This window comes from Enterovibrio makurazakiensis (assembly GCF_050336585.1).
GTDB classification, from domain to species: domain Bacteria; phylum Pseudomonadota; class Gammaproteobacteria; order Enterobacterales; family Vibrionaceae; genus Enterovibrio; species Enterovibrio gelatinilyticus.
Genome location: NZ_JAKJSE010000004.1, coordinates 287909 through 486907, shown reverse-complemented (window position 1 = coordinate 486907; position 198999 = coordinate 287909). Strand labels below are relative to the sequence as shown.

Annotated in this window: 183 protein-coding genes, 1 riboswitch and 1 other annotated feature (1 of these 185 running past the window's edge); of the genes, 99 read left to right on the top strand and 84 right to left on the bottom strand. The window is 46.2% G+C overall.

The window, feature by feature from the left end:
* The 3 genes from L4D06_RS02275 to L4D06_RS02265 all read right to left on the bottom strand — a co-directional run.
* On the bottom strand, positions 1-185 hold a 185-nt coding region (locus L4D06_RS02275; protein ID WP_429737717.1), incomplete at its 3' end, for a DUF3333 domain-containing protein.
* The gene (gene pstC, locus L4D06_RS02270; RefSeq protein ID WP_274163721.1) at positions 178-1560 is read right to left on the bottom strand and encodes a phosphate ABC transporter permease subunit PstC; all 1383 of its coding nucleotides are present in this window, start codon (positions 1558-1560) and stop codon (positions 178-180) included. The genes pstC and L4D06_RS02275, both read right to left, overlap by 8 nt.
* Positions 1561-1893: 333 nt before the next feature.
* On the bottom strand, positions 1894-2934 hold the full coding sequence (locus L4D06_RS02265) for a substrate-binding domain-containing protein (protein ID WP_274163722.1): 1041 nt from the start codon (positions 2932-2934) through the stop codon (positions 1894-1896).
* A 456-nt stretch (positions 2935-3390) separates the two neighbouring features.
* Between L4D06_RS02265 and L4D06_RS02260 the strand changes: the two genes are divergently transcribed.
* Positions 3391-3873 carry a hypothetical protein gene (locus tag L4D06_RS02260; RefSeq protein ID WP_429737716.1) on the top strand — a complete coding sequence of 161 codons (483 nt, stop codon included), beginning with the start codon at positions 3391-3393 and terminating at the stop codon, positions 3871-3873.
* 113 nt (positions 3874-3986) lie between these two features.
* Here L4D06_RS02260 and L4D06_RS02255 read toward each other — a convergent pair whose 3' ends face one another.
* On the bottom strand, positions 3987-5111 hold the full coding sequence (locus tag L4D06_RS02255; RefSeq protein WP_429737715.1) for a GGDEF domain-containing protein: 1125 nt from the start codon (positions 5109-5111) through the stop codon (positions 3987-3989).
* A 614-nt stretch (positions 5112-5725) separates the two neighbouring features.
* Here L4D06_RS02255 and L4D06_RS02250 point away from each other — a divergent pair.
* From L4D06_RS02250 to L4D06_RS02240, 3 genes are all read left to right on the top strand, one after another.
* Positions 5726-6331: an RHS repeat domain-containing protein gene (locus L4D06_RS02250; RefSeq protein ID WP_429737714.1), complete on the top strand. Its 606-nt coding sequence runs from the start codon at positions 5726-5728 to the stop codon at positions 6329-6331.
* Positions 6332-6552: 221 nt separating this feature from the next.
* A complete protein-coding gene (locus tag L4D06_RS02245; RefSeq protein ID WP_429737713.1) occupies positions 6553-6861 on the top strand; it encodes a hypothetical protein in 309 nt (102 codons plus the stop codon).
* On the top strand, positions 6854-7201 hold the full coding sequence (locus tag L4D06_RS02240) for a hypothetical protein (RefSeq protein ID WP_429737712.1): 348 nt from the start codon (positions 6854-6856) through the stop codon (positions 7199-7201). The genes L4D06_RS02245 and L4D06_RS02240 overlap by 8 nt, the downstream gene beginning before the upstream one ends.
* Positions 7202-7417: 216 nt before the next feature.
* Here the strand turns inward: L4D06_RS02240 and L4D06_RS02235 are convergent, their stop codons facing one another.
* On the bottom strand, positions 7418-8380 hold the full coding sequence (locus L4D06_RS02235; RefSeq protein ID WP_429737726.1) for a transposase: 963 nt from the start codon (positions 8378-8380) through the stop codon (positions 7418-7420).
* A gap of 254 nt (positions 8381-8634) precedes the next feature.
* Here L4D06_RS02235 and L4D06_RS02230 point away from each other — a divergent pair, with 254 nt between their 5' ends.
* The 4 genes from L4D06_RS02230 (at position 8635) to L4D06_RS02215 (ending at position 10506) form a co-directional block, all read left to right on the top strand.
* A complete protein-coding gene (locus L4D06_RS02230) occupies positions 8635-9153 on the top strand; it encodes a hypothetical protein (RefSeq protein WP_429737711.1) in 519 nt (172 codons plus the stop codon).
* Positions 9150-9401 (top strand): hypothetical protein, encoded by a 252-nt coding sequence (locus L4D06_RS02225; protein WP_429737710.1) that lies wholly within the window; start codon positions 9150-9152, stop codon positions 9399-9401. The genes L4D06_RS02230 and L4D06_RS02225 overlap by 4 nt, the downstream gene beginning before the upstream one ends.
* 69 nt (positions 9402-9470) lie before the next feature.
* Positions 9471-9713, top strand: coding sequence for a hypothetical protein (locus L4D06_RS02220; protein WP_429737709.1), 243 nt, complete (start codon positions 9471-9473; stop codon positions 9711-9713).
* Positions 9714-9897: 184 nt separating this feature from the next.
* Positions 9898-10506, top strand: coding sequence for a hypothetical protein (locus tag L4D06_RS02215; protein WP_429737708.1), 609 nt, complete (start codon positions 9898-9900; stop codon positions 10504-10506).
* A gap of 93 nt (positions 10507-10599) precedes the next feature.
* On the opposite strand, the gene L4D06_RS02210 is transcribed toward L4D06_RS02215, so the two are convergent.
* Complete coding sequence (locus tag L4D06_RS02210) at positions 10600-11547, bottom strand: ethanolamine utilization protein EutC (RefSeq protein ID WP_429737707.1); 948 nt, start codon at positions 11545-11547, stop codon at positions 10600-10602.
* 11 nt (positions 11548-11558) lie between these two features.
* The gene (locus L4D06_RS02205) at positions 11559-12515 is read right to left on the bottom strand and encodes a threonine ammonia-lyase (RefSeq protein ID WP_429737706.1); all 957 of its coding nucleotides are present in this window, start codon (positions 12513-12515) and stop codon (positions 11559-11561) included.
* Between the two features lie 207 nt (positions 12516-12722).
* Here L4D06_RS02205 and L4D06_RS02200 point away from each other — a divergent pair, with 207 nt between their 5' ends.
* Positions 12723-13643, top strand: a complete 921-nt coding sequence (locus L4D06_RS02200; RefSeq protein WP_429737705.1) for a LysR substrate-binding domain-containing protein — start codon at positions 12723-12725, stop codon at positions 13641-13643.
* 79 nt (positions 13644-13722) lie between these two features.
* Here L4D06_RS02200 and L4D06_RS02195 read toward each other — a convergent pair whose 3' ends face one another.
* Positions 13723-14631: a LysR substrate-binding domain-containing protein gene (locus L4D06_RS02195; protein ID WP_429737704.1), complete on the bottom strand. Its 909-nt coding sequence runs from the start codon at positions 14629-14631 to the stop codon at positions 13723-13725.
* A 132-nt stretch (positions 14632-14763) separates the two neighbouring features.
* On the opposite strand from L4D06_RS02195, the gene L4D06_RS02190 reads away from it, so the two are divergent.
* The 7 genes from L4D06_RS02190 (at position 14764) to L4D06_RS02160 (ending at position 21198) form a co-directional block, all read left to right on the top strand.
* The gene (locus L4D06_RS02190) at positions 14764-15918 is read left to right on the top strand and encodes a DSD1 family PLP-dependent enzyme (protein ID WP_429737703.1); all 1155 of its coding nucleotides are present in this window, start codon (positions 14764-14766) and stop codon (positions 15916-15918) included.
* The gene (locus tag L4D06_RS02185; RefSeq protein ID WP_429737702.1) at positions 15887-16828 is read left to right on the top strand and encodes an ornithine cyclodeaminase family protein; all 942 of its coding nucleotides are present in this window, start codon (positions 15887-15889) and stop codon (positions 16826-16828) included. The genes L4D06_RS02190 and L4D06_RS02185 overlap by 32 nt, the downstream gene beginning before the upstream one ends.
* Before the next feature lie 144 nt (positions 16829-16972).
* A complete protein-coding gene (locus L4D06_RS02180; RefSeq protein ID WP_274163728.1) occupies positions 16973-17257 on the top strand; it encodes a 2Fe-2S iron-sulfur cluster-binding protein in 285 nt (94 codons plus the stop codon).
* Between the two features lie 197 nt (positions 17258-17454).
* On the top strand, positions 17455-18126 hold the full coding sequence (locus L4D06_RS02175) for a YoaK family protein (protein ID WP_274163729.1): 672 nt from the start codon (positions 17455-17457) through the stop codon (positions 18124-18126).
* 208 nt (positions 18127-18334) lie between these two features.
* Complete coding sequence (locus tag L4D06_RS02170) at positions 18335-19603, top strand: O-acetylhomoserine aminocarboxypropyltransferase/cysteine synthase family protein (protein ID WP_274163730.1); 1269 nt, start codon at positions 18335-18337, stop codon at positions 19601-19603.
* A gap of 143 nt (positions 19604-19746) precedes the next feature.
* On the top strand, positions 19747-20256 hold the full coding sequence (locus tag L4D06_RS02165; RefSeq protein ID WP_337992903.1) for a VC2046/SO_2500 family protein: 510 nt from the start codon (positions 19747-19749) through the stop codon (positions 20254-20256).
* Between the two features lie 267 nt (positions 20257-20523).
* Positions 20524-21198, top strand: a complete 675-nt coding sequence (locus L4D06_RS02160; RefSeq protein ID WP_274163732.1) for an SDR family NAD(P)-dependent oxidoreductase — start codon at positions 20524-20526, stop codon at positions 21196-21198.
* A gap of 164 nt (positions 21199-21362) precedes the next feature.
* Here L4D06_RS02160 and adhE read toward each other — a convergent pair whose 3' ends face one another.
* A complete protein-coding gene (gene adhE, locus L4D06_RS02155) occupies positions 21363-24065 on the bottom strand; it encodes a bifunctional acetaldehyde-CoA/alcohol dehydrogenase (RefSeq protein ID WP_274163733.1) in 2703 nt (900 codons plus the stop codon).
* Positions 24066-24669: 604 nt separating this feature from the next.
* Here adhE and L4D06_RS02150 point away from each other — a divergent pair.
* Positions 24670-25311 carry a YchE family NAAT transporter gene (locus tag L4D06_RS02150; RefSeq protein ID WP_274163734.1) on the top strand — a complete coding sequence of 214 codons (642 nt, stop codon included), beginning with the start codon at positions 24670-24672 and terminating at the stop codon, positions 25309-25311.
* A 157-nt stretch (positions 25312-25468) separates the two neighbouring features.
* Here L4D06_RS02150 and L4D06_RS02145 read toward each other — a convergent pair whose 3' ends face one another.
* Positions 25469-26434 carry a porin gene (locus L4D06_RS02145; RefSeq protein ID WP_429737701.1) on the bottom strand — a complete coding sequence of 322 codons (966 nt, stop codon included), beginning with the start codon at positions 26432-26434 and terminating at the stop codon, positions 25469-25471.
* Between the two features lie 375 nt (positions 26435-26809).
* Positions 26810-28195, bottom strand: coding sequence for a cysteine--tRNA ligase (gene cysS / locus L4D06_RS02140; protein WP_429737725.1), 1386 nt, complete (start codon positions 28193-28195; stop codon positions 26810-26812).
* Positions 28196-28431: 236 nt separating this feature from the next.
* Here cysS and L4D06_RS02135 point away from each other — a divergent pair, with 236 nt between their 5' ends.
* The 3 genes from L4D06_RS02135 to L4D06_RS02125 all read left to right on the top strand — a co-directional run bounded on the left by L4D06_RS02135 (position 28432) and on the right by L4D06_RS02125 (position 30470).
* Entirely contained in the window at positions 28432-28929 is a 498-nt protein-coding gene (locus L4D06_RS02135; RefSeq protein ID WP_028025068.1) for a peptidylprolyl isomerase, read from the top strand.
* 42 nt (positions 28930-28971) lie between these two features.
* Positions 28972-29700: a UDP-2,3-diacylglucosamine diphosphatase gene (gene lpxH / locus L4D06_RS02130; protein WP_274163736.1), complete on the top strand. Its 729-nt coding sequence runs from the start codon at positions 28972-28974 to the stop codon at positions 29698-29700.
* Positions 29701-29861: 161 nt separating this feature from the next.
* Positions 29862-30470, top strand: coding sequence for an EAL and HDOD domain-containing protein (locus tag L4D06_RS02125; protein WP_274163737.1), 609 nt, complete (start codon positions 29862-29864; stop codon positions 30468-30470).
* Between the two features lie 128 nt (positions 30471-30598).
* Here L4D06_RS02125 and L4D06_RS02120 read toward each other — a convergent pair whose 3' ends face one another.
* Both L4D06_RS02120 and aptA read right to left on the bottom strand, forming a co-directional pair.
* Positions 30599-32083 carry a CoA-acylating methylmalonate-semialdehyde dehydrogenase gene (locus L4D06_RS02120; RefSeq protein WP_274163738.1) on the bottom strand — a complete coding sequence of 495 codons (1485 nt, stop codon included), beginning with the start codon at positions 32081-32083 and terminating at the stop codon, positions 30599-30601.
* Between the two features lie 22 nt (positions 32084-32105).
* A complete protein-coding gene (gene aptA / locus L4D06_RS02115) occupies positions 32106-33440 on the bottom strand; it encodes an omega-aminotransferase AptA (protein WP_429737700.1) in 1335 nt (444 codons plus the stop codon).
* Between the two features lie 200 nt (positions 33441-33640).
* On the opposite strand from aptA, the gene L4D06_RS02110 reads away from it, so the two are divergent.
* Positions 33641-35137, top strand: coding sequence for an aldehyde dehydrogenase (locus tag L4D06_RS02110; protein WP_429737699.1), 1497 nt, complete (start codon positions 33641-33643; stop codon positions 35135-35137).
* Positions 35138-35226: 89 nt separating this feature from the next.
* Here the strand turns inward: L4D06_RS02110 and L4D06_RS02105 are convergent, their stop codons facing one another.
* Together L4D06_RS02105 and L4D06_RS02100 are read right to left on the bottom strand one after the other, a co-directional pair.
* Positions 35227-36444 (bottom strand): bifunctional alpha/beta hydrolase/OsmC family protein, encoded by a 1218-nt coding sequence (locus tag L4D06_RS02105; RefSeq protein WP_274163741.1) that lies wholly within the window; start codon positions 36442-36444, stop codon positions 35227-35229.
* Between the two features lie 232 nt (positions 36445-36676).
* Entirely contained in the window at positions 36677-37981 is a 1305-nt protein-coding gene (locus L4D06_RS02100) for an NAD(P)/FAD-dependent oxidoreductase (RefSeq protein ID WP_274163742.1), read from the bottom strand.
* A gap of 334 nt (positions 37982-38315) precedes the next feature.
* On the opposite strand from L4D06_RS02100, the gene L4D06_RS02095 reads away from it, so the two are divergent.
* Positions 38316-38864, top strand: coding sequence for a cupin domain-containing protein (locus L4D06_RS02095; protein ID WP_274163743.1), 549 nt, complete (start codon positions 38316-38318; stop codon positions 38862-38864).
* Between the two features lie 64 nt (positions 38865-38928).
* Here L4D06_RS02095 and L4D06_RS02090 read toward each other — a convergent pair whose 3' ends face one another.
* The 8 genes from L4D06_RS02090 to L4D06_RS02055 all read right to left on the bottom strand — a co-directional run bounded on the left by L4D06_RS02090 (position 38929) and on the right by L4D06_RS02055 (position 48271).
* Positions 38929-40257, bottom strand: coding sequence for an NAD(P)/FAD-dependent oxidoreductase (locus tag L4D06_RS02090; protein WP_429737698.1), 1329 nt, complete (start codon positions 40255-40257; stop codon positions 38929-38931).
* A gap of 49 nt (positions 40258-40306) precedes the next feature.
* Positions 40307-41143, bottom strand: a complete 837-nt coding sequence (locus L4D06_RS02085; RefSeq protein WP_274163745.1) for an ABC transporter permease subunit — start codon at positions 41141-41143, stop codon at positions 40307-40309.
* Positions 41140-42090 carry an ABC transporter permease subunit gene (locus L4D06_RS02080; protein ID WP_429737697.1) on the bottom strand — a complete coding sequence of 317 codons (951 nt, stop codon included), beginning with the start codon at positions 42088-42090 and terminating at the stop codon, positions 41140-41142. The genes L4D06_RS02085 and L4D06_RS02080 overlap by 4 nt, the downstream gene beginning before the upstream one ends.
* Positions 42087-43238 carry an ABC transporter ATP-binding protein gene (locus L4D06_RS02075; RefSeq protein WP_429737696.1) on the bottom strand — a complete coding sequence of 384 codons (1152 nt, stop codon included), beginning with the start codon at positions 43236-43238 and terminating at the stop codon, positions 42087-42089. The genes L4D06_RS02080 and L4D06_RS02075 overlap by 4 nt, the downstream gene beginning before the upstream one ends.
* A gap of 206 nt (positions 43239-43444) precedes the next feature.
* Positions 43445-44563, bottom strand: a complete 1119-nt coding sequence (locus L4D06_RS02070; RefSeq protein WP_429737695.1) for a polyamine ABC transporter substrate-binding protein — start codon at positions 44561-44563, stop codon at positions 43445-43447.
* 139 nt (positions 44564-44702) lie between these two features.
* Positions 44703-46088 (bottom strand): aspartate aminotransferase family protein, encoded by a 1386-nt coding sequence (locus L4D06_RS02065; protein WP_429737694.1) that lies wholly within the window; start codon positions 46086-46088, stop codon positions 44703-44705.
* A gap of 70 nt (positions 46089-46158) precedes the next feature.
* Positions 46159-47505: a glutamine synthetase family protein gene (locus L4D06_RS02060; protein ID WP_274163750.1), complete on the bottom strand. Its 1347-nt coding sequence runs from the start codon at positions 47503-47505 to the stop codon at positions 46159-46161.
* Positions 47492-48271, bottom strand: coding sequence for a gamma-glutamyl-gamma-aminobutyrate hydrolase family protein (locus tag L4D06_RS02055; RefSeq protein WP_429737693.1), 780 nt, complete (start codon positions 48269-48271; stop codon positions 47492-47494). The genes L4D06_RS02060 and L4D06_RS02055 overlap by 14 nt, the downstream gene beginning before the upstream one ends.
* Positions 48272-48598: 327 nt before the next feature.
* On the opposite strand from L4D06_RS02055, the gene L4D06_RS02050 reads away from it, so the two are divergent.
* The 17 genes from L4D06_RS02050 (at position 48599) to pseI (ending at position 64236) form a co-directional block, all read left to right on the top strand.
* Complete coding sequence (locus tag L4D06_RS02050; RefSeq protein WP_274163752.1) at positions 48599-50008, top strand: glutamine synthetase family protein; 1410 nt, start codon at positions 48599-48601, stop codon at positions 50006-50008.
* Positions 50009-50117: 109 nt separating this feature from the next.
* Positions 50118-50618, top strand: coding sequence for a YchJ family metal-binding protein (locus L4D06_RS02045; RefSeq protein WP_429737692.1), 501 nt, complete (start codon positions 50118-50120; stop codon positions 50616-50618).
* Between the two features lie 60 nt (positions 50619-50678).
* A complete protein-coding gene (locus L4D06_RS02040) occupies positions 50679-50867 on the top strand; it encodes a hypothetical protein (protein WP_274163754.1) in 189 nt (62 codons plus the stop codon).
* A gap of 362 nt (positions 50868-51229) precedes the next feature.
* Positions 51230-51369 (top strand) — a sequence feature (His leader region).
* Positions 51370-51440: 71 nt separating this feature from the next.
* Positions 51441-52337, top strand: coding sequence for an ATP phosphoribosyltransferase (hisG, locus tag L4D06_RS02035; RefSeq protein WP_274163755.1), 897 nt, complete (start codon positions 51441-51443; stop codon positions 52335-52337).
* Positions 52338-52340: 3 nt separating this feature from the next.
* The gene (hisD, locus tag L4D06_RS02030) at positions 52341-53633 is read left to right on the top strand and encodes a histidinol dehydrogenase (RefSeq protein ID WP_429737691.1); all 1293 of its coding nucleotides are present in this window, start codon (positions 52341-52343) and stop codon (positions 53631-53633) included.
* Between the two features lie 20 nt (positions 53634-53653).
* Positions 53654-54694: a histidinol-phosphate transaminase gene (gene hisC, locus L4D06_RS02025; protein WP_429737724.1), complete on the top strand. Its 1041-nt coding sequence runs from the start codon at positions 53654-53656 to the stop codon at positions 54692-54694.
* A 37-nt stretch (positions 54695-54731) separates the two neighbouring features.
* Positions 54732-55799 carry a bifunctional histidinol-phosphatase/imidazoleglycerol-phosphate dehydratase HisB gene (hisB, locus tag L4D06_RS02020; protein WP_429737690.1) on the top strand — a complete coding sequence of 356 codons (1068 nt, stop codon included), beginning with the start codon at positions 54732-54734 and terminating at the stop codon, positions 55797-55799.
* A 10-nt stretch (positions 55800-55809) separates the two neighbouring features.
* Positions 55810-56406: an imidazole glycerol phosphate synthase subunit HisH gene (gene hisH, locus L4D06_RS02015; protein WP_017008891.1), complete on the top strand. Its 597-nt coding sequence runs from the start codon at positions 55810-55812 to the stop codon at positions 56404-56406.
* Positions 56407-56412: 6 nt separating this feature from the next.
* Positions 56413-57150, top strand: a complete 738-nt coding sequence (gene hisA, locus L4D06_RS02010; RefSeq protein WP_017008890.1) for a 1-(5-phosphoribosyl)-5-[(5-phosphoribosylamino)methylideneamino]imidazole-4-carboxamide isomerase — start codon at positions 56413-56415, stop codon at positions 57148-57150.
* The gene (hisF, locus tag L4D06_RS02005; protein WP_017008889.1) at positions 57132-57905 is read left to right on the top strand and encodes an imidazole glycerol phosphate synthase subunit HisF; all 774 of its coding nucleotides are present in this window, start codon (positions 57132-57134) and stop codon (positions 57903-57905) included. The genes hisA and hisF overlap by 19 nt, the downstream gene beginning before the upstream one ends.
* On the top strand, positions 57902-58534 hold the full coding sequence (gene hisIE / locus L4D06_RS02000) for a bifunctional phosphoribosyl-AMP cyclohydrolase/phosphoribosyl-ATP diphosphatase HisIE (protein WP_274163759.1): 633 nt from the start codon (positions 57902-57904) through the stop codon (positions 58532-58534). The genes hisF and hisIE overlap by 4 nt, the downstream gene beginning before the upstream one ends.
* A gap of 149 nt (positions 58535-58683) precedes the next feature.
* On the top strand, positions 58684-59679 hold the full coding sequence (gene pseB / locus L4D06_RS01995) for a UDP-N-acetylglucosamine 4,6-dehydratase (inverting) (protein ID WP_429737689.1): 996 nt from the start codon (positions 58684-58686) through the stop codon (positions 59677-59679).
* Positions 59676-60842 carry a UDP-4-amino-4,6-dideoxy-N-acetyl-beta-L-altrosamine transaminase gene (gene pseC / locus L4D06_RS01990; protein WP_429737688.1) on the top strand — a complete coding sequence of 389 codons (1167 nt, stop codon included), beginning with the start codon at positions 59676-59678 and terminating at the stop codon, positions 60840-60842. Before pseB ends, pseC begins: the two co-directional genes overlap by 4 nt.
* A 10-nt stretch (positions 60843-60852) precedes the next feature.
* The gene (pseF, locus tag L4D06_RS01985; RefSeq protein ID WP_429737687.1) at positions 60853-61554 is read left to right on the top strand and encodes a pseudaminic acid cytidylyltransferase; all 702 of its coding nucleotides are present in this window, start codon (positions 60853-60855) and stop codon (positions 61552-61554) included.
* On the top strand, positions 61551-62618 hold the full coding sequence (gene pseG / locus L4D06_RS01980; protein WP_429737686.1) for a UDP-2,4-diacetamido-2,4,6-trideoxy-beta-L-altropyranose hydrolase: 1068 nt from the start codon (positions 61551-61553) through the stop codon (positions 62616-62618). The genes pseF and pseG overlap by 4 nt, the downstream gene beginning before the upstream one ends.
* Complete coding sequence (gene pseH, locus L4D06_RS01975) at positions 62618-63190, top strand: UDP-4-amino-4,6-dideoxy-N-acetyl-beta-L-altrosamine N-acetyltransferase (RefSeq protein WP_429737685.1); 573 nt, start codon at positions 62618-62620, stop codon at positions 63188-63190. Before pseG ends, pseH begins: the two co-directional genes overlap by 1 nt.
* Complete coding sequence (pseI, locus tag L4D06_RS01970; RefSeq protein ID WP_429737684.1) at positions 63187-64236, top strand: pseudaminic acid synthase; 1050 nt, start codon at positions 63187-63189, stop codon at positions 64234-64236. The genes pseH and pseI overlap by 4 nt, the downstream gene beginning before the upstream one ends.
* Positions 64237-64335: 99 nt before the next feature.
* Here pseI and L4D06_RS01965 read toward each other — a convergent pair whose 3' ends face one another.
* From L4D06_RS01965 to L4D06_RS01930, 8 genes are all read right to left on the bottom strand, one after another.
* On the bottom strand, positions 64336-65337 hold the full coding sequence (locus L4D06_RS01965; RefSeq protein WP_274163764.1) for a formate dehydrogenase subunit gamma: 1002 nt from the start codon (positions 65335-65337) through the stop codon (positions 64336-64338).
* Positions 65338-65384: 47 nt separating this feature from the next.
* Positions 65385-65990, bottom strand: a complete 606-nt coding sequence (gene fdh3B / locus L4D06_RS01960) for a formate dehydrogenase FDH3 subunit beta (protein ID WP_028025033.1) — start codon at positions 65988-65990, stop codon at positions 65385-65387.
* A 15-nt stretch (positions 65991-66005) separates the two neighbouring features.
* Positions 66006-68861, bottom strand: a complete 2856-nt coding sequence (locus L4D06_RS01955; RefSeq protein ID WP_429737683.1) for a formate dehydrogenase subunit alpha — start codon at positions 68859-68861, stop codon at positions 66006-66008.
* 25 nt (positions 68862-68886) lie between these two features.
* Complete coding sequence (locus L4D06_RS01950) at positions 68887-69096, bottom strand: twin-arginine translocation signal domain-containing protein (RefSeq protein WP_429737682.1); 210 nt, start codon at positions 69094-69096, stop codon at positions 68887-68889.
* 49 nt (positions 69097-69145) lie between these two features.
* Positions 69146-69757, bottom strand: coding sequence for a TorD/DmsD family molecular chaperone (locus L4D06_RS01945; protein ID WP_429737681.1), 612 nt, complete (start codon positions 69755-69757; stop codon positions 69146-69148).
* Positions 69758-69766: 9 nt separating this feature from the next.
* Positions 69767-71470, bottom strand: a complete 1704-nt coding sequence (locus tag L4D06_RS01940; protein WP_429737680.1) for a 4Fe-4S binding protein — start codon at positions 71468-71470, stop codon at positions 69767-69769.
* 229 nt (positions 71471-71699) lie between these two features.
* Entirely contained in the window at positions 71700-72389 is a 690-nt protein-coding gene (locus tag L4D06_RS01935; protein WP_429737679.1) for a DUF3306 domain-containing protein, read from the bottom strand.
* Positions 72379-72831 carry a DUF3305 domain-containing protein gene (locus L4D06_RS01930; RefSeq protein WP_274163770.1) on the bottom strand — a complete coding sequence of 151 codons (453 nt, stop codon included), beginning with the start codon at positions 72829-72831 and terminating at the stop codon, positions 72379-72381. Before L4D06_RS01930 ends, L4D06_RS01935 begins: the two co-directional genes overlap by 11 nt.
* A 186-nt stretch (positions 72832-73017) precedes the next feature.
* On the opposite strand from L4D06_RS01930, the gene L4D06_RS01925 reads away from it, so the two are divergent.
* Together L4D06_RS01925 and L4D06_RS01920 are read left to right on the top strand one after the other, a co-directional pair.
* Positions 73018-73848, top strand: coding sequence for a formate dehydrogenase accessory sulfurtransferase FdhD (locus L4D06_RS01925; RefSeq protein ID WP_429737678.1), 831 nt, complete (start codon positions 73018-73020; stop codon positions 73846-73848).
* On the top strand, positions 73841-74740 hold the full coding sequence (locus L4D06_RS01920) for a substrate-binding domain-containing protein (protein WP_274163772.1): 900 nt from the start codon (positions 73841-73843) through the stop codon (positions 74738-74740). The genes L4D06_RS01925 and L4D06_RS01920 overlap by 8 nt, the downstream gene beginning before the upstream one ends.
* A gap of 13 nt (positions 74741-74753) precedes the next feature.
* On the opposite strand, the gene L4D06_RS01915 is transcribed toward L4D06_RS01920, so the two are convergent.
* Positions 74754-76799, bottom strand: coding sequence for a sensor histidine kinase (locus L4D06_RS01915; protein ID WP_429737677.1), 2046 nt, complete (start codon positions 76797-76799; stop codon positions 74754-74756).
* 44 nt (positions 76800-76843) lie between these two features.
* The gene (locus L4D06_RS01910; RefSeq protein WP_429737676.1) at positions 76844-78235 is read right to left on the bottom strand and encodes a sigma-54-dependent transcriptional regulator; all 1392 of its coding nucleotides are present in this window, start codon (positions 78233-78235) and stop codon (positions 76844-76846) included.
* A 257-nt stretch (positions 78236-78492) separates the two neighbouring features.
* Here L4D06_RS01910 and L4D06_RS01905 point away from each other — a divergent pair, with 257 nt between their 5' ends.
* Genes L4D06_RS01905 through L4D06_RS01885 form a run of 5 tightly spaced genes read left to right on the top strand, consistent with a single transcriptional unit; the run spans position 78493 to position 83075 of the window.
* Positions 78493-79305 (top strand): ABC transporter substrate-binding protein, encoded by an 813-nt coding sequence (locus tag L4D06_RS01905; protein WP_429737675.1) that lies wholly within the window; start codon positions 78493-78495, stop codon positions 79303-79305.
* The gene (locus tag L4D06_RS01900; RefSeq protein ID WP_429737674.1) at positions 79305-80003 is read left to right on the top strand and encodes an ABC transporter permease; all 699 of its coding nucleotides are present in this window, start codon (positions 79305-79307) and stop codon (positions 80001-80003) included. Before L4D06_RS01905 ends, L4D06_RS01900 begins: the two co-directional genes overlap by 1 nt.
* A 12-nt stretch (positions 80004-80015) precedes the next feature.
* Entirely contained in the window at positions 80016-80717 is a 702-nt protein-coding gene (locus L4D06_RS01895) for an energy-coupling factor ABC transporter ATP-binding protein (RefSeq protein ID WP_274163777.1), read from the top strand.
* Positions 80701-81285, top strand: a complete 585-nt coding sequence (mobA, locus tag L4D06_RS01890; RefSeq protein WP_274163778.1) for a molybdenum cofactor guanylyltransferase MobA — start codon at positions 80701-80703, stop codon at positions 81283-81285. Before L4D06_RS01895 ends, mobA begins: the two co-directional genes overlap by 17 nt.
* A complete protein-coding gene (locus L4D06_RS01885) occupies positions 81282-83075 on the top strand; it encodes a bifunctional molybdopterin-guanine dinucleotide biosynthesis adaptor protein MobB/molybdopterin molybdotransferase MoeA (RefSeq protein WP_429737673.1) in 1794 nt (597 codons plus the stop codon). Before mobA ends, L4D06_RS01885 begins: the two co-directional genes overlap by 4 nt.
* A 124-nt stretch (positions 83076-83199) precedes the next feature.
* On the opposite strand, the gene L4D06_RS01880 is transcribed toward L4D06_RS01885, so the two are convergent.
* Together L4D06_RS01880 and L4D06_RS01875 are read right to left on the bottom strand one after the other, a co-directional pair.
* Positions 83200-83778 carry a thymidine kinase gene (locus L4D06_RS01880; RefSeq protein WP_017008861.1) on the bottom strand — a complete coding sequence of 193 codons (579 nt, stop codon included), beginning with the start codon at positions 83776-83778 and terminating at the stop codon, positions 83200-83202.
* 119 nt (positions 83779-83897) lie between these two features.
* Entirely contained in the window at positions 83898-85478 is a 1581-nt protein-coding gene (locus L4D06_RS01875; protein WP_274163780.1) for a Na+/H+ antiporter NhaC family protein, read from the bottom strand.
* A gap of 86 nt (positions 85479-85564) precedes the next feature.
* Positions 85565-85744: riboswitch (Lysine riboswitch) on the bottom strand.
* A 341-nt stretch (positions 85745-86085) separates the two neighbouring features.
* Between L4D06_RS01875 and L4D06_RS01870 the strand changes: the two genes are divergently transcribed.
* The gene (locus L4D06_RS01870; protein ID WP_274163781.1) at positions 86086-86484 is read left to right on the top strand and encodes an H-NS family histone-like protein; all 399 of its coding nucleotides are present in this window, start codon (positions 86086-86088) and stop codon (positions 86482-86484) included.
* A gap of 256 nt (positions 86485-86740) precedes the next feature.
* Here L4D06_RS01870 and L4D06_RS01865 read toward each other — a convergent pair whose 3' ends face one another.
* A complete protein-coding gene (locus tag L4D06_RS01865; RefSeq protein WP_429737672.1) occupies positions 86741-87718 on the bottom strand; it encodes a lytic murein transglycosylase in 978 nt (325 codons plus the stop codon).
* A 9-nt stretch (positions 87719-87727) separates the two neighbouring features.
* The gene (locus L4D06_RS01860) at positions 87728-88003 is read right to left on the bottom strand and encodes a YcgL domain-containing protein (RefSeq protein ID WP_274163783.1); all 276 of its coding nucleotides are present in this window, start codon (positions 88001-88003) and stop codon (positions 87728-87730) included.
* A gap of 314 nt (positions 88004-88317) precedes the next feature.
* Between L4D06_RS01860 and minC the strand changes: the two genes are divergently transcribed.
* The 3 genes from minC to minE are packed head-to-tail and all read left to right on the top strand — an operon-like array spanning position 88318 to position 90079.
* Positions 88318-88980 (top strand): septum site-determining protein MinC, encoded by a 663-nt coding sequence (gene minC, locus L4D06_RS01855; protein WP_274163784.1) that lies wholly within the window; start codon positions 88318-88320, stop codon positions 88978-88980.
* Between the two features lie 19 nt (positions 88981-88999).
* Positions 89000-89812, top strand: a complete 813-nt coding sequence (minD, locus tag L4D06_RS01850) for a septum site-determining protein MinD (protein WP_429737671.1) — start codon at positions 89000-89002, stop codon at positions 89810-89812.
* Between the two features lie 3 nt (positions 89813-89815).
* The gene (gene minE, locus L4D06_RS01845; protein WP_274163786.1) at positions 89816-90079 is read left to right on the top strand and encodes a cell division topological specificity factor MinE; all 264 of its coding nucleotides are present in this window, start codon (positions 89816-89818) and stop codon (positions 90077-90079) included.
* 56 nt (positions 90080-90135) lie between these two features.
* On the opposite strand, the gene rnd is transcribed toward minE, so the two are convergent.
* The 6 genes from rnd to yoaA all read right to left on the bottom strand — a co-directional run bounded on the left by rnd (position 90136) and on the right by yoaA (position 97290).
* The gene (gene rnd / locus L4D06_RS01840; RefSeq protein ID WP_429737670.1) at positions 90136-91260 is read right to left on the bottom strand and encodes a ribonuclease D; all 1125 of its coding nucleotides are present in this window, start codon (positions 91258-91260) and stop codon (positions 90136-90138) included.
* A gap of 182 nt (positions 91261-91442) precedes the next feature.
* Positions 91443-93128, bottom strand: coding sequence for a long-chain-fatty-acid--CoA ligase FadD (gene fadD, locus L4D06_RS01835; RefSeq protein ID WP_274163788.1), 1686 nt, complete (start codon positions 93126-93128; stop codon positions 91443-91445).
* A 95-nt stretch (positions 93129-93223) separates the two neighbouring features.
* Entirely contained in the window at positions 93224-94102 is an 879-nt protein-coding gene (locus L4D06_RS01830; protein WP_274163789.1) for an alpha/beta fold hydrolase, read from the bottom strand.
* A gap of 107 nt (positions 94103-94209) precedes the next feature.
* Positions 94210-94500 carry a chromosome segregation ATPase gene (locus L4D06_RS01825; protein WP_274163790.1) on the bottom strand — a complete coding sequence of 97 codons (291 nt, stop codon included), beginning with the start codon at positions 94498-94500 and terminating at the stop codon, positions 94210-94212.
* A 50-nt stretch (positions 94501-94550) separates the two neighbouring features.
* Positions 94551-95246: a tRNA (adenosine(37)-N6)-threonylcarbamoyltransferase complex dimerization subunit type 1 TsaB gene (tsaB, locus tag L4D06_RS01820; protein ID WP_274163791.1), complete on the bottom strand. Its 696-nt coding sequence runs from the start codon at positions 95244-95246 to the stop codon at positions 94551-94553.
* Between the two features lie 91 nt (positions 95247-95337).
* Positions 95338-97290 (bottom strand): DNA repair helicase YoaA, encoded by a 1953-nt coding sequence (gene yoaA / locus L4D06_RS01815; RefSeq protein ID WP_429737669.1) that lies wholly within the window; start codon positions 97288-97290, stop codon positions 95338-95340.
* A 239-nt stretch (positions 97291-97529) separates the two neighbouring features.
* Between yoaA and purU the strand changes: the two genes are divergently transcribed.
* Entirely contained in the window at positions 97530-98366 is an 837-nt protein-coding gene (purU, locus tag L4D06_RS01810; RefSeq protein WP_429737668.1) for a formyltetrahydrofolate deformylase, read from the top strand.
* Positions 98367-98439: 73 nt separating this feature from the next.
* Here purU and L4D06_RS01805 read toward each other — a convergent pair whose 3' ends face one another.
* Positions 98440-99012: a VOC family protein gene (locus L4D06_RS01805; RefSeq protein WP_429737667.1), complete on the bottom strand. Its 573-nt coding sequence runs from the start codon at positions 99010-99012 to the stop codon at positions 98440-98442.
* A gap of 380 nt (positions 99013-99392) precedes the next feature.
* Between L4D06_RS01805 and argS the strand changes: the two genes are divergently transcribed.
* The gene (gene argS, locus L4D06_RS01800; protein ID WP_274163795.1) at positions 99393-101123 is read left to right on the top strand and encodes an arginine--tRNA ligase; all 1731 of its coding nucleotides are present in this window, start codon (positions 99393-99395) and stop codon (positions 101121-101123) included.
* A 135-nt stretch (positions 101124-101258) separates the two neighbouring features.
* Positions 101259-102281, top strand: coding sequence for a GGDEF domain-containing protein (locus L4D06_RS01795; protein ID WP_274163796.1), 1023 nt, complete (start codon positions 101259-101261; stop codon positions 102279-102281).
* Positions 102282-102409: 128 nt separating this feature from the next.
* Here the strand turns inward: L4D06_RS01795 and L4D06_RS01790 are convergent, their stop codons facing one another.
* On the bottom strand, positions 102410-103009 hold the full coding sequence (locus L4D06_RS01790) for a DUF924 family protein (protein WP_429737666.1): 600 nt from the start codon (positions 103007-103009) through the stop codon (positions 102410-102412).
* A gap of 242 nt (positions 103010-103251) precedes the next feature.
* Here L4D06_RS01790 and L4D06_RS01785 point away from each other — a divergent pair, with 242 nt between their 5' ends.
* On the top strand, positions 103252-103686 hold the full coding sequence (locus L4D06_RS01785; protein ID WP_274163798.1) for an HIT domain-containing protein: 435 nt from the start codon (positions 103252-103254) through the stop codon (positions 103684-103686).
* Between the two features lie 170 nt (positions 103687-103856).
* Here the strand turns inward: L4D06_RS01785 and L4D06_RS01780 are convergent, their stop codons facing one another.
* The 5 genes from L4D06_RS01780 to znuA all read right to left on the bottom strand — a co-directional run bounded on the left by L4D06_RS01780 (position 103857) and on the right by znuA (position 110968).
* Positions 103857-104081, bottom strand: coding sequence for a FeoC-like transcriptional regulator (locus L4D06_RS01780; RefSeq protein WP_429737665.1), 225 nt, complete (start codon positions 104079-104081; stop codon positions 103857-103859).
* Positions 104078-106360: a Fe(2+) transporter permease subunit FeoB gene (gene feoB / locus L4D06_RS01775; RefSeq protein WP_429737664.1), complete on the bottom strand. Its 2283-nt coding sequence runs from the start codon at positions 106358-106360 to the stop codon at positions 104078-104080. Before feoB ends, L4D06_RS01780 begins: the two co-directional genes overlap by 4 nt.
* A complete protein-coding gene (locus L4D06_RS01770; RefSeq protein ID WP_274163801.1) occupies positions 106350-106583 on the bottom strand; it encodes a FeoA family protein in 234 nt (77 codons plus the stop codon). Before L4D06_RS01770 ends, feoB begins: the two co-directional genes overlap by 11 nt.
* A 511-nt stretch (positions 106584-107094) precedes the next feature.
* Positions 107095-109905, bottom strand: coding sequence for a helix-turn-helix domain-containing protein (locus L4D06_RS01765; RefSeq protein WP_429737663.1), 2811 nt, complete (start codon positions 109903-109905; stop codon positions 107095-107097).
* A 193-nt stretch (positions 109906-110098) separates the two neighbouring features.
* Positions 110099-110968, bottom strand: coding sequence for a zinc ABC transporter substrate-binding protein ZnuA (gene znuA, locus L4D06_RS01760; RefSeq protein WP_429737662.1), 870 nt, complete (start codon positions 110966-110968; stop codon positions 110099-110101).
* 109 nt (positions 110969-111077) lie between these two features.
* Between znuA and znuC the strand changes: the two genes are divergently transcribed.
* Together znuC and znuB are read left to right on the top strand one after the other, a co-directional pair.
* Positions 111078-111836 (top strand): zinc ABC transporter ATP-binding protein ZnuC, encoded by a 759-nt coding sequence (gene znuC / locus L4D06_RS01755; RefSeq protein ID WP_274163804.1) that lies wholly within the window; start codon positions 111078-111080, stop codon positions 111834-111836.
* Position 111837: 1 nt separating this feature from the next.
* The gene (gene znuB, locus L4D06_RS01750) at positions 111838-112623 is read left to right on the top strand and encodes a zinc ABC transporter permease subunit ZnuB (protein WP_274163805.1); all 786 of its coding nucleotides are present in this window, start codon (positions 111838-111840) and stop codon (positions 112621-112623) included.
* Between the two features lie 122 nt (positions 112624-112745).
* Here the strand turns inward: znuB and sucD are convergent, their stop codons facing one another.
* From sucD to sdhC, 8 genes are all read right to left on the bottom strand, one after another.
* Positions 112746-113618 carry a succinate--CoA ligase subunit alpha gene (gene sucD, locus L4D06_RS01745; RefSeq protein WP_429737661.1) on the bottom strand — a complete coding sequence of 291 codons (873 nt, stop codon included), beginning with the start codon at positions 113616-113618 and terminating at the stop codon, positions 112746-112748.
* Entirely contained in the window at positions 113618-114784 is a 1167-nt protein-coding gene (gene sucC, locus L4D06_RS01740) for an ADP-forming succinate--CoA ligase subunit beta (RefSeq protein ID WP_028024986.1), read from the bottom strand. Before sucC ends, sucD begins: the two co-directional genes overlap by 1 nt.
* A 96-nt stretch (positions 114785-114880) precedes the next feature.
* Positions 114881-116098, bottom strand: a complete 1218-nt coding sequence (gene odhB / locus L4D06_RS01735; protein WP_274163808.1) for a 2-oxoglutarate dehydrogenase complex dihydrolipoyllysine-residue succinyltransferase — start codon at positions 116096-116098, stop codon at positions 114881-114883.
* 28 nt (positions 116099-116126) lie between these two features.
* On the bottom strand, positions 116127-118937 hold the full coding sequence (gene sucA, locus L4D06_RS01730) for a 2-oxoglutarate dehydrogenase E1 component (RefSeq protein WP_274163809.1): 2811 nt from the start codon (positions 118935-118937) through the stop codon (positions 116127-116129).
* A gap of 118 nt (positions 118938-119055) precedes the next feature.
* Positions 119056-119766 (bottom strand): succinate dehydrogenase iron-sulfur subunit, encoded by a 711-nt coding sequence (locus tag L4D06_RS01725; RefSeq protein ID WP_274163810.1) that lies wholly within the window; start codon positions 119764-119766, stop codon positions 119056-119058.
* A 15-nt stretch (positions 119767-119781) separates the two neighbouring features.
* Positions 119782-121548: a succinate dehydrogenase flavoprotein subunit gene (sdhA, locus tag L4D06_RS01720; RefSeq protein WP_274163811.1), complete on the bottom strand. Its 1767-nt coding sequence runs from the start codon at positions 121546-121548 to the stop codon at positions 119782-119784.
* A complete protein-coding gene (gene sdhD / locus L4D06_RS01715; RefSeq protein WP_274163812.1) occupies positions 121549-121896 on the bottom strand; it encodes a succinate dehydrogenase, hydrophobic membrane anchor protein in 348 nt (115 codons plus the stop codon).
* Positions 121890-122282, bottom strand: coding sequence for a succinate dehydrogenase cytochrome b556 subunit (gene sdhC, locus L4D06_RS01710; RefSeq protein ID WP_274163813.1), 393 nt, complete (start codon positions 122280-122282; stop codon positions 121890-121892). Before sdhC ends, sdhD begins: the two co-directional genes overlap by 7 nt.
* Positions 122283-122687: 405 nt before the next feature.
* On the opposite strand from sdhC, the gene L4D06_RS01705 reads away from it, so the two are divergent.
* Positions 122688-123977, top strand: a complete 1290-nt coding sequence (locus L4D06_RS01705; protein ID WP_274163814.1) for a citrate synthase — start codon at positions 122688-122690, stop codon at positions 123975-123977.
* A 101-nt stretch (positions 123978-124078) separates the two neighbouring features.
* Here L4D06_RS01705 and L4D06_RS01700 read toward each other — a convergent pair whose 3' ends face one another.
* Positions 124079-124837: a Nif3-like dinuclear metal center hexameric protein gene (locus tag L4D06_RS01700; RefSeq protein WP_429737660.1), complete on the bottom strand. Its 759-nt coding sequence runs from the start codon at positions 124835-124837 to the stop codon at positions 124079-124081.
* 119 nt (positions 124838-124956) lie between these two features.
* Between L4D06_RS01700 and L4D06_RS01695 the strand changes: the two genes are divergently transcribed.
* Positions 124957-125718: a DUF1853 family protein gene (locus tag L4D06_RS01695; RefSeq protein WP_429737659.1), complete on the top strand. Its 762-nt coding sequence runs from the start codon at positions 124957-124959 to the stop codon at positions 125716-125718.
* Positions 125719-125778: 60 nt separating this feature from the next.
* Here the strand turns inward: L4D06_RS01695 and pgm are convergent, their stop codons facing one another.
* Complete coding sequence (gene pgm, locus L4D06_RS01690; protein ID WP_429737658.1) at positions 125779-127425, bottom strand: phosphoglucomutase (alpha-D-glucose-1,6-bisphosphate-dependent); 1647 nt, start codon at positions 127423-127425, stop codon at positions 125779-125781.
* A gap of 120 nt (positions 127426-127545) precedes the next feature.
* Positions 127546-128091, bottom strand: a complete 546-nt coding sequence (gene seqA, locus L4D06_RS01685; protein ID WP_274163818.1) for a replication initiation negative regulator SeqA — start codon at positions 128089-128091, stop codon at positions 127546-127548.
* Between the two features lie 100 nt (positions 128092-128191).
* Here seqA and L4D06_RS01680 point away from each other — a divergent pair, with 100 nt between their 5' ends.
* The 3 genes from L4D06_RS01680 to fldA all read left to right on the top strand — a co-directional run bounded on the left by L4D06_RS01680 (position 128192) and on the right by fldA (position 129883).
* Positions 128192-128965, top strand: coding sequence for an alpha/beta fold hydrolase (locus L4D06_RS01680; protein WP_429737657.1), 774 nt, complete (start codon positions 128192-128194; stop codon positions 128963-128965).
* A gap of 59 nt (positions 128966-129024) precedes the next feature.
* The gene (locus L4D06_RS01675) at positions 129025-129246 is read left to right on the top strand and encodes a DUF2788 domain-containing protein (protein WP_274163820.1); all 222 of its coding nucleotides are present in this window, start codon (positions 129025-129027) and stop codon (positions 129244-129246) included.
* 109 nt (positions 129247-129355) lie between these two features.
* Complete coding sequence (gene fldA, locus L4D06_RS01670; RefSeq protein WP_274163821.1) at positions 129356-129883, top strand: flavodoxin FldA; 528 nt, start codon at positions 129356-129358, stop codon at positions 129881-129883.
* Between the two features lie 42 nt (positions 129884-129925).
* Here the strand turns inward: fldA and L4D06_RS01665 are convergent, their stop codons facing one another.
* Positions 129926-130411, bottom strand: a complete 486-nt coding sequence (locus tag L4D06_RS01665) for a DUF4442 domain-containing protein (RefSeq protein WP_274163822.1) — start codon at positions 130409-130411, stop codon at positions 129926-129928.
* Positions 130412-130605: 194 nt separating this feature from the next.
* Here L4D06_RS01665 and fur point away from each other — a divergent pair, with 194 nt between their 5' ends.
* Positions 130606-131052 (top strand): ferric iron uptake transcriptional regulator, encoded by a 447-nt coding sequence (gene fur / locus L4D06_RS01660; protein WP_274163823.1) that lies wholly within the window; start codon positions 130606-130608, stop codon positions 131050-131052.
* 90 nt (positions 131053-131142) lie between these two features.
* On the opposite strand, the gene glnS is transcribed toward fur, so the two are convergent.
* From glnS to nagE, 3 genes are all read right to left on the bottom strand, one after another.
* Positions 131143-132807: a glutamine--tRNA ligase gene (glnS, locus tag L4D06_RS01655; RefSeq protein WP_274163824.1), complete on the bottom strand. Its 1665-nt coding sequence runs from the start codon at positions 132805-132807 to the stop codon at positions 131143-131145.
* Positions 132808-132943: 136 nt separating this feature from the next.
* Positions 132944-135619: a beta-N-acetylhexosaminidase gene (locus L4D06_RS01650; RefSeq protein ID WP_429737656.1), complete on the bottom strand. Its 2676-nt coding sequence runs from the start codon at positions 135617-135619 to the stop codon at positions 132944-132946.
* 95 nt (positions 135620-135714) lie between these two features.
* The gene (nagE, locus tag L4D06_RS01645) at positions 135715-137211 is read right to left on the bottom strand and encodes an N-acetylglucosamine-specific PTS transporter subunit IIBC (protein WP_274163826.1); all 1497 of its coding nucleotides are present in this window, start codon (positions 137209-137211) and stop codon (positions 135715-135717) included.
* Positions 137212-137476: 265 nt separating this feature from the next.
* Between nagE and nagB the strand changes: the two genes are divergently transcribed.
* The 25 genes from nagB (at position 137477) to L4D06_RS01520 (ending at position 167240) form a co-directional block, all read left to right on the top strand.
* Positions 137477-138277: a glucosamine-6-phosphate deaminase gene (gene nagB, locus L4D06_RS01640; RefSeq protein ID WP_274163827.1), complete on the top strand. Its 801-nt coding sequence runs from the start codon at positions 137477-137479 to the stop codon at positions 138275-138277.
* Positions 138278-138292: 15 nt separating this feature from the next.
* Positions 138293-139429 carry an N-acetylglucosamine-6-phosphate deacetylase gene (gene nagA, locus L4D06_RS01635; protein WP_274163828.1) on the top strand — a complete coding sequence of 379 codons (1137 nt, stop codon included), beginning with the start codon at positions 138293-138295 and terminating at the stop codon, positions 139427-139429.
* 7 nt (positions 139430-139436) lie between these two features.
* Positions 139437-140651 (top strand): DNA-binding transcriptional regulator NagC, encoded by a 1215-nt coding sequence (gene nagC, locus L4D06_RS01630; RefSeq protein ID WP_274163829.1) that lies wholly within the window; start codon positions 139437-139439, stop codon positions 140649-140651.
* Between the two features lie 178 nt (positions 140652-140829).
* Positions 140830-142398: a cation:proton antiporter domain-containing protein gene (locus tag L4D06_RS01625; RefSeq protein ID WP_429737655.1), complete on the top strand. Its 1569-nt coding sequence runs from the start codon at positions 140830-140832 to the stop codon at positions 142396-142398.
* A 230-nt stretch (positions 142399-142628) separates the two neighbouring features.
* Entirely contained in the window at positions 142629-144302 is a 1674-nt protein-coding gene (gene asnB, locus L4D06_RS01620) for an asparagine synthase B (RefSeq protein ID WP_429737654.1), read from the top strand.
* Positions 144303-145033: 731 nt separating this feature from the next.
* Positions 145034-146437 (top strand): undecaprenyl-phosphate glucose phosphotransferase, encoded by a 1404-nt coding sequence (locus tag L4D06_RS01615; protein ID WP_429737653.1) that lies wholly within the window; start codon positions 145034-145036, stop codon positions 146435-146437.
* 10 nt (positions 146438-146447) lie between these two features.
* Positions 146448-147680 carry an outer membrane beta-barrel protein gene (locus L4D06_RS01610; RefSeq protein WP_429737652.1) on the top strand — a complete coding sequence of 411 codons (1233 nt, stop codon included), beginning with the start codon at positions 146448-146450 and terminating at the stop codon, positions 147678-147680.
* 23 nt (positions 147681-147703) lie between these two features.
* Complete coding sequence (locus L4D06_RS01605; RefSeq protein WP_429737651.1) at positions 147704-148237, top strand: polysaccharide biosynthesis/export family protein; 534 nt, start codon at positions 147704-147706, stop codon at positions 148235-148237.
* 160 nt (positions 148238-148397) lie between these two features.
* Positions 148398-150626: a GumC family protein gene (locus L4D06_RS01600; RefSeq protein WP_429737650.1), complete on the top strand. Its 2229-nt coding sequence runs from the start codon at positions 148398-148400 to the stop codon at positions 150624-150626.
* 178 nt (positions 150627-150804) lie between these two features.
* Positions 150805-151818, top strand: coding sequence for an SDR family oxidoreductase (locus tag L4D06_RS01595; protein WP_429737649.1), 1014 nt, complete (start codon positions 150805-150807; stop codon positions 151816-151818).
* 26 nt (positions 151819-151844) lie between these two features.
* Positions 151845-153125 carry a Vi polysaccharide biosynthesis UDP-N-acetylglucosamine C-6 dehydrogenase TviB gene (gene tviB / locus L4D06_RS01590; RefSeq protein ID WP_429737648.1) on the top strand — a complete coding sequence of 427 codons (1281 nt, stop codon included), beginning with the start codon at positions 151845-151847 and terminating at the stop codon, positions 153123-153125.
* 215 nt (positions 153126-153340) lie between these two features.
* Complete coding sequence (locus L4D06_RS01585; protein ID WP_429737647.1) at positions 153341-154555, top strand: lipopolysaccharide biosynthesis protein; 1215 nt, start codon at positions 153341-153343, stop codon at positions 154553-154555.
* Positions 154542-155669 (top strand): glycosyltransferase family 4 protein, encoded by a 1128-nt coding sequence (locus L4D06_RS01580; protein WP_429737646.1) that lies wholly within the window; start codon positions 154542-154544, stop codon positions 155667-155669. The genes L4D06_RS01585 and L4D06_RS01580 overlap by 14 nt, the downstream gene beginning before the upstream one ends.
* 336 nt (positions 155670-156005) lie before the next feature.
* The gene (locus L4D06_RS01575; protein WP_429737645.1) at positions 156006-156932 is read left to right on the top strand and encodes an O-antigen ligase family protein; all 927 of its coding nucleotides are present in this window, start codon (positions 156006-156008) and stop codon (positions 156930-156932) included.
* Positions 156929-158041: a glycosyltransferase family 4 protein gene (locus L4D06_RS01570; protein ID WP_429737644.1), complete on the top strand. Its 1113-nt coding sequence runs from the start codon at positions 156929-156931 to the stop codon at positions 158039-158041. Before L4D06_RS01575 ends, L4D06_RS01570 begins: the two co-directional genes overlap by 4 nt.
* The gene (locus tag L4D06_RS01565; protein ID WP_429737643.1) at positions 158034-159089 is read left to right on the top strand and encodes a glycosyltransferase family 4 protein; all 1056 of its coding nucleotides are present in this window, start codon (positions 158034-158036) and stop codon (positions 159087-159089) included. The genes L4D06_RS01570 and L4D06_RS01565 overlap by 8 nt, the downstream gene beginning before the upstream one ends.
* A complete protein-coding gene (locus L4D06_RS01560; RefSeq protein WP_429737642.1) occupies positions 159089-159541 on the top strand; it encodes a hypothetical protein in 453 nt (150 codons plus the stop codon). The genes L4D06_RS01565 and L4D06_RS01560 overlap by 1 nt, the downstream gene beginning before the upstream one ends.
* A 23-nt stretch (positions 159542-159564) precedes the next feature.
* Positions 159565-160014, top strand: a complete 450-nt coding sequence (locus L4D06_RS01555) for a glycosyltransferase (protein WP_429737641.1) — start codon at positions 159565-159567, stop codon at positions 160012-160014.
* A gap of 197 nt (positions 160015-160211) precedes the next feature.
* A complete protein-coding gene (locus tag L4D06_RS01550; protein WP_429737640.1) occupies positions 160212-162362 on the top strand; it encodes a choice-of-anchor A family protein in 2151 nt (716 codons plus the stop codon).
* Between the two features lie 125 nt (positions 162363-162487).
* The gene (locus tag L4D06_RS01545) at positions 162488-163654 is read left to right on the top strand and encodes a nucleotide sugar dehydrogenase (RefSeq protein ID WP_429737639.1); all 1167 of its coding nucleotides are present in this window, start codon (positions 162488-162490) and stop codon (positions 163652-163654) included.
* Between the two features lie 56 nt (positions 163655-163710).
* Positions 163711-164352: a hypothetical protein gene (locus L4D06_RS01540; protein ID WP_429737638.1), complete on the top strand. Its 642-nt coding sequence runs from the start codon at positions 163711-163713 to the stop codon at positions 164350-164352.
* Positions 164345-164740, top strand: a complete 396-nt coding sequence (locus L4D06_RS01535) for a VanZ family protein (protein WP_429737637.1) — start codon at positions 164345-164347, stop codon at positions 164738-164740. Before L4D06_RS01540 ends, L4D06_RS01535 begins: the two co-directional genes overlap by 8 nt.
* Positions 164741-164836: 96 nt before the next feature.
* On the top strand, positions 164837-165298 hold the full coding sequence (locus tag L4D06_RS01530; protein WP_274163848.1) for a hypothetical protein: 462 nt from the start codon (positions 164837-164839) through the stop codon (positions 165296-165298).
* Between the two features lie 78 nt (positions 165299-165376).
* The gene (locus tag L4D06_RS01525) at positions 165377-166804 is read left to right on the top strand and encodes an O-antigen ligase family protein (RefSeq protein ID WP_429737636.1); all 1428 of its coding nucleotides are present in this window, start codon (positions 165377-165379) and stop codon (positions 166802-166804) included.
* Complete coding sequence (locus L4D06_RS01520) at positions 166797-167240, top strand: low molecular weight protein-tyrosine-phosphatase (RefSeq protein ID WP_429737635.1); 444 nt, start codon at positions 166797-166799, stop codon at positions 167238-167240. The genes L4D06_RS01525 and L4D06_RS01520 overlap by 8 nt, the downstream gene beginning before the upstream one ends.
* A 169-nt stretch (positions 167241-167409) precedes the next feature.
* On the opposite strand, the gene L4D06_RS01515 is transcribed toward L4D06_RS01520, so the two are convergent.
* From L4D06_RS01515 to htpG, 4 genes are all read right to left on the bottom strand, one after another.
* Positions 167410-168714, bottom strand: a complete 1305-nt coding sequence (locus L4D06_RS01515) for an inosine/guanosine kinase (RefSeq protein ID WP_274163851.1) — start codon at positions 168712-168714, stop codon at positions 167410-167412.
* 116 nt (positions 168715-168830) lie between these two features.
* Positions 168831-169802: a ferrochelatase gene (gene hemH / locus L4D06_RS01510; protein ID WP_429737634.1), complete on the bottom strand. Its 972-nt coding sequence runs from the start codon at positions 169800-169802 to the stop codon at positions 168831-168833.
* A gap of 207 nt (positions 169803-170009) precedes the next feature.
* On the bottom strand, positions 170010-170654 hold the full coding sequence (gene adk, locus L4D06_RS01505) for an adenylate kinase (protein WP_028024942.1): 645 nt from the start codon (positions 170652-170654) through the stop codon (positions 170010-170012).
* Between the two features lie 279 nt (positions 170655-170933).
* A complete protein-coding gene (gene htpG, locus L4D06_RS01500; RefSeq protein ID WP_429737633.1) occupies positions 170934-172841 on the bottom strand; it encodes a molecular chaperone HtpG in 1908 nt (635 codons plus the stop codon).
* A gap of 248 nt (positions 172842-173089) precedes the next feature.
* On the opposite strand from htpG, the gene L4D06_RS01495 reads away from it, so the two are divergent.
* Both L4D06_RS01495 and L4D06_RS01490 read left to right on the top strand, forming a co-directional pair.
* Entirely contained in the window at positions 173090-173983 is an 894-nt protein-coding gene (locus L4D06_RS01495) for a winged helix-turn-helix domain-containing protein (protein ID WP_429737632.1), read from the top strand.
* Complete coding sequence (locus L4D06_RS01490; RefSeq protein WP_274163855.1) at positions 173974-174528, top strand: regulatory protein ToxS; 555 nt, start codon at positions 173974-173976, stop codon at positions 174526-174528. Before L4D06_RS01495 ends, L4D06_RS01490 begins: the two co-directional genes overlap by 10 nt.
* A 100-nt stretch (positions 174529-174628) precedes the next feature.
* On the opposite strand, the gene recR is transcribed toward L4D06_RS01490, so the two are convergent.
* The 5 genes from recR to L4D06_RS01465 form a co-directional block, all read right to left on the bottom strand.
* Entirely contained in the window at positions 174629-175231 is a 603-nt protein-coding gene (gene recR, locus L4D06_RS01485; protein ID WP_274163856.1) for a recombination mediator RecR, read from the bottom strand.
* A gap of 18 nt (positions 175232-175249) precedes the next feature.
* Positions 175250-175579 (bottom strand): YbaB/EbfC family nucleoid-associated protein, encoded by a 330-nt coding sequence (locus L4D06_RS01480; RefSeq protein WP_028024937.1) that lies wholly within the window; start codon positions 175577-175579, stop codon positions 175250-175252.
* Between the two features lie 134 nt (positions 175580-175713).
* On the bottom strand, positions 175714-178017 hold the full coding sequence (gene dnaX / locus L4D06_RS01475; protein ID WP_429737631.1) for a DNA polymerase III subunit gamma/tau: 2304 nt from the start codon (positions 178015-178017) through the stop codon (positions 175714-175716).
* A 105-nt stretch (positions 178018-178122) separates the two neighbouring features.
* A complete protein-coding gene (gene apt, locus L4D06_RS01470) occupies positions 178123-178668 on the bottom strand; it encodes an adenine phosphoribosyltransferase (protein ID WP_274163858.1) in 546 nt (181 codons plus the stop codon).
* Positions 178669-178803: 135 nt separating this feature from the next.
* A complete protein-coding gene (locus tag L4D06_RS01465; protein ID WP_274163859.1) occupies positions 178804-179202 on the bottom strand; it encodes a YbaN family protein in 399 nt (132 codons plus the stop codon).
* A 282-nt stretch (positions 179203-179484) separates the two neighbouring features.
* Between L4D06_RS01465 and L4D06_RS01460 the strand changes: the two genes are divergently transcribed.
* The gene (locus tag L4D06_RS01460; protein ID WP_429737630.1) at positions 179485-179871 is read left to right on the top strand and encodes a TraR/DksA family transcriptional regulator; all 387 of its coding nucleotides are present in this window, start codon (positions 179485-179487) and stop codon (positions 179869-179871) included.
* 37 nt (positions 179872-179908) lie between these two features.
* On the opposite strand, the gene L4D06_RS01455 is transcribed toward L4D06_RS01460, so the two are convergent.
* Both L4D06_RS01455 and L4D06_RS01450 read right to left on the bottom strand, forming a co-directional pair.
* Positions 179909-180541, bottom strand: a complete 633-nt coding sequence (locus tag L4D06_RS01455) for a YccT family protein (RefSeq protein ID WP_429737629.1) — start codon at positions 180539-180541, stop codon at positions 179909-179911.
* Positions 180542-180612: 71 nt separating this feature from the next.
* Positions 180613-181641, bottom strand: coding sequence for a porin (locus L4D06_RS01450; RefSeq protein WP_429737628.1), 1029 nt, complete (start codon positions 181639-181641; stop codon positions 180613-180615).
* 517 nt (positions 181642-182158) lie between these two features.
* On the opposite strand from L4D06_RS01450, the gene dinG reads away from it, so the two are divergent.
* The 6 genes from dinG to L4D06_RS01420 all read left to right on the top strand — a co-directional run bounded on the left by dinG (position 182159) and on the right by L4D06_RS01420 (position 188583).
* On the top strand, positions 182159-184234 hold the full coding sequence (gene dinG, locus L4D06_RS01445) for an ATP-dependent DNA helicase DinG (protein WP_429737627.1): 2076 nt from the start codon (positions 182159-182161) through the stop codon (positions 184232-184234).
* A 24-nt stretch (positions 184235-184258) separates the two neighbouring features.
* The gene (locus L4D06_RS01440) at positions 184259-185032 is read left to right on the top strand and encodes a sulfite exporter TauE/SafE family protein (protein ID WP_429737626.1); all 774 of its coding nucleotides are present in this window, start codon (positions 184259-184261) and stop codon (positions 185030-185032) included.
* Positions 185033-185058: 26 nt separating this feature from the next.
* Positions 185059-185607 carry a primosomal replication protein gene (gene priC / locus L4D06_RS01435; RefSeq protein ID WP_274163866.1) on the top strand — a complete coding sequence of 183 codons (549 nt, stop codon included), beginning with the start codon at positions 185059-185061 and terminating at the stop codon, positions 185605-185607.
* An 11-nt stretch (positions 185608-185618) separates the two neighbouring features.
* Complete coding sequence (locus tag L4D06_RS01430; RefSeq protein ID WP_429737723.1) at positions 185619-186533, top strand: histone deacetylase family protein; 915 nt, start codon at positions 185619-185621, stop codon at positions 186531-186533.
* Positions 186534-186538: 5 nt separating this feature from the next.
* Complete coding sequence (gene rsmS, locus L4D06_RS01425; protein WP_429737625.1) at positions 186539-186700, top strand: pleiotropic regulatory protein RsmS; 162 nt, start codon at positions 186539-186541, stop codon at positions 186698-186700.
* A gap of 464 nt (positions 186701-187164) precedes the next feature.
* Positions 187165-188583 carry an alanine/glycine:cation symporter family protein gene (locus L4D06_RS01420; protein ID WP_274163868.1) on the top strand — a complete coding sequence of 473 codons (1419 nt, stop codon included), beginning with the start codon at positions 187165-187167 and terminating at the stop codon, positions 188581-188583.
* 138 nt (positions 188584-188721) lie between these two features.
* Here the strand turns inward: L4D06_RS01420 and L4D06_RS01415 are convergent, their stop codons facing one another.
* From L4D06_RS01415 to L4D06_RS01405, 3 genes are all read right to left on the bottom strand, one after another.
* The gene (locus L4D06_RS01415; protein WP_028024923.1) at positions 188722-188964 is read right to left on the bottom strand and encodes a TIGR02647 family protein; all 243 of its coding nucleotides are present in this window, start codon (positions 188962-188964) and stop codon (positions 188722-188724) included.
* A gap of 132 nt (positions 188965-189096) precedes the next feature.
* A complete protein-coding gene (locus L4D06_RS01410) occupies positions 189097-190284 on the bottom strand; it encodes an MFS transporter (protein ID WP_337992901.1) in 1188 nt (395 codons plus the stop codon).
* A gap of 366 nt (positions 190285-190650) precedes the next feature.
* Positions 190651-191541 (bottom strand): Tim44 domain-containing protein, encoded by an 891-nt coding sequence (locus L4D06_RS01405; RefSeq protein ID WP_274163869.1) that lies wholly within the window; start codon positions 191539-191541, stop codon positions 190651-190653.
* A 268-nt stretch (positions 191542-191809) separates the two neighbouring features.
* On the opposite strand from L4D06_RS01405, the gene L4D06_RS01400 reads away from it, so the two are divergent.
* The 3 genes from L4D06_RS01400 (at position 191810) to L4D06_RS01390 (ending at position 194839) form a co-directional block, all read left to right on the top strand.
* On the top strand, positions 191810-192205 hold the full coding sequence (locus tag L4D06_RS01400; RefSeq protein WP_274163870.1) for an NINE protein: 396 nt from the start codon (positions 191810-191812) through the stop codon (positions 192203-192205).
* A 136-nt stretch (positions 192206-192341) separates the two neighbouring features.
* Positions 192342-192941: a TetR/AcrR family transcriptional regulator gene (locus L4D06_RS01395; protein ID WP_429737624.1), complete on the top strand. Its 600-nt coding sequence runs from the start codon at positions 192342-192344 to the stop codon at positions 192939-192941.
* Between the two features lie 32 nt (positions 192942-192973).
* Positions 192974-194839 carry an MFS transporter gene (locus L4D06_RS01390; protein ID WP_429737623.1) on the top strand — a complete coding sequence of 622 codons (1866 nt, stop codon included), beginning with the start codon at positions 192974-192976 and terminating at the stop codon, positions 194837-194839.
* On the opposite strand, the gene menE is transcribed toward L4D06_RS01390, so the two are convergent.
* The 5 genes in view from menE to menD are tightly spaced (at most 11 nt apart) and all read right to left on the bottom strand, a layout consistent with a single transcriptional unit that may run on beyond the window.
* On the bottom strand, positions 194832-196268 hold the full coding sequence (menE, locus tag L4D06_RS01385; protein WP_429737622.1) for an o-succinylbenzoate--CoA ligase: 1437 nt from the start codon (positions 196266-196268) through the stop codon (positions 194832-194834). The two genes, L4D06_RS01390 and menE, sit on opposite strands and share 8 nt — an antisense overlap.
* Positions 196247-197230 (bottom strand): o-succinylbenzoate synthase, encoded by a 984-nt coding sequence (menC, locus tag L4D06_RS01380; protein ID WP_429737621.1) that lies wholly within the window; start codon positions 197228-197230, stop codon positions 196247-196249. The genes menE and menC overlap by 22 nt, the downstream gene beginning before the upstream one ends.
* An 11-nt stretch (positions 197231-197241) precedes the next feature.
* The gene (gene menB, locus L4D06_RS01375; RefSeq protein ID WP_274163875.1) at positions 197242-198108 is read right to left on the bottom strand and encodes a 1,4-dihydroxy-2-naphthoyl-CoA synthase; all 867 of its coding nucleotides are present in this window, start codon (positions 198106-198108) and stop codon (positions 197242-197244) included.
* 10 nt (positions 198109-198118) lie between these two features.
* Positions 198119-198937, bottom strand: a complete 819-nt coding sequence (gene menH / locus L4D06_RS01370; protein ID WP_429737620.1) for a 2-succinyl-6-hydroxy-2,4-cyclohexadiene-1-carboxylate synthase — start codon at positions 198935-198937, stop codon at positions 198119-198121.
* A protein-coding gene (gene menD, locus L4D06_RS01365; protein WP_429737619.1) for a 2-succinyl-5-enolpyruvyl-6-hydroxy-3-cyclohexene-1-carboxylic-acid synthase crosses the window boundary here: on the bottom strand, positions 198921-198999 show its end. It continues 1712 nt past the right edge of the window; 79 of the gene's 1791 nt are visible here — the last part of the coding sequence; its start codon lies beyond the right edge, outside the window — the gene reads right to left on this strand; it ends in the stop codon at positions 198921-198923. The genes menH and menD overlap by 17 nt, the downstream gene beginning before the upstream one ends.

Genomic DNA, 198999 nt, shown 5'->3' with positions numbered 1-198999 from the left:
GTGTAGAACGCGGTGTAGCCGTCAGAGACAATGGTTGTCATCAGCACGATCAGAAAAGCAAAGGCCATGGATATAGAGGCAACACCATAGAAACGGAAACGCTTTTCTTTTGCGCGGCGACGTGCAACGCCAGCTTTGACTTTCGCTCGCTTAGTTTCAGCGATTTTCAATAATCTATCAGTCATACTGCTCTCGATATTTCTTCACGATTCGAAGTGCGACAAAGTTAAGCGCCAAGGTCACGACAAACAACGTCAAACCCAGTGCGAATGCTGCAAGTGTTTTCGGGCTATCAAACTCTTGGTCGCCCACCAGCAAGGTCACGATTTGAACGGTGACTGTGGTAACAGAATCGAGGGGATTCGCGGTGAGGTTTGCTGAAAGGCCAGCAGCCATAACAACAATCATGGTTTCACCGATTGCTCGGGAAACGGCGAGCAGCAAACCACCGACAATGCCCGGTAATGCTGCAGGGAGAACCACACTTTTGATGGTTTCTGAGCGCGTTGCCCCTAAGCCTAGCGACCCATCGCGCAGCGCTTGAGGTACGGCAGTGATCACGTCATCCGACAGTGATGACACAAACGGGATAATCATGACGCCCATGACGGCACCCGCGGCAAGTGCGCTCTCTGAAGATGCGCCACTCAGGCCAATAGAATGTGCGATATCGCGAATGAATGGCGCGGCAGTCAATGCTGCAAAGAAGCCATAAACCACGGTGGGGATACCCGCGAGAATTTCCAAAATCGGCTTAACGATATTACGCACTCGTGGAGAGGCGTATTCCGCTAAGTAAATCGCACTCATCAAGCCAATTGGCGCGGCGATACACATAGCGATCAATGAGATCATCAATGTACCAGTAAAGAGCGGGATTGCGCCGAATGCGCCACTTGCACCTTGTTGGTCTGCACGAAGGGCAATTTGTGGCGACCAAGATGTTCCAAACAAAAAGTCGGTCACAGGAATTATTTGGAAGAAACGAATCGCTTCAAACAACACAGAAAGGACGATACCTAAGGTAGTCAAAATCGCCAGCGTTGAACAAAACATGAGGAAGATTTGAAGGCATCTTTCTACATAGTGTCTGGCTTTCAGCTTCGGTTTAACGATACGCCAACCTAATGCCAACCCCATCAGAGATAAAGCTGCAACGGCGACAAAACGCAAGGTCTGCCCGATGCCTTCTAGGTGTTGATAGTGTCCTGCTGCTGCCAATAGGCTTGGGTCTTCTGTTTGGAGAACACCGTTAGCAATATGGATAATTTGGCTATATAGCAGTTGGATATTCTGGTGCGAGTCAATGGTCGCTTGCGGCAGTTGCGCCATAACCAATGATTCAACCAGACTTGGCTCGACGGCTTGCCAAATCACCAGCAATATAAAACTCGGAATTGCTGCGAGAATGGCAGCAAACGAACCGTAATATACAGGCCGAGAGTGAAGCGTGTTCAAACCACCGTTTACGGTAGCAACATCTCGGGAGCGTTTTTTGGCGAGGAAATAGGCGCTAAAAGTTAGCAGCACTACCATCACCATCAATGTGGATGTCGTCATCCCTATTCCTTAAATCCCTGATACAGCTAAAGTGGTGTGCCTTTCGGCCCACCACCAAGGGTCTGTTGACCTTTAGTGGTTAAATTTTGTTCTAGCTAAAAGCGTTTTAGGCTAGGCGAGGTGTGTGCCGCCTAGCGCTCTAAGCAAATACGCCTCAACAAAGCATAAAACGCTTTTGGCAGAACCCTTCGGGCAGCGTTTGTGGCGACTTTCTCCTGTGTTATCGACTTCTCATGTAGGCCAGCTACACTTCGAAGCCTCTGCCTTGTATAAAGTCGCCACAAACTGCTGCAAAAATAATCACAAAAGGTCAACAGACCCTATGGTTACAATTTACAGATTTGGCGTTAAATCTACTGCGCTGTTGCGAACCAGTTTCCAATCACGTGCTGACAGTGGAATCAGACCACGGTCAGTCAGGTAACCTTCGTCACCAATTGCATCTTCAGAAGTAAATGCCGCAACATACTCTTGAAGGCCGGGGATAACATCTGAGTGCGCTTTCTTCACGTAGAAGTAAAGTGAACGAGAAACAGGGTAAGAACCGTCACCAATTGCATCGAAGGTAGGTACTACACCGCCGATTTTCGCGCCTTGTACTTTGTCAGAGTTTTGCTCAAGGAAGCTGTAACCAAAGATGCCGAACGCGCTTGGGTTAGCATCTAGCTTCTGAACGATCAGGTTGTCGTTCTCGCCAGCTTCGATGAATGCGCCATCTTCACGAATGCCGTGACACACGGCTTTGTACTTTTTCTTGTCCGCTTTTTTCATCGCTTTCAATGCTGGGTACTGCTTACAGCCGCCTTCCATTGCTAGTTCAACGAATGCATCGCGAGTACCCGACGTTGGTGGTGGACCAAGCACTTCAATTTTCAGGGCTGGAAGTGACGCGTTGACGTCTTTCCACGTTTTGTTCGGGTTTTCGATAAGGTTGCCGTTTGCATCTGGCACGACTTTCGCGAGCGCAGTGAAAAGGTCTTTCAAAGTGATGTCGAACTGCTGCGATTTCTTCGAGTTTGCGAAGGCGATGCCATCGTAGCCCACTTTCACTTCAACGATGTCTTTCACGCCGTTCTTGGCACAAAGCTCAACTTCAGAGCTTTTGATTTTGCGAGAAGCGTTAGTAATGTCTGGCGTGTTTTCACCAACGCCGGCACAGAACAGCTTCAAACCGCCGCCTGAACCCGTAGATTCAATTTTTGGTACCGAGAATTCTGAGGTGCGACCGAAGCGTTCCGCTACTACTGTCGCAAATGGGTACACTGTTGAGGAACCAACAATACTAATGTAGTCACGTGTTGCTGCCGCTGCGTTACCTGCTGCAAACGTTGACAGGCATACTGTGGATGCCGCAATCAGAGTCTTAAGTTTCACATCAACCTCCAAGTCGATATCTATTCTGTGAAGCAGTGCAAAGCGCTAACTGCTTTCGATTTCGGTTAAAACTGACGTAAAAGTTAGAGCCCTAATGTGACGCTTAGCTTAACGAAATGTGAACATTCCATTACAGCGGCAGCCCGATCACCACTGAAACATTAACTAAATCAATACGTCACGCGAATGACATATTTCACCCTTAGGTTATACCCAATAAACCTGAAGATGCTCGATTTCAGGTTGCTGAGTATATTTCCCATGCCTCAATCTCCGCGCCTCTGTAGCGCTCATAGCAGTTTGCAGGTATCAACGTTTTTTCTCGCAGAGCACGCATGATGAAAGCCAACAAGTGGTTTCTCATTGCCGTGATTGTTTGTCGCGAAAGTCAAAAAGCGCACACAACAGCAATCAAAACGGCTCACCTAGCGGTGACGCGAAAATAGGAAAAAATGCATGACGAGAAAAAGCAAACCCACCACATGCCAAGAGGGAGCATTGACCAAAAAAGGTTTAGCAGGGCAAGCTAGCCGTCAAAACGCCAAACCCAGCGTCTTGTTTCTATGTGATGGAAAGGAGGGATATTCTCTTGTTGCTCAGTCGATACTGACGCACAAAGCAAATAGCTATTTCAGAGGATTTAGCGCGTTCACGAGCAGTACCTGCGACGTCACATCGGCATGCCACGCACTTCATCAATACAACATTGTCTGTAGCGATAAATATCATTTAAAAATCGACAATTACAAGGAAGAACGCGTCGACTACCTCATTGCCATGTCCCCGTCATCGGTTCAATCAGGGAAACCTTTGCCTGAGTATTCAAAGTTTATTCCTTGGGATGTCACAGGAGGGGGCGAGGTAAGCAATAAACACAGTGTGGTGAAATATATCAACGAGCAAATTAACTATTTTCTCTCTGTTTATCTTTATCGGTAACACTATCGACAACACAACACTTTCGCGATCAATCCACGGATTGTCGACGCTGTCTCAAGCGTGACGGCATCACACTAGTTAACGCATAAACGGTTAAGATAGTCTGTAAACGATCAAGATAATGATGTAATTGTCACCGGACGCTTCGAAGCAGAAATCGCACAATTACGCCCTTTACCTTTCGCTTCCACCAACGCGCCATGAGCGAGATTAATCAGCTTATCTAGCGCTTTAGAAAAAGGGATCTTCTCTTCGCTGTCACTACGAAATGCACAATAACCTACGCTGATGGTCACTGGCGTCCCGTCCACTTCACACTGAGCCACATGTTCAGCCATTCGTACACACACTTTTGCAACTTCTGATTGCAAGGTATCAGGGAACCATACCAAAAATTGTTCACCACTATAGCGTGCAACATAGTCATAGTTGCGAACCGCTTGTCTGAGCGCCACTGCAACCCCCTTGAGGATTCGGTCGCCCTCTTCATGCCCATGTTGTTCGTTGAACATATGGAAAAAATCGATATCGACCAAAGCAATAGCACCTTCCCCATCTCGGCGAATGAGCTGGTTCACTTCACGATGAAGATAATCAAACAGTGCCCCACGGTTAGGCAATTCTGTTAATGCATCGACATGTTGAATTTTCTCTAGTCTCTGACTCAAAACCCGATAGGACTCGCGAGCACCCCGCACTTCTTCACGGTACTCTTCGTTTTCTAGTTTCAGTTCCAGTAACCCCGCCATGAGTAACAAGGCTTCTTCGTCAAGAGGATGTGCCTCCCCTACTGTCTCTCCACAAAAACTCAACGTTCCCCAAACGACACCATTGAAATAAATCGCTACTCCCCAGTAAGCGACGGGCAAACTTTTAATAAACAGATGCCCCTTCAGCTTCTCATGCACGCGAGTATCTGCGGCAAGTATCGGTGTTTGCTCGCTCACTGCGATTCCACAAAATGAGGTAGACAACGGCGCAGTCTCACCTGCCTGACACGTCGAGAAACTCCCTCCAACCTCTGCTGGCTTTGTATAACACTCGACAACCTGCAGTTCTTGATCACCAACGCAAGTTAACTTCCCCGCATTCGCCGCAAAGTAATTCGCCCCAATTTCAAGCAACTGTGTCGCCCACTCAGAGAACGTCATGTCACGGCGTCGGCTCAACTGTTGTATGTGCGTCAACAAGGTATCGAGCGATGCTCGGCGACCAGACAGCTCAATATCGGTGGTCATATATGTGTCCCATTTGCGATATGTGTATTAAGAGGAATAGCACAGACTCAGGATTAATCGAGGATCAGTCAATTCTGTCATCATTATTTGCAATAACGATGTAAGTACGCGCTGATATTCCAACAATCGTCAAATTTATTCGAAAGCATCCAATTCAAACGTCATGTTTCGATTCTTCAAATAGATCTATTCCGCTCCATACCCTCATGTCACTCACCAAATATTTCTTCTGGAGTTCTAGGCATTCGTTTGATTACGAAGGGCGGTAGCGTTTTTAATCACTGCCCCACTAAACTCATCAATGATGCTCAGGTAGCCATGAAAAAAGCACACACCTGTTATTCAGCGTCAACAGACGCTGACCTACGGTTAAATCAATTCTGATGCCCCAAGCCTTCTCATCTCGCAGGGCGATTTGGAAACTCTCGCACAACATAATGTAGGTTCATATCAAAGAATCCCTGAAGAACTTTGTAAGTTGAAAATACGATTTAAGAACCTGAAAAAACTTCCGAATACCCAATAGCCGCTATTTCAACATATGGATCAAAGACGGTTCGGTGTATGAGTACTGCGCAACCGATGATGGACCAATTAGCGGGACACTCTAACAATTGCACAAACACTTCGTGTATGCCGATAGCAAGCTGATCGTACAAACCCGCGACAGCGAAGACAAGCTGAAAGACAAGCAAATCCGCTACTTGCACTACGATGCGCTGCAATCTATCGACATGATCACCGACGGTTACGGTGTGGTGGTTGAACGCCGCAGTTATAACGTGTGGGGCAAACAGCGCAAGGTCATCTGGCAAGATGACAGCCCAACGCACGTTGAACAGGCGGTGATCACTAACCGTGGCTTTACGAGGCACGAGGAGATTGAGGAAGTCGGGCTGATCCACATGAATGGTCGGGTTTATGATCAGGAGCTGGGGAGGTTTATAAGTCCAGACCCTATAATCCAAAATCCGCTATTGACCGCTAGTTTTAATCGCTATTCTTATGCTGTTAACAATCCATTAAAGTACATAGACCCTACAGGATTCACATTTGGTGAAACGTGTGATGTGGATACCGGATCTAGTAATTCTTCCGATAGTGGAAAAATGAATCTCCAAATAATAATTGTGGCGATAATGGTTCTTCAAATCCGTGGAGACGGGACGACGAAGAAACTAATCAACCTCGTTATAGTGAGGATGGCACACTCGAACTAACAATAACATACGGAGGCGACGACCCAGATGCCGATTTAGGTCTTGATGGCACGTTTGAAATCTCAAACGTAAACAGAGGTAACGGCAGCGGCAGCGATTCGAGTGAAGATTTAAACGTAACTGGTACATTATCGTTTGGCATTGGTGCCGTTGCAGGAGTAGTAGTAGAAAACTTCAATAGCGTCCGCTACGATTTCAGAAGAACTTTCACAAATAGTGATATGAAAAAGCTTGGCTGGGCCAAGTCTACTGGTTTCTTAGCTGCAGCAATTGGTTCAGGTTATTCCATAAAAAGTGCAATAACCAGTTGGCAACCAGATATGCCTTCAACTAAGAAATTTGATATTGTTGCAGACTTGGCCTTAGACCTTACTATGACAGCTATTGCTTTCACTGGCCCATGGGGTCTTGTAGCCTCCGGAATATACTTTAGGGTTGATTACTACTTTGATCAAAATTTAGTTTCCACGGCAAGACAATGGGGTTTCTCTAAATTTAGAAGCTCAACATTACGAGAGAGAAATGAATAAATTATTAAAAGAATTAAAGAAATCAAGTATTGAAACGTTTGAGAAAAGGCGAGATCACAGTCCTGTATTTACGGGATTGCTATTTAGTTCCTTTCTGTTAAATCTAAATCTCTATACGTTAATGATATTATTTTTAATTATATTCAGAAAGATCGGGCTTGAATTATCAATACTGGAAGAAGCTTTTATGCCCATATGGATACTAACACTACTTGCTGGCCTTTTAATTTTAAACAAAATAAAAATCGGGCCTGAAGTTAAAAAAATCTCCATCTTGAGATACTGTGTGTTGAGTATATTTTCATTAGTATCATCAGCAGCTTTATTTCTAATTATTTAACGAAATTAGGACAACTAGCGGGACAGACACCCCAAGAGAAAAACTATAACTAACCTATCAGTAACTCACTGTTATAAAGTTAGATTCATCAGAAAATCATTCAAAACAGCTCAGTAACCAAATTGAGCACCAAATCACGCCAAATCTGGAGGTAGCAGACAGCACAAAAACAGGCGGTAGCCTGTTGGTTGTTAGCGTTTGAGTTGAGAAACTGGGTTAGCCGTCAGGCAGTCTAAAACCTGATAGCCGCTTTCGGTTTAGGTGAGGGAGTGCCGCTTTAATGGCATGATGACTGCCCACTAACCTGCCCTGCTCCGCTTTTGTGCAGGCATTGAGCCAGTCGACAGAATCAAAGCCGAGTCTGGAAAGAATTGGCGGTACTGTGTTGTCGATGTGACCGCGTTTGTTGTCCCTGAGTTGCCTACCTGTCCAATCGACGAGTTCTAGGTAGTCCATTAATCGAAATGGGATACCGTCTGGCATGGGCTCACGAGGGTTGCCAGCAAAGGGGAAAAGGTGCGGCGCTGTGTGTTGTTCTTTTCTCAAAGATTCAATACGTGCTTTGACAGATGTAAATGCAGATTTTTCCGGCGTGTTTGCGATGGCAGCACGAACTGGGTTTAAGTCCACATAGGTCATCACTGCGGCTAGCGCTTTTTCATCAAGCAGGGCTTGGCTTTTAAAGCGCCCTTCCCAGAAGTGACCTGTACATTGGTCTTCACGATTGGCTTCTGAGGCAATGTACTGATTGAGCAATCGCATAAACCAACTGATGCTGGTGAGCCGTTCACGCCAAAGTTCGACGATTTCATTGCAACGTTCTCGTTCTGCCTCTGAGAGCGTATCGCCTTGCATAAATCGGTTGACCAACACTGGGCCCGAATGTAACGAGAGCCAACGCTCTGCGATTTCTCTTGTCGACAATGACTCTGCTTCTTTTACATTAATGTGCAAAACAACGTGGTAGTGGTTACTCATGATGGCGTAAGCACAGACATCGACACAGAATGTCTTAGCGAGGAGCAGTAAACGCTTTTCTATCCATTCGCGTCTGTGTTCAAAACTTTTTTCTGCATGTTTGTCGTAACCACAAAGAAATGAACGACGAACACAGCGCGACACGCAATGGTAATAAGGTGTGGCGTCAATACTGATCAGTGAAGAGCGGGCTTTTGTCATGCTGTTTAGTGCGAGTTGGCGAGCCAATACAACTAGACTAACTTGACCAGTTTGGACAAGCATCTTGGGATCTATCAATTGAGTGTTTCTACACGAAGCGATGAAACTGATTGGTCTGTTTATTTCTTGGGGTGACTGTCCTCGGTATCAAAAGCAGCTTAGACTATGATCCTATATTGTCTGGTGCGGATTCCTATGCTGAACATATGGGGTCACGATACGGCAGTGGTATAGAGCTACAATGACCAAATAACATGGGCTCTCCTGGTAATTTATTTGGTGCTGCAGTCGCAGCGGCTATCCATGCTGTAGCTGCGAGTTCATTGCAAGATGAAATTGGCAACATTCAACAAAGCAAACCCAAAGATGTAGATGAGCCTCTTGATGCTAGCTATGAAAGAGAAACAAAATACGATGGCGAACCAACACAATTCGATGATGATATAGTATCGGTTGAGCTCAAACCTACTAAAGGTAGCCCTAATAGACTGGGAGACCATGATGGTCATAGAATACGCATCACCTTAGAGAATGGAACGATAATTGATGTTGATAGAACCCGCTCAAAAGAGGAACTAGACGATCCGAGGAATCCATCTGGTAAAAAAACACGTAAAAGATTCAAGTGGGCTTTAGACAATAAGGGAGAAAAAAGAGAGCCACAACCTAAAGAGTTGGAAATGCTAAATGATGCGATTAAGGGTAGTAAAAAATCATCTGAAACGTCTGAGGATGATAGCAGTAGCAGTGATGATGGGTGGGGAGGACGATGATTGATTCTATAACGAAGAACCGGGTTATTGTTGAGTTGGACGACAAGGGTTGTCCTTTCATCGAAATAACCGAATATAATGATGCAGATGAATTAGAAGATATTCTTTCTGAAGAATTTAATTTAATTTTTCTAGTTAGCTATCACGAAACATTTAAAAAACATGGCGGAAAACGCTTTCATTTCAGTTCATTAGTTGACCAAGGAAAATTACAGAAAGTCTTAGATTCGATTGAGCTGAATGAATAATGATCCAACACTATAATCTATATATTTCGATAGATATAACACAACCACAAACCACGGATAAAACCCACAATGATTGACAGTATCACAGAAGGGAAAATAACGGTAGAAATAGATGAGACACATTGCCCTTTTGTAGATGTAAGTTGCGCTAATGACGCTGATAGACTGGCAGATAAATTAACAAAAATATATTATATATTATTTTATTTTGCTTATTACGAACACTTAAACGAGCATCAAGGAAAAAGACTAGAGTTTGGTGCATTAGTCGACCCTCAAAGACTACAAGAAATAATAGACACCATAGAGTAATCATAGGATTAGGAGCGAATTAGCGGGACAGACACTCAAAACCAGCTTGCCTTAATGTCATGAGACTTCGACTGGACAGTCCGCACCTCACACAATCGACATCGTATTTCGTTCTATGGGATCGGGAGATGGCATAGTATTTCGGATATACATATCCACCAGACTGTCGAGAAAAGGAGTTCTCATGAGGTGTTCAAGCTGTGGGGATGATTTCCCAGCCAAAGAAACCAGCGTGATTGATTCGAGCCGCTATTGCACTGACTGCAAAAACGACCTTTTTGCCCCTTCAAGCAAAAAGATGAGCGAGAAGCTGGTCGAAAAACTGGAAAAGAAAGAAAAAGTGAAGGTGAAAACCAATCGCGTTGGGCGTGTGGAGTATTTCTTCAATTCCTTTGGTACATGGATAATGTTACCCGCCCTGATAAACAGCAATATCCCAAAACATTCCGATTTACGTTTATTCCATACTCACGTTGAAGCGTCTACACATCTCTCCGTTTCTATTACCCCTTTAGAATCGTGGCTATGGTTGCTACCCGTGATTGTTTCTCTACTTTTCACGATGGGAAGAGTGAAGGATCTTAATTGGCCAGTGAACACGGCTTTTCTTCTTTGGACACCGATAACTACCCTATTGCTTTCACTCATTCCAGGAACACGCGGTGAGAACGGATATGGATTAGAACCTAAAAAACCAAACATATTCATTTCTATCATTGCTGTACTCGCAAGCATCCCCTATTTGGTACTGGTTGTTTTGCTCACGCTAGGCCTGTTGAGTGAGTTTACTTAGCTACCTCAATCTTTTGCGTGCTACGGGGACAGACACTCTAGACGGCTGAGGCTTCCTACTAAGCCGCAAAAGATCGACGGGATACGCCGCGATTTACTCCGGCATTCTCGCCAAACAATATTCTGAGATTGCCAAGTCTAATTTAGCGATGCCTGTCAAATCACAGATTGTAATACCAGGACTTGGCCCTCGAAGCACATCCCCTAATTCAATGGGCGTAAATGCCTCCCCAATCATATCGTCGGATATTCCCTTTAGCTCACCCAAGACGGCAGACTGACTGATGTCATCGCATACCCAACGGTTGCTTTCTAACACCAAAGCTTCTTCCAACTCTCGCTTTTCTGCACTATCAGACCCCATTGCAACAATCAGAAGATCACGGGACTGACGAGTACCGAATACCGCTTCTTTATGCAGTACAGGCGTTCGACTGGTGGTTGCTGTGATCACCAAGTCGGCATTAGCCATTGCAAGCGCCTCATCCGTAAAATAGGCCACCTTGATACCATGCGTGTCTAACGCCCAGTCGACAAAACACTTAAGACTTTCGGTGTTTCTACCAAAACTTCTGATTTCTTTGGGTTGCCTTACGAGCATTAGCGCAGAGAGTTGCATTCTCGCCTGTCGTCCTGTTCCGACTATCACCGCGATGTCGAGCGTTTGCGGGGCAAGTAAATCGATGGCATACCCGCCCGCTGCTGCTGTGCGTATCTGGGTCAAATAGCCATTGTCTGCAAGTACCGCCTTTAATTGACCCGAGGCTGAGTCATACACTGCGTTCATACCGTGTGTCTCGGAGACATTGCCTCCGTTGGGGCGGTAATTGCCCGCCATTTTCACCACAAAGTGCTTTTTCAATGCCGTGTAAAATGACTTCACACACAGTAGGCCATTCAACGGTGCCAACATCATCTGCTGCACAGGAGGTTGGCAGGTAAATGCAGCACCCTCTGACTGAAATGCTGCACCCATTTCAACAATCACATCACTATTTAGCGAGACAAGGTTGCGAATGTCCGCTTCGTTCATAAACACCATATTCCCACCCTTTATGACTGCGCAGAAAAATCACGGTTACGCCCGCTGACAACGCAAAGGATCTGTTTTCCCTCGCGCCTCTCCCCGTCGGTCAAGGCAGCTGCCAGCGTAATCGCGCCGCACGGTTCAGTTGCGAGTCCAAGATAGGATTCCAACATATTCATGGATGCACGAACCTCATCATCGGACACCGCGATGAAACGGCTAACATTTCCCTTCACTATCGGCCAAGTAAGCTCGCCCGGCATTGGGTGTGGAGGAAGAATCGCATCACAGATAGAGGGGCCAGTTTGCGCATAATGTGTCCGTTGGCCTTTGTTCATCGAGTTAAACCAAGGCCGAGATACGTCTGATTCCACCCCCACTATTTCACAACGAGGAAAATGTTTGGCAATGGCTATCGACACGCCAGCGAGATACCCACCGCCAGACGCTGGCACATAACAATAGTCAGGTGTGATATGTCGGCTATGACAATAATCGACCATCTCAAGACCACTTGTACCCTGACCCGCAATAACTTCTGGATGGTCATAAGGGCGGATCAGAGACAGTCCCTGTTCTTTCTCATAGTGTTCGGCAATCGCCTCCCTGGTTTCAGTTTCAGGATCAAACAAGACAACATCGGCACCCAATAATCGTGTGTTCTCAATTTTTACAGCGTTCGTTGTCTTGGGCATGATGATGACACTTCTCACGCCAAACGTTAGGCCTGCATAGGCCACCGCCTGCGCATGGTTACCCGTGGAAAAGGCAACAACACCTGCCTGTTTTTGCGCGTCAGAGAGCGTCGACACAGCATTGATTGCCCCTCGAAGCTTAAATGCACCTGTTGGGCATAAACAGTCAGCCTTCATGAAAACAGATCCCTTCATGTGCTTATCGAGTAACGGTGACGAGAGCATAGGGGTAACGTCCATATAAGGTTGGATATTGTCTCTTGCTTCAATCAACATCTGATAGTTCATTTACCTTTCCTTGAGTCTGTTTAAAAGCGCGAGCCCCAGCAACCGATGTTCCTGCATAAGTGATTTTGGCAATGTCATTCCACTATTTAGAGTCTAGAGCGTGACAAAACGAAAACAATCAGGATTTCTCGCTAACACACTTTAGAAAATCTTAACTATTATGATGAGATAAAAGAAAACTATTCACGAAGGTCAAGGCAAACGACGATGCCAATATTTCCATCAATGAACGGACTGCGTGTATTTGAAGCAGTTGGGAAACATCAGAGTATCCGACAGGCAGCCAAAACACTCCACATCAGCGAATCTGCGGTTAGCCAGCAAATTAAAAACCTCGAAGAACGTTTGCAGGTAAAGCTAATTGAAAAGGTTGGGCGAGACATACAACTCACCGAAAAAGGCGCGCTGTTTTATCCCTTCATAAAAAACGGTATGGCTGCCTTTTCGGAAGGGCTCTGCGCACTTGAAGAAGCGCAAAGTGATCAATTAGTCACGATATCAGTCATCCCTTCTATGGCGAAATGGTTGATACATAAGCTCCCTGATTTCCACCGCTCCAACCCTGGCATTCGTGTCCGTGTGCATTCAAGCAATACACAAGTTGATGAACACAATGTTGAGGTAGATTTTTCCTTACGATTCGGTTTAGGCAACTATAAGGGCATGGTGGCGACACCAATCTTGCACGACAAAATCGTGATAGTCGCAGCGCCATCAATAATGACAAGCGACAAAGGAAAGACAGAGCATGAGAACGCACTTTCTCTGCCTTGGCTTGGCTATCACGCCAAAGACATTGATGATATCAATCACGCTATTCAGAGGTTTACAGGGGATACAACTCAAAATATCGCGAAATTATCATCCGAAATTGATGTTAATGACGCAGTGTATGTTTTAGAAGCGGCAATATCCGGTCAAGGGATCGCCGTAACCAGGCACACGATGGCAGTTCAATATTTGGCATCTGCACAGCTTGATTGCTTATTTGAAATGCCCACCTTTACCACATTCAGTTACTTCATTGTTCACCCCAAAAAACGACCTTTATCTAAAGAAACGGACATATTCAGCCGTTGGCTAAAAAACAACCTCGTTAAAGATTTTCCAGAGTTGGCATTTTATTAGCGTCATACCCAAATCGCCTCAAGGCAGTGACAGATACTGACAGACCTCGCTATATGTATCGGAACCTTCTACCCGCCGTTCATTGCCACGGTGCTGGGGATAATCTTTCTTTTAATAACTCTATAAATCCAGAGATACGTGCAGAACGCTCTTTCTCTTGGCTACCTAATAAAGCAACGATGTTTGCATCAGGTAATAAGTAATTTGGTAACAACCGTATAAGTTCACCATTATTTATCTGGGGTTGGACATCCCACTCTGAACGCATAATGATTCCTAAGCCGGCTCTCGCCCAATCTTTAATCACTCGACCTTCATTGCTAGCAAGTGATGGGGTGATCCGCATGACTTCATGCTTTCCATTTGAACCATCAGTAAACTGCCATAAGGTGACATCTTCATTATTCTCTCGTAATGCAATGCATTGATGTTTAGTGAGGTCTTGAGGTGTATCCGGGTATCCCATTTCCTGTACATATTTTGGAGAGGCGCATATATAGCGTTGATTTGACGCAAGTGTGATCATCTTTAACGACGAGTCATTCAACGCACCAATATAGATGATGATGTCCCACTTATGGTGACTCGACCAATTAGGATTGTCAGACAGTTCCAGTTCAATATCGAGCTGAGGATGCTGAGATTTGTACTCGCCCAGTAATGGCGCTACATAGTCATTGCCAAAGCCAAGAGGTGCTAAGACCCTTAACGTCCCACATACCTGCTCTTTCCTCTCATCAATCTGTTCTTGTAACTCGTCCAGCCCTCTGAGAATAACAACGCCTTTGTCATGCAGTAGCTGGCCCTCCTCTGTCAGACTCACGATACGAGATGGTCGTTGGATCAGCGTGACCGATAGTTTTCGTTCGATATGTTGAAGCCTGAGCGTCACGGAGGGCGGTGTAATATTCATTGCTCTCGCTGCATCAGCCAGCGTTTTGTGGCTTGCAATCGTTACGATGAATCTTAAGTCTTCAGAGGTGATCATTAGGTTTCAACCTAATCAATTAGTTAATAAATATTAATGTAAAACAAAATGTGTTTTTTGGATACTGATTGTCAGACGGGAAATTGAATACACCACTGAGTGTTTGACCACTGATGCATTAGGCAGATGATTATGTTCAAGAATTCGGAATTTAAACATAACGACGAGACGCTAGATACGCCATTTTTGTTTGTTGATAAGCAAATCTTTCTTAGAAACCTAGAAAGACTACGCAAAGAAATTGAAGGTCTTGGGGCGGCATTAAGACCACATTTTAAAACTGTTAAATCGCTCGATGCGGCGCCCTATCTATTGCTTGAAAAGGCTTCCCCCATCACGGTCTCGACCGTGAAAGAAGCCGAAGCACTCGCTAGTGAAGGCTATACCAACATCATCTATGCAGTTGGGATTTCCGCTGAAAAATTACCACGAGTGCACCAACTCCTTTCTAAAGGCGTCGAGATCAGGGTGTTGCTGGATACGGTAGAACAAGCGCAAATTCTGAATCAATACGGCAACGATAACCACTGCACTGTCCCTGTCTTAATAGAAATCGACTGTGACGGCCATCGCGGAGGCATTCGACCAGATAGCCCCTTGCTGATTAACATCGCACAGTTATTACACCACGGCTCAGCGGATTTTCAAGGGGTACTCACCCATGCTGGCGAGTCTTATCTCTGTTTTGACCAAGCCTCTTTACGCGCTGCCGCTGACAATGAAGTGAAAGCTGCGCTAAAAGCGGCTAATCATCTTCGCTGCGCTGATATTCCGTGCGAAATTGTCAGTATTGGCTCCACACCGACAGCGCACAGTTACCAAGACCTAAACGGCATTACGGAAGTAAGAGCGGGTGTCTATGGCTTTTTCGATTTGGTCATGGCTGGGATTGGCGTGTGCAATATCAACGATATTGCCGCAAGCGTGGTCACGACGGTAATAGGCCATAACAAAGAAAAAGGCTGGTTGTTTATCGATGCGGGATGGATGGCACTTTCTTCTGATCGAGGTACCGCCAACCAACCCAAAGACTGCGGGTATGGTTTGCTCATTGACAGATCCGGAAAGTTACTCCTTCACCATCAGGTCATCACGGTCAATCAAGAACACGGTATTGTCGGTTCAGTAGATGGTAGCTCTATCGATTTTGACGCGTACCCTGTTGGCTGCCGTTTGCATGTTTTACCGAACCACGCTTGCGCCACAGCTTCAATGCACGCCCACTATCATGTTTTTGATACACATGATAATTCTCATGAAGTCTGGACGCGAATATTGGGGTGGTAAGATGATTTATTTAGACGAGAACCAAACCGCACAACTTATCTCTCACGATCTAGCTTATATTGCCGTAAAAGAGGCGCTTGTTGCCGCGACTCGCAACGAAACAAGGCTATTCCCGGTTGTAAATGCTTCAGGCCCACAAACTGACTCTGTGTTTTCATTAAAGTCAGCTTGTACATCAACGTTGGTGGGTTGGAAAACTGGCACCTACTGGCCTGATAACCAAAATATACCTTGTCACGGTACAACTGTTTTTTTGTTAAGCCCACAAACTGGGGAATTGGTCGCTGCGGTTGCTGCAAGCAAGGTGAATGCCTATCGTACTGCTGCTGCGGACGCGGTAGCTGTTGACTACCTCGCTCGAAAAGATGCCTCAGTATTAAGTGTGTTCGGAACCGGGCATCAAGCAGAGTATGAAGTCTTAGCCATTTCAGCTGTTCGACAAATTTCCCGAGTCATTGTGGTTGGGAGAAACAAAAGCAATACGGAGAGTTTTGTTGGCCGACTCGCTAAGCAAGGAGTACCAGCGGAAGCTGGAACCGCTCAGTTTGCATGTGAGCATGCAGACATTATTGTGACAGCAACCACGGCCAAAGAGCCGTTATTCGTCGCTGATTGGGTAAAGGCTGGCACTCATATTTCTGCGATGGGCGCCGATAAAATTGGAAAGCAGGAATTGCCCGTAGCGCTATATCAATATGCGAAGTTATATTGTGATCATAAGCCGCAGTCACTTGTTATTGGGGAGTTCCAGCACACTCAAGATGCATCAATCACTGAAATAGGTAAGGTTATAGCTGGTGAATCTGCTGGCCGTGAATCAGCCAATGATATTACTGTTTTCGATAGTTCAGGTATTGCTGTCCAAGATCTGTTTGTTGCGGCCAAATTGATCGAGTTAAGTCAAAAGTAAGCAATGATTGAGAGCTAGCTCCATTCTTAGATACCAACCCATACATGAAAATACCGGGGGGTGATTAATGCCCAAATGCAAAGTCTGTGGCTAGCGACTACCCTTTTAGATACTGCCTTGAGTTAATACAAAAAAGGGATAGCTATGCCAACCGTTACATTCGGTCATACAGGACATTCAGTGCAACTTTCCAGCGGAGGTTCTCTGATCGATTTAGAAGATGCAGGACAAAGTGAAGTACCGTTCGGTTGTCGTTCAGCAGCATGTGGAACCTGCGCCATTGACGTAACCGCAGGTATGAACAACCTAAGCCCCAAAAATGAAGAAGAAATCGATCTGCTTGATACCTTAAATATGGACGGTGATAAGCGTCGATTAGCTTGCCAATGCAGTGTATACGGTGACATTACGATCGTTCCCGTGAACTGATCGTCCTCATTCAACTAGACGCCATCATTCTGCTAGAGGCCGATTGTTGTCTTGCACCTGAGTCTCGAACCGCTTTCTGTTCGAGCTTTTGATCTAAACCGCGTGATCAGACGCGGTTTAATGTAAAATATCCCCTCTGTTAATCGGCTTATCGCCGAGCTTTTCGTCTTACCTCTCATGCCAAAATAGGTTCACACGTGATATCCAAGCTTCCCAAATGGGTTGAGTATGGGGCATTTGTTCTTGCCCTCACCGCCGGTTGCGTTAATGGCATTGGATTGCTCGGATTTGAGCATCAAGCCATTTCTCATCTATCAGGTACTGCCACATTGATCGGCACGGATTTGATTAACAGCCACCCTGCGCAACTCGTTCACTTGTCGAGTATTCTTGCTGGATTCTTTGGTGGTGCGTTACTTTCAGGTTTCATTTTGAAAGATGGCACGCTGGCCCTAGGCCGACGTTATGATGTGCTTCTGTTAGTTGAAGCTGCGTTGCTGTTTGGCGCGGTTTATCCCATGCAACAAAACGCGGTTTATGGGCTTTATTTAGCTGCCGCTGCGTGCGGTATTCAAAATGGATTGGTGACGAGTTATAGCGGAGCCATTGTTCGCACCACCCATATTACGGGCATCATTACGGATTTGGGGTTGATGTTTGGTGCCAAGTTGCGAGGGCAACCTATTAACCGCCGTAAATTGGTCTTATTTGTCGTCATTGCCATTGGTTTCATCTTGGGGGGCACATTCAGTGCCGTTATTTTCCCTCTGATTGGCGCTTGGTCTTTCGCCGTACCCGCAACGGTGTGTCTGTTACTTGCAATGATTTATCGCATTCACATGAGGCAAATCAGCGTTCGTCTTCGCTAGCGTTTCTCCATAAAAACTTGACCACAGCCCATCATGTCACTGCGCCGATTGCAGGCGCAGTCCCTGCGTTTAACCCCCAACCAAACATTTCAATAGTGATACTGCCGAAGGTTGACCAAAAGACAGGTCAAAAACTTGAGCAGGTGCAACTTTACCGCCTAGGCTTTCTGTCATATTACCGAATCTCTGTTTGTTTCAAGGAAGAACAATGAAAGACGAAACTCTGTCCATTCATGCTGGGTACGAAACTGACCCAACCACAAAATCTGTTGCGACACCTATCTACCAGACTGTTGCTTATGAATTTGATAGCGCCCAGCACGGTGCCGATCTGTTCAACCTTGCTGTTCCTGGCAACATTTACACTCGTATTATGAACCCGACAAACGATGTGCTTGAGCAACGCATGGCAGCTTTGGAAGGTGGTATAGCGGGTCTGGTGGTCAGTGCGGGCAGTGCGGCTATCAATTACGCCATTCAAACTTTGGCGGAAATTGGTGACAACATCGTTTCTACGCCACAGCTTTATGGTGGAACATACACCTTGTTTGCACACATGCTGCCAAAGCAAGGTATCGAAGTTCGCTTTGCCAAAGACGACAAGCCAGAGAGCCTGGCGGCGCTGATTGATGAAAACACGAAAGCGGTTTACTGCGAAAGTATTGGCAACCCTGCTGGCAACATCATTGACTTGGCGAAGGTCGCTGAACTTGCACACGCACAAGGTGTACCTGTGATTGTGGATAACACGGTTGCGACGCCAGTTCTGTGTAAACCCATTGAGCATGGTGCAGATATCGTTGTTCACTCTCTGACCAAATACATTGGCGGCCATGGCACTACTTTAGGTGGCGTGATTGTGGATTCAGGCAAATTCCCTTGGGCACAACACAAAGCGCGATTCCCAGTACTTAACCAACCAGAGGCGGCATACCACGGCGTGGTTTACACCGAAGCATTTGGTGATGCAGCGTTCATTGGCCGTGCCCGTACCGTACCATTGAGAAACACAGGTGCCGCACTTTCTCCGATGAATGCGTTTATGTTGATGCAAGGGCTAGAAACACTCTCATTGCGCATGGAACGCCATGTGGAGAATGCATTGAAAGTGGCGGAATACCTGCAAAGTCACGAGAAAGTCAGCTGGGTAAGCTATGCAGGTTTACCTGATTCAGAGCACCATGCACTTGCTCAGAAATACATGAAAGGGCAACCTTCTGCCATTCTTTCATTTGGTATGAAAGACGGTTACGACGCTGGTGTGCGTTTCTACGATGCTTTGGCATTGTTCAAGCGCTTGGTTAACATTGGTGATGCTAAATCACTGGCGTGTCACCCTGCGTCAACCACGCATCGCCAGTTGAGCGAACAGGAGCAGGCTCAAGCAGGTGTTTCTCCTGAGATGATTCGCCTGTCAGTTGGCATCGAACACATCGATGACATCATTGCCGATCTGGAACAAGCACTAAACGCCTAACACCAGAACAAAAAAACGCTAATGAAGCTCACCTAGGTGGGCTTTACTTGTTTCTAACGCTCAGATAAAAAACAAAAAAATCATTAAAGCTTTTCGTTTTCTCGTCGATAAACAGGATGTATCCAGAAAAACGAAAGAGAATGATGCAAATCCACGCGCTCGACAAAGCCCAACTCATTACTGATGTACAGCTAGGTGACCACCTAAGTCATGCTGTTACGCAGGGGCGTCGCTCGGATTTCGCTTTGATGCTTGCACTACTTTCTGGGGACGCAACAGAGACAACGCCACTCAATCCCCCATTTCCAGAAAAAGCGACAGAATCAGATCTTCGCTATGCACTAAATTTGCCTGAACCGACCCGTTTGGTGGCTGAGGAAAGAGATTATGAATTGTGTGGAACGCAAGCCGACGCATTCCACAAAGCAGGCATTGCAAGTGCAAGGTTCAATCACTGTGTGACCCCGTCAGCACTACATTTTCCTGCCTCTGGAACCCACGATTTGGGTGAGGATGTTTATCATAATCTCTCGGGACACCAGAGAAGACAGCTTGCTGCTGAAAATTCGAAGACTACCGAACTCGATCCTGTAAACCTTTACAATCAACTAGTGCTTGCTAAACGCTATCAAGAGCTGAACGTGAAAGCTTAACTAATTGATTTAAAAAGACAACAAGAAACCCATACCATAAGTAACCCACACGTACAACTTCTTCCACCGCAAAAAACATAACTGTGATCACTTACTAAAAAAATCATTTTGCACACAGTTTGCACACCCTTTTTTGAACAATTTAATACCACTTTCTCAGATCATGGTCCAAGATTGTTATCCACCCATGAAAAAGCTGGGTATAAGTTGTTAATGAATGTCGTATAACAATGGTATAAGTCGTCATTAATCGAGTAAGGTCAAACAATGGATATCGCAAAATCCGTCATTGTGATTACTGCAGCAGGCACCCCGACTGGACGTGCTATGGCTGAATATTTCTGCAAGCTCAACGCTCGTGTCGCACTCGTCGACACGGAACGTGAAAAGCTTCAGACAACCTACGATTCGTGCATGAGAACAGGGGGAATCTGTTACTCATTCTCTCTGGCTAATCGAAGTGTTGAAAATATTTCGTTGCTGTTTGAGGAAATTAATCGCGAGATGGGTGCGGTGGACGTGTTACTTAACTACTGGCAAGCCAGTTGTCTCCCCAGTTTATTAGCAAGCAATGATACGGTTGACCAAACCATTGCTGACATCGCCTCTAATCTATACCTCTTTGGACGCGGCGCAGCATTCAACATGCTCGACAGAGGGCGGAAAGGGGTCATTGTTAACATTCCTGGAGTTCAAACTGAGATAGGAAAAGAGCAAAGCCTCGATTGCTCAAATGCGGTCATTCGTGGTTTAACACGTAGTTGGGCACAAGAATTAGAACATGCAAACATACGCGTTGGAGGTGTACTTCCGCGTATGCGTCACTATGACAACGGTAATGTCCATCACCATCCCGCCGTTAATTACGACATGATTGATGGTGCCGCATATATCGTAGAAAACGACAGTTTCACCGGCCGGATCTTAGAAGCAGCCAGTTAATCGGCAGGTGAATTTAGCCGTTGCCGCTTCTATGCCCTTTTATTGAAATGACCAAATCAGGCCATGCACTCACGTTCATTGTCAGGCTTTCATTAATTCAAAGGGTATTGCCACTGCCAATAAAAAAGCCCGCTTTCGCGGGCTTTTCTTTTTACTTCAAATCATTACGCTTTCGCTGATTCTTTCTTCGCTTTTTCAGCTGGTTTAGCCGTTTCGCGGTCTTCTCTCTTCTTGATAACAGTCGTACCTTCGAAGGTTTCACCTTCAACGAATGCGGTACCGTAGAAAGAAGACATTAGCACTTCTTTTAGCTCAGTGATAAGTGGGTAACGTGGGTTCGCACCAGTACATTGGTCATCGAACGCTTCTACCGCTAGCTCATCAAGTTTCGCTAGGAAATCAGTCTCAGAGACGCCTGCCGCCTGGATAGACAGTGGAATATCTAGGTTCAGTTTCAGTTCTTCCAACCAAGCGAGTAGACGCTCAATTTTCTGAGCTGTACGGTCAGTTGGTTTCGCAAGACCCAAGTGCTCAGCAACTTCCGCATAGCGACGACGTGCTTGTGGGCGGTCGTACTGAGAGAAAGCAGTCTGCTTAGTTGGGTTGTCGTTCGCGTTGTAACGAACCACGTTAGAAATCAGTAGTGCGTTCGCCAGACCGTGTGGTAGGTGGAACTCAGCACCGACTTTGTGCGCCATAGAGTGACATACACCTAGGAATGCGTTAGCAAACGCGATACCTGCGATGGTTGCTGCATTGTGCACTTTCTCACGAGCGATTGGGTCAGTTGCACCGTTCGCGTAGCTTGATGGTAGGTATTCTTTCAGCATCTTCAGAGCTTGAAGCGCTTGGCCATCAGAGTATTCGTTCGCCAGTACAGAAACGTAAGCTTCTAGTGCGTGAGTCACTGCATCGTAACCACCGAATGCGGTTAGCGACTTAGGCATGTTCATCACTAGGTTCGCATCTACGATTGCCATGTGTGGCGTTAGTTCGTAGTCAGCAAGTGGGTATTTTGCGCCAGTCTTGTCGTCAGTAACAACCGCGAAAGGTGTTACTTCTGAACCTGTACCAGACGTGGTAGTGATACATACCAACTCAGCTTTCTTACCCATTTTAGGGAACTTGTAGATACGTTTACGGATATCCATAAAGCGCATTGCTAGTTCTTCAAAATGCGTTTCTGGGTGCTCGTACATTACCCACATGATTTTCGCTGCATCCATCGGTGAACCGCCGCCTAGTGCGATGATTACGTCAGGTTGGAAGCTCTGCATTGCTGCAGCACCTTTCTCTACAACAGACAATGTTGGGTCAGCTTCTACTTCGAAGAACGTTTGAACTTCCATGCCCTGTGCTTTAAGCAGCGCAACGATTTCGTCAGAGTAACCGTTGTTGAACAAGAAGCGGTCAGTCACGATCATCGCGCGTTTTTTGCCTTCCAAATCGCCTAGTGCGATTGGCAAGCTACCACGACGGAAGTAGATAGATTTAGGTAGTTTGTGCCACAGCATATTCTCAGCTCGCTTCGCTACAGTCTTCTTGTTGATAAGGTGCTTAGGACCAACGTTCTCAGAGATTGAGTTACCGCCCCAAGAACCACAACCCAAGGTCAGTGATGGTGCAACGTTAAAGTTGTACAGGTCACCGATACCACCGTGAGTGGTTGGGATGTTGATAAGAATACGAGCTGTTTTTAGCTTGTCGCCGAAGTAACGAATACGATCTTCGTTAACGTCTTGGTCAGTGTACAGACCAGAGGTGTGGCCGATACCGCCGATTTCAACCATGGTCACAGCTTGTGCAACAGCATCTTCGAAATCATCAGCGCGGAACAAACCTAGTGTTGGAGACAGTTTCTCATGTGCGAACTCGTCGTCATAAGAGACTTTGCCTAGGCCTTCACCGATAAGCACTTTGGTGTCTGCTGGTACAGTTACGCCTGCCATTTCTGCAATTTTAACTGCTGGTTGACCAACAATTTTTGCGTTCAATGCGCCATCAATCAAAAGTACTTTACGAACTTTCGCTGCGTCAGCTTTACCCAGCACGTGTGCTTTGTGAGAAGCAAAACGCTCTTTCACTTCGTCGTAAACTGAATCAACAACGATTGCTGCTTGCTCAGAAGCACACACAACACCGTTATCGAACGTTTTAGACATCAGGATAGAAGCAACTGCACGCTTAATGTCAGCTGTTTCGTCGATAACAACAGGAACGTTACCTGCACCAACACCGATAGCTGGTTTACCTGAAGAGTAAGCTGCTTTCACCATGCCTGGACCACCAGTTGCAAGGATCAAGTTGATGTCGTCGTGCTTCATCAGCGCATTAGAAAGCTCTACAGAAGGCTCATCAATCCAGCTGATGATATCTTTTGGTGCGCCTGCAGCAACTGCAGCATCAAGAACTAGCTTCGCCGCATCGTTCGTTGAGTTTTTAGCACGTGGGTGTGGTGAGAAGATAATGCCGTTACGTGTCTTCAAAGAGATTAGAGATTTGAAGATAGCAGTTGAAGTTGGGTTGGTCGTTGGGACGATACCGCAGATGATGCCCACTGGCTCAGCGATAGTGAAAGTACCGAACTCGTCGTTCTCTTCCAAAATGCCGCAGGTTTTTTCATCTTTGTATTTGTTGTAGATAAATTCAGAAGCGAAGTGGTTTTTGATCACTTTGTCTTCGACAATACCCATGCCAGATTCAGCAACAGCCTGTTGAGCTAGAGGAATACGGGCATTGTTAGCAGCCAGAGATGCAGCGCGGAAAATCTTGTCTACTTGCTCTTGTGAGTAAGTTGCAAATTCTTTCTGCGCTTTCTTTACACGCTCAACCATTGCGTTGAGTTCGGCTACGTTAGTTACAGGCATAGTTGTCTCCTACATACCTAAAGTTCAAAAATTATTTAGTAACTACATGCTCATTTAGTTAGAGGCCTAAGTAACTCACATCGTCCTGTGAGTCTTAGAAAGCATTTAGTAAATAACTTTCAAAACTGATTATAGATTTTCAGAGGAGCAGAAAGTTGATCCGGATCATGTGTAGTAAACTTTCATAAAGTTTTTCACTTACCGCTCAAATTTTAACCAAAAAGCTCTACAATCACTGTTTTGAAAGCGTAATTCCACAAACAAACTACGTGAATGTAACACATGTGCATTGTGTCTCACACATATGTATAACTCCTTTTCACCACGAAATCAGGGGAAGATATTCATATGTGACCTCGATCACACATACTCTTGCAGTCATAGGTGTATCTATTAGTTGCCACAGTAAATTTTCTGATTACATTTAGTACACTTAGTTAAATTTCGGCACTTTTAACCGCTAATTCCCTTTTCAGCCAAAAACCATCAAGCATGCTGATATCTACTCATTGGCATTTATCATTTCAACGCTATACTAGCGCCCGAGATCGAACTTTTGCGATCGACATCAACGTACGTCTTGTTCACTTGCGAGTGATTGGAAATGAATAGCATCGAGCTTGTAATATTTTTTCAGTTTTTTATCGGGTTGTTTGCTGCGGTAAACCCTCTTGGCATCATGCCAATCTTTGTTTCGCTAACCGCCCACTTAGACCCTGCCGAGCGAAATAAAACCGCTTACACCGCCAGTATTGCCGTTGCCGCCATTCTTGTGGTGTCTCTACTTGCGGGGCAACTCCTGTTAGATGTATTTAGCATTTCGCTGGACTCCTTCAGGGTGGCTGGCGGTATGCTTCTTGTCAGCATCGCGTTTACCATGATGAATGGTAAATTGGGTGAGGATAAACAGAACAAACAAGAACAGTCAGAGTCCATCAGTCGCGAACAAATTGGCGTCGTGCCGTTGGCAATGCCACTTCTTGCGGGCCCTGGCGCAATAAGTTCAACCATTGTTTACTCAAGTCGCTACCCGACATCTGTCGACACCGTTGGCTTAATCGTCACAATCTGTATCTTTACGGCAGGCATTTGGGGACTGTTTCGACTGGCGCCAGCCATCGTGAAGTTTCTCGGCCAAACCGGAATCAACGTGATCACTCGTATCATGGGCTTGATTCTTGGCGCTCTCGGTATTGAATTTATTGCCAACGGTATGCGTGCTCTGTTTCCTGGCTTGGGTGGCTAGCCCAAACTACAAAAGCACCACAATGACAAGAATGACAAGGAGGCAGCCAATAGCGCCTCCTTTTCCTTTTAGGGAAACCTCACAGACAACCAGACCCACCCATTAATACCAAATCCCCTTTCAAGAAACCCCTTCAATACCAAACCAAGCGATAGCGTTAAAACATGTAACGTGCACCAGCCTGAAATTGGTCGTCGTTTGCTTGCCCATCAAGACGATTAAATTCATAACCGGCATAAGCAACAAAATCACTGGTCACGTTATAAACGCCCTCGACCGCATTGTAATTAACACTGTATTCACCACGTTGCGATGCAGGAAAATCTGATGTGCGATAGTTGTAGACATAGCGAAAGATGAAATCATTCACCGTGTACGCCGTAGCAATTTCGAAGCCACTCACATCGGTATGATCCACTTCGCCATTAACGTAAACCCCACCAATGTAAACCCCCCCAAGCGTGTATGCTGCAGTGATATTGTATTGCTCAGCGTCCAAGTTATTCTGTTCACCGGACACATAGCCCACACCCAGTTGCAGCCCGATTGGCGCGCTATAGAACATTGAACCACCAGCGCTATAATTTCCTTTTGAATCGTCTCTAACGTAATTCACTGTCGCGGTCATATTTAATGGCAACTGAGCGAGATACACGAAGTTGTTCTCCAGCTCATCTTCATTCCCTGTGATGATATCTGACGCGCTGCCACCAAAGGTTTCCATAATGTCAGTCACATTGGTAAGAATGACCTGAGAAGAATCTTGCTGACCATAGGAAAACGCGCCATAAGACGTACCAACGCCTACATACATATAGCGATTCTTGCTATCTGAACTGTCTGAGTAAATCTCCCCACTGTAATAACCAAACACTTTGATCGAATCTGTAACTTGTGTGCTTCCATCAATATTTCCTCTGATTCGACTTATGTCATCAAAAGAATTGTTTGGTTCTGTATTGCCGTCCTCCGACAGCTTGTTGGCATCCGACACATTGAAACGCGCTTCAATACGCCCTGTCACTTTAAGAGAAGACTCATCGGTTGAATATACTGTGTAGGCATAAGACGTTGACGAAATGAGCGAGCCAAGGATAGCCGTGGTGAGGAAGGTATTATTCATGATCGATCCTTAATGATTTGCTTTGTATTTAACGAACAAATCGAGCCGAACATCATCATCACTTGTCGCCTTGTTTACACCTCGGGCGTAGCGATTCAGACTCAATAACATCAACTGAAAGGATGGAATATAGGGAGAATATGCTTGTGTAATTTTTGAGAAAATATACACCTTCAGTTCGATGCATTCGCGCTCATAAAATTGGACGCATTATATCAATCTGTTAGTGACATGTAGGCGCAGTTCGGCGCTTGTAGAGAGAGCAAGGTTTGGCGGTAGGGATATAGAAAAATCGTATAGGATGACCCTGTGGATAATCAATAAAAAACGGAGCCTAAGCTCCGTTCAGTATTTTCGATTCTGGGTAATTCGCGTTTACTTACGACGCCAACTTGTTCCACCCGCACCGTCTTCTAAGACAATGCCCATTTCGGTAAGTGCGTCACGCGCTGCATCAGCCGCAGCCCAATCTTTGCTTGCACGCGCATCGTTACGCGCTTTGATCAGACCTTCAATTTTCGCGACTTCATCATCACCACCTTCTGCGTTACCTTGCAAGAAAGCTTCTGGCTCTTGGCCCAATAGACCAAGTACGTCTGCCAACTCACGCATGCGCGCTGCCAGTTTCGCAGCAGAAGATTCATCTTCCGCTTTCAAACGGTTAATTTCTCGCGCCATATCAAACAGCACTGAGTAAGCTTCTGGGGTGTTGAAATCATCATCCATAGCGGCTTTAAAGCGCTCTACAAATGCTTCTCCACCTTCAGCTGCCACAGACAAATCTAAACCGCGCAGTGACGTGTATAAACGCTCAACCGCAGAGCGTGCCTGCTTGAGGTTTTCTTCACTGTAATTTAGTTGGCTACGGTAGTGACCTGACATCAAGAAGTAACGCACGGTTTCAGCATCGTAATGACCCAAAACATCACGAATAGTAAAGAAGTTCCCCAGCGACTTTGACATCTTTTCGCGGTCAACCATCACCATGCCACTGTGCATCCAAGTATTCACATATTGTGTGTCATGGGCGCAGCAAGACTGCGCGATTTCGTTTTCATGGTGTGGGAAAGTGAGATCTGAACCGCCGCCGTGAATATCGAAATGGTTACCCAAGATTGCTGAGTTCATTGCAGAACATTCAATGTGCCAACCTGGACGACCTGCGCCCCATGGTGACTCCCATGTAGGTTCACCCGGCTTTGACATTTTCCACAAAACGAAATCAAGTGGGCTCTTTTTCGCTTCTTCAATGTTAACGCGTGCGCCAGCTTGCAGCTGATCCAAATCTTGGCGAGACAGCTTGCCGTAATCGTCAAACTTCGCGACTTCAAACAGCACATCGCCATTTGAGGCAACGTATGCGAAACCACGTTCAATAAGACGTTCAACCAACTCGATAATTTCAGCAATGAATTCTGTCGCGCGCGGTTCAACATCTGGGCGCATCATGTTCAATGCATCAAAGTCAGCGTGCATTTCGCCAATCAAACGGTTTGTCAGCGAATCACAGCTTTCACCGTTTTCAGCGGCACGTTTAATGATCTTGTCGTCAATATCAGTGATATTACGAACAAACTTCAGGTCATAACCCGAAAAACGCAAGTAACGCGATACCACATCAAAGGAAACAAACGTACGACCATGACCAATGTGACACAAATCGTAGATGGTAACCCCACACACATACATGCCAACTTTGCCTGGCTCAATTGGTTTGAATTCTTCTTTTTTCTTCGTGAGGGAGTTGTAAATTTTCAACATGGCTGTCGGGTTACCCATTCCAGTAATTAACGTCATTTAATAACTGCATATTACACCTTTTCCTTTCATTTAAGGCAAGGCTATATACCTAAGCGATTTGAGGATGTTGAAATTCAGACCAATCTGCACTCACCTTCCCCTTCTGCGCGGTTTTTTCTGTCGCTATCGGTTGAATGTGGCGCTCGTTGGGATAGAATCATTCATCTAAAGCTAAATGCTCTTTTAAGGAACACAACATGGTTACGCTTCATACCAATTTTGGTGACATCAAAATCCAACTTAACGCAGAAAAAGCTCCGGCGACTGCAGAAAACTTCCTGCAATACTGCCGCGACGGTTTCTACAACGGCACTCTGTTCCACCGTGTTATTGATGGTTTCATGATCCAAGGCGGCGGCATGACCTCTGGCATGGAAGAAAAAGAATCACGTTCGCCAATCAAAAATGAAGCGAATAATGGTCTGAGCAACAAAATTGGTACGCTAGCAATGGCACGTACCATGGAACCGCATTCAGCGAGCTCGCAGTTCTTTATCAACGTGGGTAACAACACCTTCCTAGACCACAAATCTGAGTCAATGGACGGTTGGGGTTACTGCGTATTTGGTGAAGTGGTTGAAGGTATGGACGTAGTCAACAAGATCAAAGATGTCGCAACTGGAAACTGGGGCTACGTACACCAAGATGTGCCTGTTGAAGAAGTAATGATCAACAGCGTAACCATCGAAGAATAAGGTGGCAATGGGCAGTGGCTTTGGCCTCTGCCCTTTATATTTATGACCGTACTATTTATTGCAGACCTCCATCTTAGTCCAACACATCCAGACATTACCGATTGCTTCTTCCGTTTTATGGAACAAGAAGCGCCGTCTGCCAGCGCGCTCTATGTGCTTGGGGATTTATTCGAGTCATGGATAGGTGACGACGAAAATACGCCGCTACAATGTGATGTCGCCGACGCCTTTAAAGCGCTGAATGATAAAGGCGTGCCGATCTATTTCATTCACGGCAACCGCGATTTCATGATTGGAAAGCGCTTTGCAAAATCTGCTGGCATGACACTGCTTCCTGAACACCATGTCATTGACTTATTTGGTGAGCCAACGCTTATCATGCATGGTGATACGTTATGTATCCAAGATGAAGGCTACCAACGCTATCGCAAAAAAGTTCATAACAAGTTTGCCCAATGGTTGTTCCGTCGATTACCCCTATCAACACGACAAAAAATTGGTCTAAAGATCCGCTCTAGCAGCACGTCAAACAAGCAAATAAAACCACAAGACATCATGGATGTTGACTCAGATGAGGTCATCCGAGTCATGCAAGCCTATGGTGTAAAACAACTTATTCATGGGCATACCCACAGACCCAATATCCACAATTTGTCACTCGGGACTGATCTCGCTCAACGAATTGTACTTGGTGATTGGTACACTCAAGGCTCCGTACTTTCTTGCACCTCCGAAGGTTGCACCCTAGAAACGCGAAAGTTCGGAAAATAAGCGATAAGAATATCAATGGTTGCTGACACATTAGGATTGAAAAGTACTCTCCGCTTAATTATTTTTCATCACGAAATATCAGTCTTAACTCACCCTCTCAAATCTGAGAATTGATATACACTTAGTTTTACACTCTTTATTTACAGGTACCGTGGCTTTCTATGAGTTTGAACCTTGCAAGACAAGCGATCTATGACGCTCAAAAGCACCTTGTCGCTTACGAGTTTTTGTTTCGAGATGGACTTCGAGACGCGTTTCCTTGCATTGATGCTCACATTGCCACACAAAGCATACTCGACGATCTCTTTTTGGAAGGGAATCTGACAGATGAAGCGATTTCTAATGGCCTGCCCTGCTTTGTGAATTTTTGCTACAACAGTTTACTCAGTGACATTGCACTGCAGTACCCTGCACAAAACCTTGTTATCGAGGTGCTCGAAGACTGCACCGCAGACAACGCATTATATGAAAAACTCGTCGATTTAAAGGCTAAGGGATACCGCATCGCGCTCGATGATTTTATCCCTTCCAATGACTGGATTCCTTTTCTGGCACTTGCCGATATCATCAAAATCGATTTTCGCGCGCTATCATTAGATTCCATTACCCAGTTTGTTCAAGACTATGGTGAAGCGTTCAATTTTCAGCTCCTGGCAGAGAAAATTGAAACTCAAGAAGAATATCAATTTGCACGTAAGCTCGGGTTTGACCTGTTCCAAGGGTATCAACTCAGTAAGCCTGAGCGACTTGAATACCCATTTGTTGCGTGACTTAAGCAAAACAGTTCCAGATACTGTCTGCTGATGAAACAAAGAAGGAGCCTACTGGCTCCTTCTTTGTTTCATCTTGTTGTGTAGCGACGTTGCGTTTTCTACTGCTGTTTTAGAGTACGTAAAGGCTATTTCATTGTCGGCATGACAAAATCTGCATCGGCACGAATACCCGTTGGCCATCTCGCGGTAATCGCCTTACGGCGGGTGTAGAAACGCACACCATCAGGGCCGTGCATGTGAAGCGGGCCAAAGAGCGATCGCTTCCAACCGCCAAAACTATGAAAAGCCATGGGCACAGGAATAGGTACATTCACGCCGACCATGCCTACTTGAATTTCATGGCAGAACTGCCTTGCTGCATCACCATTTTGCGTAAAAATAGCCGTACCATTGCCGAACTCATGCTCATTGATGAGTTTTACGGCTGCGGCATAGTCCGGAACACGCACGATTGCGAGTACGGGGCCAAAGATCTCGTCGCGATAAATCGTCATGTCTTCTGTGACGTTATCAAATAAGCATCCACCCAAGAAGAAGCCATCTCCGCCTTCAGGTGTCACTCCACGACCATCAACCACGAGCGTTGCACCTTCAGCGACACCCGTCGCCACATAGCCTTCCACTTTTTTTAGGTGTTCTGCCGTCACCAAAGGTCCCATTTCCATCCCTTCAATAACGCCATTCCCGACTCGAAGCTCTTTCACTTTCGGTGCCAGTTTTTCGATCAAGGTGTCCGCAACATGGCCAACAGCGACAGCGACAGAAATCGCCATACAACGCTCTCCCGCAGAACCATACGCTGCGCCCATTAGCGCGGCAACCGTCTGGTCAAGATCGGCATCTGGCATCACCACCATGTGGTTTTTTGCACCGCCCAATGCTTGAACGCGTTTGCCGTGTGCAGACGCCGTGCTGTAGATATATTCTGCAATCGGTGTTGAACCCACAAAGCTTACCGCTTGCACATCTGGATGAGTCAGCAATACATCTACCGCTTCTTTATCACCGTTCACGACGTTAAAGACGCCATCTGGTAATCCGGCTTCGGTCAATAGCTCTGCTATACGCAACGTGGAACTTGGATCTTTCTCCGATGGCTTCATCACGAAAGTATTTCCACACGCGATAGCAATGGGAAACATCCACATCGGCACCATGATCGGAAAGTTGAACGGCGAAATCCCTGTTACCACACCCAGTGGCTGATTAAGCGACCAGGCATCAATGCCAGAACCAATCTGCTCTGTCATCTCACCTTTCAGAAGGTGCGGGATACCACAGGCGAACTCAACCACTTCCAAACCACGAGTCAGCTCACCTTTCGCATCATCAAGCACTTTTCCATGCTCTTTTGTGATTAGCGCTGCCAGTTCATCGATGTGTTCTTCTACCAGCGCTTTAAACTTGAACAGCACGCGAGCACGACGAAGCGGTGATGTTTCCGACCATGTTGGAAATGCCGCTTTTGCCGACGCGATAGCGGACTCTGTTTCAGACACCGAGGCTAACGAGACTTCTCCAGACACCTTTCCAGTCGCAGGGTTAAACAAGGATTGTTTTCTCTCGCTTGCCGCTGTGTATTTACCATCAATGTAATGTGTTACAGACATATCCATATATTCCTTTATTAACTCATAACGCGTTTTTGATGGCGCGTTCCAGCGTGCTTACCATCTGATCAATATGTTTGGATTCCAAAATCAACGGTGGAGACATGGCAATAATATCGCCAGATCCGCGCACCAGCACACCATCGTAGAAACAGCGAGTAAAGACATCGTAGCCTCTCTTGCCGACTCCTTTATCACCAGGTGCGAGTTGAATACCGGCAATCAGTCCGGTGTTTCTTACATCAATCACATTGGAGTGGCTGGCAAGCGAGTGCACAGCGTCCTCCCACTCGGTTTCCATTTCCCTTGCATGTTCAAACAGCTTTTCGTCTCGATAAATGTTCAACGACGCCAGTGCTGCTGCTGATGCGACAGGGTGCCCTGAATAGGTATAACCATGAAAGAACTCGATCGTATCTTCAGGCGCTTGCATACACGCGTCATAAATACGCTCACTCACCAACACTGCGCCCATTGGGATAGCGCCGTTGGTCAAGGCTTTTGCTGTAGTAATCATGTCGGGAGTGACATCCCAACGTTGCGCGGCGAAAGCATCACCGACGCGACCAAAGCCTGTGATCACTTCATCAAAAATGAGCAAAATGTCATGCTTCAGGGTGATTTCACGAAGACGTTTCAAATAACCTACTGGCGGCAACACCACTCCGCCCGAGCCTGACATGGGTTCGACAATAACAGCGGCGATATTCTCTGCACCATGAAGAGCAATGAGTTGCTCTAGGGCGTCCGCTTTTTCAATACCGTGCTCTGGTAATCCTTTTGAAAACGCATTTCTCTGCATGTCTAAGGTGTGGGGTAAATGCGCCACACTCGGTAAGAGTTGTCCGTTAAACGCTTTGCGATTATTCACCATACCGCCGACAGAAATTCCGCCAAATCCCGTACCGTGATAGCCCAACTCACGACCGATCAGCATGGTTCGATTGGCATGACCTCGAGCGCGCTGATAAGCCAATGCAATTTTGAGGGCGGTATCACCGGCTTCAGACCCAGAGTTCGCAAAAAAAACGCGGTTAAGATCGCCTGGCGCCATTTCAGCTAAACGTTCTGCTAATTCAAAAGGCAATGGGTGTCCCATCTGAAACGTCGGTGCATAATCCAACTCAGTGATTTGACGACTCACCGCTTCAGAAATTTCACGTCGACTATGCCCAGCGTTACAACACCAAAGCCCAGCAGTCGCATCAAGAACAGAGTTCCCCTCAATGTCCTCGTAATACATTCCTTTAGCTTTCACGAGTAAACGTGGCGTCTCTTTGTATTGACGATTTGCGGTGAAAGGCATCCAGAAATTATCCAGCGTGACGCCCTCTTTGTGTGGTTTTTGCACTGCCATAGTCAAGTATCCTTCCATGCCGTCATTCTTGTTAATGAGTTGTTGCTAGGTGCGCATCATTTGCAATACTATGTCAAATATAACGAACAGTAAATGGCTTATGTTCAATATAAAAACAATTATTGCTGCTATTTGTAAAATATTTTGAAATAGGGCACAGTGACAAAATATCGGCATTTAACACGGACTAAGGGGCAGATATGACTTCTCGCACGTCACGTCAAGACTGGGAATTATTCGCAGATTCACTGGCAATCAAAGGGCAAGCATTTATCAACGGCGAACACACTGACGCCGTATCGGGCGATACGTTTTCATGTATCAGCCCTATCGACGGCCGAACTCTTACCCAGGTCGCGAGTTGCGATCTGGCAGATGCAAATATTGCCGTCGCCAACGCCCGCGCCACATTTGAATCTGGTTCATGGGCGCATTTACCTCCAGCAGAACGTAAAAAGGTTGTTATTCGCTTTGCTGAACTTATCGAAGAAAATGGCGATGAGTTAGCCCTTCTAGAAACGCTGGATATGGGTAAGCCTATCCGTTATTCCAAAGCCGTTGACGTCAATGGCGCTGCACGTGCTATTCGCTGGTCAGGTGAAGCGGTAGACAAGATCTACGATGAGCTAGCCCCAACGCCTCACAATGAAATCGGTATGATCACCCGCGAACCTATTGGTGTTGTTGCCGCTATCGTTCCGTGGAATTTCCCTATGCTCATGGCATGCTGGAAGCTCGGCCCTGCTTTAGCGTCGGGTAATTCAGTGATATTAAAACCATCGGAAAAATCGCCGCTAACCGCGATTAAGTTAGGGGAACTTGCGCTAGAAGCAGGCATGCCCAAAGGCGTATTGAACGTATTACCCGGTTATGGTCACACCGTAGGCAAAGCACTCGCCCTTCACATGGATGTCGATACGTTAGTGTTTACTGGCTCGACAAAAATCGCCAAGCAATTGATGATTTACGCGGGCGAATCCAACATGAAACGCGTTTGGCTCGAAGCAGGCGGTAAGAGCCCAAACATTGTCTTTGCGGATGCACCGAACCTTGATGTGGCTGCAGCTTCAGCGGCCTCTGCCATTGCTTTCAACCAAGGGGAAGTGTGCACAGCGGGTTCTCGCTTGTTGGTGGAAGCGTCCATTAAAGATGCCTTCGTTGCGAAGGTCGTTGAACAACTCAAAGACTGGCAACCCGGTCACCCTCTCGACCCGCAGACGCAAGTCGGCGCAGTGGTCGATCAGCAACAACTTGATACCGTTTTAGGTTACATCGAAAAAGGTACACAAAGTGGTGCAACCATGGTCTGCGGCGGACGTCGAGTCATGCCCGATACTGGCGGTTTGTTCGTTGAGCCCACGGTGTTTGACAATGTGAACAATGAAATGCCTATCGCTCGGGAAGAAATTTTCGGCCCTGTGCTGTCAGTCATTACCTTTGACACCCCAGAGCAAGCTGTCGCCATCGCTAACGATACTGATTATGGTCTTGCCGCCGCGGTATGGACATCAGACATCTCCAAAGCGCACAAAACCGCCAAAGCCCTCCGCACTGGCATGGTGTGGATTAACCACTACGATGGTGGCGACATGACCGCACCGTTTGGCGGGTATAAACAATCCGGTAACGGACGTGATAAGTCGCTGCATGCGTTTGAAAAATACACTGAAGTCAAAGCAACATGGATTGCCTTGTAGTATCAGCGACACACCGATAACCACACTCCAATAAAAAACGGGCGGTGATATTCACTGCCCGTTTTTCTATATGCTTGAAAACTCAGTTCTTAATCTGCCAACGCCGTCGTGATCACAATCTTACTTTCCAAGGTTTTATGCACTGGGCATTTATCCGCGATTTCCAACAAACGCTGACGTTCTTCTTCTGTCAAATCACCCACCAGCTCTATCGTGCGTGCTAATACTTCTACTTTCGAATGTTCTTCATCGCAGTGCTCGCAATCCGCGCCATGTTGGCGGCTATGTGACAGCGTGACTTTCACATCATCCAAGGCGAGTTTTTTGCGATTTGCATACATGCGAATAGTCATGGATGTACAAGCACCCAGCCCAGCAAGCAAATGTTCGTAAGGATCAGGCCCGAGGTTATCGCCACCGAAATCAATGGGTTCATCAGCAAACCATTGATGATGATCAGTCTGAATAGTGCGCGTGAAGGCTTTATTGTGTTCACTCACCAACACCTCGCCACGTGTCACACCCGCCTCAGCCTCTTTGATGGGCGACGCTTTATCAATATAGCGCTGAGACCACGCGGCAATTAATTCTGCCACATATTGCGCGTCATCTTTGTTGGTCAACAAATGGTCTGCTGTATCTAACGTGACGAAGCTTTTCGGGTGTTTCGCACGTGTGTAGATTTTCTCGGCTTCCTTAATCAACACAATGCTGTCGATTGGCGAGTGCATCACTAACAAAGGAACACGCAAGTTTTCGATGTCATCATTCTCAGCGCGGATGTCATCAAGGAATTGCTTTTTGATGGTAAATGGACGACCTGCTAGGCTCACCTCTGCTTGACCTTCTGCATCAATATTTTCTACGTGCGCAGAAAATTGCTTTGATACATGCTCCGCATCGGCGGGGGCGCCAACGGTAGCAACTGCCGCAATTTCTGGGATCCGGTGTGCTGCTGACAACACTGCACGCCCACCAAGGCTATGACCAATCAACAGTAATGGCGCTTCATAATTATCACGCAAGAAATCAGCCGCAGCCACGAGATCATCAACGTTCGATGAAAAATTGGTGTTTTCAAAGTCCCCATCACTGCCACCAAGGCCCGTGAAATCAAATCGAAAAACGGCAAAACCAATGTTGACCAAGGCACGTGAAATACGAGAAGCCGCAGCGACATCCTTACCACAAGTGAAACAATGCGCGAACAAGGCGTAGCCACGTACATTCTGTTCAGGGGTTTCCAGCAACCCAGCAAGCTCTAACCCGCCACTCTTGAAGGTCACCTTATTACGTTTTCCAGCCATTCTTCTCTCCTGATTAACATGCGCCCAGCAAAAGTACCGTTTCTACATCCGTTAGAAAAAGTAATGCAGCGTTTTACCGACACAATCTGACAATGTGTATTTTTAGATTACTCGGATAGTTAATAGACCGGAAAACGAGAAAAGTATGACAACGCGTCTCAAACTTATTTTTGAGACGCTAAGTCGCTGAATTTGTTATTTAAAGAAATCAAGAACCGTACCGCTACTTGCGTCACTGAAGCACTTCTTTGATTCGATGATAGGTCATACCGATAGCGAGCAAAGGTGAGCGAAGCAACGGCCCGCCGGGGAATGTCATGTGTTTTACTTTCGCAAACACATCAAAGCGTTCAGCCGTACCAGAAATCGCCTCAGCAATCACTTTGCCAGCCATGTGCGTTGCGTTGACACCATGACCAGAATAGGCCTGAGCGTAAAAGATATTGGGCGCATCTGGCAGTCGCCCGATTTGGGGAAGACGGTTCGCACCAATGCCGATCATGCCCCCCCATTCAAAGTCGATTTTAACGCCCTTGAGTTGCGGAAAAACACGTTCTAAATTTGGAAGCAAAGCGGCAGTGATGTCTTTTGGATCCTTCCCTGAGTAGGTACAGAGCCCGCCAAACAATAACCGGTTGTCGCCGGAAAGATGATAATAATCCAGCGCCATACTCAAATCAGCAAACGCCATGTTTTTTGGAATAATGCTTTGAACTTGCTCGTCCGTTAACGGCTCGGTAGCAATGATATAGCTACCTGCGGGTAAGACTTTTCCACCAACATACGGCTCAAGTTTATGGCCGATGTAGGCGTTGCCCGCCAACAGAACATACTGGCAGCTTACTTGCCCTTTATCCGTTTTAACTAAAGGCTTGGTTCCCTTAACAATTTCTACCGCTGGGCTATCTTCAAACAATTGAACGCCCAAACTCGCTGCCACCGCAGCTTCACCTGTGGCCAAATTAAGGGGATGCAGATGACCACTTCCCATGTCCAGCATGCCACCAATATATCGCTCAGAGCCAATCACATCCGACAAAGACTCCTTACTAAGCATGCGAATCTCATGCTCATAACCCGCATTTTTCAAGCTGTCGAAATCTTCTTCAAGCTCTTTCATGTGGGCTGGTTTTAATGCGAGATCGCAATAACCCATGGTGAGATCACAATCGATATTGAATGTATCGACCCGATCTTTAACGATCTCAACAGCCTCGATGCCCATTCGATTAATGGCATCAACGCCCTCTTTGCCTATTTGTTGGGTAAACTGCTCAACGCCATGTCCAATACCGCGAATTAGCTCGCCACCGTTTCGACCTGACGCCCCCCATCCAATTTTATTGGCTTCCAACACCACCACAGAATACCCACGTAAGGCGAGTTCAATCGCACTGTTTACCCCGCTAAATCCCCCACCAACAATGCAGATGTCTGCTGTCACCGATTCAGTCAGTTCAGGGTAGCGCTGGCTATATTTAGCGGTTGCCGCGTAATAGGATTGCGTATGCGCAAGTTTTGATGATGTAGAACCCATGATCAGCACCAGTGTAAAATATAATTAACAAAGATTAACGTATTCACTACAGCAAGGTGAAGCGGAAAATATACATTTTAAGCGTTTCATTTGTAATCTTCTGGCTCAGATCACTCATTGATATTCATATGAGATTAGGCGTCAAATATGAAGCCCCCTCCCTTAGCCAAACAATCCAACCTCAAGCTCACCCATCCCAATCCGATGAATATTTTTTACATTATGACGATATCATCACAAAATACTTGATTCCCACAGCCTACCAAGTAGGATCGCACGTTCGAAATCTATTACAGTAATAAAACATCTTACTGAGTCAAAGGAGAGTGGGACATTGGATATTGGTGCAAACCTCAAAGCCGTTCGTAAAAACCGTGGATTATCTCAGCGTGAGTTAGCCAAACGTGCAGGCGTAACAAACAGCACCATTTCAATGATTGAGAAAAACAGTGTCAGCCCTTCCGTAAGTTCTCTCAAAAAAGTGTTGTCTGGCATCCCAATGTCTCTCGTCGAGTTTTTCTCGACCGATATCAGTCAAAACGAGGCTGCACCCGTGATTTATCGCCAAGAAGATCTGCTTGAGATCGGTTCTAATGGCGTTTCAATGAAAGTGATCGGCAAAGCTTTCCCTAATCGCGCCCTATCTATCTTGTCCGAGATTTATCCGCCCGGCACTAATTCAGGCGACGACATGCTTCAGCACGACGGTGAAGAAGCGGGGCTTGTGATTGAAGGACAATTAGAACTCACTGTTGGCGATGATATCTATGTACTTGAAGTTGGAGACAGTTATTACTTCGACAGTAACCGCCCTCACCGCTTCGCCAATCCGTTTGATAAAGAGTGCCGGATCTTCAGTGCGACAACGCCAGCAAATTTCTAGATTTTAGAATCAACAAAGCGCCCTAGCACTGACATGGGCGCTTCGTGTTTAAACCGCTATAGTCTTATATCCCAAATTTATCCCGTACGGTGTAATACCACGCGCCCAGCGCGGAGAAAGGCACACTCAACATATGTCCGCCAGGGAAAGGAAGATGTGGCAAGCTTGCAAATGCATCAAACCTTTCTGCCTGACCGCGCATCATTTCTGACATCAAGCGTCCTGCCAAATGGGTGTACGTGACACCGTGTCCACTACAGCCTTGCGAATAGTAAATATTGCTACCCACACGCCCCACCTGTGGTAATCGCGACAAGGTCATTAAAAAATTACCCGTCCAGCGGTAGTCGATCTTCACTTGGCTTAACTGAGGAAACGTGTTGAGCATTTTAGGACGAATGATGGCATCAATATCCGCCGGATCTCGCGCACCATAAACCACGCCTCCACCATAGATCAGACGCTTATCGCCAGATAACCGGAAATAATCCAGTAAGTAATTACAATCTTCCACACAGTAGTCTTGTGGCAGCAAACTCTGGGCCTGCGAGTCAGTCAATGGATCCGTCGCTACCACCTGCGTGCCACATGGCATCGACTTTGCGCGAAGCTCTGGCATCAAGCCGCCCAAATAGGCGTTGCCTGCCACAATTAAAAATGACGCCGTCACAGATCCTTTATCGGTAAATACTTTGACGGGTTCGCCACGTTCAATACGAATCGCCGCGGAGTGCTCATAGATTTTGCCACCTAAGCTTTCAACGGCTGCCGCTTCACCTAACGCTAGATTAAGGGGGTGGATATGGCCCCCTGATTTATCAAGCAAACCACCCACATAGTTCTGCGTATCGACGACACTGCGAATCTCTGTTGTATCCAGCATTTCCAATTGGTCGTTACCATGACGTTCCCACAGCGCTTTTTGGTGTTCCAACTCGCGCATCTGTTTGATGTTCAGCGCTGCAAATACACCTCCGTTTTTCAAATCACATTGGATGTTGTATTTATCAATCCGATCACGAATGATTTTGCCGCCTTCAAACGCCATTTCACCAAACAATTTGGCCTTTTCCGCACCCACCGTTTTCTCTATCACATCGATATCACGGCTGTAACTATTCACAATTTGTCCGCCATTGCGGCCTGAAGCGCCCCAACCCACTCTCGCCGCTTCCAACACAGTGACATTGAATCCCGCTTCCAGCAGGTGCAATGCAGAAGACAAACCGGTATAGCCAGCGCCGATAATGCATACATCAGTGATGACATCATCGGTTAAGACGTCTCTCTGCGCAGATACATTGGCAGACGCTGCATAATATGACGCAGTATGCTCTAACGGCGGATTTTGCATGAGTTGCGATGCTCCTTCTGAGCCAATTTGTTCCAACATGATGAAAGACTTCCCTTTGCTGCTCTGCTCTTAGCTGCTCTGGTCTTAGCTACTCAGATTTCATATTGAGCAGTGACATTTCTTCTTTCGATTTTCGCTCCGCTCGACGGGCGACATACCAAGAAAGAAAAGCAAACAAAGAGACAACCAAAATGATTAAGGTAGCGAGGGCATTGATCTTGGGTGACACACCAAGGCGAACTGAAGAAAACACCACCATTGGCAAGGTGGTTGACCCCGGCCCTGACACGAAACTCGCAATCACCAGATCATCCAGAGATAGACTAAAGCTCAGTAACCAACCCGCCACCAACGCAGGCGCTATCATGGGCACAGTGATCACAAAGAAGACTTTCAGCGGTGTTGCGCCTAAATCCATGCCCGCTTCTTCGATGGAAAAATCGAGCTCCCGCAATCGCGATGACACCACCACTGCCACATAAGCCGCACAGAATGTAGAGTGCGCAATCCACACGGTTGTCATGCCACGTTCTGCGGGCCAGCCAAACAGTTCTCCCATTTGTACGAACAAGAGCAACAAGGACAAACCGATGATCACATCTGGCATAACCAAAGGCGCTGTAATCATATTCGATAGGCTTAACCGCCCCCATGAGCGCTTAAATCGCGTCATCACAAAAGCTGCCAGTGTGCCAATAATCACGGCCATGGTGGAGCTATAAAACGCGATGCGAAGGCTCGTCCAAACGGCTTGCAGGATCTGCTCATCTTTAAACAGTTCTGCATACCACTTTGGTGAAAAACCACCCCAAACCGTCACGAGCTTGGAGGCATTGAAGGAGTAGATCACCAAGATCAACATGGGCAGATAAAGGAACAACAAACCAACCCAGAGCATGACAGTCGAAAATTGCCAACGTTTCATCGGTCTGCCTCCATGTCTTTGGATTGATAGTGATGGAACAAGGTGATCGGGATGATCAACAGTAACAGCATCACTATTGCCAGTGCCGACGCCACAGGCCAATCACGGTTGTTAAAGAATTCCTGCCACAGCACCTTACCTATCATCAAGGTTTCAGGGCCACCAAGAAGTTCGGGGATCACGAACTCACCGACCACCGGAATAAACACCAACATAGAGCCGGCAATTATGCCGCCTTTAGACAGCGGTAAGGTCACGTTCCAGAAGGTATTGAAATTGCGAGAACCAAGATCAGACGCGGCTTCCAACAAGCTACCGTCAAGCTTTACCAAAGTGGCATAGAGTGGCAGCACCATGAAGGGCAAATAGGTATAAACAATGCCGATATACACTGCAACATTGGTGTTGAGGATTTGGATAGGGTCGCTGATCACGCCCAGCCAAATCAAAGAACTGTTGATGATCCCAGTGTTACTGAGCAGCCCCATCCATGCATACACTCGAATCAAAAACGATGTCCATGAAGGCAGCATGATCAGTAATAACAGCAAGGTTTGCATTCGCGCGGGAGCGCGCGCAATGGCATAAGCCATCGGATAGCCGAGAAACAAGCAGCCTAACGTCGAGAAGAACGCAATCTTCAGAGAGCTAAGATAAGCGAGGTAATACAAGTCATCGTCAAGAATACGAATGTAATTCTCAAGGTTGATGGCAATCTCGAGCATTTCATCGGCGTACTGCATGATGGCTTCATACGGCGGAATCGCAATGGCTGCCGTTGAAAAACTGATTTTTAAAACGATGGCAAACGGCAGCGCAAAAAACAGCAATAGCCAAAAGAACGGGAAGCCCATGGTGAAATGACGACCCTTTGGGAAAAGGACACGTGACTTATGTGTCGCGGCACCTTTCGTGCCATTTTGTGAGGGGGAGGTGGAATTCGTCATACACGCAATACCACCCCACTGGTGGCCTCCCAGCTAATGAAGACTTCATCGTCCCATGTGGGTCTGTCTTGTCGGCGAGTAATGTTTGCCATACTGCACATAACAATCTTGTTAGACGGCAATTTGACGTAATACACCGATGTCCCGCCCAAATAGGCAATATCATGCACAGTGCCTTTCGCCCAATTGTACTGATCATCCGGTTTATACCGCCCGATCAATGCTTTTTCTGGGCGAACCGCGAGCCAAACCTTTTTGTCTTCTAGGTTAGTGGCAACACCATAACCAACAAACATCGGCTGCGGCGTTTCTTGTGATTCAATGATGCAGTGATCCGCCTCATCCGTCACAATCTCCCCTTCGAACAAATTCACCGAACCAATAAATTCAGCAATCATTCGGCTGTTCGGGCTTTCATAAATGTCGGTCGGTGTACCTGTTTGTGCTATCCACCCTTCGTGCATGATGGATATACGCCCAGCCATGGTCATGGCTTCTTCTTGGTCGTGTGTCACCATCACACAGGTCACGCCAACCCGCTCCAGAATCTCCACCACTTCCAATTGCATTTGGGTTCGCAGTTTCTTATCTAGGGCACCCATTGGCTCATCAAGAAGCAGTAATTTTGGCCTTTTGGCGAGCGAACGCGCTAAAGCCACTCGCTGGCGTTGACCACCGGAAAGCTGGTGTGGTTTTCGGTTCGCAAAGGCTTCCATACGCACCAGACGAAGCATTTCTTCGACGTGAACTTTGATCTCATCTTTCTTCATCTTGTCTTGCTTGAGTCCAAACGCAATATTCTGCGCCACCGTCATGTGCGGAAACAGTGCGTAAGACTGAAACATCATATTGATCGGGCGTTCATAGGGAGGAATATCCGTGATGTCCTCACCATCAAGATAAATGCGCCCGCTCGACGGCTTTTCGAAGCCGGCCAGCATTCGCAGCAGGGTCGATTTCCCCGAGCCAGATCCACCAAGCAACGAGAAAATCTCGCCGCGATCAATGGTCAGTGACACATCATCAACAGCACGAACATCGCCAAATAATTTGCTGACGCGATCTATTTTCAATAGCGGATCTTGTTTCGCCGCTCCCTGCTCCGCGCTTGGTTGCTGGTTACTTGGTTGCGGATTACTGGTCGTCATGAGACCTCCTACTTACTGCTGCATTCGCCGACATTTGCTCTGAAAGAAGTACCGTCCAACATTCGTTTCAACATTACCTAAGCAATCAAACTCAATGGGTGGTACTCCTCAGAGCGATACATCCAGCGGAACAATACATCCGGTAGAGCAAAATGCCGCGCGGAGTCTATGCAGATGCACGGCGTAAAGCATGCGACAAGACGTCGCTATTGCCCCGTCTTCATACGGGTCCAAATGCGCGTTCGTACGCGGTTGATTTTCAAAGGAAGGACTTCAGAAATGAACAGTCTATCCATCACTTCTGGCGTTGGATAAATTGACGGATTCTCCAAGATCTCTTTTTCAATCAGATCATTGGATGCGGGATTCGGGTTGGCATACACCACGTAATCAGTAATAGGGGCTATCACTTCTGGGCGTAATAAGTAGTTCATGAAGGTTAGTGCATTTTTGGCATTCTTCGCATCGGCGGGGATTGCCATCATGTCGAACCAAAGCTGGGCACCTTCGCTCGGAATGGCGTAGTCGATAACTTGCCCATTCCCTGCTTCATCCGCACGGTCTGCCGCTTGGAAAATATCGCCTGAGAAGCCATAAGCTAAACAGATATCACCATTCGCAAGGTCTGTGATGTAACGAGAAGAGTGGAAATAGGTGACGTAAGGGCGGATTTCTGCGAGCGCCTCACCGACGGCTTTGTAATCTTTCTTGTTGGTTGAGTTTGGATCTTTACCTAAATACTGCAGTACTTGCGGCATCACTTCGTCTGCCGAATCGACCACGGCAATCCCACAATCTTTTAGCTTGGCTGCGTATTTTGGATCTAAAAGCAGATCCAATTTATTTTCAGGTAACGGCCCACCCAAAGCGGCTTTCACCTTCTCTACGTTGTAACCAATGCCATTGGTTCCCCAAAGGTAAGGGATCGCATATTGGTTACCTGGATCTGCCATTTCTAGGCGTTTCATCATGGCTGGATCAAGGTTGCCGTTGTTGGTCAGAAGCGCTTTATCCAGCTTTTGGAAAGCACCTGCTTGAATCTGTTTAGCGAGGAAGTTACTGGAAGGAACCACTAAGTCATAGCCAGAGTTTCCTGATAGCAACTTGGCTTCGAGTACGTCATTGCTGTCATACACATCGTAGGTGACTTTGATGCCCGTTTCTTTTTCAAAATTCTCAATCGTATCTTCGGCGATGTAATCGCTCCAGTTGTAAATGCGAAGAATTTCTTCTGCTTGTACGCTTGTCGACAACATCAGTCCTGATGATACCAACAGCCCTGCAAAGGTCATTACTGTGGTCTTATTTCTAGTAGCCATTTTCATGTGTACTCCTTAGGGTCCTTTCCGTTTAGGAGAGAAAGCGCACTGCCACACTTTTTCTCCCCACCAGATCTATCCAATCTGGCGTGATGGTTTGCATACACAAAAGTGCACGCATCAAGATCATCCTTTCTATATAACGCTACACCGCGCCAAGCGCTTGAAGTTGCTCGAAGGTGAGATCCAAGGCCAAACGTGCTTTTTCCACAAGTTCATCCACTTCCGAATGTGAGATGACAAGGGGTGGGCTGATGATCATGGTGTCGCCGCAAGCCCGCATAATTAGGCCATTCTCGACACTTTTGTCTCGGCAGATCCCACCTATACCGACAGATTCATCGAACCGAGCACGGGTTGCTTTATCTTTCACCAACTCAATGGCTGCGACTAAACCAAGGCCACGCGCCTCTCCCACCAATGGGTGATCAGCCAGTGTTTGCCATTTAGTCTGCAAATACGGCCCAATGTCCTCTTTGACATATTGAACCAAGTGCTTCTCTTTCATTACGTGAAGATTTTCTAGCGCGACGGCAGCAGCAACAGGGTGTCCTGAATAGGTATACCCATGATTAAACTCGCCACCTTTTTCTTCAAAGGTATGTGCAACTCGATCGCTGACGATCACGCCGCCCATAGGGATATACCCCGACGTCATGCCTTTGGCGATCGGCATAAAATCAGGTTTGATACCAAAGTGCTGGCTGCCAAACCATTCACCCGTTCGACCAAAACCACAGATCACTTCATCGGCGATCATCAAAATGTCGTACTTGGCGAGAATTCGATTTATTTCAGGCCAATACGTTGAAGGAGGGATCACAACGCCGCCTGCGCCTTGAAAAGGTTCCGCGATAAAGGCGGCGACTTTGTCTTCACCTAGTTCGAGAATGGCTTTTTCAAGTTCTTGCGCTGCTTGAATACCAAACTCTTCAGGAGAAAGATCGCCCCCTTCACCAAACCAATACGGTTGAGGGATATGATGAATTCCAGGAATCGGTAAGCCGCCTTGTTGGTGCATCGCTTTCATTCCGCCAAGGCTTGCACCCGCAACCGTCGAGCCGTGATAGCCGTTATGACGGCCAATAATAGTGAACTTTTCAGGCTGGCCTTTAACGGTCCAATAGTGACGAACCATTCGCAGCACCGTATCATTTGATTCAGAACCCGACCCAGTAAAGAACACCTGATTCATATGGTCGGGTGCCAAGTCGGCAATCTCTTTGGCAAGCTCCACCACGGGTGGATGTGCACATTGGAAAAAACTGTTGTAGTAAGGAAGTTCCAGCATTTGTTGATAGGCAGCATCTGCTAGTCGTTGCTCACCGTAACCAATATTGGTGCACCAAAGCCCAGCCATACCATCTAGAATACGGTTACCTTCACTGTCCCAAATATACACGCCTTGCGCACGCACAATCATTCGTGCGCCTTTCTCTCTAAGCGTTTTTGAATCGCTAAACGGGTGTAAATAGTGCGCGTTATCCAGCGCTTGCAATGTCTCAGTACTTTGTTGTCCGACGTGTGTCATCACGACCTCCACATCCTTGTCAATGAATTGAATACCAACCTAGCAGGCGGCCTTCCCTACGCTGTTGTTATTACACCGTCAACAACAGGAATTCGCGCTCCCAAGAGCTAATGACGCGTTTGAAGTTTTCCTGCTCTTTACGCTTCACTGCGATGTAGCCTTTAGCAAAGGCATCGCCTAAATACTCAGAAACCTCATCACAGTTCTCCATGCCTTCAAGCGCACTTTCAAGGGTATATGGCAACACAGGACTGCGAATTTCATAGTTACGACCTTGTGCTGGGGGGGTTGGTTTGAGCTCTTTTATCATGCCGATGTAGCCACACAGCAAACTCGCTGCGATCGCCAAATAGCTGTTTGCATCCGCGCCCGGAAGGCGGTTTTCAACACGACGGTTTTGCGGTGAACAACTTGGCACACGTAAACCACAGGTACGGTTTTCTTCTCCCCACTCCACATTCACTGGTGCGGAAGTATCAGGAAGAAAACGGCGGAATGAATTCACATTGGGTGCAAACAAAGGAAGCATTTGAGGAATGAACTGCTGTAACCCTGCGATGTGTCCATGGAACAAGGACGAGCTGGTACCATCTTCACTGGTAAACACGTTCTTACCCGTTTTGACATCCAGAATGCTCTGGTGCAAATGCATGGCACTGCCCGGCTCATCAGTAATCGGCTTGGACATAAAGGTGGCGACCACATTGTGCTTGAGCGCGGCTTCCCTAAGCGTGCGCTTGAAGACGAAAACCTGATCAGCAAGTACCAATGGATCGCCGTGACGGAAATTGATTTCCATCTGAGCGACACCTTCTTCGTGGATCAAAGTATCAATCGACAATCCCTGAGTCTCACACCACTCATACATGTCTTCAAATAACGGATCAAACTCGTTAGCTGCATCAATAGAAAACGACTGACGCCCTGTTTCAACACGCCCGGAGCGCCCAATTGGCGGCTCTAGTGGCAAATCAGGATCGGCACTTCGCGCAGTGAGGTAAAACTCCATTTCTGGCGCCACCACAGGTTTCCAATTTTTATCTTCGTAGAGCTTGAGTACTTTTTTAAGAACATTTCGAGGCGTTAGGTCAATGGGATTACCCATTTTGTCGAAGGTGTCATGAATGATTTGTGCTGTTTTTTCAATCGTCCAAGGCAGCAAGTACACTGCGTCTTCATCTGGCTTACAAATGAAGTCGATATCGGCCTCATCCAACAGCGCGTAGTAAATGTCATCATCAACATAGTCACCGGTCACAGTTTGAAGCAATACGCTCTCCGGCAGGCGCATCTCACCCTCACTGATGAACTTATCAACTGGTGCGATTTTTCCTCGTGCAATCCCCGAAAGATCACCAACGACACACTCTACCTCTGTGATTTCATTGTCTTTTAACCATTTTTTAAGCTTGCTCATAGTCTTTCTCACGCGATTTCGCTCTTCTTCTGCAGGCATCCCCGAATACTTCGAAGATAGCTGAATAAAAAGGATTTTTTGTGACCATCCACTCAGGATGCCACTGAACCCCTAATGCGAAATTTTTAGCCTCTATGACAGAGAATGCCTCTATCAACCCATCTGGCGCAGTTGCTTCCGGTCGCAAACCCTTACCTAACTGATCAATTCCTTGAGTATGAACAGAATTGACGTCGGCAGAGGTGCGACCCCACGCCTCGCAGAGAAGGCCTCCGGGTTCGATCGTAACGGTATGAGAAAGGCCATATTGAATATCGACACTGGCCGTTTTGTCTTCACGGTGCTCTATAAAACCACCAACTTCATGAAGCTTTTGATGCAAGGAGCCCCCCATTACCACGTTCATTTCTTGAAACCCGCGGCAAATGGCCAGAACTGGCACGCCCATTTCCAGTGCTAACTTCATTAGCGGCAAAGTTGTGGCATCACGTTTAGGATCATGATCCGTCCCCGCATCGCTGGGGGTGCCATGATAATGATGAGGTTCTATGTTAGACGGTGACCCTGTAAACATAAGGCCATCTAGAGAGGAAAGAAGCTGCTTCATCGGCAACGCTTCACCTAAAGCAGGAATAATAAGTGGACAGCACCCGGCGCCATCAACGACAGCATTCACGTACTTCTCACCCGCAATATGAAAAGGGTGTAATCCTAACTGAGTGCTACACCCTGTCACGCCGACTAATGGAGAAATTGAACACCGCATAACCATCCTTTGCTCTTTCATTACCCCAAACTGAGGGATTAATAAATGGCCTGCCCCACCACTTACCACACTTACTGCGTTCGTTTTTTCACACGCTACACGTTAAAAATAAATTACGCAAGTGACCAAAGCAACAAAAACAAGCTATTTATTTATCATTTTATTAACATTGCTAATCACCTGATTTACCCGAGCTTATCGCATTGATTTGAAGGAGTAATATGTATTTTGTGACCTGTGACGCGGTTGACATTCTCATGCGTTTACTATTCACTCAATGGTAACCACATGAGTGGTTAATATAATTTACACTTAGGTAGGTGTTTAATGCGATATCAAACAGACAGGGAAATGTTCACGCCTAAAGATACAAATCTACCGGACGTTCAAGAGGCTATTCAGTTCCTCGAAGCCAACCCCGATATTGAATTTGTTGATTTGTTATTGCTTGATATGAACGGCATTGTGCGCGGTAAGCGCATAGAAAAAGACAAGCTACCAAAAGCCTACGAACAAGGTATTGCCTTACCTATCTCTATCTATGGAATGAACATTAAAGGTAACCCCGTCGAAGAAACTGGGTTGGGCCTAGAGATCGGTGAATCCGACGCAATTTGTTTTCCAGTGACCGGGTCGCTCACTCGTCAACCTTGGCAAAAGCGCCCTATAGCCCAAGTCATGCTCGAAATGTATGAGAAAAGTGATACGCCATTTTTTGGCGATCCACGAATGATTCTTCGCCGCGTATTACGCCAAATACAGGAACGAGGCTTCAACCCCGTATCAGCGTTCGAGCTAGAGTTCTATCTCATCGACAGTAAGTCACCTAATAAAGCGCCATTGCCACCTATCTCGCCGATTACAGGTAAGCGTCCTGAAAACACGCAGGTCTATTCATTGGATGATTTAGACGAATACGCCGATCTTCTTACCGACATTATCGACGCAGCACGAGAGCAAGGGCTACCCGCTGATACCATTGTTGCCGAATCAGCTCCGGGTCAATTCGAAATTAATCTCAAACACACCGATGACGCACTGGCTGCGTGCGACCATTCAATATTGCTCAAGCGCGTCATTAAGCAAGTCGCTCACGATCACGATCTCGACGTCACTTTCATGGCAAAGCCCTATGCCGATCAAGCAGGCAATGGGATGCATCTGCACATCAGTTTACTCGATGAACAAGGGCACAACGTTTTCCAGCCTGAAGAAGACGCTCAAGTTACCGATACGATGCGCTACGCTCTAGGTGGACTGCTTGAATTGATGCCACAGTATTTTTCTATCTTGTGTCCAAACATCAACTCGTACCGTCGTTTCAGTCCTGAATTTTATGTTCCAAACGCAGCAACATGGGGATTGGAAAATCGCACAACCGCGCTTCGCATTCCCGGTGATGTTCCCCAAGCCACAAGGATTGAACATCGCGTCGCAGGCACGGATGCAAACCCCTATTTAATGATGAGCGCATTTCTTGCATCGATCATGCATGGGATTGATAACAAGATTGAACCTTGCGACCCCATTGTCGGGAATGCTTATGATGTAGACACAACCCCCTTACCCACGAATCTTCGTGATGCTTTAAGGTCATTGTCATCTTCTGACGTGATGCGTCAGTTCCTTGGCACAGACTTCGTTGATGTGTTTGTTACCTGTAAAGAGAAAGAACTTGAGGAATTTGAACAACATATTACCAATTTGGAGTATGACTGGTACCTTCATGCCTTTTGATGGGAAATCATGCTGACACGGTCTTTGTGCTGTGTATTGATCATCTATGTTGACTCTTTCTGATTAGCCTTCGAAAATGAGCCGGATTTCATTAATTCGGTTCACTTTCATGACTGCAAAGCTCTCTACATTTTCCACCACCGCACCCTGCCCTTGTGCTAGCCAAAAGCCATATGGTGATTGCTGTGAGCCCATTCACCTTGATTACAGCAAGGCCGATCACCCAGAAAAGCTCATGCGCGCACGTTATAGCGCTCATGTGGTGGGTTTGGTGGACTTCGTCGTGGATACCTACCACACCTCATGCCACGCTGAAGCGCATCGCGATGCCATCGCTTCTTCAGTAAAAAGCAAATGGCAAATGCTTCAAGTTCTGTCGAGTTCTGTTGATGACAGTGGACGACAAGGTTTTGTCGAGTTCAAAGCGCATTATGTGGAAGATGGCACACCTTACTGCCTGCATGAAAAGTCGCGCTTTGTTGCTGAAGATAGAGATGGAGAAAGCTACTGGTATTACATCGACGGAGAATACCCAAAAGCTGACAAAGTGGGACGAAATGATCCGTGCCCATGCGGTAGCGGCAAAAAACACAAGAAGTGCTGTGGTTAAAAAACACTCAAGTCACATCAATTAGCGCCGATAACATAGGGGAACAAATCATGAGGATGAATGATGACTTGGTTCCCCAAATTAACAGAATCACCGCTCAAGAAAGTCGGCACGATCTTGAAACAAGATCAAACGAAATCGAATGCCGAGCGCGATATCGAAAATGACGAGCAAGAGGCATCGAACAGCGAAACCGCCAATAGCACAGACAAAAAGAAAAAAGACGGGTTACTTGATATTTACGTCTAGAGCTCGTTAAACACATAAGACTGCAAGAAAATTAAATTTATAAAACGAAGGCATCGCCCTGTAGCCATGAGGGTAGCGAGATTCACCCCTCAATAAGTGTTCTAAAAAAGAGTCATCTAACTGTCACCAAAGTGTCTTCCAAATGCGAGTCAACTCAGCATTTCTCGCCTTTCCCTATGAACCCCTTCCGTAAATGTAGAAATCCACAAATTACTTGTTGCAATATTTAATGAGTTTGTTAGTGTTGATGCCAAGTAAACGTTAAACCTATTTAGCACACAATTTGTGAAAATCGTGTTCTGGTTTACACAAATACGCAGACAAGGTAGTCAAGTAAACATGCAAAAATCGCTCATGACCATTCACCATCATCACCATCCTGAGTAGTCTTTCGGGAAGATTGGTTTCGACTGGAAGACAAGGATTAGGTTCTTCCAACGGTCATTGAAAGCGAACACAAGATTCAGACCCCCGGAAGCGAACCTTCCGGGGGTTTTTTACATTTTAGGATTTAAAATTGTGGCAACGTCTTCTAGAAGGAAGCGTTAAAGCCAAAGATACAGGGAATAGATCATGCAAACTGAACGTTTAAGAATCGCTATACAAAAGAAAGGCCGCCTAGCAAAAGAGTGCTTTGAGCTGCTAAAACGCTGTGGCGTTAAAATTAATGTTTCTGGCGATCGTCTTGTGGCGCACGCTGAAAACATGCCTATCGACCTATTGCTGGTGCGCGATGACGATATCCCAGGCCTCATCATGGATGGTGTGGTTGACCTCGGTGTTATCGGTGAAAACGAGCTAGAAGAAGTTCGCCTAGAACGCGTTAAAGTTGGCGAGCCAAGTGAATACAACAAGCTGCGTCGCCTAGACTTCGGTGGTTGTCGTTTATCTGTCGCTGTCGAAAAAGACCAAGACTACAACGGCCCTCAAGATCTCGCTGGCAAGCGCATTGCGACGACCTATCCAAACATCCTTAAATCTTACCTTGATAAGCAAGACGTTAAATTCAGCACCTGTATGTTGAACGGTTCAGTTGAAGTGGCACCACGCGCGGGACTTGCCGATGCCATCTGTGACTTGGTATCAACCGGTGCAACCCTAGAAGCAAACGGCCTGAAAGAGGCTGAAGTCATCTTCCGTTCAAAAGCCGTGCTTATCCAACGCACTGGCGAATTTGCTTCAGACAAAGTTGAACTTATTGAACGTCTTCTTACGCGTATTAACGGCGTGATTAAAGCGAAAGAATCCAAATACATCATGCTTCACGCACCGAGCGAAACGTTGGAAAAAATCGTTGAACTTCTACCGGGCGCAGAAGATCCAACCATCCTTCCATTGGCGCACGACAAACAGCGCGTAGCTGTACATCTTGTCAGCACAGAAAACCTGTTCTGGGAAACCATGGAAAAACTGAAGGACTTGGGTGCGAGCTCCATTCTGGTGCTGCCAATTGAGAAAATGATGGAGTAAGCCATGAAAACGGTGGTTTGGAAATCTCTCAGCGATGAACAACGCGATGCCTTGCTGGAACGCCCAGCAATCAGCGACAGCGCATCTATCACTGATGCTGTTACTAGCGTGCTTCGCGACGTACGTGAAGGTGGCGATGCAGCGCTTAAAGCCCTTACCGAAAAATTCGATAAGGTTGTGCCTGAATCCATCCGTGTTAGCCAAAGCGACATTGACAGTGCCGAAGATCGTTTAGGCGATGAAATCAAACAAGCACTGAAACAAGCCTACACAAATATTGCCTGTTTCCACAAAGCACAAAGAGCACAGCCACTGACGGTCGAAACCATGCCTGGTGTGGTCTGTGAATTGGTGACTCGCCCTATCAACCGTGTTGGTTTGTACATCCCTGGCGGTAGTGCACCCTTACCATCCACCGTATTGATGTTAGGTGTTCCTTCACAAATCGCTGGTTGTCGTAAAGTGGTGTTGAGCTCCCCGCCACCGATTGCAGACGAAATTCTGTATGTCGCGAAGCTTTGTGGAATCGACGAAGTGTATAACCTTGGCGGCGCACAAGCAGTGGCTGCGATGGCTTATGGCACAGAAACCGTCAGTAAAGTGGACAAAATTTTCGGCCCGGGCAACGCCTTTGTGACCGAAGCAAAACGCCAAGTCAGCAATGATTTCAAAGGCGCAGCCATTGATATGCCGGCAGGACCTTCTGAAGTGCTCGTGATTGCAGATGAAGAAGCGGATGCAGATTTTGTTGCCGCAGATTTGCTGAGCCAAGCAGAGCACGGTCCTGACTCACAAGTGGTACTGGTAACACCTTCTCCTGTATTAGCAGAGAAAGTGGCAGACGCTGTTCAGCGCCAACTAGAAACCTTGAGCCGCGCAGACATCGCCAGCAAAGCCCTTGGTTCTAGCTTGATTATCATTGCCGACAGTCTGCCGCAATGTATCGCTATTTCGAACAACTACGGCCCTGAGCACTTAATCGTGCAGACCAAAAATCCACGTGAATCACTGCCACTGCTTGATAATGCAGGCTCGATTTTCCTTGGCGCTTGGTCACCAGAGTCTGTGGGCGATTATGCGTCAGGCACCAACCACGTGCTGCCAACCTATGGTTTTACGCGTACCTATTCAAGTCTTGGACTTGCAGATTTTAGTAAACGTATGACCGTACAAGAGTTGTCAGCCGATGGCCTACAAGCACTGGCACCTACCGTGGTTGCCATGGCTAATGCTGAGGGGCTAGACGCACACAGAAATGCCGTCACGCTTCGCATTGAAAAACTCAACAAAGCTTAATTTTAGGGGTTGTTATGGATATTGAGAAGTTAGCCCGTAAGGACGTTCAAGCATTGACCCCTTACCTGTCTGCTCGCCGTTTGGGCGGACAAGGTGACGTTTGGCTAAACGCCAACGAATCACCGTTCAACAATGAATACGTGGTCAACGGAAATAGCCTAAACCGCTACAGCGAATGTCAGCCCGAGCCGCTGATTCGCGCTTACGCAGAGTATGCCGGTGTTCGACCAGACCAAGTGCTGACCTCTCGCGGTGCCGACGAGAGCATTGAACTGCTGATCCGCACCTTCTGTGAAGCCGGTGAAGATTCCATTCTGTTCTGCCCACCAACATACGGCATGTATTCCATCAGTGCAGAAACCTTCGGCGTTGTGCGCAAAACCGTGCCGTTGACAGAAGACTGGCAGCTCAATATGCCAGAAATAACGAAACAGATTGATGGCGTTAAATTGGTGTTCGTTTGTAGCCCAAACAACCCAACGGGCAACCTGCTGAACCGTGGCGACATCGAAGCATTGCTTGAGATGACCGCAGGTAAAGCGCTGGTGGTTGTCGATGAAGCGTATATCGATTTCTGCCCTGAAGCGTCGACGGTCGATCTTTTGGTGCGTTACCCGAACCTTGCGATTTTACGCACCATGTCGAAGGCCTTTGCCCTTGCAGGTCTTCGTTGTGGCTTCACACTGGCGAATACGCAAGTCATCCAACTGATGTTGAAAGTGATCGCGCCATACCCAGTGCCTGTGCCTGTGACAGAGATTGCTTGCCAAGCACTGTCCGAAGTGGGTCTAGCACGCATGAAATACCAAGTGCTTGACCTATGCGCCAACCGCGCATACCTGCAAGCAGGCCTTTCTATGCTGCCGGGTGTCCAGGTGTTTGACGGTTACGGTAACTATCTTTTAGTAAAATTTGAAGACGCGGAACTGCTGTTTACCGCCCTGTGGGATAACGGCATCATCCTAAGACGCTCACCAATTGAAGGCTGCATTCGCATTAGCGTCGGTAACCGAGAAGAGTGCGAAAAAACCCTGACCTTTATCCGCCAACAATTGGCGTGAAGCAGGAAGCAAAGGACGTATTGTTAAGGAAAGCAATGTGAAAGAAAAAATTCTCTTTATTGACCGCGATGGCACTTTGATTGTTGAGCCGCCTGTAGACTTCCAAGTCGACCGCCTCGACAAACTCAAGTTCGAACCTTTCGTGATCCCAGCACTTCTTGCGCTGCAAGATGCAGGCTACAAATTAGTGATGGTGACTAACCAAGACGGCTTAGGCACAGACAGTTACCCGCAAGCAGATTTCGATGCGCCACACAACATGATGATGGAGATTTTCGAATCTCAAGGCGTGAAGTTTGCTGATGTTCTGATTTGTCCGCACTTCGACCACGAAGACTGTAGCTGCCGCAAGCCTAAACTCGGCTTGGTGAAAGACTACCTGCAACAAGGCCGTGTTGATTTCAAAACCTCTGCTGTGATTGGCGATCGTCACACTGATATCCAACTGGCAGAGAACATGGCAATACGTGGTATTCAATACAACCCTGAAACCTTGGGATGGAAGCAAATCTTAAAAGATTTGACCACCAGCCCACGCGTCGCCTCTGTGACCCGTACCACCAAAGAAACCGACATCAACATCACGGTGAACTTGGATGAAACCGGTGGCAATAGCATCAGCACAGGTTTGGGTTTCTTCGACCACATGCTGGATCAAATCGCGACCCACGGCGGCTTCCAGATGAAAGTAGCTGTGGAGGGCGATCTACATATCGACGATCACCACACCGTTGAAGACACCGCATTGGCACTAGGCCAAGCGCTAAAAGAAGCGCTGGGTAACAAACGTGGCATCGGCCGTTTCGGTTTCAGCCTACCAATGGACGAGTGCTTGGCACAATGTGCGCTGGATTTGTCAGGTCGCCCTTACCTGAAATTTGAAGCCAGTTTCTCACAAGAGAAAGTCGGCGACCTTTCAACAGAAATGGTTGAGCACTTCTTCCGTTCATTGACGGATACCATGGCTTGCACGCTGCACCTGTCTTCAGATGGCGAAAACACGCACCACATCGTAGAGAGCTTGTTCAAAGCCTACGGTCGCACTCTGCGTCAGGCTATTCGTGTTGATGGCAATGAACTGCCAAGCAGCAAAGGCGTCCTCTAAGGAGAGAGAAATGAGCAAGATTGTCATTATCGATACCGGATGCGCCAACGTGAGCTCAGTGCGTTTTGCCATTGAGCGTTTGGGTTACGACGTGACCATCAGTCGTGACCCTGCGGTTGTTTTGGACGCAGACAAGCTGTTCTTGCCCGGTGTGGGCACAGCAACAGAGGCAATGAAAAATCTTGAAGAGCGCGACTTGATTGCGCTCGTTCAACAGGTAAAACAACCTCTGCTTGGCATTTGCCTTGGTATGCAACTTCTGGGGAATTCTTCCCAAGAAGGTAAGTCTGACGTGAGCTGTTTAGGCCATGTCCCAGCAAGTACCTCCTTGATGGAGACGGGCGATTTGCCTTTGCCTCACATGGGCTGGAACACAGTGACACCCGTGGATAACCATCCACTGTTTAAAGACATTCCAGAAAACAGCTATTTCTATTTTGTACATAGCTACGCGATGCCAGAAGGTGAATTCACCATCGGCCGTTGTGACTACGGCCATGCATTCAGTGCCGCAGTACAAAGTGGCAATTACTATGGCGTGCAATTCCACCCTGAGCGTTCAAGCAAAGCCGGTGCGCAGTTAATCAAAAACTTCTTGGAGATGTAATTAGGGATGATTATTCCAGCGTTAGATTTGATCGACGGACAAGTGGTTCGTCTTTATCAAGGTGACTACGGACAAGTTACCGAATACAAAGTGAACCCAAGCGAGCAATTCGCGCTGTACCACAAAGCAGGTGCAAACTGGCTTCACCTTGTTGATTTGACCGGTGCGAAAGACACGTCTGCGCGCCAAATCTCCATGATCAGCAGTTTAATTGAAAGCACCCCCGCTAACATCCAAATTGGTGGTGGCGTACGCAAAGAAAGCGATGTGGTTGAACTGCTTCGTGCAGGCGCAAAGCGCGTTGTTATTGGTTCAACTGCAGTGAAACAACCTGAAATTGTAAAAGGCTGGATGGAAAAATACGGCCCTGAGCAAATCGTGTTGGCACTGGACATCAACATTGATGACAACGGCAACCGCATTGTAGCAGTTTCAGGTTGGCAAGAAGATTCAGGCGTGACCATCGAAGCGCTGCTTGAAGACTTCTTGAAGGTTGGCTTAAAGCATGTGCTGTGTACTGACATCTCTCGCGACGGCACACTGGCAGGCTCGAACGTTGAACTCTACAAAGACCTTTGCGCCGCTTACCCAAGCGTTCAATTCCAATCATCCGGTGGCATCGGCTCGTTGGCAGACATTGAAGCCTTGAAAGGCTCTGGCGTGGCGGGTGTTATCGTCGGCCGGGCGCTGCTGGATGAGAAATTCACCGCTGAGGAGGCATTCGCATGCTGGCAAGAAGAATAATTCCGTGTCTTGATGTTCGTGATGGTCAAGTGGTGAAAGGCGTTCAATTCCGTAACCACGAAATCATCGGCGACATCGTGCCACTTGCAGCGCGTTACGCCGCTGAAGGCGCAGACGAATTGGTGTTTTACGATATCACTGCATCAAGCGATGGCCGTGTCGTCGACAAAAGCTGGGTGGCGCGTGTGGCTGAAGTCATCGACATTCCTTTCTGTGTGGCGGGCGGCATTAAAACTGCAGAAGACGCGAAGCGCATTCTGGAATTCGGTGCGGATAAAATCTCCATCAACTCTCCTGCTCTCGCTAATCCTGAACTGATCACAGAGCTTGCTGAAAAGTTTGGCGTGCAATGTATCGTTGTCGGTGTCGATTCGTATTTCGACAGTGAAACAGGAAAATATCAGGTATATCAATTTACTGGCGACGAAGCGCGCACCAAAGCAACAAAGTGGGAAACCCGAGATTGGGTGCAGGAAGTGCAAAAACGCGGTGCGGGCGAAATCGTGTTGAACATGATGAACCAAGACGGCGTGCGCAACGGTTACGACCTCGACCAACTCAACATGGTCCGTGAAGTGTGCCATGTACCACTTATCGCCTCTGGCGGTGCAGGTGAAATGGTTCACTTTAAAGATGCATTTGAAAAAGCCAACGTGGATGGCGCGTTAGCCGCCTCAGTTTTCCATAAACAAGTCATCAATATTGGTGATTTGAAACAATACCTAAAACAAGAAAATGTGGAGATTCGCTTATGAGCCAGACAGAAGGAAACGCAGCACTGGCTGAACGCATTAATTGGGACAAAGTTGATGGCCTCGTGCCTGCCGTTGTTCAAAATGCAAAGAGCGGTCAAATGCTTATGTTGGGTTACATGAACCAAGATGCCCTAGCGAAAACCCTAGAAACCGAGCAAGTGACGTTCTGGTCTCGCACCAAGGAGCGTCTTTGGACCAAAGGCGAAACCTCTGGCAACGTGCTGCAACTCAAGAACATCGACCTTGATTGCGACCAAGACACCCTGCTTGTGCAAGTCGACCCTATTGGCCCAACCTGCCACCTCGGCACAGAAAGCTGCTTCGGCGATGACGACGCAAACAAGCCTTCCTTGGTGTTTCTTCATCAATTGGAGCAGGTGTTGGCATCCCGTCGAGGATCCGATCCTTCTACATCTTACACTGCGTCGCTTTACGCTAAGGGTACCAAGCGTATTTCGCAGAAAGTGGGTGAAGAAGGCGTTGAAGTCGCGCTTGCAGCGACGTCGGGCGATAAGGAGGAATTAATCAATGAATCCGCAGACCTGATGTACCACTTGATGGTGCTTCTGCAAGACCAAGGTTTCTCACTAGAAGACGTGGCGAACAAGCTAAAAGAACGCCATAAATAAGCATCAGACGCATCGAATATCAGGGCAATCCATAGCGGGTTGCCCTTTTTTTACCCTGACAATCACGGTGTATGCATTTTTCTCCAACGAAATCCGACGCTATCAGTTAAAATTACTTTAAATACTGAGACTAATGCTTAAGGATTGAAATGTTTAACGGCAAGTCGATTTTGATCACCGGTGGAACCGGTTCCTTTGGAAAGAAATATACCCGCACTATCCTTGCTCGTTACAAGCCTAAGCGTCTTATCATTCTTTCGCGCGATGAACTCAAGCAATTTGAAATGCAGCAAGAGTTTAATGATCCCTGCATGCGCTACTTTATCGGCGATGTAAGAGACAGCGACAGAATGATGCAGGCCATGAATGGCGTGGATTTCGTGATTCATGCTGCCGCGTTGAAACAAGTGCCTGCTGCTGAATACAATCCGATGGAGTGTATTAAGACCAACGTTCATGGCGCAGAAAATATCATTCGTGCTGCGATAGCGAATAACGTTGCCAAAGTCATCGCGCTATCCACAGACAAAGCCGCCAGCCCAAATAACCTCTATGGCGCGACCAAGCTGTGTTCAGACAAACTGTTTGTTGCCGCCAACAACATGCGCGGGGAAAGCCAAACACAATTTGCGGTTGTTCGATACGGCAACGTCGTCGGCTCACGCGGTTCAGTCGTGCCGTTTTTCAAAAAGCTGGCAGCAGAAGGTGCAGAGTCTCTGCCTGTCACACACCCCGATATGACACGCTTTTGGATCACCTTGCAGCAAGGTGTCGATTTCGTGTTGAAGAACTTCTCTCGTATGCAAGGCGGTGAAATCTTCGTGCCGAAAATCCCCTCGGTTCGCCTCATCGATTTAGCCACCGCTTATGGTAACGGCTTGCCGATCAAAGAAGTGGGTATCAGACCGGGTGAGAAAATGCATGAAATCATGTGCCCAAGCGACGATTCTCACCTCACTTTAGAGTTTGATGACCACTACGTTATGCGCCCAACAATTAAGTTCTATTCCGCAGATTATGACTACTCCCACAACCCATTGGGAGAAACTGGTACGCCTGTTTCAGAAGGGTTCGAATACCACTCAGGCAGCAACCCGCAGTTTTTGAATGTTGAACAGATTTTGGAATTTGAGCAGCAGTCATGATCCCTTACGGTAAACAAACCATCAGCCAAGCCGACATTGATGCCGTTGTTGACGCGCTGTCGTCAGACTTCATCACCCAAGGTCCAAAGGTCGGTGAATTCGAACAGGCGGTTGCCAGCAAAGTCGGTGCGGCTTTTGGCGCGGCTGCGAACAGCGCCACGTCCAGCCTGCACTTGGCCTGCCTCGCGCTGGGACTGAGCGCTGGCAAGCGTTTGTGGACGTCACCGAACACCTTCGTCGCGTCTGCTAACTGTGGCTTATACTGCGGTGCAGAGGTCGATTTCGTTGATATTGACCCTGATACTTACAATTTGTGCCCGAAAAAGCTCGAAGAGAAACTGATTGCCGCTGAACACGCTAACCAACTTCCTGATGTGTTAGTTGCCGTGCACATGTGCGGACAAAGCTGCGACATGGCAGCCATTGGCCGTTTAGCGAAACAGTATAATTTTCGTGTGATTGAAGATGCCTCCCATGCCATTGGCGGAAAATACCACGACGAGTATGTCGGTAACTGCCGACACAGTGACATCACGGTATTCAGTTTCCATCCCGTAAAAATTGTCACCACTGCCGAAGGTGGTATGGCGGTGACCAACGACGCTGAGCTGGCAAAAGCCATGGAGAGCCTGCGCAGCCACGGGATCACCCGTGATCCCGCCGAGCTAAAAGATGTTAACCAAGGCGCTTGGTACTACGAGCAGCACGCGCTTGGATTCAATTACCGCATGACGGATTTGCAAGCCGCGCTAGGCGTGTCCCAATTAACCCGCCTTGATGAGTTTGTTGAACGACGCAATCAGCTTGCCCAGCGCTATAACGAGAAACTGGCCTCTCTGCCGCTTATCACACCGACATTACTTGGCAACTGCAAATCGGCATGGCATTTGTATGTGATTCAGCTTGCGGAACCTTCTTGCCGCCGCCGTGTGTTTGACACGATGCGCGAACAAGGCATTGGTGTGCATGTCCACTATATTCCCGTTCATACCCAGCCGTATTATCAAGCGTTGGGGTTTGATTGGGGGCAATTCCCCGTCGCCGAAGACTATTACCATGCGGCACTCAGTTTGCCTTTGTTCTTCGACATGACGGAAGACGAACAAGATCAGGTGGTTGCGACACTTTCAGAGGCGATCTCTGCTGCGCAAGACGCCAGATAAAAAGGACAATATGAACGTCTGTATTATCCCTGCCCGCGGTGGCAGCAAACGTATTCCGGGAAAAAACCTGAAGACCTTCATCGGTCAGCCTATTATCGCCTATGCCATTGATGTGGCGAAAAAGTCCGAATTATTCGACCGCATCATCGTCTCCACAGACAGCGATGAGATCGCCCGCGTCGCCCTAGCATTCGGCGCAGAAGTTCCCTTCGTTCGCCCTGCTGATATCGCCAACGACCATGCCACGACGCTAGATGTCATCAAACATGCGATTGAGTGGCTTGAAGACAATGACGAACGCGCCCTCAGCGCAGTGTGCTGTCTTTACGCGACCGTGCCATTTACTCGCCCGTCAGATCTTGAAGAGGGGTTGACCTTACTGGCTGAAAATGACACCCAATATACGTTTGCCAGCACGCGTTTTTCCTTCCCCATTCAGCGTAGTATTCGCATGAATCAAGAGGGTAACGTAGAGATGTTCTGGCCTGAGCATTTCTCCACCCGGTCACAAGATTTAGAGCCTGCGTTTCACGATGCGGGCATGTTCTATTGGGGCAAACCAAGCGCCTTTGTCTCGGGGCTACCCATTTTTGCTCCGCATTCTAAATCGGTTCAGATCCCGCACTTTCGTGTTCAGGATATCGATGAGCCCGATGATTGGGTGCGCGCCGAAATGCTTTACGAGATTCTCTCGCAACGAGGCGAGCTGTGAACGTTGTTATCCGTGTTGATGCCTCAAACCAAATTGGTACAGGCCATGTGATGCGCTGCTTGGTGCTGGCAAAAAAGCTCCTTGATCGCGGTCACACCGTCACCATATTAAGTCGAGAACTAAAGGGCAACCTGATTGATTATTGCCGTCAGCAAGGTATCGCCGTCATTGCGTTGCCAGCGATAGAAGAAATCGCCACTTCTGACCGTAATGACTACCAACATTGGTTGGGTGTAAGCCAAGAAGAAGACGCGAAACAGTGCCTATCGGCTCTCAAAGAAACGCCTTTTGATTGGGTAGTGTTCGATCACTATGCGCTGGATACCCAGTGGCAATCGTTGATGAAATGCCAAGGCGCAAAAATCTTCGCCATTGATGATCTCGCCAATCGTCAACATAATTGCGAGATTTTATTCGACCACAACCCTTGGCCTAACTTCGAACATCGTTACCACGCTTTGGTGCCTGCATCGTGTCAGCAACTGCTTGGTCCCAAATTCGCTTTGCTGCGCGACAGCTTTGCCTCGCTCAGAGAAACCCGAAAAGAAGACATCAAAAACCAAGTCATTGCGTTTTTCAGCGGCACAGATCCAACTGGCGAGTGCTTGAAACTTCTCTCGGCCTGCCAACAGATCCCCAACTTGCCCTTTCGAGTGGTACTGGTTTACGGCATGTCGAACCCAAGGGAAGCAGAGTTACTGGAGAAGCCGTTACCCGCTTTTGTCACCTTGGTAAAGAGCCTGCCCGACTTTGAAACCGAACTGGCGCATTCTCGCTATGCGTTTGGTGGTGCCGGGGTCAGTGCTATCGAACGCACCTGCTTGCGCTTACCAAGTACGCTGGTATCCGTGGCAGAGAACCAGCGGGAGATGGCTGAGCACCTCGCGAAGTCGGGGCTTTATCGTTACCTCGGTGTAAGCGATACAACCACACCAGCCTGCTACTCCAATGAACTTGATTGGTTAGCGGAACATTGGGATTCCTTGCCTTGGCGATCGCCTGAATCGGACATTGATGGTGACGGTGCGAACCGCGTGGTTGATGCGATGGAGGCTTTTTCATAATGCCGCAAGTTGCTTCAACGACAGTGTCTCTAAGACCCATGACCAAAACTGACCTCGATGTGGTTCGTCAGTGGCGAAACGCCCCTGAAACCCGCGAGAAAATGTTCACGACCCACGAGATCAAACCCGACGAACATGCAGCGTGGTTTGAACGCGTGCAGCGTGATGATACGAAGCGCTTTTACGTGGTGAGTATTGAAGGTACAGATATCGGTATGGTGTCGTTCACAGACATAAACCAAGAGAACGGGCGCGCTGAATGGGGATTCTACAAAGCCCCAAATGCGCGTGCAGGCGTCGGGCTTGTCATGCTGCATGCTGCCTTGAACCACGCTTTTGACACCTTGGGTCTAAAGCAAGTTGATAGCCGCGTGTTAGCCATCAATCCCAAAGTGCTGCACTTGCACAACAAACTCGGTTTTACCCAACTTGGCGAAGCCATTGCGTACGACGCAGACGAGAACGCCATTCCTTATGTCGATTTTGCATTAACCATCGACGCTTGGCATTCACGTAAGCCAAACATCAAAGAACAACGCCAATCCAACCCGCAGCAGAGCAAGACACTATGACGCAATTCATTACGATTGATGGGCGCAAGATTGGCCCAGACCAAAAGCCTTACATCATTGCTGAAATGTCTGCGAACCATAATGGCTCACTGGAACGCGCCTTTCAAACCTTAGCCATGGCGAAACACGCGGGGGCAGATGCGGTAAAAATGCAGTCTTACACTGCCGACACCATTACCTTGAACTGCGACGCAGAAGCATTTCAGATTCACGGCGGGTTATGGGATGGGCGCTCGCTTTATGATTTGTACCAAGAAGCGCATACCCCATTCGATTGGCACAAACCGCTGTTTGATAAAGCGCGTGAACTGGGCATTACGCTGTTTTCCTCCCCGTTCGATTTCACTGCCGTTGACTTGCTCGAAGACCTCAACGCACCTGCCTATAAAATCGCCTCGTTTGAAGCCATCGATTTGCCACTGATTCGCTACGTAGCGCAAACAGGCAAACCGATGATCATTTCAACGGGCATGGCTAACGATGAAGAAATCGCTGAAGCCGTTGCTACCGCAAAAGACAATGGATGCCAAGAATTGGTGTTGCTACATTGCATCAGCGCCTACCCTGCACCTGCATCGCAAAGCCATTTACGCACCATTCCAGATTTAACAGAACGTTTTGGTGTCATAGCAGGCCTTTCCGATCATACCCTCGGCACAACCGTGTCCGTCACGGCTGTTGCACTTGGGGCTTCGGTGATTGAAAAGCATGTCACCTTGAGCCGCAATGACCCTGGACCTGACTCAACCTTCTCGTTAGAGCCAGATGAACTCGCTACACTGTGCCGTGATACTGACACCGCATGGCAAGCGCTGGGACAAGCAGGTTATCAACTCAAAGACGCCGAAAAGGGTAACAAGCAGTTTCGTCGCTCGCTGTATGTCAGCCAGCCAATGAAAGCAGGCGACACCTTCACCGTAGATAACGTGCGCAGTGTCAGACCGGGCTTTGGCTTAGCGCCGAAATACTATGATGATGTTGTTGGCAAAACAGCTAAAACGGACATTCCGTTCGGTACCGCGCTTAACTGGGATTTGATTGATTGAGACCCACACCATACATCACTTAGCAAAAAGGCTTGCCGAAGCAAGCCTTTAACTCGTAACACGGTACATCAAGCATTACGACAACTTCGACCTAACGCTCTAGGCTTTTTGTTCATCCGTTGCCGATGTTTTCGTGGTTGACTCAGGTAAGTTCTGGACTTCTTCTAACCAAAGCTTGTGGTGCTGTTTCGCCCACGTTTCGTCGACATACCCTGTTGCCATGCCTTCAAGTGCACCTTCTGTACCGACTGTGCCGATATAGATGTGACCAAATGCGGCGGCCAGCAAACCCAAGGATGCGATGCCATGGATCACGTTGGCGATCTGCATGTCTGCGCGGGTTTGTCCAAAAATCGGAAAATCCATCACTAACCCAGTCACGCAAACCACTACGCCGACTGTTGCGAGCAACCAGAACCAGATTTTTTCACCGCCATTACAAAATCCCGCATCAGGGTGCTTACCGTTAGGTAAAATCCCACCACCTTGCTTAAACCATTCAATGTCGACCTTATTGATCATGTTGTTCTTGAACCATTTCACCAACATGCAAAGTAAGCCAAGAACGAACAAAGGCCCCAAGTAGTTATGCGATAGCTTCGCCGCGTAAATCAAGCTTCCCCAGATAGCATCTGGCGCGACAGGTTTAATGAAATGTCTACCGTACAAAAGAACAATGCCGGAGAACCCCAAGATCAAGAAATTGATCGCGGTAAACCAGTGCATAGCACGTTCAAATGGTGTCCATCGCTTTACCTTCTTACCGGAACGCTTGTCTGACAGTTCGATACGTCCCGCCCAGAGGTAAAACAGCAGCAAACTTAACGCAGACGCCCCAATGAAAATCAACCCAATAGGACTTACCCATTGATTTCTCACTTCACGCCAACGCTGTCCATCAACATTGATTAGCTGACCGGCTTCCGAACCATTAGCAACCGTAAACCCCTTTTCTCCAGACCGTACTTCTCGCCAAAACTCTGGCCCAGCCAATTGCACCATCTCTTTCTGTGGATCGGCTTTCTCAGCGGTTTCCGCAAACGACATGGGCACAGTGAAGGCAGCAATCACCATCAGCATGGCGAGCAATGTTCTAAACATATCTCCTCCTCGTGCTGCTGGATATTTCCAGCAGCTTTCCATGCTCATCAGCTTTTTGATGCGTCGTACGCAAGGTCGTTGCCGTTTGTCCAACCTGCACCTTTCGCGCCGCGTTCAACCACACGCTGACGGAAAACAGCAGATATTTTCTCTGCATCCCCCGCTAGCAATGCCTTGGTGGAACACATCTCTGCACAAAGAGGTAGTTTCCCTTCAGCAATGCGGTTAGCACCGTAAAGCTCTCGTTCTTTGGCAGAACCATCAGGTTCAGGACCGCCCGCACAGAAGGTACATTTATCCATTTTCCCACGCTCACCAAAGGCTGCGGTTTTCGGGAATTGTGGTGCACCAAATGGGCAGGCAAATAAGCAATATCCGCAACCAATACAGGTTTCTTTGTTGTGCAGGACAATGCCATCTTCGGTGCGATAAAAACAATCTGCCGGACATACCGCCATGCAAGGCGCATCGGCGCAATGCATGCAAGAGACAGAGATTGAGTTCTCGCCTTTTTCACCGTCATTTAGTGTGACGACTCGACGACGTTGAATACCCCAGGTAACCACCTCGGAGTTCGCGTTACTACAAGCGGTGACACACCCATTGCACTCAATGCAGCGTTTGGTATCACACATAAATTTCATATCGGCCATCGTGTATGCTCCCTATTACGCTGGAATGATCTTACAAAGGGTAACCTTGGTTTCCTGCATGACAGTCACCGGGTCATAACCATAGGTGGTTGCCGTGTTAGCGGACTCACCAATCACAAACGGCTCAGCACCTTCAGGATACTTATCGAGCAAGCTTTCCCCTTGATACACACCACCAAAGTGGAACGGCATGAATGCCAATCCTGCGTAGACGCGTGGTGTGATCATGGCTTTGACCTTGACTCGGCCTTTGTCCGCCCCTTCAACCCATACATCTTGCCCATCAACAATGCCGAGGTTGTTAGCATCAACAATGTTGATCTCAACGAACATTTCTTGCTGGAGCACTGCCAACCAAGGATTTGAACGCGTTTCTTCCCCCCCACCTTCATATTCGACCAAGCGGCCTGATGTCAGAATAATGGGGTAGTCTTTAGCCGCATCAATATCTTGAATAGACTTGTACAGGGTAGGAAGACGATAAATATCGGCTTTGTCATCCCACGTTGCATACTCAGGAAGTAGGTCGCGACGAGGCGTGTAAAGCGGTTCACGATGAAGTGGCACGCGATCTGGGAATGTCCATACAATCGCTCGTGCTTTCGCGTTACCGAAAGGCATACAACCATGATTGATGGCGACACGTTGAATACCGCCAGACAAATCGGTTTTCCAGTTTTTGCCTTCTGCAGCCACCTTCTCTTCAGCGGTCAAATCATCCCACCAGCCAAGCTGCTTGAGCATCTTATCGGTAAATTCTGGGTAACCGTCTTCAAGCTCACACCCTTTTGAATAGCTGTCGACAGCCAATAGGCTCTTACCTTCGTATTCCACACCAAAGCGCGCTCGGAAGTTACCTCCACCTCGAGCCACTTCTTTCGACGTATCGTAAAGAATATGTGTACCTGGGTGTTTCATTTCTGGCGTTCCCCAGCATGGCCAAGGCAGGCCATAGGTTTCACCGTTAACAGGGCCGCCCTGCGCTTCAAGTGTTGTGGTATTGAAGGTATGCCAATTTTTCTGGTGCTCTTTAATACGCTCCGGACTTTGGCCTGTATAACCTATAGTCCACATGCCCTTGTTGAACTCTCGAGTGATGTCTTCAACAACAGGCTCATCGTTTTTCACCTCAATGTTTTTAAACAATTGATCTGAAAAACCGAGCTTTTTCGATAGCAAGTACATGATGGTGTGATCGGGTTTAGAGTCGAACAGCGGTTCAATCACCTTGTCACGCCACTGCAAAGAGCGGTTAGAGGCAGTCACCGACCCAGTCGTTTCAAACTGTGTCGTTGCGGGGAGCAAATAGACGCCATTCTGACGATTGTTCATGACCGCAGCCACGGTTGGATAAGGGTCGACGATGACCATCAAATCCAATTTTTCCATCGCCTTACGCATTTCTGGTCCACGAGTCTGCGAGTTAACCGCATGCCCCCAGTAGAACATGGCGCGAATATTCGATTTCTGCGCGATCTTATCTTTGTCTTCCAGTACGCCATCTATCCAGCGAGACACAGGAATACCATTGCTGTTGATCGGTTTTGAACCGTTATATTCTGCAGGGTCAAAACGGTCTTGGACCCACTGATGATCAACGTCCCACACTTTCGACCAATGTTTCCATGCGCCATCAGAAAGACCGTAATAGCCCGGCAATGTATGAGAAAGCACGCCTAAATCAGTCGCGCCCTGCACGTTATCGTGACCGCGGAAGATATTCGCACCCCCACCAGACTTACCGATGTTACCCAGAGCTAATTCGAGCACACAGTAGGCGCGAGTATTGTTGTTCCCTGTGGTGTGCTGAGTCCCCCCCATACACCAAACCACACAACCGGGTCTGTTATCCGCGAGAATTTTCGCCGCCTGATACATATCATCGCGACCAACACCAGAGACACGCTCCACTTCTTCTGGCGGCCACTTGGCCACTTCCTCGCGAATCTCGTCGAGACCGAAAACACGCTGATGAATGTATTCTTTATCTTCCCAGCCGTTATCAAAAATATGCCACAACAAGCCCCAGATGAAGGCAATGTCAGTACCCGGACGCAATGAGACGTAATGGTCCCCTTTTGCAGCTGTGCGCGTGCGACGCGGATCAGCAACAACGATCTTACAACCGTTCTTCTCTTTCGCGATCAAGATATGCTGCATGGCGACAGGGTGAGCTTCCGCAGGATTAGAGCCAACAAAGAGCATCGACTTACAGTTATGCATGTCGTTAAAGGAGTTGGTCATGGCCCCGTAGCCCCACGTATTGGCTACCCCTGCCACTGTCGTGGAGTGACAAATTCGCGCTTGGTGGTCGACGTTGTTCGTGCCCCAAAGCGATGCCATTTTACGGAACATATAGGCTTGTTCATTGCTGTGCTTTGCAGATCCTAAGAAGTAGACCGCATCAGGGCCCGACTGCTCACGGATATCCAGCACTTGGTCACCGATTTCATTCAGTGCGGTGTCCCAGCTGATCTTTTGCCATTTGCCATCGACCAGTTTCATTGGGTATTTCAAGCGGCGTTCGCCATGACCATGTTCACGAAGAGCCGCCCCTTTGGCGCAATGTCCACCGAGGTTAAACGGGTGGTCAAACGCAGGCTCTTGCCCGGTCCACACTCCATCTTGCACTTCAGCATATACACCGCAGCCCACAGAGCAGTGTGAACAAATGGTTCGTTTTTGCTCAACCGGTTTACTTGGGTCAGCATCCTTTGCTGCCGCTTTTTTCATCATACCCGGTGCAAACATGCCTGCTGCGGCAATACCACCTGCAGTCGCCAAAGACGTGTTACGCATAAATGTACGGCGCGACACACCCAGCTGCTTTTCATCCTTAATGACCGAATCAGAGCGTTTGGTTAGTTTCATTGTCAAACTCCATCTTCACGCTGGGTTATAGAGAATCGTAGTAATCGCGAATATGTTGGGTTTCGCGATAACCTGATGCGTTCTTCTGCTCCGGTGCTTTCACCACGCTCTCTGCTTGAGCGGGTGCTGTTGCAACCGTTGCCACAGCACCTGCTGCGGCAGCCACACCCAGACCAGTCAGAAACTGACGCCGATTGGTGTTCTGCAGCTCTGTATCTTTTTGTTTTTCAGACATTGCTAGCTCCTTATTCTTTTTATGCCACGTCAGGTTGATGTAGGGCGTATCACCATGGACGTTGGGTAAAGCGAGTTTTTTCAATCATGAGAAATCGTTGTGCAAGCTCAGCGACAGCGGCATAAAACACCGATGCGTGAGCACGTTTCGTGTCTTCACACAGCCTTTCAAACCACGCAGCTATGTGTCGGTTAAAGAAATAAGCTTGTTCTGCTTCATTCGCTTCTTCCACCAGCATTGCCATCACTTCAAGCAACGCAGCAAAATGATCTTCAGGCTCTTTTGTCCCATCTTGGCGCTCGTACCCAAGTCGACGGAGATCTTCACGAAGCAACGCCAATGGCAGCTCCATTAACGAACCCGTTAAATACCAAGAGCCAAAAGGCACCACCTCACCGCGACCAACACCGATAAACATCAATTGATATTCATCGGCGGCTTGAGCGGGAGTCGTATTACTCGCGGTGAGCTTCAGCACCGACCAAGCCGCTGCCATCCCGGCAGGCTGCTCATCCCCTTCTGTTTCCAGTGTGGATAACCAATCCAGTGACTGTTCATCGGGTGCCTGTCGAAACAAATGCGCCAACAGGCCGTAGATGCTTTGGCGGATTTGATTGTCTTCGTTCGTCACGTCTTCGATTGCGATATCTTGCATGGCCATATCCGCCTCCTACACCTTCATCTGATTGTCTGGGTTATCAATCATGTCGGAGACGATGTCGCGCACACGACAGTCTTCACACATCGACAAGCGTTTGATGGCGTCGTCTTGGAAATGGCTGTGATTTCGTAATTTCTCAATGAGCATGTTAACCATAGAAACTGGGGCGAAAGGCTTACCACAACTGACACACTCAGCCGCCGGTTCTTCATGAATGATTTGACGTTGCTGACGCTCGTCAGCATCCCAGTTGTAGTTAGGGACCAACGAAATCACCGACTCAGGGCAGGCTTTCTCGCATAACCCGCACTGCACACAATCTTGTTCTCTAAACGTCATTCCTGGGCTATCTCCCATAGATTGCAGAGCATCGGTCGGGCACACCGCAACGCAGCCCATACACAATGTGCAATCAGAGGTAGCAATCTCAATACGTCCATACGGAGCGCCATTTGGTACTGCGCTGACGGTTGATGTAATGACGACATTGGACGCAAGAAGATCGAGCGCTTGGGCTAACTTGTCTCGCTTAGTGCCAAGCAGCTTTGCTTCATGCTCAAGTAACACGTCATCAAAGAGGTGCTGCTGAGTGAGGGACGCAAGAGGGGTAATTGAAATACGCTCTTCGGCGTGATTTAACGCATGAAGAAACGTAACCGCATTCGCCACCTCTTGTACTAACACTGCCTCCGTTTTAGCGGGTAGCAATGGAGAGGTTGCGAGCACTACCTGAGATGCACCATACGCCAGTGCGCTAAACCAAGTATCAATCCCGACAGAGGCTAGTTCTTCCAAGCGAACAGGAATAACGCGGCTTGGCAACTCTGCCAATTGCTGAGCAAGCTCCGTTTCAGAGGCTTCTGCGTAAAACAAAATAACGGGGGATTTTCCGCCTTGCTCACGGTATTGAGAGATGAGCTGGAAAACGAAATGTTGCGTGTTATCAGGATCGGGTAACGCGTAGCTGATGGCTTCTGTTGGGCATGCAGTCGCACAAGAGCCCATTCCCTGACAGAGATAAGGATTAATGGTGATCGCTTGCTCTACCGAGCTCAATGCATCAGCCGGGCATGCTTCGATGCAGCGCGTACACCCTTCGAGGCCACGAGCCGAATGGGCACATCGTTCTGTGTCCAAGCGAAAAAATTTAGGCTTATCGAATGTGCCAGTCATGTCCGCCAAGGCGTCACACGCATCAGCGACACTCACTAGACCACGCCCCACAGCATAGTAACCAAGCGGCGGCAATTCTGCAGGATGGAAACCGTTCGTTGATAGGTCGATAACCACATCAAATTGCGGTTTACCTTTCGCAATATTGGCGAGGTTTTGCTTCATCATTGTGTGTGTAATCAACACATCAAATGCCCCCAAAAAGCCGCTAATCTCGGCCTCTCGCGCATAGAAAAATGCCATACCTTCGGGCAGTTCAATAGATGTGTCGTCGGTACAGACCAGCACCAAGTTGTCCGCGACTTGATCGATATTCCCCAGAGAAGTTGAGTTAGTGTGTACTTGATAGGCAAATGCAGCCACATCGACACCATCACCAATGACCAAGGCTAAACCTCGGCTTGCAAAAGTGACCGTTGGTGGAATCAAATTCCCCAACGTTACCGTCGCGGTCAGTGCATGTTGCCTAGCACGGCCATCTGCGTCCGTTGTTATTTCAACGAGTTGATTCAATGTTGTTATATTGTTTTTTGTCGACATTGTCTTCTTTGCCTTCGTCTCGAATGCCATGGTAACTAACCGTCCTGGTTAGCACCTCGTGGACTGATTTCCTACATCGGCGTTATCAATGCGTTTTGATTAACTCAAGGCCATTGCCAATGTGGTAAGGCGTTGTCAGACAAGGGGTTAGCATATCCTTTGCCTGTGACCTCATTGATAGAGCAAGTAGTGAACCAGTTTTGAAGGAAATAAAATGACGAATAAGGAGTCAGGATCCGCCTGAATTATTATCCACATTATCTATTGGGACATTTTGTCCCGCATCATTGGACAATTTGTCCCCATTATCTCCATGGGTACTATTTGTCTCACCATGTTCGGAAGCCTTCTCAGAATCTTCTTGAGGAAGTTGCTCCTCCTCCATCACGGTTTGATGAGGATTGTGTTCAGCATCAAGCTGTTCAGAAGCGTCGTCGGGTAAATCGTCGACTTGCTCTTTCGTCCATTGACGCAAACTCGCTGCTACCTCAGCGGAAAGCGACGCTTTATTCGAGTAATCAAGATCGTAATCATTCATCCCATCCAGCACGTTATAAGCCTCGCTGTGAAACAACTTCCTCAGCGCTGCTTTTTTGATCTCCGCAGACACGCCCTTAACCAGAAAAGACGCAGCAGAATCCCCTTGCTTCAAACGTGCAACATCATCCATGTCCGGCATTGATATCGCTTCTTCTTGAGCGTCATCCATGTGATCACTGGAGGCTCGAACGTCAAGGGCGTCATGGCTGTCATCGCTAAGAACATCCGATGCATCATCCAAAGTGGTCACTACCATGTCTTTGCCCCGAACAACAGCTTGGTCACTCAACGGCAATTCGGCATTCAATTCACTGGATTCGCCTTCCGCAATCGCTTGTTTTCGCTTATTCCATCGGTGCAAAAAAGAATCAGTTGCCACTCGCCCTCCCCGCGCCACGACGCTTCTTCTTACGCACTTCTAGTAACTCACCGTGACGACCAATAAACGCTTCCATCCATGCTTGAATCGGCAGTGGCATCGGCTCAGAAAGCACCACGTAATCGCCATCCATAAAACTCGCTGCACAGGATTGTGCCGCGGTCACTTTCAGAGGTTTTAAGGATTCATCATCTTGAACGTCAAAGACAAAAAACAGGTGGGGGTCGCGAGAACTGAGGTTGAATCGGTAGTCGGTTCTCTCATCCTTATAAAGCTCTAGAGGCATAGAGATTTGGCTGTCGATTCGTTCTGCCTCTTCACGCGGCAGATGCAAGTTGGCGATCGACCAACGCTTGGTTTTCCAACGACCAACATCAACTTCTTGCGACACCAGATCAAATTGCATGAGCCAGTATTGAGGGTCTTTGATTGTTACAGGCACACATCACTCCTTGTCATGTCCGCAGCATATTCCAAACGTAGATTTAGCCGATGCTGCGCTTGCTGCTGTGGTTGCTATTTACCCAACAAAGCAAAACACATACCAGTCACAAAGGGTTGGAACAGGTTTTGCAAATAACCTATGGATTCAAGCATTCTCATTTTCAGTCACAAGGAACTCGGCTAGATGCCTCACCCAAAAATCATCACCACGCAATCAGAGATCCCCCAAACCATCGATGTCATGGTTCATGACGAGTATGGAGAAACCATGACCAAGCAAATCGCGTGCGAGCGAGCGTTAACGGTGTACCTCAATTGGCAGGAGATCGTGACGCTGATGACACTCGGTGCCCGCCCTGACATGTTGGTGTTAGGGTATTTGAAGAATCAGGGGTTGATTGAAGATGTCAGTGCGCTCGATTCCGTCATTATTGATTGGCAAACCCAATCAGCGGCTGTTGTCACAAGCGAACAGAACGAAGACATAGACGAAACCTTATCGAAGAAAACGGTGACCTCAGGGTGTGGTCAAGGCACCATGTTCGGTAACGTCATGAAGAAATTAGAAAACCTTCAGCTTCCTCGCCCACACATTAAACAATCTATGCTCTATGGCTTACTCGAAGCACTCACCCACCACAATGACACTTACAAAGCCGCAGGCGCCGTGCATGGCTGCGCCGTATGCAGAGATACAGAAATCCTTTCCTTTGTCGAAGACATTGGGAGACATAATGCCGTTGATACCTTGACGGGAGAGATGTGGCTTGAAGGCGAAACGGGGGGCGACAAAGTCTTTTATACGACGGGAAGACTGACCTCGGAGATGGTCATCAAGGTGGCGCAAATGGGAATTCCCGTGTTGCTGTCACGTTCCGGTATCACCCAAATGGGGCTCGATCTCGCCAAGCAGTTAGGCATTACTATGATTGCCCGCGCCAAAGGCCACCGCTTTCAGGTGTTTAACGGGGCTGAGAATATCGAATTTGATGTAAAAGGCGGTCGTGATGAGTGAGTTTCCGGCCTTTATGAATGCACGTCAGGTCGCAGAATACCTCGATCTGAACGAAAAGAAAGTTTATAGCCTTGCTAACGATGGCGTATTACCCGCCACCAAGGTCACTGGAAAATGGCTATTCCCTAAAAGCCTACTTGACCGTTGGTTGATTGAATCGAGCCACAACGGTGTCTTCAACGATCGCCTACTCATTGCAGGCTCTGATGACCCTTTGCTTCAGCACATTGTAAGCAAGATGGCGGCGGCTCTTGGCAGCACAGCACTGGTTGGCTATACCGCGACCGGCACCAAACAAGGCCTCGCGATGTTAGAAAAAGGTCACGTTGATATCTGCGCCATTCACTGGGGAAATGCAGAAGAAGCAAAACTGCGTCACCCAGCGTTGATTCAACAGTACTCTGGTCATAGAAATTGGGTGCTGCTTCACGCATTTGAACGTCAGCAAGGGCTGATCATGCGTTCTGAAATGCTCGAAAAACTCGAAGACCCACATCACTTTATCGACAATAAGTGGCGATGGGCAGGACGACAAGACGGCGCAGGAAGTGCGCGTGCTATGGATGAATGGCTATTTCGAAACGGAACAACCCGCGATCAACTGAATACCGTGGTTGAATGCCTGAGCGAGCGTGAACTTGGCTCCGCCATCGCCCGCGGTGCCGCTGACATTGGTTTTGGTAGCCAAAGTGGTGCTGGCGAATTTGGGTTAGCATTTCACCCTATCGCCAACGAGGCGTTTGAACTCGTCATCCCCAAAAACATCTACTTTCGCGCATTGGTTCAGCAACTAGTTCATCATTTGGATGACGTCGCGACTCTTAAGCAAAGTGAACAGTTTGGGGGCTATCACTTTGCGCATACTGGCAAACAAATGTGGGCTGCAGAGTAGGCTGACTTTACCGCTACTCCACAACGTTCAATGACGTGATTTCATCACCCATTTGGATTTTTTCACGCAAGTAAAGCGTGAATGTCGTACCCTCGCCCAATTGCGAATCCACTTTTATTTCCCCGCCCAAGCCACTGACGATACCTTGGGTGACTGCCAATCCAAGCCCTGTACCAGATCGACGCGTGGTGAAAAAGGGGTCAAATATTTTGGTCATGTTTTCATTTGCAATGCCACAGCCAAAATCTTGAATAGATATTTTAGCGCCTTGTATAACACCTCGAATATCTACCCAATCGTCAGATTTCACGATTAACTTACCTTTATCGTTCATAGCATGAACGCCATTCATCTGTAGGTTAACCAGCACCTGCAAAAGCTGATGACGGTTGATCTCCACACAACACTTGGCATTGAGTTCGGTCTCGATGTCGACATCTTGTTTTTTTGTGCCCGAACGCACTAGCACCACACTTTCTTCAATCACGGGATTCACATGTTGCCAAGTGACAGTATCTTGAACGCCCCCTTGGCGGCTGTATTGCAACAGGCTACGCGTGATATTTCGAATACGGTCGATTTGCGCCAGCACCGTGCTCATCTCCTCCGAAATAAGATCACTATGCTTACCCAGCTCATACTCCATCAACTCTATATTGCCCAAAATAACCGCGGTGGGGTTGTTTATTTCGTGCGCGATCCCGGCAGTCAACTCTCCCAGTGCTGCCAGTTTTTCGTTTAATAACAGCTTGTTTCGAGTTTGCTCTAGCAAGCTGATGTTGTGCTCTAGCTCTTCGGTTTTCTCATGCAAACTGGCTGTTCGTTGTTTAACTTTATCTTCCAGCTCTAAAGCACTTTGTCGAATCGCTTCATTTTGCTTTTTTAGCTGATCAAGCATGCTATCGAACTGTCGAGCGAGAATAGCCAGTTCGTGCTGAGGGTCTAAACCCAACTTGCCGATCCTCGCATCTTGTTCAAAGCGCATAAGATGAACCACACGGTGAATACGCTCAATAGGTCGGAATAAGTCTTTGGCACCGCGATAAACCAGTAGCCCTGAGATGAGAAGCGTTAGCAAAATCCCTACCCCAAGTTCAATGAGGTTGGTGAGATATCGACTGATCAGCGGCCATTCAAGGTAGCCGGTATAAAGCATGCCAATAACCGTATTGTTGAAGTCTCGGATGGGCTTATACGCAGAGATGTACCACGCATCATAAACGTATGCGCGATTAACCCACTCATCGCCATCAAGCAGCACAGTATTGCGCACTTCATCTGACACTCGCGTCCCAATGGCACGCCCAAAACGATTGTCACTGTCTAAGGGGACATTGGTACTCACACGGATATCATCCATGAACAGGGTGACGGTTCCCACGCTGGCCTCGGGCAGTTTTCCCGGAGGAAATACGAGGTCACGGATCCTATCTACCAAGACGGTACTGTTGTTGAGCAGTAACCCTCCATCCACAATCCATTCTAATCGTCCGTTTACATCGTAAAGAGGTAACAAGGTGCGACTAATTAAACCGCGTGATTCCTTGATGTTTTCCTGCAACAGCGGGATCTCAGCGCGGGCAGACATATCGGGGGAAATCGAGTCCAGTTCGATCGCAGACATCACTTGAAAAAATGTCTGCTCTTTGCCGTTCAAAATTCGTTGTCTCAAGCTTTGCGGCAATCGGTCAATATCACTGGCAGGATATACAGCAAGGAAGTCCACGCCATACTTATCTGCACGCGATTGCGCCCAACTCAATATCTTTTCCGGTTTGTCAGCTATTCGGGCAATTTGCGTTTGAAAGTCATATGAATCGGCGATGGCATGTAATTGGCTACGTTGTTCTCGTTGCAGTACTTCCATACTGTTGCTGGCGACAGCAAGGTCTGCTTTGACGCCTGACAAGGCATTTTTCCACGAATAAGCGACCGTCCAATACATGGTCAGTGCGATGAGTGCGAGTAACGTAATGATAATGGGCACGGATGTCAGCACCAACAGGCGGTAACGCACCATGGTTCGAAAACGCTGTCGCCACTTGTTAATCAAGTTCATCGCTGACTCCCTTCATCCCCCATCGCACCCAACAAGGGATAACCCTATTCATCAAGCCACTCTTTAAATTTTCGCTCCAAGGTTTTTCTCGCCACACCAAGTTGTCGTGCCGCCGCGGACTTGTTTCCCTCATGCGCACCAACAACTTTCTCAATGTGCGCCCGCTCCACCTCTTTTAAAGGCCAAACTAACGGATAACCCTCTTCGTGACGCTCCTGATCTAATTGCGTTTGATGCTCGTCTAAGTTGTCACTTATCGATAAGAGCGAGTCACCTTGCCAATGGCGAAGATCTGGCTTACCCAATAATATTGCTCGCTCGACGGTATTCTTCAGTTCTCGAATATTGCCCGGCCAATCGTAATATCGCATTGCGGCTAGCTCGTGCTCTGACCACACGACGGGTTTTAGCCCAAGATCCCGCGCCAACACATCGGAGAAGTGATTGAGAAGCAATCCGATATCATCAACACGCTCTCTCAGTGGTGGTAATTCCACTGATAACACATTCAAACGATAGAAAAGGTCTTTTCGGAAACGCCCTTCCCCGACCTCATCATGCAAATTTCGATTGGTCGCGGCGACAATACGCACGTCCACGCTGACTTCACGCTCAGCACCGACAGGACGAATGGTTTTTTGCTCTAACGTACGCAGCAAAGACGCCTGCATGGATAATGGCATCTCGCCAATTTCATCAAGAAACAAGGTGCCTTTGTCTGCCACTCTAAAAAGGCCATCTTTGTTTTTTCGCGCGCCAGTAAACGCGCCTGAAACATGCCCAAACAACTCACTTTCTAATAGCTCTGGCGCAATGGCTCCGCAGTTAAGCGGAACAAAAGGCCCCGAACGACCACTCATACCATGAAGTGCGCGCGCGACGAGTTCTTTACCTGTGCCCGATTCACCTTCAATTAATACCGCAGCGGGAGACGGCGCAAGGCGCGAGATAACTTCACGCATGGCGAGTGTTTTGGGCGCTTCGCCAATAATATCGATGGGAAACGAACGGGCGACATCACGTTGAAGCGCAATATTTTTACGCTCAATCATGCGTTTATCGAGACAACGTTGCACTGATTGCAGCATTTGCTCCAGATTGAAAGGCTTGAGAATGAAGTCTGAAGCGCCTGCTCGAAGCGCTTTAATGGCGGTTTCCAGTTCGGCATAACCCGTCATGAAAATAATGTCGCTACGACGCTCATCATCATCAAACGCTTCGTGCCAATCAATACCAGAACGTCCTGGCAAGTTAATGTCCACGATGAGTAAATCGAAGTGATTCCGCTTGCGCAGGGCTTCAGCCTCTTCCAAAGACGATGCGGTTTCAACCTGAGTGAGCTTTTTAGACAACGCTTTGTTCAAGATCGCTCGCATGCCGGGTTCGTCATCAACCACCAAGGCAGAGAAACCAAATTGCTGCAACGCATCCTTCATTTTATGAACATCCCTATTCGTTTCTTGCCTGCCATCATACATGGGACATTTTGACTCAGTCTATGAGACTCGCCACAGTTCAATGCATTGCACTCAGCTCTACAAGTCATCAGATAGTCAGAAATACTTTTAATTTTCAGTTAATTAAACCTATTGATGCACAGGCGGAAAATTTGGCATTTTTGTTGCTTAGTCTATATTTGCCCTCATTCATTGATGAGGTCATAAAATCAAAATAACCATCGTCAGGAAGACTAATGAACTCAATGAAAATAACTAAAATGTTCGCACTGGTTTCAATTCTACTTTCCGTTTCCGGAACTGTTAGCGCAGCAGAACTCGTTCGGCTGGCAACCACCACCAGCACCTATCACTCAGGCTTGCTGGATTTCCTCCTCCCTGAATTTAAAAAAGACACAGGCTACGACGTCCAAGTGCTCGCGGCTGGCACAGGTAAAGCCTTAAAAATGGGGGAGAATGGCGACGTGGATTTGGTGATGACTCATGCACCAAACGCAGAAGCCAAGTTCGTGGATAAAGGTTACGGCGTTCTTCCACGAGGACTCATGTATAACGATTTCGTACTTGTCGGCCCAGTCAGCGATCCTGCAAAGGTCAAAGGCATCAAAGATGTCACTGCCGCATTAGCAAAAGTGGCAGAAACGGACAGGCACTTTGTTTCACGAGGGGATGATTCCGGCACCCACAAAAAAGAACTCCTTCTTTGGCAGGCGGCTTCTGTTAAACCGGAATTTTCAGCCTACAAGGCCGTTGGTCAGGGAATGGGCCCCACCCTCACTATGGCGAATGAAATTCAAGGGTACACTCTCACCGATCGTGGTACTTGGCTGGCGTATCAAAGCAAGCTGGAACTTGGTGTTCTCGTTGAAGGCGACAAACGCTTATTCAACCCTTACCAAGTTATTCTGATCAACCCTAGCCGCTATCCAGACCTCAATTACCAAGGTGCAAAAGAGCTAAGTGATTGGCTGGTTAACCCAAAAGCGCAAGCCATGATTAATGATTTTAGAGTAAACGGTCAGCAACTGTTCGTGGCGGATGCAGGCTAATGGACATGCTGGAAACAACTCGACAAGCCGCCGCACTGCTATTTAGTGGTGATACCACGCTATGGGGCATTGTCGGGGTATCGTTTTCCGTGTCCCTTGTTGCGATTGGGTTGGTCATCGTGCCCGCCCTATTGCTTAGCTTTGCGCTCGCTTATTGGGAGATCCCCGGCAAGTGGATCATCTTGTCCATCGTGAACACGCTCCAGTCTGTTCCTACTGTGGTCATTGGGCTATTGCTTTATATGCTTTTGTCACGGGCAGGCCCTATGGGTGACTGGAAAATGCTATTCACACAAAAAGCGATGATATTGGGGCAAGTCCTCATCAGCTTACCGATTTTGGTGTCGATGATGCATGCAGCTTTTCAAAATAGTGACAAACGGGCATGGGAAACCGCCTACACCTTAGGCGCTTCTATTCCCCGAGCCATGATGACCTTAATGTGGGAGATTCGATTCCCTCTTCTTGCCGCTGTTATCACCGCTTTTAGCCGCATTATCACTGAAGTTGGCTGTTCAATGATGGTTGGCGGCAATATTCTCAATTACACCCGAAACATTCCCACCGCCATAGCGTTAGAAACATCAAAAGGCGCTTTTGCAGAGGGAGTCGCACTTGGCATGGTCCTGTTGTTGCTGGCTTTGACGATGAATTTCTTCATCAGCTTTGCCCGCGGAAACGGCCATTTACGGACATAATCAGGGGCAATGATGAGTCAAATTACATTGGAAGCCATCGACCTTTCTGTGAAATATAAGCATCGATTGCTGTTTCATATCCCCTCATTAAAGGTCTGCCCAGGGGATGCTATCTATTTATCCGGACAAAACGGTATCGGCAAAACCAGTTTGTTGAAAGTCATGGCCGGCATTCAAAAGCCAACCAAAGGTACACTGAATCTAAAACGTCCTTCATGGTTACAACGACTAGCAGGGTTTTCAGGTCAAAGTGGCGTGGTTTACATGCATCAAACCCCTTACCTTTTTGATGGTACAGTGGCTGAAAATGTCGCCTATGGCTTGATGGGCAAGCATTTCTGTCAAAGACGGCGACGTCAGCTTACAATGCAAGCCTTGCGCAAAATCGGGCTAGAAGCCTTAAGCCACGAACATATCTCCGTACTATCTGGCGGAGAGAAACAAAAGGTCGCCATGGCGCGCGCTTGGGCACTCAGCCCTTCAATCCTTCTGATGGACGAATCTTGCGCTAACCTAGATCCTGATGCCATTGATGCGCAAAAGCATATGATTGATGACTTGATAGAACGTGGCGCCAGTTTGGTGATCACTAGCCATCATCCCAACAAATTGACGGAATGCTGCAATCAACAATGGCGGATTGAAAATCAGCGTCTAATCCATAAACCTAAACTCAATATTATCGACAAGGACAATCATGCCTTCGCATCCTGACACCACTTGGGTCATTCTCGCTGGCGGCCAAGCTCGCCGCATGGGTGGCCAAGATAAGGGACTTGTGACCCTGAATCAGAAACCTTTGATTGATTACGTTCATCACAGACTGCAAGAGCAAGGTGCTGACATTGCGGTGAACGCTAACCGCAATCAAGAAATCTATCAGCAATATGGTCCAGTCTTTGGTGATGTATTGGAAGGCTTTCCTGGACCACTCGGCGGAATGCATGCTGCGATGTCACACCTTGATAGTGAATGGTTAGGCTTTGTGCCTTGTGATTGTCCCAACTTGCCACACAATCTGATTAAAAAAATGGTCTCTGCGATTAATGAAGAGACCGAGATTGTGGTTGCCCATGATGGCGAATCCGTTCAACCCGTCGTGACCATGATGAAGCGCGATATTTTTGAACGCCTCGATCGCTTTCTCGCTAACGGTGACCGAAAAATCGTGATGCTCTACGATCTTTGTACCACTCATTTTGTTGATTTCAGTGATGAGCATGATGCCTTCATCAACTTAAACACCCCGGATGAATTGGAGAAGTACGGAGCTATTTCATGAGCTTGTCCAACTGCTCACTGCCCATTTTAGGGTTTGCTGCGTTCAGTGGGACAGGTAAAACGACCCTGTTGGAAAAGCTCATTCCAGCCTTGGTCGAGAAAGGCATTCGCATTGCCATGGTCAAACACGCGCATCATGATTTTGATGTCGATAAACCGGGTAAAGACAGTTATCGCCTTCGCAAAGCAGGCGCAACGCAAATGCTCATCAGCTCTCGCTATCGCCACGCGTTAATGACGGAAACCCCTGATGACGAATGCACGCTCAATCAATTGCTTGGTCAACTTGACCAAAACAACGCTGATTTAGTGTTAGTAGAAGGTTTTAAGCATCAGGCTTTCCCCAAGATAGAACTTCACCGCTGGGCACTTGAAAAGCCTTGGCTTCACCCGGAAGATCCAAACATTGTGGCGATCGCTTGCGATGAGCCACCTTCTTCTGCACCCTCTTTCGCGCTTTCATCAACGTCCCTGCCCCGTCTAGACATCAATGACATTGGAAGTTTAGTGGGGTTTATTCATCGTTGGATGGAAAGCCATCACGCACAAACCGCCACGTGCGATTCTCTGTCGCCAACCATGCTGTCTATGGAAGATGGCAAAAGCCAAATCCTTGCCGCGATTTCGGTGTCTGAAAACACCGAAACATGCGGCCTTAGTGAACTGCCTAATCGCGTGTTCGCAGTAGATATCGTCGCGCCCGTCAACGTGCCTTCTTCTACCAACTCGGCAATGGATGGCTATGCCATTCGCAGTGACGATATTGAACGCGAAACCTATCGTCTCGTGGGTGAAGTGTTTGCAGGTCACCACTATGCTGAAAAACTCTCAGCAGGAGAATGTGTGCGTATTATGACTGGCGCGCCCGTTCCTGAAGGCGCAAATACGGTGATCATGCGTGAACAGGCAAGCAACGATAACGGAACAGTGTCTTTCGATACCGATAAAGGTGCTGTCCGTGCCGGGCAAAATGTGCGTCAAGCGGGTGAAGATCTTCGAAAAGGTTCGACGATTTTTCATGCCGGAAAGCGCATTGGAGCAGCAGAACTGGGAATGATGGCGTCGCTAGGTTTTGATAGCGCTGAAGTATTCAAACCGATAAAGGTTGCCCTATTTTCAACCGGTGATGAAGTACAAGCACCAGGTACACCAGCAAAATCTCACTGCATTTATGATGCGAACCGATACACGCTACGAGCCATGCTCACCAAACTCGGTTGCGAGATCCGCGATTTCGGCATCATTGAAGACACGGAAGCAGCACTGAACGACACACTCCTCGCTGCAACAAAGCAAGCCGACATGGTAATTTCGTCCGGCGGCGTATCTGTAGGCGATGCAGACTACATCAAAACCGTATTAAACCAACTGGGTGACATTAACTTCTGGCGCGTCAACATGCGCCCTGGCAGACCGCTCGCCTTCGGCACACTAGGCGATAAGCCTTTCTTTGGGCTACCAGGCAACCCTGTCGCAGTGATGGTGACGTTCTTACAGTTCGTTGAGCCGGCCATTCGTAAAATGCAAGGCGATGCATACTGGCAGCCTGAAACGCTATCCGCTGTTACACAAGAGCGTATCCGCTCGCGCCGCGGTCGCACTGAATATACACGTGGGATATACAGCATCAGCACCAATGGTCAGCTAGAAGTCAGATCTACGGGCTCACAGGGTTCGGGTATTTTGCGTTCAATGAGTGAGGCCAACTGCTTAATTGAAGTCGCACCGAATGTTGATAATGCGGAAGTGGGCGATCGCGTCTCCATCATTCCACTGGCATCTCGACTGTAATAGTTCACGCACAGCCATTGCTGACTCAGACACAAAAAAAGCGGCGATAATCGCCGCTTTTTTATTCTTTGTTTTGAAACTGAATATACCCAAACAACCTGTAGATGCTGGATTTCAGCTGCGCCTATTTACCCAACGCTTCTTTGTAATGTACGCGGCAAACAGACTCATAGCGGTCATTGCCGCCAATCACCACTTGATCACCATCGGCAATGGCGTTGCCATCAGCGTCAGTTCGAATAACCATGTTCGCTTTGCGTCCACAGTGACAAATAGTTTTAAGCTCAACCAATTTGTCTGCCCACGCCAGTAAGTATTTCGATCCTTCAAACAACTCACCAAGAAAGTCAGTGCGAAGGCCATAACACAATGCTGGAATGCGTAATTTATCGACCACTTCGGTAATTTGATGAACCTGTTCTTTCGTCAAAAACTGGCACTCGTCTACCAACAAACAATCGACTTTTTGATTGCTGTTGATGTCGCTCACTGCAGCAAAAATATTGTCTTCAGGTGAGAACAATTGCGCGTCGGCTTGAAGGCCAATACGTGAACTGACTTTACCCAGCCCATAGCGATCATCAATGGCAGCAGTGAAGATAAGCGGATTCATGCCACGCTCTTGGTAATTGAATGACGATTGCAGAAGTGTCGTCGACTTCCCTGCGTTCATTGCAGAGTAATAGAAATACAGCTGGGCCATTGGGCTCTCCCGAGAAAAAGACGCTGGCATGCTACCGAAAAAAGCGAAGGGCTAAAAGCGTTGCAAGCCGCGAAATGATACAAAAAAACCTCCCGACTGGGAGGTTTTTCGAATAGATGTTAAGCCAGCTTACCTGGGCGACGAGATAGCCAACCAAATAATACGCAAACCAATACAAACGCGCACATACCCGCCAGCAACGATATTGACAGCGAATCCGTGTAGCCTAAGACCAAGTAGGACAAGCCCGCCACCAAGGCAATAGCCAGTGCGTAAGGCAGTTGCGTAGATACGTGATCGATATGGCCACAACGCGCACCGGTTGACGACAAAATGGTCGTGTCTGAAATCGGCGAGCAATGGTCACCGAATACTGCACCCGCCAGTACCGCGGACAACATAGGCAGCATTAACGCAATATCTGTCGCAGCAGATAGATCACCGGCAATAGGCAACATGATGCCGAAGGTTCCCCAAGAAGTTCCTGTCGAAAATGCCATTGCTGCAGACAACAAGAACAAAATAACAGGCAACAGTTGTGGTGACAGATTTCCCTGAATCAAGGTAGACAAGAACTTACCCGTTGCCATGTCGCCAATGACGCTGCCGATTGTCCATGCAAAAAGCAGAATTAAGATGGCACCAAACATAGATTTAGAGCCAACCCAAACGGTTTGAGCCACGTCTGATACTGGAATACCCTGTTTAAACACAGTCACCAATGCCACGAACAGTCCCATTGCACTCCCGTACAGCAAAGACATACCTACATCGGTATTTTCAAACGCTCCGAGGATAGAAAATGCTTTACCGTCGGCCGCTAAAACTTGTGCACCTGAGTAAACCATCCAAGACATGGTCGCCACAATCAGCACAATAATCGGCACAATGAGATCTGTAACTCGGCCTTTGTCACTTTCTTTAATACCTAACTCATCATCAAGTGAAGTATCACTATTTTCGTCATCGCCAAGACGACTGCCAGTTGATGCTTGGTATTCAAAGCGACGCATCGGGCCAACATCCATTTGGAACCATGCCACTGCAAACACCATCAGCAGCGCAAAAATGGCATAGAAGTTCATTGGGATCATATGCGCAAATGCACTTAGTGGGCTGTACTCTGTGACACCGTGACTAACAAGAATGCCACCAACAATCGTAATGATATAAGCCCCCCAACTAGAGGCTGGCATGATGACGCACATAGGTGCCGCAGTGGAATCAAGAATATATGCCAATTTCGCACGAGAAACATGGAAGCGATCAGTAACGGGGCGGCTGATTGCACCCACGGCTAGACTGTTAAAATAGTCATCGACAAAAATGAAAACACCGAGAAAAGCCGCGAGCAATTTAGCACCACGTTTACTTTTAACACGTGTCTGAGCCCATTCAGCGAAAGCGCGCGTGCCTCCGGAAAGGGTAATCAATGCGGTGATAGAACCCAGCAAGACAAGAAAAGCAACGATGCTCATGTTCCAGCTATTAATACTGCCGTCGGCAATAAATAAGCCTTTGATAAGACCGAATAAATAAGATGCTGTTCCCGAGATAGAAAAGTCATTCAGTAGCACAGCGCCTGAAAGAATACCCAGCCCTAAAGATAACAAAACACGACGAGTAACAATGGCGAGGCCCAGCGCGAGAATCGCGGGCAATACCGATAATGATGACGCGGAAAAATCGACTAAATTCATGATCTCTATATCAACCTATGAGGTTGGAGATCTACTGCAGAAACGGAAACCACTGAAATAGAATGATGGTTAAACGCATTCTTAAACCCTACAGTAGCGCTCCATAGTTAAATCCCAATACTATGGCAGTGTTGTATCTTTCGATTACAACCCCAGCAAGACAGCTTGATAGGCAAAGCTTACTTCGGCGTCATTTCCTTTCACACGTTCTCATTGGCATCACCCTAAAACGTGTTACTGATAAATCACGCACCTCTACGTGCATAATGCCAGCGTATTGTAGGTGACATGAGAGACATTGCAATATCCATCTCAATGATTTTACACATCCACACCATTGCATTTACAACTCTCAAACAAGTTTCCTTTCCCGCTCTCTGATCGCACACAAAGCTAAACACGCCTGACAGATTTATTGTACATTCTACAAAAATGAAACAACTTCTGTACTAAGTAAATGATGCGATTTAATTCAATTTGCACTTTTTTTTAATTTCGATATCTAATGTTTCAATATTTAATTAAACAAATATTGCATAGAATTAATAATTCTTGCTACTCTTAGCCTCGAAGCTAATTATTATAAACAGAGAATAGGATAGGCATAATGTCTGACGCACTGAAAGTATTATTGAATCTACGTAGCCTTCGTGCCGTTGCACGTGAACTTTCCCTAGAACAATTACAAGAAGCTCTTGAGAAACTTCAAACTGTCGTCGCTGAGCGCGAAGAATCTGAAGCAGAAGCTCATGAAGCGGAAAAAGAGCGTCTAGAGAAACTTGAGAAATACCGTGAAATGCTGATCAAAGACGGTATTGATCCTGAGGAACTGTTGGCTACTCTGGGTGGTGCTAAACCAAAATCAAAGCGTGCTGCTCGCCCAGCTAAATATAAGTACATCGATGTAGACGGTTCAGAAAAAACGTGGACTGGTCAAGGTCGTACGCCAAAGACAATTAAAGAAGCACTAGACAGCGGTAAGAAAATCGAAGATTTCCTACTGTAATCGAATGTTTATTGTCACAACAAAAACCTCTCGTTTTTGTTGAACAATGAAAAAAGGGGCTTACGCCCCTTTTTTCATTGTTAGTCGCACCATCACTTTACTGTTTCATATGATGCTATTTTCTTACGTCGTCTAACTGTTATCACTCTCACCTTGTATCTATTTGTATCTATCTGACTGAATTCTCATCGTCTAATCACCAATAAAAGACCATGTGATATACAAGGTATAACGCTATTCTTCATACGAAGAAATCTTATCCATGCTTAATTCTGTCGGCTAAATGGCTCACTGCAATAGCGAAATAGTGAGAGCGATTCCACTTCATCAAGCTTTGATAATTCCCATAGACCAAGTAACTACGCCCATATTCATCATCCGGCTGGATCAACCACGCTTTTATATCGACATCCGGCAACGTTGCATTATTCATACGACGCACACCAACAGCCTGCCATTCTGCCAAAGTTTTGGCTTTATCTTGACTTAAACCTGACATTTCTTTGCCAATGCCTTCTGGGACTTTTACCTGACGTCCCCAAGTGTATTCATCATCCCATCCTGCATTTTTTAAATAATTAGCAGATGACGCAAATACATCTGGTTTCGAGGTCCAAATATCTTTTTTACCGTCGTTGTTTCCATCAGCAGCAAATGAAATAAAGGAACTCGGCATAAACTGACATTGCCCCATCGCCCCCGCCCATGACCCTTTCATGTCATTAGGCGCTATGTGGCCTTCTTGTAAAATAGTTAATGCTGAAAACACTTCTTTGCGGAAAAACGCTTCACGTCGACCGTCATAAGCCAATGTCGTCAATGCTTCGACGACATTAAAATTACCCGTTAACGCGCCGAAGTTACTTTCAACCCCCCAAAGCGCCACAAGAAAACGAGGCTGTACGCCGTATTCTTCACCAATACGTTTTAGATCATCATAATGTTCGTCATACAAACGACGGGCTTTTTTCACTTTCCAATCAGGTACCGCGCGCGGGATATATTCATCCAGCGTGAGTCGTTTCTCAGGCTGATTTCGGTCGGCTTTGACTGCCCTCTCTCGATAACGAATACCATCAAATGCCTGCTCAAGTAACTGAGCATCGATCCCTTTCGCCGAGCCTTCTTGCTTAAGACCCGTCACATACTCATCAAAGCTGGGCTTTTCTGCCAACACGGGTGCTGACAAAGACAATGCAGCCCCAATGAGTATCCCTATCAGTCCTTTACGCATAGCGCTCCTTTATAACTTGGTGTTTTTTGTTCGAATATGTAGCAGTGCCCCATCAGGTGGTGGTGGCAGTTGCAAATAGAAACCTTCGTTCTGCAAACTCTCTTTCACTTTGGAAAGATCCGCAATCGCAAGCTTCTCTCTTTTATCTAGGTTGACCATCATAACGAACTGAGGGTTCCCAAAAGTTTGTAACAATTGTTGAGGTACATCCCCTAAATCATCTTTACGATTTACATAAAGATAGGTCGATTCTTTTTTACTGCTCTTATAGATTGCGCAATACACCTTGTACCTCACAGTGTTGCGATTTCGCAATAAAGAGAAATCGCTTAGATATTTGTTATGAATTCGACGATTAAAACGCCACAAACGGCGTTCATGCTTGCCGCAAAGTTTCCATGAATATACCATGCTGAACACAGTCTGATAATGCGTGCGTCCCTCATATTTTTGGGGATGAAGCGGAAAAGTGTATCCATCTGTTCTTTACACAGATATTTCGCCCCAATCGTTACATTGCAAGGAGGCATTATTCCCATTGCGAGACACATTAATACGCGTAAAATCAGCGCAAACAACTGCCATCAGGACAACATCTAATGACCAAAAACGCTGAGCTCAAAGGCAGTTCATTTACGCTTTCTGTCCTTCATTTATTAGATGACGACTTAGATAGCGCTATGCAGATTCTTTCCGATAAGGTGAACCAAGCACCGGCATTCTTCGACGGCGCACCCGTTGTGGTCGATATTTCAAGACTGCATCGACAACCTGACTTTTCGGCATTGAAAGCCACGATAGAACAGACTGGCATGCTGGTTGTTGGTGTCACAGGGTGCAAACAAAATACTTACCGTGAAGCGGCAAAACTCGCGGGACTCGCTGTGATGAATCCGGCAAACCAAACTCGGGTCAATGACCCTATTCAAACGCCGACAAAAGTCGTCACAACGCCGATTCGTTCAGGCCAACAGGTTTATGCAAAAAACGCCGATTTGGTCGTGCTAAACCATGTGAGTGCTGGCGCAGAGATCATTGCAGATGGCAGTATTCACATCTATGGCGTACTTCGTGGACGTGCAATAGCGGGCGCTAGCGGTCAAAAAGAAGCCCACATTTTCTGCCAGAACCTGCAATCAGAATTGTTATCTATTGCTGGTACATACTGGCTGAGTGAATCCATCCCAGAGCAATACGCAGCTCAACCGGTGAAAGTCTCACTCAAAGAAGACTCTTTAAACATTGAACCCCTCACACTGTAATTATCCAAAGGATTGAGGAATGACTCGAATTATCGTAATCACTTCAGGCAAAGGCGGCGTGGGTAAAACCACTTCAAGTGCAGCCATTGCAACTGGCCTTGCTCAAGCTGGGAAGAAAACAGCAGTTATCGACTTTGATATTGGTCTACGTAACCTTGACCTCATCATGGGCTGCGAACGTCGCGTAGTGTATGACTTTGTTAATGTTATCAATGGTGAAGCAAACCTTCATCAGGCAATGATCAAAGACAAGCGCATTGAAAATCTTTATGTACTTCCCGCCTCTCAAACGCGCGATAAAGATGCTTTGACGAAAGAAGGTGTGGGCCGTGTTCTTGACGACCTTAAAGCGATGGATTTCGATTTCATCATCTGCGATTCACCAGCAGGTATCGAAGCGGGCGCCCTGATGGCGCTATACTTTGCTGATGAAGCCATTGTCACCACGAACCCTGAAGTCTCTTCAGTACGCGATTCAGACCGTATTCTAGGCATTTTGGATTCCAAGTCTCGCCGCGCTGAAAACGGTGAGGACCCAGTGAAAACTCACCTTCTCCTGACGCGCTACAATCCAGTGCGCGTTAACCGCGGTGAGATGCTAAGCGTCGCTGACGTGGAAGAGATTCTGCGTATACCTCTATTGAGTGTTATCCCAGAAAGCCAATCTGTTTTGCATGCGTCAAACAAAGGCGAACCTGTCATTTTGGATGAAGAATCCGATGCCGGACAAGCGTATGCCGACGCTATCAGTCGCCTACTCGGCAATGAGTGCCCATTCCGCTTCTTGGAAGAAGAGAAGAAAGGGTTTCTAAAACGACTATTTGGAGGATAGAACATGGCACTGCTGGAATTTTTCCGTCCGAAAAAGAAAGCATCTGCATCGGTTGCGAAGGAACGCTTGCAAATCATTGTTGCCGAACGTCGCAGCGCCGGGTGTTCAGAGCCCACTTACTTGCCTCAGCTAAAACAGGATATCCTTGACGTTATCCGTAAGTACGTTGATATTTCTCCAGAGCAAGTCTCTGTGGCTCTCGAACAACGAGATGACGATTTGTCTGTTCTAGAGCTCAACGTCACTTTGCCTGACGAAGACAAATAAGCATCAATAAAAAAACCGGCTTTCGCCGGTTTTTTTATGCTGCTGTTCTGCCCTGCTTAAGGTTTATTGAGCAAAGGCATAACGCGTTCTTCCAAGTAAGCTTTACGCCACCCAGAAAGCAAATCAGGCATTTTCTCTGGATTTTGCTCATTTATCCAAGCCCACTTTAGCACTTGGTGAATTTGTTTTTTCGACCCGATAAACTCAGGCACTACACCCAGCTTTTCCGCGACGGCATTGGTTTGGTCTTTGATGTCTTTGACCATCTGCTTGTAGCCTGGCATGTCAACGAGACGCACGATGGTTTCTGGGTAGTCCGACTCAAGCATTGAATCCAAGTCTGAAACCATACGTAGCATTCGGCTACCGTGACGCTCAACTTCAAATCGGTCAAACCCTTCATCAGCCATTTTATCCAATGAACGAATATCAAAACGCGCCATTTTCCAAAGATGAAGTTCCTTCACCACAAAGTTCAGCGCCAAATCTCGGCGACGAGCTTCTTGTAAACGCCAGCTCGCCAGCTTTTTAAGCACAGCCAGTTGCTTAGGACGAAGCTGCCATGCATTCTTGATATCCAAATAGGCTTTTTCTGGATCCGCTGTCTTTCCGCGCTTGCTAACAATCAGATTGCACTCTTGTATAACAGCTTCTTGCCAGCCCGCAGCTTCAATACGTTCAGCAAGTAGGTGATACAAAGGCCACAGGTAGAACACATCAGCGGCGGCATATTCAAGTTGTTTGTCTGACAGCGGGCGGGCACACCAATCAGTTCGCGCTTCACCTTTATCAAGTGTCACCACCAAGTATTCTTCTACCAAGGCAGCGAAACCCGTAGACAGACCGTGACCTAAAAATGCCGCCATGATCTGCGTATCGACCATTGGCGTTGGCATGACACCAGAATAATGATGGAACACTTCCAAATCTTCACTGCAAGCATGTAGCACTTTAATGACGGATTCATCTGTAAGCAGTGCCCAAAGCGGAGTCATGTCATCGAGCTCAATAGGGTCGATCAGAGACAAGGTTTCTCCATCATAAAGTTGGATAAGACCCAATCTTGGATAAAGTGTTCGAGTGCGAACAAACTCTGTATCCAACATCACTGCTGGAACCTTTCTCGCTTGCTCACAAACTCGTTCGAGTTGAGATACTTCAGTTACTATTTCAAAGTTCACACTGTCATCCGTATTTAATTTTGACGCCCGAGAGCCTGACCTAATCGCGGCGATACACAAGCAAACAGAAGGTGCTTGAGTGGGTATGGGACCAGAAACAAACATGCTGGCATAAGCCAGCATGTTTTCAAAGGCATATGCCCTTTATTGTACGCCCTTCAACATCAAAGCGCACGAGGGGTTTATGCTTCTGCTTGTTTCGCCTCTTGCTCTTCACGCAGCGCGCGACGCAAAATTTTGCCGACATTGGTTTTCGGCAAATCTTCTCGGAATTCGACAATCTTAGGCACTTTGTAGCCCGTAAGATGCTCACGACAATGCGCCAACAACTCTTCTTTGGTCAAGCTTGGGTCACGCTTTACAACGCAAATCTTGACGATTTCGCCTGAGGTTTCATGTGGCTGGCCAATCGCGGCCACTTCCAACACTTTGCCATGCAGCGCAACGACGTCTTCGATTTCATTCGGGTATACGTTGAAGCCCGACACCAAAATCATGTCTTTTTTACGGTCAACGATATGTAAGAAACCATCTTCGTCAAACTTCACCACGTCGCCCGTTGATAACCAACCATCGTCAGTCAGCACTTCTTTGGTCGCTTCAGGACGCTGCCAGTAACCTTGCATCACCTGAGGGCCCTTAACTTGAAGCTCGCCAACTTGGTCGTTAGACACAACATTGCCTTCATCATCAACAATACGAACATCGGTTGAAGGCACTGGCAAGCCAATTGAGCCATTGTAGTCTTTCAAGTCATACGGGTAGGCAGCAACCAATGGTGAACATTCGGTTAGGCCGTAACCTTCCAATAAGTGTTTGCCAGTCAGTTTCTTCCACTGTTCAGCCACTGCACGTTGAACGGCCATACCACCGCCGACGGTCAGACTCAACTTAGAGAAGTCCAATTCATGGAAATCTTCATTGTTCAGCAAGGCATTAAACAGGGTATTCACGCCTGTGATAGCAGTAAACGGATGTTGTTTTAGCTCTTTAATGAAAGCTGGGATGTCACGAGGGTTGGTGATCAACAGATTCTGACCGCCCATCTCAATGAACAACAAGCCATTCACTGTCAACGCGAATACGTGATACAGCGGCAGCGCAGTCACAACGAGTTCACGCCCTTCTTGAAGTACAGGCGCATACATGGCTTTGGCTTGATCCACGTTCGCCAGCATATTTTTGTGCGTCAGCACCGCGCCTTTTGCCACGCCTGTCGTACCGCCCGTGTATTGCAGGAACGCAATATCGTCGCCCGTCATAAACGGTTTCACGTACTGCATGCGACGGCCTTTCTTGAGAGCAAGGCGCATTGAGGTAGCATGTGGCAGGCTGTATTTCGGCACCATCTTCTTGATGTACTTCACCACGAAGTTAACGATTGTACCTTTCGCACGAGGAAGCTGATCGCCCAAACTGGTCAGAATCACGTGGCGAACGCTCGTGTTATCAACCACTTTTTCAAGCGTGTGAGCAAAGTTCGACACGATAACGATCGCGGCAGCGCCTGAATCATTTAATTGGTGTTCAAGCTCACGCGGGGTGTATAGCGGGTTAACGTTAACCACTACACAGCCAGCGCGCAAAATACCAAACAACGCAATAGGGTATTGCAGCAAGTTAGGCATCATCACAGCGACACGGTCGCCTTTTTTCAGACCAAGATCGTTTTGCAGGTAAGCCGCAAATGCACGACTGCGCTCTTCCAACTTGCGGAAAGTCATGACCTGCCCCATGTTAATAAAGGCAGTTTGGTCGGCATATTTTTGAACCGACTTTTCAAACATTTCTACCAAAGATGGGTACATGTTCGGGGTAATTTCCGCTGGTACATCTGATGGGTAGCGGTTATGCCAAACCTTATCCACTTGATCTCTCCTATTTAATATCGCGGGTCTTGGCCCACGTCAGAAGCAAAAATTCAAACGAGTGTTTTAACACCCAATTAGACCACGAGTAACAATCAATTAACATCACCACACTTTGTGAGATGTAGCTTTGTCACAAAATCAATGATCAACGCAGCAGTTTTCTCCTGACTTTGAAGATGGCAGTGGTGTGTACCTCTTACCATTTCAACGGTCAAATCCTTAAACCACTCTTTGCGCTGTTCAGCGAGTGGGCTGCGTAATTCTGGATATCCGTCGTCGCCAATAATCGCGAGAACTGGACATTGTATGCCTTTGATGAGGTGTTCCGCGTGGTGCATCGACATACGATAAATCGATTCTGTCTTTAGCTTGGCGTCGTGTCTCCAACGCCACTCTTCACCCACTTGCTGAATGCCACGGGTCACCAAAGGGGTTAAATCTTCAATGGATACTTTATTAATGCCACGGCGCAACTTTAACGCCGCATCCAATGACGGCAAACTTCTCGGTGCTTTAATTTTTTGGCGACTTTCGACGCCATGACGAAGACGATCAACCACTTTGTCGTCTCGTTCAGACATCGGGCCAAGTGCCTCAATCATCACCAACCCCTTCGCACGTTCTGGAAACGCGGCACTCCAACATGAAGCAACCAATCCGCCCAATGAATGACCAACGAGGAAGATCTCTCTATCACCCAACTGTAAAATCAGTTGGTGCAAATCATCCACGTAGTCGAAGAAAGGGTAAAAACTGTCGGCACCTTTATGATCAGACAAGCCGTGTCCAGGCCAGTCAGGCATCACTAGGTCAACATGTTCGGTTAGCAGGGGAACAAGAGGTTCAAAACTTCCGCTATTGTCTTGCCAGCCATGAAGCATTAGCAAAATAGGCTTTTGAGTCTCAGACAGACAAACCTGCGCGGCGAGATTCCCAAACCTCACTGCAAATTGTTTTTGTTCTAATACCATGATGCACTGCTGAAAGCTGTATCGGCTTCGCTCTGTTTTCAGAGGGCGCGAAGCCTATCACAGACGAGGTTAATTAAGTGGTACGAGGAGTTGAATTTATCCCGCATTCATACAAATACGTCCACACCAAACATTGCCATAATTTCCTCACGCCTCGCTTGATTCTTCACCTCCATGTAGGAGAGAAGCGCATGCCGGCTTCGACCATCGGGTAAATCATAATGGATCTGTTGGTGGGCGTCTTGTGCGAGCTCTGGGTTGCGAATTCCTTGACTCACCGCTTTGGCAACAACCGTTGGCTGAGTAACCTCAGCTCCTGCTTGCGCCTTCTGTGATTTTTTACGCCCTGCACTCGCTGGACGCTGAATCGGTTGCGGTAGTCCTTGAATTGAAACCATGGCTGCTCTTCTCGGCTCGTTTTATCCTAGCTGCAAACGAAAATGCAGAATTATTCGCGACCAGGTAGCTTTTTCCACGCTACGGTGTCACGCAGATAAACAGGGCTTGCATGTTCTGCATCCACAGCCTCACCACGCGCAAGCGCATGATACGCAAGAATAAGCATGTCTTCAGCTTCTGGATACAAAACGCCGCTATCTGTTGTTTCTAAGTGTAGCTGGCTTATCAAATCTGGGTAGGCCTGCCAGCCTGTTCCTGCCGTAAACCATGAGGCATTTGCCAGTTGCGGATTGAACAGTGCCGGAGGTAATACCGCTTCTTCCACAACCGTTGTCCAGTCACCGTTATCAAGACGTTGAAAGCCACCTGCGTAAATTTCATTCATGCGTGCATCAATGGTTGCAAGCACGTGGTCAGCTTGGTGACGGCGATACGCCTGCTGCGCCATGGCTGCCAGAGTAGAAACCCCCACCATTGGCAAGTTCGCACCGAACGCTAGTCCTTGCGCAATACCGATACCAATGCGCACACCGGTAAAACTTCCTGGCCCACGACCAAATGCTAACGCATCTAATTGATTCAGCGTCAAGCCGGCTTCTGCCAATACGCTATCAACCATTGGTAAGATTTTCGTGGTGTGTTCACGTGGCGCAATTTCACAGCGAGCGATCGTTTCGTCACCCACTTTTAATGCCACAGAACAGTTTTCAGTTGCCGTATCGACGGCAAGAATTTTAGAAGTCATTTACGCCTCGGGTGTCGCTGTAGTTTGAGCAACATCGTAGTTATTTATGTCTGTTAATTGTTTCTTTTGTTTACATGCGCCTTAATAACGCTTATTGCTCATCTCGTTCATCGCTAGCGTCTTTCTCGCTAGCATCAATAGCCATGAGAAACTCACTGACTTTTGCTAAATCTCGCGTTCTTGGGATAGGCGGCAAGCTGCGCAAAAATGTCTCGCCGTATTGACGGCTCACTAAACGATTGTCACAGATAATCAGTGCGCCATGATCGCTTCTGTCGCGGATCAACCGACCAACGCCCTGCTTTAATGTAATCACCGCGTCAGGGATTTGAACCTGAGAGAACGGGTCTCCACCTTGCAGGCGACAGTCTTCAATTCGCGCTTTCAACAGAGGATCGTCAGGCGATATAAACGGTAATTTGTCAATAATAACACAGCTCAGCGCTTGTCCTCTAACGTCGATCCCTTCCCAGAACGCGCCTGTCGCCACCAGTAACGCATTCCCAAGTTCGATAAACTCAGCCAATAGCTTCTGTTTCGACATTTCACCCTGCACCAACACAGGCAAATCAAAATGTTCGCGAAATCCTTCCGACAAATCGCGTACCATTTGGTGAGACGTGCAAAGGAAAAAACAGCGACCGTTATTTTGTTCTATCAGCGGCGCCAACATGTCCACCAGCTTATCTGCCAGCCCGTAACTGTTTGGCTCGGGCAAGAACCGAGGCACACACAAGATAGCCTGAGTTTCATAGTCAAATGGACTTGGTAGTGTGAATTGCTCAGCGGGCTCTAACCCTAAGCGATGGCTGAAATGACTAAAATCATCGTTTACCGCTAACGTCGCTGACGTAAATATCCACGCGCCCTGCTGCATCTGAATTTGTTCGCGGAACTTTTCCGCCACAGACAACGGCGTAATGTTCAAACTAAAATGGTGACGGCTGCACTCATACCAATAGGAATACCCAGGAATCGTGGTATCGCTGAGTCGCTCCAATCGCGCTTTTAGTAATGTTGTGCGCTCAAATGCCGCATCGAGCAACTGGCTGCGTCCAAGCGACAGCTTGATCACATCGTACGCAAGCGTGAGTGCATCTGCCAATCTCACCAACTCACGAGCGACTGCTGGAGAGGTGCTAATTTCACGCCAGTTACCACGAAAGCCGGGCTCGCCGAGCACAATGCGCAAATCCGATGCCGAATGGGACAAGCGATCGGCGACTTTGTCGAGCTGTTTGGTATCTCGTAATTCAGTGCGATAAGCGATATGAATATCTTTGGCGAGTTCTTGGATCTGGCGGCTAGACAGGCTTTGACCGAAGTATTGGCTGGCAATGTCTGGGATCTGGTGGGCTTCATCGAAAATGAACACTTCCGCCTCTGGGATCAATTCGCCGAACCCAGTCTCTTTGATGGCTAAATCGGCTAAGAAGAGATGGTGGTTCACCACGACAAGGTCAGCATCCATCGCCTTTTTACGGGCTTTGACAACAAAACACTCTTTGTAGCTTGGGCATTCTTTGCCAAGGCAATTGTCGTTCGTTGATGTAATGGTAGGAATGATTGGGCTATCTTCCGCCAAATCATCACACTCCCCTAAATCCCCTGTTTTTGTCTCAGACGACCAGCTACGCACTTTAATCAGCTGAGTGAGTAACGTGGGATCCGCCTGTCCATCATGGCTTTCGACCACTTGATGCCCTAATCGCTCAGGACAAAGGTAGTTGGAACGCCCTTTTAGCAACGCCACACGTCCCGTAAAGCCTAAGGTATTCATCATCAAGGGTAAATCACGATGAAAAAGTTGCTCTTGGAGGTTCTTCGACCCCGTACTGACGATGGTTTTCTTGCCACTAAGCAGTGCAGGCGCGAGATAGGCGTAGGTTTTGCCTGTACCTGTTCCCGCTTCTACCACCAGCTGTGAGCTATCTTTGATCGCTCGCTCGACAGCCATCGCCATATCTGTTTGCGGTTGGCGGGGCTGAAAGCCTTTAATCGCTTTCGCGAGCGCACCTGTTGTGGAGAAAACCTTCGAAATCATTGGTCATATGTACAGTATTGGAAAGGACTGCATTATGCCAACAAACCCATCACGCTGCCATTCATCAAGCGGGAAAGGTTTAAGAGTGAGAGCATAAAGATGAAAAAACGAGGGCAATCTCTCCGTCTACCCAAACCATCAACCCAGATTTTTTGACCTAATGGAAAATTCAGCGTAAAACAAATGGAAACCGTATTTGCTTTACAGCACCACTTTGACTTCGCGAGATTCACGCTTCTATGGAAAGAAAGACTCTGCTGACGGATTGTCCGGACGCGCAAGGCCTCATCGCCAAAATCACCAACATTTGTTACAAACATCAACTCAACATTATCCATAACAACGAATACGTTGATCACAGCACTGGGCAGTTCTTTATGCGCACAGAGCTTGAAGGCATCTTTAAAGATGAAACCTTCTTAATGGATATCGATCAGGCATTACCAGCAGGCAGCCATCGTAGCCTTGTTGACGCTAAACGTCGCAAGCGTGTTGTCATTCTTGTCACCAAAGAATCTCACTGCTTGGGCGACATTTTGATGAAAGCCTATGATGGCTCTCTGGAAGTTGATATCGCTGCTGTCATTGGTAACCACAATACCCTTGCGGCATTAACTGAGAAGTTCGATATTCCGTTCCACTTTGTGAGTCATGAAAACGTGGAGCGCGAAGAGCATGAGAATCAGGTCATCGACATTATCGATTCATATTCACCTGATTACATCGTGTTGGCGAAGTTTATGCGTGTATTGACACCAAACTTTGTTGCACGCTTCCCGCGTCAAATCATCAACATTCACCACAGCTTCTTACCTGCGTTTATTGGTGCTCGCCCTTATCATCAGGCATACCAGCGCGGCGTGAAAATTACTGGCGCGACGGCGCACTTCGTTACCAATGATCTCGATGAAGGTCCTATCATCGACCAAAACATTAAGCACGTTGACCACACATTCAGCGCTGAAGACATGGTAAAAGCAGGACGTGACGTCGAAAAAACGGTATTGAGCAACGCATTAAGTTTGGTACTGGAAGACAAAGTCTTCGTGTACGGCAACAAGACCGTAATTTTGTAAACACCGCATCGCACTTGTATACATATAGTTAGAGGGGCTATTTGCCCCTCTACTTAATTGAAAATCCGTTTTTCTACTGTTCACTCTCAATCACTTGTTCTAGCGTTACCGGATGCAGCTTGACGCACACGCCATTTGCCTTGAATGCCACGGTAGGGTTAGCCAAGCGCTCTCCCTCGCCTGAAGGCGAACTCAGTTTCACCTTTACGCCTTTATCTTTCAGTTCATCCCAATGTGATTGAAGTGACGGAAACAGCGAGAAGATATCCTCCAATAACGCTTCAGGAGTGGTGGCGTCAGACGGAATAACCCACTCTGCATGTTCCCACCCTTCTTCTGGATACATTTTTTCACTCGGGTACGGTAGCTCAACACAGCGTGTTTCCCACTCTCCAAACGATAAAGCATCACGCGTCTTAATGACTACGATGGGACGACCATTGATGTTATTCACGGATATTTCCTCACCGTGAATTAACCAAGCTTGATGCAGCTCTTTGGCAAGGCCAATGTCGTTAACGCGAAGCGCTATATGGTCGGCTTCATACGGTGTAAGATCGATGCCCAGCGTTTCTAACAACGCCGTTAAACGATGACTAAAAGGTTCAAGTGAAGAAAGAAGGCGATCAACGGTTAGTGCTGACATGGAAATCTCTTAGTTAGTCAAAAAATCACGCCAAGTATCCCACTGCGAGAAACGTATTACCATTGCGTATCGAATGAGTGAAATTTCTCCAGAAACACACTGCAAGAAAATGAACAAGACTCAGCGACAATGAAATCACGGTATTTCACCGTATATGGGTTTCAAACTACATCTATTTGTGGGTATTATTACGCCTATCAATCTGCACCCGTTTTCGGTGCTGAACGCACGGTATTAAAGCCGTCAACCATGCCCTGCAATGAGCGCTTTTCATTGGGTATCGTTGACGGATTTTTGCTTTAGTACCATTGCCAGTAAGCTCACCGTCATGGCCGAAGGTCATGCTAGAGTCAATCGGGTATCAAAATTAAGGTAAACACGTGAATATTCAAGCCCTTCTCAATGAAAAAGTATCGGCAGCTATGGTCGCCGCCGGTGCACCAGAAGGCAGCCCAGCTGCAGTACGTCAATCGGCAAAAGCACAATTTGGTGATTACCAAGCCAATGGCATCATGGGCGTAGCAAAGAAGCTTGGTGGTAATCCTCGTGATTTCGCGCAAAAAGTACTGGATGTATTGGACCTTGAAGGCATTGCATCGAAAACTGAAATTGCAGGCCCAGGTTTTATCAATATCTTCCTGAGCCCTGAGTGGTTAGGCCAGCAAGCCGAGATCGCGTTGGCTGACAGCCGTTTAGGTGTTGCTGAAGATCAAAAACAAAACATTGTCGTTGATTACTCTGCGCCTAACGTAGCGAAAGAAATGCACGTTGGACACCTTCGTTCAACCATTATTGGTGATGCCGTCGTTCGCACCCTTGAGTTCTTGGGTCATAACGTTATTCGCGCAAACCACCTTGGTGATTGGGGCACACAGTTTGGTATGTTGATTGCCAACCTTGAGCGCCATGAAGCGGCAGGTGGCAATATTTCGATGGATCTTAGCGATATCGAAGGTTTCTACCGTGAGTCGAAGAAACTGTACGACGAAGATGAAGAATTCGCCAAAACGGCACGTAATTATGTAGTTCGCCTTCAAAGTGGTGATGAGTACTGCAAAGAGAAATGGCAGACACTGGTTAAAATCACCCTTGAGCAAAACCAACGCAATTACGACCGTCTTAATGTTTCTTTGACTGACAAAGACGTGATGGGTGAAAGCATGTACAACAGCATGCTTGCAGGTATTGTGGCTGACCTAAAAGAAAAAGGCTTGGCTGAAGAAAGCGATGGTGCAACCGTTGTATTCCTTAATGAATACAAGAATAAAGACGGTGAGCCTATGGGTGTCATCATCCAAAAACGTGATGGTGGTTTCTTGTACACTACCACCGATATCGCGTGCGCCAAATACCGTCACGAAACCTTCAATGCCGACCGTGTGCTGTACTTCATTGACTCCCGTCAGCACCAGCATTTGATGCAAGCTTGGACTATTGTTCGCAAAGCTGGCTATATCCCAGAATCAATGAGCTTAGAGCACCATGCATTTGGCATGATGTTGGGTAAAGATGGTCGCCCATTTAAGACCCGTGCTGGCGGCACAGTGCGTTTGGCTGATCTGTTAGATGAAGCTGAGGTGCGTGCAAAGAAACTGATCGAAGAGAAAAACCCAGACATGTCTGCGGAAGAAAAAGCAAACATCGCTGAAACCGTTGCCATGGCAGCAGTTAAGTACTCTGATCTTTCTAAGCACCGCACTACAGATTACATCTTTGATTGGGATAACATGCTGGCATTTGAAGGTAATACTGCGCCTTACATGCAATATGCCTATACACGTGTGGCTTCTATCTTCGCTAAAGCGGGCATTGATGCAAACGCGGTTGAAGGCAACATCATCATCGCTGATGAAAAAGAAAAAGCATTGGTGTCTAAATTGCTGCAATTTGAAGAAGCGGTTCAATCCGTTGCACGCGAAGGTCAGCCACATATTATGTGTAGCTACCTCTTTGAGCTTGCAGGTACTTTCTCTAGCTTCTATGAAGCTTGCCCAGTACTTAATGCCGAAGGTGAAACAAAGCAAAGCCGCTTGAAACTTGCTGCGCTGACAGCCAAAACCATCAAGCAAGGACTTAGCCTTCTAGGTATCAACACGCTGGAACGCATGTAAACAAAAATCTGAACCCTGTTCACAAAATGAGAGCCTCAATCGTAAAGATTGGGGCTTTTTTCGTTCTCAACTAACACGGCGTACGGTTTGTGCATATCATTACTGATAGCTTTGACATGGAAGTGAGAATCTGGAATGAATGAATATGCTTTGATTGAAGCCACAAGGGTATTTAAACGCGCAGTACCCTTGATGGTGAAATATAAAGTACCAACTACACCGCACTACTTTTCATTGTGGTATGCCTATTGTGCTGGTACCCATCCCGCCCTAAATCGCGCGGTTGATGCCATCGTAAAAAAGGACGGGCTTTGCACCGTCGAACAATGTGACGATTTCATCGAAACGTATTTACTTGATGACGCAACGAAAGAACTCGATACGTTCCGCCAAAAAGTACAGGATTTAGCCGCAGACCTTGGTAGTAGCATGGATACAACCGTATCCAATACTGAAGAATTCCAAGACATTCTGAACTCTTCCGTTACCAAATTGGAAGGCGTAAAGAATCGCAATCTTCAAGGAAATGAAAGTAAAAAAATCACCCACGATCTTTTACAAGGCTCGCAAGATCTCCTCGCGGCAACCGAGCAGTACCAACTGCATGTAAAAGCACAAAGAACAGAAATCGAACAACTCAAGCAACAGTTGGAAGACTACCGTAAGCAAGCTACCCATGATGCACTAACAGGCTGCCTCAATAGACGCGCCTTTGATTTGGCACTTGCCGAACATGTTCATAATAACAATAACGTTTGTCTTATCATGGTCGACATCGATCACTTCAAACTGTTCAATGACGAATTTGGTCACCAAATGGGCGACGGTGTCCTCAAGATCGTAGCGAACAAGCTTGAACAAAATATGCAAGAAGTGGCAACGGTATATCGATTTGGCGGCGAAGAGTTTTCAGTGCTGGTTACCGATGTCTCTATAAAAGGGGCTTGGTTAATTGCTGAGAAAACGCGGAAAGCCTTGGAGCGTCTTTCTGTCACAGACAAACGCACAGGGAAAAAAATCAACTCAATTACCGCCTCTTTTGGCATTGCTGAACGCGCGATGGGAGAGCAAGGCTTCCAGTTTTTAGCAAGGGCTGATGAAGCATTGTATGACGCCAAACATCGGGGTAGAAACCGAGTGATGCCGATGGTTCGCTAAACGAGACGAACACAAGCAACCTTTACCTGATGTCAGATCTCTCTGAGCGTTGAGGTTGTTTGTTAGTTCACATTGATTGTTTGGCTCTAACCGCGATGTGGACTTATCTACCATTGCGCAATATGAAGCTAAGGTCCCAATTTCGCGCCACCATTCGCAAGCCACACCATTTCATTCTCAGTCGACAAGCGACCTAACGATGCGTTGCGCTGAGGAAAGCGTCCAAAGCGCTGTATAATTTCGTAGTGATTCCGTGCCTGCCTGAAGAAATTCTCAAATAAGCCCGCTTCAGACGGCTCCGCTGATTGGCACAATTGACTGAATCTAAACAGCGCCTCTTCTTGGTCTTCCGCGTATTCGGAGTGCTGTAACGGAGTGTAGAAAAACACCCTTTGAATTGGCAGCAGACTCTGGTCCTGCCCCATCGCTAGCCCTCGCTTACACAACGCAAGCGCAAATTCGTCATAGCGAAAAGCCGCGCTCAGCCCTCGATAGACTCGTCGACTGAACTGATCCAACAAAATGATATGAGCAAGTGCACCAAGTGGTGATTCAAGCCATTGAGAGAGCTTACCCTCACCCGCCATGCTCACGTAAGGCAAAAAACGTTCACGAATGAAGTTATCCGAACTTTCGTCCCCATAAAGCCACATCGCTTTGATAGTGTCATTGGTTTGTGGCGCTTCTGCGTCTTCAAACCAAAAGTCCAGCACTTCTATGTAATCCATGCTTGCTCCCACGATGCAGGCTTGGCAGCCTTTTCAACGTCACCTTCATTCTCTTTAGCCTAATCCGAAATCAGAAAAACGATGTCTTAATCGCCGATAGGTGTCGGTTTTTGTGATTTTTCTATGACAATTGCGCAATTCCATTTCATTCCATCATCACAGAGTTTTATCTCTGTCATTGGTTTACATTTATGAAAATTGACAGTAATTTTGAGTGAGTTTGAAAAAGAAGAGAAAACAAAATGACGTTTGAGCTTCATCCGCGTTTAGAGGCAGATACGACTTGGCTGGGTGATTTTCCACTTTGCCGTATTTTGCTCAGCAAAGAAAACATAGGGCCTTGGATAATTTTGGTACCCAAAGTCGATGGAGTCACTGAACTACACCATCTTAGCGATACAGACCAACAGCAATTCATGCGTGAATCCTCACTATTGGCAGCGAAGCTCGAATTTCACACAAACGCTGACAAGTTAAATATGGGGGCGTTAGGAAACATGGTGCCTCAACTGCATGTACATCATATTGCTCGCTTTCAAGATGACGCTGCTTGGCCTGCTCCCGTTTGGGGTAACACTCAAGGAATAACACGAAACGATGAAAGCCAAGCCGCGGTTGTTGAAATGTGGAAAGCACACCTTAATGAAATCGACGGGTTTTCACCGGCAACATCGTAAAATTGCTTCTGGGAAATATCTTAAAAACCAGCCATAGCGTGCCAACATATTGCTGCCCTCTTGCTGGACAAAAAAAAGCGCAGTCATTATCTCACTGCGCTTTTTCTATCGTCGATTATATCATGATCACGAAGCCAATCACTTAGCCCGTCATCGGTGTATTTCAGATTTCACTGAATCACAGTGATACCTAATTCTTGGTTTATCACCCATTGATATCGACGTTCAACACCTCGGCTAGATTGAGATATCGTTGTTTTTAGCAGACCTTTTTTGACCCAAACATTTAGCATTGCATCAATGCCATCTTCTGACAGTGAAAAATGTTTTGCCAACTCTGACAGCGTACATTGAGGGTTTGCGCTGATATAGTCACGAAGATCATCAAGAATCATAATGCCAGTGCATTCCCCACCAACTCTCGCTTAGCTTGGCGTTTAAGCAAATGTATCGCTGCCCACATCACCATCAGGCTGCCCGCAATGGCAACGCCACTTTGCATTGGCGTTTCCAAAATCATGCCCACTTGATAAACCAATGTTGAACAGACAATAGCGAGCAACATGGTCCAACTGCCAATAAACGCAGCAAATGGACGACCAAATTCACGCACGTATGCACCCATTGCTGCCACACACGGTGTATAAAGCAATATAAACACCAAATATGCAAAGGCACTTGCCGCTGTGAAATTCACGCTTAGGTTAGCAAAGATGCTCAAATCAACATCTTGCTCTTCTGCCACAGCTTGTTGATCGGGTAAATCACCAACATCAAGTCCCAAAGGATCAGAAAAGTTAAGTCCTAACAGGTTTTCGGGAATTGTCTGCAGTGCCGTTTGTAAACTCGCAAGAAGATCATAGTCAGACACGTCTGCATCACTTGGCGATGCATAGAGATTGTTTAGCGTCCCTACGACAGCTTCTTTTGCAAAGATCCCGGTAATGATACCGACGGTGGCAGGCCAGTTATCTTCTTGAATACCGATTGGCGCAAATATCGGGGTCACAGTCTGAGCAACTTTAGACAGCACTGAGTTCTCTGAATCTTGGTTTCCAAAAGATCCATCAGTACCCAGAGAGTTCATGAAGCTCAGCACGGTCACCACGACCACGATGGTCTTCCCTGCGCCCAACACGAAACGTTTTAGCTTGTGCCAAGTTTTAAGTCCAACATCTTTCAAACGAGGCCATTCGTAGCGCGGCATTTCCATCATAAATGCATCACTATCACCTGGATAGATTGTGCGTCTAAGCACCATGCCGGTAAATACCGCCATCGCAATACCCAAAAGGTAAAGTAAGAACACCACGTTCTGGCCATTTTCAGGGAAGAAAGCCGCTGCAAACAGGGCATAGACTGGCAAACGAGCGCCACATGACATAAAAGGTGCCATTGCCGCTGCCAGACGGCGCTCCCGCTCTTGGTCAAGCGTTCGCGTTGCCATGATCGCCGGAACATTGCACCCAAAACCCAAAACTAATGGAACGAATGCTTTGCCCGGCAAGCCGATTTTTTGCATCGCTTTGTCCAACACAAAGGCAGCACGAGCCATGTAACCAGAGCTTTCGAGCAAAGACATAAACAGATAGAGACAGGCAATAACGGGGATAAAGGTTGCGACGGTTTGAATACCACCCCCTACGCCATCAGCCAACAAGGTGACCAACCATACTGGCAAGTGACTATCCAATAAGAAATGCGCACCATCGACCAGCAATGCGCCGGTGCTGATATCAAAGAAATCAATAAAAGCGCTGCCTATGTTTATCGAAAACATAAACATCAAATACATAATGAGGAAAAAGATGGGTAAACCAAAATAGCGGCTCAAAATGACGTTGTCTATCGCATCGGTAATACGCGCTTTAAGCGGGATGATCTGCTTTTTACACTGATGACAGATTTCAGCGACTTTCGAATAGCGCACATTCGCGATAACGAGGTCGACGTCGACCTTCTCAAGTTGTTTCTCACGCACATTATTTAGCAAGGTGTGCGTTTCGACCGCCATTTGATTGAGTAACGCACGATCGCCAGTCAAAAGGCGAATCGATTTAGCCCTTTCATACGTTGCGCCTTGCTGCTGCAAACCGACAGACAGCGTAGAAATGGAAGATTCCACATCAATACCGTAATCCAGCGAGATCGCAGAAAGAGGTTCACTACTATTAATTGTTTCAGACAGGGCGACTTTCAGCGCACTAACTGACAAAGGGTCTGTCGCTGTGACACTCATAACAGGACAACCCAATGCTTGAGCCAGTCGTTCTGTATCGAGATGAAAACCTTGTTGGCTAACGATATCCATCTTGTTCAAAACGACAACCATTGGTCGTCCTAACTCACGTAACTGCAGCGTAAGGTACAAGCTTCTTTCGAGACAACTCGCATCAAGCACGTTAATGATCAAATCACTAGGCAATGAAAATAGCGCAGAAATAGCGATTGACTCATCAAGGCTGTTCTCACCATCGGCATTGTCTAATGTGTATATGCCCGGTAAGTCCGTCAATGCACATGCGTCTTCTCCAAGGAGTGCAGTGCCGGTTTTTTTATCAACCGTGACACCTGCCCAGTTGCCAATCTCTTGTCGGCTCCCAGTCAAGCGGTTAAACAGTGTGGTTTTACCCGAGTTAGGGTTACCAACGGTTAGTAACTGCTTACTTTGCATGCATCGTTACCTCAATTTGATTGGCTAAACTCTTTCGAAGCGCAATATCGCAACCAAGGACACGGATTTGTATTGGATCCCCCATCGGCGCAAGGCGAATAACCTGAACATCCGTATCTGGCAACAGCCCCATAGCCATTAACTTCTTGCGTGGTATAGAAGGCACACTCGACAATGACACTACCTGCCCGCTCAAACCCGGTTTTAGCTCCGAAAGCTTCATAATCACAACCCAAATGAGAATCATAAACATTTACGAGCAAAGTATTGCAAAATGTTGCAATAGGAAAGTTGTTTTTGATCAATAAAACCTTGGCTGTTGCACAATGAAGAAAACGCCACTCGTCAAATACGTCAAATCCATTGTCAATCTCGTGAAAATCTCAACGAGATTGACCAATTTCAAGACCCAAGTGAAAGCAAAAATGAAGTAACAACCCCCTACCAATATCGTTAATTTCGTCAATTAATTGGCATTAGTGTGTTTTTGTTGACGATAAATATTGGACTGAGTCCAAAAAATATCGAGGTTTTTAATCGGAATGAAATAATGGCGGGAAATTACTATGCCGAGAAAGGGATGAACCGTTTTAATGAACTCAAGTTAATTCCAGACGGTGTGAGGGACTCCCACACACCTCCGGCAGCAAGCGAAGGTGTCTTTGACGCCCGTGGTATAGTCAGTCGGCTATACCACGCTCTTTTTTTTCATGCATCCCTTCTTGTTGTATAAATCAAACTTCTCGACTTTCACATCTCTCTCGAAATTGCGATGGCGTATAGCCATACTTTGCTTTAAATGACTTCGTGAAGTAAGACGGCTCATTAAAACCACAAGCTATGGCGACATTAACTATTTTATCACCTTGATACAGCATGCGTTGCGCATTCGCTAAACGTGCAGAAATGAGCGCTTCTTTAAACGTATAACCAAACTCTGATTTAAAACGTCGCTGCAAGCTTCTCTCCGATGTGAAAAACGCTTTCGCCAATACAGCAAGTGAGAAATCTGGATCATGAAAGTGGGTGGAAATCGTTTCTAGAACATCCTTTTGCCATTGCGTCTGTTCTAGGCATTTTCCCTCTTTCTTTTCTAACGTCTCTATTCCCATTTTATCTTTCGCATCAGCATATTGTAGAAATTGCCAAAAGTGCCCATCGTGTAGCACGTCAAATTCAGACGTATTAGCTATTGCTGTCTTTTCTGCGTGATCCTGGCTTGTCTTTTTAATCAACGATTCACGTCTATCAATCTCAATGACTTTTTGATGCACGGTATGGCGAAGTTGGAGGTTGTGTAATTTCACCAATTCCGTTTTACGACGGTAGTACCAAATAACAAACAGCGATAATGCCATAATGACGAGTAATACAGCCCCTAAGCGTAGATACCAGGGAGAAACAACATCCAAGGTAATCAATGCACGTTCAATTGTTTGCCCGCCCTGTGAACGCTCTCTTATCATCAATCTATATGCGCCTGACTCCAAAGCGCTGAATTGCAAATGCTGATCTTTAGTTTCATTCCAGTACTCTGCACTCGCCCCCTCTAAGCGATAAATCAACCCCTCATATTGTCGAAAAGGCATCTTCCCAATATCGAACATCACCGATGACTTACTTGGTATAGAAACCTGATCTAACGTGATGGCACCCAATCGCCACGGCTTCCCATTAACAGAAACTGACCCTATGGTTGATGTGCGTAAGGGGGCATCAAACAATTCTGTTAGTTTGTTAGCAGGTAATAAGAAGACACCATAATCACTTGCAACCAATAGCGACTCATTGACCAAAGCGCATAGCTCCCGATTATTAGCAGCTAATGATGACCGATGCCCAGCTTCTATATGGTGCAGTTGTCCCGATATCAAACCGAAGCGCTCTATGCCTTTCGTCGTGATGGCATATGCAAAGTTTTCGGACATCGCTAAACACTGTTCATCCGCGTCTGGCTGGCTGCCAAACACCCTTTCAGGCTCTCTGGCTCCGTCAATCGGATATTGATAGACCCCTTTTGTCGTCAGTAACCAAAGGTCATCTTTCTTGCCCAAACTAACAGAAAGAACACTGCCAATGCTCTCTCGAGACAACCTTTGCTGAAATCGCCCATCAAAATAAAAATGAAGGCCATCGCTTGCACCCAGCCACGATCCTTTTTCATCAAGATCGAGCACGGCATTTAACTGCGCGTTTCTTTGTGCCGACCAATCAGCGCCAAAATTGATAACAGTTTGGCTATCCGGCCAAAAACGGAAGACTTGTTGTTCAGTCACCAACCAAAGCGAGTGGCTATCTGCAACAATGTTATCAAAGGCAATCCCTTTGAGGCTTTCAGGTACATTATCCATACTGGTTTTCAATGTACGCGGATTCAAAGAATACAAGCCAGACGCGGAAGCAACCCAGAGGGAATCAGACAAGGCAACCATTTCTTCGATAGTAAAATCAAGCTTGGTTGAATCAAGAAGGTCAAGGTTCTCATCAAGCACAATCACCTTACTTTTAGCGCCTATGTAATGCTTGCCATGCAAGGTCACCAGAGAAGAAATAGAAGTATATCCCCAGTCTGGGAAATGCTGTGACAGCGCGAATCGACGAATATCTTTCGAACGGGGAGAGTGGTAGTTCAATCCAGAATCTGTAGAGATCCACATTTCTCCAGCCCTCCCAGTATCAATATCCGTGATTTTGTCTCCCGAAAGGCTGAATTGGTCATCGGTGTTGCTTTCAATCATGAACAAATTGACCGCATCACTGTCCCTACCCTCACTAAGGTAAAGCCCCTGATTCGTTCCAACCCATAAGCCGTCGCTATTTTCAGTGATTGCGGATATCGTCAAGCCGTCTAAATGCCGTGAAACTATGTTCCCATCGACAATTTGCACCAGGCCAGTGTCAAAACCTATCCATAAAGTACGCCTATTGTAATGCGCTGAAATTACTTCATTTTCTTCTAACCGATACAATAACTGCTCTGAAACCATATCAATCAGTGCTGAAGCACTTAAACCCATTAAGTTATCCTCACTGACGAAGAATTGCTTCAACGGCAAATGACCAAGGTCTTTAGGGGCATTTATTCCCTCAACAAATTGATACAAATTTGAGGATGTTGATACCCACAAGGTGTGCTGAAAAACCTGTATATCAGAGGCTAAAACGCCATCTCCGAGTGGAACTTCGACCAGTGTATTCGCAGCAACATCAAAACGAAAAAGTGTGCGACTGGCGATAAACCACAAGGAGTTATCAAACATCTCAATACGAGAAATACTGTTTTCGGGAAGCGAAATGAAATCGGAAAGCTGATGGTAGTGAACGCCATCATAAAAGCTCACCGCACCATCACTATCGAGCAACCAAACACCATGATTGGGCACATATTCAATATCGACAACCTTGTCGACATCATCTGGGCTGGAAAAAGGAAAAGCGTAGAAGATAGGAGACGCAATAACCTTTGATGGTGTAATAGACAACACCAACAAGAGAAAAAACGTCCATATTGAGCCAGCGATACGATAGTGAATTCGAGAAAACATCTTTAACTAAATATTATTGTGATGTTTCAATATCTTCGCAGTTTTCCGTGAAAGTTTAGTTGATCAAAAACACCTATGCGATGCATATCACAAGGGCATGTTTGAGCCGCAAGCGACCCAAATAACCCCACTACTCATTCATTACAGGCATCGCCGCAGGGATCGCCGCAGGGATCGTTCGGCTCTATTAGACTTACCGAGCAAAGCAATCAATATAGCTGTTACCTAAAGCAGCAAGAAAGTCCACATAGCGATTTTCTTTCAATGATAAGTCTTGCGCCATTGGATCAAGCACTGCGATTTTTGCACTTGTCCCTTTGGTGACACTCTCGACCAGACCCGGATTGAACTGAGGCTCAGTAAATACGCATTGGGCTTGATGATCCATTAAGGCACTTCTGATTGAGACTAATGTCCTCGCTCCAGGCTTTCTATCGGGGTTGATAGTCAAATGCCCTGTTGGTTTCAAACCAAATGCGGTTTCAAAATAGCCATACCCGTCATGAAATAGGTAGTAGCCTTTTGAGGGGTTGCTATTAAGTTTTTCAGCAATGCTTAACTGCACACTTTCAATCTCGGCCAAAAATCTGTCGTAGTTTTGTTGGTATTGAGCAGCGTGCTCAGGATCACTGTCAGAGAGAGCGATTTGTATTGCCTTACCGATAACTTTACTCTGCTCTGGGCCAAGCCAAAGGTGACCATCAATACCGTCATGACTGTGGTCGTGCCCATCGTGTTGATCATGGCCTCCCTCATCAAAATAGCGCACAGGCATGCCTTCAAACGTCGAGAGTCGAAGTGCATTCGTATGGCCATTCAGCATTTTTTCAAGGAAGAGTTCCAACTCTGGACCGACCCAAACAATCAGGTCTGCCTGATGTAGTTTCTTCACATCTGAAGGCTTGAGTGCGTAGTCATGAGGTGACGCATTATCAGGAAGTAAAACATCCACGTCAGCATACTCGCCGGCGATATCATGCGCGATTAACCCAATCGGCTTGATCGTGGTGACAATGTTGAGAGGCGAAGCTTTGATCCCAACAGAAAAAAGAAACAGAATCATCGTTAAGAATTGCATATAACGTACGGCGTTCATGGTTTTAGGGCCAACATTTAAAAACTGAAAGAAATGTAATATTATAACATTTCAATTTAAACATCATGCTCAATTTATGTCCGCATCCTTGATAACGCTAAATAACGTCTCGGTCATCTTTGATGGCAGAAGTGTACTCGATCGCGTCACGTTCTCTCTTCATAGAGATAAAATCACCACCTTGATCGGCCCTAATGGTGCAGGTAAATCTACGCTAGTAAAAACCGTTATTGGGCTAAATTCGCCAAGCGAGGGGACCATTGTACGGCAAGGAAATATCACCATCGGCTATGTTCCCCAAAAGTTGCAACTTAATGAGAGCCTGCCATTGCGCGTTGATCGTTTTCTTAAGTTGAGCCCAAAAGCGACAGCTTCGAGCATTCAAGACGCATTGAGTTTGGTAGGCGCGACTAAGTTACTGCATGCCAACATGCACACTCTTTCTGGCGGTGAGATGCAACGCATTTTGCTTGCGAGTGCCGTATTGAAGAAGCCTGATCTATTGGTGCTTGATGAGCCCGTACAAGGTGTAGATGTCGCGGGTCAGCTAGAGTTATATAGCCTGATCGCCAAACTCAAAGAAACACTTCGTTGCGGAATATTGATGGTTTCTCACGATTTGCATTTGGTCATGGCCAAAACCGATGAGGTTATCTGTCTGCAACATCACATCTGCTGCTCTGGTGCGCCAGACGCCATCTCAACGCACCCAGAATATGTGGCACTTTTTGGTCGAAAAGAGAGTGAACAATTAGCTCTATACCACCACCATCATAATCACGACCACGATTTATCTGGTAATCCTGTAGGTCCTTGTCAGCACGGAGATCATTAAGGTGTTTGAATTTCTTGCCGTGCCCCTGTTTGCAGGCATTTTGATAGCCGCCGCTGTTGGCCCTTTGGGTTCTTTCGTGGTTTGGCGAAAAATGGCGTACTTTGGTGACACCCTCGCACATGCTTCTTTATTTGGGCTGGCCCTCGGATTCATGCTGCAAGTCAGCCTCAATCTAGCGTTGATCGCGAGTTGTTTAACAATCGCCATTTTGCTTGTTGCCCTTCAACGGAAAAGTAGCGTATCGACCGACACATTACTCGGGATCATAGCGCATACCTCCCTTTCACTCGGATTGGTTTCTATCAGTTTCGTTGATGATTTACGCGTCGACCTTATGTCGTACCTGTTCGGTGATTTGCTATCAGTGACCTTTGCTGACCTTAGCCTAATTGCTGCAGGTTGCGCTTTTGTATCCATCGCGCTTTATCTACTTTGGCGACCTTTACTTGCGATTACAGTGAATGAAGACATGGCACGTGTCGATGGGTACAACGTTGACCGTTTGAAGCTTATCTTAATGTTAATGGTTGGACTCGTCATTGCCATTGCCATGAAGTTCGTTGGTGCGTTGATTATTACCTCGCTCATGATCATCCCTGCCGCCACCGCACGACGCTTTGCTGTCAGCCCCGAGCAAATGGCGATGCTAGCCAGTGGTATAGGCATGATATCTGTCGTCGGAGGCATTGCCCTTTCGTGGTTCAAAGACACGCCCGCAGGTCCTTCTGTTGTCGTTGTTGCAGGGCTTCTTTTCTTTCTCAGTCAGTTTCGCAAACAGGTTGAATAAATTTCATCACTCATCAACCTAACTACTAGGCTCAAAACACAAAAAAACCGCTCTAAAGAGCGGTTTTTATCTTTCAACTTATCCGAACTTTCAGCTTATCCGAAGATAGCGTGCTCGTAATATTACCAGCCCGTGCTCTCGCGCAGTGCTTTGCCGATATCAGCAAGGCTCTTAACTGTTTTCACACCAGCCGCTTCAAGTGCTGCGAATTTGTCTTCCGCAGTACCTTTACCACCAGAGATGATCGCACCAGCGTGACCCATGCGCTTACCTGGAGGTGCGGTAACGCCAGCAATGTAAGAAACAACAGGTTTAGTCACGTTGTCTTTGATGTAAGCAGCAGCTTCTTCTTCTGCAGTACCACCGATCTCACCGATCATAACGATCGCTTCAGTCGCAGGATCCTTCTCGAACATTTCTAAAATGTCGATGAAGTTAGAACCTGGGATTGGGTCACCACCAATACCTACACAAGTAGATTGACCGAAACCTTCATCAGTCGTTTGCTTAACAGCTTCATAAGTCAACGTACCTGAGCGCGATACGATGCCCACTTTGCCCGGCTTATGAATGTGACCCGGCATGATACCGATTTTACATTCGCCTGGAGTGATAACACCTGGGCAGTTAGGACCAATCATACGAACGCCAGCTTGATCTAGCTTCACTTTCACTTCTAGCATGTCCAAAGTAGGAATACCTTCAGTGATAGTCACGATAAGCTCAACGCCTGCATCGATAGCTTCTAGGATTGCATCTTTACAGAATGGTGCTGGAACGTAGATAGCAGATGCAGTCGCACCCGTTGCTTCTACTGCTTCAGCCACTGTGTTGAACACAGGAAGACCTAGGTGTGTTGTGCCGCCTTTACCAGGAGAAACACCACCTACCATTTGCGTACCGTACTCAAGCGCTTGCTCAGAGTGGAACGTACCTTGCCCACCGGTAAAACCTTGGCAAATAACTTTGGTATCTTTATTGATCAAAACAGACATTATTTGCCCTCCGCTGCAGCAACAACTTTATCAGCTGCTTCAGTCAGTGAGGTCGCAGCAATAATGTTCAGGCCGCTATCGGCCAATTTTTGAGTTCCAAGTTCTGCGTTGTTACCTTCAAGGCGAACAACAACAGGTACCTTAACGCCTACCTCTTCAACCGCACCAATGATGCCGTCTGCAATCAGGTCACAACGTACAATACCGCCGAAGATGTTCACCAAAACGGCTTTTACATTATCGTCAGATAGGATGATTTTGAATGCTTCTGTTACACGCTCTTTCGTCGCGCCGCCACCAACATCCAAGAAGTTTGCAGGGCTACCGCCGTGCAGGTTTACGATATCCATCGTACCCATTGCAAGGCCAGCACCGTTAACCATACAGCCAATGCTGCCGTCTAGTGCCACGTAGTTCAGTTCCCACTGAGCTGCGTGCGCTTCACGAGCATCATCTTGGCTAGGATCGTGCATTTCACGTACTTTTGGCTGACGGTATACAGCGTTGCTGTCGATAGTCAGTTTTGCGTCTAGGCAGTGCAAGTTTCCTTGGTCAGTGATAACCAATGGGTTAACTTCAACAAGCGCAACGTCACGCTCGATGAACAACTGAGCGATGCCCATGAAAATTTTGGTGAACTGCTTGATCTGATCGCCTTGCAAACCTAGTTTGAATGCAAGTTGACGGCCTTGGTATGGCTGAGGACCAACCAATGGATCAATGGCAGCTTTGTGGATAAGCTCCGGCGTTTCTTCCGCAACTTTCTCGATTTCCACACCACCTTCAGTAGATGCCATGAAAACAACGCGACGTGTGCCACGGTCTACAACCGCGCCCAAATAAAGCTCTTTAGCAATATCTGTGCACTCTTCAACCAAAATCTTGCTTACAGGTTGGCCATTTGCATCTGTTTGATAAGTTACTAGGTTTTTACCCAGCCAGTTATGTGCAAACGCTTTAATTTCTTCTTTGTCGCTAACAAGCTTTACGCCGCCCGCTTTACCGCGGCCACCAGCGTGTACTTGGCATTTAACGACCCATTTGTCGCCGCCAATCTTGTCAGCAGCTTCGGCTGCTTCTTGAGGAGTGTCACAAGCATACCCTTCTGATACAGGCAGCCCGTATTCAGCAAACAGCTGTTTTGACTGATATTCGTGCAGATTCATGATGTTCTATCCGTGTCTATTTTCCATTTTATAGGTCTAATTTGCTTTCCACACAGGGGACGTCATGTCCCCTGTTACCGACAGAAGCCGGACTACTTATACGTCAAGCAGCAAACGCGTTGGGTCTTCTAAAAGCTCTTTAATGGTAACCAAGAAACCCACGGACTCGCGTCCGTCGATCAAGCGGTGATCATAAGAAAGAGCAAGGTACATCATAGGAAGGATTTCAACCTTACCATCAACCGCCATAGGACGGTCTTGGATCTTGTGCATACCAAGAATAGCAGCTTGTGGTGGGTTGATGATCGGGGTAGACATCAGCGAACCAAATACGCCACCGTTAGTAATCGTGAAATTACCGCCAGTCAGATCTTCGACAGTTAATTTTCCGTCACGACCTTTAATAGCCAACTCTTTGATGCCCTTTTCGATGTCTGCCAAGCCAAGACGATCACAGTCACGAAGAACTGGGGTTACCAGACCACGTGGCGTTGAAACAGCCATGCTGACATCAAAGAAGTTATGGTAAACGATTTCTTCACCATCGATAGATGCGTTGACTTCTGGGTAGCGTTTTAACGCTTCAACCACGGCTTTCACGTAGAAAGACATGAAACCAAGACGGATACCATGACGCTCTTCAAACACATCTTTGTACTGCTTACGAATGTCCATGATTGGCTTCATGTTCACTTCGTTAAACGTTGTTAGCATCGCAGTGCTGTTCTTCGCTTCAAGCAAACGCTCAGCAACACGCTTGCGAAGACGTGTCATAGGGACACGTTTTTCGCTGCGGTGACCCAATGATGGCGTTTCGTCTTTCACTTGAGCAGGGGCAGCCGCCGCCGGGGCAGCAGAACCATTTTTCAAGAACGCATCAATATCTTCACGGGTGATACGACCGCCAACACCTGTGCCTTTAACTTGGTCAGGGTTCAGATTGTTCTCTGCAAGTAGACGACGTACAGCTGGGCTAAGTGCGTCATTTTGCTCGTCAGTCAGCGCGGCCGTGTGGCGTTTGTCTGGCGATGATTCAGAAGATGCTGGAACATCCTGTGTAGGCTCACCAGCTACAGCGCCCGCCTTTAACTTAGCGATAAGCTGCTTTGAAAGCACCGTGGCGCCTTCTTCTTCAATAATAGCTTCCAACACGCCATCTTCAGGTGCAGGCACTTCAAGAACCACTTTATCGGTCTCGATGTCGACCAAAACTTCGTCGCGTGAAACGGCGTCGCCTGGTTTTTTGTGCCAAGTTGCAACTGTCGCATCTGCAACAGACTCAGGTAGGTCGGGAACCAGAATTTCGATTGTCATATCGTTTTTTTCCTTAATTTTCTAGTTCTTAATTCAAGGTAAGCGCGTCTTCTATCAACGCTTTTTGTTGTTTTAAATGCACAGACATGTAACCAACAGCAGGCGATGCAGACGCTGCGCGTCCCGCATAACTCAACGTGGCATCCGCCGGAATGGCCAATCGGAAATTGTGCTGGCTACTATACCAAGCGCCTTGGTTTTGAGGCTCTTCTTGGCACCACACAAAGTCTTTTGCATTCACAAATTGGCTAATCACAGCTTGCAAGTCCTCTTTCGGGAACGGGTATAGCTGCTCAATACGCACAATGGCGACATCTTTAATTTCTTCTTTGCGTCTGGTTTCTAGCAGGTCGTAGTAAACCTTACCGGAACACAGAACCACACGTTTCACTGCAGCTGCATCCAGATCATCTACTTCACCAATCGCACTTTGGAAATTCCCCTCAGCAAGATCTTCTAGTGACGAAGTACACAATGGATGACGCAACAATGATTTTGGAGACATCACAACAAGTGGACGACGCATAGGGCGAAGCACTTGGCGACGAATCATGTGGTAAATCTGTGCAGGCGTAGACGGCACACACACTTGCATATTTTGCTCTGCGCAAAGCTGCAAGTAACGCTCTAAGCGAGCAGATGAATGCTCTGGGCCCTGACCTTCATATCCGTGCGGTAGCAACATGGTTAAACCACACATGCGGCCCCATTTCTGCTCACCAGAACTAATAAATTGGTCGATAACAACTTGAGCACCGTTTGCGAAGTCACCAAACTGTGCTTCCCAAACCGTCAAGCCGCCTGGCTCTGCGGTGGTATAGCCATATTCAAACGCCAATACCGCTTCTTCAGACAAAACAGAGTCAAACACTTGGAATGGGCCTTGTTTGTCATGAACATTGGAAAGCGGGATATAGGTGCTTGCGTCAGTTTGATTGTGCAGCACGGCGTGACGGTGGAAGAATGTGCCACGGCCTGCGTCTTGACCACTGATACGAATGCGCTTGCCTTCATCGACAATCGTTGCATAAGCAAGAGTTTCTGCCATACCCCAATCCAAGGCTTTTTCACCGTTAACCATCGAAATACGATCGTTATTAAGTTTGCTAACTCGGCTATGAAGCTTATGACTTTCTGGGTATTGGGTAACACGATGACCAAGCTCAACTAGGCGTTTCATGTCGAACGTATTCGGCCATTCAACAGTCCAGTCATGCCCTAGGTATGGAGACCAATCCACAGAGTGCAACGCCATAGGGCGATACTCTTTTGTAACATGCTCACCACGATCAAGTGCATCGCGATATTCATTGATGAGATAAGTCGCTTTTTCTAGGTCAGCAACATTTTGATCAACCAGCACATCTGCATAAATCTTACGTGGCGTTGGGTGCTTTTTGATTTTTTGGTACATCAGAGGCTGAGTTGCATTCGGCTCATCAGCTTCATTGTGACCATGGCGGCGGTAGCAGACCAAATCAATCACAACATCACGTTTAAAGGTATTGCGATAATCTAACGCGAGGCGAGAAACAAACGCGACAGCCTCTGGATCATCAGCATTCACGTGCAGGATCGGAGCCTGAACCATTTTTGCGATGTCCGTACAATACTGCGTCGAGCGCGTATCGTTCGGGTTGGACGTTGTAAAACCAATCTGGTTATTCACGACGATGCGAATCGTGCCACCCACGCGGAAACCGCGAGCTTGTGACATATTGAACGTTTCTTGAACAACGCCCTGGCCTGCAATCGCTGAGTCACCATGGATTGTAATTGGTAATACAGTCGAACCGTCTTTATCGCCTAAACGATCTTGACGAGCTCGAACTGAACCAATAACAACTGGGTTAACGATCTCAAGATGCGATGGGTTAAACGCCATCACCAAGTGAACATCACCACCAGGGGTTGCAAAGTCACAAGAGAAACCTTGGTGATATTTCACATCACCCGTACCCCATGATTCGCCATGCTTGCCCGCAAACTCGTCAAACAGTTCTGACGGTTTTTTACCGAGAACGTTAACCAGCATATTCAGACGACCACGGTGAGCCATTCCGACGACAACTTCACGAGCGCCGTTCGCTCCCGCTTGGCGAATAATTTCTTTCACCATAGGGATAAGCGCATCACCGCCTTCTAGAGAGAAGCGTTTCGCACCCGGGAATTTGGCACCTAAGTAGCGCTCCAAACCTTCCGCAGCCGTTAATTCTTCAAGCAACGTCATTTTCTCGTCGTCTGAAAACTCGGGCTGACCGACAACAGATTCCAAGCGCTGTTGAAGCCAACGTTTTTCATCGGTGTCAGTAATGTGCATGTATTCTGCGCCAATCGACCCACAATAGGTCTTGTTCAACGCATTATAAAGATCGGCAAGTTTCATGCTCTCTTGCCCAATGGCAAAAGAACCTACATTGAAAGTCTCTTCGAAATCTTCTTGGGTGAGAGAGTGAAAGGAAGGATCCAGATCTGGAACGCGTTCACGTTGCCAAATACCTAATGGGTCCAATGTTGCTTGTTGGTGTCCACGAAAACGATAAGCATTGATTAACTGCAATACTTTAACTTGTTTTGCGTCGACATCCGGATCACTGACTGAGGCACTGTAATGCGCTGTCTCGGTTGCTAGCCTTCGGAAGTATTCACGAACTCGTGAGTGGGGTTGCTCTGGTGCGTTGCCATTCACAGCAGGCAGTTGTTGGAACACTGCGCGCCATTCGCTATCTACAGACTCGGGGTCACTGAGGTACAGTTCGTAGAGGTCTTCTACGTAAGTTGCATTGGCGCCAGCCAAATGAGAAGACTCTAACCAAGCCTTCATCACGCCATTTTGCATTGTTATCCCTTAACCACTTAGTTAACTATTGCTACGACCGGGGGTTAGCCGGCGTTCCTTTTAAGCTCCCCTTTCGAGGAGCCTAAATTTTTGATTTGTGTAGGTACAGAAGCCAGTATCACACTGCGCGTTTAAGTAGCATTGAGCGAATGTGGCCTATTGCTTTTGTTGGGTTTAATCCTTTAGGACAAACATTTACACAGTTCATTATGCTATGGCAACGGAAAACGCTAAAAGCGTCGTCCAGATCGGATAAACGATCATCAGTCGCCGTATCACGGCTGTCAATCAACCAGCGATATGCAGCAAGCAGTCCTGCAGGTCCAACAAACTTGTCTGGGTTCCACCAAAATGACGGACATGACGTACTACAACATGCACACATAATACATTCGTAGAGTCCATCAAGGTGGGCGCGATCTTCCGGCGATTGTAAGTTCTCGCGAGCCGGAGGAACGCTCTCGTTAATCAAATACGGCTTAACACGTTCATAGTTTTGATAGAACTGCGCCATATCAACAACCAAGTCACGAACCACAGGCAAACCCGGCAAAGGACGGATCACAATGCTAGATTTGTCAGTCAACGCTGACAATGGCGTAATACATGCGAGGCCATTCTTGCCATTCATGTTGATACCATCCGAGCCACAAACACCTTCGCGGCATGAGCGACGGAATGAAAGCGACGGGTCTTGCTCTTTGAGCAAAATTAGCGCGTCAAGCACCATCATGTCCGAGCCTTCAGGCACTTCAAGGGTGTACCCTTTCATGTGCGGCACGTCATCTACGTCTGGGTTGTAACGGTATACAGAAAAATTCAGCTTCATGATTATCTACCTCCCTTAGTAAGTACGCGCTTTAGGCGGGAACGTATCACGATGGATCGGTTCCATGTTGACATCACGCTTAGTCATCGCTTCGGTTTCAGGGTTGTAGATGGTGTGGCATAGCCAGTTATCATCATCACGCTCTTGGAAATCAAAACGAGCATGTGCACCACGGCTCTCTGTACGGTAGTTCGCCGCAACAGCGGTTGAGAACGCAGTTTCCATCAAGTTATCAAGCTCTAGACACTCAACACGTTGGGTGTTGAATTCGCTTGATGTGTCATCCAAACGTGCTTCTTTAAGACGCTCACGGATAACTTTAAGTTCTTCCAAGCCTTTCGCCATCGCATCACCTTCACGGAATACCGAGAAGTTATTTTGCATGCATGACTGAAGGTCTTTACGAATTTGAACTGGGTCTTCGCCTTTCTGCGTTGAGTTCCAACGATTTACGCGAGCCAAAGAGGCTTCAATATCAGACTCAGACGCATCGCGTGCTTCAGCTTGTGCAGCCAGCGTTTCGCCAAGATGTAGACCTGTTGCACGACCAAATACCACCAAATCAAGCAACGAGTTACCACCCAAACGGTTTGCACCGTGAACAGAGACGCTCGCAATCTCACCACATGCAAACAAACCTTGAATTTCAACGTCGTTGCCATTCGGGTCTTGTTTAATCGCTTGTCCTGAAATCTGAGTAGGAATGCCGCCCATCATGTAGTGACACGTTGGGATAACAGGAATCGGTTCTTTGATTGGGTCAACGTGAGCAAAGGTACGAGACAACTCAAGAATACCCGGCAGACGCGCTTCAAGTACGTCTTTACCCAAGTGATCGAGTTTAAGCTTAAGGTGAGGACCCCAAGGACCATCACAGCCTCGACCTTCGCGAATCTCTACCATCATTGAACGTGCAACAACGTCACGACCTGCAAGGTCTTTGGCGTTTGGTGCATAACGCTCCATGAAGCGCTCGCCGTCTTTGTTCAAGAGGTAACCACCTTCACCACGACAACCTTCGGTAACGAGAACACCCGCGCCAGCAATGCCTGTTGGGTGGAATTGCCACATTTCCATGTCTTGCATTGGTACGCCAGCACGTAGCGCCATACCAACACCATCGCCAGTATTGATGTGAGCATTCGTTGTCGATTGATAGATTCGACCCGCACCACCAGTGGCTAGAACTGTTGCTTTGGCCTTGAAGTAACAAATTTCGCCACTTTCCATGTCCATCGCTGTAGCGCCAACCACGGCACCGTCTTGGTTTTTCACAAGATCTAATGCATACCACTCAGAAAAAATCGTTGTTTTGTTTTTGATGTTCTGTTGGTAAAGCGTGTGAAGCAAGGCGTGACCCGTACGGTCGGCAGCTGCAGCGGTACGAGCGGCTTGCTCACCACCGAATGCTTTTGACTGGCCACCAAATGGGCGTTGGTAGATGCTGCCGTCTTCGAAACGTGAAAATGGTAGGCCCATTTTCTCAAGCTCGATAACTGACTGAGGACCTGTTTTACACATGTACTCGATCGCATTTTGGTCGCCAATGTAATCAGACCCTTTAACGGTGTCATACATGTGCCATTCCCAGTTATCTTCGTGGGAGTTACCCAAAGCAACGGTGATACCACCTTGCGCAGACACTGTATGCGAACGTGTTGGAAAAACCTTTGAAAGCAAAGCACAGGAAAGGCCTTGCTCAGAAATTTGAAGTGCGGCACGCATACCTGCGCCACCCGCACCGATGACGATTGCGTCAAATTCTCTTACTGGAATACTCACTTACACACCCCACAAAACGAAAAAGCCAGTCAACAGGTAGACAAAAAGCAAGGCGACGATGCCAAACTGCATCAGTGCACGAAGCAGTGTCGGCTTAATGTAATCTGTCAACACTTGCCACATGCCAATCCACGCATGGATAAGCACGCAAACCAGCGCTAGCATAGTAAAGACTTTATTGCTTGTCTGACCCCAGAACTCCACCCAACTCAAATAAGTTAGCTCAGGGCCGAACGCAAAAAATCCCACCATGTAAAAGGTGTAAAGCGTCATGATAATGGCAGTAGCACGGATCAAGATAAAATCGTGAACACCGTTTTTGCCGAAAGAAGATACATGTCCTACCATACTAACCCCCACGCTAAAACAGACAGCACTGCAGTGATGCCGAATGCGACTTTCGCGCTCATGTTTCCTGATTCGAGTTCTTCAAAGTACTTCATATCCATCAGCAAGTGACGAATGCCACCAACAATGTGATATGCGAGTGCAGTCAAGATGCCCCACAGGATGAACTTGGCAAAAAAGCTATCGACAATGTCTGCTGCAGCGTCGAAGCCGCTAGGAGAAGATAGTGACAGGCTTAATAACCAAAGAAGGATGGCGACCGAAACGAAGGTGATAACACCTGATACACGGTGCACGATAGACGCTATCGCTGTGATGGGGAAGCGTATGGTCTGAAGGTCGAGGTTTACCGGTCTTGGCTTTGTTACTTTCACGATATGGCCCACTCAGCTCCATTGAGCAATTATTGTTATAACACTCTCTGAATTTACATTTCGCGATCGCGCCAGACCTGCAACATCTTTAATTACGTTTTACGAAGGCTTCTGCTATTAACTGCAGATCAAGCTCCGTTTTACGCAGAGAAAATATCGATTTGAGCCCCGAAACGCCCCGGCATTATGTAATATCCAGAGACCTGCCGCAGAGTATATGCCCCGTAACATTTAAACACAAACCAATAAAATTGACGGAAATCCCGAAACAGAGCATTAACTTAATACGCACATATTTTTGATACTTCCGCACACCCGACAAAGATCACTTCTGTAAATTGACATCTAATGCAGCGATCGGTACAACAACGGGGTCCGTATCCGGGATAGGATTATATAATAACAAAGGAGAATGTTATGGCAGATAAGAAAGCTACCCTCAATATTGAAGGGAAAGCACCTATCGAACTGCCGATCAAAGGGGGCACAGTCGGCCCAGAAGTTGTCGACGTACGTGCTTTGGGCGCAAATGGCTATTTCACGTTTGACCCAGGTTTTGTTGCAACAGCGTCGTGTGAGTCACAAATTACGTATATTGATGGTGACGCTGGCGTTCTATTGCACCGAGGCTTCCCAATTGATCAACTAGCCAATAACGCTGATTATTTAGAAGTCTGTTATATCCTTCTGTATGGGGAAGTCCCAACCCGCAAGCAATACGAAGAGTTTCGTAAGATTGTTACTCGTCACACTATGGTGCACGAGCAAATTGCGAGCTTCTTCCATGGCTTCCGTCGTGACGCACACCCTATGGCTGTTATGGTTGGTGTGGTCGGTGCCCTCGCTGCGTTCTATCACGACTCACTCGACATTAACAACGATGAGCACCGTGAAATCACTGCATATCGTCTGCTATCAAAAATGCCGACGCTAGCAGCCATGTGTTACAAGTACTCTTTAGGCCAACCTTTCATTTACCCAAGAAATGATTTGGATTACGCCGAGAACTTCCTACACATGATGTTCGCAACGCCTTGTGAAGAGTATGAAGTCAATCCGGTTGTTGCTCGTGCAATGGATAAGATCTTCACACTACATGCTGACCACGAACAAAATGCATCAACATCGACGGTTCGTCTCGCAGGTTCTTCTGGTGCTAACCCATTCGCATGTATCGCGGCAGGTATTGCATCACTTTGGGGCCCTGCTCATGGCGGTGCAAACGAAGCATGTCTGAAGATGCTGGAAGAAATCGGCACGGTCGAAAATATTCCAGAGTTCATTGAGCGTGCAAAAGACAAAGAAGACCCGTTCCGTTTGATGGGCTTCGGTCACCGCGTATACAAAAACCACGACCCACGTGCAACGGTAATGAACCAAGCATGTCATGACGTTCTTGATGAGCTGAATATCAACGACCCATTGTTGGACGTTGCGATGGAACTAGAACGCATTGCGCTTTCTGACCCGTACTTTATCGAGAGGAAGCTGTACCCGAATGTCGATTTCTACTCAGGCATTATCCTGAAGGCTATCGGTATTCCAGTTTCGATGTTCACCGTGATTTTTGCGATGTCTCGTACCATCGGTTGGATTGCACATTGGAATGAAATGCATAGCGACCCTCAAAACCGTATCGGTCGTCCGCGTCAGCTGTACACGGGCTATGACCAACGCGATTTTCAACCAATGAAAGATCGTGATTGATTAGTCGTCATTGCTAACAAAAAACGCCGCTTGATGCGGCGTTTTTTTTTGCGCTTGAATCACAGAAAGTTGTGATTCAAGCGCCTCTATTCTTTAGAGCACTATACGGGATTATCGATGTCAATAAAGGTGACATCCATCTGGTGATGTTCCGACAACCACTCTCCCAATGCCTTAATACCATAACGCTCTGTAGCGTGATGACCCGCACCAAAATAATGTAATCCCTGCTCTCTTGCAGAAAAAGTCGTTCTTTCTGACACCTCACCGGACACAAACGCATCCATTCCTTTGCTCGCCGCTAAATCAATATAATCTTGTCCACCACCGGTGCACCAGCCAACGCGTTTGATCTGACCTTTTTGCCCACCATCAATAAACAATGGTCTTCTGCCCAATTTTTTCTCAAGAAGAGATGCAAACTCACTCGCAGACAACGGCTCAGGAAGCTCACCCCAAACAGCCACTGAACGTGGATTACCATCTTCTAACCCCCCACATTCATCAATACCCAATAATCGGGCTAACTGCGCGTTATTACCGACGTCCGGATGTACATCCAACGGCAAATGATATGCATAGAGGTTAATTCCATTCTCCACCAGCGCCTTGATACGACGATACTTCATGCCCCGAATGGGTTCAGGCTCTCCACGCCAAAAATAGCCATGATGAACCAATACTGCATCAGCACCCTGCTCAATAGCAGCATCAACTAATGCTTGTGAAGCCGTCACGCCAGTAACGATTTTTTTGATCTCAGGCTTCCCTTCAACTTGTAACCCATTAGGGCAGTAATCTTTAATCAAATTGGGTTTCAAAAACTCATTAAGAATGGCTTCAAGTGCTAGGTTGTTCATGTTTAATCCTTAATCGAGCGATAACTTTTGGCCATTCTACCTACCATTGACGTGCAGGTGAACCGACATTCCGATAAGCTGTTTATTCACACACAGTCAATACCTTATGGAAACTCGTGATGTTTGCCGATGAAGCACAAGTCACCCGAGACATAGAATGGATATCCAGCGCACCGCCAATAGTGCAAATATCTTCCCATTCATTTGATGACGATTTTTGGTCTGATGTAGTACCCGCAATCTGGCCTGGCTATACAGGTGGGCATCGCATCGGCTTTTATTATCAATGGCTGGTAAGCCAATGTATTGAATCTCACCCTAAGTACCAACTCGTCACTGAAGAAATCCAAGTCACCAAAGATGGTCGAACACTGGGAGCCATTGACTTTGTAGTGAAAAATCCAGCTGGAGAGCTAGAGCATTGGGAGGTCGCTATCAAGTTCTACTTAGCATTTGCCACTGATTGGCACGGGCCCAATGCAAAAGACACGCTAGCAAAGAAATATGAAAAAATGGCGCACCAGCAACTGCAACTTTCGGAATCTGAAGCCTATCAAACTCAGTACCCTGAGCTGCCGATCAAGCATAGAAAATTATTGATGCAAGGACGTCTATACACCAATCCGTTCATCCTAGAGCCTGAAATCCCATTTCCTTCAGTCACTGCTGAATCGGTCTCTGGATATTGGTGCTGGCCTAGCCAACTCCCTGAAGACTTACGTTTTTACCACTTACAACGTCACCAATGGCTGGAAGCCCCTCGATTCGATGAACTCGAACCGTTTGCACTCGAGCTTCCTCTCGTTCGCGCTCAGCACATCATCGATGAAAATGGTAAACGCTGGTTTGTGGTTCCCGAATCTTGGCCAAACTGCCATTAAAAAAGCCACCGGCAATCGGTGGCTCTTATCATTAAGTCCTAACGGTTTAATGGCTTAAACTTATAGTCCAGCAGCTTTAAACACATCGCTCACGATTTTCTGCGCTTCATCTTGGATCTGGCAAAGATGCTCTTCACCTTTAAAGCTCTCGCAGTAAATCTTATAGATGTCTTCAGTACCGGATGGACGTGCCGCAAACCAACCGTATGCAGTCACCACTTTCAGCCCACCGATCGCTTGACCATTTCCAGAAGCGTGAGTAAGTTTCGCAGTGATCACATCACCCGCTAATGTTTCTGCAGTCACCATCTCTGAAGACAGTTTGCTCAACACCGCTTTTTGCTGAGTGTTTGCCGGTGCTTGAATACGTGCATAGCAAGACGCACCAAATTTCGCTGCCAACTCGTCGTAGTACTGCTGAGGGTTTTTACCCGTTACTGCCGTAATTTCCGCAGCAAGCAGACAAAGAAGAATACCATCTTTGTCAGTTGACCATGGCGTACCATCCATACGAAGGAAAGAAGCACCTGCGCTTTCTTCACCGCCGAAGCCCAACTCGCCACTGTACAAGCCATCAACAAACCATTTGAAGCCAACGGGTACTTCACACAGTTTGCGACCTAGGCTCTCAACCACTTTGTCGATGATGGCACTCGATACCAAGGTTTTGCCCACACCAACACCTTCGTTCCACTGAGGACGATGCTGATAGAGATAGTCGATGCAAACAGCAAGGTAATGGTTTGGGTTCATCAGGCCTGATGGCGTCACAATACCGTGGCGGTCGAAATCTGGGTCGTTGCCAAATGCCAGATCATACTGATCTTTGTAGGCCAATAGACCCGCCATCGCAGATGGCGATGAACAGTCCATGCGGATCACACCGTCTTTATCTAGCGACATAAAACGAAACGAGGGATCGATATCATCGTTAACAAGGGTGATATCTAGATCATAGTAAGCAGCGATCGCTTTCCAGTAATCAATACCTGAACCACCTAGCGGATCCACACCAATATGAAGGTTTGCTTTTTTGATCGCTTCAATATCAACAACCTGACCCAATTCGCGCACATAAGGCATCACGAGATCGGCCTCAACAAACAATGCACTTGAGGTAGCATCGTGATAGCTAACTCGGCGAATGCCCTCAAGACCTGCTGCAATATATGCGTTTGCGCGTTGCTCGATAGCTTTCGTCAACTCACCTTCAGCAGGTCCACCATGCGGAGGGTTGTACTTAATACCACCGTCCTGAGGAGGGTTGTGCGACGGCGTGATAACAATACCATCCGCTTGATGCGCATTGGCTTTGTTGTGTTCCAAAATGGCGTACGAAATACCCGGAGTAGGCGTATAGCCACCGTGCTCTTGAGCGACAACACTCACGCCATTGGCAATCAGTACTTCTACCACAGAGCAAAACGCAGGCTCAGACAAGGCATGCGTGTCTTTACCAACAAACAGTGGGCCAGTGAACCCTTGCTCTGAACGCACATCGGCAATCGCTTGGGCGATAGCAAGAATATGATGTTGGTTAAACGTAGATTTGTCTGCGCTTCCGCGATGACCAGACGTACCAAACTCAACGTTGTGCGCTGAGTTAGTTGGATCTGGCGTCAACTGGAAATAGTTCGACACCAGTAGAGGAATATTATGCAGATCTTGTTGCTGGGCACGTTGCCCTGCACGTTCGAAGCTCGCCATGTGTTCGCATCCTTTCCGGAAATCTAAATTCTAAAAATACAAAAAGGCTCGTCAATGACAGAGCCTCTATTTAATCTTAACTATTCACAATCAGTATGTTACTGGTACTAAGTGCGATATTTAGATCTCACCAACGACTTTTTCTGTAATGTCGCTCGCAAAACCCATTTTAGTCATCAGCTGCTCAACCATCTGGCGCTTACGACCGGTATTCGTATTGGTGATCACCCAAAAAGGCGTGGTCGGAATATGCTTAGGCTTGGTGGTTTTACCACTTTCAAGAAGCGTTTGCTCATTATCAGCAAAGTAAACTCGCGTGCGGCCTTTCAATGCAGTTGCTTCTGCAAATCCTTGTCCGTCAATACGATAAAGTGCTGATAGAACCAACATAAAGCGGCCAATCGCTCTTTCTTGCGCGGCAAACTCGTCAGAGATCAACAATGAACGCATTTCTTTCACGCGATCCACAGAGTCTTGTTTTCCCGCATCTTTGCTGACAACAATTCCCTTAGGCTTATTCGCGGGAGTCAAAGTCGCAACGGGTTGTTGATCCATCTGCGGTGCCATCAATAAGCGGCGCAGGATATCCGATGCACTTTCACCAATGTGATGTGTTTGGCTGGCAATGTACCGGTATAGCTCTTCATCAACCTCAATTGTCTTCATCGTTTGATCATCGTGTCCTAATTACAATTCAACAGGGCGATTATACAGAGTTAGAAAGGTATACTCTACGGCAAACGATTCATATTGAGAGAAAACAACGGTGTTTTTAAACTACAAGATCCAAGGGGAAGGAAGACCTTTGCTCTTGATCCATGGACTTTTTGGTAGCTTGGACAATCTGGGCGGTCTTGCTCGCGTTTTGGCCGAGCATTACACAGTCTATCAAGTTGACCTGCCGAACCATGGCCAATCCCCTCGCTCACAGAGCGTCGACTATGTTTCGCAAGCAAATGCAGTCAAAGACTTTATGACGCAACAAGGGCTTGACCGCGCTTCTGTCGTCGGTCATTCAATGGGCGGGAAAGTCGCCATGATGCTCGCGATCTCTCACCCTGAGATGACAGATCAATTAGTTGTCATGGATATCGCGCCAGTGGCCTATCAAGAACGCCGACATGATGCCGTACTCGCGGGTTTGAATGCATCTATGCGCTCGCCAATCACCAGCAGAAAAGCAGCGGAAGCGATCCTTTCGGATCATATCCTAGAGCCAGGCGTGAGACAGTTCTTGCTGAAATCACTAGCTAAGCAAGACAATGGCGAATTTGAATGGCGCTTTAATGTCGATGCTTTGGAAAGAAACTATGACGATATCACTGGGTGGCCAGCCAGTGGTCACTACCATGGTGACACTCTCTTTTTGAAAGGTGCAGACTCTGACTATATTTCAGCAGCACACCGCGAAGAAATAGAACGCCAATTTCCGCAGGCAAAAGCGCACGTTATTGCCAATACTGGCCACTGGTTACATGCAGAAAAACCTGACGCAGTAGCGCGTGTGATCACTCGCTTTTTAACAAAGTCAGAGCGTTAACAGACGCATCTGAGTTGTGATATAGTGCGCCACGAAATAGTTTCCGAAAGGAGAGGGAAATGCTGTACGAGCACTTTGAATTGCTCGAAAAGATAGGGCTTGATCTGCTTTTTGCAGCTATCTTCTTTTTCATCGGCATGGCAATTAAGGACGTATTAAACGAAGGAAACGTACCACCATTTGGCCGACGTATAGTTTGGCTGGTACTTTTCTTAGGATGCGCCGGTTTTATTACCAAAGGCGTGATCCAGTTATTCTGGGAAGGTGCAGGCATAGGCTGATTGCTTGGGCTTTACCGTTAGCAGCAAGAAGGCTTCCCCTTCTTCTACACTTTAGAATGTGAGATGTGTATATTGCATCTCGACTAACAGAAAACAGGTATTCTCTATTATGGCGAGCGTAGGTCTCTTCTTTGGCAGCGATACAGGTAACACTGAAGCTATCGCCAAGATGATTCAAAAACAACTGGGCAAACAACTGGTCCATGTTCAGGATATTGCAAAAAGCAGCAAAGAAGACATCGACAACTTCGATCTGCTATTACTCGGTATCCCAACTTGGTATTACGGTGAAGCACAGTGTGACTGGGATGATTTCTTCCCAGAGCTTGAGCAAGTTGATTTCTCAACCAAACTCGTTGCCGTCTTTGGTTGTGGTGATCAGGAAGACTACGCAGAGTATTTCTGTGATGCGATGGGCACCATTCGTGACATCGTTGAAACGAAGGGTGGCACTATCATTGGTCATTGGCCAACTGAAGGCTATGAATTTGAAGCTTCAAAAGCCTTGGTTGATGACAACCACTTCGTCGGTTTGTGTGTCGATGAAGACCGCCAACCAGAGCTGACTGCGCAACGTGTTGAAACATGGGTTAAACAAATCCATGAAGAAATGTGTTTGGCAGAATTGGAAGGTTAATCTTTCCAATCAGCAGAAAAACGCGCCCGATGGCGCGTTTTTTTATGACTGTACCTCTGGCTTATCACGATATTTGGGCTTCTTACGCACGTATAGAACTCGCCTTACTCGGCTCACCACTTCCCCATTTGCATCTAACACATTGACGACAAATTCGGGGAACACCTTGTCGCCATTTGCCGTTGCACGCTGGATCGACGTGATCGTTTCTTCTGGGATCACAAACTCAGCAAACAAATCAGAAGCGCCAGGCTTAATGAAATTGATATCGGCTTCTTTGTCCCAAACAAAGTACCTCTCACCGAGTATCCCCATCAACATCAAAGCATAAGTAGGATCTGTCATGGAAAAAATGCTGCCGCCATACTGGGTACGGTTTGCGTTCTTATTCCACCAGCGTAGTTTTAATCGGATACGAACAAAACGAAAGTCATCACTGATTTCGATGATCTTAATCCCTGCGCCCCAAAACGGCGGCCAGCAGTTGAGAGCAAATTTAACGATCCCTGGTTTATAGTATTTGTACACAGTAATTCCCTTTCTGGTCTAACCAGTTTATCGTGCCATTTTTGTTTCCGAACAACAAGCCGCAAAACCAACCAATTAGGTCAGTTATTTATCGACATGCACTAGCGAGGCCGTACCACATTTGTTACGCTAACAAACAATTTTTCCCGTTCTCATAAATACACAGGGAAAAGCAATTACGTAGGAAGAACCGGATGTCAGATAATAACAAGGCACTGAAAGACGCAGGACTGAAAGTCACGTTGCCTCGACTAAAAATCCTAGAAGTCCTGCAACAACCGGACTGTCAGCACATCAGCGCCGAAGACTTGTATAAGAAACTCATCGATATTGGTGAGGAAATTGGCCTTGCGACCGTTTATCGTGTCTTAAACCAATTCGATGATGCAGGCATTGTCACGCGCCACCACTTTGAAGGTGGTAAGTCAGTCTTTGAACTTGCGACACAGCATCACCACGACCACTTGGTTTGTCTAGATTGTGGTAAAGTAATTGAATTTACTGATGATGTGATTGAAACACGTCAGAAAGAAATCGCGACTCGATATAACGTTCGCCTCACCAACCACAGTTTGTACCTCTACGGACACTGTATCGAAGGTGATTGCAAGACAGACGATAGCCTTCATGACGCTAGATAGTCTCAACAATACCGTTTCAGTCGTTTGTCACTGAACGATAGACATAAAAAAACCGGAGCATCTGCTCCGGTTTTTGTTTACGGGACTTAATTACCCGTCAATTTTTGCCCACGTGTCACGAAGACCTACGGTACGGTTAAATACCAGCGCATCGTCAGTGCTGTCTTTACGATCAACACAGAAATACCCCATACGCTCAAACTGGTAACCTTGCTCGGCAACTGCTGCTTTTAGGCTTGGCTCAACATAACCTTGAACTACTGTCAGTGATTCAGGGTTAATGGTTGCTGCGAAATCATCGGCAGCGCCAGGGTTCGGCAATGTAAACAAACGATCGTACAAACGAATTTCAGCAGGTACACCCGCATCCGCAGATACCCAGTGAATAACGCCTTTCGCTTTACGGCCGTCTGCTGGGTCTTTACCCAAGGTTTCAGGATCGTAAGTGCAGTAAACCGTTGTTACTTTACCATCAGCATCTTTGTCACAACGCTCAGCTTTCACAAAGTAAGCATTACGCAGGCGTACTTCTTTACCTAGCACTAGGCGCTTGTACTTCTTGTTCGCTTCTTCACGGAAATCTTCCGCTTCAATCCAGATCTCACGGCTAAACGGAATACTACGCTCACCCATCTCTGGTTTGTTTGGATGATTCGGTGCAGACAAATGCTCAATGTCACCGTCAAAGTTCTCAATCACCAATTTGATTGGATCTAGAACTGCCATCGCGCGCGGCGCATTTTCATTCAAGTCATCACGAATACATGACTCTAGTGAGCTCATTTCAATCGTGTTTTCTTGCTTAGTCACACCAATGCGCTTACAGAATTCACGAATCGCAGCAGGCGTATAACCGCGGCGACGCAAGCCAGAAATCGTAGGCATACGTGGGTCATCCCAACCGTTTACCAAGTTCTCGCTCACAAGCTGACTCAACTTACGCTTAGACATCACTGTGTATTCAAGATTCAGGCGACTGAACTCATACTGACGTGGTTGGCACTCAATGGTGATGTTATCCAATACCCAATCGTAAAGACGACGGTTATCTTGGAACTCCAACGTACACAGGCTATGTGTAATGCCTTCTATCGCATCAGAGATACAGTGCGTGAAGTCGTACATTGGGTAAATACACCATTTATCACCCGTTTGGTGATGGTGTGCGAAACGTACACGATACAATACCGGATCACGCATCACCATGAATGGCGAAGCCATATCAATTTTCGCACGCAGACACGCTTTACCTTCTGCGAACTCACCGTTCTTCATCTTGTCGAACAGTGCTAAGTTCTCTTCCACAGTACGGTCACGGTAAGGGCTATGCTTACCTGGCGCTGTTAGCGTACCGCGGTATTCACGGATTTCATCTGGGCTTAGCTCTTCAACATAAGCCAAACCTTTCTCAATCAATTCAACCGCGTAACCGTGCAGACGATCGAAGTAACCAGACGAATAACAAACTTCGCCGCTCCAATCAAAACCCAACCAGTTCACATCGCTTTTGATAGATTCAACAAATTCGATGTCTTCTTTTTCTGGGTTAGTATCGTCGAAACGCAGGTTACATTGACCCTGGTAGTCTTTAGCAATACCAAAATTCAAACAGATCGACTTTGCGTGACCAATGTGAAGGTAACCATTCGGCTCCGGTGGGAAACGCGTATGAACTGTTGTGTGAACACCACCAGCCAAATCTTTATCAATGATTTGACGGATAAAGTTGGTTGGACGAGCCTCAGACTCACTCATCAAAAAATACCTCGTAGGAAGAACTACCTGAAATTACGCCAATGATCCACGATCACGGCTATTTACTCAACCACAACAGAACGTCGAGACGAAAAAAAAGCCCGCATATAGCGGGCTTCTGAGTCTTTGAGTGTCGTTATAGAGACACTGAACGACCTTCACGTTGCTTGTCAGCACTCAATGCACGTACTTTCACATTCTTCGAGTCAGACAGTTCCACCGGCGAAGAGTAGTCAATCCATGATTGACCGCCATCAACAGAGTACTGAAGTGGCAGACCTGGCATGCTGATGTTCATGTGCAGTTTACCTGCTTCAATCACCGCACCAGGAACAGGAATACGGTATTGAATACCCGCTGCGTCCAGTTTCACCATCTCACGTTGACCCATCACATTCGCAAAACGCGTCCAGTCTTGTAGCTGAGCGTCTTTGTTCACGTAGCTAGTTTCAAGGTTAAACGCTTTACCGACTTGATAATCAAGTTCCCAATCCGCCTTGTGCCATGCGCGCTCTGCTGCTGCAATCACACGAGGGAATACCATGAACTCATACTGTTCATCGGTACGAACGGTTTCACTCCAAAGCTGTGCTGACAGACCGTGGATACCTTTAGACTCAACAGTGCCTTTACCATTGAAGCCGTTACCATCACGGTCTACAGAGGTTTCCGCGTTCTGAGGCAAGTTCTCAGGTGCAAAGCCAAACATCTTGCGTGTATCCGTTGCACGCGTTGCCCAGTAGTAGCCGCGCTCTTTTGGATCCACTTCATATGGCATGTCCATGTAGACGTAGTCTGGGTTAGACACAATCACGTCATACCCTTTATTTGCCCACTCATACGCTGATGCGTCGCCGCCCCAGTAAAGAACGTCCCAGAAATTCACACGCACGTTGTCTGTTTCAAATGCTGAAGCATCTTTAGAGTATTTCAGGCCATCTTGCCAAGCTTGGAAGTTTTCAATGCCATGCTTAGCGACTACTTCACTCACTTGCTCTGCAAAGTAGCTTGGTAGATGACCGAAATCAGCAGCTACACCGTCAGCAATCGCTTTTTGACAAACAGGTGATTTCGCAAATGGCTTATGTTGCTGGCTAAGGTCAATGTTACCTTTCCATGAAACAGGCTCTGCTGCATTAAGATCTTGGAAGCCGGCATTCAGCTTAATGTTTTTCGCTTCATCACCGCCAAAGTGCCACGTTGATAGCGGCATACCTGCTTCCGCGTGCATGGCTTTCACTTCTGTAATCACTTTGTCCACAAAGTTCAGAGACGAATCCATGCATGGGTTGATGAAGCTACGCTTATCGTAGAACTGAACAGTCGTCACGTTCGATGTATCCAATGGATCCATCAAACGGAACTCTTCTGCTTTCATCAGATCGCCTTGAGCGGCATATTTGGTGTAACGCGCTTCCATCGAAACAACAGCGGCACGTGAGTGAGCTGGCATATCGATTTCAGGGATCACTTCGATACCACGCGCTTTTGCATGATGCAGAATTTCTAAGTAATCCGCTTTCGAGAAGAAACCCGAACCAAAATTATCTGTTGTCGGGCCAGAACCCAGTTGCGGCAACAAACAAGAGGTTTCAGACAGATCGTGACAACGGTTTGCACCCACGTCAGTCAGTTCCGGAAGACCAGGGATCTCTAAGCGCCAACCCTCATCATCGGTAAGGTGAAGGTGAAGTTTATTCAGCTTGTATGCCGCCATTTGATCGATAGTGCGCAGCATGGCTTCTTTCGAATGGAAGTTACGCGCCACATCAACCATCACACCGCGGTATTCAAAACGAGGGGCATCTTCAATAGCAACCCACGGCAGCATACCGCTGTCGTCTTTATCCATCAGTGCAAGCAAAGATTGCAGGCCGTAGAACGCACCCACGCTGTCATAACCAACAATCTCGACGCCAGCAGCATTTACAGCTAGCTTGTAAGCGCCAGACACCGCTTCTTCGCCGCTAAATGCATTAGCATCTAGGTTCACGTTAAGGTCGATGTCGCCTTCCACGTTCACACCCAGCAGCGCTGCACGATCTTCAAATGCTGCTAACTGCTCATCATTCAATGCCGTGTTGTTCAATGCAAAACCCGCAGCAACATGTAAAGCGCCACGCATTTGTTTAGTTTTTAGAGGCGTTGGAATGATAGAAGCTTCAATAGCACCATCAGACAGCTGAGCAACGTCGCTGTTTTTCGCAAAGCGGGAGGCTGCTGTCGCTAGGATGTTATTGTCTTCAGGGGTACGCTTCCATTTGTTGCCATCAATTTCAGCCACAAATGCATCAACGTTTTCAGTATCTAGCGATGCAATCGTCTTTGGTGTTGCGTCACCAGCAACCACATAGGCACGCGGCATAAAGTCAGTTTCAAACAACTGCCAGTATTCTGCAATCAGGGGAATTTCAACCGTTTCGCCTGCTGCGAAACCATCAAAAGATGATGTTGGAGTCAGAACATAAAGATCACCGGTCAAATGTTCGATGGTGAAGTCTTCGTTTGCTACATCCAAAAACACACGGATGCTGTGCAGATAGATTTTCCAATCATTAGCAGTAACAGCGTCGCCGTCGTTAACAATGGTCATTGTAACCTTGTTACAAGATGCCCACTCTGCACCCATATCCTGACAGGTTAAGCCTTCTTGAGCACCATGATTGGTTTCAACTGCGTAGCTGATGTCCAATTGAGCCGCTAATGCATCCACAGTTGCCTGTTGTGCTGCACCTGAAGGCAAAGCACCACAACCTGCAAGACCTGCAGCAACCGCTACAGATAAGATTCCCATCTTAAATGTCTTTTTCATTTCTATTTACCCTACGAATTTGGCCAAATTTGGCCCAAAAAAAGCCGACCCCGCTAAGGGCCGGCTATATTGACTATTTAGTCAGTATTTCTTAATTATGGCAGTTTGATTTCAGACAAATCTTCAGTCGTGCCAACTTTTTTCATTTCGCCAGCTACGATTTCTGCCAATGGACCCAGAATAACCTGCAGGTTATTTGTACCCAATTTAACAACACCCATCGCACCTAGTGCTTTCAGTGTTTTCTCATCAATCTGAGCGCCGTCTTTAACAGTCAGGCGAAGACGAGTAATACATGCATCGATAGTCGTTAGGTTGTCATGACCACCTAGCGCTTTCAAGTATTGGCGAGCCAGAATACCGGTCTCTTTAGAACCTTCAACGCCGTTTGACGGTGCGTCTTCATCAAGATCTTCACGGCCAGGAGTTTTCAGGTTGAACTTAACGATCGCGGTACGGAACACAGCGTAGTAGATACCTGCAAACACGAAACCTTGAACAATAAGCATGTACCAGTTAACAGCAAGTGGGTTACGCGTTGACAAGAACATGTCAACAAGACCTGCTGAGAAGCCGAAGCCTGCAATCCACTGCATAGATGCTGCGATGTATACAGAGATACCCGTCAACAATGCGTGCAATACGTACAGACCTGGTGCTAGGAACATGAACGAGAATTCTAGTGGTTCAGTTACACCAGTGAAGAACGATGCGAAACCAGCAGCGATCATAATAGATGCTACTTTCTCTTTGTTCTCAGGCTTAGCAGTGTGGTAGATAGCTAGCGCTGCACCTGGTAGACCGAACATCATGATTGGGAAGAAGCCCGCTTGGTACATACCTGTTACACCAACAGTTGCAGTACCTTCAGCTAGAGACTTAGCGCCACCCAGGAAGTTAGGAATATCGTTAATGCCTGCAACGTCGAACCAGAATACTGAGTTCAGAGCGTGGTGCAGACCAACAGGGATAAGAAGACGGTTAAAGAATGCGTAGATACCTGCACCCAATTCGCCCATACCTTGGATGCCTTCACCGAAGTTAACTAGACCACCGTAAACAGTTGGCCATACGTACATCAGGATGAAAGATACAATGATTGCAGCAAATGAGGTAACGATTGGAACCAGACGTTTACCCGAGAAGAACGCCAATGCTTTGTGCAGTTCTACGTGAGAGAAACGGTTGTACAGTTCTGCAGACATGATACCGACCAAGATACCAACGAATTGGTTCTGGATCTTACCGAAAGCCGCTGGAACAGCACTTGGATCAATGTTTTGGATTTGAGCAACAGCACCTGGAGACAGTAGCGTTGTAACAACGTACATACCCACTAGACCTGCAAGAGCAGCAGCGCCATCTTTGTCTTTAGACATACCGTAGGCAACACCTACAGCAAACAGCCAAGACATGTTATCAATGATTGCGGCACCCGCTTTGATCAAGAATGCAGCTAGAACGCTGTTTGCGCCCCAACCATTCGGGTCAATGAAGTAACCAACACCCATTAGAATTGCAGCGGCAGGAAGAGTGGCAACTGGTACCATCAACGCCTTACCTACTTTTTGGAAATAACCGAGAATATTCACCTGTGTTCCCCCTATAGTGGTTCTTTCTCAGAGTTGTAATGACAACATGGGACTTTTTTTACTATCCAATGTGAGTCAGGTGGAGTTTATTCCATTAATTTCGCCCCGCAAATTAAAACAGGTGCAATTGTGATTTTTGTCACTCAAAACGATACGTAATCCTGTTTTTTGCTAGCGCCCTCATAAAACTTATTTTATGATGAAAACTAAGATACAGAACCACTATGCTGTATAGTCTGAATTTGAATTAATTAAGAGGTGTACCGTGAGACTTATCCCATTACAAACCGCACATGAAGTAGGCTTTTGGTCAGCACGCCATATTGTTGATACTATTAACAAATTCGCTCCAACCGAAGATCGTCCGTTTGTTCTGGGTTTGCCGACTGGTGGCACCCCTCTGAACACGTATAAACAACTGATTAACCTTCATAAGCAAGGCGAAGTAAGCTTCAAAAACGTTGTGACGTTCAACATGGATGAGTACTGTGGCATCCCTGCTGACCACCCAGAATCTTACCGTAGCTTCATGTACAACAACTTCTTCAATCACATTGATATTAAAGAAGAAAACATCAACTTGCTGAACGGCAACACTGATAATCACGAAGCTGAATGCCAGCGCTACGAAGATAAAATTAAATCGTACGGCAAGATCAACCTGTTCATGGGTGGTATTGGCAACGATGGTCACATTGCATTCAATGAACCAGCATCGTCACTTTCTTCACGTACTCGTATCAAAACCTTGACTGAAGACACTCGAATTGCTAACTCTCGTTTCTTTGATAACGATATCAATCAAGTGCCAAAACATGCATTGACGATTGGTGTTGGTACATTGCTTGACGCTCAAGAAGTGATGATTCTGATCACTGGCCACAACAAAGCTTTGGCTCTGCAAGCTGCGGTTGAAGGTTCGGTGAATCACCTATGGACAGTGTCTGCGCTTCAATTGCACCCTAAAGCACTGATGGTTTGTGACGAACCTTCGACTGCTGAGCTGAAAGTGAAGACGGTTAAGTACTTCCAAGAGCTAGAAGCTGAAAACATCAAAAACCTTTAAGGTAAGGAAACATTCATGTACGCACTGACTAACTGCCGAATTTTTACTGGTAGCGAAGTGCTGGATAATCATGCTGTCATCGTGAATGACGGCTTGATCCAGAACGTTTGTCCAGAAAAGGAATTGCCAGAAGGCATTGAAACCCGTTCTTTAGACGGCGCTTACCTAAGCCCTGGCTTCATCGACCTACAGCTTAATGGTTGTGGCGGTGTTATGTTCAACGATGAAGTGACTGCAGATACGATCCGCACTATGCATTTAGCGAATCTAAAATCTGGCTGCACCAGTTTTCTGCCTACATTGATCACGTCTTCTGATGAAGACATGAAGGCATCTGTCAGTGCAATTCGCGATTATCAAGAACAATACCAACATCAAGCGTTAGGTCTGCACCTAGAAGGTCCATACCTCAACGTCGCTAAGAAAGGCATTCACAGTGTTGATTTCATCCGTCGTTCAGACGATGCGATGATCGATTTCATCACCGAAAATGCTGATGTTGTGACCAAAGTGACCCTAGCGCCCGAGCTAACACCGGCTGCACACATTCGCCAATTGGCAGATGCAGGTATCGTTGTTTCCGCTGGTCACACGAACGCGAGCTATGTTGAAGCACGTGCAGGCTTCAAAGCCGGTATTACGTTCGCAACACATCTGTTTAACGCAATGACACCCATTGCTGGTCGCGAGCCAGGCATGGTGGGTGCGATTTACGACACCCCTGAAGTATACACAGGCGTTATTGTTGACGGTTTTCATGTTGACTATGCAAACGTGCGAATTGCTCAAAAATTGAAAGGTGAGAAACTGATTCTTGTAACTGACGCAGCAGCGCCAGCAGGAGCAGACATGGATCACTTTATTTTTGTAGGCAAGAAAGTATATTACCGTGATGGTAAGTGTGTTGATGAGAATGGCACACTTGGCGGTTCGGCATTGACCATGATTGAAGCAGTACAGAACTCTGTCGAACATGTAGGCATCGCTTTGGATGAAGTGGTCCGCATGGCAACCTTGTATCCAGCACGTGCAATCGGTATGGATGACAAGCTAGGGGCTATCAAGAATGGATATGTCGCTAACCTGACCGTGTTTGATCGCGATTTCAATGTCAAAGCGACTGTAGTTAACGGCGAATACACATTGAATTAGGACATTTATGACAGGCGGACAAATTGGTAACGTAGATCTGGTTAAACAGTTAAACGGTGCCGCCGTTTATCGACTCATCGACCAACAAGGTCCGATTTCTCGAATCCAAATTGCTGACGTAAGTAGTCTTGCCCCAGCAAGTGTTACCAAAATCACCCGCCAGTTGCTTGAGCGCGGCTTAATCAAAGAGGTCGCGCAACAAGCGTCCACCGGAGGTCGACGAGCTATTTCGTTGACCACCGAATGCGCCCCTTTCCACTCTTTAGCAGTCCGTCTTGGACGTGAACGCATCGAGATCACGCTGTTCGACTTGTCAGGAAAAGTGCTTGCCGAACATGAAGAACCATTCCTGTACCCAAATCAAGAAACGCTGATTGAAGGTCTTCTCTACCACCTTCACACCTTCCTCGCAACACAGCAAGACTTTGTCAAAGAACTGATTGCTGTCGCTATTTCCCTTCCTGGCCTTGTCGATGCAGAAAGCGGCATTGTTGAATACATGCCACATATTGCTATCGACAAATTGCCTCTCAGCGACTTAATTCGCGATGAGTTTGGTGTGCAGTGTTACATCGGGAATGACACCCGAGGCCAAGCATTAGCTGAACATTATTTCGGGGTTAGTAAAAATTACTATGACACGCTACTCGTGAGCGTTCATAACGGTGCTGGCGCTGGTATTATCGTCAATGGTCAGGTGTTTCTCGGTTATAACCGCAACGTGGGCGAAATCGGTCACATTCAGATTGATCCACTCGGGAAAAAATGCCAATGCGGTAACTTTGGCTGCTTAGAAACCGTGGCCTCCAACCCCGCTATCATTGAACACGCACAGCAACTGCTGGCTCAGGGCCACGAAAGTATGCTGCAAGGCAAAAAAGACCTTGATGTGTCTGATATCTGTCGTGCTGCTGTCGCTGGTGATGAACTAGCACGCCAAGTCTTGGTCAAGGTAGGCAATCACCTAGGTAAAGCCATTGCGATGACTATCAACCTGTTCAATCCACAACAAGTGGTCATTTCAGGTGAGATAACTGAAGCGAAGAGCGTGGTATTCCCCGCGATTCAGCGCTGCGTAGAGAATCAGTCATTGCGTGCATTCCATCAACAGCTTCCAATAGTCGCTGCTGGTTTATCATCGACACCAACGCTCGGCGCGTTTGCCCTTGTTAAACGCGCAATGCTAAATGGTCTTTTGCTTCAAAAGCTTCTAGAAGACTAAGCCTGTTACACAATTTGTATCCGCTTAGTGTCTAACTGCAAAGGCAACACTGGTTAACTGTGTTGCCTTTGTTTTATCATAATCTTAAGAATTTCCTCTATTTCTTTTAATAAAACCGTTGCTCTCACTCAGCAACTGCTTTAAAGCGGCATTTATACGCAAGGAAACTACCAAACTTATGGATCTCGTCATCATAGCCGTCGCATTTGTCAGCGGTTTACTCATGCTTCGCTGTCATATGCCTCCGCTCGTCGGTTTTTTGATTGCGGGCTTTGTCTTGCATGCTGTGGGATTCACATCCACACCATTAATCCAATCACTGGCCGATTTGGGCGTCACACTGCTTCTCTTTTGTATTGGCTTAAAACTTGATGTTAAATCTCTGCTTAATAAAGAGATCTGGCTTGGCGCTTCACTGCATAATGTGCTGACAACCGCTCTATTTTCTGTCTGCTTATTAGGCTTTAAGGCGCTTGGTCTTTCCGCATTTTCCGATCTTGCCACCAATGACATCGTACTTATTGCCTTTGCACTCTCTTTCTCCAGTACGGTTTTTGCGATTAAAGCACTGCAAGAAAAAGGTGAAATGAATGCTACCTACGGCACACTCGCTATCGGCATTCTCATCATGCAAGATATCTTCGCTGTTATCTTTATGACGGTAGCATCCGGTAAAATACCGGGCATCGAAGCCCTTCTTTTGTTTGCGCTTCCATTACTACGCCCTCTCCTTTTCAAACTACTAGATCGCGTCGACCACGGAGAAGTGTTGGTGCTCTACGCCATATTCCTCGCACTGGTAGTAGGGGCAGGTTTCTTTGATGCAGTAGGAATGAAAGCAGATCTCGGCGCGTTGATTCTTGGGATGATGATGGCGGGACACTCCCGTGCATCTGAAATGGCTAAATCGCTGTTTAACTTAAAAGAACTCTTTCTTGTTTGTTTCTTCCTCAATATCGGTTTATCTGAGCAGCCAACGTTGCAAGGGCTAATGATAGCCCTATTACTGCTAGTATTGTTGCCCCTGAAAGGTCTGCTCTACTACGTTATCTTCAATGGCTTCAAGTTTCGTGTTCGCACCTCGCTATTCGCGTCCTTAACCCTTTTTAATTACAGTGAATTTGGTTTGATTGTCGGGGGCATTGCTTATCAAATGGGCATCATGCCTGGGAACATTTTGGTGGCGATCGCCATTGCCGTATCCCTTTCTTTTGTGCTTTCTGCGCCACTAAATACGTTCAGCCACAAAATTTATTCGACAATGTCTTCACGTTTTAGCGACCCTTCACCTGAACGAATCCACCATAACGATCAGTTAATCGACCTAGGTGACGCGTCGGTGCTGATTCTCGGCATGGGACGGATCGGAAGCGGCGCGTATGACGAGATCGCCAAGGACATCCCATCGAAAGTGCTTGGGATAGAAACGCGTGAAGAGTCTGTTGCAAGTCATTGTGCCAACAATCGGAATGTCATTCACGGCGATGCAACGGATCCTGATTTTTGGTCTCGTGTGACATCTTCACGCCACATTGAGCTCATCTTACTTGCGATGCCAAACAGCCAAGCGAATACGATTGCAATGGAACAAATCAACCAAATGGGCTTTGAAGGTAAAGTGGCCGCCATTGCCAAGTATGTCGATGAACTCGAACAGCTTAAGGCGCTAGGCGTAAATGAAGCCTACAACATCTATAACGAAGCAGGGTCCGGTTTTGCTCGTCACGTGAAAGATCAATTGCTTTAGTTATCCAAAGGGTTTTAATAATTCGCCCTCGAAAGCTGGTCAATAAACAACCAGCAACAACATTTCATTCACCAAAACCTCCAATTTGGTGAATGAGATTAAAACACATGTCGAGTTTGTTATTTTTTTCTCCATAACTGGTTGCTTTTTTCCTTCAAATTGGCAAATTGGAGGCAACAGAAATTTTAATGACGCACACACCGTCGTAAAGGGAAGTAAGAGAGGGATTTATGTGTTCTGTATTTGGCATTCTGGATATTAAGTCAGATGCAACCGCGCTTCGTCAGTCTGCGCTAGAAATGTCTAAAAAACTGCGCCACCGTGGCCCTGACTGGTCAGGTATTTACTCTTCAGACAACGCAATTCTTGCGCATGAGCGTCTTGCGATTGTTGGCTTGAACAGTGGTGCTCAACCGCTTTACAGCCCAGATAAAAAACACATCCTCGCGGTTAACGGCGAAATCTACAACCACAAAGAAATTCGTGCTCGCTACGAAGGCAAGTATGACTTTCAAACCGATTCCGATTGTGAAGTTATTCTCGCGCTATACCAAGATATGGGTGCAGACCTTCTAGAAGAACTAAACGGTATTTTCGCTTTCGTTCTTTACGATGAAGAGAAAGACACCTACCTCGTTGGTCGCGACCACATTGGTATTATTCCGCTGTACCAAGGTCACGATGAGCACGGAAACTTTTATGTAGCATCAGAAATGAAAGCACTCGTGCCAGTGTGCAAAACCATCAGTGAGTTTCCTCCAGGTTCTTACCTATGCTCTGGCGATGCTGAACCACACCGTTACTACGTTCGCGACTGGAACGAATACGCGGCAGTTCAAGGCAACTCCACCAGTAAAGAAGATCTTACGAAAGCACTAGAAGACGCGGTGAAGCGCCAGTTAATGACTGACGTGCCTTATGGTGTTTTGCTATCGGGTGGTTTGGACTCATCAATCACTTCAGCAGTTGCAAAACGTTATGCTGCAATGCGCGTCGAAGACGATGGTCAATCAGAAGCTTGGTGGCCTCAACTGCACTCATTTGCCGTTGGCCTCGAAGGTGCGCCTGATTTGAAAGCTGCGCGTGAAGTGGCAGACCAAATTGGCACAGTTCACCACGAGATGACATACACCATCCAAGAAGGTTTGGATGCTATTCGTGATGTGATTTACCACATCGAAACTTACGACGTCACCACCATTCGCGCATCAACGCCAATGTACTTGATGGGCCGTAAGATCAAAGCGATGGGCATTAAGATGGTACTGTCTGGCGAAGGTGCTGATGAAATCTTTGGCGGCTACTTGTACTTCCACAAAGCGCCAAACGCGAAGGAGTTCCACGAAGAAACCGTTCGTAAACTACTCGCATTGAACATGTTTGACTGTGCACGTGCAAACAAATCGCTGGCGGCATGGGGTGTAGAAGGTCGCGTACCTTTCCTCGATAAAGAGTTTATCGATGTTGCAATGCGCTTGAACCCAGAAGATAAGATGTGTGGTAACGGCAAAATGGAAAAACACATTTTGCGCGAGTGTTTCGAACACTACCTGCCTGCTTCTATCGCATGGCGCCAAAAAGAGCAGTTCTCAGACGGCGTTGGCTACAACTGGATTGATACGTTGAAAGCCGTCGCAGAAGAAAAAGTGACTGATCAACAGATGGAAACTGCACAGTTCCGTTTCCCTTACAACACACCAACTACGAAAGAAGGTTACGCATACCGTGAAATCTTTGAAGAGTTGTTCCCACTTCCAAGTGCTGCGGAATGTGTACCTGGTGGCCCGTCAATCGCTTGTTCAAGCGCGAAAGCCATCGAGTGGGATGAGAGCTTCAAAAATGCAGCAGACCCTTCAGGTCGCGCAGTAGCGGCAGTACACAACGAAGCTTATGCCCAAAAGTAAGTAGAATTTGCTTTCATTGAAATAGAGCCGCTGAGACAACTCAGACGGCTCTTTTTTTATACCCAAAAACCATAGATGCAGGATTGTGATACTTGGGTATATCAGACTCTCCTACTCATGTACCCCAATCCTTGACACCCACTCGCTTGTAAAAAACCAAGACCTCAATAGCTTCAAAATACAAGATTGAGGAACTAACAGACGCAATGAGTAACACTTTCCTTTGCCTATCTCGAAGCACCATCGACGTAGAATAAGACATAGCATGTGTCGTAACCTCACCCAAGAGGAGAACAAGAGGGCCTCTCTGGTCGAAAAATGATCAGGCTGTTTGGCACCACCAAATAACAGATGCAAGTTGCGACATTCTCAACTTTTCATGAGGGCTTGTTCACACACTTCAATTCCAGACATCAAATAACGCCCTACTAAACAAACCCCCGCCGCAAATTAATTATTAACAAACAACATATTTACATACAGATGTGTGGTCTCACGTAGGATTTATTTATTGTCCTATTTGAAACTTAATATCCATACAAAAGAACAATATCTCAATGTTAAGATTCCGCCGTTCGTGTCGCTCCGATAAATAAGCAATCCACGCCACGTTATTAGCAAAACTATCAATATTACCTGCATGAATCGTATTTTGGGAACGACACTCAAGGGCGGTAGCGTAGAAAAATCGTGCAAACAGCCATAGTTACTTTATCTAAGGATAGAAGAAAATGGATACAACTCTAAAATTGCACAGTAACTATGGTGCTCTACACGTGTTCTACAGAGCTATTGACTGCATAATTATCTGTCTAGCTCTTTACTTTATCTCGACCACCTATATTGGTCACTTCGACAGAAATAGCGCATTACTAACAACGTACTCAATATTGGTATATTTACTGATTGCAGAAAAAAATGATCTCTATCGCTCCTGGCGAGTTTACAGATTCAAAGATGAAGCACTGAGTATTAGTAAAGCATGGTTGCTTACTATCACCTTCCTTATCGCAATTGCATTCTTCACAAAAACGAGCACAAGTTATTCTAGAGTCGTAACAGGATCTTGGTTAATTGCAACACCCATACTATTAATCACATGGCGCTTCATCGCAAAACAGACTCTTAGAAAACTACGTGATTACGGTTATAACCGGAAAGAAGCAATAATCGTAGGCGTTACAGAGAACGGCATACGGTTAGCAAACGAAATAAAAAATAACCCAGAGCTAGGCATTAAAGTTGTCGGGTTCTATGATGACAGAGAAATGAATCGCTTAAATGTCAAAGACTTACCAGCTCCTTTTAAAGGAAATGTGGTCTCTGCACTCGAAATGGCAAAAAAGGGAGTCATTCAACACATCTACATTTCAATGCCATTAAAAGCAAATGAACGAATTACAAAATATCTCGATGCATTTTCGGACACGACAGCAAACACCTACCTGATCCCTGATTTCTTTGTTTATAACTTAATTCAATCTCGTATAAGTGCGATCGGAAACATACCGACTATCAGTATTCATGACACCCCTTTCTATGGAACTGACGGTTGGTTTAAAAGAACACAAGATATTGTATTAGCGTTTTTGATTATTTTACTAATCAGCCCTGTACTTTTAACTGTTGCGCTTGGCGTGAAACTTTCATCACCAGGGCCAGTTATTTTTAAGCAACTAAGATACGGGCTGGATGGACGCCCTATCAAAGTTTGGAAGTTTCGCTCTATGAGCACCATGGATAATGGAAGCGTCGTTAAACAAGCAACGAAAGGAGACCCGAGAATTACCCCTTTTGGTGCATTTATCCGTAAAACATCTTTGGATGAGCTTCCTCAGTTTTTCAATGTACTACAAGGTCGTATGTCTATCGTTGGACCTCGCCCTCATGCGGTTGCTCACAATGAAGAATATCGAACGATCGTCGACCGCTACATGCTAAGACACAAAGTAAAGCCAGGAATTACAGGTCTAGCTCAAGTCAACGGCTATCGAGGTGAAACGGATACGCTAGAAAAAATGCAGAAGCGTGTCGAGTTTGACCTCAAATACATTCAGTCATGGTCAACATGGCTCGACCTAAAAATTATATTTAAAACCATATTTAAAGGCTTTACCGGAAAGACTGCCTACTAAAGGAATAGTAATGAATTGCCCTAAGAAAACACTGATCACTGTGGCGTTATTGAGTTCCAGCAGTTTAGCAATTGCAAACGAAGATAATGGATTTTCGACTGAATCCGGTATCAAGGTCACTCCTCTTTTTAATGCATATCTAGAGCACAACGACAACGTTGGTCGATACTCATCTTCGGAAGACCCAGAATCGTCAAACGCTTTGATTGTCAAACCTGGAATCATGTTTGAATCAGACCGAAATGGCAACGAGTATCAAATTGCCTACCTATTGGCTTCCGGGACTTATTTTGACAGTGACGAAGATGATTTCCTTGACCACACACTAACCACTAATAACTTCATACAAGTAAGCCAACGAAGTGGGTTTGGCATAAATTACACCTATGAGAAATCTCACGAAGCCAGAGGGACAGGGATCTTAGCTGGTGATGAGCTAACCACAATCGCAACAGAGCCAGTAAGATACGCCCTACACAATGCAAACGTAACCCACGTATATGGTGCCGAAGATTCAACCGGTCGCATTGAATCAAACCTTAGATACGAAAACAAGGTATACGAGAACTACCGAGACCTCACGGCCGCTGGATTTGTCTTACTCAGCACAAGATTCAAAGATTACGATGAAGTGGCGGGCTCACTTGCCTTCTACTACAAAGTATTTCCGGCCACCGACCTACTGGTCGAAGTGGACTTGGCTGACCGTCAATATAAACTCGGCGACCCTAACAATGGTCAATCACAGAATAATCTCGATGCCTACTATTTAGTCGGTGCGAAATGGGACATTACCGGAAAGACAACCGGAAAGCTAAGATTAGGTATACAAGACAAGAACTATGAAGATGAAACCAGAGAAGACTTTAACGGTTTCAGTTGGGACTTAGATTTAACCTGGGAACCACTAACCTATTCAACGATCTCCATTTCCGCTGCACAAAGTGCTATCGACCCCGATCAAGGCAACAACTTTATTAATCAGACGAGTTTTGGCGCGAGTTGGAAGCACTTCTGGCTAACAAACGTATACAGCGATTTGGCATTGAACAGCATCGACGATGATTATTCACAAAGCACAAGAGAAGACGATCTGATTGCGGCCTCTTTCAACCTCGGTTATGAGTTCAGAGAAGACACTGAAATAAGATTAGGTTGGCGTTATGAAGACAACGACTCGTCGATTGAAACAAACCGATACAGCCAAAATATTTGGTATCTCGGTACTAACTTGATCTTCTGATTATTGAAAGGGCTACTGTTCACATGACACATATCTATCGATTACTTATCACGTTCACATTTATCCTCGCTTTTCCTTTCAGTGCCTTCGCAAGTAGTAACGACTACACAATTGGCGCAGGTGACAAAATACAAATCGTAGTATATGGAGAAGAGGAATTAACGATTGATGAATTATATATCGATAGCAGTGGAGAATTTGACTACCCCTATCTCGGCCAATTAATAGCAATTGGAAAAACGACTGAGCAACTCAAGGCAGAAATCATCACAGGACTTAAAGGAGATTATTTAGTCTCTCCCAAAATTCGTGTCGGTATCGTTGGATTCAGGAGTATCTTTGTAAACGGTGAAATTAAAAAACCTGGTGGCTATGAGTACCAACCTGGTCTCACCGTAGATAAAGCGATTGCTCTTGCGGGAGGTTTTACGGAGAGAGCAGCCAGAAAGAAAATCTATATAACTCGAGAAGATAAAGATGTTCCTCAAAATCAGGTGAGCCTTTCTCACATGATTTCTCCTGGAGACATCATTGTTATCGAACAGAGCTTTTTCTAAGATGAAGCATATCATCCCAACTAGCTTGGCGAAATAGTCCCTCTGGTGTGAGTATTATAGCTTATCTTTTTTAAACTTATTTTCTAATAAATTAGCACAATAGTTTCAATCTACTTTTGAGCACATCGCTTAGTACGACATATTAATAATGGAATGAATAATGTCTGCCTTCCCCAGTGAAAATACAATACAACAAGACCAACTGATTGATATTGGATATTATATTCACCTAATCAAAAAGCGCTGGTTCTCTATTTCGTTATTTACGATGCTATGTACAGTCATATCAGTACTTGTTGCGCTTTCTATTACACCCACATACCGAGCGACTGCAACACTGCTTATTGAATCACAACAGGCTAAAGCGATATCAATCGAGGAGGTTGTGGGTATAGATTCGCGTGCCAACGAATACTATCTCACCCAATTCGAGATTTTGAAGTCAAACCAAGTAGCGCAGCGGGTAATTAAAAAGTTGCATCTTGACCAAGTTGCAGAGTTTAACCCTTCAGTGATTGAACCTAAACATCCTAGCTATACTGGACAGATCAATGGTTGGCTACACTCGAACACTGTATTTGGTTCGCTGTTCTCTTCAAAAGAGCTTGAGCCTGTAGATATCGAAAAGAAAAATGAAGCCATAAACCTGAGAGTATTGAAGAGATTCAAATCAAAATTAACAATATCTCCCATCAGAAAAACTCAGTTGGTTAAAATTTCTTTTGACTCACAAGATCCCCAACTAGCTGTAGATGTTGCCAATGCTGTCGGTTACGCATTCATTGAAAACAATTTAGAGTCCAAACTTATTGCAACAGATAGAGCAAATAGTTGGCTGAACGAACGCCTAGACGATCTAAAGCAAAACCTAAGAAGTTCAGAACAGTCGTTGCTTGAATTCTTACAACAACAGAAACTAATTGATGATAGCGGCATTGTCGCTCTAACAAGCAATGAACTGGAAAATCTTACCAATCGCATAGCAGAAGCCACGGATAGAAGAACCAAGACCCAGGCTCTATACAATGAATTGAAAAACAGTGCAGATACAGACATTGCCTCGCTGAGCGCCAATGCGCTAATTTCCAACCACCCACAAATCCGTGATATTCGATTGGCAGAATCGGAGGCGGAAAAAGAAGTGAGTCAACATTCTAAACGCTATGGCCCGAAACACGACAAAATGATTCAGGCAAACGCTCGCTTGGCCTCAATTCAACATAGAGCAAATAGCTTAGTCTTCAAGTTAATAAATGGTGTTGAGAAGGAATTATCGAGTGCGAAAGAGCAAGAACAATTGCTAAAGAAAGAGTTAACAAGTAAAAAACAAGAATTTCAATCTCTAAGTGTTGTAAAAAGTGAATATGATGCATTAAAACGAGAGGTAGAGAGCAACGCTAAACTCTATGACATGTTCTTGGCGCGTCAGAAAGAAACATCAGCTACCAGTGATTTTAGTGCAGCAAACGCACGATTCAGCGACCATGCACTATTTCCTGAGGCACCATATAAGCCTAATCGAAAACTTATAGTTACTTTTACCTTAATTGCTAGCTTGGTGTTCGCAGCTCTTTTAATAGTAGTCATTGATGCCTTTAATAACACAGTGGTCTCAGCACGAGACTTTGAAAATAAGTTGGGCCTACTACCTACCGGCACGATTCCTCTGGTAAAAGCTCGCGAATACAGGAGAAGTCCGATTGACGCATCCTTATTCAACAACAGTAAATTCGCGGCATTCCAGGAGTCTGTCGACTCTATACGCACCTCTATTCTTCTAAGTATGCCCAAGGCAGAAAGAAAGTATCTCGCTATTTCATCATCTGTACCAGGTGAAGGGAAAACTACAACTGCAATAAATCTCGCTCAATCATTCGCAAGCATTGAAAAGGTGTTATTGATAGATTGCGACTTGAGAAAGCCTTCTGTAGGTTTACGTTTTGGCTTTCCAAAAAGCCTTCCTGGCCTAACAAACATTCTTGTAATGAACACATCATCTAATGATTGCATAAAGCCAATTGAGGGAACTAACCTTGATCTACTTTCGGCAGGTATGCTAGTAGCAAACCCACAAGAACTATTAAGTAGCAAACCATTTGAAAATTTACTTTATGAACTGTCTAAAGAATACGACCGAATCATATTCGACACTCCACCAATCTTGCCAGTTAAAGATGCATTTATCATTGGTAAATTCACAAAAGGTATATTGCTAGTCCTTAAAGCCAATAGTACTAGCAAGTCAGTCTATAAACACACGATGTCTCTTTTCACAAAGCACAAAATATCAATCGATGGTGTAGTGATCAATCAAGTTACTCAACAAAAAAATGGCAGGCATACCTACTCCGAGTATTCACAATATACTAACGAAAAACAAACGGCATAAACTGCAAAATCTAATAACACAAAAGTAAAAATAGAAATAAAAATAAAAATAAAAATCATACTGTTAAATGAATCCAGAACACATAGAACACATAAAACACTTAAAACACATAAAACAACTTTAGACATATAATCATCAATTTGCATTTGGGCAGTAAAAAACACGAGGAAATATATTCGTGACTAAATACGAAGAAATATGCAACAAACTTTCAGAAAATCCTTGTAAGTGGCTAGTGACTGGCGTGGCTGGATTTATTGGCTCAAACTTACTTGAAACTCTATTGAAGCTAAATCAAAATGTTACAGGGTTGGACAATTTTTCAACCGGATACAAAAAAAACCTTGAAGAAGTAAAAAGTAATGTATCTAAAGAGCAATGGAGCCGATTCTCATTTTATGAAGGGGATATATGTTCTTTGGATACATGTAGGGAAGTAGTAAAGAACACAGATTATGTCTTACATCAAGCAGCTCTAGGTTCAGTTCCCAGATCTTTGCACGACCCTATAACAACGAATGAAGTTAATATTTCTGGAATGCTGAACATGATAACTGCCTCAAAGGACAGCAATGTAAAAGGCTTCGTTTATGCAGCTTCAAGTTCTACCTATGGAGACCACCCAGCATTACCGAAGGTTGAAAACAACATCGGTAAGCCATTATCTCCATATGCTGTTACCAAATATGTAAATGAATTATATGCAGATGTATTTATGAAGTCATACGGCTTCAAGTCAGTCGGCCTGCGATATTTTAACGTATTTGGTCCTAGGCAAGATGCTAACGGCGCATACGCTGCAGTCATTCCAAAATGGACTGATGCAATGTTAAAAGGTGAGAACGTATATATTAATGGTGACGGAGAGACTAGCCGTGATTTCTGTTTCATTGAAAATGTTATTCAAGCAAATATTCTGGCAGCCACTTCTAACCTAGAAAAAAATGAAATTTTCAATATAGCACTTGGCGATAGAACAACACTTAATGAATTATTTACTTCAATCAAGAATTCGCTAAAACAAAACAATTATAAATATGAAATTAGCCCTATCTATCGAGAATTCAGAAGTGGGGACGTGCGCCACTCTCAAGCCGACATTACCAAGGCAAGAGAAATGATCGGATATCAACCAGAAGTTAGGATTGCCGATGGTGTGAATCTCGCGATGCCTTGGTATATAGCTCAGTAGTATTTTAAATAAGTTAGAGTAATATAATGAAATATAGTAATGAAGAACTTAAGTTGGCGGTTATTGGTCTAGGTTATGTAGGTCTACCACTAGCTGTTGAATTTGGCAAAGAGCGCAGCGTTATTGGATTTGACATTAGCAAACATAGAATAAAAGAGTTGCAGTCAGGTATAGATAACACACTCGAGGTCGAACCTGAACTACTAGAAGCAGCTAAGGGACTAAAATTCACCTGTGATGTTGAAACACTGAAAGAAGCAAACACTTATATCGTTACAGTACCTACACCTATAGACGCTGCTAAAAAACCAGACTTAACACCGCTAATTAAAGCAAGTGAAATGCTGGGAGGTGTGCTGAAAAAAGGTGATGTGGTTATCTACGAATCTACTGTTTACCCTGGCGCAACAGAGGAAGATTGCGTCCCGGTACTAGAATCGGTATCAGGCCTAAAATTCAATCAAGATTTCTTCGCTGGTTATAGTCCAGAAAGGATAAATCCAGGAGACAAAGAGCATCGGGTTACGAATATCCTTAAAGTCACTGCTGGATCAAATCCTGAGGTCGCCATAGTTGTCGACAATTTATACAAAGAGGTCATTAAGGCAGGCACATATCGCGCGAGTTCAATTCGCGTTGCAGAAGCTGCTAAAGTCATCGAGAACACACAGCGAGACGTTAATATTGCATTAATTAATGAACTTTCTATAATTTTCAACAAAATGGGGATCGACACTCTCGAAGTATTAGAGGCAGCAGGCACCAAATGGAACTTTCTACCTTTTCGCCCTGGCCTCGTTGGCGGTCACTGTATTGGTGTAGATCCTTATTATCTTACTCACAAAGCAGAATCAATTGGATATCATCCAGAGATCATTACCGCTGGTCGCCGCATAAACGACAATATGGGACGATATGTAGTAGGGCAGTTAGTAAAATCAATGCTGGGCAAAAAAATTCATGTTAACGAGGCTAAAGTACTTATCATGGGCCTAACATTCAAAGAAAACTGCCCAGATCTGCGTAATACGAAAGTTGTCGATATCATTGATGAACTGTCTGAATTCGGTATCAATATCGATGTATATGACCCATGGGTATCTGCTGAAGATGCAAGAAGTGAATACGATATCACATTAGTAGAAAAGCCAGTCAATGGGAAATATGATGGTATTATTTTGGCCGTCGCACATGATGAATTCAAGAAAATGAGCGCATCAGATTTGAGTGCTTTGAAAAATAGTGAGTCTGTTGTGTATGACCTCAAACATATCTTCGACAAAGAAATTGTTGATATAAGATTGTAAACCGATCACATACGACTAATGGTGCCGGTAGTTTCGTCAATACAGCTACTGGCGCCTTGTGATAATCAAGAAAAAAACGACAAGTCAATAAATATAAATTCGACACTACACACACCGCGCGATTATATTCAACACATCACAAACTAAAACCAGAGTCATTAACCAATTATTTGTATCGTTCCAAGAGTGGATGAGGAACAATGTAAGATGTATAAATGTACTTAAAAGGAATAATTCAAATACTAAGTGGAAACATTATTGCGCAAGGCATTATGTTTACTTCAACATTTATTCTTGGTTTGTACTATAGCCAAGAGGCCGTAGGTACATATGCTATTTTCTCTTCCTACATAGTGATCATTTCAATATTTACTTCACTACGACTAGAACAAGGGATATCTAAAGCAAAGAGAAGAAACGAAGTACTAAAATTATTAGATATAATCATCACGTCTTCGCTCTGTTTGACAGTGATATATTTCTCAATTTTACCTTTTACAGTCGATAAACTTAAGATTGAAATTGGCGTATCACTTACTGTAATCTACCTTGGATCGATTTCACTAACAATTTTTAATGTTAGTAATTCAATCTTAACATATGGATGCAAGTTTGACTTAATATCGAAATCGAAAATCATAAAAGCAACAGCATTTGTATCCCTACTATACCTACTTAAAGATTTTCATTCAGGAATCATACTATCTTTCATTTGTTCACATGTCATTATATATCTTTACGTAAAAATTAAGTATGACATAAAATATAAACCAAGAAAAAATAGAATATTAAACTCATTAAAGAGACACAAAGAGTTTGAATATATTTATAGATACTCTGTACCTAATGCATGCCTGAACGTTATATCACAGCAAATCCCAATAATAGCAGGTGCGTTACTATATCCCGCCTCTGTAATTGGAGCATACTTCCTATTTGATAAGATTATAAGAACGCCAGCCATAATAATAATGCAGTCACTACGTCCCGTATTGATACGATACTACAGCAACACTAAAAAATTAAAATCAGGCACTTATTATTGGCACGTTCTGTTCTTGGTTATGTTTGCATCGGTTTACTCAATAGTAGCTTTCTATTTAACGCAGATGGCGATGACACTTGAGGCAGCAAAAGAATGGGTTGACGGGAGTGAATATCTAATACCTATACTGATAATTTCATTCAGCCAGATATCAAACACTGCAACAATACCATATTTACTTTCATTAAAGAAAACCAAAAACCTATTCTATTTGGAGATACTTAATCTTTCTTCAAGGATAGGTGTGGCTGCTATATGTCTCAATGGCCAATCTGCCCCTGGTAATTTCTTTATCCTTATATCTCTAATTTCACTAATAATATTCATGCTAAACATTCTAGTAGTTAAACTCACCTCAATAGAAGTAGATGATGTCAAACGCTAAAGACGACCTTAAAGTCCTATATATAATTCAAAAGATATATCCAGAAAAAGCGGGTGCAGGGATCAACTTGCACAACTTCCTTCCGTATTGCGCGAACAAGTTTTCGCATAGAGTATTGGCGCTAGAAAGCAGTATTGATCGAACCGGCATAGATGAAGGACTAAGATATTATAGGTACAAAACAAAACTAAGGAATCGGCAACTACTAACCATCACTCAGGTACTAAATGTGTTTAGTTTCATTAACCATTTACGATGGTGTGATATCGTCCATTTTAAATCAACGCCAAAGGGCATATTCCTAATAACAGCAATAGCTAGATTGTTAGGAAAAAAAATAGTTCAGGAGCCGACACTTGTTGGTCATGATGACCCAAACTCATTCTCCAACTACAAAATGGGATTTCTACTCAACCTATCTTGGAAATTATCGGATGCTGCAGTATTTATATCATCAGACATCAGAAACCATTCAAGGGAATTTGCAGGTTTTCCAATAAATCGAGGTGTGAATCTAGATAAGTTTAGCCACGAGAAAAGAAATGAACCAAGAGAAAAAATGCATATTGGAAAAGACAAAATTGTGATATCCCAAATTGGGAAGATATCAGATAGGAAGAATCAGTTATCAACAATTAGAATAGCCAAGTTACTGGAGGAAAAGCTCAATACAAAAATGGCAGTTATCCTTATTGGCCCTTACTTGAACGATGATTACTATCAAGAGATTTGTGATACTGCAAAAAAATTGGATTTGGATATTAAATTTACAGGTCATGTTGACAATGTTGAAAGCTACCTTTCTACAAGCGACCTCTATATATTTCCTTCTAAAGACGAAGGATTTGGAGTGTCCGTAATACAAGCTTTAGCTTCAGGTAATCATACATTCATGTCTCCTGTAGGTTGTTTTAATGAACTTCGAGACCTTGGATTTGAGGGCGTTATTGAAGGTGATGATGAAAATTGGGCCGATAAAATTTTCGAATATATCTCCGGTCGTGACATTACTTATCGATTAGGAAATAGAGAAATGGTAGAGAGTTTTGATGAAGAAGTGATATCAGAACTGACACTAAAATTGTATAAAAACCTACAATCCAATGTGAAGTAAGTAAGTTTTGAAAAATCAACGAATTCAACCATGGGTTAAGCCATCTTGGAAATAAGAAAAGTCACTCTTATCCAGTTATATTTCCTACTTACCTGTCTTTTCCTCTCAAGAAGTTTCAATTTCATCCTTGAAAAAGAAGAAGGTATTGGATCAAGCTCATCTTTTCAGTTTGTTGCATTAATAATATATATAATATCTACAATATTAATCATAAGGAAATTTAGTCTAGGTGGTTTTTTTTACGAATCTAGATACCTCTTGGTCTTTGTCATGTTAATGTTCGCCTCTGTCATGTGGTCGGATATACCTTCAAAGACCTTTACTAGAAGCATTGCCATGTTTGGAACCCTTGTTGTTTCCTACGGAATTTATTTATATTTCCCTCCAAAGAAATTCCTAAAGCTAATTACGATTACGCTCGGTATTGGAGCATTGGTTTCACTCTTTTTAGCGCTTTTTATACCTAGCATTGGAATACATGGTAGTGAATCTAATGCGGCGCATTTTGGCCTATGGAAAGGTGTTTATGGATTCAAGAATCACTTGGGAAGATTTATGGTGATTTTGGTCTTGGCACTTCTTTGTCTATCAATAATTGACAAAAAATATAGCGTTAAAGTGCTTGGTCTTCTTCTAATTTCAATCTTGTGCACTGTGATGTCTGGTTCTTCTACAGCCTTGATACTACTTGTATCTTGCCCTGTAATTTTATACTCATGCCTATATCTACAGAGCACCAAGATACATCATGGTATGAAAGTAATTTTTGTCCTATCTACTATCGTGATTGTGCTATTTGGAATCTATATTCTACCTTGGGTAATTACAGAGGTTTTCAATAAGGACATGACTGGTTCTGGTAGAACTCTGCTCTGGGAAGCTCTTTATCATGCTTCTTTGCGTCACTGGACTGGACATGGTTTTGGTGGTGTATTTTGGGGTGAATACAATAGTGCTTATTACTTAATGGATGAATATTATTATAACCTAGGGCATGCACATAATGGATTTGTAGATATCTGGTTGGAGCTAGGATATTTAGGTACGACAATTTACATAGCAATACTGATTCACTCTCTATCAATGGGATTTAGAAAATTTTATATTGAACGAAACAAATCTTATTTATTTTTCTTCCTAATAATTGTTTTTTTAATCATCTACAGCTTTAGCGGAGGTGGATTTGTAAAACAGAATAATTTCATGTGGGTTTTATTCTGCGTTAGTTGGTTTCATCTTCAAAGTAATAGGACTTGGTATTGAAAATTGCATTCCTTTTGAACAGCCTTTCCATCGGAGGCAGTGAACGTAAAATCATTAACATCGCCAATAGGATCTCAGAAAAAGGCTGGAGTGTGAGTATTATATATATATCAGGCTCTAGTGAATTACAGGGACATATAGATGAATCCATTGATGTCATAAAGTTAAGGGGTCAGGGAGATAGTATTTTTATAGCCCTGCGTAAGTCTTACGATTATATAATTAGAAAGCGCATTGAGACTATTTTTACAGTCAACATGTACCCACTAGTTTTTGCTTTCATTCCTAAACTCTCACTTGGCAAAAAGTTGCGAATGGTTTCATTGACCAACACAACATACTTTGAATGTTTTAAAAAGAAGTTTCAGATGTTGATATACCGCCTGATTCTTTCCCTCTCAGATCATATTGTATTTGGCGCACAGAGTCAGATGACAATATGGAATAGAAAATACTTACTGGGCCGTATACCTAGTAGTGTCATATATAATGGGGTTGACACTGATAGGTTCTCAAATACTAATGTTAGTTCAGATGAAGTAACATTTACACGTGACAATTTGGCGATTGAAGGGTTTGATTTCACTTTTTGCACTGTTGCACAGTTAAGAATCGAAAAACGCCACATCGATATTATTGAAGCTTGTGAGTATTTAAAGAAAAATGGTATCAATGTTGCGTGCTTGTTCGTTGGCGGTTCATCGAAGGAGTATAAAGAAACTCTAAAAGTAAAAGCGAAGATAAATAACGTCGCAGAGAATATTAAATTTATAGGACAAGTTAATGACTGTCGCCCCTATCTTCTAGCTAGTGACTGCTTTTTGTTGGCATCTGAAAGCGAGACATTTTCAAATGCCACTCTCGAAGCCATGTCTCTTTCACTACCTGTACTAATAACAAACGTCGGTGGCGCACCAGAAATGGTCGATGAAGATATCAACGGTTTTCTATTTGAGCCTCTTAACCCTAAATCATTGGCTGAAAAAATGGAGTTAGTAATATCAAGAAATAATGACCAACTGGGTAATAATGCTAGAGAAAAAGTCACAACCGATTTCTCTTACAAATCGATGGTAAAAAGTTATATGGAAATTTCACACCATGACTAAAAAATATGTCGTAATGGTAGGTAGTGAATTGTCGGCCCCTGGCGGAATTTCTTCTGTCGCCAACACCTATAAGAAAAGTGGTTTTTTTGAAGAAGCTGATATCAAATATCTCGCTTCATATGATAAACCAAACAAGCTTTCAATGATTTTGAAATTCATTCATTGTCTAACTTCACTATTCAAGTTACTGATTTCTGACTCGGTAGGTTGTGTTCACGTTCACTCCGCTTCCCGGGGTAGTTTTTGGCGGAAAGTAGTAATTCTAAAATTATCACGTTTTTTCGGCGTAAAAACAATCTTTCACCTCCATAGTGGAGAGTTTAAGAATTTCTATTTATCTAAAAGTCCATCTGTACAAAAATTTATTTGCAATTTTTTAGAACAGGTGGACGTCGTCATTGCCTTGACAGAATATTGGGGCGGTATTATTAAGGATATATCACCTAATGCAAATGTTAGGGTAGTTAGTAATCCTGTAGATAGAATAGATGCTAACTACAATAAGAATTCAAATCAAATTCTATTTTTAGGCAGACTTAGGAGAACTAAGGGCCTATATGAGCTGATCGATGCATGTGCGTTATTAAAAAAGCAAGGCTTTGAATTCAAATTAATACTGGCTGGAGATGGCGACATTGAACACGTCTCTCAACTGTGTCATGAAAAAGATCTTTCCGATATAGTCCGTTTGACTGGATGGGTAGAGGGCAGCACTAAAGAGAAACTTCTCCTAGAATCAGATATTTTTGTATTACCTTCATATTTTGAAGGCCTTCCAATTGGTGTTCTCGAAGCAATGGCAAATCGTGTGGCTGTTATAGCTACTTCAGTAGGCGGAATACCTGACATATTAAAAAATGGACATGATGGCTTGCTAATTCCACCTAAGGACCAGCTTGAACTTGCAAATGCCATAAAGATGCTACTGCAACACCCAGATATAAAAAAAACTTACATCAACAATGCCGCTAACAGAGCTAGTGAACAGTTCAACAGCAAATCTGTAAATCGTGCGCTTCTCAAAATCTATTCATCGGAAGAGTATTAATGAAACCAAAAAAAATTCTTGCTGTAGCATCAGGTGGCGGTCATTGGGTTCAATTACGACGCTTACAAAATGCATTCAAAGGTCAGCATCAAGTATATGTTACAGTAAAGGCCGACTATAAATCAGATATCCCAGAGGGATCTAATTTTTATACGGTTAGAGATGCAACTCGATGGGATAAGTTTGGATTGGTTATTTTATTCTTCCAACTCCTTATTATTGTCATAAAAGAGAGACCGGACATCGTGATTTCCACTGGCGCAGCTCCAGGATATTTTGCTTTACGTCTAGGGCGACTGTTCCGTGCAAAAACAATCTGGGTAGATAGTATTGCTAACGTTGAGAAAATCTCTTTGTCAGGAGAAAAAGTTTCCAGACATGTTGAACATTGCCTTACTCAGTGGGAGCACCTAGGCTCTCAAAACCACACATTTAAGGGCAATTGTTTATGATATTTGTCACAGTAGGATCACAAATGCCTTTTGATAGAATGATTGACATCGTCAATCAATGGGCGAAAGAAAACTCTCTCAAGAATATTGTCGCCCAGATCGGTCGTTCGTCACAACAGTTCGATTATATAACCTGTAATGAAGATTTTCCTCCCAATGAATTCCAACAAAAAATCGAACAGGCTGATGTGGTCATCGGACATGCGGGTATGGGTACCATATTAACCTGTTTGGAGATAGGAAAGCCGTTATTAATAATGGCTCGAGAAGGTTCACTCAAAGAAACTCGAAATGACCATCAAATCGCAACAAAAGAATGGGTAAAAGATTGGGACCATGTATTTGAATTTGATTCTATGGAATCTTTAGAGTCTGCCTATCAGATGGCCATGTCGCTAACCTCACTACCGAGTAATAATCAACATTCTGAAAGCCAACTCGTTGAATTTCTAAAAACAGTCATTAACTCATAATTACCAAAGCCTCTAATAGGGAGCGTATTGGTCATCACAAGTTTATTTGTCTTCCAATATTATCTGTTACAAAACTTTAGTCTTTAGACTCCGCCCTACTATTATCCATGTAATATTCAAACAGAAAATGACTGTTACTATATCAATAACATTAAGTTTTAGCAGTCCATATTAATAATTTCATTTAAGGGATTTCAATGAAGAAAACACTCAGCATGACATTGATGTTGTTAAGCACTAACACGGTCGCGATAACTAATGATTATAGCGCTTTAGTATTCGGAAACTTCACTTCCCCACATTCAGCAAGTATGGGTCCACTTGCTATCAGCAATAATGCATATCTCAATGGCTATAGTGTTATGCTTGAAGATGTGGACTTCCCAGAAAATGAATATTCACTAATAGTTGGCGGTGACCTATCCTACGCTGGGGGACGTGTATATCAGGGTAGTGTTATTGTTGAAGGTGATATATCCAACGTATCTGAATCAATTGGTCTCGGACTTTCTGAGGGTGCAACAATCAATGGAAACGCTAAATTGCCCATTGATTTCACCGACCTTCAGAGCACCTATATTGATTACTCGCACGGTCTGAGTGAAGAAGAAAACACCGGTACCGTGACCCAAAAGTGGGGCGGAATTTATTTAACTGGAGACTGTAATAGCGACATTCAAGTTTTTAATATTGATGGTTTTGAATTAGAACAGGCACATACCCTAGCACTCAGTTGTGCTCCTGAAAATTCGACTATCATCGTTAACATCAGTGGAAGTAAAGATAACTTTAGCCCCTTGAGCAACATTAGCTTGTCTGACTTCACACCTCACCGCCAAAAAACCATATTCAACATCCATGAAGCCACTTCTCTGTCTATATCTGGTGTAGCGTTAGAGGGCATGGTTTTGGCTCCTAGAGCAGATATTACAGCACCTTCAGGTTCTTCTTACGTAGGTATTGTCGCTAATAGCTGGCAAGGCTCTATGTATTTAGGTTTTGAAGCATTTACTGGCACTCTTCCTTTTCAACCTGAGCCCATATCTGCCAAGCTAAAATGGCATTGGAAATCGAGTAGCTTTATGCCTGAATTCGACCAAGTCATCATGACACCAGTTACCGGGCAACTTAATGATGACAATAATGACGGAAAAATTAACAATAAAGACATAGCAGACGTAGTCTTTGTCAGCTTTAAAAAACACGCGTACAAAACAGGAGTATTAAGAGCGATCAGCGGTAAAGACGGCACTGATATATGGAACTATCATAGTGGTGCCATATTGGCCGATGCTCGATTCTCACCAGCTATTGCGGACGTTGATAACGACGGCATAGTAGATATCATTGTTGGGTACGAATCTAAACGAGCCGCCTACGTCGTCAGTAACACAGGAGAGTTAAAGGACACTATAAAATGGGCTGGTGTCAGAAATATGGCCGTAGCTGATATCGATGCAGATTCAAATCCTGAAATTCTTCTAACCAATGGTGTCTATTCCTACCAAAATGGTTTCATGTATAAGTTCGAATCTTGGGGCCCTGACCCAATCGCTTTGGACCATGACTTAGATGGTGATATGGAAGTTTTTGCTAATGCTACATTATATAATAAGTTCGGGGACATATTGTGGTCTGATGTAAAGCATGACGATTTTTGGTTCTCTGCAGTCGCAAATTTAGATGACGACAATGAACCAGAATTTGTAACTTCTATTCCTGGAAGAAATTCAGACTCTCATCAACTTTTATCTGTATATGAACACGATGGTACACTCAAATGGCAAGTTGAAGATTTGACAAAGCAAGGTGGTGGTGTTCAAGCAATTTCTAGCTTTCTCGAATATTCTAAGTTAGGTATTGTTTCTTCTTCTAGCGATAATGTTCGTATGTATGATGTTTCAGGTAACATTGTATGGACCTATGCTATTGAAGATATTAGCTATAAAGTTGGTGTATCTGCCTACGATTTTGATAGCGATGGTCTCGATGAGGTCATCGCTCAAGATCAATATAATGTGACTATATTGGATGGCAATACGGGTAAAGAGCGTCTAGTCATACCCAATTCTAGTGGAACACTTTATGAGTACCCTATTGTAGTAGACCTTGAAGGTGACAATAATGCTGAGTTGATTTTAGTAGCTAATAATTTTGACCAAAAATACGGTAATGATTCAGGAGTTCGAGCATTTGAATCCGAAGACAGTCAATGGCTCAACGCTACTCGTATTTGGAATCAGCATTCCTATCATCAAACCAATATTTCGCAAGACGGTAAAGTGCCACAATCAGAATTGCCAAGTTGGCTTTTGAATAACTCTTACCGTTCTAGTACTTTAAGGTAACCAAAATCGACACAATTTAACTCCTACTATGAGGCCTGTTTTTTAGGCCTCAATCTCCTTGAGTTTCTTTATTTATTACTCATGCAATAAGCACCCTTGTTACTAACTTTTTATGTAGGAAAGATATGAAAATTGCTGTTGTAGGAACAGGCTACGTAGGCCTCTCCAATTCCATTTTGCTAGCTCAGAATAACGAAGTCGTTTCCTTAGATATAGTCAAGGAAAAAGTGGAATTGCTCAATGACAGAATATCACCAATAGCAGATAATGAAATCGAGCATTTCCTTAAAAATAAGAAACTTAATATCCGTGCAACTTTAGACAAAGAAGATGCCTATCGCGGTGCTCATTTTGTTATTATTGCAACCCCAACCGACTATAATGCAGATACCAATAACTTCGATACAACAACTGTTGAAGCTGTAGTTCACGATGTAATATCAATCAACCCGAACGCAACCATGATCATTAAATCTACAGTTCCTGTTGGTTATACAAAACGCGTAAAGGAAAAATTCGGATGCGACAATATCATTTTCTCTCCTGAGTTTTTACGGGAGGGTAAAGCACTTCATGACAACCTTTATCCTTCACGCATTATTGTCGGTGAGCGCAGTGCACGCGCAGAAACTTTTGCCAACCTTTTGATCGAAGGCGCCGAGAAGACGGATATCGATGTTCTTTTTACTGACTCAACCGAAGCAGAGGCTGTTAAACTATTTTCCAATACATATCTAGCAATGCGGGTGGCATATTTTAACGAATTAGATTCCTATGCAGAGGCACATGGTCTTGATGCGCGCCAAATCATAGAAGGCGTGGGGTTGGACCCGCGAATAGGAAGTCACTATAACAATCCGTCTTTCGGTTACGGTGGTTACTGTTTGCCAAAAGACACGAAACAACTTCTCGCAAACTATCAAGACGTACCAAATAACATGATCAGGGCAATTGTAGATGCGAATTCAACACGAAAGGATTTTGTCGCAGAATCGATCCTTACTAGAAAACCTCGTGTAGTTGGAATCTATCGTCTAATTATGAAGTCTGGGTCCGACAACTTCAGAGCTTCATCTATTCAGGGGATAATGAAACGTATAAAGGCAAAGGGTATAGAGGTCGTTGTTTATGAGCCCGTATTAAAGGACAAAGAGTTTTTCCATTCCGAAGTAATCACAGATTTTTCTGAATTTAAGTCCAAGTCAGACGTCATCATTTCTAACCGTATGGCTCCTGAATTGGCAGATGTCGCTGATAAGGTATACACAAGAGATCTTTTTGGCAGTGATTAGTTCACTACAATCTCGATGAGGACCTCAGTTTCGTTATCGCTAAATTAGAGATTACAATGAAAAACACTGTCTTGACGGCACTAATTGTTTGTACAAGTTTAGGGGTTCTGGTCTTTGCTTCCACACAGCTCCATAATTCCCTGTATCGATTGGCAGCGCGCAATTTAATCGAAAATTTACAACAGCGAAATGTTGAAACTTTTGAATCTCAATTGTTCCAACAGCTTTCTAGTTCACTCATCAACACTCCTTGCGCTAACGCCCATGACTATACAACGAGTGCAAAACTCTCCCAATGGAACGCGTTCTTGAATACATCATTGACTACAGATAGAACTAAATTCTTATTGGAAAAAAGTACTTGGCTTCGTCCAACTTGGTCGCCTAGCTACTCCGAGCTCGCGAGCCTCAATGGAGAAAGTCACAAAAACAGGTCCAAACAAGAATTGCTTTTGCTGTCATCTAAATTTGGTCCCTACCGCCCTTCGACGAAGCTAGCTCAAATTAATTTCGGATTCTCAAACTGGGAACTTCTTGAACAAGACTTTAGGTTACTCTCATTGCAAAACCTCTTATCTATCTCGTCAGTGTGGCGCTACCGGCCCGCCCTCAACCAGATGATCATCTATTCAAAAGGCAAGCGACGAATTTGTAATTTACTAACATTCAACCAAATTCAGGTGGAAGCTTGTGGCTAATATTTCAAAGGGTCCATTTTTAACACTGATTTTTTTAGTACTTCTCTTTGGCAGTGCCTCTACTCTTAAATCTTTCGGAATTTTGGGGAATCAGGTACGCGCAACTGAACTCATGGTTGGCGGAGCTATCTATCTCCATCTTTGTGGCGCACTTTTATTGGGTATGCTTTGTAGACTTACAACACAGCGGAATCTTTGCCTTGGGTTACCATTCACTACGCTTTTCGTATTGGCGTTGGTTGCGCTGGATGAGTCTATCCAGTCGCTCATACCTTCACGTCACTTCTCTTGGTTAGATATGACCGTAAATGTTTTGGGTGTGCTTTCTGGTACATTTTTTTGCAGTGCAATTGCGACGGTTCATTCAAAAACAAAAGCGTTTCGCTGATTGCGTTTTTCTAGTATCGCCATACCCACTTTTTATCATCTTAACTTTGATATAGTCTTTAAATCAGACTCTTGAAACCACTTTCAAGGAATAATCATGAAAATTACAACCACCATTTTTGGTGTGACAACCTTAGCCTTGTCTTCGATGGCATTTGCATTCGAAAGCGACGAACAACGTGACGCTATCGTGTCGCAACTTGGTGATGTTCCGACTGAGGAAACTTACCAAAGCGTCTTGTTTGAGAATGCAGAGCTGGCTGTCGAAATTTTAACGCTTTTGTTGGACATTGAAGGGGTTGACCCTCAGTTGGCAGTTCAAGCAGCAATGACAGCGGCGCCGGATAGCGCATTGGAAATCGCGCAAGTTGCACGTGATGCAGGAGTTGCAAGCGAAAACATTACAACTGCAGCTCTGTTGGCAGGGGTCGATCCGACTCAAATCGCAGAAGCGACCGCTGCAGGTATACAAACTGCTGCAGTCGGCCCTGCTCCCCCTTCTGCTCCGGCAGTGGGTGGCCAAGGTGGCGGTGGTGAGAATGTCATCTCACCAAATTAACCGATATGCTCTCGGTATTTGTTTTTAAAGCCCATCACTTGTTGGGCTTTTTTTGTATTCGCATTCTGAGCGATTTGTATGGCAACGTTTGAAAAACTCTCTTTCTACTCCCTTCTTGCACTTATAGTTTGGTTGCCAATTCCGCTTGGTAGCAACAGGGACTGGGCTTGGTCTATAGCCGAAATATGGATAGCACTTCAATCGATAATGCTGATTATCGCTTATCGTGGAAACCTACCTTTTGAACCACTAAAGCAATACAAAACACTGCTTTTCGGTCTCATGACATTTCAACTGTGGGTGTTTGTTCAAACACTACCAATACACTGGGAATGGTTATCGATCCTTTCAAGCAAAAGCGCTGAAATATACCAGCTTGTCGGTGCGCCAGAAGGGTTTATTTCCTTAGATTCGCGAATGACGTTAGCTTCGCTATTTAAAGGCATTGCCTACACCATGCTGGTTTTTAATGCCATTTTTCTCGTTAATTCGAGCAAGAGACTTAAGCAAGTCGTGATGATGATCGTGATAAGCGGCACCCTGCAAGCTTTCTATGCAGCAATGGTGGTCCTGCTTGATATCACAGAAAGTCCAGTATTTGGCTTTACCGAGAAAGGGATTGCAACAGGCTCATTTGTCTATAAAAACCACTTAGCCAATTATCTCATGATGGCATTATGTATGGGCTTAGGTTTAATTGTTACTCAACTACACACTAGTCCTTCTGACTCGCGCTTTGTCTTCATAAAACGGCTATTAGAAGGCATTTTAAGCCGGAAAATGTACATACGTTTGTGTCTCGTTATCATGGTTATCGCGCTCGTCATGACACGCTCTCGCATGGGAAATACGGCTTTTTTCGCAGCGACCGCTATCGGTGGGATCATCGCGCTTGTTTTTTATAAGAACAAACCTCGCGCGTTAACCGCTTTGGTTGGCAGTGTTATTGCGATAGACACTATCGTTGTTGGCGCGTTGTTTGGTCTAGAGAATGTCAAACAACGTCTCGTCGAAACCTCTCTCGGTGCGGAGTCTCGAGACCAAGTCGTCATTTGGTCGCTTGATATTATTAAGGACTTCCCTTTCACAGGGACGGGCATGGCAAGCTTTTATACAATTTTTCCGATGTATTCAAAAGCAGACATTGGATTCTACGACCACGCGCATAATGACTATGTTCAATTTATGGTTGAAGCGGGTATTCCGGCGACACTTCTGCTAGGTATTGTCGTGCTTTACGCTTTATGGCGTGCCTTTTCAACAATCAGAACACGACACAGTAAAACAATGAAAGGGATCGCACTAGGTTGCATCATGTCTATCATAGGGATGCTTATCCACATTAGTGTCGATTTTAATCTTCAGCCTATGGCCAACGCGCTGACATTTATATTGATTCTGTTCCTCGCCAACGCGAGTGCGGTCTTACCGGCAACAGGTAAATTGGTAACAATAGGTTCATCTCAACGCAGCAAACACTATGTCGAGAGCACTGAGCATGTTTAATCGTATTCTAGTTGTTTGTACTGCTAACATCTGCCGATCACCGGTCGCAGAGGCACTGCTGAAAGCGAATCTACCTAATCACGTCATCGAATCAGCCGGTACCATGGTTGCGTCTAGCAATTTGTTGAGTGCGAGAGCGCACCAACACTCTCAAGGAGTGTGTGCAGAGCATGGCTTTGACATCTCTGGGCATTCTGCTCGACAACTCACTCCAGAATTATGCGGTCAGTTTGACTTAATCTTAGTGATGTCACACGAACACGTCGATGAAGTCGCTCTGCTTTCTCCTGGATCAAGAGGCAAAACAATGCTTTTAGGGCAATGGATTGGTCAAGGTGATATAGATGACCCCGTCCACCAGCCCAAAGCATCCTTCGATGTACTGTTTAGTACCTTGGTTCGCGCAACTACTGCTTGGGTGAAAAAGCTGACTTAGCAACAATAAAAAAACCGCCATAACGGCGGTTTTTTTATGTCTGAGAAATCTCAATGTCATTGTTGCTGAGACAAGGCGGCAAGCAAATGGATCTCTGGGAGCTTAGTTCACTAAGTGACCGGAGTCAGTGAGCGCAGCCAACGCAGTATCAGAGCCAAGGACGAAGAGATTAGCGTTCCCAGTAAGCCTCTTCTAGACTATCTTCCCGCTCAGGAAGACCACGCGACAAGCGCGGGGAATGCTGCGCCAATACTTCATAGCTTACACGGTTAGCGTACTTACACACTTGCGAGAACGAGCTGTAAGTCAGGTATTGGAAACTGTGTTTGCTAGAGTTTGGCACGTTATCACGGTGGTAACGGTTTGCTGACATATCGTGAAGCACAGCTGACAGTGCGCCATCACCAGCACCGTTGGTGTTTTTGATGCGCTCTGGGCCACCCATGTATGGGGCAATATGCGAATATACCTTGGACGGGGTATCGCAATCTCTTTTCATCATTGGGCGGCTGAATTCGTACATGTTGAATTCTGCAATTGGGCCCGGTAACAATGGCAACGTTGTTTCACGCTTCGCACTGTCTTCGGTGTAACCCGCCATGTATAGACCAATAGGTCCTGCGGTACAAAGCACCATGTCGACCCACTCAAGGGCTTTGTCTGCGGCAAGAAGCGGATCTGACTCACCCGTCAGTGCTTCTGCTTCTTCTTCATTCATGGCGACCACTGATACGTGCTCTGCCAGGAATTCACGCCACCATTGTGGGTTATTCTGGATCACGTATTTTGTACCCATGGTCATAACCACTGGCACGTCATATTTTTTCGCGTACTCGATCGCTTTCATCGTTGCTTCAGGCATTGGATCGCCCTCTTTACAACGTACTAGGTAAGCGGTCAGCACCAATGCGGAGGCGTTTTTGAAAATGTGTTCAGGAATAGATTCTGGCGACAGTTGGTTCATCAAGCCTTCGCTGATCGCAAAAGTTCGTTCACCTTCTTCGCTAATAAGGGCGTAGCAACGGCCGATTGGCCCTTGAACCGCTTGGAGGTAATTCAGATCCATACGGCTAGATGTATTACACAAATAGCGGTATGAATAGCTACCGATTGTAATATCGCGGCTCATCACACCAAGCAATATTGATTTATCATCGGCCAACGTCGAGTAGTTGTGCAGTGTGTTACCAATCGTACCCCCTGCAAACTCGTGGCTAATCATGTTGTTTTCTTTTAGTTCTTGATACAAGGCTTCGGCGCGCTTGTCATCAATCACTAATGAATGGCCTTTACTCAATTCATACTTAGCCAAAAACGCATCATCAACCTTAGCTTCGATATCAACTAGGGTCTGATCAATACCAATAACATGAGGGCGTTTTAGCTTACGTTGTTCACTCGCTTGGACAAGCAAGGGATCACGGGCATGTACAGGGAAATAATGCTTAGACTTACGTTGGCCTGGGAATTTCATGATTCGATGCGTCGTTGTTGGGGGCGAAAATGAGAATTCTATCACACAAATTTAAAGTGGGAACATCCAGCGTACAAATTGGTGCGATAGAAACTCAACAATCTCTCAATTGAACCCTACCAAGCCTGGGTGTGACGTTCCACTAACTGACGCATCATGTCGATGTGTGCAGGGGAATCATTCAAGCACGGAATAAAATGAAACTCTTCACCCCCCGCCTCAATAAAGCTCTCATGACATTGTTCCGCAATCTCTTCCAATGTTTCGAGGCAATCAACCGAAAAAGCAGGAGAGATAACATCAAGACGCTTAACGCCTTCTCTTGGCAGTTTCTCTAGTGTTTTATCAGTATAGGGTTGTAGCCACTCTTCGCGACCGAAACGCGATTGGAATGTCGTCTTTATTTTCACGTCAGCGTTTAATCGAGCAATCAAACGTTCTGTCGTTTCATGGCAATGTTCTCGATATGGGTCTCCGTTATCAGCATAGCGCTTAGGAATGCCATGATAAGAACACACCAACATGTCTGGCTTGCCGTTCAGTTCCCAATGGCTTTCTATCGATTGCGCTAGCGCATCAATATAGCTGTCTTCACTGTAATAGTGATTCACAAAACGAAATTCAGGGATCACTGGCTGATCCTTTAGTGATTTCGCCAGCTTATCAAACACTGCCGCTGTTGTGGTTCGAGAGTACTGCGGGTAAAGCGGCAACACCAAAATTTTATCGCAACCCCTTTCTTGCAATTGACTTACCGCCGATGCCAAACTCGGCGCACCATAGGTCATGCCAATTTCAACGGGAATACCCAGCACTTTTTCAAGGGCGACTTGTTGGCGCTTTGAGTGCACCATCAACGGTGAACCCTCATCCATCCATACACTTTGATAAAGTTTTGCCACTTTAGGCGAACGAACGGGAAGGATAATACCGTGCAGTAAAGGACACCAAAGCCAGCGAGTCATGTCTACAACACGTTGGTCATGAAGAAATTCGCTTAGAAAAGTACTGACTGCTTTTGCTGTTGGCGCTTCGGGTGTCCCTAAATTCGCTAGCAACACGCCAACATTATTTTTGTTATTTTCCATTTAAACCTGCTTTAACAAGAGCATGATTACTAAAATGTCTTTGCGAAGATTAGCGGGTTTCTCAGCAAAGGCAAAGCGTGATAAACACTGAGTGTTAAGTCGCGCTTTCTCGGCATAAAACATCAACATCTCAATACTTGGCTGCTGAATAAATAGATCAAAAAAGGGCAACCCTAAGATTGCCCTTTTTGCATCGAAAAGTAGGAATTAACCTAGTGCTTTCTCGATTGCAGCGCTAACGTCAGACACTTGCTGGGTACCGTCGAATTTCAGGTACTGAGTGTTGCCCGCTTCTGCTTCTTTTTGGTAGTAAGCAATCAACGGTGACGTTTGCTCATGGTAAACGCCTAGACGAGCCAAAACAGTTTCTGCCTTGTCGTCATCACGAACCACCAAATCTTCACCCGTCTCGTCATCTTTACCTTCCACTTTTGGTGGGTTGTAAACAACATGGTAAGTACGACCTGATGCTAGGTGAGCACGACGACCACTCATGCGCTCAACGATCACGCTGTCAGCAACGTCAAATTCCAGAACGTAGTCAACGTTTACACCGATTTCTTTTAGGCCATCAGCCTGAGGAATCGTGCGTGGGAAGCCATCTAACAAGAAGCCTTTCGCACAATCTTCCTGCGCGATGCGCTCTTTTACCAAACCCAGAATGATATCGTCAGATACCAACTTACCTGCGTCGATAACTGCTTTCGCCTGTTTGCCCATTTCAGTGCCGGCTTTAATTGCAGCACGCAGCATATCACCAGTAGAAATTTGTGGAATTCCGTATTTTTCCATGATGAATTGAGCTTGTGTGCCTTTACCTGCACCTGGAGCACCCAGAAGAATGATGCGCATAGTTATCCCCTTTCTTTACTTTGGCGTTTCGCAAAAACCTGAAACATACACGGTTATGGATACCTAAACAACCTCACGTCCTGTGTTTTAGTACGTCAGAGCACGTTTCGAGCGGTTTCCCACTAAAGGCTGATTGCACTGACATTTACCACTCTGTACCACAACAAACCGTGCAGCACGTACGACAAGGGAATTTAGGTATAGGACATAAGTAAGCCCAGCAACTCGGCTGGGCTTACTTCATTGATTCATATTTATCTATCGACCAATCGGCTGCAATTAGCCTTTAGTCAGAAGTTGATTCACCGCAGTCAAAAACTGAGATGGATCTTCGATGGAACCGCGCTCAGCAAGCATCGCTTGGCCAAGTAGCATTTCCACCCAACGTCCAAACACCGCTTCGTCGGCTTCATCGGCCATTTGCTTGATCAGCGCATGCTCGGGATTAAGCTCGAAGATGTACTTCACTTCCGGTGCTTGCTGGCCTGCAGCCGCTAACAGCTTCGCCATCTGCGTACCCATTTCAAACTCGTCAGTCACCACAACTGCAGGCGTTCCCGATAGTTTGAAGGTGGTGCGAACATCTTTGACGCGCTCACCAAGGTACGTTTTCGTGCGTTCAACAACCGATTCAAACGCTTTTTGCGTTTCTTCACGCTTTTCTTTCTCAGCGTCGTCTTCAAACTTACTCAAATCCAAATCGGCTTTCGTGATGGCTTGGAACTGCTTACCATCAAACTCAGGCAAATAGCTCATTAGCCACTCATCGATGCGGTCATACATCAAAACAACTTCGATGCCTTTGGCTTTAAACTGCTCAAGGTGAGGGCTATTTTTCGCCGCCTGATAGCTGTCTGCTGTTAAGAAGTAGATCTTATCTTGCCCTTCTTTCATGCGAGAAACGTAGTCAGCCAACGATACTGTCTGCTCACTGCTGTCGGTGGTAGAAGACGCAAAGCGCAACAAGCCCGCGACTTTTTCTCTGTTAGCGTGGTCTTCTGCTGGGCCTTCTTTTAACACCAGACCAAATTCTTTCCAGAAGCTTTGGTATTTTTCAGCATCGTTATTGGCCAAACGCTCAAGCATGGTCAATACGCGTTTCGTACACGCATTACGCAAGGTTTGCGTCACTTTGTTGTCTTGCAAAATTTCACGAGACACGTTCAGCGGCAGATCGTTAGAGTCAATCAAACCACGAATGAAACGAAGGTAGTTCGGCATGAATTGCGCAGCGTCATCCATGATAAACACTCGCTGAACATACAACTTCAGGCCGTGTTTGTGGTCGCGATTGAACATATCCCAAGGGGCTTTGGATGGGATATACAGCAAGCTGGTGTAATCATTCTTACCTTCCACACGGTTATGGCTCCACTGAAGTGGATCAGCAAAATCATGCGACAGGTGTTTATAAAACTCTTTGTATTCTTCTTCGTTGATGTCTGATTTAGCTCGGGTCCAAAGCGCTTGCGCCTTGTTTATTTTCTCCCACTTGCCAACATCCGTTTCATTGCCTTCTTCATCGCGCTCCTTGGTCCACATTTCAACCGGAATGCCGATATGGTCAGAGTATTTTCCGATAACGTCACGAAGACGCCATTCATCAAGGAACTCTTTGTCATCTTCACGAAGGTGCAATGTGATAGACGTACCGCGCGTTTCTTTAGTGACACCTTCAATGGTGTAATCGCCTTCGCCTGCCGACTCCCACAGTGTGGCTTCAGCGCTATCTTCGCCTGCAGCGCGAGTCGTCACTGACACTTTATCGGCGACGATAAACGCAGAATAGAAACCTACACCAAACTGACCAATGAGCTGGCTGTCTTTGGTTTGGTCATCAGAAAGCTGTTTGAAGAAGTCCGCGGTGCCGGATTTTGCAATTGTTCCCAAATTCTCGATCACGTCTTCACGCGTCATACCGATACCATTGTCTTCAATGGTTAAGGTGCCCGCATCTTTGTTAACGCTTAGGCGAACACGTAGATCACCATCACTCTCGTACAAAGCGGAATCAGACAGCGCTTTAAAACGCAGTTTATCTGCTGCATCAGATGCGTTTGAGATCAATTCACGTAAAAAGATCTCTTTGTTGGAATAGAGTGAGTGGATCATGAGGTGCAGCAGTTGCTTTACTTCAGACTGAAAACCGCGTGTTTCTTTTTGTTGTTGTGTGGCTTGATCGCTCATTGTGACTCCAAACAAATATTTAGCTCTATTAGATATATACCGAAGCAACCTAATCTGGGTACCCCACAAGTTACTTGGGTATGCTCTTTCTAAATAGGGTCAGAACGAGGCTTTTCAAGTCCTAAATTTCATTTTTTGATTTCTTGAGGTCTTTTTCTCAATTCGAGTATAATCTCCTTCAATTTCGTTCTAGTTCAGACATTTTCCTCCTAAATAGTTTGAAATTCGCGCAGGTTAAAAAATATCGAATGATCAATAAATCGAATCGTTACCTTTTGGGAGAGCGTTTTGTCTTTTCTCCCAGTGAAAGCTCATTGATCGACCTTCATGAAAATGATGACCTGGTCCGATTGGGCAGTAACGAGTGCCGAGTGCTTATGGTTCTCATCGAAGAGCCACACGCTATCGTGACCCGTAACCGCATCCATGACTATGTTTGGCGGAAACAAGGCTTTGAAGTTGATGACTCTAGCCTCACACAATCTATTTCAACGCTGAGAAAAGCCCTAAAAGATTCTACAAAAAACCCAATGGTTGTAAAAACCGTTCCTAAGCGCGGTTATCAGGTAATTTGCTCTGTCGAAGCGTACGATGACCAAATGGTTGTCGATATACCGAATGTTGACGAACCAGTGTTGGTCGAAACTATCGTGGTTGAGCAACCTGCTGACGTGGTGGAAAACAATGAAGCTATGCCTTCAGCGCCAGCACAGTCCTCAGTCGATGAACCCGCTGAGGCGCCAAACCACAGTCCACAACAAGAACCTACTGCAAACCTATTTAAAACGCCTTTAGGGTCTTGGGCGGCATTAATTTTGGCCCTACTCGTTCCCCTTGCTTTCAATTTTTATTCAACTCCAAAATCTGAAGCTTTTCACGAGATCCTCAACGTCCAATCTGTCCCTGTTTATGTCCCCGTCACGAACGCGCGTATTGGTCAGTGGAAGCCAGTGATTGAACGTTGCGTTGCAAAATACATCAGCTTCTATGGCCAGAGCAGTGAATTGGATGAAGTGATTGTGACAGGCGGTCAAGATAACCAAATCTCATTAAACTACATACACAGTGCAAGCGACGCGGACGATAACCTCACCTACGTTCTGCTGACGAGCCAAGAGGAGAGTCACACGTTATGTCGTTAATGAATACAACCCGAAGAAGAGACCAAATCAAGCGTCTTGCCCCTTTTGTTCTATTACTTCTTTCCCTGTTAGGGAGTTGCTGGGTATATCTTGGCGAAGATTTCAGAACAGCAAATTTGCTGCTATCTAAACACTGGAATTCTCGTACCATCAATTACATTGAAGAGTCGTCTTACCGAGATGTGACGGGTCTTACAACGACCGAACAAAACAGCAACATGGTATTTCTGCCAGATAACACTTACTCACGAGACACTCAGATCATATTGAAGAATGAGTCAGACAACATTCAAGTCGTGATGTCGGTTTCTGAATCTGGGGAGTGGGAAGTCAGTGGCGGTTATCTCAAACTCAAGCTCGGCGAAATCAAAGATGTCACCACTGGTGATACCACAGAGTTTTCTGAAGAAGATCTAACGCTGGTTCGTACCTTCTATCGCTTGGGGGCAGAAAAAGTTCGCCGCATCGATGTGCTAAACGATGGTTCGTTGCTCCTTACTAGCTTAAATCACGGTTCCATGGTGCTTTACAGTAAATCGTCGTAATCGTTAATCTCGACAAAAAAACTAAAAAATGGCCGCTTCAATGAAGCGGCCATTTTAATTGGAGCCATGCTAACTGTGCTCAATCCGATTGATATAAGTATCAACCTAAGCGATGCCTGCCGATAATAGAATGGGAAAGCGTGGTGCCATCCACTAGTTCCAGCTCTCCGCCCATCGGCACGCCATGAGCAATTCGGCTAGCAACAACCTCATGTTCAACGCATAACTCACTGATGTAATGCGCAGTGGCTTCGCCTTCAACGGTTGGATTAGTTGCCAAAATAAGCTCAGAAATTGATTCTTTCGCCAATCGTTTTTCCAGCAAATCCAAACCGATGTCAGATGGGCCGATACCATCGAGTGGAGAAAGGTGACCCATCAACACAAAGTAGCGTCCTGAGTATTGGCCTGTCGCTTCAATCGCTGCAATATCAGCAGGACTTTCGACCACACAAATTTGACCATTCTCCTGACGACGAGGGTTTGTACAAATTGCGCACTCTTCTTCTTCCGTGAAAGTACGACATTTACCACAATGCCCAATGTCAGTCATTGCGGATTGTAGAGCTTCGGAAAGCCTCACACCGCCCTGTCGATTGCGCTGTAGAAGATGAAACGCCATACGTTGGGCTGATTTCGGGCCTACACCCGGCAGACAACGTAGTGACTCCATCAATTGTTCAAGCAGTTGGCTTGTACGCATAATACGTAACGATAATCGTTAGAAAGGCATTTTAAAGCCTGGTGGCATCTGCATGCCGCCAGTCACATCGCCCATTTTTTCTTTTTGTGCTTCTTCTACGCGACGCGCCGCGTCATTGAATGCTGCCGCAATCAAGTCTTCCAGCATGTCTTTTTCATCTTCCATCAGGCTTTCATCGATCTCAACACGACGAACGCTGTGGCTGCCAGTGATGGTGATTTTAACAAGGCCTGCGCCTGCTTCACCGGTCACTTCCATGTTTGCAATTTCTTCCTGCATCTTCTGCATGCGCTCTTGCATTTGCTGCGCTTGCTTCATCAGGTTGCCCATTCCGCCTTTACCAAACATAATTTTCTCTCTTTTCACTGTGGGCCGTTTACCTTACGGTTTCTCTTTCTTAGCTCAAAGCCACACTTGCATTCAGACAAGACAACGCGTGCGTGGCAAAGAATTCGTTTCGAGATTAACGGCCTCTTAGGGGGTTATATTGGTCGAATGCTTTCTTCATCAATCTCTGCCGAAAAACGTTGGCAAATAAAGAGAACATTTGGATCCTCAGTCAAATTCTGACTCGCCTGAGTCAATTTCTCTGTATACAGCTTGTCTCGCCATTCCAATGGCGTCGTTCCTTTCACTCCCACTTCAACAGAAAGAGTGACGGGATACCCAAGCTGCTCACTCAATGCTTCGCAAAGCACCGAGTGTGATTTTTCAGTGTTCAAATGCTCTTGCTCAGCGCGCAATGAAAGATGGATCTGTTGACCCTCTTGTTCCATCGACGCATTGAGTGCCATTTGCTTCACAAGACGAGGGACATCAAGCGCATTGGCGATCTGACTCCAAGTATCTTGCTCTATCGATTCTTTTTCCAGCTTTTCGCGCATTTCCGGCGTGCGTTCATGTGCCAGTGCTCGTTTGATCTTTTCTGGAGTGATAACGACTTTTTCGGCCACAGGCGTAAGCTTGGTCGGCTTCCAACGATACGCATCATCACCCACATTCAGATCAGTTGTCGGCATCGACGCAGCTTGGAACTTTGTTGGATCGGCGGGTTTATGTTTTGCCGCGATCCTTTCCATCACTGACAGCGAATCGCTGCCAGCCGATACCGATTTACCCTTTTTTGGCGATTGGCCCTCTTGCTGACGAACACGACTTCTTAGCATGTTTCGAGCGGCCAGCAAATTCCCCGCTGACGAACCGCCTTGTGGCGCAGAATTCGATGATGCCGGTGTTTGAGAGGCATTGCTCTGCGGCTGGGACTGTTGAGACGACATACCTGCAGAGTCTTGCCCCTGAGGGTGATAGACATCTTGGTCATATTCTCGCTGAGCATCTTGCTCCATCGCCGCTAAGTGCGATGACAGTTGCGGGTCTTCTTGATACTGCGGCACTTGTGGTTGCGATACCGTTTGATGTTGCGTTGCCCCTGTTTGCGCGGGCGCTTTAGCCTCGAGAGGTTCAACGATATTTGTTGGCGCGGTTTGAGGCACAGGTGCCAACGGCGGCTGTGCAGGTGCAGGCTGAGGTGTGTGCGCCGGCTGTGGCGTTCTGCTCGATGCGACTTGCGCTTTTAATGATGCCAATCGGTCTTGCGCTGGATTATGTGCAGCGGAAGCAGGAGCAGACGGCGAAACAGAACCTTGGATTGTCGGTTCTGTCGCTGGCACGGCTATCATCGAAGGCTCAAACTGCAACGAAGTGACTGGTCGAAACGCCAGTAATCGAAGCAGCACCATCTCTAAACCTGCACGCCCATCCGGTGCGTACGGCAAATCCTGACGGCCTTGCAATGTGATTTGGTAGAACAATTGAACATCTTGCGGAGATAGCGTTTGCGCCAAGAGCAACACGCGCTCGGCATCTGGTGATGATGCATCAACAGATTCTGGCAACGCTTGTGCCATTGCAACACGATGAAGCTGTGACGCGATTTCTTTTAGCAACCCGTCCCACTCAACACCCACTTCTGCTAGATGCGTCAAACACTGCATCACATGATCAGCATTGCCTTCAGCAAGTGCCTCCAACAAAAGAAGCGCTTGATCCGTGCTCAGCGTTCCAAGCATTTCGGTGACTTGCTGTTCGATCACTGACCCATTGCCGAGTGCAATAGCCTGATCGGTAAGAGAAAGCGCATCACGCATACTGCCTTCGGCTGCACGTGCAATCAGCGACAGCGCTCGTGGCTCGGCAGGCACTGCTTCTTGTTCTAACACATGTGTTAGCTGATCTTTGATCTGAGTTCCGTCAAGGTGCTTCAGATGAAACTGAAGACAACGAGACAGAATGGTCACGGGAAGCTTTTGAGGATCGGTCGTTGCGAGCAGGAATTTAACGTACTCAGGCGGCTCTTCCAGCGTTTTTAGCAACGCATTGAAACTGTGTCGAGACAGCATGTGCACTTCGTCTATCAAATAGACTTTGTAGCGTCCACGGGCAGGCTTGTATTGAACGTTATCAAGTAAGTCGCGCGTATCTTCGACCTTGGTGCGTGACGCAGCATCAATCTCCATGAGATCGACAAAGCGTCCTTGATCAATTTCCTGACACGTCGAACAAACACCACACGGGGTAGAAGTTACACCCTGCTCACAGTTCAGTCCCTTTGCAAAGATGCGGGCAATCGTTGTTTTACCCACACCTCGCGTACCGCTAAACAAGTAAGCGTGGTGCAATCGATTATGATCTAACGCGTTAGCCAACGCAGTCAGAACGTGTGATTGGCCGACCACATCACGAAACTGATGCGGACGCCATTTTCGGGCTAATACCTGATAACTCATGCGTTATAAATTCTGGCGATAATCTTCCGCAATCCTAGCACAGACACAAAAAGAGCGCGATCCTGACGATCACGCTCTTCTCTCAATACAGGTTCAATCGGGCAATTAGTGACCGTCAAACTCGCACAAGCTGTAAACATCCAAACCTAGCGCTTCAAGACGCGCTTCTCCGCCAATCTCTGGCAGGTTAATAATGAATGCAGCATGAGCCACTTCGCCACCTAAGCGACGGATAAGTTTCGTCGTCGCTTCAATGGTACCGCCCGTTGCCAACAAGTCGTCAACCATTAGCACTTTGTCACCCGATTGAATCGCATCGACATGAATTTCTAAGGTATCTACACCGTATTCCAACTCATAGCTTTCACTGATGACTTCGCGAGGAAGTTTGCCCGGCTTACGAACAGGCACAAAACCTACGCCTAATTCAAGTGCAAGAGGCGCACCAAACAAGAAGCCACGAGCCTCTGTACCGACAATTTTTGTGAAACCTTGGTCACGATACTTTTCAACCAACAGTGCAATCGTTGTTTGATAGGCTTCTGCATTTTCCATCAAGCTGGTGATGTCTCGGAAAATAATGCCTGGCTTAGGATAATCAGGAATGCTTTTGATGCTGTCTTTGATAAATGCGATTTTGTCTTGGCTCATAATAACTGCTCACCACGATAAGTGGCTTCCAGAATAATCAGGAAGTCGTGTATGTCCCATTACATAAGTCCAGAGCTTGAGTGCATTGCAATATGCCATGACGCTCCGCCAGACAACGGGGACGAAACCGCCATGTTATGTATTTTCGGGGACGTGGGCAACAGGTTCGATTTCACGCAAACGGTTAAACCACGTTAAAAGCACGCAGGCCATCACAATCAACATGCATTTATGCCAAAGTTCAGGAACGACTGCGACAGAAAGGGTGAAGCTCAATACGATGAAAACATTAGCACGTCGCTTAATTTTACGATCAATCGCGCGGTGCTCATTCCAATTACAAATGATGGGCCCAAACGTCGGGTGTTGATGAAGCCACGCAGCGATCCGAGGTGAACCACGCATGAAGCAAGCACTTGCTAACAACATAAAAGGCGTTGTTGGCAGTAACGGGAGGAAGATACCCAATACCCCTAAAACCACAGATATCCATCCAATAACAATCAGTAGAAATCGTTTTAAAGAGAGTTGCACGCTTCCCCCTGCTTGCAGATTATCTGCTCAGCATGCCAATCCAGGTCAGGGTCGCTGGTAATGTTGGAATCAACAGCACTGCAACCATACCCAGAAAATATACGGCGTTAAACGGGTCTTTATAGTTCTCATCCATCGTTTGCATCCTTTCAACTTCAAAATGTATTGAGTGGCCTGACAATATACCCGTTTACTACCGCGCTAAATACCGACAAACATCAGGGTTTATCGGCGTTGTCTTGATATATATCAGAGCATGAACATCGTGATTAGCTACACTACTTGGCTGATAACGCACACCGAGACATCACCATGCTTGATATAGAAATCGTAGCACAGCTACAAAAAAAGCTCATAAATGAGAAAGAAACCGTTCGTAGCAGATTGGAAGATGCGTTAATAACACTAACCGGATTAGATGTATCAAATGTGCCTACCGCACATCTGATTAAACTATGTAGAAGAGAAAGTGACTCTCTGCATGAAGATGGCTTACGCCTTGAGAAAATTGATGCGGCACTTTGTGCAATCCACACAGGTCTCTATGGGCTCTGTGCAGACTGCGAAGAGTTGATTGAGCTAGAAGACGTGCAATCTGATCCTGCAGAAATTCGCTGCAGAGCCTGTCGTTCACACAGTCGCTACCATCATGAAAAAGCCTCTTGCTAGAGGCTCTTTCTAGTGCTTACTGCGTAATTCAGTTCAATCAAAAGTCTTGATCAATCATCCAACGTTTAAATGCTTTCTTTTCTTCATTGGTGGCTTTTGTATACCAAAGCTTAAGTTGTGTCCCCGCATCGCCAGTGATATCAACATTACCTTTTTCGTCAATGTTGACCAAAACATCTTCTAAATCTTTAGCTTCGCCACCTTCAATGATAATTCCATTTTTTCGATTATATTTAGCGACTGCATCTTCCATATTATTGTAAGAACCAAAACCGCTTCCAGTCATTAAAACACTCGGAATTATCTTGGATTTCCCCGTAGCGATAGATTGTATCTTCCATTCAGGGTCTCTGAAAAAAGCGATAGCTTGACTCTCGAACTTAAATTTAGGCACGACCAAAGCCATACTGTCATTAGCAACTTCCAAATCTATAACGTAAGGTTTTGAGGTGAAAATAACACCTTTAGCTCCTCGCTTAACCTCATCATCATATCGAGCAACTATCTGATAATGGCCTGGAGTCAAATCCAAACGCCTGTCGCCATCATCAGCAAGGTCTTTGACGTTTTTTCCATTGATAACAAGGAATTCAACACCATTTTTTGCAGTAATTTCAGTAGCCCCCGCAATACTAGACAAGGCAAGAAGTCCAACCATCAACATTTTCATTACAAATATCCCCTAAACTGGAAAAGCCGCCAATCTGGCGGCTTCATAAAGTATATTTCTAAGGCTATAACTTAGAATTTAACTTCCATACCAACTACATAACCTGTATCGGTATCTTGGTCTACGCCATCTTTCTTAACATCAGCTGTACCAATTTCCGCATAAACTTTCGCATTAGTTGCAAGTTTATAAGTCACGTTAGCGTACAGGCTATTGCCTTCATATTTGTTGTAGTTACCAGCCTTGTCGCTATCAACCATATCAAAGCCTAAAGCAAAATACGTTTGCTCATCTGCTTGGTAGCCACCAGAAATCTGCCAAACGTCAACATCATTCTTGTTTGATTTCGCAGCACTATCTTTATACTCTAGCACACCATAAGCGGCCGAAAGATCAAACGCGCCGAGATCATAGTCAGCTTCTAAGTTGAAACCAGAAACGTCTTCAAGAGTTGTACCAGTCGGGGCAAAACTTGATGCAGTCAACTTTTCACCATCGTATAGGTATACGCGAGCATCTAATGCATCAACGCGAGCGCCTAGTCTACCACCAATGATTTGGCGACCATCTTGACCCTTAGCGATATCTGAATCCAAATCGATGTTTGCACCAGCATAAAATGTGCCGTTGTCGTAGACCCACTTGATAACTTGCGCGCCACTTGTTTGAACAAAGTTAATTTGCTCAGTGCCTAACTCATGATCTTTTGCGTTACCAGCATCATCAGAAATCAGTAATTGACGACCAAACGTCAATGTACCGAAATCACCACCAAGACCAACGTAAAGCTCATCGCTTTCTACACCGCCAGTGTCATTTGTATCGCCTTCATATTTGAAGCCCATACCTGCAACAGCGTCAAGGCTATCATTTACAGCAATAGACGTGGTAAGGATCAAATCAGCATCATCTATGCGAAGGTATGGGTCATTTCCATCAGCACCCTTAGCTCTTGCATCATACTTGTTAATGTACTGAATTTCAGCTGCACCAGCGATATCTACAACAACACCGTCTGCATCGTACAGGTTTACACTTGCGTTTGCTGCGCCTGCAACCAGAAGAGCTGGAACTGCCATAGCTAGAATTGTCTTTTTCATGTTAATCCACTGCCTTTTCTTTATTAGAATGGAATTCCTGTTCCAGGATCCCTTTTATATTTGTACTTGTCACAGCGTCACAAAAACCCTGCAACAAATACGCTTTAACTTCGAAACTTAGAGTGCAGAGAAATCTAAAATCTGTCAAATCCACAAAAAACAATATCAAAAAAACAAAAAAACATTTAAATACAGATATATAGGCAAACACCCTCGAGTGACATCACAGTAATTAAATGGAAATGTAAAATTTCTGCAAACTTGATCGCATTACTCAATCAGTCTTTTAAACTGAAATATAGCAAATATAATCTAAATTACAGGATAATATATCGCCAACACCTCATTCATGCAGTGAATGGCATTAACTATGTTTTTCATAGTGATAGCTAATATTAGTTCAACTCATATTCGTGATCTAAATCTCAAAACAAAAAACTAATCATCGAATACTTGAACTCATTCACATTCTCCGACCGTGATATAATGCGGTTCCCGTTACCTTTATGTGTCCTCCATGCTTAGTCCATCAGTTAAAAAAGACATCCGTTGCAGCTACGAGAATTTGAAAGCTCAGTTGCAGAATTTTATTCCAAGGAAGGCGCAAAATTATCTCGTAGCTGAGTTGGCAAAAACCCTTGCGGGCGAGTACAACCCAAAACGCAGAATCATGGTTGCAGAAGCTGGGACGGGGATCGGAAAGTCAATGGCTTACCTAATGGGGGCCATACCTTTTGCATTAAACAATAATAAGAAAGTGGTGATCTCAACCGCGACTGTCGCGTTGCAGGAGCAGTTAGTCGAAAAAGACTTGCCGTTGTTTAGACGTATTGTTCCGAAAGAGTTTAGTTTTGTTCTGGCTAAGGGCCGTCAACGCTATTGTTGTGGTGAGAAACTGGCGGGAGCAGCAAGTGCAGAGGGCTTTGGGCAACAAGCACTTTTTGAAAAAAAACCTAAAAAGTCTGATATCGATTTAATCAACGATATGTACAAAGCCTATTCTCGCGGAAAATGGGATGGCGATAGAGACAACTGGCCCAAAGCCATTCCCGACACCGTTTGGATGAGCATTGTCTCAGATAAACACACCTGTCATTCAGGGCTCAGCGCACACCGAGGCTGCCCTTTTGCGAAAGCCCGTGAGTTTCTCGACAAAGCCGATGTTGTGGTGGCCAACCACAGCCTACTCATGGCAGACCTCGAACTCGGCGGTGGCGTAATACTCCCCGAGCCCGAACAAGCGCTGTACATGATAGATGAGGCACATCACCTTCCTATTGTTGCTCGTGATTTTTCTGCCGCCTCCGCCAGTTTGATTGGCGCGGCGTCTTGGTTGGAGAAACTCAATCAATCCGCGTCTAAACTTGCGAATGCAGGAGACATCAAACGCAGTAGCCGTTTTCTTGATGCGCTTCAGTCAGGTATTCAAGTTCTCATACCTGGCTTGCGCTCAGTACGCGAAATGCTGAAATCGCTTCCCTTAAGCAAAGATGGTATCTATCGATTTGAAGATGGAGAATTACCAGAAAGCCTCATCACCGAAGCGAAAGAGCTACAAAAAGCCGTAAAAAAAGCCCATCAATCCCAAGCAAAGCTTCACGATTTAGTCTCAGAGCGTTTAAAAGATGGGGAGATCAGTTCACGCATCGCCGACCCCTTGCTAGCAGAGTCCGCTTTCTTCCTTCAGCGAATGGAAAATCTCGAAAAAGTATGGACCTTAATGGCGCAGCCAAATTCAGACAAGGGTGCACCACTCGCGCGTTGGATACAACAATGTCCCGAACGCGAAAACGATTTGGTGGTACATGTTTCCCCGCTGGAAATCGGCTGGCGTCTTGACCAATTGCTTTGGTCACGAGCGGCTGGGGTTGGGCTTATGTCAGCCACACTCCGAGCACTCAATTCATTTAGCTATTTTTGTCGTCAAGTGGGACTCGATGAGAACGATGGTACGCGCTTTTTGGCTCTGCCCTCTCCATTTGATTACCAAGAAAACGCACGATTAGTTGTTCCATCATTGCCGTTTGAACCCCAACAAGATGGGTTTACAGATATGCTGCCTAATGTCTTATTGGAATACTTAGAGGGGCAAACCGCCAGTCTTGTCCTTTTCTCTTCCTATTGGCAGATGAACCAAGTGGCCGAGAAAATGCGTGCCCAAATCAAAAAGAATGGTTGGCACCTCCATATACAAGGAGAAGCCTCTCGCACTGTCACCCTTGATGCACATAGACGCTGTTGTAAGGACGGCAAAGTCAGCATTCTCTTTGGAACAGGGAGCTTTTCCGAAGGTTTGGATTTACCCGGTGACCAGCTCACAAATTTGATTATCACCAAAATTCCCTTTGCGGTACCGACATCTCCAGTGGAAGAGGCACATGCTGAATATATAGAAAGAAAAGGCGGGAATCCGTTTTTGCAAATTTCTGTTCCTGAAGCGAGTAAAAAGCTAATACAATCAGCAGGTAGATTGCTACGCAAAGAGAGTGATTCTGGTCGTGTCGTCTTGCTAGATCGACGCGTTGTTAACCGTCGCTACGGTAAATCACTGCTTGATGCTTTACCGCCATTCAAACGTGTCATTGAATATTAACCACCCTTATTGAGCCCAACTTTCATGCTTGAAATTCTTGAACCTTCCACCATCGCCATTCTGGCCATGGTGGCATTTGCCGCGGGCTTTATTGACGCAGTGGCTGGCGGAGGCGGTATGTTAACCGTTCCTGCATTGCTTTCTATTGGCTTACCACCACACATTGCTTTGGGTACCAACAAGCTCGCTGCAACATTCGCCTCATCAACAGCCGCCGTTACGTACTATCGAAAAAAACTTTTTTCTCCCTCATTTTGGCGACACGCGTTCTTTGCAACATTGATTGGCGCCGTGCTCGGTACCTTATTGGTAGACGTCATCAGTACGGTATGGCTTGAAAAAGCACTGCCTCTGATCATCCTTATCATTGCTATTTATACAATCTGTCGCCCTCCATCAAAAGTGGAAAATCATCGACTGCCAAAAGATGACCCTAAACTCAACACCAAACAGTGGGGACAAGGATTATCACTAGGTTTTTATGATGGCGTGGTAGGGCCAGGAACCGGGGCATTTTGGGTGGTCTCATCAATGTCGATGTACAAGATGAATATGCTGCTGTCATCCGGTTTGGCAAAAGCCATGAATTTCACCAGCAACATCACCTCTCTTGTTACATTTATTATTTTGGGACATGTGAATTGGGCTATTGGCCTAACCATGGGCGTGTGCCTAATGGCTGGCGCCTACATTGGCGCACACTCCGCCATCCGTTTTGGTAGCGCTTTTATTCGCCCTGTGTTCATCACCGTTGTCGTGATACTGTCAGTAAAACTCGCTATTGATGCGTGGTTTTAGTCTGCCATTTTCGATTGAGAATTGTCATGGATTTATCCCCAATAAAAGAACAACTCCACGCGTTAGGATTACAAGCTGCAGAGATTGATAGACGCCGAGGAGAAGGCATCAAGCCGCTTTTCGATGAGCGATTGTTTAACTGCCTTGCTCGCTTGCTTACCCCATGCGTTGCCGAATCTAAAAGTGTGGTCGACACCTTGGAGCGAGAGCAATCGAGCGGCAAACTCTCTGCCATGCGCGCCGAACATCTTTGTGAGCGCCTAGTAAACCAAGTCAGTGCGCTGCAACGAGAGATTGCCACCGTATCCATTCGTCAAAAAGAAAGGAGCTTTGCTCCAAAATTCGGCACATCAACGGGCCAGCTATATCAAGAGCTTGCTCAACATCAAGAGTGGGAACGACGCCTTGCCGATATGGTTCGCGATGCCGAATCCAACATGGCACATAGTCAGACCATTGCGCAGCAACAGCACGCGCAAAAAAGTTTGTTAGTGGCAGAAAGCCGATTAGCGCGTTGCCGTGAATCGAAAAAGAAAATCGAAGCGCGTATTACTTTTAGAGAAAAGAAAGGGTAGCTACCTATATGATGTTACCTGTTATTTATCATCCGATTTATTCCAATTTTCCGCTACCAGACGGGCACCGTTACCCGCTTCAAAAGTACCAATTGCTCAAAACTCACATTGATAATGAGCGCTGGCCAGTTGAAACGTTCGAACCTACGTTGTTGAACAGTGACACGTTAAAATCTATTCATGACCCTGACTATGTCAATGCACTGATGTCGGGTGAGCTTCCACTGGTGAAAATGCGTCGTATCGGATTTCCTTGGAGCAAAAACTTAATACATCGATCACTGACTTCCCTTGGAGGGACGACACTAACCGTGGATAAAGCCATTGAACACGGTGTCGCTATTCATCTTACGGGAGGCTATCACCATGCCCATTATGATTTTGGTAGCGGCTTTTGCCTATTCAACGATTTGATTCTTGCCGCAAATCACGCCTTGTCATATCCGCATATTGAAAAAGTCATGATTGTGGATTGCGATGTCCATCAAGGCGATGGGACAGCAGCGCTAGCAAAAAACAGATCTGACATCATCACCTTGTCTGTACATTGTGATAAGAATTTTCCCTCTCGTAAGCCTGAATCGGATATCGACTTACCCTTACCTATTGGCACAGACAGTGACAGTTACCTGCGCGAGTTTTTGCCCTGTCTGACTATCGCTCTCGCCCAACACCAACCTGACATGGTGATCTATGATGCTGGGGTAGATATTCACGTGGATGATGAACTGGGTTATCTATCAGTCTGTCAATCTGGCATTGGTCAGCGAGACCAAGCGGTATTCTCTGCATGCCAAGACCATCAAATTCCCGTTGCCGCAGTGATTGGAGGGGGGTATCGTACCGACCAAGAGACGCTCGTTCCGCTTCATGCTGAACTAGTGCTTTCAGCCTTACAGACATACTACCCACTTAGCGGAACATAATAGAGATGAGCAAAACTGGATTAGAGCAAGCCCCTGACGACATAAAACTCGCCGTCGATCTTATCTATTTGCTTGAAAGCAATAAGGTCGCTCCAGAAACCGTATTGAAGGCACTAGATATCGTTAGGGCTGATTTCGAGAAGAAAGCACAAGGTCAAAACAACTAGCGTTCTACCCTCCCCCGGATTGCCTTCACTCATACACAGCTGCTGTTAGCAACACGTCGCTGACAGCGCACAAGAATGATATAAAAGTCACACCAACCTCCCCATGTTAATCAGTGTTATCATTTGTGTTGCTTTTTAACCACAAAACCTCCTCATTTGGTTGAATAGTGACCAAATATTGAAATTTTCTGATGCTCAATCACCGAATGTGAAGTATTATCCTGCCGCTTTGTATCTATTGCGCATTAGCTCATTAGTTAAGCTGGCCGTAGGGATATGCTCAAAAGGATTTGGAGATAGCGCAACAGACGCGCACCGCTACGGACCAAGAATCTCTGCAAGGAAGCGTCGCCAGAGTGACGTTTATGCACTCGGGGTAGCGAGCTGGAAAGGATGTTTCAAAACCCTTGTCACCTCCTTATCACTCCGCTGCCTATTTATTTTTGACGACAGTAGAGTTTGTTATGATGGAACTAAAAGAACGATTCGTTTCCTTTGTTGATGCCGGGAATGGCTTACTATGGGGAAGCGTACTGATTTACCTATTGATCGGTGCAGGTATCTACTTCACGCTTCGCACTGGTTTCATTCAATTCCGCTCATTTGGGCACATGTTCTCCCTCATCAAAGACAGCCGCCAAGGCGCTAATGGAGGTATATCTTCATTCCAAGCATTTAGTACAAGCCTTGCTGCACGCGTAGGCACGGGTAATATGGCAGGCGTTGCCGTCGCTATCTACCTTGGTGGTCCTGGTGCAGTATTTTGGATGTGGGTGACAGCACTTGTCGGCATGTCCACCAGCTTCATCGAATCTACTTTGGCGCAAGCGTACAAAGTGAATCACGATGACAACACCTTCCGCGGCGGTCCCGCTTATTATATCGAGAAAGGCTTAGGCCAACGTTGGTTAGGTATTGCATTTGCAATATGCTTGATCGTGGCGTTTGGCTTAGCATTTAACGGTGTTCAATCAAATTCTATTGCCGCTGCTATGAACACTGCGTTTGGCACTGATAACACTTGGGTCGGTATTATCCTTGCTGTTGGTGTGGCGCCTATTATCTTTGGCGGTATGCGCTCAGTCGCACGCGTTGCAGAACTGGTTGTGCCATTCATGGCAATCGGCTACCTGATTGTTGCCGTTTACGTGATTGCGATTAATATCGGCGTTCTGCCTGAAATCTTTGCAACCATCGTCAAAAGTGCGCTGGGCTTTGAGCAAGCGGCTGGCGGTGCCATTGGTGCTGCAATGATGCAAGGTATTAAACGCGGTTTGTTCTCGAACGAAGCCGGTATGGGTTCTGCGCCAAATGCTGCTGCAACTGCATCTACGCGTCCAAACCACCCGGCAGCACAAGGCTATGTACAAATGCTGGGCGTGTTTATTGACACGATCGTCATCTGTACCGCGACAGCGTCTATTATCTTGCTATCAGGCATGTTAGACACTGAAAGTGGTGTGACAGGAATCGCGCTAACGCAAGCGGCGCTGGTCACCGAAGTAGGCCCTTGGGGCGCAGGCTTCATTGCCATTGCCATTCTGCTGTTTGCCTTTACCTCTTTGATTGCCAACTACTCTTATGGCGAATCAAACATCGAGTACATCTTCAAAAGCAAACTGGCGATAAATATCTATCGCGTTGCGGTACTTGCAATGGTTGTGGTGGGTGCTGTTGTTGACCTACCAACGGTATGGGCCTTTGCCGACTTGTCCATGGGTATGATGGCAATCATCAACTTGGTGGCCATCTTAGGCCTATCGGGTGTGGCATTTGCCCTGTTGAAAGACTACGAAGCACAACGTAAAGCGGGTAAAACCCCGACTTTCGACCGTACTCAATTCCCGAAACTCGATAAAGAGATCGACAAAGACGTTTGGTAATACCCAACGTTTAGTCTCACAGGATTTGTGATTTACGAAAAAGGGAGCCTTCGGGCTCCCTTTGATATTTATGTGATATTTATATGTTCAGAAAAATGGTTTCAACGCTAAGTCACTAGAAACCGTAATCAGAAGCGCTTACTGAGGCTCAGACCTTAGAATGCGTAACGCTTCTTTCGCATGCTCAACAGCATCGCGCCCGATAGACGTCAAGTACCCACCATCTTTTGCTGTCACCAACTTCTTCTCATAAAGTCGCTCAGTCGCAGCAACAAGAATAGGATCGGCATCGCTGTGGACCTTGATTCCAGCCATGTCTGTTGAAAGCGTAAACTTCACCAGAACATTCATTTCTTCAAGCATTTCAGAGGTAAATGGCATAAGGCCTCCCGCAATCATTTACAATCAATCAGTTGAGTCAATATAGACCTTCAAACGGACAGTAATCTGTGCCGAGATCAAGAACTGGTCGATCAATGTATTCAAATATCGGTAAATCGCCAGAATTTTGATTTATGCCACATCTTGAGCGTGCTTCGCGCTGAAAAATCGTACTTCGTTACCCGCATCTGGTGTCGTTGGTATAAAGCGAGACAAAATCAAAGAACATATCGCCAGTCCTGTCCCCACCAAGAAAACAGCTGTCGGTGAATACAACCACACCAAACCTAGCGCCGCAGGGATCACAACCGCCGCAATATGGTTGATGGTAAAACTCACACCAGCTGTAGAAGCAATGTCTTGTGGGTCCGCTATCTTCTGGAAATACGTTTTTATTGCAATCGCCATCGCGAAGAACAAATGGTCAATGACATAAAGCGCACCTGCCATTTGAGCGTTCTCTACAAAGGCATAACTGGTAAACACAATCGCCAAGCCAATGTACTCCACCGTCAACGCTCTACGCTCTCCGACTCGTCCTATCCATGAACCGATTTTAGTGGCAAATAGCATATTGAAGAGGTAGTTAATAATGAACAGTAAACTGACTTCACCCACAGAATAGCCAAACTTCTCAACCATCATAAAGCCAGCGAACACGATAAAGATTTGTCGTCTTGCACCACTGAGAAACGTCAGGCTGTAGTACAACCAGTAACGCTGACGCAAAATCAGTTTGCGAGTTTGTACATGCGGAGATTCAAAAGACGGGAAAAAGAACCATAGAAACAGCACCGCACAAAGACCAAAGAAGCCAAACAACATATAGACAAGGTTATAGTCTGCCCCGAGCCATTCCATCATCAGCCAGACGGTGCCATAGGCAATCAGGCTAGCCGCACCTTTCCATGCCAACACTTGCCCCATGAAATGCGCACTTTTATCCTTATCAACCCATTGTAAGGTTAATGACTGGTTGACGGTTTCAAAGTAGTGGAACCCTATCGACATCACCACAGTAGTGAGATAAAGCCCCCACTCGCTAGGAAACCATCCCGTTACTGCCACGCCTACACACATTACAGCCAAAAATAGGATCGCAAAGGTCTGCTCGCGAAACCAAAGCAACAAATAAATCGCCGTAAATGCGAGAAAGCCGGGCACTTCTCGAAGGCTTTGCAAAATACCAATTTCTTTGCCCGTGAAAGCCGCTTTCTCAATGACAAAATTATTGAGAAGAACATTCCAAACAGAAAAGGTCATTGCCATGATAAAAGCCATGGCAATCAGAAGATGAGTTCGAGTTCGCAGTGCGTTCACGCTATTACTCCACAAGAATGCGTTTCTTGACACTCTAACCGTGTCACAACAAATATGCGAACGAGAATATTTAACGTCAAACATCAACAACATTGATGTCTCCCAGCACGCATACTTCCCGTGTTTATGGTGAGAACATCTCGGGATATTGTGGAATAGCATGATGACGAGCTATGTCTATCTGAGGGGCTGAGTGAAAATAGCAGTCAGGGCGGATTGAACGTGACGCCAAGACGCCAATGTGTAGGCTGACAGAAACAGACTACGAGCAATAAAAAAAGCAGCTGATAAACAGCTGCTTTTCATGTCTACAGGTCTATGCGGCCTTTCACGAGCAGACATTTATCCACTCAAGGGCGACAAACCTTAGGCTTGAATTCCAACAATCAACCAAGGCGCATTGGCTTGCGTCATGTCACGCTCCAAGTGCCAGATGTCAGTGATATCTTCTTCAACGCCTTCATGACCATCACGGTAGCGACCACTGAACTGCAGGCTCAGTTGGGCGCGTTGGTTGTCGTAGTCCGCACGAACAATCTCTGCGTCCACATACATCACTTCAGTGTGCTGCTCGCCTTCAAGCTTACGGCGCTCTTCAGACAAGTCATTGTAAAGCTCAGGCGTCACATACTCTTGAATCGTTTCAAGTTGGTTATGATTCCATGCACCTTGCAGAATACGATAGTGCTCACGAGAACCGTTTACGAAACCTGCCATGTCGAAGTTAGGTGGGAAGTTAAACGGAACATCATTGTTAACGGCACCAAAACCACCACCGGTAGAAGACGTTGCTGTCGACTCACGGAACTGCGGTTGCTCATGGTAGTAGCCATCGCTTTTTTGCGAACTGTTACCCGCATAAGCCTGACGATTGGGCTGGTTCATTGCGCCACTTTTCGCAGCCATCATGCTCTTGAAGATCTTAAACAGCACAAATGCAATCACAGCGATGATCAGGAAGTCCATCATCTGGAAACCATCAAATGCACCACCAAACATCGCAGCAATCAGACCACCCGCTAATAAGCCGCCCATCAAGCCACCCAGCATGCCTTTTTTAGACGACGATTTCGCCGCAGCAGACGGGTCATTTTGCTTGTTGATAGAATTTGTGTTGGTTGGTTGAGATTTAGGCGCAGGCGCTGTCTTAAAGCTCTTGCCGAAAGATTTCCCGCCACCAAATTTTTTCGCTTCAGCGTGCGGGGCAGAAACCACCATCACAAACATCAGCGCGAACAATCCAAAAAAACGTTTCATTGCAAACCTTTACGTTCAGTTTCAAGACTACGCACAAAGCGTAACATAAGTTCATGCTAAGCTGATCGCAAATAAAGTCAATCCATGTCCTCCCGGAAAATGTTACTAATCGTTTATCTTTTCCGCACAGACAGCCCATTTTTTGCGAGTGAGTATTCTTCTTTTAGCGACTTCGAAAAAAAAATGTGGCTGAATACGATTTATATCAGTCACTTTGCGCGACAGTTGATTTACACTCTCGCCGCTTAACTGTTCAAGGGGAGGTTTTATGAACGACACGCATAGCAAAGTTATCGGTTACATACTTTGGATTTTTGGTTTCCTTGGTGCACACCGTTTTTATTACGGAAAGCCTGTCACGGGCACCATTTGGTTGTTTACCTTGGGTCTATTCGGCATTGGGTGGCTCATCGACTTATTCCTGATCCCATCGATGGATCGCGAAGCCGACCTTCGCTTTAACACTGGGCAGTATGACTATTCCGTCGCTTGGATTTTGCTCACATTTCTTGGTTTATTCGGTGTTCACCGCATGTACATGGGGAAATGGCTTACCGGTATTCTTTACCTGTTTACGGGTGGATTTTTCCTGATCGGATTGATTTATGACTTTTGGACACTAAACGACCAAGTGTCTATCAAAAACGCCAAACGTTTCTCTTAATATTCCCTATGCCTCTCAGCAAGCATCTTCAAGTTGCTTAAGTATATATCTTCAAACTGAGAGGCACATTACTTGCCCTTTAATTAAGGCACTCCTAGAATATCGAACATTGTTCACTATTTTGCAGCACGATGTAATGGCCCGCAGAAACGACCACAGTCGCGAAGAATTGGTAGAGTTAACACTTCGTTGTGTTGAAGAATATCTCGCATCCGCTCCTTACCAATCTCTCAGCCTTCGAAAAATTGCCGGCATGATCGGCTACGTCCCAAGCACCTTGGTGAACGTCTTTGGCAGTTACAACATACTGCTTCTTCATATTGTCGCACGCACCTTGGATGATCTTCATAAACAAGCCCAAGACAAACTGGCTCACGCAACTTCACCCAAAGAGGCGCTCTTTTCACTGGCGCACCTGTATCTAGATTTCGCCGCTGCCAACCCTAACCGTTGGCAACTCGTGTTTGAACACACGATGCAAGGCGACAAAATGCCGGAATGGCATAGCGACAGAATTCAAAACATGACGGGCTTGCTAGAAGCGCTGCTTCGCCAACTTTCACCTAACAAAAGTGATGAAAAAGTTGTCGAAGCCAGTCGTGTACTTTGGGCTGGCGTCCATGGTATTACCCTTTTGAGTGTGGATGACAAGCTTTTTACTGACGCTCATGTCGACGGTGGTAAATTGATAGAAAACCTACTTACGGGATATCTCTCTAGCTGGGTTGAAGCCTAATTATTTCAAACGGTTCCGTTTAAGAAGATTCCATGTCGAAGCAATCAGCCCTGTTAGCTCAAAAACGCTTTCTGCCCTACTTTGTCACGCAAGCACTCGGTGCATTTAATGACAACGTCTACAAGAATGTCCTGCTAATTCTGGTTGCTTTTGCCGCCCCTAGCGCCTTGGGTATGAGTACCAATCTCTTTATCAACCTCGCCGCGGGTTTGTTCATCCTTCCTTTTTTTCTCTTTTCCGCGTTTGCTGGTGAGCTCGCCGATAAGTACGAAAAGTCCCAATTTATCCGCGTCGTTAAGCTAGTCGAAATCGTCATTATGAGCGTGGCGGCGATCGCGTTTATCTACGAAAGCTACATGTTGCTGCTTTTTTTACTGTTTTTAATGGGCACGCAATCGGCGTTTTTTGGCCCCGTCAAATACGCATTGCTCCCACAAACATTGAAACCGAACGAACTGATTTCGGGTAACGCACTGGTCGAAACCGGCACCTTCTTAGCTATTCTGCTCGGCACCATCGTTGCTGGGGTTATTGCTAACCAACACGACGCTAAACTGCTCGCAGCGGCCTCGGTGGTGCTTTTTGCTGTCCTCGGTTACCTTAGTGCGCGCTATATTCCTGAAGCCAGTGCAGGCAACCCTTCGCTAAAGGTTAAATTTTCTCCTATCCGTCAAATGAAAACCACGTTAGCGATTGCCCACAAAGACAAAGTCGTACTGCAATCCATTCTTGGGATCAGTTGGTTTTGGTTTTTGGGTGCAAGTTACCTCACACAGTTTCCCAATTACGCCAAGATCTACTTGGGAGGCAATGAAGCCTCAGTCTCTTTTTTGTTGACTCTGTTTTCTATTGGCATCGCCCTTGGCTCGCTCCTGTGCGACAAGCTGTCATGTCATCGTATTGAACCGGGTATCGTTCCGATTGGCGCGTTAGGCTTGACGATATTTGGCGCTCACCTCATGCTCTCAACGCCACACATCGCGCCCACCACTCACTCGTTTGTCGAATTCATATCCGAACCCTCGCTTTGGTGGGTATTTGTCGACCTGCTATTCATTGGCATATTTGGTGGTATCTTCATTGTGCCACTCTACGCCATGATGCAAAGTCGCTCAGCGGAAAGTGAGCGCTCACAAGTTATCGCCGCGAACAATATCTACAACGCCTTATTCATGGTCGTCAGTGCCATACTCGCCATTGTGTTGCTTGGTGTTGCTGAACTGAGTATTCCCGCTTTCTTTTTGACGCTATCCGTCATGAATCTCGTTGTGGCGTTATATGTCAGTAAACAAGTGCCCGTCTTTGCGCTGCGCTTTATCGTTTGGCTACTCAGTCATAGCGTTTATCGCGTGAAGCATCAAAATTTACAGCACATTCCTGAAAAAGGCGGAGCGTTGTTGGTGAGTAATCACGTAAGCTACGTGGATGCCTTGCTACTTGCGGGCGCCTGCCCTCGTCCTATTCGTTTTGTCATGGACGAAGACTATTACCACCTTCCCGTGCTGCACTATTTTTTCAAAGCCAGTCGTGTAATCCCTATCAAACTCAGCAGTGGCTCGATCCGCAGTGCGCTTAATCAAATCAAAGAACAGCTGGAAGAAGGGGAATTGGTGTGTATTTTCCCAGAAGGGCAACTGACCTCGGACGGAGAAATGATCCCGTTCAAGCGTGGTATTGACTTGATCCTCAAGCAAACGCCCGTCCCCGTTATCCCCATTGCGTTAAAAGGCTTATGGGGAAGCTACTTTAGCCGAGAAGGCGGACGCGCTTTACTGAAGCTTCCTAGGTGCTGTCGCTCCAATGTCATCATTGAAGCTGGTTCGCCTGTCTTACCGAATGAAGCCTCATCAGAACGATTGTTTAATGCAGTAAAAGCGTTACGTGGAGAAGTCAGTTAGATTCCGAGGTATTGCGGAGTGAATGGATCTGTTCATGCAGCCATACCGAAAGTGCCTGACGAGAGATTTTGATCCCCCCCGACTGCAAATGGCTGGGTAGCGGAAATACAGCCTTTGGACATTGATAGGCTGGCACCCGCGTCTTTGACCATGTCAAAAATGCCTCAGTATCAGTATCACCCTCAACAAGTGCGACCGGTATGTAGCCCCACCTTGTATCCGCCAATGGCACGATAAACAGTTGCGATATGCCTTCAAAGCGACCTAGTAAGCGCTCTACCGTTTCCGGTTGCACGTTTTCTCCCCCGCAGATAAACATGTTATCGAGACGACCAATGATCATCAGATCGTTGCGTTCTGATGCCCATGAGCCCTTATCCTTGGTCTGAAACCAATCTTGAGCCAATGGCACTAGCGCACGATCAACCATGTACCCTGCCGATAGCGTTTCCCCTTTCACCCACACTTCGTCTTGATCCGACAGCATCAATTGTCGAAATGGCAAGGTTGCGCCGACAGAGAATGCGCCGTTAGCGCGTTTGGCGGTAATGGTGGAAGCCATTTCTGTCATACCGTACCCACACCAGCAACCAATACCTTGTTGCTCAGCACGATCGACTAAAGCTTGAGGGATCACCGCGCCACCCAACAAGACCGAATGCAAACTCGTTGGCTTTGCGGCTTCTACCAAACGCGTCAATTGTGTCGGCACTAACGAGGCGTGAGTTGCTCCGTTCAGCGCGTTAATCAGATTGTCACCCGAAGTATCAGCAACTTTTAACGTCGCGCCTTTTGCAAGCCAACGCCACACAATCGCAAGGCCGGAAATATGAAACAAAGGCAGGGATAACAACCAGCAATCGGTGGATTCAAAAGGCATGAGTGAGAATAGCCCCGTCGCACTAGCCAAGTGATTGTCGGCAGAGTGCGTCACGGCTTTAGGCGAGCCGCTGGAGCCAGAGGTTAACGTTAATGTCAAACAACGCTGGGGATCATAGCCGGTGGCCCTGGAAGTGGAAGGTAATGAGGGTTGCCGAAAACAAGTAGAAAACGCTGGCTGGTTCAATGAATCATTTCGTGCATCGTTTAATAAATCACTTGATGGGTCAATAAACCCCTCGATACCAACACGTTCGAAGATTTCACAACGCGCAGACGCTGAAAACGCAGGGTTTAGCATCAAGGTTGCAAAACCCTGTTGCCACGCCGCTAGCATCTGCACCAAAGTGTCGTAATGGTTTTCACTGAGAATGGCAACGAGGGACGAGTTTGACAGAGTAGGATCGAACTCAACGCCATCAATGTCGCTGCACAGCTGTTGCCAACTAATGTTTTGGCGGTCACAACGAATCGCCGTCGCATCCGGATGCACATCCATCCAGTGATGCCACGGCCATTGTGAAAAACTTATTGGTTTGAGTGGTGCCATGTCACTTCGCAGTCAGTCAACGATACCAGCGGCAAAGAACAGTGAGGCCACGGTATTTCAAGTTGCGCACCAAATAAATCCACCGTGTCTAAACCTGGCAGAGTACCCGGCGTTAGCCATTGAGCAAGACGTGCTAATTGATTAAGCCCAAAGCTTGATTCAAGGCTGGAACTTATGACCGCATCCATCCCCAATGCGTGTGCTTGTGCGACAAGATCTTGAACCTTTTGCACACTGCCCACCAGCGTAGGTTTAATCACCACCGCACTTAAGCCATTTTGTGCACTCAGCGCGAAGTCATCATCACGCACGGTTTCATCCCACGCTATCGCAATGCCAGTATCATGTGCAAACAGCAAACTCTCTGCAGGTGTTTGGCAAGGTTCTTCCAAAAAAACGATACGAGAGCGAAATGCAGGGCTCACATAGTTGGCGAACTGGCGAGCTTTAGTTGGCGTCCACTGGCGGTTGGCATCAAGGCGTAGCTTAAGATCAGGGATTGCCTCAAGAAACATATTCACGACCATGCCGTCACGAATCGCTTCATACATCCCAACTTTGATTTTGGCCACTTTCTCGCCCGGCATCTCAGCCAGTTTTTGCACCAACTCATCGGGATCACCGCAACACAAGGGTGCGGCAAGAAAATTGCCTTGTGCTGGAAGTTCGCCGTTCAGTTCAGCCAAAGCCATAGTGATACCAAAAGCAACTGATGGACACAGCGCATCCCAATCGATCAACTTGTCATCAAGCCAATCTGACAGTACGTGCTCAATTTGTGCAGCAGCATCATCCGCGGTTTCTTGGCTGAACTCGGGTAAAGGCGCGATTTCACCACGCCCTTGCTTTCCATCTTGATGCAACTCGACAATAAACCCATCACGAGTGGCAAGACGGGTGTGACGCAATATCACACCACTGTCCATTGGCAAAGCATAGCGATAAACCGTCGCGCGTCTCATTGCCTTGCTCATTAAGGGTTACGTGGGAATTTATCGAAGTCAGGACGACGCTTTTCATTAAATGCGTTGCGCCCTTCCTGACCTTCTTCCGTCATGTAGAACATCATGGTTGCATTGCCTGCCAATTCTTGGAGACCAGCTTGACCATCACAATCAGCATTCAACGCCGCTTTCAAACAACGCAGCGCCATTGGGCTGTGTTGCAACACTTCACGACACCAACGCACAGTTTCACGTTCCAGTTCCGCATAAGGCACAACATGGTTAACCAGTCCCATGTCCAACGCTTCTTGTGCATCGTAGAAACGGCATAAGAACCAAATTTCACGGGCTTTTTTCTGACCCACGATGCGTGCCATGTAAGACGCGCCCCAACCGCCGTCAAAAGAACCGACTTTCGGGCCTGTTTGACCAAACTGGGCGTTGTCAGCCGCAATCGTTAAGTCACACATCATGTGCAGCACATGACCACCACCCACAGCATAACCGGCCACAGCGGCAATCACAGGTTTTGGACAAGTACGGATTTGACGTTGGAAATCTAACACGTTGAGGTGGTGAGTACCTTGGTCGTCACGGTAGCCACCGTAGTCGCCACGAATTTTCTGGTCACCGCCAGAACAAAACGCATACTCGCCTTGGCCTGTCAGGACAATCACGCCCACTTTTTCGTCATAACGCGCGTCAGCGAGTGCTTTAATCATCTCGTTGACGGTTTGCGGACGAAATGCATTACGCACTTCCGGGCGGTTAATCGTAATACGGGCAATCCCGTCAACAGACTTATGAAAAAGAATATCTTCATAGCCTTCAGAGCAGTCGTTCCACTCTACCGATGCATAGAGTTCCTGTTCGGTTAAACCTGTTGTAATCGCCATAATGCTTCCATTAATTCGTTAATTTATTGATCAGCCGTTTTACGTGCTGGCTATACAGGGTGGCCTGTTCAGCGTGAATATTGTGCCCAGCGTCTGGAATAGTGAGAAATTCAAATCCCGAATGCATTGCTAGCGCACCAAATTTGGGGTCATTTTCGCCACAAAAATAATAAAGAGGCAGGCCGCTCGTTCTCAGGGGCTCAATCAGCAATGGCTGCTTTGCCAAAGATGTGGCACGCAACATGCTGGCTACTTCAGTTCCGAGGTTATCACTGCGAATGGTCACCAAACTTTGTTTTTGCTCATGATTTAGTGAAGAAAATACCGCTTGTTGATACCAGTCTTGAAGCACATCAACCATAGGTTCATCAGCAAATCGCCGCGCCCATCGCTCATCGTTTTCTAATCTCTCGCCACGTTCATTCACGGGTAAACCAGTATGACCGCTTTCAATGATAAGTCCCTGTAAGTTGGCCTTGCCTCGCGCCAACGCCTGGCGCTGAAAAGCACACATATACATGCCAATTCGTGCGCCTAGGGAATATCCAACGAGCCAAAAAGGTTGATTGAGATGGGATTGAATCGCTTGAATCACTAACTTGCCCGTATCTTCAAAGCCGTCGGTCTCCCCAACACCTTTCACACAGACGTTTTTACTTTCACCGTGCCCAGGAAGATCGATCGTCAAACACGTAAAGTCTTGTTCGAGAATATCAACCACGCCTTGCCAGTCTTTGCCTGAACCTAGCAAGCCATGAAGAAACACAACAGCGGGTCGGTCTTTAGCCCCAGAAAGGCGAGCCGACAATTGGCTACAACAGGTTGGCATGACGGACGGTTTCAAAAAGGGCTTTCAAGTCGCGACCGCACTCGCCTGCTGGCACTGTCAAC

Bases quoted from the DNA above. Each gene is read 5' to 3' on its own strand.
- pstC (WP_274163721.1), bottom strand. From the start codon at position 1,560: ATGACGACATCCACATTGATGGTGATGGTAGTGCTGCTAACTTTTAGC.
- L4D06_RS02260 (WP_429737716.1), top strand. From the start codon at position 3,391: ATGACGAGAAAAAGCAAACCCACCACATGCCAAGAGGGAGCATTGACC.
- L4D06_RS02255 (WP_429737715.1), bottom strand. From the start codon at position 5,111: ATGACCACCGATATTGAGCTGTCTGGTCGCCGAGCATCGCTCGATACC.
- L4D06_RS02245 (WP_429737713.1), top strand. From the start codon at position 6,553: ATGAAAAAGCTTGGCTGGGCCAAGTCTACTGGTTTCTTAGCTGCAGCA.
- L4D06_RS02240 (WP_429737712.1), top strand. From the start codon at position 6,854: ATGAATAAATTATTAAAAGAATTAAAGAAATCAAGTATTGAAACGTTT.
- L4D06_RS02235 (WP_429737726.1), bottom strand. From the start codon at position 8,380: ATGACAAAAGCCCGCTCTTCACTGATCAGTATTGACGCCACACCTTAT.
- L4D06_RS02230 (WP_429737711.1), top strand. From the start codon at position 8,635: ATGGGCTCTCCTGGTAATTTATTTGGTGCTGCAGTCGCAGCGGCTATC.
- L4D06_RS02225 (WP_429737710.1), top strand. From the start codon at position 9,150: ATGATTGATTCTATAACGAAGAACCGGGTTATTGTTGAGTTGGACGAC.
- L4D06_RS02220 (WP_429737709.1), top strand. From the start codon at position 9,471: ATGATTGACAGTATCACAGAAGGGAAAATAACGGTAGAAATAGATGAG.
- L4D06_RS02215 (WP_429737708.1), top strand. From the start codon at position 9,898: ATGAGGTGTTCAAGCTGTGGGGATGATTTCCCAGCCAAAGAAACCAGC.
- L4D06_RS02210 (WP_429737707.1), bottom strand. From the start codon at position 11,547: ATGGTGTTTATGAACGAAGCGGACATTCGCAACCTTGTCTCGCTAAAT.
- L4D06_RS02205 (WP_429737706.1), bottom strand. From the start codon at position 12,515: ATGAACTATCAGATGTTGATTGAAGCAAGAGACAATATCCAACCTTAT.
- L4D06_RS02200 (WP_429737705.1), top strand. From the start codon at position 12,723: ATGCCAATATTTCCATCAATGAACGGACTGCGTGTATTTGAAGCAGTT.
- L4D06_RS02195 (WP_429737704.1), bottom strand. From the start codon at position 14,631: ATGATCACCTCTGAAGACTTAAGATTCATCGTAACGATTGCAAGCCAC.
- L4D06_RS02190 (WP_429737703.1), top strand. From the start codon at position 14,764: ATGTTCAAGAATTCGGAATTTAAACATAACGACGAGACGCTAGATACG.
- L4D06_RS02185 (WP_429737702.1), top strand. From the start codon at position 15,887: ATGAAGTCTGGACGCGAATATTGGGGTGGTAAGATGATTTATTTAGAC.
- L4D06_RS02180 (WP_274163728.1), top strand. From the start codon at position 16,973: ATGCCAACCGTTACATTCGGTCATACAGGACATTCAGTGCAACTTTCC.
- L4D06_RS02170 (WP_274163730.1), top strand. From the start codon at position 18,335: ATGAAAGACGAAACTCTGTCCATTCATGCTGGGTACGAAACTGACCCA.
- L4D06_RS02165 (WP_337992903.1), top strand. From the start codon at position 19,747: ATGCAAATCCACGCGCTCGACAAAGCCCAACTCATTACTGATGTACAG.
- L4D06_RS02160 (WP_274163732.1), top strand. From the start codon at position 20,524: ATGGATATCGCAAAATCCGTCATTGTGATTACTGCAGCAGGCACCCCG.
- adhE (WP_274163733.1), bottom strand. From the start codon at position 24,065: ATGCCTGTAACTAACGTAGCCGAACTCAACGCAATGGTTGAGCGTGTA.
- L4D06_RS02150 (WP_274163734.1), top strand. From the start codon at position 24,670: ATGAATAGCATCGAGCTTGTAATATTTTTTCAGTTTTTTATCGGGTTG.
- L4D06_RS02145 (WP_429737701.1), bottom strand. From the start codon at position 26,434: ATGAATAATACCTTCCTCACCACGGCTATCCTTGGCTCGCTCATTTCG.
- cysS (WP_429737725.1), bottom strand. From the start codon at position 28,195: ATGTTGAAAATTTACAACTCCCTCACGAAGAAAAAAGAAGAATTCAAA.
- L4D06_RS02135 (WP_028025068.1), top strand. From the start codon at position 28,432: ATGGTTACGCTTCATACCAATTTTGGTGACATCAAAATCCAACTTAAC.
- lpxH (WP_274163736.1), top strand. From the start codon at position 28,972: ATGACCGTACTATTTATTGCAGACCTCCATCTTAGTCCAACACATCCA.
- L4D06_RS02125 (WP_274163737.1), top strand. From the start codon at position 29,862: ATGAGTTTGAACCTTGCAAGACAAGCGATCTATGACGCTCAAAAGCAC.
- L4D06_RS02120 (WP_274163738.1), bottom strand. From the start codon at position 32,083: ATGTCTGTAACACATTACATTGATGGTAAATACACAGCGGCAAGCGAG.
- aptA (WP_429737700.1), bottom strand. From the start codon at position 33,440: ATGGCAGTGCAAAAACCACACAAAGAGGGCGTCACGCTGGATAATTTC.
- L4D06_RS02110 (WP_429737699.1), top strand. From the start codon at position 33,641: ATGACTTCTCGCACGTCACGTCAAGACTGGGAATTATTCGCAGATTCA.
- L4D06_RS02105 (WP_274163741.1), bottom strand. From the start codon at position 36,444: ATGGCTGGAAAACGTAATAAGGTGACCTTCAAGAGTGGCGGGTTAGAG.
- L4D06_RS02100 (WP_274163742.1), bottom strand. From the start codon at position 37,981: ATGGGTTCTACATCATCAAAACTTGCGCATACGCAATCCTATTACGCG.
- L4D06_RS02090 (WP_429737698.1), bottom strand. From the start codon at position 40,257: ATGTTGGAACAAATTGGCTCAGAAGGAGCATCGCAACTCATGCAAAAT.
- L4D06_RS02085 (WP_274163745.1), bottom strand. From the start codon at position 41,143: ATGAAACGTTGGCAATTTTCGACTGTCATGCTCTGGGTTGGTTTGTTG.
- L4D06_RS02080 (WP_429737697.1), bottom strand. From the start codon at position 42,090: ATGACGAATTCCACCTCCCCCTCACAAAATGGCACGAAAGGTGCCGCG.
- L4D06_RS02075 (WP_429737696.1), bottom strand. From the start codon at position 43,238: ATGACGACCAGTAATCCGCAACCAAGTAACCAGCAACCAAGCGCGGAG.
- L4D06_RS02070 (WP_429737695.1), bottom strand. From the start codon at position 44,563: ATGAAAATGGCTACTAGAAATAAGACCACAGTAATGACCTTTGCAGGG.
- L4D06_RS02065 (WP_429737694.1), bottom strand. From the start codon at position 46,088: ATGACACACGTCGGACAACAAAGTACTGAGACATTGCAAGCGCTGGAT.
- L4D06_RS02060 (WP_274163750.1), bottom strand. From the start codon at position 47,505: ATGAGCAAGCTTAAAAAATGGTTAAAAGACAATGAAATCACAGAGGTA.
- L4D06_RS02055 (WP_429737693.1), bottom strand. From the start codon at position 48,271: ATGCGGTGTTCAATTTCTCCATTAGTCGGCGTGACAGGGTGTAGCACT.
- L4D06_RS02050 (WP_274163752.1), top strand. From the start codon at position 48,599: ATGCGATATCAAACAGACAGGGAAATGTTCACGCCTAAAGATACAAAT.
- L4D06_RS02045 (WP_429737692.1), top strand. From the start codon at position 50,118: ATGACTGCAAAGCTCTCTACATTTTCCACCACCGCACCCTGCCCTTGT.
- L4D06_RS02040 (WP_274163754.1), top strand. From the start codon at position 50,679: ATGATGACTTGGTTCCCCAAATTAACAGAATCACCGCTCAAGAAAGTC.
- hisG (WP_274163755.1), top strand. From the start codon at position 51,441: ATGCAAACTGAACGTTTAAGAATCGCTATACAAAAGAAAGGCCGCCTA.
- hisD (WP_429737691.1), top strand. From the start codon at position 52,341: ATGAAAACGGTGGTTTGGAAATCTCTCAGCGATGAACAACGCGATGCC.
- hisH (WP_017008891.1), top strand. From the start codon at position 55,810: ATGAGCAAGATTGTCATTATCGATACCGGATGCGCCAACGTGAGCTCA.
- hisA (WP_017008890.1), top strand. From the start codon at position 56,413: ATGATTATTCCAGCGTTAGATTTGATCGACGGACAAGTGGTTCGTCTT.
- hisF (WP_017008889.1), top strand. From the start codon at position 57,132: ATGCTGGCAAGAAGAATAATTCCGTGTCTTGATGTTCGTGATGGTCAA.
- hisIE (WP_274163759.1), top strand. From the start codon at position 57,902: ATGAGCCAGACAGAAGGAAACGCAGCACTGGCTGAACGCATTAATTGG.
- pseB (WP_429737689.1), top strand. From the start codon at position 58,684: ATGTTTAACGGCAAGTCGATTTTGATCACCGGTGGAACCGGTTCCTTT.
- pseC (WP_429737688.1), top strand. From the start codon at position 59,676: ATGATCCCTTACGGTAAACAAACCATCAGCCAAGCCGACATTGATGCC.
- pseF (WP_429737687.1), top strand. From the start codon at position 60,853: ATGAACGTCTGTATTATCCCTGCCCGCGGTGGCAGCAAACGTATTCCG.
- pseH (WP_429737685.1), top strand. From the start codon at position 62,618: ATGCCGCAAGTTGCTTCAACGACAGTGTCTCTAAGACCCATGACCAAA.
- pseI (WP_429737684.1), top strand. From the start codon at position 63,187: ATGACGCAATTCATTACGATTGATGGGCGCAAGATTGGCCCAGACCAA.
- L4D06_RS01965 (WP_274163764.1), bottom strand. From the start codon at position 65,337: ATGTTTAGAACATTGCTCGCCATGCTGATGGTGATTGCTGCCTTCACT.
- fdh3B (WP_028025033.1), bottom strand. From the start codon at position 65,990: ATGGCCGATATGAAATTTATGTGTGATACCAAACGCTGCATTGAGTGC.
- L4D06_RS01955 (WP_429737683.1), bottom strand. From the start codon at position 68,861: ATGAAACTAACCAAACGCTCTGATTCGGTCATTAAGGATGAAAAGCAG.
- L4D06_RS01950 (WP_429737682.1), bottom strand. From the start codon at position 69,096: ATGTCTGAAAAACAAAAAGATACAGAGCTGCAGAACACCAATCGGCGT.
- L4D06_RS01945 (WP_429737681.1), bottom strand. From the start codon at position 69,757: ATGGCCATGCAAGATATCGCAATCGAAGACGTGACGAACGAAGACAAT.
- L4D06_RS01940 (WP_429737680.1), bottom strand. From the start codon at position 71,470: ATGTCGACAAAAAACAATATAACAACATTGAATCAACTCGTTGAAATA.
- L4D06_RS01925 (WP_429737678.1), top strand. From the start codon at position 73,018: ATGCCTCACCCAAAAATCATCACCACGCAATCAGAGATCCCCCAAACC.
- L4D06_RS01920 (WP_274163772.1), top strand. From the start codon at position 73,841: ATGAGTGAGTTTCCGGCCTTTATGAATGCACGTCAGGTCGCAGAATAC.
- L4D06_RS01915 (WP_429737677.1), bottom strand. From the start codon at position 76,799: ATGAACTTGATTAACAAGTGGCGACAGCGTTTTCGAACCATGGTGCGT.
- L4D06_RS01910 (WP_429737676.1), bottom strand. From the start codon at position 78,235: ATGAAGGATGCGTTGCAGCAATTTGGTTTCTCTGCCTTGGTGGTTGAT.
- L4D06_RS01905 (WP_429737675.1), top strand. From the start codon at position 78,493: ATGAACTCAATGAAAATAACTAAAATGTTCGCACTGGTTTCAATTCTA.
- L4D06_RS01900 (WP_429737674.1), top strand. From the start codon at position 79,305: ATGGACATGCTGGAAACAACTCGACAAGCCGCCGCACTGCTATTTAGT.
- L4D06_RS01895 (WP_274163777.1), top strand. From the start codon at position 80,016: ATGAGTCAAATTACATTGGAAGCCATCGACCTTTCTGTGAAATATAAG.
- mobA (WP_274163778.1), top strand. From the start codon at position 80,701: ATGCCTTCGCATCCTGACACCACTTGGGTCATTCTCGCTGGCGGCCAA.
- L4D06_RS01885 (WP_429737673.1), top strand. From the start codon at position 81,282: ATGAGCTTGTCCAACTGCTCACTGCCCATTTTAGGGTTTGCTGCGTTC.
- L4D06_RS01880 (WP_017008861.1), bottom strand. From the start codon at position 83,778: ATGGCCCAGCTGTATTTCTATTACTCTGCAATGAACGCAGGGAAGTCG.
- L4D06_RS01875 (WP_274163780.1), bottom strand. From the start codon at position 85,478: ATGAATTTAGTCGATTTTTCCGCGTCATCATTATCGGTATTGCCCGCG.
- L4D06_RS01870 (WP_274163781.1), top strand. From the start codon at position 86,086: ATGTCTGACGCACTGAAAGTATTATTGAATCTACGTAGCCTTCGTGCC.
- L4D06_RS01865 (WP_429737672.1), bottom strand. From the start codon at position 87,718: ATGCGTAAAGGACTGATAGGGATACTCATTGGGGCTGCATTGTCTTTG.
- minC (WP_274163784.1), top strand. From the start codon at position 88,318: ATGACCAAAAACGCTGAGCTCAAAGGCAGTTCATTTACGCTTTCTGTC.
- minD (WP_429737671.1), top strand. From the start codon at position 89,000: ATGACTCGAATTATCGTAATCACTTCAGGCAAAGGCGGCGTGGGTAAA.
- minE (WP_274163786.1), top strand. From the start codon at position 89,816: ATGGCACTGCTGGAATTTTTCCGTCCGAAAAAGAAAGCATCTGCATCG.
- L4D06_RS01830 (WP_274163789.1), bottom strand. From the start codon at position 94,102: ATGGTATTAGAACAAAAACAATTTGCAGTGAGGTTTGGGAATCTCGCC.
- L4D06_RS01825 (WP_274163790.1), bottom strand. From the start codon at position 94,500: ATGGTTTCAATTCAAGGACTACCGCAACCGATTCAGCGTCCAGCGAGT.
- tsaB (WP_274163791.1), bottom strand. From the start codon at position 95,246: ATGACTTCTAAAATTCTTGCCGTCGATACGGCAACTGAAAACTGTTCT.
- yoaA (WP_429737669.1), bottom strand. From the start codon at position 97,290: ATGATTTCGAAGGTTTTCTCCACAACAGGTGCGCTCGCGAAAGCGATT.
- purU (WP_429737668.1), top strand. From the start codon at position 97,530: ATGGAAAGAAAGACTCTGCTGACGGATTGTCCGGACGCGCAAGGCCTC.
- L4D06_RS01805 (WP_429737667.1), bottom strand. From the start codon at position 99,012: ATGTCAGCACTAACCGTTGATCGCCTTCTTTCTTCACTTGAACCTTTT.
- L4D06_RS01795 (WP_274163796.1), top strand. From the start codon at position 101,259: ATGAATGAATATGCTTTGATTGAAGCCACAAGGGTATTTAAACGCGCA.
- L4D06_RS01790 (WP_429737666.1), bottom strand. From the start codon at position 103,009: ATGGATTACATAGAAGTGCTGGACTTTTGGTTTGAAGACGCAGAAGCG.
- L4D06_RS01785 (WP_274163798.1), top strand. From the start codon at position 103,252: ATGACGTTTGAGCTTCATCCGCGTTTAGAGGCAGATACGACTTGGCTG.
- L4D06_RS01780 (WP_429737665.1), bottom strand. From the start codon at position 104,081: ATGATTCTTGATGATCTTCGTGACTATATCAGCGCAAACCCTCAATGT.
- feoB (WP_429737664.1), bottom strand. From the start codon at position 106,360: ATGCAAAGTAAGCAGTTACTAACCGTTGGTAACCCTAACTCGGGTAAA.
- L4D06_RS01770 (WP_274163801.1), bottom strand. From the start codon at position 106,583: ATGAAGCTTTCGGAGCTAAAACCGGGTTTGAGCGGGCAGGTAGTGTCA.
- L4D06_RS01765 (WP_429737663.1), bottom strand. From the start codon at position 109,905: ATGTTTTCTCGAATTCACTATCGTATCGCTGGCTCAATATGGACGTTT.
- znuA (WP_429737662.1), bottom strand. From the start codon at position 110,968: ATGATTCTGTTTCTTTTTTCTGTTGGGATCAAAGCTTCGCCTCTCAAC.
- znuC (WP_274163804.1), top strand. From the start codon at position 111,078: ATGTCCGCATCCTTGATAACGCTAAATAACGTCTCGGTCATCTTTGAT.
- sucD (WP_429737661.1), bottom strand. From the start codon at position 113,618: ATGTCTGTTTTGATCAATAAAGATACCAAAGTTATTTGCCAAGGTTTT.
- sucC (WP_028024986.1), bottom strand. From the start codon at position 114,784: ATGAATCTGCACGAATATCAGTCAAAACAGCTGTTTGCTGAATACGGG.
- odhB (WP_274163808.1), bottom strand. From the start codon at position 116,098: ATGACAATCGAAATTCTGGTTCCCGACCTACCTGAGTCTGTTGCAGAT.
- sucA (WP_274163809.1), bottom strand. From the start codon at position 118,937: ATGCAAAATGGCGTGATGAAGGCTTGGTTAGAGTCTTCTCATTTGGCT.
- L4D06_RS01725 (WP_274163810.1), bottom strand. From the start codon at position 119,766: ATGAAGCTGAATTTTTCTGTATACCGTTACAACCCAGACGTAGATGAC.
- sdhD (WP_274163812.1), bottom strand. From the start codon at position 121,896: ATGGTAGGACATGTATCTTCTTTCGGCAAAAACGGTGTTCACGATTTT.
- L4D06_RS01705 (WP_274163814.1), top strand. From the start codon at position 122,688: ATGGCAGATAAGAAAGCTACCCTCAATATTGAAGGGAAAGCACCTATC.
- L4D06_RS01700 (WP_429737660.1), bottom strand. From the start codon at position 124,837: ATGAACAACCTAGCACTTGAAGCCATTCTTAATGAGTTTTTGAAACCC.
- L4D06_RS01695 (WP_429737659.1), top strand. From the start codon at position 124,957: ATGTTTGCCGATGAAGCACAAGTCACCCGAGACATAGAATGGATATCC.
- pgm (WP_429737658.1), bottom strand. From the start codon at position 127,425: ATGGCGAGCTTCGAACGTGCAGGGCAACGTGCCCAGCAACAAGATCTG.
- seqA (WP_274163818.1), bottom strand. From the start codon at position 128,091: ATGAAGACAATTGAGGTTGATGAAGAGCTATACCGGTACATTGCCAGC.
- L4D06_RS01675 (WP_274163820.1), top strand. From the start codon at position 129,025: ATGCTGTACGAGCACTTTGAATTGCTCGAAAAGATAGGGCTTGATCTG.
- fldA (WP_274163821.1), top strand. From the start codon at position 129,356: ATGGCGAGCGTAGGTCTCTTCTTTGGCAGCGATACAGGTAACACTGAA.
- fur (WP_274163823.1), top strand. From the start codon at position 130,606: ATGTCAGATAATAACAAGGCACTGAAAGACGCAGGACTGAAAGTCACG.
- glnS (WP_274163824.1), bottom strand. From the start codon at position 132,807: ATGAGTGAGTCTGAGGCTCGTCCAACCAACTTTATCCGTCAAATCATT.
- L4D06_RS01650 (WP_429737656.1), bottom strand. From the start codon at position 135,619: ATGAAAAAGACATTTAAGATGGGAATCTTATCTGTAGCGGTTGCTGCA.
- nagA (WP_274163828.1), top strand. From the start codon at position 138,293: ATGTACGCACTGACTAACTGCCGAATTTTTACTGGTAGCGAAGTGCTG.
- nagC (WP_274163829.1), top strand. From the start codon at position 139,437: ATGACAGGCGGACAAATTGGTAACGTAGATCTGGTTAAACAGTTAAAC.
- L4D06_RS01625 (WP_429737655.1), top strand. From the start codon at position 140,830: ATGGATCTCGTCATCATAGCCGTCGCATTTGTCAGCGGTTTACTCATG.
- asnB (WP_429737654.1), top strand. From the start codon at position 142,629: ATGTGTTCTGTATTTGGCATTCTGGATATTAAGTCAGATGCAACCGCG.
- L4D06_RS01615 (WP_429737653.1), top strand. From the start codon at position 145,034: ATGGATACAACTCTAAAATTGCACAGTAACTATGGTGCTCTACACGTG.
- L4D06_RS01610 (WP_429737652.1), top strand. From the start codon at position 146,448: ATGAATTGCCCTAAGAAAACACTGATCACTGTGGCGTTATTGAGTTCC.
- L4D06_RS01605 (WP_429737651.1), top strand. From the start codon at position 147,704: ATGACACATATCTATCGATTACTTATCACGTTCACATTTATCCTCGCT.
- L4D06_RS01600 (WP_429737650.1), top strand. From the start codon at position 148,398: ATGTCTGCCTTCCCCAGTGAAAATACAATACAACAAGACCAACTGATT.
- tviB (WP_429737648.1), top strand. From the start codon at position 151,845: ATGAAATATAGTAATGAAGAACTTAAGTTGGCGGTTATTGGTCTAGGT.
- L4D06_RS01585 (WP_429737647.1), top strand. From the start codon at position 153,341: ATGTACTTAAAAGGAATAATTCAAATACTAAGTGGAAACATTATTGCG.
- L4D06_RS01580 (WP_429737646.1), top strand. From the start codon at position 154,542: ATGTCAAACGCTAAAGACGACCTTAAAGTCCTATATATAATTCAAAAG.
- L4D06_RS01575 (WP_429737645.1), top strand. From the start codon at position 156,006: ATGTTTGGAACCCTTGTTGTTTCCTACGGAATTTATTTATATTTCCCT.
- L4D06_RS01565 (WP_429737643.1), top strand. From the start codon at position 158,034: ATGACTAAAAAATATGTCGTAATGGTAGGTAGTGAATTGTCGGCCCCT.
- L4D06_RS01560 (WP_429737642.1), top strand. From the start codon at position 159,089: ATGAAACCAAAAAAAATTCTTGCTGTAGCATCAGGTGGCGGTCATTGG.
- L4D06_RS01555 (WP_429737641.1), top strand. From the start codon at position 159,565: ATGCCTTTTGATAGAATGATTGACATCGTCAATCAATGGGCGAAAGAA.
- L4D06_RS01550 (WP_429737640.1), top strand. From the start codon at position 160,212: ATGAAGAAAACACTCAGCATGACATTGATGTTGTTAAGCACTAACACG.
- L4D06_RS01545 (WP_429737639.1), top strand. From the start codon at position 162,488: ATGAAAATTGCTGTTGTAGGAACAGGCTACGTAGGCCTCTCCAATTCC.
- L4D06_RS01540 (WP_429737638.1), top strand. From the start codon at position 163,711: ATGAAAAACACTGTCTTGACGGCACTAATTGTTTGTACAAGTTTAGGG.
- L4D06_RS01530 (WP_274163848.1), top strand. From the start codon at position 164,837: ATGAAAATTACAACCACCATTTTTGGTGTGACAACCTTAGCCTTGTCT.
- L4D06_RS01525 (WP_429737636.1), top strand. From the start codon at position 165,377: ATGGCAACGTTTGAAAAACTCTCTTTCTACTCCCTTCTTGCACTTATA.
- L4D06_RS01520 (WP_429737635.1), top strand. From the start codon at position 166,797: ATGTTTAATCGTATTCTAGTTGTTTGTACTGCTAACATCTGCCGATCA.
- L4D06_RS01515 (WP_274163851.1), bottom strand. From the start codon at position 168,714: ATGAAATTCCCAGGCCAACGTAAGTCTAAGCATTATTTCCCTGTACAT.
- hemH (WP_429737634.1), bottom strand. From the start codon at position 169,802: ATGGAAAATAACAAAAATAATGTTGGCGTGTTGCTAGCGAATTTAGGG.
- adk (WP_028024942.1), bottom strand. From the start codon at position 170,654: ATGCGCATCATTCTTCTGGGTGCTCCAGGTGCAGGTAAAGGCACACAA.
- htpG (WP_429737633.1), bottom strand. From the start codon at position 172,841: ATGAGCGATCAAGCCACACAACAACAAAAAGAAACACGCGGTTTTCAG.
- L4D06_RS01495 (WP_429737632.1), top strand. From the start codon at position 173,090: ATGATCAATAAATCGAATCGTTACCTTTTGGGAGAGCGTTTTGTCTTT.
- L4D06_RS01490 (WP_274163855.1), top strand. From the start codon at position 173,974: ATGTCGTTAATGAATACAACCCGAAGAAGAGACCAAATCAAGCGTCTT.
- recR (WP_274163856.1), bottom strand. From the start codon at position 175,231: ATGCGTACAAGCCAACTGCTTGAACAATTGATGGAGTCACTACGTTGT.
- L4D06_RS01480 (WP_028024937.1), bottom strand. From the start codon at position 175,579: ATGTTTGGTAAAGGCGGAATGGGCAACCTGATGAAGCAAGCGCAGCAA.
- dnaX (WP_429737631.1), bottom strand. From the start codon at position 178,017: ATGAGTTATCAGGTATTAGCCCGAAAATGGCGTCCGCATCAGTTTCGT.
- apt (WP_274163858.1), bottom strand. From the start codon at position 178,668: ATGAGCCAAGACAAAATCGCATTTATCAAAGACAGCATCAAAAGCATT.
- L4D06_RS01455 (WP_429737629.1), bottom strand. From the start codon at position 180,541: ATGAAAATGTTGATGGTTGGACTTCTTGCCTTGTCTAGTATTGCGGGG.
- L4D06_RS01450 (WP_429737628.1), bottom strand. From the start codon at position 181,641: ATGAAAAAGACAATTCTAGCTATGGCAGTTCCAGCTCTTCTGGTTGCA.
- dinG (WP_429737627.1), top strand. From the start codon at position 182,159: ATGCTTAGTCCATCAGTTAAAAAAGACATCCGTTGCAGCTACGAGAAT.
- L4D06_RS01440 (WP_429737626.1), top strand. From the start codon at position 184,259: ATGCTTGAAATTCTTGAACCTTCCACCATCGCCATTCTGGCCATGGTG.
- priC (WP_274163866.1), top strand. From the start codon at position 185,059: ATGGATTTATCCCCAATAAAAGAACAACTCCACGCGTTAGGATTACAA.
- L4D06_RS01430 (WP_429737723.1), top strand. From the start codon at position 185,619: ATGTTACCTGTTATTTATCATCCGATTTATTCCAATTTTCCGCTACCA.
- rsmS (WP_429737625.1), top strand. From the start codon at position 186,539: ATGAGCAAAACTGGATTAGAGCAAGCCCCTGACGACATAAAACTCGCC.
- L4D06_RS01420 (WP_274163868.1), top strand. From the start codon at position 187,165: ATGATGGAACTAAAAGAACGATTCGTTTCCTTTGTTGATGCCGGGAAT.
- L4D06_RS01415 (WP_028024923.1), bottom strand. From the start codon at position 188,964: ATGCCATTTACCTCTGAAATGCTTGAAGAAATGAATGTTCTGGTGAAG.
- L4D06_RS01405 (WP_274163869.1), bottom strand. From the start codon at position 191,541: ATGAAACGTTTTTTTGGATTGTTCGCGCTGATGTTTGTGATGGTGGTT.
- L4D06_RS01400 (WP_274163870.1), top strand. From the start codon at position 191,810: ATGAACGACACGCATAGCAAAGTTATCGGTTACATACTTTGGATTTTT.
- L4D06_RS01395 (WP_429737624.1), top strand. From the start codon at position 192,342: ATGGCCCGCAGAAACGACCACAGTCGCGAAGAATTGGTAGAGTTAACA.
- L4D06_RS01390 (WP_429737623.1), top strand. From the start codon at position 192,974: ATGTCGAAGCAATCAGCCCTGTTAGCTCAAAAACGCTTTCTGCCCTAC.
- menE (WP_429737622.1), bottom strand. From the start codon at position 196,268: ATGGCACCACTCAAACCAATAAGTTTTTCACAATGGCCGTGGCATCAC.
- menC (WP_429737621.1), bottom strand. From the start codon at position 197,230: ATGAGACGCGCGACGGTTTATCGCTATGCTTTGCCAATGGACAGTGGT.
- menB (WP_274163875.1), bottom strand. From the start codon at position 198,108: ATGGCGATTACAACAGGTTTAACCGAACAGGAACTCTATGCATCGGTA.
- menH (WP_429737620.1), bottom strand. From the start codon at position 198,937: ATGCCAACCTGTTGTAGCCAATTGTCGGCTCGCCTTTCTGGGGCTAAA.